Here is a 196,756-nt window from a genome sequence, read left to right on the forward strand (position 1 = left end):
CCAGCCGGTTGGCCGGAACACCCTTGGAGATCAGGAACTTCACCACGGAGGTTGCGCGTGCCGAGGAAAGTTCCCAATTGTCACGGAAGCGACCGGACCCGGAAAGCTGGACATTGTCCGTGTGGCCATCCACGCGCAGAACCCAGTTGATCTCGGTGGGGATTTCCTTGGCAAGATCGATCAGCGCGGCCGCCAGCTTCTCCATCTCCGCCTGCCCTTGCGGATTGAGGTCGTTACCACCGGATGGAAAGAGCACTTCGGACTGGAAGACAAAGCGGTCGCCGACGATGCGAATGTTTTCGCGATCCGAGAGGATTTCACGCAGACGCCCAAAAAAATCAGAACGATAGCGGTTGAGTTCCTGAACCCGCTGCGCCAGCGCAACATTGAGACGGCGGCCGAGATCGGCGATCTTGACTTGTGATGAGGTATCCTTGGCTTCCGACGCCTGCAGGGCGGCTTCCACCGATGCGATCTGCGCCCTGAGCGCCGCAATCTGCTGGTTGAGCAATTCGATCTGTGCGGAGGCGCGGGAATTGGCCTGTCTTTGGTCATCCAGCTCGCCGGTCAGGCTGCCAATCCGGGCATTGGCGCTTGCATTGTTGCCCGATCCCGCATCGAGAAGCGACTGCAGACGTGAGCGCTCGCTTTCAGATGCGGCAAGGGTTGATTGCAGGCTCGCCAGCGCGTCCTCGATATCCTGCTTGCTGCCCTTTTCCATGGCCAGAAGTTCGGTCAATTCGGCAATCTGGCTGTTGAGGCGGGTCAACACCTCGTCCTTGCCACTAATTTCCCGCGACAGAACAAATTGCGCCAGCACGAAGACCGTCAGCAGGAACATGATGGCCATGAGCAGCGTCGACAGCGCATCGACGAAACCCGGCCAATAATCCACACCCCTGTCGCGGCGGCGGTTGCGCGCAAGCGCCATGGCTACTCGCTCCCGTTATCGTGCCGGGTGCGTCCGGAGGATTTTGTCTCGCCGTCGATACGTGTCGACAACCGGTCGAGCGTGCGGCGAAGCGATTTCGATTCCTCCTGCTGCGCCTCGATCCAGTCACGCAACATCTGCTGCTCGCTGCGCATGTTCTTGACCAGACCTTGAATGCCTTCAGCAAGACTCGTCATGGCGGCGAGCGAGCGCTCAGTGCTGACCATTGCGCCGGGTTCAGCGTTGAATTCCCTTGGCCCATCCGCCGACGTATCCGTCACCGACGACAGCCAGTTTTCGAGCTGGGTGTAAAAACGGTTCTGGGCACGGCCGGCCTGAAGATCGAGGAAACCGAGGATCAGCGAGCCTGAAAGGCCGAGGAGCGACGAGGAAAACGCCGTTCCCATGCCGGAAAGCGGCGCGGTGAGACCGGACTTGAGCGAGCTTAGAATATCGTTGCTGGTGCCGGCGCTGGGATCGAGCGACTGAATGACATTGCTGATGGCGCCGATGGTGCCGATCAGACCCCAGAAGGTGCCGAGCAGGCCGAGAAACACCAGAAGGCCGACAAGATAACGTGAAGTATCGCGCGATTCATCAAGGCGTGTCGCGATGGAATCGAGAATTGTCCGCTGCGTAACTGCAGAAAGCCGGACTTCGCCACGCTTGCCGATCAACGTGCTCATGGGGGCCAGCAGTTTTGGAGCGCGGCCGACTTTCTCGGCGCTGCCGGCGGCCCGGAATGCGTTAAACCAGCGGACTTCCGAACGCAGGCTCATGGTCTGCGTGAATACCAGAATGATGCCGATGACGAGGACGCCGAGAATGAAGCCGTTCAAGCCCGGATTCGTCATGAAGGCCGTGTGCGCCTGCCGGTAAAGAATGGCCGCCAGAAAGCCGACGAGGATCAGAAACAGAACCATCGTCCACAGAAACGGTGTGGGGCTGGACAGCTTGTGGCTGTATTGCCGTGTGGTCACCGGCTTTTCCACGCCGAGATCGAGCAACTCCGAATCCGCCATAACGTTCGCATTCCCTTCGGTCACGTATCAACCGGACGCTATTTGAAAATTGCGACGATTTGAAGCGAAAAGCCTGTCTTTCGTCACAGGCATTTCACGAAAGCCGGCTTGACCGAAGACCGAAAAAACAAAAACGCCCGGCGATAGTTCGCCGGGCGCCTAAAACCTGGATTAAACGGCAGGTTTTCTGCCGAAATCGATCAACGACCCGGAATCGGACGGTTGGCAACTTCCACAAGTGCCTTGTGGATATATTCGTTTCCGGCAGCAACACTGCCGCTGCCGAAGATATCCGCGCCGCCCTTGGCGTCGGAGGTGAACCCGCCAGCTTCGCGAATCAGCACCAGACCGGCCGCCATATCCCACGGCGAAAGCTCTGCTTCCCAGAAACCGTCGAGGCGACCTGCTGCAACATAGGCAAGGTCGAGTGCTGCAGCACCCATGCGGCGGATGCCGGCCGCTTCACCCATGACATGGCGAAGTTCGACAAGGAATTTGCCGTGATTGCCGCGACCGAGATGGGGCACACCGCAGCCGATGACGCAATCCGTCAAGGCCTTGCGCGCGGCAACGCGGATACGACGATCATTAAGGAACGCGCCGCCGCCACGCTCGGCGGTGTAGAGTTCGTCGGTCGCGGGATTGAAAATCACGCCGGCTACGACTTCTCCGTTACGCTCGAGCGCGATGGAAACGGCGAAATGCGGAATGCCGTGCAGGAAGTTGGTCGTGCCATCCAGCGGGTCGACGATCCAGCGATGCGCACCATCACTGCCCTTTTCCTCGCCGCCTTCCTCACCCAGAAAATCGTAGGTGGGGCGGGCTTTCATCAGCTCGTCGCGCACGATCTTTTCAGCCTTGAGGTCCGCCTGCGATACGAAATCGCTCGGTCCCTTGACCGAAACCTGAAGGTTCTGCACTTCACCGAAGTCACGCGACAAAGACTTACCCGCCTTGAGGGCGGCCTGAACCATCACATTGAGAAGGGCTGAACGTGCCATCGAATTTGTTTCCTGGAAAGCTTGCGAACCACCCGCAAGCTAGCCGGGCAGGAACGTCATTATTTTCTTGAATTGAAAGTTTGCGGTTCAAGACCACAAAACGCGCGGAAATTCAAGGCAAAAAGCCTGCACATGCACGCTGGCGCCGAACAACCGGCCCTGCATCACATCGGACGGAAACGATTTGCCGCCTCGATAGCCTTTTTCTGCTGCTCGTCGGTGATCCCGAGATAAAAATCCTCGAGAGAGGGATCCTTCAGCCCGGCGCGGCGGGAAAGCACGTACCATTTGGCCGCCTCCACCGGATCGGGCCGTGTGCCGAGCGCCTGAATGTAAAGATGCGCCACCTTGTTCTGCGCCACGACGTTGCCGCGCTGTGCAGCACCGTAAAGCCAGCGGAAGCCTTCATCCAGATTTCGCTCGCCGCCAAAACCGTTGACCAGCCAGATGCCGAGATCGACCTGCGCGGTATCGTAGCCGGCCTTTGCGGCCCGCGTCAGCCAATCGCGCGCCTTGGCCTTCTTTTCGGCCGGCACATCCTTGACCGAGTGGTAGATCTGCGACACCGCATATTGCGCGTCGGCAATGCCCTGCTCGGCGGACTTTTCATAATACGGCATGGCCATCAGCAATCCCTTTACGCCGGGATTTTCCGAAACCAGTATCTGCCCCCAGTTGAACTGAGCCGAAGCATTGCCGGCTTCCGCCGCACGGTGCATGTAATCGTCGGCCTTCGCCTTGTCGCGGGTAACGAACTTGCCCTCCATCAAAATGAGGGCGAATTTGAACATCGCGACGGGATCGCCACCCTGTGCCGCCTGCTGGTACCAGAAGGCCGCGGTCTTTTCGTCGCGGGCGATGCCGAGACCACGCGACATCATTTCCGCCACCAGCGTCTGGGCGGCCGCATCGCCGTTCTGCGCACGGTTGAGCGCCTTGTCGAGCGCCTGGACATATTCGCCGCGCTGGAAATGCCCATAGGCCTCATCCACCCGGCCCTTGAACTCCTTTTCAGGCGGCAAGGCCGGCAGGTCCGCGCCCATGCGCTGATAGACGTTGACGCCCTGCGACGGTTGCAAGTCCTTCTGCTCTTCGGATTGCACCCTGCCCTGACGGGAAGGCTGCGCCTCATCCTCCAACTGGCGGGAAAGCGCGTTGCTTTCGCTTTGCGGTCCGGATTGGGCAAAAGCGACGCCCGCCGGCGCGCCGAAAGACAGCGCCAGCAGCGAAATAGAAAGGCAGACGTGAACCGAGCGCATCAACATCGCCTGTATCAACCGTCAAACCGTGGCGCTTTTTCGTCAAGCAACGCGTTGATTTCAGAAACGGCCTGGGCAGCACCTGAGGCATTGTCAAAAACGCCGCTGCGCATCGCCACGAATTCCACGCCGGCTTCGGCCACGGCAACCACCGAAGAGATATCGGTGCCGCCCATGACGATGGATGGAATCTCGATCATCGATGCCCACCATTCACCGAGTGCCAGATTTTTGGGATGCGCTTCCGGCTTGATGTCGCCTTCGAGCTTTCCAAAAAACACGTAGTCCGGATTGGACTCACCCATCTCCAGAGCCTTATGCCGATCATCGGCATTGCCGCCGCCAACGATCAGCTTCGGCGCGAAATTTTCCACGGCCTCCGCAAGCGCCTCGGCATTGCCCGCCACATGCAGGCCATCCGCCTTCACCCGGCTCGCAACGCGGCTGTCGCCCGCGATAAGGGCAGCGGCACCAGCCTCCTGCACCATCGGCACGATCAATTCGGCGCGTTTCTGGAAAGTGGCGTCATCCAGATCATATTGCGGAATGATGACCGAAGCCACATCGCCGCCTCGCAGTGCTTCTTGCAATTCTGTCGCCTGCTTTTGCGCGTCGTCCAATTGCGGGACGATCAGAACAAGGCGGCAACGGTTATCAACTTTGGTCATCGGTTCGTCCATTTCAGGCAGAAGACACTTTCGGCGTTATCTGCACTCGTTTTGATATGATAAATCCGATAGACCGGACCGGCGAAAGGATCAACCTTCATCCATGCTGACCGATTTTCATTTTTTCCTCGTCGCCATCCCCGCAGTCGTGCTTGTCGGCCTTTCCAAGGGCGGGTTGGGCGGTGCGCTGGCACTGATGGGCGTGCCGCTGATGGCGCTTGCCATCCCGCCCGTGCAGGCGGCGGCAATCTTCCTGCCGATCCTGATCGTGATGGATCTTGTGGCGCTATGGGCCTGGCGGCACCACAACCACCGGCAAACGCTCCTCATCATGCTTCCGGGCGCGATCGCCGGCATTACTCTCGGCTGGGCGACATCAAGCCTCATCTCGGCAGACGCCATGCGCCTCGTCGTCGCCTCGGTGACGATCCTGTTCGTACTGCGTTATTTCCAGGAGAGCTTCAAAAGCCGCAAAGGGCAGGAGATTCCGGCCAGACCGCAGCGTCCGGTGGCCGCAACACTCTGGTCCAGCCTGTCCGGCTATGCGAGTTTCGTGGCCCATGCGGGTGGCCCACCCTTCCAGATCTATGTTCTGCCGCTGAAGCTCGATCCCAAGACCTATACCGGCATGAGCGTGCGTTTCTTCGCGATCATGAATGCAATCAAGCTCATTCCCTATTTCGCGCTGGGAGCGCTTGATGCAACCAACCTCAAGACATCGGCGAGCCTGTTGCCGGTGGCAATGCTGGCGACGCTTGCCGGCGCAAGGGTGGTGAAATATCTGAAACCATCAGTGTTCTACCCGCTGATGTATACCATGGCGCTGATCGCGGCGCTGAAACTGCTGTGGGACGGGCTGCCTTTCTAGACCCAAGGCGGCCACTAAAAAGCCCTGGCAGCACGCACGTACCGCCAGGGCCGAAAAAGAATCCGTCAGTCCTTCATCGAAGGCTGGGGAATGGCATCAATCAATGCCTTGTGGAGGCGCGAAGCCTCTGTAGTTCATCCTTCAGGCGCAGTTTACGGCGTTTGAGATCGGCGATCTCTCTATCGTCAGAGGACGGGGAAGCAAGAATACTTTCGAGCTCCTCCTCCAGAGCACCGTGTTTCTTTTCGAGCGATGCAATATGAGCCTGAATGGTCATGCGGCACGTCCTTCCATTTTTAAGCCTACCTCCAGCTCTCCATCGCTGGAGTTTCAGGTTTGCGACGACAATGTGACATGGATCGTTGGTCTTGTCGAAGGCGAAATGAAGGCAATAAGTGGGCAATTTGGTCGCAAGGGATAACTTCCCGTTACCGCGATTTGATGATAGAGGCTCGAGAACCGATGACATACGCGCCGGAGGCTCTCCGGCTGGCATAAAATGGGGATGACAAGATGCCCGATCAGGACCAGGCGGACATCAGGCTTACGCTGGCGCGGCTGCGCCAGGAGCATGAGGATTATGACGCTGCGATCAACGCGATGATCCAGACCAACTGCGATGCGCTGAGAATACAACGCATGAAAAAGAAAAAGCTGGCCGTCAAGGACAAGATGACCCAGATCGAAGATCAGGTCATTCCCGATATCATTGCCTAGAGTGGCTTCCGTGCTTCCTGCCGGATGCACGAGAGACGCTCTAATCTATTGAATTTACGCATCGTGCCTTGCAGAAATCAAAATCGATTTTTGCGCCTATGCTGTAAGCCGGAGAAGCGAAGTGACAGCAGAGACACCCCCCGTCGCCATCATCATGGGCAGCCAGTCCGACTGGGAGACCATGAAGAATGCCGCCGATACGCTGGACGCGCTGGACGTGGAATACGAAGCCCGCATCATTTCCGCCCACCGCACGCCTGATCGCCTTTATGATTTTGCCAATGGCGCGAAAGACGAAGGCTTCAAGGTCATCATCGCGGGTGCCGGCGGCGCCGCCCATCTGCCGGGCATGACCGCCGCCATGACCCCGCTGCCGGTTTTCGGCGTCCCGGTACAATCCAAGACGATGTCCGGGCAGGACAGCCTCTATTCCATCGTCCAGATGCCCGCTGGCATTCCCGTCGGAACGCTTGCCATCGGCAAGGCCGGCGCTATCAATGCCGCACTTCTGGCAGCTGCGGTTCTGGCGCTGGGTGACGAGGACCTGGCAGACCGGCTCGATGCATGGCGCGCGCGCCAGTCAGCGGCCGTTGCCGAATATCCCATGGACAGCGCCCAGTGACAGCCTCTGACACGACGATGAATACGAACAATCTCACCATCGGCATCATCGGCGGCGGGCAGCTTGGCCGCATGCTGGCAATGGCAGCCGCACGCCTCAACCACCGCACCATCGTTCTCGAACCGCAAGCCGATTGTCCGGCGGCGCAGGTCTGCAACAGCCAGATCGTCGCGGAATACGGTGACGAGACGGCGCTTGCGGAACTCGCTCGCCTTTGCGATGTCGTGACCTACGAATTCGAGAACGTACCCGTCACCGCAGCCGAGACGCTCAGCGCTTCAGTTCCCGTTTATCCCCCCCCGCAGGCTCTCAGCGCCTCGCAGGATAGGCTGACGGAGAAACGCTTCCTCAACGGTTGCGGCATTCCGACCGCCGATTTCCGCGCCGTGGATAATCAGGAAGAACTGGAGGCGGCATTGGCCGCTTTTGGTGGCAAGGGTGTGCTGAAAACCCGCCGCATGGGCTATGACGGCAAGGGCCAGAGGCTTTTCAAGGGTGGTGAGGACATCGCAGGCGCCTTCGCAACACTCGGTGGCGTGCCGCTCATCCTCGAAAGCTTCGTCGCTTTCGAGCGGGAAATCTCGATCATTGCCGCCCGTTTCAGGGATGGCACCGTTACCTGCTACGATCCGGCCGAAAACATTCATCTGAACGGCATTCTGCATACATCCACCGTGCCGGCAGCACTCTCCGATGCGGCGAAGGCGGTTGCCGTGCAATCGGCGGAAAAGCTTCTGGCCGCGCTCGACTATGTCGGCGTGATCGGCATCGAGTTTTTCGTGCTGCCAGATGGTTCGCTCGTTGCCAATGAAATGGCGCCGCGCGTGCACAATACCGGCCACTGGACGGAAGCGGCCTGCGTGGTCTCGCAATTCGAACAGCATATACGAGCCGTCTCCGGTCTTGTCCCCGGCAGCACGGCCCGCCATTCGGATTGCGTCATGACGAACCTCATCGGCGATGACATCAACGATGTGCCAGCATGGCTTTCGAAAAAAGACTGTCTCGTGCATCTTTACGGCAAGACACAAGCACGGCCTGGCCGCAAGATGGGCCACGTGACCGAGCTTTTGCACACAGGAAAAGCCTCAGTCTTTTAAGGCAAAGACGTCTGGAAGTGTTGACAGGCAGGGGTCAAACGGGTATTTGCCTGCCAACCGAAAAGAGCGCGCCCCGTTGCGCGCTTTTGATTGTTTGAATAAGCACGGTAAAAGCCGTGCAAAACTGCGGACCAGTAAAATGAAAATCAAGAATTCGCTTAAAGCGCTTAAGGCCCGTCATCGCGATAACCGCCTGGTTCGCCGCAAGGGCCGCGTCTACATCATCAACAAGCAGAACCCGCGCTTCAAGGCTCGTCAGGGCTGATTGAGTGCCACTGCGGTTCGCGATCACATCGCGGATCACTTTGTTGACAGTGCAGAACTTTGCATTTGATATTGGGCGCAGTCGGGTTAAGCTTTAACCCATGCGCCCAAATCGTTTTTGCACGGCTATCATCGTCGCTCAGGGTTTCCTGCTTTCGGGCCTCCTGCTTTCAGGAATGGCGTCCCTTGGTCATGCGGCAGATAGTCAGCCTCCCGCAGCCATGGAGGCTGCGCCTTCACCTGCAAAGACAGTTGACAGTCTTTTCGCATCGCTGAAAAAAGAGCGGAATGCGGTCAAGGCGCGCAGCATTGCCAACCAGATCGCTTCCGAATGGAACGATTCCGGCAGCGCGACAATCAATCTCCTGATGCAGTGGGCAGGCGAAGCCGCAGACGAGAAGCGCAACGCCGCCGCTTACGATTTTCTCGACCAGGCTATTTTACTCGATCCGGACTACATGCAGGCGCCCTATCGCCGCGCCATGGTGCATTTTGCGGATGGCGACACCCGAAAGGCGATGGCGGATATCAATCTGACGCTGGAGAAGGAGCCGCGCTATTTTCCGGCATTGGCGAGCCTTGCAAACATCCTCGAAGCCTCAGGCCGTGACGATCTGGCGCTGAAAGCCTGGGAACGCTATCTCGCGCTCTATCCCGCGGACAAGGACGCCCGCAAAGAGGCCGCTGACCTTTCTGAAAAGCTGGCTGGCACTCGCAGCTGAATATCGCAGACGATCCAAACAAAAATCGCCGCAAAAGCGGCGATTTTTCATTGTGGGACCGTCAACCGATCATTCCATGCCAAGCGCAGCCATATAGGTCTGAAGAATGGTTTCTTCCTCGATACGCTCGTTGGCGTCCTTCTTGCGCAGGCGGATGATGGTGCGGATCGCCTTGGTATCGTAGCCACGACCCTTCGCCTCGCCCATGACATCCTTGATGTCTCCCTGAATGGCGGCCTTTTCCTCTTCGAGACGCTCGACGCGCTCGATGAATTGACGCAGTTCGGCGGCGGCGACGGTTTCGGTGGTGCTCGTTTCGTCCATCATATCATCCTTCATTGGTAGCAGCTCGGGTGAGCCTTGTTCATTAAATCCAGGCGAAGCCTTCGCCGGTCGCCGCCAGCCGGGCAGCAAAAATTCCGGCCTGTGACCTGCCCACTGACGGGCCTCACGTCAAGTCGTTTCCGTCGCTCGGGGGTTATTCCGTTGGCTTGTTCTGCTCAAAGGCGGCTTTCTGGGCGTTGCTCGCCTCCGCCTGATATTTTTCCTTCCACTCCTCATAGGGCATTCCGTAGACGATTTCCCGGGATTGCTCCTTGGTGAGTGCAACGCCGGCCTCGTTAGCGGCTTCCCCATACCAGTTGGAAAGGCAATTCCGGCAAAAGCCCGCGAGATTCATCAGGTCGATGTTCTGCACATCGTGACGCTCGCGAAGATGCTCGACGAGACGGCGAAATGCGGCGGCCTCGAATTCAATCTGCTGTTTGTCATTCGGTGTCGTCATGGGGCAGCTCCAGGCTCAGTAGGGGCCGGTGCGAGAGGTGAACAGCTCATATTCATGCAAAATGGGATCGTCGTTCATTGCGGCGAAAATGGGAGCGAGCCGGTCCGACCATTCGGCAATCCCTTCCTCATCCGCGATCAAATCCTGCCGAACTTCAAGAAGCGCATGCGGTATGCCCTTCATCATGCAATGGCGATACATGGTATCGCCCTTCAGCGCCCCGTCATAGGGTTCGTTGTCACCAACGAGAATGTCGCCGGTCGCGCGCAGATGCGCCAGAAGCGGATCGACCGCACGATTATCCGTGTCCCACAGAACCGCCGCATGCCAGGGCCGCGGTGTTTCTTTCCAGAACGGCGTGTACGAATGCAGCGACAGAACAAGCGGCGCTTCCCCCGACGACTGCGCTACACCGGTGAGCACGCGATCGACGGCATTGTGATAGGGACGATGAAAAAACTCGATCCGTCTTTGCCATTCATCATCCGAAATCGGGTGGTTGCCGGGGATGATCGCCCCGTCCGAAATCTTCATGATAAGGGTCGGATCGTCCTCGCCGCGATTGGGGTCGATCAGGAGACGCGAAAATCGTCCAAGCACGGCCGGCACGCCGAGGCGGGCCGCAAGAGAGCGCGTCAGCCCTTCAATGCCAATATCAAATGCGATGTGACGATGAAAAGCGGTTTGCGGAAGACCAAGTTTGCCGTAGTGTGCCGGCAGGAGGTTCATGGCATGGTCCGCCAGAAGAACCATGCCTTTGTCATAATCGCCTTCTATGATTTCATAGGGTATGAAGTCGTTCATCGATAATTTTCTGGGGCAGGATTGAGGAGAAAAGCTTGATGGCATGGCTTGAGGCCGGGCGCAAGTTTCGGCGACAGAACAGCCATCTACCTTATCGCACTCACGATCCCACGAACAATATAATCGATTAAACTCGCGTTGACTTTCTTTGGCGGCCACGCCAAGAAGTGTGTTCATTATAACCATGGAATCCGGATGGAAGCCGTGACTCAGTCATCTCTCGCTCTTCCTCGCCACTTTCGGCATCTTGCCCGTCTTTTCTCCGCAGCGGCATTGTTTCTGACCCCGTTTGTCTTCGTGGAGGCCGCGCATGCGGATTTCCGCGTCTGCAACAGCACGCAAAACCTCGTGGGGGTCGCAATCGGCTACCGGGCGCAGGACGGCTGGGTCAGTGAAGGTTGGTGGCAGGTCCCCTCCTCCACCTGCGCAACGCTGATAGAGGGTGAGTTGCAGTCGCGTTATTATTATCTTTATGCCGAGGACGCCGCTCACGGCGGCCGTTGGACCGGTGACGTCAACATGTGCGTGGCGGAAAACGAGTTCAAAATCGCCGGCGTAGACGATTGTTATGCCCGCAGCTTCCAGAGAATGGGTTTCAAGGAATATGACACGGGCAGACAGGGCAGCTGGATGGTCCAGCTTTCCGATACGCCAGGCACACAGGGAAATCAAAACTGATGAAGCGTAACCGCAAAGTCAAAATTCTTGCAACTCTCGGCCCCGCCTCTTCCGACGAGGCAATGATCGAAAAGCTGCATCTGGCCGGCGCCGATCTCTTCCGCATCAACATGAGCCATGCGAGCCACGACGTGATGCGGACGCTGATTGAGCGTATTCGCTCCGTCGAAAGCCGTAACGGCCGTCCCATCGGCATTCTGGCCGACTTGCAGGGTCCCAAGCTGCGCGTCGGTAAATTTGCCGAAACCAAGGTTGATCTCGTTCCCGGCCAGACGTTTACGCTGGACAATAACGATACGCCCGGCGACAACACCCGCGTTTTCCTGCCGCATCCTGAAATTCTCGAAGCGGTCAAGCCTGGCCACCGCCTGCTGATCGATGACGGCAAGCTGCATCTGCGCGCTGAGAAGAGCGACGGCAAGAGCATCGTCACCACTGTTGTTTCGGGCACCCGGATTTCCGACCGCAAGGGCATTAGCCTGCCCGACACCCTGCTCGGCGTCGGCGTTCTGACCGACAAGGACCGCGTCGACCTCGACGCCGTTCTTGCAACCAACGAAGTGGACTGGGTTGCTCTTTCCTTCGTTCAGCGCCCGGAAGACCTGGCCGAAGTGCGCAAGATTTCGCGCGGTCGCGTTGGCCTGATGTCCAAGATCGAGAAGCCGCAGGCTATTGAGCGCATCGAAGAAATCATCGAGCTTTCCGACGCATTGATGGTCGCACGCGGCGATCTCGGCGTGGAAATGCCGCTGGAAGCCGTTCCGGGCATCCAGAAACAGCTGACCCGCGCCTGCCGTCGTGCCGGCAAGCCGGTTGTCGTTGCCACGCAGATGCTGGAATCGATGATCACAGCTCCGGTTCCGACCCGTGCGGAAGTTTCGGACGTTGCGACTGCCGTATTCGAAGGCGCCGACGCCATCATGCTCTCGGCCGAGTCCGCTTCCGGCGATTATCCGATCGAAGCCGTATCGACCATGGCATCCATCGCCAGCACGGTGGAACAAGACCCCTATTATTCCAACATCATCTACGCGCAGCGCCCACAGCCGGAAGCGACGGGTGCAGACGCCATTTCGCTTGCTGCCCGCCAGATTGCCGAAACGCTGAAGCTCGCCGCGATCGTCACCTACACCTCGTCCGGCACAACGGGTCTGCGCGCCGCGCGCGAGCGGCCACAGGTTCCGATCATTGCGCTTTCGCCGATCATCCAGACCGCACGCCGTCTGTCGGTCGTCTGGGGCCTGCATTGCGTGGTTACCGGTGACGCCAGCGATCTGGACGATATGGTGAACCGCGCTTGTCGCATCGTCGTGTCCGAAGGTTTCGGCAAGCCGGGCGACCGCATCATCATCTCCGCCGGCGTGCCGCTCGGCACCCCGGGCGCGACCAACATGGTGCGCATCGCCTATATCGGTTCGGACGGCCAGAGCGGCGTCTGATATCGCGATATCAAGCATAATAAAAAACCCGCCGTCACCGGCGGGTTTTTTGTTGGCCTTTCGGCCGCATTGCAGAAAGCGAGGCTCAGTGCATCTTCACCGGCGTGCTGAAACGGCTGGACTCGATCGCCGCTGCACCGGGCTTGAAGCTAGCCGATGTGGCGGAAGCCGACATGTCGTGGCTGAGCATACGGTTGGCGACGACGCGCGGCGCCTTCACCGAACGGCCGGTCGAGCCCTTGTTCTGGTTGAGCGCCCAGTCAGAGATCAGATCCTGCGTCAGACGACCACCGCCGACCATGGCCTGATGGGAAACGGCGGCATCCTGCCTGCTCGGGCGTGAGCCCTTGGTCGGTAAGCCGGCCGTCAGCCCACCATTGATGGAAGGTTTCAGATCAAAGGCGTCACCGAAACCTGCCTCTGGCTCAGCCTTAGCCGTTTCGGCGGGCGCGACTGTAACCTTGTGGTTGACGGCAGCCGGGAACGGCGCGGCTGTCGGCACGGTAGCGGAATTGATCTGCGAACGGGCGGCCTGACCGCTCTGTTCCAGAGCAGCAACCACAGTCGGCGAAAGCGTATCTTTCCGCTCTTCGGCGAGATCTTCGTCGCCTTCCGGATCAGCATTGGCCTGTGCCAGCAGGGCTTCCGCCACAGCCGGACGATTGGCCGGCACCGGAATAGACGCAAGTTCGCCACTCGCTGCGGGTGTCGCACCATCTGCGGATGCGGTCAGGATCGATCCTTCAGCATCGCCACGCATGCCACGCGGCCCAAGAAGCGTCGGCACAGGCACGGATACCTCAGCCAGATCGGCAAACTGCTGACGCTCGGCCGGAGCAGAGGTCGGCGTCGGCGTTGTCGCAGCCTGGAGGGCATCCTGCGCCGCATTACGGGCCGGAGAATAAAGCGCGGTGGCAAGGCCCGTATTGGCCGGAGGCTGGTTGCCGAAAGCTGGACGTGCAATGGGCAGCGGCGCAGTGCTCACACCGGGAAGCGGTTGGGCGGAAGCAACGGCGATCGTCGGTTCTGGCTCAGGTGCAGCAGGCGGTGGCGTTGCAGGGCGAGCGACAGCCGGACGTTCTGCGGGCTGCGGCGTTGCGATGCTATCGGGATCTTCATCCTCGTCGCCTCCGCCAAAGAGCGCCTGCAACAGTGTCTTGCGCTTGCCGCCACCACCGGAGGACGCAGGGCCGGCACCGGCGCTGGAAGCAACCTGAATGGAAGAGGAATTGACGCGCTTCTTGTAGTCAGCCAAGGCCTGTTCATAACCGGGAAGCGGATTGCCGTCGGAAGGAACGTGCAGCGTATTGCCCTTGGGGAAGATACGCACGAGTTCCTGACGGCTCATGCGCGGCCAGGCACGAACGCCGCCGACATCCATGTGCACGAAGGGAGAACCCGAGGTCGGGTAGAAACCTACGCCGCCAATCTGCATCTGCATGCCGATTTCGCGCAGTGTGGAAAGCTTCACGCCCGGAATGTAAAAATCCATGGCCTTGCCGAGCATATGCTGGCTTTTTTCCGCCACGCCCTTGGTGCGCGTGCGCAGGAGGCCGTTAGTCTCAGGCGAACGGAAGGCCGAAACGACGTTGATGTAATCGGTCGCGCCACTGCGGCGGTAGACTTCCCAGACAAGATCGAAAAGACGCGGGTCCATCCGCGTCGGCTGGTTACGACGCCAGTCACGCAAAAAGCGGTTCAGCTCTTGCAGACCCTTCTGGTCGTATTTTCCGTTGCGCTTGAAGGTTATGACCGCCTTCTCGCGTGTATGGATATAATACAGTTTGAGACTGCGCGTTTCGGCGAAAGCTTCCGTCGCCGAGACACCTGCGAATGGCATTGCGGCGAGCATCAAGCAGGCAAAGGTGACAGCGCGTGCCGACAGCTTCGTGCATATATCCTTGATCAAGCCGCGCGCGATCTTGGTCGACAGCGCGATATTTCGATGCAGATATGGCAATTCGATCCCCGCCTGGAAGACAATTTCTGTCACATTGCCTCAAATGAACGTCAAATACGGTGACACGATGGCAAAATTGCCACACAGATGCAACCTTCCTCTATATAGTGAATCAGCCACTAACAAGAGGTTTATAGACGGTAAGCGGATATCCTTGCTCAGAAGTTAACGAATCTTGCTATCTGCCGTCGAACAGGCGGTTTGTGCAATCAGGCCGCATCGCGCAACGGATCGTCCGGATCAATGCCATAATCCTTCAGCTTGCGATAAAGCGTCGAGCGGCCGATACCAAGTTTCCTTGCGACCTGACTCATCTGCCCGCGATAAAAACGAAGGGCAAAACGGATAAGCTCCTCTTCGATCTCGGCCAGCTTCCTGATATTGCCTGAGTCGTCCATGCTGGAGATCAAGTTTCCTCCCCGGTATATCGTGGTGGAAATATCTGACGCCTCATCCAGAATGGCGTGACTTTCGGCGGCCGGTGGCGGCGGAGAATAGGCGGCGAGTTTCAGCGACGATCCAGACGGCGACCGGATCGACTCACCCGCATCGTCCCCACCTGCGAATTCCGGCAATTGCAGCGCGATTTGCGGAAAATCGGAATCCGCCAGTTCCTCGCCCTGCGACAGCACGACGGCGCGGAAGACCGCATTTTCAAGCTGGCGGATATTGCCCGGCCAGTCATAGGCCGTTAGCAATGCCAGCGCGCTGGCATCGAGGCCGACGGGATTTGGCAATTTCTGTTCCACCGAAAAACGCTCCGCGAACACCCGTGCCAGATGGGGAATATCCTCCTTGCGCCGGCGCAACGCCGGAATGGTGATAGGAAAGACGTTGAGGCGATAATACAGGTCCTCGCGGAAGCGGCCTTCCTTCACCTCTTCGATGAGATTCTTGTTGGTGGCGGAAATCAGGCGGACATTCACCTTCTGCACACGCGCGGAACCGACAGTTTCGATTTCGCCCTGCTGAACTGCCCGCAGTAGCTTTACCTGCACGTCGAGCGGCAGATCACCGATTTCATCGAGGAACAGCGTTCCGCCATCCGCTTCCATGAACTTGCCAACGTGTTTTTCCGTGGCACCGGTAAAAGCGCCCTTCTCGTGACCGAAAAGAATACTCTCCACCAGATTGTGCGGGATAGCGCCGCAATTGACGGTGATGAATGGTTTGTTCGCCCTGTCGCCAGCCGACTGGATTGCACGGGCGACCATTTCCTTGCCGACGCCGGATTCGCCTTCCAGCACCACGGGAATGCTGGACTGGGCGGCGCGCTGCGCCAGTTCTATCACCCTCAGCATGGCCGGGCTTGCGGAAACGATATCAGTAAAATTCACGGCATTGCTCCGTCCGCGCCTGCCCGTGCGGGCCTTTGCCTCTCTCCTGTCGAGCTTGAGGGCATTGGAGATGGCGGCGCCGATCCGTTCCGGCGAGACCGGCTTGACGACGAAATCGAAGGCGCCGGCGCGCATGGCCTGCACGACGGTATCGATGCCGCCCTGCCCCGTCTGGACGATGACCGGGACGTCGGTGCCGAGTTCGCCAACGGCTTTCAGGAAGGCGAGGCCATCCATTTCCGGCATCATCAGGTCGAGGACGACAACATTGATCTCGCCGCTATATTGCTTGAGCAGCTCCAGCCCCGCCCTGCCGTTTTCTGCAAGCAAGGCCAGATGCCCATAACGTTCCACCGCATTTTTGAGCAGGCGGCGCTGGACGGGATCATCGTCTATCACGAGAACATGCGCGGTCATTTTTGGCTCCGGTTTCCGGTTTATGGACCTGCGTCATGCGGTCCCTTGTGGCGCACTCTGGCACAGGAGATTTGAACATCCAGTTTTGAGATTTGCTTGCATTTTATCCATTGCTGCGGGAAACAAAGGCCCCATATGCTGCGCAGGCATAACGACAAGGACGCGTTCGATGACCCTCAATCGCCCAACACCGCACCCCGTATTTTCGCTTGCCGAAACCTCCGGCCCTGCCCTTGGCGACCTGCCCGGCTGGAAACTCTCGGATCTCTATCCCTCGGGCGATTCGCCGGAATACAAGGGCGACATTGAGAAGGCGGCGACGCTGGCGGCGGCTTTCGAGGATAAATGGAAGGGCAAGCTTGAAGACGCCGCAAAGGCGACGGGCGCCAACGGCATCGGCGCTGCTCTCAAGGAATATGAAGCGCTGGACGATCTTATCGGCCGCATCGGTTCCTTTGCGGGGCTGACGTATTTTTCAGATACCTCCAACCCGGCAAACGGCAAGCTTTACGGCGACGCCCAGGCGAAACTGACGGATATTTCCGCCCATCTGCTGTTCTTTACGCTTGAACTGAACCGCATCGACGACGCCGTAATGGATGCCTGCATGGCAAACGATGCCTTAGCTGGGCACTACAGGCCGTGGCTGGTGGATTTGCGCAAGGACAAGCCGCACCAGCTCGATGACCAGCTCGAACAGCTATTCCTCGAAAAATCGATGACGAGTGCCAGCGCCTTCAACCGCCTGTTCGATGAGACGATGGCCGACCTGCGCTTCGATATAGACGGCGCAAGCCTTTCGCTGGAAGTAACGCTCAATATGCTTCAGGAGCCGGAGCCGGAAACTCGCAAGAAGGCGGCACAGGCGCTCAGCACCACCTTCACCAATAATCTGCGGGTCTTCACCCTCATCACCAACACACTGGCCAAGGACAAGGATATTTCCGACCGCTGGCGCAAGTTCGAAGACATCGCCGACAGCCGCCATCTGGCAAACCGTGTGGAGCGCGAGGTAGTCGACGCTCTGGCTGCCGCCGTGAAAAATGCCTATCCGCGCCTTTCGCATCGTTATTACGCCATGAAGGCAAAATGGCTCGGCATGGAACAGATGAACTACTGGGACCGCAACGCGCCGCTTCCCGATACATCGAATACGATCATTCCATGGGATGAGGCGAAGGACACCGTGCTGTCCGCCTATGGCGATTTTGCGCCGGAGATGGCCGATATCGCCCGCCGTTTCTTCGATGAGCAATGGATCGACGCCCCCGCCCGGCCCGGCAAGGCGCCGGGAGCCTTCGCGCATCCGACCGTGCCTTCGGCCCATCCTTATGTCCTCGTCAACTATCTCGGCAAACCGCGCGACGTGATGACGCTTGCCCATGAGCTTGGCCACGGCGTGCACCAGGTGCTGGCCGGCGACCAAGGCGCGCTGATGTGCGCGACGCCGCTGACGCTTGCCGAAACTGCCTCCGTTTTCGGAGAAATGCTGACCTTCCGCAAATTGCTTGACGACACGAAGGACGTCAGGGAACGCAAGGCCATGCTCGCCCGCAAGGTCGAGGACATGATCAACACGGTCGTGCGACAGATCGCGTTTTATGAATTCGAACGCAAGCTGCACACCGCCCGCAAGCAGGGTGAGTTGACCTCCGAACAGATCGGTGAATTGTGGCTTTCCATTCAGGCCGAGAGCCTCGGCCCGGCGATCAAGATTTCCGAAGGGTATGAGACCTGGTGGACCTACATCCCCCATTTCATCCACTCTCCCTTCTATGTTTATGCCTATGCCTTCGGTGATTGCCTGGTGAACTCGCTGTATGCCGTTTACCAGAAGGCCGAGACCGGCTTTCAGGAGAAATATTTCGAGCTTTTGAAAGCAGGCGGCACCAAGCACCATTCGGAACTTCTGAAACCATTCGGCCTCGATGCGACGGACCCTTCCTTCTGGGACAAGGGTCTTGCCATGATCGAAGGGCTGATCGACGAACTGGAAGCGCTTGACAGCAAACAGGCCTGATCGGCTCCGAAAAATACCGATGACAGGCGACGAGCAAAGGCAATGAAACGCAAACCCGCCGATCTGACCTTGAGAGAAACGCTGCGCTGGGAGCCGCAATCGGGCTTTCAGCGCATTGACCAGCATATGCGCCGGCTATTGCGCTCAGCCGATGCGCTCGGTTTCCGAGCACCGGCCAACGCGGTTCAGGTACTGGAGAAGAAGGTGGGCGGCGAAAGTCCGCTCTGCGTGAAGCTGGTCATGAACTACAAGGGTGAGCTCGATATCGAAACGGCCGAGTTTCGGCCGTTGCAGGAGGAAACCGTCTGGCGGATCCGCATCGCGACGCAAACCAGGCTTGATTCCACCGACACTTTCTATCGCCACAAATCATCGCGCCGGGAACCCTATGATGCCGCCCGCGCCGAATTTTCAGCCGGGGATGCAGACGAGGTTCTGCTGCTCAACGAGCGCGGCGAGTTGTGCGAGGGATCATCGACCAGCATCTTCGTCGAAATGCCGGACGGGCAATTGCTGACGCCGCCGCTCGACAGCGGTATTCTGCCGGGCGTCCTGCGTGCCGATCTCATCCGCCAGCGCAAGGCACGCGGGCAGGCATTGAAGCCGGAGGACATTGCCGGTCGACGGCTGTTCGTGGGAAATTCGCTGCATGGGCTGATTGCGGCGGAGCTGGTCTAAACCGTCACCGCCAAAAGCCGGTCGCGGCCCTTTTCCTTGGCAGCGTAAAGCGCCTGATCGGCGCGCATGAAAACATCGTCGGCACTTTCTGCCATCCGATAGGTCGTCATTCCAGCGGAACAGCTATAGGAAAAATCCGGAAACTCGGCCAGAGGTCTGGAAAGACGCACCTTTTGCAGTAGCCGCTCGACGATCTCCCGGCTCTCAACAACCGAACTGCGCGGCAGGATGAGCATGAATTCTTCACCGCCGATCCTCCCAAAACAATCCACCCGCCGGACGACGGAATGGGCGATTCCGACAAAATCGCGCAGCACCGCATCGCCGCATTTGTGGCCGAAACGATCGTTGATGTGCTTGAAAAAGTCGATGTCGAGCGTGCAAAGGCAAAAGGGCGCTTCAAGCCCCTTGCCGACCCGCTCCACCTGCAGCGCGAGTTTGGCGAAAACAAAACGCCGGTTCGCCGTTCCCGTCAATTCGTCGGTCTGCGAGGCGCGCACCGCCAGATCCCGGTCCTGCCGCAGGGTTCTGTAGCCCTGGCGCAATTCGGTGACATCGCTTGCGACACACAGCATCCAGCCATCCTGCTGCACCGTCTCCGTCATCCAGAACCAGCGGCCGTCATACATGTCCATCTCGAAGGCACGATACGGCAGCTTGCCGCGCCGGGACTGCGCCGACAAAAGCCAGCCCTCGAAATCGCTGTTTCTGACGACCACGCCGGTTCGCAGGCGGTGGTTCAAGCGCATGATTTCCGCCCAGGTCGAAAAATCATCGTCGGCAAGCTGAAAGCTCTGCCGAAACGACGGGTTGGCATGCCGCAACCGGTCTTCGGAATCGTAAAGTGCAATAAGAACGGGGGTGGCGCTCTGAAGCGCTGCGACACGCTCGATAAGACTATTCAACAGGCAACACTCCTGTGATGACGAAAATCCCCCTTTTCGTCATCTTGCAAAAGCCCCCAAGCCCTAGGACATATACACGAAAAGAAGAACGTGATTATAAACGTAGTCTCTAAAATGCGAAGGGGAAGAATGCGGTCGGAAGGTCTCGACTTCAATCTCGCCGGATCGCAACCGCGCAGAACGGGATCACCACACACCAACCCGTCACAACTTTCGCATCGCGGGCTTGCGCCACCGTCATATGTCCGTCATGCACCTGCCCTTTATTGTGGCACGCTTTTATGATCTAGCTTACTTATTGGCTTAAAAAGGAAAAATGACGAATGACGGACGCAAACCATCCGATTTACGGCGATATTGACGGCCCCATCATCATGATCGGCTTCGGCTCCATCGGGCGCGGCACTCTTCCGTTGATCGAACGTCATTTCAACTTCGACAAGACCAGGCTCGTCGTCATCGACCCGCGCGAGGATATCGCAGCGTATCTGGCCGAGAGAAACATTCGCCATATCCGTACGCATCTGACCAAAGAAAACTACAAGGAGGTGCTCAAGCCACTCCTTAAAGGGGTTCAGGGTCAGGGCTTCTGCGTCAATCTTTCGGTCGATGCCGCATCCGTCGATCTGATGAGGCTCTGCCGCAAACATGGCATGCTCTACATCGACACCGTAGTGGAGCCGTGGCCCGGCTTTTACTTCGATGCCGACGCCGACAATGCCTCCCGTACCAATTATTCGCTGCGCGAGACCATGCTGAAAGAAAAGGCTCGGAAACCGGGCGGCACAACGGCCGTTTCCACCTGCGGTGCAAATCCCGGCATGGTGTCCTGGTTCGTAAAACAGGCGCTGGTCAATCTCGCCAAGGATAGCGGTCTCGACATCGAAGAGCCCCAACCGCATGACCAGCAGGCATGGGCAAAGCTCATGCAGCAGCTCGGCGTCAAGGGCGTGCATGTGGCAGAGCGCGATACGCAGCGGGCAAAAAATCCCAAGCCCTTCGGCGCATTCTGGAACACCTGGTCCGTCGAGGGTTTTATCGCCGAAGGTTTTCAGCCCGCCGAACTCGGCTGGGGAACGCATGAAAACTGGATGCCGAAAAACGCGAAAAAACAAAAAAAGGGCAGCAAGGCAGCGATCTATCTCGATCAGCCCGGCGCCAATACGCGGGTACGGACATGGTGTCCCGGACAAGGGCCGCAATATGGATTTCTGGTCACCCACAACGAGGCGATCTCGATTTCCGACTATTTCACCGTCCGCAATGACGATGGCGATCTGATCTACCGGCCCACCTGTCACTATGCCTACCACCCCTGCAACGACGCCGTCCTTTCCCTGCACGAACTTTTCGGTAATGGCGGCACGCCGCAGCCGATCCAGCATGTGCTTGGCGAAGACGAGCTTGTCGATGGTGCCGACGAGCTGGGTGTTCTTCTCTACGGCCATGACAAAAATGCCTATTGGTATGGCTCGCGGCTAACGTTGCAGGAGGCACGGGCGCTCGCCCCCAGCCAGAACGCGACCGGATTGCAGGTCAGCTCCGCGGTACTGGCCGGAATGGTCTGGGCGCTTGAAAATCCGCAGGCCGGCATCGTCGAGGCGGATGAAATGGATTATCGCCGTTGCCTTGAGGTGCAGCGTCCCTATCTTGGACCGGTCGAAGGACATTACACGGACTGGACGCCGCTCGACGGTCGCCCGGGACTGTTTCCAGACAATATCGACACCTCGGATCCTTGGCAGTTCCGCAACATCCTCGTGCGCTGAGGGCATGGCGTCTCATATTTGTCACGCAGGTGTTTTCATGACGGATGTCAGGAACCCGGGAGAGCAAACAACGTTGCCTTGAAATAAATAACGCTTCACGGCATGGTCGAAACATCAGGGTTTCATCGAATCGCAGGAGAACAGGCTCATGAACTTCAAGACAAGCGCTGCTTTGCTTTGTGCCGCAATCGCGGTGTCTTCATGCGTTGCGCCGGGTCCCTCCCAGCAGACGTCGATGGCACCCTCGCTTGCCCGCGGCCCGGCCGTGGATGGCCGCTGGATCGACCGCAACGGCATCGTATCGACATTCCAGAACGGTGCTTTCTCCACCCGTTCGACCGATACCAACACGCTTCTGGCATCAGGCACCTATGTTACGATTTCGCCGACGCTCTATGAAATCAACATGACGTCGTTGGTGCGCAACACGCAATCGCGCGTCAACTGCGCGCTCGTCTCCCCGTCACAACTGAATTGCACGACAGACAGCAACAGCCAGTTCTCGCTAACGCGTCAGGGCTGATAACACAGACTTTTCAATGGCATGAGCTTTTAAAACGCACGCCTCAAGCGTGCGTTTTGCTTTATTGCGCCACTGTCACAATTTCCGCTTGCGGCAGCTGCCGCTAAATGGAAACATCGCGCTTTGAAAGACTGACATACTTTCAGACTAGAGAACGAGCACGGCCTAATGATGATCGACCGGCCAGGGCTTCCGCTTTGAACAGGAGAGAGGGACCATGAAGAAAATTTTGAGACTGAGTATGCTGAGCGTTTCCGCGATAACGCTTTCAGCCGGAGCGGCTCTGGCCGATTACGAACTCAACATTCTTCACATTAACGATTTTCACTCCCGTATCGAATCGATCAATAAATTCGACTCGACCTGCTCAGCGGAAGAGGAAGGCAAAAACGAATGCTTTGGCGGCGCCGCGCGCCTCTTGACCGCAATCAACCAGACAAGGGACGCGCTCAAGGCTCAAGGCAAGAACGTTCTCCTGCTCAATGCCGGCGACAATTTTCAAGGCTCGCTGTTCTACACCACCTACAAGGGTACCGTTGAAGCCGAAGTGCTGAACGCCATGAAGTTCGACGCCATGACCGTCGGCAACCATGAATTCGACGATAGCGAAGACGGGCTTGCGGGCTTCCTCGACAAGGTTCAGTTTCCGGTCGTGACCGCCAATGTGGTTGCCAGCGCCGCCTCGAAAATCGGCGATCGCGTCAAGCCGTCCATCGTCCTTGAAGTCGGCGGCCAGAAAATCGGCATTGTCGGCGCTGTCGCCAACGACACGGCGGAACTTGCGACCCCCGGCCCCAACATCACCATTGCGGAAGATGTCGCGAAAATCAGCGAACAGGTGCAGAAGCTGAAAGGCGAGGGTGTCAACAAGATCATTGCCCTGACCCATGTCGGATATCCACGCGACCTCGAATTCATCGCGAAAATCCCGGATGTGGACGTCGTTGTCGGCGGCCACTCGCATACTTTGCTCTCCAACACCGACCAGAAGGCCGAAGGACCTTACCCGACACTCGTCGACAATCCCGGCGGCTACAAGGTTCCGGTCGTTCAGGCAGGGCAATACAGCAAATATCTGGGTGACCTGCGCGTCGTCTTCGATGACAGCGGCGTGGTCAAGGAAAGCAAGGGCGATCCGATCCTGATCGATTCATCCTTCAAACCCGACGAAGCAACGCTCAAGCGTATCGATGAACTGAAAGCACCGATCGAGGCGCTGAAATCGAAGGTCGTCGGCACTTCGGAAGGCCCGATCGAAGGTGACCGCAAGGTTTGCCGCGTCAAAGAATGCTCCATGGGTAATCTGGTAGCGGATGCGACCCTTGCCCGCGTCAAGGATCAGGGCGTCACCATCGCTTTCGCAAATAGCGGTGGCCTGCGCTCCTCCATCGATAGCGGCGATGTCTCGATGGGCGAAGTCCTGACGGTTCTGCCGTTCCAGAACACGGTCGCGACTTTCCAGCTGAAGGGCGAGGATATTCGCGCTGCCCTCGAAAACGGCGTCAGCCAGATCGACGATGGCGCAGGTCGTTTCATGCAGGTTTCAGGCATGAAATATTCCTTCGACCGCTCCAAGCCGGCCGGCAGCCGCGTTACTGCGGTCGAGGTCAAGGAGGGCGACGCTTTCGTGCCTCTCGACCCGGCAAAGACCTACACTGTTGCAGCGAATAATTACGTTCGCACCGGCGGCGATGGCTTCAAGGTATTCGCGACCAAGGCGATCAACGCCTATGACTTCGGCCCCAACCTCGAAGAGGCTGTAGCTGCATATATTACGGCCAACAGCCCCTATAAGCCCTTCACGGACGGCCGCATCACCGAAGTGACGCCTGCCGGTTATGTAGCTCCGGCAAAGCCCGCTGCTCCAGCGCCTGCCGCAACAGCACCGGCGGCAACTGCAACCGCTCCGGCCGCCACACCGGCCCCGGCTCCCGCAGCACCTGCTGCGACTGCACCTGCCACCACCACGCCGGCAGCGGCCGCGGCTGCCGCCAGCAAATATGTCGTCGCAAAGGGCGATTCGCTCTGGAAGATCGCGGCGGAGAAGTATGGCGACGGTGCCCTTTGGACCAGGATTGCCAAGGCAAACACGCTGAAGCATCCGAACCATATCGAGATCGGCGAGGAACTGGAGGTTCCGGCTCAATAAGCCGCGAACACATACAGACAGGGCAATTTGCCGCAGACGGGAAGCCGGCCTCGCACCATGAGGCCGGCTTCTTATTTTCCCTTTAAAAACAGATCATTACAGGCTGCGTTTTATCAAAAGACAATGCGTCCGTTACCGCACCTCGGAAATCACCTCCGCAGGTGGTTCAATCCTTACAAATTTCGTCTAGAACACGTGAACAAATTGACGGCACGAGCATATAGCTTGAGCATTTCCGGCAAAACCGCGTCACGGTTTGCGTCCGGCCATGTATAAAAACAAAAAATGGAGCGTTTCCGCCCTTTATCCCAAACGGAAACGTTCTCACGCAACCAGTACGAGTTCAGGGTGTCATTCATGACGACAGAATTATCCGCACTTCCCGTAGACCATCCCCGCGTAAGATTTGGCAAGGTTGGCGTTCTGCTTGTCAATCTTGGCACGCCGGATGGTACGGACTATTGGCCGATGCGCCGTTATCTGGCGGAATTTCTGAGCGACAAACGCGTGATCGAATGGTCGCGCCTCTACTGGTATCCGATCCTGTACGGCATCGTCCTCAACAAGCGCCCGCAGAAGGTCGGCAAGGCCTATGAGGCAATCTGGAACCGCGATCGCAACGAAAGCTATCTGCGCACCTATACTCGCAGCCAAGGCGAACTGATGGCACAGGCGCTGAAGGATTTGCCGAATGTAGTCGTTGACTGGGCCATGCGCTACGGCCAGCCTTCCATCGCCTCGAAAATCGACGCGCTGAAGGAGCAGGGATGCGAGAAAATCCTGCTATTCCCGCTCTATCCGCAATATGCCGCATCGACCACGGCGACGGTGAACGACAAGGCTTTCGAACATCTGATGAAGCTGCGCTGGCAGCCCGCCATCCGTACCGTTCCGCCCTATCATGACGATCCTGCCTATATCGAGGGGCTTGCCGCCTCCGTCAAAAACCATCTGGCAACGCTGGACTGGGAACCGGAGATGCTGATCACCTCCTTCCACGGCATTCCGCAATCCTACTTCAGGAAGGGCGATCCCTATTATTGCCACTGCCAGAAGACCGCCCGTCTGCTGAAGGAAGCGCTGGGACGGACCGAGAAGAACTTCATGATCACCTTCCAGTCGCGTTTTGGGCCAGAAGAATGGCTGCAGCCCTATACCGACAAGACCATGGAAAAGCTGGCATCCGAGGGCATCAAACGCATCGCCGTCATGAACCCCGGTTTCGTATCGGATTGTCTTGAAACGCTGGAGGAAATTGCCGGTGAGGCCGGAGAAATCTTCCTGCATCATGGCGGCGAGAAATTCACCCACATCCCGTGTCTCAACGACAGCGTCGAGGGTATGACAGTTCTCGAAAAGGTTGTACGACAAGAGTTGCAAGGTTGGGTGTAATCTTGCCATAACGATGCGGGTGTAAGATCCCAAAAGGTTGTGGTGCTGGAGGAGGAAGTGATGATTGCATTGGGCGGTTTCGATATCGTCGTCATAGCGGCGGTTGTTTTGGTCATTCTGGTGCTCTTTGCCGGCATCAAGACCGTACCGCAGGGGCATCGCTACACGGTTGAACGGTTCGGGCGCTACACCCGCACACTCGAGCCGGGCCTCAACCTCATCGTGCCGTTCTTCGAAAGCATCGGTTCGAAGATGAATGTGATGGAGCAGGTTCTGCATATACCGACACAGGAAGTTATCACCCGCGATAATGCCAGTGTCTCGGCTGATGCCGTCACTTTCTATCAGGTCCTCAATGCCGCACAGGCCGCTTACCAGATCACCAATCTGGAAATGGCTATTGAAAACCTCACCATGACCAACATCCGCTCGGTAATGGGCTCGATGGATCTCGATGAGTTATTGTCGAACCGTGATGCCATCAACGATCGCCTGCTGCGCGTGGTTGACGAGGCGGTGGGACCATGGGGTATCAAGGTCACGCGCATCGAGATCAAAGATATCGCGCCGCCGAAAGATCTCGTCGATTCCATGGCAAGGCAGATGAAGGCGGAGCGTGAAAAACGTGCGCAGGTGCTGGAGGCCGAGGGCGCCCGCAATGCTCAGATTCTGCGCGCAGAGGGCGCAAAACAATCTGCCATTCTCGAGGCGGAAGGCCAGCGCGAAGCGGCGTTCCGCGATGCCGAGGCCCGCGAGCGTCTGGCCGAGGCTGAAGCCAACGCCACCCGTATGGTGTCGGAAGCCATCGCTGCCGGCAATGTCCACGCGATCAATTACTTCGTTGCCCAGAAATATACCGAAGCGCTCTCCAATATCGGCACAGCCAAAAACTCGAAAATCGTGTTGATGCCGATGGAGGCTTCTGCGTTGATCGGCTCACTCGGCGGCATAGGGGCAATCGCCCGCGACGTCTTCGGCGACAAGGGCGATGCACCAACGGCGCCCGCCGTCCCCGCATCTTCCCGCTCGGTGCCGCCGTCGCGGCCTTCGGCCCAGGCCATCAACGTGACAATTCCCGGTAATCCCTTCGGCTCTTCATCGGAGAAGTGACGATGCTGCAACGGCTTGCCACGGAACTGGGACCATGGAGCTGGTGGATTGCCGGCTTCATTCTGCTGGCTGCCGAGCTGGTCGCTCCGGGCGTGTTTCTGATCTGGATTGGCATTGCCGCGCTGGTGATCGGCGCTCTCTCCCTGCTGTTTTGGGATGCTGCATTCTGGGCGTGGCAATTGCAACTGGTACTGTTTGCCGCCCTCTCCATCGCCTTCGCCCTGCTTGGCCGGAAATATTTCGGCAAAAATCGGGAGGCAAGCGACGAACCCTTCCTCAATCAGCGGGAAGCCAGCCTTGTTGGCCGCACAGCAACCCTGCAGGAGCCGGTTGTCGAAGGACGCGGCCGCATAAGGCTGGACGATACCTGGTGGTCCGTTAACGGTGAGGACATGCCAGCCGGAACACGTGTCAGGATCGCAGCTGCGCGTGGCCGCACCCTGACAATAGAGCCGCTCGACCGCTCATAGCGATCAGGCCACACCGATTCTCAACAGATCGTGGAAATGCACCAGCCCTATTGGTCGGTTATCGTCATCAACGACGATCAGCGCACCGATATGGAATTTTTCCAGCGTCGCGAGAGCGCTGGTCGCCAGCACCGATTTTTTGACCGTTTTCGGAGTACGGGTCATGATGTCGTCCACCGTCAATTCCGCGAGGTTGCGCGACAGGTTGCGCGCCATATCGCCCTCGGTCACGATGCCACACAGACGGCCATCCTCGTCCAGAATACCGACGCAGCCGAAATGCTTGCGGGAAAGAACACTGACTGCTTCCGGCATGGAAGTTCCCTTGCCGACTAGCGGCACCCGGTCGCCGGTATGCATGATGTCGCTGACAAGCGTAAGGCCCGCGCCCAGTTTGCCGCCGGGGTGAAACACCTTGAAATCACCGGCAGTGAAATTGCGTGCTTCCAGAAGCGCAACGGCAAGGGCATCGCCAAGTGCCAGCTGCATCAATGTGGAGGTGGTAGGCGCAAGACCGAGCGGGCAGGCTTCCTGTTCATTGGGAACCAGAAGCACGATATCGGCTGCCTTCGCCAGCGATGCACTCTCCGAACAGGTAAGTGCAATCAGCGGGATGGAGAAACGGCGCGAATAGTTGATGATGCTACGCAGCTCTGAACTTTCACCGCCTTTGGAGATCGCCAGCACTACGTCATCACCGCCGATCATGCCCAGATCGCCGTGGTTGGCCTCTGCCGCATGCACGAAAAACGCAGGCGTTCCCGTGGAGGCGAAGGTGGCCGCGAGCTTGGCGCCTATGTGGCCGCTTTTACCGACACCGGTGATGATGAGGCGGCCACTAGACTGGCCGATCGTCTCGATCGCCTTGCAGAAAGGTTCGGAAAGCCCGTTTTTGAGGGCCTCTTCAAGAGCGGCAAGGCCAGCCCTCTCCATCGAAATCGTCCGCACGGCGGATTCAATCGCATTGTCTTCAACCAGTTTGACGGCTCTCGTAATCATGGCCGACTGTTACTATTTCAACCGGAATAAGTCCACTCTACAGCCGAAAATCGCCGCTCTTTAGTGACGCAGGTTCGGCGGAGAAATCTCCTCCATCGTTCCCATCCGCTTGAAAGGGATGTTCTCTTCATCGACCAAATATCGCCCGACTGTCCTTATCCACGAGATAGAGCCGTCATCACGGCGCACAGCATATTCCTGATGGTAAAAGCTGGCGGCCTTGAGCGTCGTGAGCGCAGTTTCGATCACATGATTGCGATGGCCGATATCCACTTTTTCGAGCATCTGGAAAATGCTGATGCCCTGCATCGCCTGCCGCAAAGGAATGCCCAAGAGTTCAGCGCAGACTTCGTCTAGATAGAATCGGTCATTGGTAATATCCCAGCAATAAAAACCGACCTGCTTGACGTTCAAAACGGGATTCATGAAACGACGCTGTGACACAAAATAAAAATCAATTGGATTGCTAAAATAAAACGGATGAGTTCCACCCAATCATAGGGCGATTCCGTGCCAAAATGAAACGTTTAAATCTGATCATATTAGAAATATTGGGCATCTCGGCAAATTTTCTTCAGTCGCGGTGCCGAAGCGGCCAGATCGAACGAGGAAGCCCCCCAGCTTTGCCGCAGCCACAGATGTGGTGAAATCCGGGAGGTCTTTATCAACTGTTAACCATAAAAATCCTATTGTTAAAGCGATATTAAAACTTGCGTCGCGTGTCTGGTCTCTAGGTCGTCCACTTCATCTGTCTGCCGCTCATTCGGCTTCAGGAAATGCTGAGACGAACTTTCGATCCGACATCGGCCAAATGCGCCGGGTGAAGAGGAATGATTGTGAAGGGCACCGCCACACGTCTGCCGACGTCGCGGAAAGCAGCAACCCTGCTGCTGCTTGCCTGTACGCTTCTCTACACCCCGGGAACTGTTTTCGCGCAAACAGCGGCCACGCGGCTGCCGGTCGCAGTTCCATCCGGCGATTCAACGCTGGCAGAGAACCCGACAACGACAACTGAAAACGAGGCAAGCACGGTGCGAGCAGCACCGCCACAGCAACTATGGCGCCCCTCGAATAATCCGGGCGACCCCATTTCCGAACAGCAGGAAGAAGCGGGCCAGCCTTATGCCGACGCGGAAAACCCATATGAGCCAACGGTAGACGGCGGTGAAAACCCGCAAAGAGCCACCGAACCCGGACAAACCCCCGGCATCCGGCTCGGTACATTCCTGCTGCGGCCTTCGATCGGCCAAACGATCAATACGGAAAAGCAGACGAACACTGGCGGCCCTTCCAGACGTAACTACCTAACGACAGGTATTCGCGGCACGCTAACCAGCGACTGGTCCCGCCATGCGCTGACTGTAACAGGCGATGGCGCCTGGGAGAAAAATTTCGGCAGCAAGAATGGTGAAGAGCCGAGGGCGCGGATAGAAGCCGATCTGCGCCTCGATCTCGGCGAAGAAACGACGGCTAATCTCAAGGCGGGTTACGAATTCAGTCGTGAAGGCACCACGGACCCCAACGCTTTGACCGGCGCTGCCGTGCAGGGCGGAGAACACCGTTTCACGACCGGCGCATCGATCCAACGGGATTTCGGCAAACTGCGCGGGTTGGCGGCGCTCGATCTGTCGCGTACGGTCTACACGGACGCAAAGGGCATAAACGGCCAGCCGATTAGTCTTAGCGATCGCGACCAGAACGGCGCGAACCTGCGCGGCCGCATCGGCTACGAATTGTCACCGGCCCTGATCCCGTTCCTCGAATTGAACGCGGGAACGACCAAATATGACAGGCGCCTGGACAATACCGGTTACGCACGATCCTCGAATTCCTACGGCGCCAAAATTGGAGCCGAGGTCGATCTTGGCGAGAAGACCCGCGGCGAGGCCGCCATCGGCTATCTACGCAAACAATATGACGACGACCGCATCGCTTCCATCGGCGCGCTGACACTGGACGGCGAACTGAACTGGTCGCCGCAGCGCGGCACCAACGTCAATCTTGGCCTGCGCACGACGATAGAGGATTTCGCCGGCGGACCACAGGGCGGCTGGATTTCCTATCGGCTGGATGCCGGGCTGACCCATGAATTGCGCAGCAATCTGGTCGCGCGGCTGACCGGGCAGATCGTGCACCGGACATTTCCCTCCTCCGATATCGAGGATGCCGTGGAATACACCGCAGGCGCTGGCTTGACCTGGGGGCTGAACCGCTATCTCGATCTGACGGCGGACGTTAGTTATCAGTGGACGCCAATTTATGACAGCAACGAACTGCGCGTCGGCGCGGGGCTTGTCCTGAAACGATAGCGTCGCCCCAAACAGAAATCCCGGCGCGAAGGCCGGGATCCCGTTGTCCAGTTGGTAAATTACTTCAGTCCGTCGATAAGAGCCTTGATCGGCTCCTCGATTGCGGGGCGGATGTCAGCGCGTTCGAGCGCGAAAGCAACGTTGGCAAGAATGAAACCGTCCTTGGCGCCGCAATCGAACGTCTGCCCGCGGAAATGATAGCCAGCGAATTCCTGGGACTTGGCAAGCGTCAACATGCCGTCCGTCAGCTGGATTTCGTTGCCGGCGCCCCGTTCCTGATTTTCCAGAATGTCGAAAATCTCAGGCTGAAGGATGTAGCGACCGTTGATGTAGAAATTCGAAGGTGCCGTACCCTTGGCAGGCTTCTCGACCATTTCAGTGATCTTGAAACCCTCGCCCACGGCGTTACCCACGCCGACGATGCCGTATTTATGCGTCTGATCGGGAGCGCATTCCTGCACCGCGATGACGTTGCCGGCGGTCTGGTCATAAAGTTCGACCATGCCCTTGAGGCAGCTTTTCTGTGAATGCATGATCATATCAGGCAGCAGCACGGCGAAAGGTTCGTCGCCGACGATATCACGCGCACACCAGACCGCATGGCCAAGACCAAGCGGCACCTGCTGACGCGTGAAGCTTGCCGTGCCCGCCTTGGGCAGAAGGCCGGCCAGCAATGTAAGCTCGGCATTCTTGTTGCGCTCGCGCAGCATTTGTTCGAGTTCAAATTGAATATCAAAATAATCTTCAATCACCGCCTTGCCGCGGCCGGTGACAAATACAAAATGCTCGATGCCCGCTTCCGCCGCCTCGTCGACGACGTATTGAATGACCGGCTTGTCAACGACAGTGAGCATTTCTTTCGGAACCGCCTTGGTTGCGGGCAGGAAACGCGTACCCAGACCTGCGACCGGAAATACGGCCTTCCGAATTTTCTTATGTTCTACCACATATCCCTCCTGAGAGATAAAACTTGATCACAATCCCCGCACAGTGTTGTTATTTCAAAAATAACAACGTTTTGTAAAGGGTGACGCTACCATCTATTAATGGTAAAGAATTTGTTGACATTCTTTTGTTATGCATGACGACGCCCGATGCGTTTTCGCAATCGAAATGATATTCGAGAGAACGAAAGACTGACGATGACAAAGATGATCCTTTCAAATGTCCGCAAATTCGGCTGCATGATGGTTGCAGGTCTGGCGATCTCGCTGGCCCCCGTCTCGGCCCGGGCCGATGCTGGGTTCAAGCAGTGGATCAACCAGTTCTACGCAACAGCCGCGAAAGAAGGCATTAGCAAGGCGACCTACCAGAAAGCCTTTGCTGGTGTCAGCGAGCCGGATCCGGATGCGCTGCGCAAGGCGACCTTCCAGCCGGAATTCACCACCCAGATCTGGGATTATCTCGATTCCCGCGTCAACCCCTATACGGTGCGCATCGGCCGCGAGATGAAGATGAAGCACGCGACGACGCTCAACTGGATCGAGCGCAACTTCAACGTCGACAAACATATCATTCTCGCCATCTGGTCGATGGAATCGAATTACGGCGCGGTTCTCGAAAAGCCGGAGCGCCTGCACAATATTCCGCAGGCACTGGCCACGCTCGCCTATTCCGACCCCAAACGCGCCAAGTTCGCGCGCACGCAATTGATCGCCGCACTCAAAATCCTGCAGGCAGGCGATGTCACGCCCAAGCAGCTGACGGGTTCCTGGGCGGGGGCAATGGGCCATACCCAGTTCATTCCGACCAGCTACCTGCTCTATGCTGTCGATGCGGACGGCAACGGTAAGCGCGACATCTGGCACTCGGTTCCGGACGCGCTGGCGACGGCCGCCAATCTACTCGCCAAGAATGGCTGGGAACCCGGCCGGACCTGGGGTTACGAAACAGCCGTGCCGCGTGGCGGCGCCCGTTATGAGGGGCAGACGAAGTCCATTGCGGAATGGACCAAGCTTGGCTTTGCCCGCCCGAACGGCAAGAATTTCACCCGCGGCTCCGATCGCGCCATGCTGAAACTGCAGGGTGGGGCAAATGGTCCAGGTTTCCTGATGATGAAAAACTTCTTCACCATCAAGAAATACAACGCATCCGACAGCTATGCGCTGGCCGTTGGCCTGCTTGCTGACGAGATCGCCGGTTATGGCGGCATGCAGCAGAAATGGCCGCGTCCGGACGGCACGCTGGATATTCGTGAAAAATTCGAACTCCAGACCCGCATGAAGGAACTTGGCTATTACGATGGCGAAGTCGATGGCAATTTCGGCTCCGGCTCGAAGGCGGCGATCAGCGCCATCCAGTCGCGCATGGGCCTCGAAACCGACGGTCAGCCGTCGCAGCGATTGCTGAGAGCACTGCGGAATTGATAATATGCCGGTGAATTCGGCGGCGGTCTTCAACGCCGCCGAAGCATCCGGAAGGATCGATGTCATGAGTAGGAAACCTGCGGCGAAAAGCACAAGTACGGGCTGGCGCATCTGCGCCATCATTCTTTGTGCTGTCTTGTGCACGCCGCTTGTCCCTTCGCAAACCTTCGCCCAGGAACAGCGACGCACCCTTTTCGAAATGCTGTTTGGCCGGCCCGTGGGCCGGGAGGACACGCCCGGCCGCGAATACCAGCCCCGCAGTCGCCGGGATTTCCCGGCTGCCCCGCGTGAAAAATCAGTCACCCGTCCGCAACCCGCAAGAAAAGCGCCTTCGGTGGTTCAAATGCGAACCATAAAACCGGAGCCGACCGCCAAGCTTGAAAATGCCAGGCGTGTTCTGGTCGTCGGTGATTTTCTGGCCGGTGGCATGGGGGAAGAATTGGTCAATGCCTTCGCCAGCTCTCCGGGAATTTCGGTCGATGTGCGCGCGAATGGTTCTTCGGGCCTCGTACGCACGGATTATTACGACTGGTTCGCCAATCTGCCGCAGTTCATAACCGAAACAAATCCCGCCACCATCGTCATCATGATGGGATCGAACGATCGCCAGCAGATGCAGATCGGCGATACCAGGGAAAAATTTGGCACCGATGTCTGGTTCAAGGAATATGAGCGGCGGATCGATGAACTTCTGACCCTTGCCGGCCGCCCGAAGGTGCCGCTGCTGTGGGTTGGCCTGCCGGCCTTCCAGTCAACCTCACTCTCGGCCGATCTCGTCGGCTTCAACCGGCTTTATCGCAGCCATATCGAAAAATACGGCGGCGAATTCGTCGATGTCTGGGACGGCTTTGTCGACGAGGCCGGTAAATTTGTCATCACCGGCTACGACATGAACGGGCAGCAGGCCCGTCTGCGTGAGGCAGATGGCGTCGGCATGACGCAGGCCGGCAAACGCAAGCTTGCTTTTTACGTCGAGAAATTCGTGCGCAGGCACCTCGACAGCGCCGGACCGGACCTCGTGAAACTGGACGGCAGCAATTTGCCTGCACTCACCTCCCTGCCCGCGCTTGGCATCGACGCGGGACAGGTGCGCACCCAGCCGATCAGCCTGACCGATCCGAACCTCGATGGCGGTGACAAGCTGCTTGGCGATGTCCCCTCGACGGCCGTATCGGCACGTGTCTCGGTGGTGGAATCGCCACGCGAACGGCTGACCAAGCGGGGCGAGATGGCCGATGCACCGGCGGGTCGTATCGATGACTACCGGATTGTCCCGGATACTGCTCAGGCCAGACAGTAGCCACTTCTCCGCCGTCGCTACGGCTCGAACCGGCGTAATGTTGAGGCAACCCGGCAATGGCAGGATAAATTCAGCTTTGCAGCAAATGCGGGGTCGGCCAATTGCCCTCCCCTGCCCGCGTCTTACTGCACGGTGATATTTATCCGATGCCCCCGCGCCCCTTCCTCTCCGGGAAGGCGTACGCCAGACACTGCCGAGAACAATTCATGCGCCTGCTGCTTGTTGAAGACGAACGCGAAATGGCAGCAGCCCTTTCCGCCGCCCTGCACCGGTTCGATATCATCGTGGACAATGTCGGCACGCTCGATCTTGCCCGGCATGCGATCATGGACGGTGTTCACGATCTTGTCGTACTCGACCGGCAATTGCCCGATGGCGATGGCATCCAGCTTATAGAAGATCTGCGTCTGCTTCCCGTCACACCGCCCGTCATCGTGCTGACAGCGCAAGGCACGCTTGCGGATCGGGTGAACGGCCTGAACCTTGGTGCGGACGATTATCTGGCCAAGCCCTTCGCTGTCGAGGAACTCCTTGCTCGCATCCGCGCCCTGATGCGCCGGCCAGCCGGCAGCGTGACGATGACGGCGAAACTGGGCAAGCTGGAATTTTGCTTCGAAACCCGCGAAGTCCGCATCAAGGGAGAGTTTATTCCCCTGACCAGACGCGAATTGCTGATCCTTGAAGCCCTGTTGCGTCGGCAGGGCAGAACGGTGCTGCGATCGGTACTGGAAGAGGCGGTTTATAATTTCGACGATGAAATCCAGTCGAATGCGCTTGATTCCCATATCTCCCGTCTGCGCCGCAAATTGCAGGCAGCGGATGCGGGTCTGGAGGTTCACGGTATTCGCGGCGTCGGTTATCTGCTGAGGGCGGCCTCATGAAATCGGCCGGAAGGAAATCGCTCAAGCGACGCCTGACCATTCAATTGCTGCTTTTCCAGATCGGCAGCCTTTTCATCGTCACTGCCGCCTTCGTCGCTTACCTGTCCAGCGGCGCTTCGGGCAGCGCCCTTCTCAGCCCGGCAGCGGCCCAGATTACAGCCAATGCCATCATGCGTGACAAGGATGGCCGGCTGATGCTTGACGAAACAAATGAATTTGTCGAGCTGCGCGACAGCATGCCCGGTTTCTGGTTCGTTGCAGTCAGCGAGAAAGGTGAGATCGTGCAGGGTGGGCCGGTGCCTGAGGCCTTTAGCAACATGGATCAACAGCTTAGCGACGTCAAAGTGTCGGACGTACGCGATGCGGCATTGTCCTACTCCTATCTTGCTGTCTTGCGAATCGCCGTCGTGCGTCGTGCATCGGGACCGGCGGGCGAATTCGTTATGGTCGGCAAGGGCGGAGCCTTCAGTATGGCATTCCCGGTCCTGCTGTTCTCCAACATACTGATCATGCCGATCCTCCTTATCATGTCCATTGTGACAATCGTGACCATTCCATGGATCATCCGTCGGGAATTTTTCGCACTTTCCGCAATTGCGCGAACGGCGGAAAGCATCGACATCGACAAGCGCGGATATCGATTGCCGGATGGCGATATTCCATGGGAGGTGCAGCCGCTCGTGCATGCCGTCAACGGCGCGCTGAAACGGCTGGACGATGGTTACGAGCGGCACAAGCGCTTCATTCTCGACGCCGCCCATGAATTGCGGACCCCTGTCGCCATTCTCCAGACCCGTGTCGAAACGTTGCTGGACGGACCGGACCGGAGCCGGATATTAGCCGATGCCAGCCGTCTCGCCGTGCTTGCCGAACAGTTGCTCGATCTGCAACGACTTGGCGGGCAAAAGGCGCCGCTTATTCCACTAGATCTTGTTGGCCTCTGCCGGTCTGTCGTCGCTGATATGGCGCCGCTTGCAATCTCTCAAGGCTACGAACTTTCGTTCGAGCCGGACGAAGAGCCGATCCTCGCCCTTGCCGATGACGCCTCGCTGCAACGCGCCCTGATGAACGTCGTGCAAAACGCCATCGAACATGGCGGCAATCGCGGAACGATCACCATAAAAGTGGGGGCCAACCGCGTGATCGACATATCCGACCAAGGCAACGGAATTCCCGAAGAGGACCGGGAAGCCGTGTTTGACGCATTTCACCGGTTGATACCGAAGGATCGCGGTACCGGGCTCGGTCTCAATCTCGTGCAGGAAATCGTCCGCTACCATGGAGGGGAGATCACCATCAGTGATTCCCCATCCGGCGGCGCCTCCTTCCGTATCAGCCTTCCCTATTGCTGACACGAACCCCGTCTTCGGAAGCACGTAGTGTCATCGCAATTCTCAGGCGCGATATGTTGCCGTCCCCCTGCATGCGACACCTCCATCGCGTTTCGGTTCTCCAGTCAACCGAAAGGCCTGTTGTGAAACACAACAGGCCTTTTTGTTTTCGTTACGACGGCTTGCGCCGCGTCAACTCGCTCAGCGCGGAAGGACGGTTGCGCCCATCAGCTCTTCGTCGATCGCACGTGCGGCCTGACGGCCTTCGCGGATTGCCCAGACCACCAGCGACTGGCCACGGCGAACGTCGCCCGCCGCCCACAGCTTGTCGACCGAGGTCTTGTAGTCCGTTTCGTTGGCGATCACGTTGGTGGAGCCGCGACGATCGGTGTTGAGCGACAGCTTGCCATCCATTTCCTTCAGCACGCTATCGGTGAAAGGACCGGAAAAACCGATGGCGATGAAGGCGAGATCAGCCTTGATGATAAATTCCGTACCGGCAATGGGCTTGCGCCGGTCGTCCACCTGACAGCACTTCACACCCGTCAAAACGCCGTCTTCACCGACGAATTCAAGCGTGGCAACCTGGAACTCGCGAACGGCACCTTCTGCCTGCGAAGAAGAGGTGCGCATTTTCGTTGCCCAGAAGGGCCATACGGCAAGCTTGTCTTCCTTTTCCGGCGGCATCGGGCGGATATCGAGCTGGGTGACTTTAACCGCACCCTGACGGAAGGCCGTGCCGACGCAGTCAGACGCCGTATCGCCACCGCCGACGACGACGACATGCTTGCCGCCGGCGAGGATCGGATCGGCCGGCCAGCCGATGCTGTCGATGTTTTCGCGGCCAACGCGGCGGTTCTGCTGCACGAGATAGGGCATGGCGTCGTAAACGCCATTGAAATCGGCGCCACCGATGCCAGCCGGGCGCGGAGTTTCCGAACCGCCGCAATAAAGAACCGCATCGTGATCAGCCAGAAGCGCTTCGACCGTTACATCCACGCCGACGTTGACGCCGCAATGGAAGGTAACACCTTCACCCTTGATCTGCTCGACACGGCGGTCGATGAAGTTCTTCTCCATCTTGAAATCCGGAATACCGTAACGCAGCAAACCGCCGGGCTTTGATTCACGCTCGTAAACGTGGACCTCATGACCGGCGCGGCCAAGCTGCTGCGCTGCCGCCATGCCGGAAGGACCGGAACCGATGATGGCGACCTTCTTGCCGGTGTGGATCGTCGCCGGCTTCGGCACGATAAAGCCCAGCTCGTAGGCCTTGTCGGCAATCGCCTGCTCCACGGTCTTGATGGCGACCGGTGCATCCTCGAGGTTCAGCGTGCAGGCTTCCTCGCAGGGTGCCGGACAGACGCGGCCGGTGAATTCCGGGAAGTTGTTGGTGGAATGGAGGTTGCGGATCGCCTCTTCCCAATTGTTGTTATAAACCAGATCGTTCCAGTCGGGGATCTGGTTGTGCACGGGACAGCCCGTCGGGCCGTGACAGTAGGGAATGCCGCAATCCATGCAGCGCGCCGCCTGCTTCTGCACCTCGGCATCCGACATCGGAATGGTGAATTCGCGGAAATGGCGGATACGGTCCGATGCGGGCTGATACTTGCCCACCTGCCGGTCGATCTCAAGAAAACCTGTAACCTTGCCCACGTTTATGTCCTCACATCAAAGCGGAGCGCCTGTTAGGCCCCAGTACCAGTAAGCGAAACCGAAAGCCGCCCCCAATACGATGAATTCAAATCCGGTCTCGCCGCTTGTCCAATAGATCACCATGGGAACGGCGACCGCGATCATCAGCGAGACCAGTTGGTGTAGTATCCCCACGCGGCGGATTATTCCGCCGCGACGCCCATACGCATGCGCTCCATTTCCTCAAGCGCACGACGGTATTCGACCGGCATGACCTTGCGGAATTTCGGACGGAACTCGCTCCAGCGGTCGAGTATATCCTTGGCGCGTGCAGAGTTGGTGTAGTGGAAGTGATTGGAAATCAGCTGGTAGAGCCGCTCCTCGTCGTGACGCGTCATGTCCTCGGATACGTCAACGCGTCCCTTGTGCATGAGGTCGCCACCGTGATGGTGCAGCTTCTCGAGCATGTCGTCCTCTTCCGGAACCGGCTCCAGCTCGACCATGGCCATGTTGCAGCGGGTGGCGAAATCGCCCTTCTCGTCGAGAACGTAAGCCACGCCACCGGACATGCCGGCCGCGAAGTTGCGGCCCGTCTCGCCGAGCACCACGACAATACCGCCCGTCATATATTCGCAACCGTGGTCGCCGACACCTTCGACAACCGCGACCGCGCCGGAGTTGCGCACTGCAAAGCGCTCACCCGCAACACCACGGAAATAGCACTCGCCGGTGATGGCGCCGTAAAGAACGGTGTTGCCGACAATGATCGAGTTTTCAGCGACGATACGGGTGTTTTCCGGCGGGCGCACGATGATGCGGCCACCCGAAAGACCCTTGCCGACATAGTCGTTGCCGTCACCCACCAGATCGAAGGTGATGCCGCGAGCGAGAAACGCGCCGAAGGACTGACCAGCCGTGCCGCGCAGCGTCACGTGGATCGTATCGTCCTTCAGACCCTTATGGCCCCAGCGCTTGGCAAGCGCGCCTGACAGCATGGCACCGGCGGAACGGTCGACGTTCTTGATCGGCACTTCGAAAACGACAGGCTCGCGGTTTTCCAGCGACGGTAGCGACTTCTCGATCAGCTTGCGATCGAGAATATCGTCGATCGGGTGCTTCTGACGCTCGGTCCAGAAAGTTGCCTCCTTGGGAGCCTCTACCTTGTGGAAGATGCGGCTGAAATCCAGACCCTTGGCCTTCCAGTGCGCCAGCATCTCATCCTTTTCGAGAAGTTCGGAAGCGCCGATGATCTCGTCCAGCTTGGTAACGCCAAGCGAGGCGAGTATTTCGCGCACTTCTTCAGCCACGAAGAAGAAGTAGTTGATGACGTGTTCCGGCGTGCCCTTGAAGCGCTTGCGCAGAACCGGGTCCTGCGTTGCGACGCCGACGGGGCAGGTGTTCAGATGGCACTTGCGCATCATGATGCAGCCCGCAGCAATCAGCGGCGCGGTGGCAAAGCCGAATTCATCCGCACCAAGCAGCGCGCCGATGATGACGTCGCGGCCGGTCTTCAGACCACCATCCACCTGCAGCGCGATGCGCGAACGAAGGCCGTTCAGCACCAGCGTCTGCTGGGTTTCGGCAAGGCCGATTTCCCAAGGCGAACCGGCATGCTTCAGCGACGTCAGCGGCGAAGCACCGGTGCCGCCATCGAAACCGGCGATGGTGATATGGTCGGCGCGCGCCTTGGCGACACCCGCCGCAACCGTGCCAACGCCCACTTCCGACACGAGCTTCACAGAAACATCTGCTTCCGGGTTGACGTTCTTCAGGTCGTAGATCAGCTGCGCCAGATCTTCGATGGAGTAGATATCGTGGTGTGGCGGCGGCGAAATGAGGCCGACGCCCGGCGTGGAGTGACGGGTTTTTGCAACCGTGGCATCCACCTTGTGGCCGGGCAGCTGGCCGCCTTCGCCGGGCTTGGCACCCTGCGCGACCTTGATCTGCAACATGTCGGCATTGACGAGATATTCCGTCGTAACACCAAAGCGGCCGGATGCGATCTGCTTGATGGCGGAACGCTCGGGGTTCGGCTTGCCGTTCAGAAGCGGCATGTAACGGTCGGATTCTTCGCCGCCTTCGCCGGTGTTGGACTTGCCGCCGATGCGGTTCATCGCAATCGCAAGCGTGGTATGCGCCTCGCGGCTGATCGAGCCGAAGGACATGGCGCCAGTCGAGAAGCGCTTGACGATATCGACCGCCGGTTCGACGTCGTCGATGGAAACCGGCTTGCGGCCGAGCGCTTCCGCCGATTTGACCTTGAACAGGCCGCGAATGGTGTTCATGCGCAGCGCCGTCTCATTCACCATGTCGGCAAATTCACGGTAGCGCTCCTGGCTGTTGCCGCGCACGGCGTGTTGCAGCGAGGCGACGGCATCCGGCGTCCAGGCGTGGCTTTCGCCGCGCATGCGATAGGCATATTCGCCGCCGATATCGAGCGTGTTGGCAAGGATCGGATCCTTGCCGAAAGCCGCCGTGTGGCGCGTTACGGTTTCTTCGGCGATCTCGGTCAGACCCACGCCCTCGATGGAGGTGGCGGTGCCGAAGAAATACTTCTCGACGAATTCCGACGACAGGCCGATGGCGTCGAAAATCTGCGCGCCGCAATAGGACTGGTAGGTGGAAATGCCCATCTTGGACATGACCTTGAGGATGCCCTTACCCACCGCCTTGATGTAGCGATAGACGACTTCGTCGTCCGACACTTCCTTCGGGAAGGCGCCGTGCTTGTGCATGTCGAGCAGCGTGTCGAAGGCGAGGTAGGGGTTGATCGCCTCCGCGCCATAGCCAGCGAGCAGACAGAAATGATGGATTTCGCGCGGTTCGCCGGTTTCAACGACGAGGCCGACCGAGGTGCGCAGACCCTTGCGGATCAGGTGGTGATGCACAGCAGCCGTCGCCAGCAGCGCGGGGATCGCAATCCGGTCCGGGCCGAGCTGGCGGTCGGACAGAACGATGATGTTGTAACCACCGCGAACAGCGGATTCAGCCCGCTCGCACAGGCGGTCGAGCATGTCAGGCATGCCTTCGGCGCCGCGCTCCACATCATAGGTGAAGTCGAGCGTCTTGGTATCGAAACGGTCTTCGGTGTGGCCGATGGAGCGGATCTTTTCCAGATCGCCATTGGTGAGGATCGGCTGGCGCACTTCCAGACGCTTGGCACGGGCCGCACCCTCGTGATCGAGAAGGTTCGGGCGTGGGCCAATGAACGAAACGAGGCTCATCACCAGTTCTTCGCGGATCGGATCGATCGGCGGGTTGGTCACCTGCGCGAAGTTCTGCTTGAAATAGGTGTAAAGCAGCTTGGACTTGTCCGACATGGCCGAAATCGGCGTATCGGTACCCATCGAGCCGATGGCTTCCTGGCCCGTTGTTGCCATCGGCGACATCAGGAGCTTGGTATCTTCGCTGGTGTAACCGAAGGCCTGCTGGCGATCGAGCAACGACACGTCACGCCGCAGCGCCCGTGGCTCCACCGGCTTCAGATCCTCAAGAATGAGCTGGGTGCGGTCTAGCCAGGTGCGATAGGGGTGCTTGGCAGCAAGCTCGTGCTTCACGTCCTCGTCGGAAATGATCGAGCCCTTTTCCATGTCGATCAGCAGCATCTTGCCGGGCTGCAAACGCCACTTCTTGATGATGCGTTCTTCCGGAACCGGCAGCGTGCCGGCTTCCGACGCCATGATGACGCGGTCGTCGTCGGTGACGAGATAGCGCGCCGGGCGCAAACCGTTACGGTCGAGGGTTGCGCCGATCTGCTTGCCATCGGTGAAGGCAACGGCGGCCGGGCCGTCCCACGGCTCCATAAGCGCGGCATGATATTCGTAGAAAGCCTTGCGTTCAGCCGACATGGACAAGTTGCCCGACCAGGCTTCCGGGATCAGCATCATCACGGCATGGGCCATGGAGTAACCGCCGCGCACGAGGAATTCGAGCGCGTTGTCGAAGCAGGCGGTGTCCGACTGGCCTTCATAGGAAATCGGCCAGAGCTTGGAGATATCGTCACCGAACAGCGCCGACGAAACAGACGCCTGACGCGCCGCCATCCAGTTGACGTTGCCGCGCAGCGTGTTGATCTCGCCGTTATGGGCGACCATGCGATAGGGATGCGCGAGCTTCCAGGACGGGAAGGTGTTGGTGGAGAAACGCTGGTGCACCAGCGCAACCGCGGATTCGAAACGCGGGTCCGCCAGATCCTTGTAATAGGCCCCAACCTGATAGGCGAGGAACATGCCCTTGTAGACGATGGTGGAGGAGGACAGCGAGACGGGATAGAAATCCTGCGTTTCCTTGCCGCCGCCCTCGTCGTAGATGCGGTTGGAGAGAACCTTGCGGATCAGGAACAGCTTGCGCTCGAAGTCATGATTGGTCGCCGCATCGCGGCCGGCGCCGATGAAAACCTGAACATGGTGCGGTTCGGTGCCAGCGATATCGGGTGCCTTGGAAAGGGAAGAATTGTCGACTGGCACGTCGCGGAAGCCGAGGAACTGCTGTCCCTCCTCGCCGATCACGTCGACAATGACCTTCTTGTAGTGATCGATACGGGACGGATCGCGCGGCATGAAGATGTGGCCAACGGCATATTCGCCAGCTTTCGGCAGCGTCACACCCTGGCTCGCCATTTCCTCGCGGAAAAAGCGGTCGGGGATCTGCACGAGAATGCCCGCACCATCGCCCATCAGCGGATCAGCGCCGACAGCACCGCGATGTGTCAGGTTTTCAAGAATGAACAGGCCGTCCTTGACGATCTGGTGCGACTTCTGACCCTTCATATGGGCAACAAAGCCGACGCCGCAGGCATCGTGCTCATTGCGCGGATCGTAAAGACCCTGCTTTTCCGGCAGGCCGCCCGCGAAACGCCCCTTCGCAGAAACGGGTGCGGCCGCAGCCGCGGTGGGACAGTCTGTGGTCAGGGTTGCGGCGACGTTGTCTGCCTGCAGCTTGTTTGTCATTTTCGTCCCTCCTGCAAAATTACTTGCATGGTTTCATGCGAAGATCCGGCTCGACACGAATTTCGCTTTCCGAAAAATCCGCATTCAATCCGGCTCGACCAAATTTAGGACAGCAAAGCTGTCTCAATTCGAGAGAATTTTGGCAGAAACCCGCGGGTTTAGCAAGGGTGCGAATCCAATTAGTCGCAGTGCCGATTTGCAGCGAAGTTTCGATACTGACCCATTGCGCGAAACTTTCTTGTCACAAAACGCTTCGGGCCGTTGCTTTCATTGCCGGATTTGCCAACCGCGAGGTTAGGTCCTAGAACTTTGCGGATCATCGTCAACGCATTCCCAACACCAGCACAACAGCCATCGGAAAGCTTTCAGAGATGTTTTTTGCCTCAGACAACTGGGCCGGCGCCCACCCTGCCATCAACGAGCGCCTTTCGCGGGAATCCACCCGATTTGCGGCTGCCTATGGCACCAGCGCCCTCGACCTTTCCATAGAAAAGCGCTTCAATGAAATATTCGAACGCGAAGTGGCGGTGTTTTTCGTCGCCACAGGTACGGCGGCCAATTCTCTTTCGCTGGCAAGCATTGCCCGCCCCGGCGGCCTGACCTTCTGTCATTCCGAAGCCCATGTGATCGAGGATGAATGTGGAGCGCCGGATTTCTTCTCCGGCATGCGCATGGTTGCCGTCGAGGGACCGAACGGCAAAATGCTGCCGGAAAATCTGATCGAGCGCATTTCGCGCTATCCGCAGGACGCCGTTCATCACGGACGCGCCGCAGCGGTTACGATGACACAGGCAACCGAGGCCGGTACTGTCTATACGCTCGATGAAATCGACGCGATTGCCAAAATCGCCAAGGAGAACGGCCTGCCGCTGCATATGGACGGCGCGCGCTTTGCCAATGCGCTTGCCGCACTCGGCACCACGCCCGCCGAAATGACCTGGAAACGCGGCGTTGATGTGCTCTCTTTCGGTGGCACGAAAAACGGCTGCTGGTGCGCGGAAGCGATCGTGTTTTTCGACCCCGCGCTCGCCAAAGACTTCGCCTTCCTGCGCAAGCGCACCGCCCAGCTTTTTTCGAAGTCGCGCTTCATCGCCGCACAATTCGAAGCCTATCTGCAGGACGATCTCTGGTTGGGTCTCGCAAGCCACGCCAATGCCATGGCCAATCGGCTGCGGGCCGGCTTCGCCTCGCTTAACAGTGCCCGTCTGGCATGGCCAACCACTGCAAACGAGGTTTTCGCCATTCTGCCGAAAGCCGCCGCTGAAGCGGCAACGGAGAAAGGCGCGAAGTTCTACGACTGGCTGGTGCCCCGCGATATGCCGGAAAAGGTCGGAAAGGACGAGGTGCTGATCCGCATGGTCACCAGCTTCGCAACGACCGAGGCTGATGTCGACGAATTCCTGTCGATCTGCGCCGCCGTCTGACAAAACATTCGGGGGCGCCGTTTCTTAACGGCGCCCTCAAACCTCCTGCAGCCGGTAGCCGACACCAGTTTCCGTAAGGATATAGCGCGGCTGATCCGGAATTTTTTCGATCTTCTGGCGAAGCTGGCGTACGTAAACGCGCAAATATTGCACGTCGGTCAACTCGTCCCACACATGCTCCAGCAGGAAACGGTGCGTCAGCACCTTGCCCGCATGCTGGACCAGGACCCGCAGAATATCATATTCCTTGGGCGAGAGTTTCACCTCCCGGTCCTCCACCTTGACGATGCGTCTGACGAGATCGACCGAAAGATCGCCGGTATGAAACACCGGTCTCTCACCCTGGCTCTGAAGGCGATGGCGCAGGGCGACACGAATGCGGGCAACAAGCTCGTTCATGCCGAAAGGCTTGGTGATGTAATCGTCGGCACCCAGCTCCAGTGCCTTGACGATACCCGCCTCGTCAGTGCGGCTGGAAAGAATGATGACGGGTAGGGAAAGTCCCTCGCCCCGCCATTTCTCCAGAAGCTCGTGTCCCGACATATCCGGAAGACCGAGATCAAGGACCACGAGATCGGGCTTGTCCTCGTTCATCAACTCCATCGCGACGCGGGCATTCATCGCCTCGCTGACCGCATAGTCCTGCGTCGAGAGACCGACCCGCAAAAGTTTGCGGATCGGCGGTTCATCGTCGACGATCAGAATGCGAACGGCGGAATTGGTCATTGCCGATCTCCTTCAGCCCTAGTCATGATTCAGCACCGGCACTTCGGCGGGAACGGGCAGGCTTATGGTAAATTGCGCGCCCGTGCGACCTGATCTGTTTTCAGCGCGGATAGATCCACCCATGGCCTCGATAAACCCCTTGCAGATGGAGAGCCCGAGGCCGGTCCCGGCCTGCACATGGTCCGCCTTGCGCACACGGTAGAAACTGTCGAACACCCGCTCGGTATCATCAGGGGGAATACCCGGCCCCTCGTCGGCAACGGACAGGAAGACATGTCTGCCCTGCCGCCACCCGCGAATCTGGATTAGGGTTTGTTCGGGCGCGTATTTGGCGGCATTGTCGATCAGATTGAACAGAACCTGCTCAAAAAGCACCGGATCGACCTTCAGCATCGGCAGATCGGAGGGAATGTCCAGAACGATCTCGTGCCTGACAATTATTTTCGCCGCGCGTGAAAGCGCTGTTCCGACCATATCGCCAACAAAGTGCAATCCGTAATTCGGCTCCATCGCGCCCGAACCGATCCTCGTCATATCGAGCAGGTTGGAAATGAAGCGGTTCAGCCGTTCGGATTCCTCGACGATGGTTAGAAGCAGTTCGGTGCGCGCCTCGAGCGGAATGTCGTCGGCGAAATCCTTCAGCGTTCCGGCGGAACCCAGAATGGCGGCGAGCGGCGTTTTCAGGTCGTGGGAGATGGAGGTCAAAAGCGCGGTGCGCAGCCGGTCGGTTTCCGCCGCAAGCCTTGCCCGATCGACATCCGAAACCAGCTGGATGCGCTCGATGGCAAGTGCCGCCTGATCCGCCAGCGCATCGAAAAGCCGCTGCTGCTCAGGTGTGAAAAGCGGGCCAAGCCGGTCGTCGTCCAGCCCCACCACCCCGACGGCGCCGCTGCCGGTGCGCAGCGGCAGATAAAGGCGTTTGGCACCCGGGAGCGTATCGGCGCCCCGGCCTGCAGCCTTGTTATGTTCCCAGGCCCAGTGAGCGGCCGCAATGTCCGCATCCACGAGCGTGTCATCGGGCGGATAGCCCGCCTTGACGGTGATCGAATTGTTTTCGGGCAGAAGCAGGACGACCCTGACTTTCAGCATCGACGCCATCTGGAACGCGGTTGCCCACAATACGTCATCCAGCGTGCCGGTAACCGCGAGTTTTTTGGAAAAAAGGTACAAATCTTCCGTGGTTCGCGCACGCATCCGTGCAGCTGCGGCCTGCCGCTGCACCGCCGCAGTCAGATTTGAGGCGACAAGCGCCACACCGAGATAGAACAGCAGCGCCACAACGCTTTCGGGATCGCGGACAGTCAGGGTATAACGCGGTTCAAGAAAGAAAAAATTGAACGCAAAGGCACCAAGCAGGGAAGCATAAAGGCCAGGCCCCAGCCCTCCGCGCACGGCCGCCGCAAAAACCGCCATCAGGAACACCAGCGCCAGATTTTGAACATCAAGGGCTTGGTCAAGTACGATGCCGGCTACGATTGCCAGTCCGACAAACAGGGTGCTGTTGAGATAGGGCAGTATCGAAAACCGCGATTGAGCCGTTGCCGGCTTCACGGTCTGGACCGGCTTCTCCGCGTTTTTGTCGCCGGAAATGACATGCACGCTGATATCGCCGGCATGGTCTATCAAATCATGCGTCAGCGAACGCTGCAGAATTCTCTGCCACCACGACCTTCTGGGACGGCCGATGATGATGTGGGTGAAGTTATTGGCGTTGGCATAGGATATGATTTCGTGCGTCAGGTCGAGCGCCGGCAGTGTTACTGTCTCGCCGCCCAACTGCTGCGCGAGCCGCATGGTGCCGGCCAGCCGATCCTTCTCCGCCTCCGACAATTGCTGAGAGCGAGGCGTGTCCAGATGCAGTGCCGTCCACGGCGCGCGCAGGCGATCGGCCTGCCTACGGGCATAACGCACCAGACCGGGGCCGTTGCCGCCGTGGTCCAGACAGACCAGAACACGGTCTCCCGCAGCCCACGGCCCGGAGATGGCGTGCGACTGCATGTGGTTGAGCAATTGCTCGTCCACCCGTTGCGCTGTGCGCCGTAGCGCAAGCTCGCGCAGGGCCGTCAGATTGCCGCGCGAAAAATAGTTCTCGATGGCGCGCCGCGCGGTGCGGGGCATATAGACCTTGCCGTCCTGCAGGCGCTTGATCAGATCGTCGGGGGTGATATCGATGATCTCAACATCGTCAGCCCGGTCAATGATGCTGTCCGGCACCGTTTCGCGCACGCGGATACGGGTGATCTGCGCCACCACATCGTTCAGGCTTTCCACATGCTGAATGTTCAATGTCGTATAGACATCGATGCCCTGCGCGAGAATTTCCTGAACATCCATATAGCGCTTGGGATGCCGGCTGCCGGCCGCATTGGTGTGGGCCAGCTCATCGACCAGAACCAGCGCCGGTCGACGGGCGAGAATGGCGTCGAGATCCATCTCGTTCAGCGACTGGCCGCGATAATCAATGTTCCGGCGCGCAATGATCTCGAAACCCTGCACAAGTGTTTCGGTTTCCTTGCGGCCATGCGTTTCCACGACACCGATAATGGTATCGACACCATCTGCGAGTTTTGCCCGGCCAGACATCAGCATTTCATAGGTCTTGCCGACACCGGGAGCTGCGCCCAGAAAAATCTTCAGCCGCCCTCGCGCCTCGCGCCGGGCGTTTTCAAGCAGCGCATCCGGCGATGGTCTGCTCGGCATATCACGATTATCGTCAGGCATTTAACTCACCAGTGGACAAGCTATGGCTTCCAAAGAAGCCATAGCCATTTCAGTTCATGAGCCGGCTGCGTCAAGAGCCATGTTGAGAGCCAGCACATTTACAACGGGCTCGCCCATGAAGCCCAATTCAGGCGCCTCCACATGGGCGTCGACGACGGCGCGCAGTGACGCTTCGTTCATGCCCCTTGCCTTGGCGACACGCGAGACCTGAAAATAGGCGGCCTCAGGCGACACATGCGGGTCAAGACCGCTGCCCGATGCCGTCACCAGATCAATGGGAACCTCGGCTGCCGAATTTTCGGCTTTAGCAGCCTCGTAGTCCTGCTTCACCCGGTCGATAAGCTTTGCGCTCGTCGGTCCCAGGTTGGAGCCGGAAGACGACGCGGCATTGTAGCCGTCGCCGGCAGCTGACGGCCTGCCGTGGAAATATTTCTCGCCGGTGAAGGCCTGCCCTATCAATTGCGACCCGACAACAGTCCCATTCTTCTCGATCAGACTGCCATTTGCCTGGAAGGGAAAGATAGCCTGTGCAAGGCCCGTCATTCCAAGAGGATAGGCAAGGCCGGTGATTGCGGTGGTGGCAAGGATCAGCACCAGTGCGGGACGTAGCTGTTTCAACATTTCCATACTCCTCAGGCGAGACCAAGCGCCGTAATGGCGAGGTCAATGGCCTTGATGCCGATGAAGGGCACGATAATGCCGCCCAGACCATAGATGACCAGATTGCGCGACAGCAGCGCCCCGGCCCCGATCGGGCGGTATTTGACGCCCTTCAGCGAGAGCGGGATGAGCGCGATGATGATGAGCGCGTTGAAGATGATGGCAGACAGGATCGCACTTTGCGGTGTCGAAAGACCCATGACATTCAGCACGCCAAGCTGCGGATAGAAGGCCAGGAACATTGCCGGGATGATGGCGAAATATTTGGCGATGTCGTTGGCGATGGAGAATGTGGTTAGCGCGCCGCGCGTCATCAGCAATTGCTTGCCGATTTCGACGATTTCGATGAGCTTGGTCGGATCGCTGTCGAGATCGACCATGTTGCCAGCCTCGCGCGCTGCGACCGTGCCGGTGTTCATGGCGACACCCACATCGGCCTGCGCCAGTGCGGGCGCATCGTTCGTGCCGTCACCGCACATGGCGACGAGCTTGCCCTTGGCCTGTTCCTCGCGGATAAGCTCCAGCTTGTTTTCCGGGGTCGCCTGGGCGAGGAAATCGTCCACCCCTGCTTCCGCCGCGATGGCAGCGGCCGTCATGGGATTGTCGCCGGTGATCATCACCGTGCGGATGCCCATGCGGCGAAGTTCGGCGAAGCGCTCGCGAATGCCGCCCTTGACGATATCCTTCAGCTGCACGACGCCGAGCAGCTTTCCGTCGCGCACGACGGCAAGCGGTGTGCCGCCTGTCTTGGCTATCTCTTCCGCGATCGTGCGGATGTCGCGCGTTACATCCGTTTCGGTTTTAACGGCAAGCGCCGTATTGCCTTGCTGCGTAACACCGCCATCGACATAGGAAAGAACGGCATCGACAGCCCCCTTGCGAATGGAAGAGCCTTCGAAATCCACACCGCTCATGCGGGTCTGGGCGGTGAAGGGCACGAAAGTGGCGTGCAGTTTCTGCATGTCGCGGGCACGGATGCCGTATTTTTCCTTGGCGAGAACGACGATGGAACGGCCTTCCGGCGTTTCGTCGGCAAGCGATGCAAGCTGCGCCGCATCGGCCAGTTCCTGTTCGGAAACACCGGTGACGGGGCGGAATTCGGTTGCCTGGCGGTTGCCGAGCGTTATCGTGCCGGTCTTGTCGAGCAGCAGCGTGTCGACGTCGCCGGCGGCTTCCACCGCGCGGCCGGACATGGCAAGCACGTTGAAACGCACCAGCCTGTCCATGCCGGCAATGCCGATCGCCGACAAGAGAGCGCCGATGGTCGTCGGGATGAGCGTCACAAACAGCGCCACCAGCACGATGATCGGGATGGAGCCACCGGCATAGGCCGCAAAGCTCGGAATGGTCGCGGTGGCCAGAACGAAGATGAGCGTCATGCCCGCAAGCAGAATGTTGAGCGCGATTTCGTTCGGCGTCTTCTGGCGCTCGGCGCCTTCAACGAGCGAAATCATCCGGTCGAGGAAGGTGGAGCCGGCAGCAGCGGTGATGCGAACCCTTATCCAGTCCGACAGCACCTGCGTACCACCGGTGACAGCCGAGCGATCGCCGCCGGATTCGCGGATAACAGGGGCGGATTCGCCCGTTATTGCCGCTTCATTGACTGAGGCAACACCTTCGATGACTTCACCGTCGGACGGAATGATGTCGCCAGCCTCGACGAGAACGACATCGTTCACCTTGAGGCCAGCGCCGGCTACCATGGTGTATTGGCTACGATCATCACCGGTCAGAAGTTTCGCCTGGGTTTCCGTGCGGGTTTTCCGCAGCGAATCCGCCTGCGCCTTGCCGCGCCCTTCGGCTACGGCCTCGGCGAAATTGGCGAAGAGAACGGTGAACCAAAGCCATAGATTGATCTGGAAGGAAAAGCCGAGATTTGCATTGCCGATGATGAGATCGCGAACGAACAGCACGGTAGTCAGCACCGATACCGTTGCCACGACAAACATGACCGGATTGCGCGCAAGCGTGCGCGGATTGAGCTTTTTGAATGCGTCGGCAATTGCCGGAACGAGAATGCGAGAATCAAGGATGCTCGCTTGTTTGGACTGGCTCATGAAGAGACTCCAGCGTTTGAAACAGGGCGACCGATGAGGGTCGATCAGCCCGTGAGAACTTCGAGAGCGCAGACGGCGGCGAACAGAGCCGCCATCATTGCAAGAATGAGATTGGATGCGCACCAGCCGCCCGGGCCGGCGCTCCCGTGAACAGGAGCGCCAGTGCGGACAGGAAGGGTGCGGTTACGTCGGGGAGTATCCTTCGTCATGGCACCACCTCAAAATACCTGGCCGGTGGCCATGACCAGATGTTCCACGACCGGACCAAGCGCCAGGGCCGGCAGGAAGGTGAGGCCACCGACGACCACGATCGTGCCGACGAGCAGACCGACGAAGAGCGGGCCGTCCGTGGGGAAGGTGCCGGCTGATGCCGGAACGGTCTTTTTGGTAACCAGCGAGCCGGCAATCGCCAACGCCGGGATGATCACCAGAAAACGTCCCATCAACATGCCAAAACCAAGCGTGATGTTGTACCAGGTCGTGTTGCCCGTGAGGCCGCCGAAGGCAGAGCCGTTATTGGCAGCAGCCGAGGTATAGGCATAAAGAATCTCGGAGAACCCGTGCGGTCCGGCTGTGCCGACCGACGCGACCGCCGAGGGCAGGATGGTGGCGGTGGCTGTGAAAACCAGCATGGCGAGCGGCAGGCAGAGAATGGCCAGAACCGCCATCTTCATCTCCTTGGCCTCTATCTTCTTGCCGAGATACTCCGGCGTGCGCCCGACCATCAGCCCCGCCACGAAAATGGCGATGATGATGAAGAGAAGAATGCCATAGAAACCCGCGCCAACGCCGCCGACGATTACCTCACCCAGTTGCATGTTGATGAGCGGAATGAGACCACCGAGCGCCGTGAAGCTGCCATGCATGGCGTTGACCGCACCGCAGGAGGCAGCGGTGGTGATGACCGCAAAGAGCGACGAGAGTGCCACGCCGAAGCGAGCTTCCTTGCCTTCCATGTTGCTTCCGGCAAGGCCGAAGCTGTGCATAAGCGGATTTCCGGCCGCTTCCGCCCAATAGGTCACTGCAACACCGGCGATGAACAGAACACCCATGGCAGCAAGGATTGCCCAGCCCTGACGGGTGTTGCCGACCATACGGCCGAAGACGTTGGTGAAGGCAGCACCGATCGCGAAGATCGACACCATCTGGATCATGTTGGAGATGGCATCAGGGTTTTCGAACGGATGCGCGGAATTGGCATTGAAGAAACCGCCGCCATTGGTGCCGAGCATCTTGATCGCCAGCTGCGACGCTACCGGGCCGACTGCGATCGTCTGCCGCGCGCCTTCAAGCGTCTGGGCACCGACATAAGCGCCAAGCGTCTGCGGCACGCCGAGCCATACGTAAACCAGGGTAAGCACGATACAGGCAGGCAGCAGGATGTAGAGCGTCGAGCGCACCATATCCACCCAGAAATTGCCGATGGCCTTGCCGGAAGCGCGCGCGAAGGCGCGGATTAGCCCGATTGCAATCGCCATGCCCGTCGCGGCAGAAACAAAGTTCTGCACGGTGAAACCAGCCATCTGGGTCAGATAGGACATGGTGCTTTCGCCACCATAATTCTGCCAGTTGGTATTGGTGACGAAGCTGACTGCCGTGTTGAAAGACAGTTCCGGCCCGACTGCTGCCATTCCTTCCGGATTATATGGCAACATACCCTGAAAGCGCATCAGGGCGTAGAGCAGGGCAAAACCGAAGAGGTTGAAGAGGAGCATGGAAAACGCATAGGTCGTCCAGTGCTGTTCTTCGCGCTCGCTTGTCCCGGCAAGGGCATAAAGGCCGCGCTCGACGGGTGCGAGAACCGGCGAAAGCAGGGTGCGTTCGCCATTGAAGACTCGCGCCATATAGAAGCCGAGAGGCTTCACCAGCGCGACAACGATCCCGCAGAAAAGCAGGATCTGAAACCATCCATTGAGGGTCATGGTATTGAACTTTCAATAGCCGCCGCTTCCCGATCAGAAGCGTTCGGGGCGAATGAGAGCATAGGTGAGGTAGGCGGCGATAAAGACGGTGACGGCACCGCTCAAAACATAATCGAATAACATCTCGACCTCCGCCTAAAGCCGGTCGCAGGCGCGCGTATAGGCAAAGCAAAGCGCGAAAAACACCGTGGCTGCACCGATCAGAATAACGTCCATCATCGATGGGACTCCTTTTTTAACCGAGGAGCCGGACAGGAAGAAAAGCGCCGTCATGTGGGACGTCGCTTTTCATTCTTTCTGGCTGGGAAGAAACACCATCCCTTCCCGCACAGAAGAATGCACCCGAACCGCATAAAGGTTCGAGACGGCGGCAGATGGAATAAAATAGGAATCTCATAGGAATTTCGATGCCCGCCAATGCGGGCATTGCAGCCGATGCTTAAGAGAGCGAGCCGTCTTTGAACGCGGAAACGATCTTTTCCGCCGGGCTGTTGGCGGCAATCAGCGCCGCAAGCAGTATACGCGCCTGTCCGGGGCGCAGCGTTGACGAATGGATGGCACCGGCCGCGACCAGATCGTGACCACCGCCGCCACCGCCGTAACTCGCCACCAGCAGTCCTTCCGGGACCCTGCTGGAGACGACGACGGGAACGCCTCGCTCGGCACAGCGCTTCACCGCCACAGCGATGCCCGGATTGGCGTTGCCGGAGCCAAGTGCGGCAAGCACGATCCCATCCGCACCGGCCTGCAGGCTTGCCTCGATATGGGCGGCATCACAACCGGGATAAATGGCAACGATATCAACCCGCAGATCGGCGAGGGGCGCAGCAAGCTCCAGCGCTGCGGCATGGGCCGCCGGCCGCGCAGAGCGGAACGCATCCGCCGCATCCGCGCTCAGCTTGTACAGCCCCCATGCCGGCAGACATCTGCCGCCGAAGGATAAAAGCACGCCGCGTTCGGCATTCGTCTGATCAAGCGCCGTTTCTATGGCCGCGGCCAGATTGGACGGCCCGTCCGCATTCGGATGGTCGGCCGTAAACTGTGCGCCGGTGAAGACAACCGGCTTGGTGGTGGCATGCTGCAAATGCACGAGCAGCGAGGATTCTTCCATCGCATCGGTTCCATGCAGAACGACGACACCGGTGACAGCGGGATCATTGAGCTCCACGCCTACCGCATCGCTGATGCGCTGCATGTCGGCCAATGTCAGGCTGGAGGAATCCTTCGCCATCAGATCGACCGGCTTCAGCCTCGCGTTGATTTGCGGAACCAGTGCAAGCAGGTCTTCACCCGAAAGGCTTGGTGTGCTGGCGCCATCGGCGCCGCGCCTGCTGGCGATGGTACCACCGGTGGCGATGACCGCCACCAATGGAGCTTCACCATGCCCGCTCAATGCGACGCTCCCGCGCCTGCACGTTCGCCGGCCAGACGGTGGATACGGTCGCGCAGCATATACCAGCCGATGACCAGCGCCGGGATGATGACCAGCAGCGAAGCGATGGTCCACGAGCCGACAGGGTAATCAAAAGCCATCAGCACCAGCACGCCGAACAGGAAGACGAGTGTGAGAATGCCAGTGTAAGGCGCACCGAACATGCGGAAATCCGGGCGGGCGAGTTCGCCGCGCCTGGAAAGCTGCCACAGTTTGAGCTGGCAGAGCACGATGACGGCCCATGCGCAGATGATGCCGAGCGCCGACAGGTTGAGTGCAATTTCGAAGGCCGCAGCTGGCACGACGGCGTTCAGCGCCACACCGAGAACGGTGACGGCGGCGGTCACCGCAATACCGCCATAGGGCACGCCGGCCTTGTTCATCTTTGCCAGCGCTGCCGGCGCCGATCCAGAGACCGCCATCGAATGAAGAATACGGCCGGTAGAATAAAGCCCGGCATTGAGCGAAGACAGCACGGCGGTTAGCACCACAAGGTTCATGATCACATCCGCACCCTGAACACCGATGGAACCGAAGAAGGTAACGAAGGGGCTCTCGCCAGCCTTATAGGCGGTATAAGGCAGAAGCAGCGTGAACAGCAATACCGAGCCGACATAAAACACCACGAGGCGCAGCACCACGGCGCGGATGGCGCGGGGCATGACTTTGCGAGGGTCTTCGGTTTCCCCTGCCGCCGTGCCGATCAGTTCGATCGAGGCGTAAGCGAACACTACCCCCTGAATGATGACGAAGGCAGGAAGAATGCCGTTCGGGAAGAAGCCGCCATTGTCGGTGATAATGCTGAAGCCTGTCACATGCCCTTCAATGGGCGTGCCAAAGATGACGAAATAGACGCCAACGACGAGGAAGATCGCAAGCGCCAGCACCTTGATCAGGCTGAACCAGAACTCAAGCTCGCCAAAAACCTTCACCGACAGCATGTTCATCGCCAGCACAACCAGAAGTGCCGTCAACGCAAACACCCATTGGTCGATGCCCGCCAGCCAGGGGACGTAGTGCTTGAAGAAGTTCATATAGAGCGCAACGGCGGTCACATCGGCCACCGAGGTCATTGCCCAGTTCAACCAATACATCCAGCCGGCAAAGAAAGCCATCTTCTCGCCATAGAACTCGCGGGCATAGGACACGAACGAGCCGGAACTCGGGCGATGCATGATAAGTTCGCCAAGTGCACGCAGCACCAGAAACGCAAAGAAGCCGCAAAGCGCATAAACAAACACCAGCGCCGGACCGGCCTGCGCCAGCCGTCCACCGGCGCCCAGGAACAGCCCGGTGCCAATTGCGCCACCAATCGCGATCATCTGGATCTGACGCGGTTTAAGTGCCTTGTGGTATCCGAGGTCTTCTTCCGTGAAGACCTCGCGTTCGGCAGGTGCCGTTTTTACAGATTTCATTGATATTTCTCCTCCCAATGAATTTGCTTTGCAGTCGGCGATACGCCGGAAATCAAAATTGGAACTGGCATGCTCGGCGCTGGATACAGCGCCAGCAAGCTCATGCATCGCTGTAAAGCTGCATGACAGATTTTTGCCCTCATAATTGCAGAGAATGCCGTTCGTCAAGGGGATCGAAGCATTATTGACCTTCGTACGGCGAAGGATTAAGGTCGAAAAATCTGTAAGACAGCTTTACAGATTTTGGTAACGCTTTGAGCTATTGGAGGAAAAAGTGGGCGTGACGCGCATGGAGCATGATTTGCTCGGAACGAAGGAAATTCCGGCAGATGTTTATTGGGGCGTGCACACGGCACGCGCGGTGGAGAACTTTCAGATCACCGGCGTAACGATCGGCCACAACCCCTATCTCGTCAGGGGACTTGCCTATGTGAAGGAGGCCGCCGCCCTCGCCAATCACGAGCTTGGCTTGCTTGACCAGGAGCGGATGGAAGCAATCGTCAGAGCCTGCCGCGAAATTCGTGAGGGTGCGCTTCACGAGCAGTTCGTCGTGGACGAAATTCAGGGCGGTGCTGGCACTTCCACCAACATGAACGCCAACGAGGTCATCGCCAACCGGGCACTTGAACTGCTCGGCCACGCGAAAGGCGATTATGCCCACCTTCACCCCAACGACCACGTCAATCTCAGCCAGTCCACCAACGATGCTTATCCGACGGCGGTCAATGTAGGAATGATCGAAGCGATCGACGATCTCGCGGCTTCGATGGGTGTGCTGAAAGACGCGTTCGATCGCAAGGCACAGGAGTTTTCCGGCTTCATCAAGCTGGGACGGACGCAATTGCAGGATGCCGTGCCGATGACGCTCGGTCAGGAGTTCCGCACTTTCGTGGTGATGCTGGACGAGGATCAGGCCCGCCTCATCGAATCCGCAGCCCTGCTGCACGAGATCAATCTCGGCGCCACCGCCATCGGCACCGGGCTCAATGCACCGCGCGGTTATGCGGCGCTTGCCTGCCAGCATCTGGCGCGGTTGACCGGACGCCCGCTGGTGACGGCCGCCGACCTGATCGAAGCGACGCAGGACCCCGGCGCATTTGTGCATCTGTCCGGCGTGTTGAAACGTGTCGCCGTCAAACTGTCAAAAACCTGCAACGACCTTCGCCTGCTCTCTTCCGGCCCGCGCGCCGGCATCGGCGAAATCACCCTGCCCTCCGTTCAGGCGGGGTCCAGCATCATGCCGGGCAAGATCAATCCGGTCATTCCCGAAATGGTCAATCAGGTGGCTTATGCGGTAATCGGCAACGACATCACCATCACAATGGCCGCCGAAGCCGGGCAGCTACAGCTGAACGCCTTCGAGCCGATCATGGTGCGTGCCCTTTCCCAGAGCATCAGCCAGCTGAGCGCCGCTTGCCGGACTTTGGCGGCACGTTGTGTCGATGGCATCGTCGCCAATCCCGCCATCATGGCACAGCGTGTGGAGGAATCGATCGGTCTCGCAACCGCGCTTAACCCGCTGATCGGATACTATGCAGCAACTGACGTCGCAAGGGAGGCGCTGGCCAGCGGCCGCACCGTCCCGCAGGTGGTGCTGGAGCGCGGCTATCTGACGGAGGAGCAACTTCATCAGGCACTGAGCCCCCGCCACCTCGCCAACCTACCCGCGCTTACGGGTGTCGAGCCCGATCTTCTCCAATAATGGTCGTTACCACCTGCTTCACCTGACCCAGGTGAAGCTCCATCGCTTCGCGCGCATCGGGGGACGAACCCCGCCGGATCGCCTCGACGATCCGGCGGTGCTCCAAATTCGATGCAACGCGCCGGCCAGCCATCAGGTTGACCATCTCGGACTGTTGGGAAAGAGCCTCGCGCGCATCGGCCACAACCTTGGCAAACAGTGCATTGGACGAGGCTTCCGCAATGGCGCAATGAAATTGCCCGTCCAGCAGCACCCACGGATGCGGCCTTTCCTCAGCCTCCATCCTGTCGCAGAGTTCGAGCAGGGTCTCTAGTTGGGCATCCGTGCGCCGTAGCGCCGCCCAACCGGCCGCCGGCACCTCAATGAAGGGGCGTGCCTCGATCAGGTCACGGGCGGAATATGCTCCGTAACTCAATTCAGCAGGCGGTGTGGCGGTCATTACATAGGTGCCGCTACCCGTGCGCGTCTGCGTCAACCCCAGAGTCTGGAGAGATCGCAACGCCTCGCGCACGATCGGCCGGCTGACACCATATCTTTCCGCCAGATGGGCTTCGGAGGGCAGCCGGGTTCCGACCACGAGCTGACCAGAGGTGATGGCCGAACGGATATCTTCGAACACCACTTCTGCGGCATTCTTGCGATTGATCGGCTTTGCGTCCGCAAGCCAATCCGACAACCCGCCCATCCTTGAACCCTCCGGCACCCTTGGTCTGTCAACGACGCAGAAGCAAACGCTTATCTATTGAAGGACAGCGCCGCTCCCGCAGCTAAGCCGATCTTCCTAACACTATCTGCGCCGAAGGAACAACGATGGCGGGCACATTTGCAGAATTTAAGCGGGACAGTGGCTTTGCCGGCGCCACACCCTCGCGATCACGAGGGTGTGGCTGTCTCACAGGAAATTACGTCTTGATTTCCTGTGCTTCCTGCTTGTCATCTTCGCGCGGAATGCGGAACCACGCGACATAGAGTGCCGGAAGGAACAGCAGCGTGAGCGCCGTGCCAACCACGATGCCGCCCATCATGGCATAGGCCATCGGACCCCAGAATATCTCCCGAGATATGGGGATGAGGGCAAGTGTTGCCGCCGCAGCCGTCAGCATGATCGGTCGCATGCGATGCTCGGTCGCCTCGATGACGGCGCGCCAGGCCGAGACCCCCTCGCTTCTGAGATGTTCGATCTGAACGACGAGAATGACCGAGTTTCGGATCAGAATACCGATCAGTGCCAATATGCCGAGAATGGCGACGAAACCCATCGGCGCGTTGGAGAGCAGCAGCGCTGCCACCACGCCGATCAGCGCCGTCGGAGCAACGGCAAAGACAAGAAACAGCCGGCTGAAGCTCTGCAACTGAACCATAAGGATCGTTGCCATCGCAAACAGCATCAGAGGCACCACGGCTACGATTGGCGCCTGCGAATCCGCGCTGGATTCCACCGAGCCTCCTATTTCCACCTTGTACCCCACGGGGAGCGACTTTTCGAAAGCCTCGAGTTTCGGCTTCAACTGCTCCACGATCGTCGCCGGCTGCGTCGGGCCGATGATGGCAGCCTTGACCGTGACTGTCGGAATTCTGTCGCGACGCCAGATGGTCGGCTGTTCCAGCTCGTAGCGGAAATTGGCGATTGCCGACAGCGGCACGGCCTTGCCGTTCGTGGCCGGCAATTGCAGGTTCTGCAATGTTTCGATGGAGCCGCGCTCCGCCAGCTGCGCACGCGCCACCACATTGACGAGGTAGATATCATCCCTGACCTGCGTCACGGTGGAACCCTCGACAATGCTGTTCATTGCATTGGCGATGTCTTCCGAAGAGACACCGAGCTGGCGGGCCTTGTCCTGCAAAACGTCGACCTTGACCACCCGCGTCGGCTCATTCCAGTCCATGACCATGTTGGACAGCAGCCGATGCTCGCCGACGATGCCCGCCAGCTGCTGGCCTAGTTCGCGGACATGCTGGATATCCGGACCGCTCAAGCGATATTGCACCGGCTTTCCGACCGGAGGGCCGATGTCGAGCAATTTCACGAAGGCGTCGGTGCCGGTAAACGTCCGGTTCAGATAGTCCTGCAACTCAGCGCGCACCTTGTCGCGCACATCAAGCCCCTTGGTGACGATGATTGTCTGGCCGAAGGTGACATCAGGCGTCTGCACGTCAAAGGAGAGGATGAAACGTGGTGCGCCTTCACCGACATAGGTCGTCCAGTGGTCGATGTCGGGGTTTTTCGCCAGCGCTTCCTGCTCGAACTGTGCCATCTGCCGGTTGGTTTCGGCAATCGAGCTGTTCTGTGGCAGGTTCCAGTCTACGATCAATTCCACACGGTCAGAAGCCGGGAAGAACTGCTGCTGCACGAGGCTCATGCCGCCAACGGAAAGGGCAAACAACGCAACCGTGAGGATGATCGTAACCCAACGAAAGCGCAGCGCCCGGGCTAGAAGCCAGGAAAAGCCAGAGGCAAAACGGCCCTTCTTCTCATGGTGCGATTTCATCGTCTTGGGCAACATCGCCACGCCAAGCAGTGGCGTGAACACAACCGCGACAATCCACGACACGATCAGCGAAACGGCGATCACCACGAACAGGGTGAATGTGAACTCACCCGCCGCGCTGTTGTTGAGGCCGACGGGAATGAAACCGGCAACGGTGACCAGCGTACCGGTCAGCATCGGGAATGCCGTCGAAGTATAAACATAGGTCGCCGCTTTTCTGAGATCATCGCCGACCTCGAGGCGTGCGACCATCATCTCGACAGCAATCATAGCATCGTCGACGAGAAGCCCGAGCGCGATGATAAGCGCGCCGAGAGAGATGCGTTGCAGCGAAATGCCGGTATATTCCATATAGACGAAGGTGATCGCCAGCACGAGCGGTATGGAGACCGCAACCACCATGCCCGCCCGCAATCCGAGGCTGATGAAGCTGATGACGAGAACGATTGCGATCGCCTCGAACAGCGCCGAAGTGAAGCCGGAGACCGCCTCATCGACCACGGCCGGCTGATCGGACACGCGATGCACATCGACGCCAACAGGCAGGTCCGCCACGATACGCTTCATCTGTGCATCCAGCTCCTCGCCGAAATGCACGAGGTTCGCACCGGTTTTCATGCCTATGGCAAGACCGATGGCCGGTTGCCCGTTAAAGCGGAACAGCGAAGACGGCGGATCGACATAACCGCGCCGGATCGTCGCCACTTCCGTCAGCGGGAAGAACCGGTTGTTGACGCGCAGATTGATGGCGCGAAGGCTGTCTTCCGAGGTGAACTGGCCGCTGACACGCAGCGCAACACGTTCCGGCCCGGCATTGACGAAGCCGGACTGGGTGACAGCATTCTGGGCTTGCAGCGTCTTGATAATCGATTGCTGATCGATGCCCAGCGCTGCGATCTGCCGCGTGGAAAACTCCAGATAGATCGCCTCGTCTTGCGCGCCGATGACATCAACCTTGCCGATATTGTCGACAGTCAGAACCTTGGCACGCGCGTCCTCCACCAGATCGCGCAATTGCCGCTGGCTGAGACCGTCGCTGGTGAAGGCGTAGATATTGCCATAAACATCGCCGAAACGGTCGTTGAAGAACGGGCCGACAACGCCCGAGGGGAAGTCGCCCTTGATGTCGCCGATCATGTTGCGCACGCGCACCCAGGTGGGTTCGACATTCTTGGCTTTGGTTTCCGGCACGAGTTCCACGAAAATCGTCGTCTTGCCAGCGACTGTCTGGCTGCGCAGATAGTCGAGATTGTCGAGTTCCTCGAGCTTCTTCTCGATCCTGTCGGTCACCTGCCTGGCCACTTCCTCCGCCGAAGCGCCGGGCCATTGCGCGCTGATCACCATTGTCTTGATGGTGAAATTCGGATCTTCCTCACGTCCGAGGTTGAGATAGGAGAAAACACCGGCAAGAACGAAGACCAGCATGAAGTACCAGACGAGCGAACGGTGCTCGAGCGCCCAGTCGGAAAGATTGAATTTCTTCACTGATGGACCTCCTGATCGATCCTGATGGCTTGACCATCCTTAAGCTTGTGAACGCCGGCACTGGCGACACGTTCGCCGGGCTTGACGCCGCCGGTGATGCGCACACTGCCGCCTTCAGCGGGCTCGCCCTCTATTTTGACCGGGCGCGAGGTGACCGTGGCCGTATCGGTATTGACGATCCAGACACTCCAACCGTCTTCGGTTTTCAGCAGGGCCGACGAGGGGAGCATGATCTGCGATTCGGAGGCGGCAATTGCTGAGGCCGTGACGACCGAGCCGAGCCGGAATGTCGGCGGCGCATCCTGAAGGCTGATTTTCGTGCGGCGCGTGCGTGTTGCGGTTTCGGCTTCTGGGGCAATCTCACGCACCACGCCGGTGGTGCGTATCTTTGGGTCCAGTTGCAGGGCGATATCGAAGGTCGATCCGATATCAAGTCGCTGCGCCGCAAATTGCGGAACATCGACCACAACATCCCGCACTTCCGGGCGGGCAATGGTCACGACCGTCTGTCCGGCAGAGACGACCTGGCCAATTTCACCGGATGTCGCAGTCACCACGCCGTCAAATTCCGCGTGTAGCTGCGTATAGCCCAGTTGCTCCTCGGCCTTATCAAGATTTGCACGGGCTTTGGCGACGGCGGCATTGGCCGTTCGCGTGGCCTGCTCGGCCTCTTCAAGTGCTGCTTCCGTGCCGCTGCGGGCCTCGGCCAGCACGCGCTGACGCTGCTCGGTCGTCACCGCATTGGCCAGTTGCGCTTCGGCGTTGGACAGATCGGATTGGGCGCTCTTTACCGAAAGTTCCAGCGCGAGCGGATCGATCGAGGCCACCACATCGCCTTTCTTGACCAGATCGGCCACATCGACATTGCGGGCAATGATCCGGCCGAGAACACGAAAGCCGAGATCGGTCTGAATTCTCGATTCCACCGTGCCGGTCAGCCGCAGCGCATCGGCGCGCGTCTCCCCTACGACAACGGAGAGCACCGGGCGCGGCGCCTCAGCGGGCGCTTCCTGCTTTTCCTGGCAGGACGAGACCGCAATCGCCGGAAGCAGCAAAAACAAGCTTCTGTTTATCCTGAACATTATTGTGCCTGCCCCTTTTCATAGGCGACCTTTTCACCGGTGCGGAGAAATTTGGTCCCGCTGGTCACGACGAGATCGCCGGGAAGAAGTCCTTCCGCCACGACGAATTGACCCGTCTCATAGTCGGAGACCTCAACCCGGCGCATGGCGATTTCCGAGGACTGCGCATCGACCACCCAGACGGCGGGAAGGCCGTTCTGCGATGCCATTGCCGACCAGGGAAGCTCAATCGCCTCCACCTGCTTGAAGCGGAAATGACCCGATACCGGTGCTCCGAGCGGCATGGTCATATCGCCGTTCAGGCCAACCTTGACCCGGATCGTCCCATTGTCGGGATCGATCGTCGGGGAAATCTCCCGCACCGGTCCCTCGACAGCGCGGGCGGGATCCGACAGGAGGCTGACATTGACGAGATTGTCGATATCGCGCTCGAGGAACAGGGATTCGTAGACATCAAATACCGCATCGCGCGGCCCGTCATGCGCCAGCGTGAAAACGAGCTGAGCGGCCTGCGCCACCTGACCGACTTCGACATTGCGGGCGGTGATCACACCATCCGCATCGGCCCTGAGTTCGGTGTAGGAAAGCGCATCGCGCGCCGTATCCAGCTGGGCCTGCGCCGATCTGACGGCGCCTTGTGTGGTGAGCAGGGTTTCCTGCGCCTTGTCGACCGCGGAGCGCGAAGTCACCTGCGTCTTGAAAAGACTTTGCTGGCGATCGAATGCCAACTGCGCCTGCGTCATCTGCGCTTCGGCAGATTGCAGGTTGGCCACCGCAACGTCGATATCCGCCTTTTGCTCTTCCGGGTCGATGCGAGCAAGCAATTGCCCGGCCTTTACCGGGGTACCCACATCCACCAGCCGCTCGGTGATCTTGCCGCTCACCCGAAAGGAAAGGTCCGTCTGGACCCGTGCCCTTACTTCACCGGTGATGACGCTGCCACGGCCGACGGGCTTTTTCGCTGCCGCAACCACATCGACGACACGCAACGGCTTTTCAGCAGGCGGCTCTTCGTTGCTGCAGGACGACAGGGCGAAAATGCCGCCGACCGCCATTGCTAAAAGAATGCTTTTCATGGTGACCTCTTGATCTTCGCCTCACCCTATAATATTTGACTGACTGAATAGTCAATGAAATTCTTGTGTCGCCGATCGGGAACCGTCCGGACGTCAAACCGGGCTCCCCGAATGATCATTACGAATTGCCCGGCGCGTCCTCTCGGACGCATCGGGGGATGTGCCGACATATTGAACCACGCACCACGTCTTGTAAAAATCGATTCCGGTTTTTACGCCGGTGCTATAGGCAAACCACCTGTCATTTCCGCCGATTGCGACGGGTAAAAAGGCAAGTGCCGAAAGAATACGTAGGGATCCGGGGTTATGGCAAAAGCAAAACTGACACGCGCAGAACAGAAGATACAACGTCCGTTGGAAATTCTCGACGCCGCATTCGAGGAATTCACCAAGAGAGGATTTACGGCCACGCGGGTGGAGGACATTGCCGAGCGGGTGGGAGTGACGAAAGGCACGGTCTACGTCTATTTCGAAACCAAGGAGGCTCTTTTCGAGGCGATGATCAGGCATGCCTCGGCACCTTTTCAGGAGGCATTCAAGGCTTATGCACGCACGTCGGATGATCCCGTCGAGGAGCTTCGGATGCTTCTTGAATTCCTGTTCGACGCCCTCGTCGACAATAGAAAGATGCGGGAACTGTTTCGCTTCATCGTTGCGGAAGGAGCAAAATTCCCCGATCTCATCGACCAGCACCATGACGTGGTGATGGCGCCGGTATTCGAGCGGATCAATACGATCCTCGAAGAGGGCGTGGCGAAAAAAAGGTTTAGAGCCAACCCCACCGAACTGGCCAAGGTCGTCATGTCACCCATAGTCGGAACATTGGTTTTCCGGTTGATTTTCGACGATCGGCGCAGTCTGGACAAGCAGGTCGTTCTGAAGATTCATCTCGAACTGATCATGCGCGGGCTGCTGGCATAAGGGGCACTCTCCTGCCAGTCGATGACCCCTGATGCTGCGATCTGATACATCGCAAGAAACCTTACATGTCGGGCGCGATACAGCCACAATGCTGCGGTAAGGGTCTGTTGCCTCGAGCATATTGCTCGTATTTGAACGAGTAATTGCCATCCTGTTGCCGAGACCCGCTCACCACTCCAACTTTTCAGCGATTTTAGTTGCCGAGTCGAGCTGTGCTCCTGCGAGAGAATGCCAGTGCCGATTAAATTCTAGTACCCTTCAATCAATTTGAGGTCACCCTGCCCCTCTGTGCAAACAGCGCCGGTACAGTTAGACAGAACAGGTTCCAGCCGCGCAGAGTTGTGCGAGATCCTCGCCGAGCAGATCGACTTAATTAACCGTTTCAGATTTCAGGAGCGAGCTTACAGCTCGAACATTTATGAACAAAACAGTGAATGCCCGCGCCGAGCAGAGCACGGAACCGCCGCGGCAACGCGTGTTGGCTCGAGATCGGGCTATTCCAGAAAACGACCGCCAGCGCGGTGAACACTTTTTTCGAAATGCAGGCGACCAGAAGGATTGCTATCAACCATGACCGCGACGTTAACAGCCCAATTACCTGGCGGCGCGAGTGAAAAGGCCCTGCTTAAAATACTTTCGAATTATCGCAAACCCCGCACCGGCCGCAGCCTGTACGAACTTGCCGTGACGCTTGTTCCCTTTGTATTCCTTTGGGCAGCAGCGTCGGTATCGATTCATTTTGGTTACTGGCTTGGCCTGCTTCTGGTGATCCCCGCAGCCGGATTCCTGTTGAGGCTCTTCATACTGCAACACGATTGCGGACACGGCTCTTTTTTCGGGCGCCGTCGCTGGGATGACTGGACGGGTCGCGCAATCGGTATCCTGACGCTGACGCCCTACGACTATTGGCGCCGCGCGCATGCGGAACACCATGCGTCAGCCGGCAATCTCGATGAGCGAGGGGTTGGCGACATTACAACTCTGACCGTGACCGAATATCGTGCACTCTCCTCACGCGGAAAACTCGGTTATCGCTTGTACAGGCATCCGCTGGTGATGTTCGGCATCGGTCCTGCTTTCCTGTTTCTGTTCAAACAAAGGCTACCGTTTGGCATGATGCGGTCTGGAGCGTTGCCCTGGATTTCGACAATGGCAACAAATGCCGGTGTGGCCGTATTGGCCATTCTTCTTATCTGGGCGATAGGGCTCGTGCCTTTTCTGTTGGTTCATCTGCCAATAGTGCTGCTTGCCGGGTCAGCAGGTGTCTGGCTGTTTTATGTCCAGCACCAGTTTGAAGAAACCCACTGGTCCAAGCCTCCGGAATGGGCTTTTCCCCATGCGGCGATGCATGGCGCCTCGTATTACGATCTTCCGGGTCCGCTGCGTTGGATCACCGGCAATATCGGCATGCACCATGTCCACCATTTGTCGAGCAAGGTACCTTTTTACAGGTTGCCAGAGATTCTGCACGACTACCCGGAGCTTGCGAAACTTGGTCGCATCAGCCTTCGCGACAGCCTGGGCTGCGTAAAGCTCATTCTGTGGGACGAATCCACCAAACGGCTGATTTCGCTACGTGAGGCAGAAAAGCAACCGCGATAGACGAGAGCTGGAACGACGCAATACCCTTTGAGCCGGTGCGTGAGATATCATTCCGCTAAATGCAGAACCGACCCCAATGAGACGTGGCCAACAGTGTAGGTTTGCATTGTTTCAGTAACGGCCGGCACTGTCGGCCAGAGATTGAATTGTAGCAGCAGCCATTTTGTTGGATCGAATGCGGCTATGGCCGCGAGCGCGCCGGCCCTGATTGCTGAACGCGCGTCCGCGGTCGCCGTATCGCGTAGCTTGGCCAGATCAGAATGGGGCGCTATGGACCGAGCCTCCCGTGTGGCATATCGCGAAGCTGTAAGATCAGGTACGTGGTCGGCGTGCCAGACCAGCCATGTCTGCACCGATGGCCAGCCGAAGTCCCGTGTCAGAACCGCAAAACCTGGACCGGACAGGAAGCTGTCTATCCCTTCTGGCTCGTCCCAGAGATAGAACGGCGCGTAGAGATTTTCAGCACTGGTGAAGCCGGCATCCTGCTTTCTCGCCGAAAGATAGGCCTTGAAACGCAGGCGTGGAAAGCCATCGAGCAGCGGCCCCTTCTCCCTTATGCGCCGGTCTATGATCGCCATGTCGTAGCCGGCAGGCAGCGTGAAGCTGTATTGCATGGCGATCATGACGTGCTCTCCTCTTTTTTGACAGGTTCCATCCAGTGGACGGCAGTTCCACTCCTGACCGGCTGGACGCTGAGATAGCTGAAGGGACAGGACGGCGCGGCGCCATGCCAATGGGCTTCGCCGGGCGCAAACCACACCGCATCTCCGGCACGGACTTCACGCGGATCGTCACCCTTGCGTTGGATGAGACCGATGCCATCCAGCACGAAGAGAAGCTGGCCGCGCGGATGACTGTGCCAATGGGTCACGACCCCCGGCGGCACAAAAGCGCGCATTGCCGTCATCTCGCCATCGATCCGGCTCGATAACAGCATCTGGACGAGGAAGGATCCGCTGGAGATACCCTCAGGTGCAGCAACTATTCCGTCACCGGCTCGACGCACGCTCATGGTGGATGGACAGGCCGGTTGCATCTCGAAAAAATCGGTCATCGGCCACTCCCATCCGCTGGTGTGCCTGCTGAAACGCCTGATGCAAAGGACCAGTCATCAAACGTCGAGTTGACGATGGCGACCATCACATCCTCCGGCCTCACACCGGGCGACACCGCCAGGTTTTCGACGAGCCTCGCATAGAAGCGCGCCTTGGTTTCCGGCGATCGCGTCTTGCCGGTGGTGATATGAAAGAAAATGAAATCATCCGACCGAGGGCCGCCGCGATATGTTCGGTCGAAGATCAGTTCGCCCGGTTGGTGCTGGTGGATTGCAGCGAAGCGGTCGTTTTCCGGAACGTCAAAGCAGTCGACAAGCGCGCGGTCGAGACTGTCGGAAACCGCCTTGAGATAGTCGGTGGATTTGCCCGCAAGCAAAGATATTCGGGTGAAAGGCATGGATGCGCTCCGTTCAAGAGGATTGACAGCCACACTATGAAACGACATCATCATCCTGAAACTCAAATTATTCAGGACATTACGTCCTGATTTTAGGGACATTTAATTTGCGCCTTACCCATTTGGATCTGGACGCGCTCCGCAGTTTCGTGATTGGCATCGAGAGCGGGTCGTTCGCGCAGGCCGCAGACAGACTGGGGCGTTCGACCTCTGCGGTCAGCGCACAACTCAAGAAGCTGGAGGACCAGACCGAAACCGCTCTGGTGCGCAAATCCGGCCGGGGGCTGGCGCTGACCGAGAGCGGCGAAGTGCTGCTGTCCTATGCCCGCCGCATATTGAGCCTGAATGACGAGGCGATCAGCGCCGTTCGCGGGCCGGAACTCGCAGGCTGGATCCGCCTCGGGATTCAGGAGGATTTCGGAGAAACCGTGTTGCCGCAGGTGCTGGGCCGTTTCGCACGGGCCCATCCGCGGGTTCGGATCGAAGGGCGCATCGCTCGCAATAGCGAATTGCGGGAGAAGGTCGAGTCCGGCCATCTTGACCTCGCCTTGGCTTGGAATGACGACACGGCTTCGCCGGCTGAAACGGTTGCATCCATGCCACTGTGCTGGCTGGGCGCGGCGGAAACAGAAACTGTCTGGCAGACCGGCGGGAAAGAGCCGCTGCCACTTGCAGTCTTGGAAGCGCCGTGCCTTTTACGTAGCATTGCCTGCAACCACCTTGATCAACAGCGTATCGCCTGGCGCATTGCATTCGTCAGCCCTAGCCTCGGCGGGTTGTGGGCTGCGACAGCCGCAGGCCTTGGCATCGCACTTCGCACACCGTTCGGCCGGCCGCCTTCCGTACGGGTTCTCGATCCACTCACCAATGGTTTGCCACAACTCCCGTCGCTGGGGCTCAGCCTTCTTCGCTCCGGAAAAGACGAAAATCCAATCAGCGCCCATCTCGCCACGATCATCCGCCAAGCCTTGCAGGAAACGCTGCCGGAAGCATGGATAGTGCGACCGTAATCGCTGAAATAGCATGAGCTTCCGCCAAGATTACAGGCACGGCGAAGCTGCAGGGGATTCTTGGCTCGGTTTAAAGGCTTGCGCTCGATTCACAAAAATTCCGCATAATATCTTTCATTATCACAATAAACATGATTATCTGCGGAAATGGATTCAACAGACCGCAAAATCATCAGTCTTCTTGCAGAAGACGCCCGCCGCTCTCTGGCCGATATCGGAAATGTCGTGGAGCTTTCCGCTTCGGCCGTGAACGAGCGCATCCGACGCCTGACGGCCAGCGGGGCGATCCGTCGCATCACCGTTGATGCCGATCCATCCGCATTCGATTTGCCCGTGATCGCCTTCGTGTGGATCGCGTTGGCGCCGGATGCGGACGAGGCCGCGTTTCGTGTCTATGCGGCGTCGCAGTCCGCTATTGCGGAATGTCACCATGTGACCGGGCAGTGGTCCTACCTCGTCAAAGTTCACGTCGGGTCGCTGGCGGAGATCGAAACCTTTCTGGCGACAATGAAACAGAACGGGTTCCTTGCCCGTACCGAAACGATCATCGCCCTGTCTTCTGTCGTGCCGGGACCATTTATGCCGAAGGAAAGCGTGGACTGATGGAACTGATGCTCGTTTTGAAAAGCATTGTGCTGGGCCTTGCGGTCGCAGCCCCGCTCGGCCCCATCGGCGCCCTCTGCATCAACCGGACCCTTGAGCGCGGATTCTGGGCGGGAGTGGCAGGTGGCCTTGGGACTGCTCTGGCGGATGCCGTGTATGCCAGCCTCGCAGCGCTGGGCTTTTCCGCTTTCGCGGCGACCCTTGCGACAATCGATACGCCGCTCAAAATCGTCGGCGGCCTTTTCATGCTGTGGCTCGGCTGGAAAAGCCTGAGGCCCAAACCTCTGGCAGAAGCGGCCAAGGTTGGAGCGCGCGATCTGCTCGGCACCATCACCGCGACCTTTTTCCTGACGATCACCAACCCCATGACGATTCTGTCCTTTGCAGCAATTTTCGCGGGTCTCGGCCTTGCTGACGCATCGGGAGCGACGAGCGCGTTTTTTGTGGTCGCGGGCGTTTTTCTAGGGTCTTTATTGTGGTGGTTCATGTTGAGCGGCGGCGTTGCATTTGCCCGGCAGCGCCTTCCCACCACCTTTGCCCGCTGGGTTTCCCGCCTGTCCGGAGTGATCCTTGTCTTATTCGGGATTTTTTCCCTAGGTTCACTTGCCTGGGGCATGATGGCTCATTGAAATGCAACGGTTTTTTCTGCGGCTCCAACTTCTGGGAAAATCGGCGCTCCCTCCACGGCCGCATCGAGATCGGCGTCGTCGACGATGAAGGGCGCATTGCCGCAAAGTTCCAGTCCCAGTTTCTTGATGGTCGGCGCGCATTGCCGGTAGAGATGTCCTCCCGTGCTCGCCGAAGAGCATGGGATCATTAAGATGCATATTTCCGACCCTCAACAGAAAACCTGCGCCGACGCGGGATCGAAGGCCAGATGCACGAGATCACCACGGTTGAGGCCCGAAATCGCCTCATGGCCAAATGGCAGGCGCACGGCAAAGGGCTCTCCCGAACCTGTATGGGCGACGACATGGACGTTGTTGCCAAGGAAGGTGATATCGCTGACGGTGGCCTGAAAACCGGCGTAAGAGCCGGGCCTGTTGCGGCTGAGCTGTAAACGCTCCGGACGCAGCATCAGCGCCGCCTTTTTTCCCGGTGCAGCTTCGCCATGAACCGGAATATGGTCAAAGACGATATTCTGCCCGAGCGAAACCGTCGCCTTGCCGCCCGAGGCGGCGAGGAGATCGCAGGCGATGAAGTCGCTGTCACCGATGAATTCGGCCACGAAGCGGGTGGTGGGGTGAGCGTAAAGCTCCGGCCCCGTACCGATCTGGTCAATCACGCCTTTTGAAAACACCGCGATCCGGTCGGAAAGACGCAAGGCCTCTTCCTGATCATGGGTGACGTAAAGGATCGTTACTTCCGTCTGCTGGTGGATGCGACGGATTTCGAACTGGATTTCTTCCCTGAGCTTCTTGTCGAGCGCCGAGAGCGGCTCGTCCATCAGAAGAACCGGCGGATCATAAGCGAGCGCCCTTGCCAAGGCCACGCGCTGCTGCTGGCCGCCCGACATCTGCGCAGGCTTTCTGTCCTCGAAACCTTCGAGACGAACGAGCCTCAGCATCTCCTTCACCTTCGCATTGATTTCCGCCTTGCTCTTTCGGCGCACTTTCAGCGGAAAGGCGATATTCTCGCCAACAGACAGATGCGGAAACAGCGTGTAACGCTGGAAGACCATGCCGATATTGCGCTTGTGCGACGGCGTGGAGAGCAGACTTTCGCCGTTCAGCAGGATGTCGCCCGCCGTCGGCTGTTCGAAACCGGCCAGAATGTAGAGCGTCGTGCTCTTGCCCGAACCGGATGGTCCGAGAAACGTCATGAACTCGCCCGGCTGCACCTCGAGATTGACATCCTGAACGGCGACGACCGGTCCGTATTGCTTGGCGATGCCGCGAATTTGCAGGAGCGGTTTGGTCATGTTTTCAATCCTTTTCGGACAGCCGCGACAAGCAGCATGAGAATGATGGTCACCGCGATGAGAAGCGTCGATGCAGCGGCGATCACCGGCGTCAGATCCTGCCGCAGCGTCGCCCAGATTTTCACCGGCAGCGTCTGCAACGTTGGACTTGCCATGAAGATCGCCAGCACCACCTCATCCCAGGAAGTGAGGAAAGAAAAGATCGCGGCTGAGAACAGGCCATGGCTGATGGCCGGCAAGGTGATGCGGATTTTGGCCTGCAGCGGGCTCGCGCCGCATAGCACTGCAGCGTCTTCGATCGATTTATCGAAATCCTCGAGCGCGCTGGTCAACGCCAGAATGGAGAAAGGCAGCGCCACGACAAGATGGGCAATGACAAAGCCCGTAGTGGTGCCCGCAAGGCCGAGCTTCAGGAAAAAAGCATAAAGCGCCACCGCCAGCACCACGACAGGCAGGATCATCGGCGTCATGAACAAAGCCCGCAGACCCTCGCGCCCAATGAAACGCCCCCGCACCAGGCCGAAGGAGGCCACGAGGCCGATCAACACCGACAGGACTGTGACCATCACGGCGATACGCAGGCTTGTCCAGGCAGCATCCAGCCACCTCGGATCGGCAAAGAAATCCGCATACCATTTCAGCGTCCAGCCGGGCGGCGGAAAGATCAGCCATTGCGACGAGCCGAAGGACAAAGCAGCGATGAAGACAATCGGCAGGATAAGGAATGCCGCTGTCAGCACGGTGATTAAAAGGAGCAGCCACTTCCATGCGCCAAGGCTGTTGTAGTTCAAAAGCATGTCAGCGCCCCCCTGCCCCGGCCGCGCCGAAGAATTTCAGCTGGATTGCGTAAAGCGTCAGCGTCACCACCAGAAGCACCAGCGCCGCTGCCCCGCCCATGCCCCAGTTGACGAGAGACTGCACGAATTGCGCGATAAGCTCGGCCAGCATCATGTTCGCCGTGCCGCCCAGCAGCGCCGGGGTGACGAAATAGCCAAGCGACATGACGAACACCATCAGCGCGCCGGAGATCATACCGGGAGCGGCAAGTGGAATGAGAACGCGGGTCAGCGCCTGAAAGCGGGTTGCCCCGCACAGCGCCGCCGCCTGGAGAATGGCCGGATCGATCTTGCGGATGACGCCATAGAGCGGAATGATGATGAATGGCAGCATGATATAGGTCATGCCGATCGTGACGCCGGTCAGGTTGTTGACCAGTGCAAGCGGCTTGTCGATGATGCCAAGGCCCATCAGCGTCTTGTTGACGACACCCGTCCGCTGCAACAGCACCATCCAGGCATAGGTGCGTGCCAGAAGGTTGGTCCACATGGACAGAAGCAAAATTGCGAAAACGACGGAGGCAAGCCGCGACGGCATGATGGCAAGCGCCCACGCGACAGGAAAACCGATGACCAGCGTTACGAGCGTGACCAGCGCCGAGACCGCGAATGTATTGAAGAAAATCTTCAGGTAGGTGGAGCTGCCCAGCAATGCGGCGTAATTGCCAAAGCCCAGAACAGGCTCGGTAACGCTGCGCGACAGCAGGATGATAACCGGCACGACGAAGAACAGGGCAAGCAGAACGAATGCCGGCAGGGTGGCGGCAAAATTGCCGGGCCGGAAGGGCATCCGCACCTTCGTCTTCGGGCTTTCTGTTTCATCGGTAAGCGAGACCATGCCCAAACCTCCCCGGAGGTGAAAATTTGCGCGGGCGCTTTTGGCTGCCCGCGCCGTTGCCTTACTTGGCCTGCCAGGCGTACCAGCGCTCACCGATCTCGTCACGATGTTGCGCCCAGTAGTTCATGTCGGCATTGACCTGGCTCGCTGTCTGCTGGTCAGGCAGGGTCTTTGCCGTTTCCGGATCCATCAGCTTTGCGGATTCGACATTGACCGGGGCATAACCCGTGGCAGACGCCATATCCGCCTGCGCCTGCGCGGAGGTCGCAAGAGCGATGAACTTCATCGCCGCGTCCTTGTTCTTCGTTCCCTTGGGAACGACGAGAGAATCCGCTGCCGTGATGTTCTGCTCCCAGGAGGTCTCCACCTTCACACCGCTCTTCTCAAGCGCTGTCATGCGGCCGTTCCAGACGCTGCCGAAGGGTGCCTCCGCAGAAGCGATCAACTGCTGCGATTGCGCACCGCCAGACCACCAGATGATATCGGATTTGATCGTGTCCAGCTTCTTGAAGGCGCGATCGAGATCGAGCGGGTATAGCTTGTCGGCGGCAACACCATCGGCCAGCAGGGCTGCTTCGATCACACCCGGCGCGGACCACTTGTAAAAGGTGCGCTTGCCGGGGAACTTTGCCGTATCGAAAAGGTCGGCCCAGCTCTTGGGGCAGGCGGCTACAGCATCAACATTGCAGCCGATGACGAAGGAATAATAGAAGCTTCCGACGGAGTAATCAGTGACGAAACGAGGGTCTAGCTTCGTTTTGTCGATGACGGCGAAATCAAGCTTCTCCAGCAGGCCCTTCGGCCCGGCCTGCGCGGCGTAGTCGCCCTCCACGTCGACCACATCCCATGTCACGCCGTTCGCCTCGACCATGGCTTTCAGCTTGCCATAGTCCGTCGGGCCATCCTGAAGCACGTTGATGCCGGTCGCCACCATGAATTTTTCGGCCCAGGCCGCCTTCTGCGCGTCCTGCGTGGTTCCTCCCCAGCTGGAAAAAACCAGATCATTCGCCTGTGCGGATGCGCCCAGGGCGAAAATTGCTGCGCATGTCATCAATACCAGTTTCGATCTCATGTTCCCTTACTCCGTTTTAGAGCTTGTTGTTGGCATGCACTTCGCGGCCGGCAGATTCACTTCAGCGGTGAAAAAGGCGCCGGCTTCATGATCTTGTTTTCGGCGACTTCAATGAGGTCGCGGATCTTAGGCAGGAAAGACAACCAGCGTGGATCGGCCAGGAGCCGCGCGCGCCGTTCTTCGCGGTCATCCAGGCTGGAAAAAGCCCAGATGTGGACAATTTCATTGATCGGCCCGATCTCGGAAAAGAAGTAACCCACCAGCTCGCCCAGATGGCTTTTCTGGATTTCGATGCCTTCCTCCTCGACAACCCGAAGGTAGGCCGGAATGGCGCCGTTCTTCAGCCGGTAGGTGCGGATCTCGTAAAACATCGCGTCACCGCATCACGAATGGATCGGGGATCGGGTCATCGGAGGTTCTAAGCCATATGGTCTTCGTGCGCGTGTAATCGAGCGCTGCCGCAAGCCCGCCTTCGCGACCATCACCGGAAAGACCGAAACCCCCGAAAGGCGCAATCGGTGAGACGGCGCGATAGGTGTTCACCCAAACCACACCGGCACGGATCGCCTTCATCAGCCGATGGGCGCGCGTCAGGTTCTGCGTGAAGACGCCCGAGGCGAGGCCATAGACCGTGTCATTGGCCAAAGCGATCGCTTCCGCCTCGGTTTCGAAGGAAACAACCGAAAGAACCGGGCCGAAGAACTCCCTTTCCATGGACGGCGAACGAATGCCGTCACAATCGAGAATGGTCGGAGGGTAGAAATAACCAGCGCAATCCACCGCCAGACCGCCCGTCACCACCTTCGCACCGGCTTTTTCGGAAGCAGAGACCAGAGAGACAATATGCTTGCGCTGCCGCTCGGTCGCGAGCGGCCCCACTTCCGTTGCCATGTCCAGCGGCGAGCCGATGCGGATCGCCTCAGCCTTCGCCTTCAAAATCCCGAGGAAGCGATCCTTCACGCTTCTCTCGACGATCAGCCGTGATCCGGCAACACAGCTCTGACCGGTTGCCGCGAAAATTCCCGCGACCTGCGCATTGGCGGCGCTTTCGAGATCGGCGTCGGCAAAGACGAGGATTGGCGATTTGCCGCCGAGTTCGAGCGACGTGGAGGCAAGATTTTCGGCCGAGTTGCGAACGATGTGACGCGCCGTTTCCGGCCCGCCGGTAAAGGCGATATGGGCCACCTTGGGGTGTGTGGTGAGTGCCGTGCCGCAGGACGCACCGAAACCAGTGACTATATTGACGACGCCGGCAGGAAAACCAGCCTCCTGCACCAGCCGGGCGAACTCCAGAAGCGGCGCCGGTCCGTCTTCCGAGGCCTTGATGACGATTGTGCAGCCGGCAGCGAGCGCCGGGCCGATTTTAACGGCTGCCAGAAAAAGCTGGCTGTTCCACGGGACGATCGCGGCCACCACACCCACGGGTTCGCGCCGCAGCCAGACATCCATGTCCGGCTTGTCGATCGGCAGGTAGGCGCCCTCGATCTTGTCAGCCAAGCCCGCATAATAGCGATAATAGTCCGCGACATAGGCAATCTGCGCCGAGGTCTCGCGGATGATCTTACCGGTGTCACGGGTTTCGAGCTCGGCAAGCGTCTTTGCATTTTCGGCAACCAGATCGGCAAGCCGATAGAGCAGCTTGCCGCGTTGCGTCGCCGTCAGTTTCGACCAGGCGGCATCGTCATAAAGCGCCCGATGCGCAGCCTCTACGGCGCGGCTAATATCCGCTTCGCGGCTTTCCGGCATTTCTGCCCAAGGTTCACCGGTTGCCGGGTCGAGGCTCGAAAAGCTCGCCTCACCATCCTCGAAGCGCCCGTCGATGTAACATTGGAAACGGCGCATCATCTTACTCCTTGAAAGCCGGCATGACATCGGAAAGGAAGCGTTCCAGCGAGGCCTTCTTGCGCTCGAAGCTCATGCCGGTATCGATCCAGAAGGAATATTCGTCGTAGCCCATGGCCTCGTAGGCCTTAAGCCGGGTAATAACTTCATCGGCATCGCCGACAACGTTGTTCTTGCGCATGACATCACCGGAAAGCATGGCGTTTGCGGCAATCTCCTCCGGCGCAATACGCTCGATCAGCCCCTGATGAACGGGCTTTTCGTTTTTGAACCATGCAAAGAAGTAGTTGTAATAGACGCTCATCTCATGGGCCGCCTGGGCAATATCGGCTTCATCGGAACCGACATAGGTGTGGCGCAGCAGCATGATTTTCGGCCGCTGTTTATCCGGATTTTTCGCACAGGCATCGTTGAAGCGGCCCATCAGGGTTTCCACCTCGTCATCGCCTTGCCAGAGCGGCGTCACCTGAACATTGCAATCATTGGCGACAGCGAATTCATGCGAATTCGGATCACGCGCCGCCACCCAGATGGGCGGAAAAGGCTGCTGCAGCGGTTTGGGAGCCGATGTGGTGGCCGGGAACTTGAAGAATTCGCCGTCGTGGGTGTAGTCACCCGCCCAAACCCCTTTGACAGCCGGAATAAGCTCGCGCATCCGCTGGCCGGCGCCCCAGGCATCGAGGCCTGGAAGCAGCCGCTCATATTCGAACGAATAGGCGCCACGCGCGATGCCGATATCAAGACGGCCGTCACAGATCAGATCCGCCATCGCCGCTTCTCCGGCAAGCTTGATCGGGTGCCAGAAAGGCGCGATCACCGTTCCCGTACCCAGGCGTGCCGTCTTCGTACGCCGCGCCAGATCGGCGATCGTTACAAAGGGGTTGGGCGCTATGGTGAAATCCATGCCGTGATGTTCGCCGGTCCAGATGGCATGCATGCCACCACGATCGGCGATTTCGCAAAGCGTTACGAACTCCTCGTAGAGTGTCTTGTGGTCCTGGGAGGCGTCCAGCCGCTCCATGTGAACGAAGAGGGAGAATTTCATGGGTTTGGCCCCTTCATGGAGATGGGATGAACCTTGCCGGCAGTCTCGTTACCGACATAGACGCCGAAGTTGCCGATCGAGCTTTCCAGCACGAAACGATTGACGATATCCGCCGTAGCGCCGGAGTCGAATTTTGCTGAAGCCAGCGCGCCGGGCAACAGAAATCGGCCCTCGCGCGGCGCTTGATCGCCATCGGCAAGCGCGTGATAGACGACGTGTTGGCGCCCATCCGTCTTGTTCTCATAAACCGAGTAGAGAAATCCCGTTTTGACGGAGAGACCCGTCAGGTCTTCGAGACGTGATGTCAGCGCCGCGACCGGATCGCCGCTTGCCACGACACAACCGGGAAGCGACAGCACGTCGTCGCCAACGAGGTAAATCTCGCCGCGCCGTTCCAGAACGGCGCCCACGACGATATCGCCCTCTGCCGCTGCCGATACCGCCTTTGCAGCCAGCATCGGCGTGAAATAGCCGCCGCGCGCATAACCGAGACCGTTCAGGCCGCTATTGTCGAAAGCCTCGATACGGCCGAGCAGAATGACATGATCGCCGGCCTCGATAACCTCCTGCATCGAACATTCGAACCAGGCCGCGACGTCTGCAAAGACCGGGGAGCCCTTCGGCGCATCCAACCAGCTGGCGGTGGCGAAACGGTCTTCGACCGGCCGGGCGAAGGTGTTGGAGAGGTCCTTCTGGCTTTCCGACAGAATATTGACCGCGAAGTTTTTGGTGCCCGTCATCGTCGCGAAATTGCGCGAGCTACGGGCAAGGCAGATCAGCAGCAACGGCGGATCGAGCGAAACCGAGGTGAAGGAGTTGGCGGTAAAACCGATGGGCTTTCCTGCATCGTCCCGGGTGGTCACGATTGTTACTCCCGTAACGAAAGCGCCGAATGCATCGCGCAAAGCGCGCGGATCAAGGGTTGCAACAGTCATTGCGGCTCCTCCTCTAAAGCCAGCCATTCGGCCATCATTGCATTGACAGTTTCAGGCGCGGTCAGGTTGACCATATGCCGGTGCGCCTCAACGACGCGGGCGTAACCGCGCGGTGTGATCGCCGCCATCTGCTCGGCCATCAACGGCGTCGAATTGGGGTCGTCCGAACCCGTCAGGAAAAGAGCCGGGCAGATGACCGAGGGCCACCGATCCGCATAGGTCTCGTCGCCGCCCGCAAATGCGGTATAGGCAACCGCGTAACCTTCGGGATCGACCATTTCCAGCCAGCCCCGCGTCAACTCCCGCGCCTGCTGGCTCTTTGGATCGTCGCCGAACCAGCGTAACAAAGGGCCTTCCTTGTCCACGCCAGTGGTCCGGATGGCAGCCGCGCGTGCAAGAACCGCAGCCTTCGCGGCCGGATCACGGCGGTAGACGCCGTTCAGATAACCAACGCGCGCAATTCGATCTCCAAAGGTTGCAGCGGCACCGCCGGAAATCAGCGCACCCATGGAGTGCCCGGCCACATTGGCACGCGCGATCCGCATATCGTCAAGAAACCGGCCGAACCAGCCGACAAAATCCTTGAGCGAGCTGCCCGCTGGCAGGCGTTCACTGCCGCCATGCCCCGGCATATCTACCGCGATGACACGGTGCGTCTTTGAAAAGATTTCGATCTGCGGCTTCCAGGCTTCCAGCCGCATTCCCACGCCGTGGATGAGGATCAGGTCTTCACCGGCGCCTGCCTCGAAATAGGCCGCCCCGCCCTCGGTCACCTTGCGAGGGAGCACAGCAGCACCTGCCTTTGCAGCATTGACCCGTGACGTGGTGGCGGCCTCCTGCATTTGCATCACCCTCAAACGCCCGCCGGGTTGGCAACATCCTGACCGAGATCCTTCAGATCCTGATACCGGTCGCCGATGCGGTGATGAGGCCTGCCGCCGACTGAAGCACCGAGCGCCACGACGATCTCGTCGGCAGCCGGAGCATCGGGAACGGAGGTCTGGATAGTCAGGTAGTGCGAACGGCGGCCTTCATCGTTCTTGTCCATTAAGGGGATCATGATCGGCGCATTGCCGGGACCACGCGTATTGCAGAAGGCGAGATAGGACTTGGCACCCACAGCCTGACGATAGTGATTGCCGAAACGCAACGTGTGAATGAGCGCGGAGGCATGTTCGATCTCACCATCCAGCCCGACGACGGCCGCCTTGCCATAGGCCTCCACCGCTTCGCCGGAACCCACGGCATCAAGGATCATCTTCGTCAGGAGTTCGCCCAGCACCGGCGCACCGGCGTGGATTTCCGGTTTGAGATCATCCACGAAGCCTTTTCCAGCCCAGGGATTTTTCACGACCGCGATGGCGGTGAACAGCTTCAAAGGTGTCGCTGCGGCCTTGCCTCCTTCAATCAACGTTGTTTCGACCTGCAACAGGGTCTTACGGATCTGGATGGGCATAGGCGTTCTCTCCGATAAATATGATGTCTTATGGTATGCCATAATATGCAGGTGTCAAGTGGCGGAAGTCTGCGGCTTGAAGTTGTGAAAAATAACAATTCTTACAGGAGGTTATGGCTCAAGGCCCTTCCATGCGGCCGTCAAAGGCAAGTTCGTAAAGGCGCGTCATTTCCGCTGCCGTCGGAACCCGTGGGTTATTTGCCGGTGTGCCGGAGGCGAGGCCTTGCCGCACCATTTCCGGCAAAAGATCGAGATAGCGGGTTTTGTCGATACCGAATTCCTGCGGGGTCGGCACCTTCAACCGCCTGTTCAGGTCGATGAAAGCCTCCACCATCTTTGCGCCTGCAATCTGGTCACTGTCCGTCGAACTGGCGCAACCAAGTGCGCGGGCGGCGGCGGCATATTGCGGTAGAGCGGAATTCAACGAAAATTGTGTGACCAACGGCAGCACCATCGCATTCGACATGCCGTGCGGAACATGGAAAAAGGCACCGACCGGCCGGCTGAGGCCGTGGATCAACGCTGTGGATGTGTTGGAAACGGCAAGACCCGCATGCGTCGCCCCGAGCATCATCGCTTCGCGTGCTTCCCGGTTTTGCGGGTCGTTCGCGACTTTTTCGAGATTTGCCCCGATCAGTTTCAGCGCGGACAGCGCCAACGCCTCGGAATGGGCATTACCGTTGCGGTTGACCAGCGCTTCCAGCGCATGGGTCAGCGCATCTATGCCGGTATCGACCGTGACGCGGTAAGGGCAGGTCAGCGTCAGCTCGTAATCGATGATGGCCGCAACGGGCAAAGCGGCAGTGCCGAGGATGAGCATTTTTTCGCTGGCAGCCGTATCCGTCACGACGGCGGCGCGTGTTACTTCCGATCCGGTTCCTGCGGTTGTGGGTATGGCAATTACCGGCATGACGGCAAAATCCACGATCCTTGGAACTTTCAGCGCCCGCAGCTCTTCGCCACTGGTTGCAACGATGGCGCCTGCTTTCGCCGTATCCATGGCGCTACCGCCGCCGAGTGCGACGAGACCATCATGACCGCCCCCGGAAACGCGTTTCACCAGTGTGGCGATGGATATATCCGTTGGATCTTCTACGACATCCGCAAAAATGGCGGCATCGATACCCTCACCGCCAAGCGCCTGCAAAAGCGCATCCGCATGGCCGAGTTTCTGCATGACTGGATCGCAGACGAGTAGAGGGCGCTTCACCCCCAGAGATTTCAACAGTGACGGCAATCGGAAACGGCTGCCACCGCCGATGAGCATTTCGCGAGGCATCAGGACACGGTTTATCATTGCGGTTCTCCGCCACTATCATTCTGCGTTGTTCGGAACGGCCTAAGGCACACGATCTGAAGCGGGATTTCGCCATCCCGCTCCGGTCACCGTGGCGTCAATGCGCCAGGATTTTCGACAGGAACGAGCGTGCGCGATCCGTCTTCGGATTGGTGAAGAAGCTGTCACCCTCGCCGATCTCGACGATCTCGCCGCCATCCATGAAGACGATGCGGTCAGCCACCTTGCGGGCAAACCCCATTTCATGCGTCACCACCATCATCGTCATGCCTTCCTGCGCAAGCGAGACCATGACGTCGAGCACCTCGTTGATCATTTCCGGATCAAGCGCCGATGTAGGCTCGTCAAAAAGCATGGCGACCGGATCCATCGCCAGCGCGCGGGCGATTGCGACGCGCTGCTGCTGACCGCCGGAAAGTTGACCGGGATATTTCTTCGCATGCGCGGTAAGCCCCACCCGCTCCAGAAGGGCGTTGGCTTTGACCAGCGCCTCCGCAGGGGAGCGGCCGAGAACCTTCTCCTGCCCGATGCACAGATTTTCGAGGATCGTCATATGCGGGAAGAGTTCGAAATGCTGGAACACCATGCCCACTTTGGAGCGCAGCTTAGGCATATCGGTCTTGGGGTTGGTCACCTCAACCCCGTTGACGGTGATGATGCCGTTGCCGATCGTCTCCAGCGCATTGACGCATTTGATCAGCGTCGACTTGCCCGAACCGGACGGCCCGCAGATCACGACGACTTCGCCCTTGGCGACATTCAGGCTGCAATTGGTCAGAACCTGAAAGGTCGGACCGTACCATTTGTTGACGGATTGAAGTTCGATCATGCTGGTTGCTTGAGACATCGGACTTCTCCCTAGTGTACGTCAGCCGACATTGGGCCGTAGGCCTTGCCGAATCGTTTCTCGATACGGCGCTGGATGAGTTCCCAGGCGGTCGTCATGGCGAGGTAATAAAGGGCCGCAACCATGAAGAGCTCCAGAACGAGGAACTTTTCCTGGATAAGAACCTGCGTGCGGCGCAGCAGCTCCTCCATGGAAATGATGGAGGCGATCGACGTTGTCTTCAGCACGCCATTGACGGAATTGCCAAGCGGCGGAATGATGATGCGGAAGGCCTGCGGCGCAACTATGTAGCGCATCACCTGCGCCTCGGTCATGCCGATGGCGCGCGCCGCATTGATTTGGCCTTTGGGAACCGCGGCGATACCTGCCCGGACGATCTCCGACAGATAAGCGGCCTCGCAAAGCGACAGGCCGATCAGGGTGGACTGCAGAACCGTCAGCTTGATGCCGAGCTGCGGCAGGCCGGTATAGATGATGATGAGCTGCACCAGCAGCGGCGTGCCGCGAAATATCCAGGTGTAGAAATAGGCCGGTCCGGAGAGGAACCGGTATTTCGACATGCGCATCACCGCAATGACGAAGCCCAGCGCAAGACCCGCCGTCATGGCAAAAACCGTGAGGCCGAGCGTCACCATCGCCCCCTCGAAAAGATAATAATTCGTCAGGTATTCGAAGAAACCTTCCCAGTTCCAACCCTTCACGTCTTTCTCCAATTCATGCGGGAATGGTCGCGGCGAGAACTCTCCCGCCGCGCTGACAGTTCAGATGGAGGAGATTTCAGCCTTCCGGACCAAGAACGGCGAGGTCGCCGGGCGCGATGCTCACGCCATAACCACCCATCAGCTTTTCAAGCGAACCATCGGCCTTCATTTCCTTGAGAGCAGCAGAGACGGCACTGGCGACGTCCTTGCTTCCAAAGGAAAGCGAACCGGGCGTAGGGTACATGCCGGAAAGTGCATGCGTGAACTCGCCGCGATCCTGGTATTGCTTGGCGACAGGATCGATGGAGACCGCGGCCTGAACCTGACCTGCCCGCAGCGCCTGATAGACGGTCGCGTAATTGTCGAACAGGTTTATGGTCATCGGCGCAAGACCGCGTTTCTTGAAGTCCTCGTTCAATTCCTTGATCTTGCGCTCGGCATAGCCACCGATATCGGTGCTGACGGCCTTACCGGCCAGATCGTCCACCTTGGTGATGGGCTCGGATGCACCGACGGCCGTTGAAATGCTGATGGCGAGACTCTCATAGGGGATCATGAACAGGATCTTGCGCCGCTCCGCCGTCACGAACAGGCCGGCATTGATCATATCCCAGCGGCCGCCCTGCAGGCCCGGCACCATGGTGGCATATTCCGTGCTGATATATTCGGGCTTCAGGCAGAGGCGCTTGGCGATTTCATAACCCAACTCGATACGAAGGCCTTTGAGCACACCCTGTTGGTCGGCATAGGCCATGGGCGGCAATGTCGGGCTGGTCGCCATCACGAGATGGCCGGGCTTGATGAGGTGATCGTTGGATATTTTCGGCGTGCAGTCCTGTGCAACGGCCGCACCGGCAAGAAGACTGATGACAAAGCCCGCCAGAGAGGTTTTGGCGCGCACGGCTATGCATTTCCGGGAAATCGGATTCCAGTTCATATTAAGCTCCGCTCTTTATATTATTTATTATGGCATACCATCACACCAAACGGATTGCCCTGTCAATAAGCGGTCATTTGTTTTTCTAAATTATTGTAAAACAACCATAAAATCAAAAAACCGCAGAGCCTGCGGCCGCCAACTGGGCAACCGCAAGACAAGCAGAACGGAGCGCCAAAAACCGTCAGTCAGCCGTTTTTTGCGCGGTGAGAACGGCTTCGGCGATAGCGCATGCGCTGGTGACATGATCGAGAGCGGCTTTGTAAGCGGCGTCCCCGTCACCTTTCCGGATCGCATCGACGATCTTTTTCATCTGCGCCGGACCTTCGGTATCGCGGCTTTTCGTCTTAATCGTCATGGAGCGAAGATGGTTGATCCGCACCGTCAGCAAATTGACGACGCCCCAGGCGACATGCCGGTCGATCTTGCTGAACAGCGTATGATAAAAAGACGAGGTATGCGCGAGAACACCGGGCATATCCTTGGCAACGTAACTTTCGCGAATATGCTCGAGTGAAGCCTCAAGCGCCTCGACAATGGCGGGATCGCGACGCTCCGCACAAAGGCGCGCCGCCATTCCCTCCAGCGCACCGCGGATTTCGTAAATCTGCTTGGCCTCGGCGAGATCGAGCAGCGCAACCATCGGCCCCTTGTTCGGCAAATTCGCCACCAGCCCCTCGGACTCCAGATGCCGCAGGACTTCGCGCACGATGGTGCGGGAAACGCCCAGCTGGGCGCAGAGATCGCGCTCTACGAGGCGATCTCCCGGACGGAAGTAACCGTTCACGATGGCGTCGCGCACCTTGTCGAGCGCAAGCTCCCTCAGCGTCTTGGTCGGACGCTCAACGCGAATGGCAGTTCCCTGCAAAGCACCGGTCATGGTATCACCTCGTTTGGCACATCCCGCTTCCGCCCGCCGGGCGTGAAAACAGGTTCTGGCTCTTTATATTATGGCGTACCAACTTATTTAGCCGCGCACCATGTTTATGGCAACAGCGCGCGACCCGCTTGTCGCAATGCCGCGTCACCCCATCCGTTCCGATGCATAGCTGCCCGGGCTTGGCGGGAAGACCACGGTGCGGTTACCGTTGATGAAAGTACGGTGGTGGATATGGGCGTGGATGGCGCGTGCCAGAACCTGCGCCTCGACATCCCGGCCGAGCGAAACATAATCCTCCGCGCTCTGGGCATGGGTAATACGCACAATATCCTGCTCGATAATCGGACCTTCATCGAGATCGGCGGTGACATAGTGGGCCGTCGCACCGATCAGCTTCACGCCGCGCTGATAGGCCTGCTTGTAAGGGTTGGCGCCCTTGAAGGACGGCAGGAAAGAATGGTGGATGTTGATGATCTTCCCCGACATCGTCTCGCACATCCGGTCGGAAAGCACCTGCATATAACGCGCAAGCACGATCAGCTCGGTTCCGGTGCTTTCGGCAATATCCATGATCCGGGCTTCAGCCTGTGGCTTGTTTTCCTTCGTCACTGGAATGTGGTGGAAGGGAATATCATGATTGACCACCACTTTCTGGTAATCGAAATGGTTGGAGACGACGCCAACAATATCGATCGGCAAGGCCCCGATGCGCCAACGGTAAAGCAGATCGTTCAGGCAATGGCCGAAGCGCGACACCATCAGCAGGACCTTCATCCGCTCGGACTGGTCATGAAGCGCCACTTCCATGCCGAATTTCTGCGAGATCGGCATCAGTCCAGCCATCAAGTCGTCACGCTTTGCTCCCTCTTCGGAAATGAAGCCCACGCGCATGAAGAAACGGCCCGTACCGAGATCATCAAACTGCGAACTATCGACGATGTTGCAGCCTTTTTCAGCGAGAAAGCCTGAAAGGGCAGCGACGATACCTCGGGTGGACTTGCAGGTTACGGTCAGGACGAAGTTCGTCATCCGGCACTCTCTCTGTCATCGATACTGGAAAAACCCCGCGCTGTCTGACGAGCGCGGGGAAAAGCCGCGAGGGCGGCGGGGAAACCCGAACTCAAACGTCGAGCGTTGTCTGGTGCTCCCAGGCAGTGAATTGCGCGCAATAAGCGTTCCACTCGCCCTGCTTGAGCTTGAGATAGGCCTTTGAGAACTCCATGCCCAATGCCTGCTGCAGTTCCTCGTCCTTCTCGTATTCGCGCAGCGCATCGAGAAGATTGAGCGGCAGTTTCGGCGCATTCGTCACGGTATGACCTTCGCGATACATGTCTATATCGTGATGCGGACCGGGATCGGCCTGTGAGCGGACACCCGACAGACCGGCCGCAATGATGATGGCCTGGAGCAGATAGGGGTTCACGGCGCCATCCGGCAGACGCAGTTCGAAACGCCCCGGCCCTGGCACGCGAACCATGTGGGTGCGGTTGTTCCCGGTCCAGGTCACCGTGTTCGGCGCCCAGGTCGCGCCCGAGATGGTCCGCGGCGCGTTGATGCGCTTGTAGGAATTAACCGTCGGATTGGTGACGGCCGCAAGAGCGGAGGCATGTTTCATGATGCCGCCCAGAAACGTCTTGCCCTTTGCGGAGAGCCCGAAAGGCATTGCCTTGTCGGCAAAAGCGTTGACCTTGCCGTCCAGATCCCAGACCGAAATATGAGCGTGGCAGCCGTTGCCGGTCAGACCCTTGAAAGGCTTCGGCATGAATGTCGCGCGCAGCCCGTGCTTTTCGGCAACCGACTTGACCATGAACTTGAAGAAGGAATGTTTATCCGCCGTCTGGAGCGCATCGTCATATTCCCAGTTCATCTCGAACTGGCCGTTCGCGTCCTCATGGTCGTTCTGGTAGGGTTTCCAGCCCAACTCCAACATGTAGTCGCATATTTCCGCGATCACATCGTAACGACGCATCACTGCCTGCTGGTCGTAGCAGGGCTTTTCCGCCGTGTCGTACTCATCGGAGATTTTCGCGCCGTCCGGCGAAATGAGGAAAAATTCCGGTTCCACGCCGGTTTTGACCCGCAGCCCTTGCCCGGCCGCTTCCGCGATGAGCTTTTTCAAAACGACGCGCGGCGCCTGTTCCACAGGCTGGTCTTCCATGACGCAATCGGCAGCAACCCAGGCCACATCCTTTTTCCAGGGAAGCTGGATGACCGAGGAGGCGTCCGGCACTGCGAAGAGATCGGGATGGGCGGGCGTCAGATCGAACCATGTGGCGAAACCGGCAAATCCGGCGCCGCCCTTCTGCATATCGGCAATCGCTTCTGCAGGAACCAGCTTGGCGCGCTGGCCACCAAAGAGATCGGTATAACTGATCATGAAATATTTGATGCCTTTTTCGGCAGCAAACTTGGAGAGGTCCAGTGTCACGTCATTCCCCTTTTTTTGAATATCAGACACTTCATCGAAAAAGACGGCCACATCCTCCCAAATGCGCCCGTCCATTGTGTTTTTTAAAAGCTGCCTTTACCCGGGAACCAGTTTGTTCCCGCCAGCGGAACCTGCGCCATTGCCGCAGCCTCCATGGTCAGAGCCACCAGATCTTCCGGCTCCAGATTGTGGAGATGGTTTTTGCCGCAGGCGCGCGCGATGGTCTGGGCTTCGAGCGTCATGACCTTCAGATAGTTGGCGAGGCGGCGACCGGCGGCGATTGGATCAAGACGTGCGGCAAGTTCCGGGTCCTGCGTGGTGATGCCTGCGGGGTCTTTGCCCTCGTGCCAGTCATCATAAGCGCCGGCCGTGGTGCCTAGCTTCTGGTATTCATCTTCCCATTTCGGGTCGTTATCGCCCAGCGCCACCAGCGCCGCCGTTCCGATGGCAACCGCATCGGCACCAAGCGCCAGAGCCTTGGCGACATCCGCACCCGAGCGAATGCCACCGGACACGACCAATTGCACCTTGCGATGCATGCCGAGATCCTGAAGCGCCTGTACTGCGGGGCGAATACAGGCAAGCGTGGGCATGCCGACATTTTCGATGAAGACGTCCTGCGTGGCCGCCGTGCCGCCCTGCATGCCATCAAGCACCACCACATCGGCACCGGCCTTCACGGCAAGTGCGGTGTCGTAATAGGGGCGCGCACCACCAACCTTGATGTAGATCGGTTTTTCCCAATCGGTGATTTCGCGCAGTTCAAGGATCTTGATTTCCAGATCGTCCGGGCCGGTCCAATCAGGATGACGGCAGGCGGAACGTTGGTCGATGCCCTTCGGCAAATTGCGCATATTGGCGACGCGATCGGAAATCTTCTGGCCAAGCAGCATGCCGCCGCCGCCCGGTTTCGCGCCTTGGCCGACGACCACCTCGATGGCGTCCGCACGGCGCAAATCCTTGGGGTTCATGCCATAACGCGACGGCAGATACTGATAGACCAGCGTCTGGCTGTGGCCGCGTTCCTCATCCGTCATGCCGCCATCGCCCGTCGTGGTGGACGTGCCGGCAATGGTCGCGCCACGGCCGAGCGCTTCCTTGGCGTTGCCGGAAAGCGCGCCGAAGCTCATGCCGGCAATGGTGATCGGCGTTTTCAGCGTGATCGGCTTCTTGGCAAAGCGCGTGCCAAGGGTGACGGTCGTATCGCACTTCTCGCGATAACCTTCGAGCGGATAACGCGAGATGGACGCGCCGAGAAACAGCAGGTCGTCGAAATGCGGCACCTTGCGCTTCGTGCCTGCGCCGCGAATATCATAGATGCCGGTCGCAGCCGCACGGCGGATTTCCGCCAGCGTATGATCATCGAAAGTCGCGGACTTGCGCGGTGGGGTGAAGGGGTTGTGATAGCTCATCGGAAAATCCCTCGCCTCAATACGCGTCGGCGTTGTCGATGTTGAAATTGTAGAGCGTGCGGGCCGAACCGTAGCGTTTGAACTCGCTTGGGCTGACATCGGAGACGCCGGCTTTTTCAAGAAGCTCGGCAAGCTTTTCCAGATGTTCGGGCCGCATTTCCTTTTCGATGCAGTCGGCGCCGAGGCTTTTGACCGAGCCGCGCACGAAAAGCTTCGCTTCATAAAGGGAGTCACCCAACGCATCGCCCGCATCGCCGCAGACAACGAGGTGGCCCGACTGGCCCATGAAAGCGGACATGTGGCCGATATTGCCCTTCACGACGATATCGATGCCCTTCATGGAAATGCCGCAGCGGGAAGCGGCATTGCCCTTGATGACCAGCAGCCCGCCGCGACCGGTGGCACCTGCGTATTGCGAAGCGTCGCCCTCGATGACGACGGTGCCCGACATCATGTTTTCGGCAACGCCCGGCCCGGCCGAGCCGTAAACGGTGACGGTGCCGCCATCATTCATGCCGGCGCAATAATAACCGACCGAGCCGCGAACATCGACGATGACGGGGCTGTCTATGCCAACAGCGACGGCATGGTGGCCGCGCGGATTGACAACTTCGAATTCGGTGTCGTTTGTGCCCGAGGAAAGCCCATGGAGCGCGCTGTTGAGTTCACGCAAAGGCGTGTGGGAGAGATCGAAAACTGGCATGGATATGACTTTCGCAATATGCGCCGATGACGGTTTCACGCGGCCTTTTCATGGTCCCAGAAATAGACGGTCGCCGGCTCCGGCTCCCAGACGCGGGCATTTTCGATGCCGGGCAGATTGACCAGCGCGCGGTATTCAGAGCCGAAAGCGACATATTGATCGGTCTCGGCCATCACCGCCGGCTTGCAGGCGATGGGATCGCGCACCACGCCGAAACCGGATTTGGTGCCGACGACGAAGGTAAAGAACCCGTCGAGATCATCGAGCGCGCCGGTCAGCGCTTCGCCCAGATCCTTGCCCTTGGCCATTTCAGCCGTGAGATACGCGGCGGCCACTTCCGAGTCGTTCTGGGTTTCGAAGGTCATGCCCTCGCGTACCAGTTCCCGACGCAGATTATTGTGGTTGGAGAGCGAACCGTTATGCACCAGGCACTGGTCGGCACCGGTGGAGAAGGGGTGTGCGCCAAGCGTCGTCACAGCCGATTCCGTTGCCATGCGGGTGTGGCCGATGCCATGGCTGCCCGCCATGGAGCGCACGCCAAAACGGGCGACGACATCTTTGGGCAGGCCGGTTTCCTTGTAGATTTCCACGCTGTCGCCGGAGCCCATCACCCGCACATTCGGGCGGATGGCAGCCAGGACCGAGCGAATTTCCGTGAGCTTTGCCGATGGAATATCCAGGACCGCGTGGGTGCTTTTCACCGCAACCGAAGCTTCAACACCATTTTCCTTCAGCGCTTCGGCAAGGCCCGAAAAATCGGCGACGGGATCGGCTGACTGGATGGTCACTTTTGCCCGGCCATCGGCAGCGCTTCCATAGATCGCGATGCCGGCGGAATCCGGTCCCCGATCCGTCATGGTCACGAGCATGTCCGAAAGCAGCTCACCCAGCTGCGGTTCAAGGCTTTTGTCCTTCAGGAATAGTCCAACAATGCCGCACATCGACAGGCACCTCCATTCGTTTCTGAATGAAGAGCTAGCATATGGAATTCCATCTCGTCAACTATCAGGAATATTTTTTTCTTCTAAGGCAACTTTTCAATCATTTGTCAGCCGCCTTTGCGGATAGGAAATGATCGACAGATAGCGAGCGGGAAGCTTCACCAGTTCCTCCGGGCCGTGCGGCGCATCAGCATCAAAAAACAGGCTGTCACCCGCCTGCATGGTGAAAAGCTGCTCGCCGTGGCGATAAACCACCTCTCCCTCCAGCATGTATAGGAACTCCATGCCCTCATGCTGGAAGGTCGGAAATACATCCGAGTCCGTCGTCAGCGTGATGAGATAGGGCTCGACGGTGACGCCGCTGGTATTGTTGTCGATATGGCCAAGCAGGCTGTACTGATGGCCGGCGCGGGTGCCTCTACGCTCGATGTTCACCCCTTGGCCCGCCTTGACGAAGGTGGCGCTGCGCGGCTCCTCGAAGCCACGGAAGAACGCCGTGATCGGCACGCCAAGCGCCTTTGAAAGCGTCTGCAGCGTGGTGAGGGACGGCGAAATATTACCGTTTTCGATCTTTGAGAGCATTCCCACCGATACACCGGTGGCCGATGCGAGATCGGTGACCGTGATGCCCAGCTTCTTGCGATAGGCACGCACCTCATGGCCGATCGCCATTTCGAGATTATTGACCCTCGGCTCGCGAACCGCATGCGGGTCCTGCGACAAAAGCGCAGGCTCGGTCTTTGTGCTGTCCTTTGCCATGTGATCCTCCAGCATAACGTGTTTTCCCTTCTTTAAAGGAAAACTATTTTAATTCAGAGGAAATTTTTACATCGCAGCATCGGTAAAGCCTGCGGAAGGTCAGTACGTCACCCTGCCATCGGAGAGGTCAAAGACGGCACCAGTATAGAGGCATTTCAGTGGACTACGGACACGCGCTGTCCATCGTAGTCTTACGCAGATATTGAAGCTCACCTCTAACACGCCGCCAAGCGGTGCCAAGAATTACCCGGCACCGCTGGATTTCGAAAGGCCCTTCGACCAGTCAATGGCAAGAACCGTTCCTGCGGAGTTCAGGCTTCGACCAGCTCGCGAACATCATCAACGAGAAAATGCACGATCACATAGCGCGTCGTGTATTTCTGACCGCTATCGGACACGCTCTCGACGCTGCCGCCGTCGGAGGGATGCCATTTCTGATAGTGAGGATTGTTGGCGATCAGCGTAATCGCCTTGCCCGAAAACCTGCCGGTCAGCCGATAGCGAGCCTCTGCAAGATGCCAAATCTTTTCAAAATCCTGCTGGCTGATGCGGGCTTTCAAAGCCTTCTTGGATATCGTTTCTTCGGGCGAACTGTCGTCGTGTGCCCCCGATGGAATATGCAGGTCAACCTCTTCCGCGCCGTCCAGCAGAAAGGCAAATTCGTCTGGCCACATCCGTCTCACGTATCGCTCCTCCCAAAGCTTATCGTCCTACAACACAATTATGATAGCGCCTCTGCCGTAAGAGGCAATGGCGGATATCAACGAGCACTTGCCGGCATCCCAATTTTTCGGGAGCGTGGCCATGTGGGCCTCCAACAGGTGCTGAAGATCGCGGGTGGGACGCAACGAAATGGAAGCCAACGGCTATCTCAACCAGTCTGCCTCCGCTGGCGCAAAGCGGCACCGGCTTCGCTAGCGGACTGCAGCATCAAAGCGACCAACGAATGAATCAGGCTATCTCGGAAAAATCTTACGGCTCAGCGTAAATTATGGCGGAGAGGGTGGGATTCGAACCCACGATACCCTTGCAGGTATGCCGCATTTCGAGTGCGGTGCATTCGACCACTCTGCCACCTCTCCGCATGCGCGAACGCTTGCGTTGCGCGCTCCTCATAAACATCAATGGCGGGACTGACAAGGGAAATTTCGTGTTTGTGTCACAAATTATTCGTCCCGGACAAGGCTGTATAAATGCTTCGGCTTCTGGCCGTTTTGTGGATATTTTTCACGTGGCGCCACACGGCTTCACTCCTCCACGTCACATTCGGGCGGTGGCGTCACAGCTGGTGATAGCGACGTAAGATTTCCACGATCCGGTCATCCTGCTCCTGATCCGGCAGAAGGGCGGGTTGCCGGCTGGCGCCGACGGATGGGTCCTGAAGGTAAAGCGAGCGCTTGACCATGGCGGGCGCAAAACCGAGCGCATAGAGATCGGTGCGAAAATCCGTATAGATCGCCTGCTGGCGTTCGGCCTCAGCGATATCGCTGGCGTTGAAGGCATTGAGAATGCCGGCAAGTACATCCGGGAGCGCGTTGCCGAGGCCGGAGATGCAGCCGGCGGCACCGTTCTGCAACGACCAGAGAACGAGATGATCCGGGCCGGAATAGACTTCGAAACCGGGCATCTCCTTTGCTACCTGTAGATAGGCTTCCAGCGTCTGCTGCGCACCGCCCGAATCCTTGATGCCGGCAATGTTGCCATGGGCGGCAAGTTTGCGGGCGGTTTCCGGCTCTATGTGGTTCTGGGTTCGGGCGGGAATATCGTAAAGATAGACCGGTGTTTCGACGGCGTCGGCCACAGTCGAGAAATGGCGGATCAGCCCATCCTGGGTGCAGGCGATGAAGAAGGGTGTGATGACGGCAATACCGTCTACGCCGATGCGGTCGAAGGCTTTGGCGAGTTGCAGCGTTTCGAAAGTGGCGGGCATGCCGGCGTTGACGATGACCTTCGCACGGCCCGCAACTTCGTCCACCACCTCTTCCGTCAGCCGGATTTTTTCTTCATGCGTCAGTGCGGTGAAATCGCCGTTAGTTCCGGCGCACATGATGTTGTTGCCGGCCGCCACCTGACGGCGCACCTGCGCACGGGTCGCTTCGTAATTGATGGTTTCGTCCTCGTTGAAACAGGTCACGAGCGCGACGAAGGCTTGTTTGGTCATGAAAGAACTCCGCTTGGATTTCCAATAGTGTGATCGGCATCGGCCGGACGCACAGACTGCATATCGGGGTCGGGATCGAGGCTGGCGGAAAGAAGTGCGCGCGTATAGGCCTCGCGCGGCGCTTCGAAAACCTGCCGGACAGTCCCGAATTCCACAACCTCTCCCCGCTGCATGACCATGACGTGATCGGCAAAATCGCGGACCACCGGCAGGTCATGCGCGATGAAGATGAAGGAGAGGCCCATTTCACGGCGCAGCTTGTCAAGAAGTGCAACAACCTGCGCCTGGACAGACACGTCGAGCGCCGAGACCGCTTCATCGCAGATGATGAGCTTCGGCTCCAGCGCCAGCGCGCGGGCAATCGCGATCCTCTGCCGCTGCCCACCGGAAAACTGATGCGGATAACGGCGCATATGTTCCGGCGAGAGGCCGACCTGATGCAGCAATTCCGCGACCCGTTCGCGCCATTTCGCTTTGGGTAGTATGTCCGGATGGATCACCCAGGCTTCGGAAACCAGCTGGAACACGGTCATGCGGGGGTTCAGCGACTGGGTTGGATCCTGAAACACCATCTGTAAATCACGCCTGAGGGCAAAGAGTTCGGCAGGCGAAAGCTTGAAGAGATCACGCCCCTTCCACTCGGCGCTGCCGGCATCCGGCTCGTCGAGCCGGAGCAGAATGCGCGCGAGTGTCGATTTGCCGGAACCGCTTTCGCCAACGACAGCTATGGTTTCCCCCGCCATAAGGTCAAAGGAAACGCCCTTCAGTGCCTCGAAAGCCCCATAACGTTTGCGCACATCGCGCACACGGAGGAGCGGTTCGCCGGTCGCATTCGGCTCGTGCATTTCGCCCCTGCCGGGGGCGGCGCTGATGAGCTTGCGGGTATAGGGATGCTTTGGGTTGCGATAGACCTCGCGAACCGTGCCTGCCTCCACCAGCACGCCTTTTTCCATCACGACCACCCGGTCGGCGATTTCGGCGACGACGCCAAGATCATGGGTGATGATGAGAACGGCCATACCGGTTTCCCGCTGCAATTCCTTGAGCAGGGCAAGAACTTCAGCCTGAACCGTCACATCGAGTGCCGTGGTCGGCTCGTCGGCGATCAGGAGATCGGGCCGGAGCGCAAGCGCCATGGCGATCATCACACGCTGGCGCTGGCCGCCGGAAAATTCATGCGGATATTTCTTCAAGGCTCCGTCCGGATCAGGAATTCCAACGCGCGCGACAAGCCGCCTCGCCTCCGCTTCGGCTTTCACCCTGTCCATTCCATGGGTGGTCATCGCCTCGCGGATCTGCCAGCCGACGGTATAGACCGGATTGAGATGGCTGAGCGGGTCCTGAAAGATCATGGCGATGCGCCGCCCATTGATCTCGCGGCGTGGCTCAGCCGGCATTGTCAGAAGGTCTTTGCCATCAAGAAATATCTGGCCGCCGCTGATACGTCCGGGCGGCATGTCGATGAGGTTCATGATGGCCGAGGACGATACCGATTTGCCCGAGCCGCTTTCACCGAGGATCGCAAGCGTTTCACCACGGTCGATATGATAGGAAACATCCTTCACCGCATGCACGACACCGCCTGCGGTGTGAAACTCCACGGAAAGGTTGCGCACATCGAGAAGATGGTCAGCCATGTTTGCGGCCTTTCATTTCCAGCCGCCAGCGCTGCACGGGGTCGAGCGCAATGCGCAGCCAGTTGGACAGCAGGTTGAGCGACAGGGTGGTGAGTATGATGGCAAGGCCCGGCCAGAAGGACAGCCACCAGGCATTGGTGAGGTACTGCCGCCCCTGCGAGATCATCAGGCCCCAGGTGATTTCCGGCGGCTGAATGCCGATACCAAGGAAAGACAGCGCGCTTTCCGCCAGCATCACATAGGCGAAATCGAGCGTCGCAAGCGTTGTCAGCGTCGGCAGGACCACGGGTAGAATATGGCGGAACAGGATACGTTTGCCCGATGCGCCCATCACGCGCGCCGCCTGTACGAACATGCGTTCACGCACCTCCAGCACTTCGGCCCTTGTGGTGCGGATGTAAACGGGGATGCGGGTTATCGCCAGAACCAGCATCAGGTTGAGGATGGATGAGCCGAGCAGATAAAGCACGATGACCGCGATCAACAGTGACGGAAACGACATGATCACGTCCGCCAGCCTCATGATGATCTGGCCAACACGGTTGGAGGAAAAACCGGCGATCAGGCCAAGCACGGTGCCGGTGACGGCGGAAAGGAAAACGGCACCGGCGGCGATCATCAGTGTATTTTGCGTGGCGGCGACGATGCGCGCCAGCAGCGGGCGACCGAGCGCATCCGCCCCCAGCCAGAAATACCATTCGCGTTGCCATTGGAACGGGGCAAGGTTGCGTCCACGCAGGTTCTGCTTCGTCGCCAGCTCGCCAAGCCACGCCGGGCCGACAAAGGCGAGAATGATGACGACGATGAGGAAGATCGCGGCGCAGAGGGCGAATTTATCGGCCCACAACATGCGCAGCATGCGCGTTGCAAAGGATGGCTCATCGATAATCTCTGTATCGGCGTTTGAAAGGCTCATGGCTGAACGTCTCCTCAGTGCCGGATACGCGGATCGAGCAGCGCATAGGCGATATCGATCAGAAGATTCATCAGGAAGATCGCAAGCGCGGTCACAAGAATTGCTGCCAGCACGACGTTGAAATCGCGCTGAAGAATGGAATCGATCATCAGCTTGCCAACCCCGGGGAAACCAAAGATGGTTTCGACGATGACTGCGCCGTTGAGAAGGCTTGCCGCCTGATCGCCGATGACGGTGATGACCGGTAGCATGGCGTTTCGCAAGGCGTGGATGAAGATGATCGGACCCGATTTCACACCCTTGGCGCGCGCCGTTTTGACATAGGCAGAGGACAACGCACCGATCATCGAGCCGCGCACCACCTGAACGATGATGCCGAAGGGGCGCACGAACAGAACCGAGATCGGCAATATCCAGTGCAGCACCGAGCCGGTGCCGGAGGTGGGCAGCCAGGCGAGATTGACGGAAAACACCACGATCGCCACGATCGCGAGCCAGAAATCCGGCACGGAAGCGCCGATGAGCGAAATGGTGGAGGCCATGCGATCGAAGAAGCCACCGGAGCGGAAAGCGGCAAGCGAACCGACGACGATTGCTGCGGTGGTGACGAGGGACATGGTGATGACCGCAAGCCACAGCGTCCAGACGAAAGCCTCCAGCACCACATCCAGCGCAGGGCGGGCTTTCCTGAGCGATTCACCCAGATCCCCCGTCATCACGTCGCCCGCGTAGCGCAGGAACTGCACCATCAGCGGATCGTTCAGCCCATGCAGCGCACGAAACTGCTGCTTCAATTCCTCCGAAGCCTCCACCGGCAAAAACAGCGCGGCCGGGTCGCCCGTCAGGCGGGAGAGGAAGAAAACCATTACGATGAGGCCGATCAGGGAGATCAGGCTTGCAACGGAACGTTTTCGGATGAAGCTCAGCATGGTTACCTCCGGTGTTCAGCACGACGGCGAAGCTAAAGCTCCGCCGCCGCTCTTTGGCAGATGAAATACCGGCTTACTTGATGCCGATTTCCGAAAGCTGCAGCATCGAATTGGTGGCGATGGTGGGCTTGAAGTCCAGCCGTTCGGAGACGCGTGAGAAGCCAACCATGTGGAACAGCAGCACATCCGCCACGACATCGTCATGCAGGTAGGCGATGAGCTCGGACCAGAGCTTGGCGCGTTCATCGCCGACGGCTGCGGATGCTCGTTCGATCAAGTCATCCACCTTGGGGTCCGAGAAACCGGATTGCGTGCCCTTGGTGGCATATTTGAAGAACATGGTGAAGGACGGATCACCCTTGGAATTGTCGTGCATGGCAGCGACGATCTGCGGTCCCCGGCCTTCCTTGAAAGGCTTGGAATAATAGCTTTCGTGCTCGGCCACTTCCACGAATTTGAGGTCGATCTTGAAGCCGACTTCCTGCAATTGCTGCTGGATCGCCTCCATGATCTCGGTGACATTAGGGAAGTTCGCAGTGCGCGCGATGATGGTGATCGGCGTATCCACCTTCACACCAGCAGCTTTTGCCTCCTCCAGCAACTTCTTCGCGCCATCAGGGTCGTAGGGGAAAACCTTGACATCAGGGTTCCAGCCGAGCGTGGTCGGCGGAACGAGTGCGGTGGCCAGCACAGCACCTTCGGGAACCAGCGTGCCGAGGAAAGCCTGCCGGTCGATGGCGAGGTTGAGTGCACGGCGCACCCGCACGTCATTCAGCGGCGCGATGTTGTGGTCGAGGCGCATGTAGACCGTCTCGCTGTCGAGATAGGAAAAGTCGGTCTTCGGGTTTGTCGCGTCGAGCTGCGAAATGGAGGGTGAAAGATCGGCTTCGCCGGTCTGCACCATGGCGGCGCGAACCGAGGGATCAGCTCGGAAAAGATAGGTCGCTTCCGTCACCTGCGGCTTGGCGCCCCAATAGTCGTCACGTGCAGTCAAAACAATCTGCTGGCCCGGTGTCCAGTTGGTCAGCTTGTAAGGTCCGGTGCCAACAGGCTCGCGGATAAATTCCATCTTGGTTTCTTCGGGCACGATGGTGACGAGCGACATCAGGAGCGGCAGAATGGGCTGGGCTGGCTCTGTCTTGAAGTCGATCGTATGGTCGTCGACAATCGTGGGGGTGACGGTCATACCGCCGAAGTAACGACGGGATTCGCATGCATTCTTGTCGCTCATGATGCGCTCGAAGCTATGCTTGACATCCTTGGCATCGAAACCCGTGCCGTCGGAAAACTTCACGCCTTCACGCAGGTGGAAACGCCAGCTGCCATCCACGTTCTGCTCCCATTTTTCAGCGAGGCGCGGTTGCACGCCGTTCTTGCCGCGCACATCAAGCTCGGTCAGCGTCTCGCTGACATTTTCCATGATGATACGGCCAATATTGGAGCGGGTCGCCATGCAAGGCTCCAGCAGGTCAGCCTCTTCCGCCAGCACGATCTTGATCGGCCCCGACGCCGCAAGCGCCGGCGAAACCGCGGCGCTAAGGCAACCCATAACAAGGGCGCCCGCAATCAATGACTTCTTCATTCCGTTCTCCTCCCAGATCAGAAATTCAGCAACATGGCGGCGTGCCGCAAGAGGCATTCAAAAGCCCCGTCTCCTGCATTGAGGAGCATGGCGTGCGGATGATCGTCTCCTCCACCCGTTATCAAAGCATCGACGCTATCACATTTTTTGTCAAATTATTTTTCAGAAGGATTTTTTATTGAGACTTAGTACAGAAGTTTTATGTTTATAAAACATACACTTATTTTAATTCATCAAAAATTTTCGGACGTCCTTTTGTCTTAAATAAACTTGACAACTTTTTGAATATGCCATTTTCATCAGACCAAGAGGAGACCACGATGACCCCTGATGACATTGCTCACGCCATGACCGGAGCCATCCATGCCGTTTCGGAAAACCGGCACGAAGCGTTCCTGCCATCGCCGATGATCCAGAACCATGCGAGCTTTCTGCACCTTCTGCAGGACGGCACCCTGCTGTGCGCCTGGTTTGGCGGAACGCTGGAGGGAAAATCGGATATTTCGATCTTCGCGTCCGCGCTCACACCCGGCGCGAGCCGGTGGGGAGCGCCGCAGCGCCTGAGCAACGATCCCGCCCATTCCGAACAGAATCCGGTTATTTTCACCGCACCTGATGGCACTCTCTGGCTGTTTCACACCGCCCAGCCATCCGGCAATCAGGACGAATGCCGCATCCGCATGGCGCGGGTCGTCCACGACCCGGCAACGCCGGAAAAGCTGTCCGCCGAAGATGGCCGTTTTCTCGATCTTCCGAAAGGCTGCTTCATCCGTGCGCCGCTTCGCATCCGCGATGACGGCGCATGGCTTCTGCCGATCTTCCGCTGCGTCCAACGCCCCGGCCAGAAATGGAACGGCAGCCACGATACCGCAGCACTCGGCATATCGAAAGACAACGGCCTCACATGGCAATTGCAGGAGCTGGCGGGCTCGACCGGCTGCGTTCATATGAGCCCGGTTGCGGGCGCGAATGGGCGCTACTCCGCTTTTTTTCGCCGCCGTCAGGCCGATCTCGTTTACCGCACGGAAAGCACAGATGGCGGTCGCTCATGGACAGAACCGCTGCCGACCGACGTACCGAACAATAATTCCTCCATCGCCGCGATCAGGCTCGCACACGGCAGGCTGGCGATGATCTGCAACCCCATCAACGCCGCGCAATCCAGCGACCGTCGCGCCTCGCTTTATGACGAACTGGGCGAGGAAGACGACAGACCGGATGCCGATCCGAGCGGTGGATGTGTGCCCATATGGGGCGTGCCGCGCGCGCCGGTTTCCATCTGCCTGTCCGATGACGACGGCCGCAGCTTTCCTACCCGGATTTTGATCGAGGACGGGCCGGGCACCTGCCTGTCCAACGATTCGACCGACGGCCGCAATCTGGAAATGTCCTATCCATGGCTTCTGGAGGCAGCGGACGGTACCCTGCACGCAAGCTACACCTATCATCGCCGCGCAATCAAATATGTCCGGCTGGCGCCCGGCTGGGCAGACGCCAAGGACGGGAGAATCGGATGAGCAACATCATTGGTATCACCATGGGTGACCCCTGCGGCGTCGGCCCGGAAATAACCGTCCGCGCGCTTGCGGAAATGTCCGCCCCGGATAGGGAAGCAACGCGGATTTATGGCAACCTTGCCACGCTGGAAGCGGCGCGGGGTGCGCTTGGCATCGACATCGATCTTACTCGGAATGTGGTCGATCTGCCGGTGGAGGGTGCGCCGCTGCCATGGGGCACGCTGTCGCCGGTTGCCGGAGACGCCGCTTTCCGTTTCATTGAAAAAGCGGTGCGGGATGCCGAAGCGGGCGCAATCGGCTGCATCGTCACTGCTCCGATTAACAAGGAGGCCCTCAATCTTGCGGGCCACCATTATGACGGCCACACCGGCATGCTGCGCAGCCTGACCGGTTCTTCAGCCGCCTACATGTTGCTTGCCTCCGAGCGGCTGAAGGTCATTCACGTCTCGACCCACGTGTCCCTGCAGGAAGCCATTCAACGGGCAACGACGGAGCGGGTGCTGGCGACCATCCGCGCTGGCAATGCTCATCTGAAGCGCATCGGTTACGAGCGGCCGCGCATCGCGGTTGCCGGTATCAATCCGCATTGCGGCGAAAACGGTCTGTTTGGCACCGAGGATGATGACCAGATTGCGCCAGCGGTTGCCGCCGCGCGCGCTGAAGGCATCGAGGTACACGGGCCGATCTCCGCCGATACCGTGTTCCACCGCGCCTATTCGGGCACTTTCGATCTGGTTGTCGCGCAATATCACGATCAGGGCCATATCCCGATCAAGCTCGTCGCCTTCGATACCGCCGTCAATGTCTCGGTCGATCTGCCGATTGATCGCACTTCGGTCGATCATGGAACGGCCTTCGACATCGCCGGCAAAGGCATCGCCAATCACGGCAACATGAATGAGGCCATAGCCTATGCGCGCAAGCTCGTGGCGGGCAAGGGCGCAAGAGGATGAACACCATGTCCACAGCCTCCATTCTCATCCATCAGCCGCGCAGGCTTGCCGTTGGCGCCGGCACCATTTCCCAGGTCGGCGCCTGGGCCGGCAAAACCGCTTCGACCCTGGTGATCGCCACGCCGCTGACAGCGAAATTTGCCGACCGGCTGCAATTGCAGGGTCCTTTCACTGTCTTTGACGCCATTCCCGGCGAACCGGACACAGGGACGCTCGATGCAGCACTGGCCGCAGCGCGCGCCGCCAAACCCGATCTCGTCATCGGCCTCGGCGGTGGCTCGGTGATGGATGTGGCGAAGCTCGTCGCCGCACTCTGGAATTCCAGCCAGACGCTTGAGGATGTGGCAGGACCGAACAGGGTCGCAGGGCGCGACACCAGGCTCGTCCAGATTGCCACCACCGCCGGAACCGGCTCGGAAGCCGGGATTCGCTCGCTCATCACCGATCCCGTCAAGGGCAGCAAGGTCGCGGTCGAAAGCCCTCATCTGATTGCCGATTTCGCGGTGCTCGATCCGGAACTCACGTATTCCGTGCCATCAGCTGTGACAGCGGCGACGGGGGTGGATGCCATGGCGCATTGCGTGGAGGCTTTCACCAATCGCAAGGCCCATCCGATGATCGACGGTTTTGCCCGCATGGGCTTTTCGCTGGTGGGCAAATATCTGGCGCGCGCCGTTCGCGACGGCGCTGATACCGAAGCCCGCGAAGGAATGATGCTCGCCTCCTACTATGGCGGCATCTGCCTTGGCCCGGTCAATACGGCGGCGGGTCACGCCATCGCCTATCCGCTCGGCACGCTTCTCAACCTGCCGCACGGGCTGGCAAACGCTATCGTCTTCCCGCATGTTCTGGCTTTCAACCAGCACGCGGTTTCGGCAAAGACGGCGGAGGTGGCCGGAGCGCTTGGGCTTCGCGAGCATCTTTCATCCGATGATCTTCGCAAGGCAGCGACAGATTTCTGCGCCGGCCTCGGCATTGAAATGTCCCTTGCGCGGCACGGGGCAAGCGAAACCGATCTTCCCCGTTATGCGCAAGACGCTCACGCAATCCGCCGGCTGATGGACAACAATCCCGTCGATATGAGCCTTGATGACGTGCTCGGCATTTACCGCCGCGCTTTCTAATCGAAAGTCCGGTGCGCTATCGCGCACCGGCTCGCCGTCACTTCCCTCAATCCGTATGCGAAGACTCGAAGAGGCGGTCACGTGATCCCGTCAGATGGTCGTGCATCAGCCGCCGCGCGGCCTCGGCATCTCCTTCGGCAATCGCCACCGCAATCGCCTCGTGCTCGGCAAACACGCGGGTAAGGCCGGATGCCTCACGCTTCACCGACATGCCGTGAAACTTCATTCCCACCGCAATGTGGTCCTTGAGAGCCTCCATCGCAGTCGAGAAATAGCTATTCCGTGCCGCCCGCGCGATGGCAAGGTGGAACTGATAATCGGCATCCTCACGGTGGGACTGGCGATTGGTCGCGTCCCGCATCAGCTCGAGCGCCTTTTTGATTGCGACGAGCCTCTCGCCATCATGCCGCAAGGCCGCCGCCGCCGCCGCTGCCGGCTCCAGAGTCAGCCTGAATTCATAACAGTTCAGCAGGTCAGCGACATTTTCGAGCTGGCCGAAGCCCAGCGGCTCGCGCAGGCCGAATGCCCGCACATAGCTGCCGGAACCCCTTCGCGAATAGATGAACCCCTGTTCGCGCAGCCGCCGAAGCGCCTCGCGGACCACCGGTCGCGACACTTCGAATTCCATGGCGAGTTCATGTTCGGTCGGAAGCCGTTCATCCGGCTTGTAGGCGCCGGATTTGATCGCCCGGTGCATTCTCTCGAAAATAATGTCCGGAAGTGCCTTGCGCGCCGTTTCTTTCATCAGCCCCATCTGATCAGCTTTCTCCAGCGTCATTTTCGCCAAGCATCATTTTCGCAATCCGTTTCAACGTGTCAGCTTGCCCAAAACCACCTGACTTCGCAATGATACATTGGTCGCCGGACCAGCCGACACCAAGACCGGGCAGGCACTCGCCGGCAAGGCGCAGACGCGATACCCCCATGGCAAGCAGCACCGCTTCGGCCGTGGCGCCGCCGGACAAAAGCAACGTGTCGGTCCCGGTGGTGAAAAGCGGCACGACGCCATACGCCAGCTGGTCTGAAACCTCGAGCGGGGAAAGATCTTCCGCCCCTTGCGTCGCGTAAACGAGCGTCAGCCTGGAACGAGCATGCGCGTGAAACGGCACGACGCCATTGGGTGCATCGGTGACCGATACCAAACCCGTTCCTTTAAGGATTTCAATTTGTTCAACGGTGATCGGGTCACGCGAACCTATGACGAAAAGCCCCTTACCCGCGGGAATAGATGCCGCTTCGGGCACCGCCTGCGTTGTCATCATTTCGGCCAGCGCCTCGGCCAGCCCTCGCGCGCCCACCAAAAGATCAACCCCGTTTGCGCGCCCGGCAAGCAAAGCCTCCCTGATGTCCGCATGCGATAGGGTGTCTGGTATTGCGCAGCGGCTGGCGTGACCGCCCAGTCTTTCATGAACCGAAATCGTGCCCTCAACGCCAAAGCCGGACACGGAACCGTCTACGACGATGCGTCCAAAATCCGGAATGGCTGGCACTACAAGCGCGTGCCGATAGGAAACAGCATCCATTTCCGCGGCGATATGTCCTTTCAGGCGGGAATCGATCTTCTTGAACAGAATTGTATCGGCCGGAACCAGTGCCATCAGTTCCTGCGTGCGGCGGCGGGCTTCATCCGCCTTGCCATCCCGACAACCCAGATTGACGCTGAGGACGGCCGGCGCATCGGCCACCGCTGCAGGGACGCCGTCAAGACCGATCGCAACTTCAGTCGAAAGCCCACGCCCGGCGAAGGGGGCGGCCGCATCAAGCGCACCGGTCAGGTCATCGGAAAATATCAACAGCACGGGCGAAACCTTAAGAAAAGTTGTAATGTTTTCCTTCGATAAATTTATTTATAATCAATAGATAAATGGATGTGAATAACAAAAACAACACGACAGCTCGATTAGCCGCACCGACACATGTCGTCGTCATCGGCGAAAGATGGCAGGGAGAGGTTGATCCCTAGACGAACCGGAAAGGCAGGCCTGAGATGAGCGCTTTGACAAAGCGCTTTTTCTGAAAGCGGCCGTTCAGCGAAACGCGCGGCAACAGCATCGGCTTTTCAAGGCTATGGGCCCCAAGAATACCGGCCTGCGTGGTAACAGCTACGGGAAATCCCGCATCAAACACCGCTTTCGCCTCGCGTTCTCCCACAGCCTTTATCCAGCCATAGGGATAGGAAAAAGACCTCGGCCGACGGCCGACATAGGTCTCCACCCGTCTTGTCGATTCCTCGATTTCGTATGCCAGACGCGCCGCATCGATCTTGCGCATGTTCACATGCATCATGGTATGCGCGCCGAGATGGACCAGGGGATCGCTCGACAGCGCCTTGAGTTCGGCCGCATCCATGACGAGTTTGTCCACGATCGCGATCGGATCGATACCATGTTGCCCCGCGACACGGTCGATCCTCTCCACCGCCTCGTCCTCCGCGAATATCTGGACGAAGTTTTCCAGACGCGCAAAGGCTTCCGCTTTTTGTGGAAGGCTGCCGGATTTAATCTCCTCCGGCCCTGCCCCGAAATCGAATTCAAAGGACGTGGCTTTCTGCGTCAGCGCGGCAGTGGTTTCCCACCACACGCTACGCGTCCGCTCCACAAAACCCGGCGTGATGAAAATCGTATAGGGAACAGCATATTTTCGGAAAATCGGTGCAGCATATTCGGCATTGTTGCGATAGCCATCATCAAGCGTGAAAGCACAGAACGACCGTTTCTCGGAATTATCGGCGAGCAGGCCCGGCAGATCGTGTAGATGAACGGGAACGAGACCACATTCGAGCGCCGCCTCTATCGCCTCTTCCAGAAATTGTGGCGTGATCGACAAGTGTGCATTCGGCGCAAAAGCTGACGCTTCCTCGTCCGGACGAACATGGTGCAGCGTGAAAATCACGCCACGCCCGGCAAGAGCCGGAAAAGCCGCACGAACCGCCGGCAGGGAAGCTATCTCCAGCCCCGCCCTTATGACCCCATATTTCAGAGAGCGTTTTACCGACCGCAAGAACACCATTACCGATTACCGCAACTTCAAACCGGGCAGAACCCGTTTTTTGATGACTCTCCAGACCGTGAGCGGCAGGTCGATAAGGCCCGGCAAAGGATCGTTCGCCGCAAAAGCCGCCCAGCTGCGGATTGTGCGCAGAGAGGCGACATAGTCCCCAATTCCCGCCTGTCCCCGTCGATTTAACGTCAATGCGGCAATGGCATCACGGACAAGATAGGACCATGACACACTTTGCCGCGCATCGAGCATCTGGCCGCGCGGCATGTCGTTGGCAACCTGCCACAGCAGCGCGCCGAGATCGATGCCGGCCGCTGAACACAGGCCGAACCACGACCATGGGCGCGGATTAACATCGAGAAGTTTCAGCGATCCATCCCTGCCATCCCGCTTAAACTCCACCTCGACCAACCCGCTGTGACCGGCCGATTTCAATATTTTCCTTGCCGCATCGATCGCTTGAGGGTTGTCGACAACCTCGACACAGGTGCTGGTGTAACCAAAATCGACGGGATACTGACGCAGGCGTCGGGCGGTGAATTCTGCAACAGGCTCGCCATTGCGCCAGAGCGCCGCATAGGAAAACTGGCTTTCTCCCCCGCCGGGAATGAGCTCCTGCACGACGACATTGCCCGCGCCGATCTCGCCGCTCGCAGCGGCAAAAGCGGCTTTCAGAGCCTGCCTGTCATCGGCGCGGATAACCTTCGCCCGGGAAATCGCGGTATCGCCCCCGCCCATATTCGGCTTCAGGATAACGGGAAACGTCACGTCCAGCGCATCGGCGTCATCGGACGTGACCATGGCATAGGTCCTGGGGAAGCTGACACCGAGTTCCGCCGCGCGTTTGTAGAGCAGCGGTTTCTCGCACAACCATTGAAGGGAGGACCAATCAGGCAGGACGATTTTGTAAAGGGCGGAAAGCTCATCGCGATGTTGTGAAACGAGCTGAACCTCGCCATCCCCTGATGGCACCAGAAGACACCCTTTCAGATGATGCTTGTCTGCCATATCGCGTAAAAACGCCATCGCCCCTGCATCAAGAGGACCGGACCAGCGGATCGTGTTCTTCACGAAACGCGACCAGCCCGGCAGCGGTGAATCATGGGTGATATAGTGCACAGGCACATCAAGGGCGCCAAGGCTGCGGGCAAGGGCAAGCGTGCCGTGAGCGCCACCAACAATAACAACACCTGGAATGGTCACAGCCTGATCCCCGCCCTATTCCACACCTTGATCGCAAAAATTGATAAATAAATTGGATATTTCTAAAGTATTGCGCGTTCGGAGATCGAATTGGCGGAGCCGAAGAGCCTCATGCTCTTTCGGCTGCCTGCGAACGGTCGGAAGTTTGCTTCGAAGGCAAGCGCCTTACGCCTCTTTGCGCACAGGGCGCGGCTCGCCTTTGTCATCCACCGCTACCATGATGAAGACGGCCTCCGTAACCTTTTCCCGGGAATCCTGATAGTGCCTGCGGGTCCAGGCCTCGATCTTGAGCGTGACGGAGGTGCGCCCAACCTTTTCGATCCTGGTATAGACACACAATGTATCGCCGATCTTGACCGGTTTCTTGAAGACGATTTCATGAACCGCCACTGTGACGGTACGCCCGCCTGCCACATCATTGGCGCGGACGAAGGCGGCAAGGTCCATCTGCGACATCACCCAACCGCCGAAAATGTCGCCGGCCGGATTGGCGTCAGCCGGCATGGCAAGCGTTCTGAGCGTGAGTTCCATATCGGCGGGCGGTTGCTGTTCCATATCAAATTCCTTTCAAGAACCTCCCGCCGCCGGATTTAAACAACCGCGCCCCCTCAGCCAATAGCCGATTTTTCGCGGCAGCCCTTCCAAAACAGCAAGGAATCACGAAGCCATCGTAAGCTTCGGTTAACCATGATGCGGCACGATTCCAAAAAACCGCGAGGGCGTGCGAATGGCCTATGACTGGAGTGGAAACAATAAGATACAGCAGCGCTACGACCGTATCATTCTCGCGGTTGCCAGCGTCATTGCCATCAGCCTGGCGACCGGCACCTTTGTTCTGCGCTCGCAGATGGAGCCGGACGGCACCATAAGCCTTGCCAAACAGCAACGGCTGGACCTCGAAAAATGGCATTTGCGGCTTTGATCCGCACTGTGAGGTCAACAGCAGCATAACCCGGCGGCTTATTTTGGAGCGATATCCGGCTTTACGGTATTTTCCTTCATGGGGGCATGGTCCAGATGGGCCAAAGCCGGGGTAAGAACCGACAAAAATGTCTCTGATCTGCCGATATAGATAATCGCTACGCCGTCGATCCCATTCAAAACCTCCGCCAGCGTATCCTGTGTCTGTTTTTCCAGCCCTTCCAGCAAATCGTCGATGACGATGAATTTCGGCTTCAACAACAGGGCATTGGCGATCCTAATGCTGGCCTGTTCATCCGAATCCAGCTTCTTGTCCCAGCGAATGTGTTCATCAAGCCGGGGCGCCATTTCACCGAGACCGCACGCGGTCAGCGCCGCGACATAGTCTGCCTCCACAAACCGCTGGGGCGCGCGCGGATAGGCCAGAATTTCGCGCAGCGTTCCTGTTGGCAAATAGCCGTGCTGGGCAATGAAAAGCGTGTCGGACTGTTCGGGCATTTCTATCCTGCCCTGCCCCCATGGCCACAGGCCGGCCATGGCGGCAAACAGCAGCCGCCGGTTCACGCCCTGTTCGCCATTGATCATCAGACGATCACCCCGCCCGATTTCAACCTCGGCCTCACGCAGCCGGAAACCCCGCTCCAGATCCTGTCCGCCCGCATCGCGGCAGATAGTCACCGACCGAAGGCGGATTTTTTCGTTGTCGGCACTCCGTTGAAGATCGATTGCGAGGCCGTGCTGTTCAACGCTATCCATCTGGATCAGAGCGTTGCGAAACACCGAAACACGCTGCAACGTCGCCTTCCAGCTGGCAATCGGCCCGAAATTGTCGATATACCAGCGAAGTGCGGTATTGACCTGGTTGAAGGCGCCGACGGCCATCATCAGCCCGCCGAAGGTGAGGTTGCCGGAAAAATAGACCGGCGCTGCAATAAGAATGGGCGCCACAACCGCCAACCAGCCGTAGCCCGACGACACCCAGGTCAGATGCGTCATTGCTAAAGCGAGCCCGCGGATTACGCCGAGCACGGCATCGATATCAACGCCGATCCGCCGCCGCTCGTTTTTTTCACCACGCGCAAGCGCAATCGCCGCCAGATTTTCGCTGGCCCGCATCAGGGAAAAGCGTAGTTCGGCCTCTTTTGAATAACGTTCAGCATTCAGGCCGACCAGACGATAGCCGACAAGGTTGCTGAGCAGGGACGCCGAGCCCGCATAAAGGATCGCCGCCCAGACCATGTATCCGGGAATCGCAACCGGATCGCCGTTGATCGTGATGGAAAAGCCTGCCGACAATGTCCACAGAACGCCGATGAAGCTGATGAGCAGGATCGTCGCATTCACAAGGCCGATGGAAAGCGCCGTGCTGCTTTCCGCAAGGTTGCGGACATCGTCGTGCAAACGCTGGTCCGGATTGATCGCAATCGTGCCGAAACCGGCAAGGCGGGCGGCGCGCCCCGGTTTCAGCCACTGGTCCACCATATCCTTGGCAAGACCCTCGCGCATGTTCAGCGCCGTCATCTGGTTAAGCCAGGTCTGAATGACATTGAGAAGCAACAACAGCCCAGCAATGATCGCGAAGACTTCGAGCTGATGGAGGAAGGCGTCAAGATCGCGCCGCTCCAGCGCATTGTAAAACGGCGCGTTCCACTCATTGAGCCTGATCTGCCCGTAAGCGGTGAGCAATATCACCGTGAGCAGGGCAATCGACAGCAATATCAGCCGGTTGCGAACCGGCGACGTCCAGAAGGCATTGCCCATCATGCGTAGTTGCGAACGAAAATCGAGATCGAAGCCCGAAAGGTTCGCCGCACTCTTGCGCTGATCGTCGGTCACCGTTGTTGCCATTCATTCCATTCCGAAACGTCAGTCGGCAAGGAAAGCGGTTTGCGATGCTGCACCTTGCGATGCCCAGCAATAACACGCCGTTCAACCTTGTCCACAACCGCGGAGAAATCCCCAGGGAGACAATTAAAAAGCCGCGGCAATTCTTCGCGCCGGCAAACATCGGCGCCTCGGCCAACAATGCGGGTGCCTCCGGAAATGATCCTTGCTTTCTTTTCCTGCATTGCACAAAATCCAAATAATTTCAGAGGGGCGGACAAACCGCATAAACCGGAAAACCGGGCAAGGCAGATTAATGGCGATCAAAGCGAGCATCTATCATCTGACGCATTATAAATACGACAATCCGGTTCGCCTTGGACCGCAAATCATAAGATTGAAGCCCGCCTCGCACTCCAGAACCCATGTCATCAGCCATTCTCTCAAGGTTTCGCCGTCAAATCATTTCGTGAACCTTCAACAGGACCCATACGGCAATTATCTCGCCCGGTTCGTTTTTCCCGAGCCGGCGACGGAATTCAAGATCGAGGTCGATCTTGTCGCCGATATGACGGTTTACAATCCGTTCGATTTCTTCGTTGAGGAAGAGGCGACCAAGTGGCCGTTCGATTATCCGCAGGAGCTGCGGGAAGATCTGTCCATCTACATGAAACCGGAACCGACCGGCCCCCTGCTTTCCGCCTTCATGGCCACCGTGGACCACACACCCGGACAGCCGACGGTGGATATGGTCGTCGGCCTCAACGCCCGTCTGCAGCAGGAAATCGGTTACGTCATCCGCATGGAACCGGGTGTTCAGACGCCGGAAGAAACGCTGGCTTCCGGCAAGGGTTCATGCCGCGACACCAGCTGGCTGTTCGTCCAGATCTTGAGACATCTCGGCCTTGCCGCACGTTTCGTGTCGGGATACCTCATCCAGCTGACACCGGATCTCAAGGCATTGGATGGCCCGTCAGGGACAGAGGTCGATTTCACCGATCTGCATGCCTGGGCCGAGGTCTATATGCCGGGCGCCGGCTGGGTCGGTCTCGACCCCACTTCGGGGCTTTTGACCGGCGAGAGCCATATTCCGCTGGCGGCAACGCCGCATTTCCGCAATGCCGCGCCGATTTCCGGCGGTTATTTCGGCGAGGCCAATACGGAATTCGCTTTCGACATGCAGGTTCGGCGCGTTGCCGAGACCCCGCGCATCACCAAACCCTTCTCCGATGAGAGCTGGGAGAGCCTCAATGCACTCGGCGAAAAGGTCGATCAGGTTCTGAACGCCCATGACGTCAGGCTGACCATGGGCGGCGAGCCGACCTTCGTTTCCATCGACGATTTCGAATCCGAGGAATGGAACACCGGCGCGGTTGGACCGACGAAACGCGAAAAAGCGGACGTGTTGATCCGCCGCCTGCGCGAACGTTTCGCGCCCGGCGGCTTCCTGCACTACGGGCAGGGAAAATGGTATCCGGGCGAAAGCCTGCCGCGTTGGACATTTTCACTCTACTGGCGAAAGGACGGTCTGCCGATCTGGCAGAACCCTGCGCTGATTGCCGAAGAAGGCGCAAATACCGGTGTTGCGGCCGACGACGCGCAAAAGCTACTGAGCGGTATCGCCACTCATCTCGGTGTGGAGCCCGATCTGGTGCTTCCGGCCTATGAGGATCCGGCCGAATGGATCATCAAGGAAGGTAGTCTTCCCGAAAATGTCGATCCGTCCAACTCGAAACTGAAAGACCCGGAAGAACGCAATCGCCTTGCCCGCGTGTTCGAACGCGGGCTGACGACACCGACGGGTTATATTCTTCCGGTGCAGGCGTGGAACGCCAAGCCCACCACAGACAAACGCTGGGTCAGCGAGAAATGGAAAACACGGCGCGGCAAGATTTTCCTCGTTCCGGGTGATAGCCCGGTAGGTTACCGCCTGCCGCTTGGCACCCTGCCCCATGTGCCGCCATCCGCCTATCCTTATATCCATGAAGCTGACCCTTCGATCCCGCGAGGGCCGCTTCCCGAGAAATTCCAGCCCTCCGGACGCACCATGCCGGAAGCGTCTTTCCATGCGGATGAGGCATCCGGCCAGGAACGCATCGAGCAGACGCTTGGTGAAATCGGCGGCGCGGTGCGCACAGCCATGTCGGTGGAACCGCGCGATGGACGGCTCTGCGTCTTCATGCCGCCTGTCGAACGCATCGAGGATTATCTGGAACTGGTCGCAGCGGCAGAAGCGGCAGCGGCCGAGCTCGGGCTGCCCGTCCATATCGAAGGTTATGCTCCACCACATGACGAGCGTATCAATGTCATCCGTGTAGCGCCCGATCCCGGCGTCATCGAGGTCAACATCCACCCGGCCGCAAGCTGGAAGGATTGTGTCGACATCACCACGGCGGTCTATGAAGAGGCGCGACAGACGCGTCTGGGCGCTGACAAATTCATGATCGATGGTCGTCACACCGGCACCGGTGGTGGCAACCATGTGGTCGTGGGCGGGGCCAACCCGAATGACAGCCCTTTCCTGCGCCGTCCCGACCTTCTGAAAAGCCTTGTCTTGCACTGGCAGCGGCACCCGTCGCTTTCCTACCTGTTCTCCGGCCTGTTCATCGGACCGACGAGTCAGGCGCCCCGCATCGACGAAGCCCGCCACGACAGTCTTTACGAACTGGAGATCGCGCTGGCGCAGGTGCCTGCCCCTGGCCAGGGTGCGCCGCCGCTGCCATGGCTGGTCGACCGCCTGTTCCGCAACCTCCTGACGGATGTGACGGGCAACACCCACCGCGCCGAAATCTGCATCGACAAGCTGTTTTCTCCCGATGGGCCGACCGGCCGCCTTGGCCTTGTGGAGTTCCGCGGCTTCGAAATGCCGCCGAATGCCCGCATGTCGCTCGCCCAGCAATTGCTGGTGCGCGCCCTCATCGCCCGTTTCTGGAAAAACCCCGCCGCCGGCAAATTCGTGCGCTGGGGCACGGCACTTGCAGACCGATTCATGCTGCCGCACTACATCTGGGCGGACTTTATGGACGTGCTCGGAGACCTGAGGGAAAATGGCTTCGACCTGAAGCCGGAATGGTTCACAGCCCAGCAGGAGTTCCGTTTCCCCTTCTTCGGTGAGGTGGAATACGAAGGCGCGAAGCTGGAATTGCGCCAGGCTCTGGAGCCCTGGCATGTTATGGGCGAACAGGGTGCCATCGGCGGAACCGTGCGTTTTGTCGACAGCTCCGTCGAGCGTATGCAGGTCCGCCTCGAAACCTCCAACCCTGCGCGCTATACCGTGGCGTGCAACGGTCGCGCCGTTCCGCTAACTCCGACGGAAAACCGAAGCGTTGCGGTCGCCGGTGTTCGTTTCAAGGCGTGGCAGCCCTCTTCCGGCCTGCATCCCGTTCTGCCGGTCAATTCGCCCTTGACCTTTGACATTTATGATACATGGTCGGGACGATCGATCGGCGGATGCATCTACCATGTTGCTCATCCGGGTGGTCGCAATTACGAGACCTTTCCCGTCAACGGCAACGAGGCCGAGGCACGCCGCCTTGCCCGTTTCGAACCATGGGGACATACGGCCGGGCAATATCCGTTGATGGCGGAAACCGTGTCGCCAGAATTTCCGCTGACGCTCGATCTGCGCCGGCCATACGGAGTATAAATTGTCCAAAGCCCCGGCCACGGAACGCAAGACGGAAACGAGCGCGCAATCGCGCGGGCTTGACTACTCCACCTTGCCCGGCGTGGCCGATGAGATGCTCGATACCAACGGCAAGGTCAGACCGGTCTGGAAAACCCTGCTCGGTGCCCTGTCGCGAATGTCGGAACGCGAACTGCATGAGCGCTTTGCCCGCACCGACCGCTATCTGCGCGATGCGGGCGTGTTTTACCGCGATTACACCAAGGGCAGCAGCGAAAGAAACTGGCCGATCTCCCATATCCCGGTGCTGATCGACGACAAGGAATGGACGGTTCTTTCCGAAGGGCTTAAACAGCGCGCCAATCTTCTGGAAGCCATGGTCGCCGATTTTTACGGCGAAAACCGGCTGGTGAAGGAAGGTTACGTACCGCCGGCACTAATCGCCTCCAATCCGGAATATCTGCGGCCGATGGTCGGCGTAAAACCTGCAAGCGGCCATTATCTGCATTTCTGCTCGTTCGAGATTGGACGCGGACCTGATGGCAACTGGTGGGTACTGGCCGATAGGACACAGGCGCCTTCCGGCGCAGGGTTTGCGCTGGAAAACCGGGTGGCGACCACACGCGCGCTTTCCGACATCTATGCCGAAACCCATGTTCACCGTCTCGCTTCATTTTTCGGCGCTTTCCGCGACACCTTGCAGTCGCACAGAAAACATCCGGATGACCGCATCGCGGTGCTGACCCCCGGCCCCGCCAACGAAACCTATTTCGAACACGCCTATATCGCCCGCTATCTCGGCTTCATGCTGCTAGAGGGTGAGGATCTGACCGTGGTCAACGGCCGCGTGATGGTAAGGACCGTGGCCGGACTGAAACCGATCGGCGTGCTTTGGCGGCGCCTCGATGCCTCCTATTCCGATCCGCTGGAACTGAACCAGCAATCCCACATCGGTACGCCCGGCATGGTGCAGGCGCTGCGCAATGAAGCACTGACAATCGTCAACGCGCTCGGCACCGGCATTCTCGAAACACGGGCCCTGCTGTCCTTCATGCCGCGCGTCTGTCGCCATCTGCTTGGCGAAGACCTGAAACTGCCGTCCATCGCGACCTGGTGGTGCGGACAGGAATCCGAGCGCCGCCACGTTGCCGGCAATATCGAGGGCATGGTCATCGGCCCGGCCTATTCCCGGCTGCCCTTCTTCGAAGACAACGGTCAGTCCGTGCTCGGCTCGTCCTTACGCGAAACAGCGAAGGAATCGATCAGTGACTGGCTCGCTTCCGATGGCCACAGGCTTGTCGGCCAAGAGGTGGTGACGCTTTCCACCACGCCGGCCTATATCGACAACAAGCTCGTGCCGCGCCCGATGAGCCTTCGCGTTTTTGCCGCCCGCACCCAGGATGGATGGCAGATCATGCCGGGCGGCTTTGCGCGGATCGGCAGCAGCAACGATGTATCGGCCATCGCCATGCAATCAGGCGGCAGTGCTGCGGATGTCTGGATCGTCAGCGACAAGCCGGTGGAACGCACCACGCTTTTACCGGCGGAAGAAAGCTTCACCCGAAATATGCCGGGCAGCCTGCCAAGCCGTGCGGCGGACAATCTCTTCTGGCTCGGCCGCTATATCGAACGTTCGGAAGGCGCATTGCGCATCTTGCGCGCCTGGCACGGACGTTATGCCGAATCCGCCGACCCACGTCAGCCCTTGCTTGCGCATGTCACGCGTTATCTCGAAGCGCTGGATGTGGAAATGAACGATGCCGTGCCGGAAAGCCTGCTGAACAACATCAACAGCGCGCTCTATTCCGCCAGCAACATCCGAGACCGTTTTTCGCCGGACGGATGGCTTGCGCTGAATGACCTTGCCAAGACTGCCCGTCGGTTCCACGCAAAGGTTTCGCCGGGCGACGACGCGACCCATGCCATGACGATCCTCCTTCGCAAGCTTGCAGGCTTCGCCGGTCTCGTGCACGAAAACATGTATCGTTTCACCGGCTGGCGTTTCCTGTCGATCGGCCGCTATCTCGAACGTGGCCTGCATATGACAAGGCTTCTCGGCCACATGACCGGACCGGATGCGCCAGATGGATCCTATGACATGCTGCTCGAAATCGGTGATAGCGTCATGACCCATCGCCGCCGCTACAATGTCAGCACGGCGGGTCTGACCGTCACCGATCTTCTGGCGCTCGATCCGCTCAACCCACGGTCCATCCTGTTTCAGCTGAACGAGATTCGTACCGAGGTGGAGCAGCTGCCGAACGCCTTTACGAACGGCCAGATGTCGCCCTTTTACCGCGAGGCGATGCGGCTGCATTCCGGCCTTGCCGTCATGACGCCGGAAAACATGAACGGCGCGATCTACCGACAGCTCGAAACGGACATGGAACATCTTTCCGATGTTCTGGCCCAGACATATCTCGGATAACCCGATGCTTTATGACCTTTCCCTGCATATGGGTTACTCCTACGACACGCCGGCCCATGGCGCGCGCCACATCATCCGCGTGCTGCCCCTGTCGATCCCGGGCCGTCAGCGCTTCATCGCCGGCACCATCGATGTTTCGCCGGTGCCGGAAGAACGGGCGGTCTTTGAGGATTTCTTTCATCAATCGGCCACCTCAGTGCATCTGCGCGCACCGCACGAAAAGCTGGATATCCGCATGCAGGCGCGTGTGATGGTGGAGGCACCTGCGCTGACGGCAGATTTTTCACCCGAGCTTTCACGCCTGCCGCAAGACCTTGCAGACGTCTGGTCGGTCGACTTCCAGTCACCGCATCACTTCATCGGCGCCAGCCCGAGGCTAGGGACGGATACGGCGATATCGGCCTATGCGCGGGAATTGCTGAAGCCCGGAATGACCATTCGCGAAATCGCACTCTCGATGTGCAAACGCATACACAAGGACTTCACCTATGACGGTGAAGCGACGACTGTCGATACGACACCGTCGGAAGCCTTCAAGCTGAAACGCGGCGTATGCCAGGACTTTTCGCATATCATGATCATGGCGCTGCGCAGCCTCGGCATTCCCGCCGGTTACGTCAGCGGCTTCCTGCGCACCATCCCCCCGCCGGGCAAGGAACGTCTGGAAGGTGCCGATGCGATGCATGCCTGGGTTCGCGTATGGTGCGGTGAGGCTGCCGGTTATCTGGAGCTCGACCCCACCAACGATATCGTTGCCGGCAGCGACCATATCGTCGTTGGCTATGGCCGGGACTATTCCGATGTCGCGCCGGTGATCGGCGTATTGAAGAGCTACGGCAACCAGCAGATCAAACAGGCCGTCGACGTCATTCCCGTCCAGTAATGATACATTACGTGTTATTATGAGCATACTCGAATTAATACTTGAAAAACTGCACCAATTTGAACGACGTATAAAATTTAACCGTCTACATTAGTGGATTCTACATCGTTTGCGGGTTTCCTGCGCTCAGTCTAATGTTCTAATTAGTGAGCCCGTTATGATCTCCTCCGCATATCAAAAAATGACGCGCCGTTTCCTTGCCGATACGGGCGGCAATTTTGGCATGATGACGGCAATATTGCTGCCGGTGCTACTTGGTTTTGCGGGGGCCGGCATGGAGCTGGCGAATGTGATGCAGGTGAAAGCGGACCTGCAGAACACGGCGGATTCGGCGGCTCTCGCGGCGGCGACCGAGGCCCGCTTGAAAGAAGGCGCTCTGACGGACGAACAAATCAAGGAAATCGCCAAGGCCTTCATCGCCAGCCAGATGGAAAAGACCCTGACCGAGGAGGAGAAGAAGGCGCTCGAGAAAAACTCTCCAGTCAATATCGGCACAACGGACGATGCGCGCGGTAAGACCTACACCATCCAGACCACGATAAACTACCAGATGCAGCTTAATCCGCTCTTTGGGTTCTTCGGGGCGAAAACACTCGACCTTGCCGCGACAGGCACCGCGGTAAGCACTGTCAACAAGGGCGCGCCGATCTCCATGTATCTGGTGCTCGACCGCTCGGGTTCGATGTCCTTCAAGACCGATACGCTCAACACCAAGAAAACGTCGTGCCAGAACTACACGGTCGATAACTGGGGGAGTTATCCCAATCTCAAAAATACATCGCCCTGCTACGTCAACAAGGCTACTTCGCTAAAAACCGCGGTCGGCTATCTCGTCGCGACGTTGAACAAGGCCGATCCCACTTATACCGCCAACGGCGGTTCCGAACTGGTTCGAACAGGAGCCTCGGTCTATACGCATGAGACCTACGCGGCCCAGCCTATCACTTGGGGTACTAGCAGCGTTGCCACCTATGTCGACAAACAGATCCCGGAGTTTCCGTCTGGCGGTACGGATGCCCGCAGCAGTCTGAATGCCGCATACAACGCCCTTAAAAAAGCGAATACCGTTGAAGCGAAAGAACACAAGGACAAGAAAAGCGAATCCTTCGAGCGATACATCGTTCTCATGACGGATGGCGAAATGACGGGGAACAGCTCCTCCTGGAGTTCCAGCATCGACCAGACCGTGCGCAATACCTGCGATACGGCCAAGAAAGACGGTATCAAGATTTTCAGCGTCGCGTTCATGGCGCCGGACAAGGGCAAGTCGCTGCTGCAACATTGTGCGTCCAGTCTCGACAATTATTACGCGCCTGAAAACATGGAGCAGATCGTTACCGCCTTCGGCGAAATTGCCCGCAAGGCTGCCGGCAGTTTGGCAACGCTGACCAATTAAGGGAAAATCAAGCCAGCATCCCCCGGAAACGACTCCGCTTCCGGGGAGCGATGTTCCCTGGGCGACCTTGCCGGGTTGCATGGCTGGCACGGCGTGCGCGGCAGGTGACAGCGCCGGCGACACATGGCATAGGAGAGCCGCTCCCATTCACAGGCCCCTGTCATGATCCGCATCGAAAATATCAGCAAGTCGAACAGTCACCGCATTCTCTACATCGAGGCCTCCGCTGCGCTCAATCGCGGCGAGAAGATCGGCCTTGTTGGCCCCAACGGCTCTGGCAAGACCACGCTGTTCCGAATGATGACCGGCGAGGAACAGCCCGACGAGGGACAGGTCGTCGTCGAAAAGGGCATGACGGTCGGTTATTTCAACCAGGACGTCGGCGAAATGTCCGGCCGTTCCGCCGTGGCCGAAGTCATGGAAGGCGCCGGCCCGGTCAGCGAAGTCGCAGCCGAACTTCGGCAGCTGGAAGCCGCCATGTCCGATCCCGACCGGATGGACGAAATGGATGCCATCATCGAGCGTTACGGCGAAGTGCAGGCGCGGTATGAAGAACTGGACGGCTACGCGCTGGAGGGCCGCGCGCGCGAGGTTCTGGACGGGCTGAGCTTCAGTCAGGAAATGATGGATGGCGACGTCGCCAAACTTTCCGGCGGCTGGAAGATGCGCGTGGCGCTCGCCCGCATCCTTCTGATGCGCCCGGACGTGATGCTGCTCGACGAACCCTCGAACCATCTCGATCTCGAAAGCCTGATCTGGCTCGAAGATTTTCTGAAGAACTACGACGGCGCGCTTTTGATGACCTCGCACGACCGCGAATTCATGAACCGCATCGTTACCAAGATCATCGAAATTGACGCTGGCAACCTCACCACCTATTCCGGCGACTACGGCTTTTACGAACAGCAGCGTGCGCAGAACGAAAAGCAGCAGCAGGCGCAGTTCGAACGCCAGCAGGCGATGCTCGCCAAGGAAATCAAGTTCATCGAGCGCTTCAAGGCGCGTGCCTCGCACGCCTCACAGGTGCAGAGCCGCGTCAAGAAACTCGAAAAGATTGACCGCGTCGAGCCGCCCAAGCGGCGCCAGACGGTCGCTTTCGAATTTGCGCCGGCGCCGAGATCTGGCGAAGATGTCGTCGCGCTGAAGAAAGTGAACAAGGCCTATGGCAGCCGCACGATCTATGGCGAGTTGGACTTCATGGTGCGGCGCAAGGAACGCTGGTGCATCATGGGTGTCAATGGTGCCGGAAAATCCACCTTGCTGAAACTCGTGACTGGCACGACCACGCCGGATTCCGGCAATGTCACTCTCGGCGCCAGCGTCAAGCTCGGTTATTTCGCCCAGCACGCCATGGATGTTCTTGATGGTGACAGCACCATTCTGGAATGGCTGGAGGAACGTTTCCCGAAAGCCGGGCAGGCACCGCTGCGCGCCCTTGCCGGCTGCTTCGGTTTTTCCGGTGACGATGTGGAGAAGCGCTGCCGCGTTTTGTCCGGCGGTGAGAAGGCCCGTCTGGTCATGGCTGCCATGCTGTTCGACCCGCCGAATTTCCTCGTGCTGGACGAGCCGACGAACCATCTCGACCTCGACACCAAGGAAATGCTGATCAAGGCCCTGTCGGAATATGAAGGCACGATGCTTTTCGTTTCGCATGACCGCCATTTCCTGGCCGCCCTTTCCAACCGGGTGCTGGAACTGACGCCTGACGGTATCCACCAATTTGGCGGCGGATATACGGAATATGTCGAAAGCACCGGACAGGAAGCGCCGGGCCTGCGCAGCTGAGGCAGCTTGACGGACGTATGAGACGCAGAATTCCCGGGACAGGTTTCATCTTTTAACGTTTGCATAGCGGATCGGCGGACTAACAAATGCAACTTAAAGACTGCTACAATTTCCACGATTTTCGCCGAATGGCTAAACAGCGTCTTCCCGGACCGATCTTCAACTACATCGACGGTGCTGCCGACGATGAGGTGACGTACCGGAGAAACACGACCGCCTTCGACAATTGCGATCTCGTTCCCGACGTGTTGCGGGGCGTGGCCGATGTGGACATGTCTGTCACCGTCATGGGGCAGAAGCTGGCGATGCCGGTCTATTGTTCCCCGACGGCGCTTCAGCGTCTCTTCCACCATCAGGGGGAGCGGGCGGTTGCGGCCGCAGCCGGAAAATTCGGCACGATGTTCGGCGTTTCTTCACTCGGCACCACCAGCCTCGAGGAAGCGCGCCGGATCAGCGGCGGCCCACAGGTCTATCAGTTTTATTTCCACAAGGACCGTGGTCTCAACCGCGATATGATGGCGCGCGCCAAGACTGCGGGTGTGCAGACGATGATGCTGACGGTGGACAGCATCACGGGTGGGAACCGTGAGCGCGACAAGCGCACCGGTTTTGCCATTCCGTTCAAGCTCAATCTTTCCGGCATTGCGCAATTCGCCATCAAGCCGGCCTGGGGGATCAATTATCTGACGCATGAGCGCTTCAGCCTGCCCCAGCTCGACGGCCACATCAAAATGGACGGCGGCGCGCTCTCCATCAGTCGCTATTTCACCGAAATGCTCGACCCATCCATGACATGGGACGACGTCGCACAGATGGTGCGTGAATGGGGCGGCCCTTTTTGTCTGAAGGGTGTCATGTCCGTGGAGGACGCCAGACGCGCCGTCGATATCGGTTGCAGCGGCATCGTGCTTTCCAATCACGGCGGTCGCCAGCTCGATGGTTCGCGTAGCGCCTTCGACCAACTGGCCGAGATTGTCGACGCAGTCGGTGACCGTATCGATGTCATGATGGATGGCGGGGTTCAGCGCGGAACGCACGTCCTCAAAGCCCTGTCTCTGGGGGCGAAGGCCGTCGGGCTTGGCCGCTATTACCTTTTCCCGCTTGCCGCCGCCGGACAGCCGGGTGTCGAGCGGGCGCTTGAGCTGATGCGCATCGAAATCGAGCGCGGCATGAAGCTGATGGGCTGCACCACCGTCGACCAACTGACACGCCGGAACCTGCGGTTTCGTGACTAGAGCGGTGTCAGCGCGAGGAAATCGAGGCCTGTCGAGCTTATCGACAATATAGTCGGATAATCACCCGTACCGAATGATCCCTTTGATACCACCACAGCGGTTTCGAGAGGTTTTCATGTTATCGGCGCTGCGCAGTGGTGACCTTGGCAAGACCGATCAAATATGATTATGGTTGCATGATGCAACCATAATGGATTTTGGCATGTCCGAAAGACCCTTTCCCATAAACGATATCCGCTCCACCTCGCGTCGGCTCGTGCGCGAACTCGGCTTCATGGGTGGAGACTTTGCCGGCACCGATCTGCCGCCCTCCGCCGTGCACGCCCTGATCGAGATCGAGGCATGCCCACGCATTTCCGCACGCGATCTGGGAAAGATGCTTCGGCTTGAAAAGTCGAGCATCAGCCGCATGCTTCGCAAACTGGTTCTTTCGGGCGATGTTCTGGAAGAAACGGACGAAGAGGATAGTCGTATCAAGCGGTTGCGCCTCGCCGGGCGAGGACAGAAGCGGGTCGAAGCCATCCACACCTTTGCCAACCGACAGGTATCAAACGCACTGTCGCGGCTCGCGCCTGCGGATGGCCAAAAAATCCTTGACGGGCTTCGCCTTTATGCCGACGCGCTGGGATACCGGGCCGACGCCGCGGCTCCCCCGATCGAAATCGTCAGGGGCTACAGGCCCGGCCTTATTGCCCGTATCACGCAAATGCATGCGCTTTATTATGCCCGGACATCAGGCTTCGGCCAGCGCTTCGAATCCGTTGTTGCCGAAGGTCTCGCCTCCTTTTGCAACCGGCTCGAAAGCCCGCAAAATTCGATCTGGGTCGCAATGCGTGGAGACGATATCATCGGCTCCGTTGCAATCGACGGTGAAGATCTGGGACCGGGAACCGCGCATCTGCGCTGGTTCATCGTCGATGATGGCGTGCGTGGTGGCGGCGTCGGGCGAAGGCTGTTGGCAACCGCCCTTGCGTTCACAGACGAAAAAGCATTCGCCGAAACCCATCTGTGGACTTTCAACGGACTTTTGGCGGCACGGCATCTTTACGAGGCCCAGGGTTTTACCTGTGTAGAGGAACGTCCCGGCAGCCAGTGGGGAAGCGAGGTTCTGGAACAGCGCTTCGTCAGGCCGCTTCCTGTGGTTCGCGGCGCTGAACGTGAAGCGAACTAAACCCCGTGGCGGCCGATCAAGCCGCCTTGAGTGCCCCCCGATGAGCAAGTGCGCCTGAACCCAGCTCGAACTGGCCGAGCAACCGGTTCAGCGCATCGACCTCGCCTGCAAGATTGTGGCTTGCGGCGGTCATTTCTTCCACCATCGCGGCATTTTTCTGCGTGTCCTGATCCATCTGGTTCACGGCGGTATTGATCTGCTGAAGGCCGGACGACTGCTCTTGCGCGGATTCGACGATCGCGGCGACGTGCTGGTTGATCTCCTGCACTTCGGCGACAATCGCGTCGAGTGCCTTGCCGGTGTCGCCGACAAGATGCACGCCCTCTTCGACCTGCTGGTTCGATTTTGTGATCAGCGACTTGATTTCCTTCGCCGCCCCAGCAGAACGCTGCGCAAGTTCGCGCACCTCCTGCGCCACCACGGCAAAACCCTTGCCCGCCTCGCCGGCTCGCGCCGCTTCCACGCCGGCATTGAGTGCCAGCAAGTTCGTCTGGAAGGCAATCTCGTCGATCACACCGATGATACTGGAAATCTCGTTCGAGGATTTTTCGATCCGCTCCATCGCGATCACGGCCTGACGCACGACTTCGCCCGATCGTTCCGCACCGATGCGCGTGCGGGAAACCAGCCGGCCCGCCTCATGCGCACGGTTCGCGGCATCTTTCACGGTTATTGTGATCTCTTCAAGAGCTGCGGCGGTTTCCTCCACGGCAGCAGCCTGCTGTTCCGTCCGCCTTGCAAGATCATCGGAGGCTGCCTTGATTTCATTAGCGCCGGCATCAATACCGGCGGCATTATCCGATACCCGCAGAAGCGCGTTCTGCAACTTCCCGGCAGAACCGTTAAAATCGTTGCGCACGGCATCGAACCGCTCGACAAAGGGATCGTTGATACGACAGGACACGTCGCCATCTGCGAGCCTGGCCAACGCCTGAGCCAGACTGTCAACCGCGAAACGGATACCGCTCGCCTCATCGGCCGCCTTGTGTTCGCGGGCCACCCGCTCCTGTTCGCCAAGAGTTCGGTTGGCTTCCGCTTCCTGCTCCAGCAAGGCTTTTTCACGATTGTTTTCGCGCAAAACGTCAAGCGAGCGGGCAAGATCGCCGATCTCGTCCCTGGTCTCGATATCCTTCAATGTCAGCTGGAGATTTCCCCGGGCGATCTGGGCGGTCTCATCGATGACATTCGTGATGCGGTTGATGAACCGCCGTGCAATAAACCAGCCGGCCATCGCCAGCAGCACCGCCGCCGTTACGATCGTCAGGACGGCGTCACGCATCATTGCATGCAGCTGCGCAAAGACCGTGTCCTCCGGAACCGAGACGATTGCGTACCATTTCATGTCGCCGGTGAGCATGACCGGCAAGGCGACGGCAAGGGAAACCGTGCCGTCCTGTGCCGTCATTTCAAGCTCTTTTCCGGGATTGGCGATCAGTTTATCCCAGCCTTCAGTTTGTGCGCCGCCATCTGCGAGGTTCTTACCCATTATCGTCGCATCGGGATGGCTGATGATCTTGCCGCCGCCACTCACAAGGCTCATGAAGCCCGTTCCCATCGGCCGGACGGCTGACAACGCCTTGTTCGTTTCCTCCAGCGACAGATCGAGGCCAGCGACGCCCAGAGTTTTACCGTCGACGATGACAGGTTTGGCGACCGAGGTAATCAGAACCTCCTTGCCATCGATTGCGTAAGAATAGGGTTCGATGACGACTGTTTTCTTCAATGTGAAGGGCAACTGATAATAATCGCCTGGACCCGCGGTGGTATAATCCGTCAATGCGGTGTTGCTTATTTTGCCTCCGCTCCGCACCCAATAGGGTACATAACGACCAGTCGCATCATATCCCTCCTTGTTGACGAAGTCCGCATCCTTGCCATCGAAGGCATTGGGCTCCCATCCGGTCCAGAGACCAAGCAAATCGGGATTGTTCGCCAGCATGTGCCGGATAAGCTGATCGGCCTTGCCCCGATCGGCATCGCCCGACTGCTTCATCGATTCCAGAACCGAGCCGAGGCTATTGACGATGTGAATCATGCCGCCGATATTTTTCTCGGTCGTCAAAGCTTCGGCTTGCGCGATCTGCTGCATACGCTCCATACTGTTGGCCCTCGTATCCTCAAAGGACCGATAAAACAGCACGGCCGAAGCCGCGATTGTTGCAACGACGCCGCACGCGGCGACTGCGAAGATATTACGGCCCGTTGTCGATTTAAACAGCATGTCTCATCCTCACAAAAAATCCCGGCCGCGACGGCTGAGGTCACTGCGCGCAAGCCCAAAATGTCAACAACCAGACCGGAGGATAATATTAGAAAACTATGCTTAAAAATTACTTTAATTCATATTTTTAGCGCAATTAAGAAAACAGAAATAAATTATAAAACCGTAATATTACAGTACATACAAAATATTACGCGATATCCGAACCTTCCGAAACGCCAGCATATATTGCAAGCTACGAGCAAGCTCAGCGGCACGCATCATTGCGTGCCGCTGATCAGGAAAACCGGGAGCCTTTAGTCCTGCAAACGCAGATCACTCCAGAAGCCGCGCAACTGGTCGGTCAATTGTGTGTAGAGGCCGTAGCGCCGCCGATAATGCGGGAGTTGCCCCGCATCCGGCCGGTAGGCACTGGGCACGCGGGTCATCGCTGCGACCGCCGCTTCATAGCCGGGATAGAGACCGACCGCCACGGCCGCGCCGATGGCCGCACCAAGCGCGCCGGTCTCGCGGGCCTCCGCGACACGCAGCGGGATTTCAAGAACGTCCGCCATGATCTGCGGCCAATGCTGGCTGCGGGAACCGCCGCCGGACATGACGGCACTGTCGATCGGCAGCCCCGCTTCCCTGAGAACGCCGATATGGCGGCGGTGTTCGAAACACACACCCTCGAACAGGGCTCTCAGCATGTGGCCTTCGCCATGCCATCCCGCCAGACCATAAAACCCGCCCCGAAATTCCGCGCCCAGTCGCGAGCCGAAGATGAACGGGTGGAAGAACGGATCGTCGGCGCGTTGCGAAACGGAACCGACCAGATCGTTGCAGCGCTCGAAGGCATGGTCACCATGGTCACCGCGAACACGGTGCACGTACCATTCAAGATTGGCCGCAGAGGTGGCGCTGGACTCGATATTGACATAGCGGCCACGTCCAAAGGTCGTGACCATGAAGACATCGGGGCTGATGACCGGTTTATCCGCGAAAACCTGATTAATGCTCCAGGTGCCGGCGATGATAGAAGCCTCCCCGGCGTTGATGACGCCCGACCCCATGGCGCTGGAGACGACATCGAAAAAACCGCCGATAACAGGTGTGCCCTCGGAAAGCCCCGTCAGAGCCGAAGCCTCAGCTGTCACATGGCCGACGATATCCGCCGATTCTACGAGGCGCGGAAAAAAGGCGACGGCATCCTCAAGCCCGTAGAGCGACAGGAGTTCCCGGTCGAGCTTCGCTTCGGAGAAGGCAAGCAACCCCGCACCACTGAGATCGGAAATATCATTGGCAAGACAACCGGTCAGGCGGAAGTTCAGGAAATCCTTGCAGAACAGCACCGTTCCGATCTGGGCATATGTATCGGGCGCATGCCTTTTCACCCAGGCCAGCAGGCTGGGCGTTTGCGCGGGCCAAGGCCGTTGCAGACAACGGTTCTGTAGTTGCACGCCGCTTTTCCGGTCAAGCTCTACCGCCACATCGGCGGCTCGGCTGTCAAGCGACTGGATACCGATCAGGGGCTGCTGATCCTTGTCCAGCAGGTAGAGACCGTTGCCGTGGCCGGCGCAACCGACGGCAAGGATGCTCAGGGGATCGACGGACGATTTTGCCAGGAGCTGGCGGATCGCCTCGCATCCGTTGCGCCACAACTCCTCCAGATCGCGCTCGACGTAACCGGGCTGCGGAAATGTCGAATGGCCGTCGATGGCGTGTTGCGCGACCTGCCGGCCGGCCGTGTCGAACAGCACCGCCTTGATCACCGTGTTGCCGACATCCAGACCCAATATATGATTTTTATCAGCCACGATTATAGATGTCCCATGCTTCTTCGCTGCCCGCACCCTGATGGATGATAGCCATCAAGGCGGCAACGACGGCCTTGGGGTTGTCATGCTGGTAGATATTCCGTCCATAGACCATCCCGTTCGCACCTTCGGCCACCAGTGCCGCTGATTTCGCCAGCACGTTGCGCAAGTCCTCACGCCCCCCGCCCCGCACCAGAACCGGGCACCGCGCTGCCTCGATGACCTTGTGAAAATCCAGCGGATTGCTGGTGGGATCGGCCTTGATGATATCGGCTCCCATTTCCGAGGCAAGACGCACCAGGGTGACGATCTTTTCAGCATCGCCATCCACCTGGTAACCGCCGCGCACATCATTGGGCAACATCACCAGCGGTTCGATCATCAGCGGCATGCCGTAACGATGGCAATCGGCGCGCACGCGGCTGATATTCTCGACGCATTGGCGAAACAGTTCCGGCTCGTCCGGCAACATGAACAGGTTCACGACGACGCAGGCGGCGTCCATCTCCAGCGCGCCGATGATCGGATCGTGATAGTTCTGGAGCTGCGACCACATGGTTCTGTGGCGCGTTGAATTATAGGGGTTGCCCATGTCGATGCGCATGACGAGCGCCGGCTTGTCGCGCTGCGGCCTTTGCTGCAATAGGTCCGCCTGTCCGTAGGTCATCTGGATGGCATCGGGACCTGCTTCCACCAGCCTGTCGACAGTTTGAGCCATATCCTCCAGCCCGACGAGGAAGCTCGGCTCGTTGCAAACCCCGTGATCAATGGCAACGTCCAAGCATCCACCATTGCGGAACAGCCGGTTCATGCGCGCCTTTTTCGAAATCCGCATCATCATGCATTCTCCTTGCATCTGTGTTTAAGCATTGCCGTCGTGACCCCGTAAAAGGTCTCCAGTTCATCAACGAGCCGCTGCCGTTCGTCCGCCGCCTGCTGTGGCGCCCATCCCAGCTCGCGCGCTGCGACGCCAAGGATCGCATCGATCAGATCGGCATCGATGACGCCGGTAATGGCAAGCGTCGTGCGGCGCAGGATGAGATCCGTCAGATGGCGGACATGTTCGCAGCGGATCAGCCAGACCACCTCTGCCGCCGTGATCGGCGGTTTTTCGCAAAGCGGACTGTCATCCGTACGGCCCCGACAAAAACCCATCAACTCGAAGGCACGTGAACCGTAGGCCGATGCCAGATACTCGGCCCGGTCCCGGTCGATCGAAAATTCCTCCGACAGCAGGGCCGGCAGGCGCCCGGCACCGCTGGGGAAGTTCCTGCCGCCGCCGATCGGGCGGTTCATTGTGCCAGTCAGCCGCTTGCGTCCGAGAAAGGCCAGAGCCTCGTCGGTCACCTGTTCGCCAAAGGCTCTGAACGTCGTCCACTTGCCGCCGATCATGCAGAGCTGCGGCGGATCGCCCTCCACGCGGTGGATGAAATGGCTGCGGGATATTCTTCCGGTAAAAGCGGCGTCGCTGCGCGGCAGCGGGCGTATGCCGCTGAAACTGTAGACGATGTCGGAATGGTCGATGGAAATATGCGGAAAGACCTGACGGACCGCATCGAGAATATAATCACGCTCTTCCGGTTCGCATCGCACCCGTTCGGGACGATCCACCTTGATATCCGTCGAACCAGCGAGAACCCGGCCAAGATAGGGAAAGAGGATACAGACACGGTTGTCGGCATTCTCGAAAAAAATCATATGGCCGTTCAAGGCCTTAAAGAGCGCCTCGTTGGCGAGGATCAGATGCGATCCCTTGGTGCCGGAAACGGTCGGTTTCGCCCTCCCCGCAGCCTGTGTGGTCGTTAGCGCTCCAATCGTCTCATCGATCCAGGCGCCCGTCGCATTGACGATAATGCGTGGCCGGACGGGCAAGGTTTCGTCCGTGCCCTCCACCTTAAGACGATAGTCGCCGCCAGCACGGACAAACTCGGCATAGTTCAGCACAATGCTTTGCGGCGCATCGGCCCGGGTGTCGATCAGAAGCTCCAGCGCAAGCCGTTCGGGCTGGCTGATCCACGCATCGTAATAGGTGGCCGAATATCTGATGCCTGGAGTCAGGCCCGGCCAGCGTTGCAACGTCTTGCGTGCGTTGCGGAAGGTGTGTCGGGGAAGGATGCGATTTTTGCGGGTGACGAAGTCATAGAGCATGAGGCCAGCCTTGATCGCCAGTGCCCCTCGGCTGGCAGGTTTTCCGCCGGAACCCACAAAGGTCGCAGCCGCGTTGAACAAGCCGCTGAAGGTTGAAAAGATCGGGATCGTCGTCGGCAGCGGATGAACCATATGCGGTGCCAGCGTCAGAAGCGCATCACGCTCCCGCAGCGATTCCGCCACAAGGCCGAATTCACCGTTTTCGAGATACCGCAGGCCACCGTGGATCATGCGCGAGGGTGCGGCACTGCAACCGGACGAGAAGTCGTTGCGCTCTACCAGAAGCACCCGCAGTCCCTGTAAAGCGAGATCGCGATAGGCGGCGATACCATTGATACCGCCACCGATGACGACGGCGTCGAAATCACCGTCTTGCCGGATGCGGCGTAGAGCGTCCTCGCGAAAACTGGGCATAGGAATACCGTTCGCTGGCTAACAACCAGCGTCCCAATGTTGTTAAACGTTTAAAGCGACGAGAGAGAAGGGTGGCGAAAATTATGCGATATTCGCCTGAAGCACCGTCTCAGCTACATGATTTACGCATCGAGCCCCACGAGATGCTCGGCAACGCCGGCGCTGATGAGAGCCAGTTCATTTTCCGCAAGGCGCAGGCGGGCCGCAGCAGCGTTTTCAACCGCCTGAGCCGGATCGCGCGCGCCGCACAGCGAGAATGTTATGCCGGGCTGGGCAATCGTCCAGGCAATCACGACCTGCGCAATCGACGCCCCATGCGCTTTGGCGACCGGCTCCAGACGCCGCGTCAGCCGCGCGATCTTCTCGCGGTTTGCCTGGCTGAAACGCGGATTGCCCTTGCGCTGATCATCCCCTGCAAAAACCCGTTCGGGTCCGACCTTGCCGGACAGAAGACCGAGCGCCAGCGACGAGTAGCTCAGGACCGAAACAGCACTCGTGCGGCAAAGCGGCAGAAGTGTCGTCTCGATGTCCCGCCGCACCATTGAATATTCTTCCTGGATGGCATCCAGCGCGCCGGTGGCGATATAGGCTACCAAATCCTCCGGCGAGACGTTGCTCGCGCCGATCGAACGGATCTTGCCTTCGTCCTTCAGGCGCACAAGCGTTTCCACCGTCTCGGCAATCGGCGTCGTCGCATCCTGCCAGTGGGTGACATAGTGGTCGATATAGTCGGTTCCGAGCCGCTTCAGGCTCTCTTCGACCTCATGCCGGATCGAAGCGGCGCCGAGATAACGGTGAACGGGCTTGCCATCCTGGTGGAAGAAATAGGCGCCCTCGTTCACATGCCAGACCAGCCCGCATTTGGTGACCAACACCACCTTGTCGCGCCGGCCGGCAATCGCCTTGCCGACGATGGTTTCCGCAAGCCCCATGCCATAGGCCGGCGCGGTATCTATCAGGGAAATGCCCGCATCGATGGAGGCCTGGATAGCGGCGATGGATTGCCGCTCATCGGTGCCGCCCCACATCCAGCCGCCGATGGCCCAGGTGCCCAGCCCCACGGCTGATGCGCTGATACCGCTGCGGCCAATCGTCCGGGTCAATATTGAATTGTCCGTCACGAAGTTTCCCCCTCTTCCTGATCCAGTAAATAGCCGGCGATCGCCTCGTCCACGACGAGCGAGGTCAGATAGCGGCCGGCAAGCGTGGCTGCCACCGGTCCGGCCTTGATGGCCCCGGCCGCCACGCCGATGATGTTCGGGCACCGGGCAAGCTGCCCGGGGTCCAGCGCCACCACGCGCGAGTTGAGATCGATCCGCGCCAGTTGCCCATCCGCCATGGTGAGATGGGCAAGGAATTCCCCGGCAATGCCCGCATCCACCAGCGCCTGCCCGCCACGGGCCACATCCGGCAGCAGATCGTAATAACCGGAACCGGGCGCCTCCACGGAACCGATGCCAACCAGCGCCACCTGCGCCTGTCGCGCTAAGTCGAACACTTCGCGGATCGAAGCGACATTCATCAGGAGATCACGCTGTTCCTCATCCTCGGCAAATAGCGGCGCATGAATGAGCGACGCGCTGCCGCCGAGCTTTTCCGCCAGTTGCGTGGCCAGATGATTGACATCCGTATAGTGCTTGCCCTGGACACCGCCGGTCAGCGGCACTACCCGCACATCGAAACGGCGCTCGGCCTCCAGATTATCGACGACGGCACTCACCGCCTTGCCGCCGGTAATCGCAATCACGTCGCCGTCGCGGATAGTCTCCAGCAAGTGGTTGGCGGCCACGCGTCCGACCATCTGCAGCGCGGTTTCCGGATTGTCGGACACCGTTGGTGTCACCACCGACTGTCTGAGGCCGAAGCGGCGTGTGATCTCGTTTTCGAGGTCCACCAGCCTCTGATAGGGACTGGCGATAGTGATCTTTACCATGCCTGCCTTGCGGCCCGCCGCTATCATACGGTTCACCTTGGTGTGGGAAAGATTGAGCCGCTCGGCAATTTCCGACTGCTTCACGCCCTCGATGAAATGCAGCACCAGGACGGAGTACATCTGCCTCTGTTGATCGAAATCGTCCTTGGTATCCAGCATGATCGTATATCTCCAATTACCACAGGCGCTCAGCGGCGACGCTTGACAAGATAGTGGTCGAACAGGACCGCCGTCAGCAATATGCTTCCCCTGATGATGTCCTGCCAGTAGACAGACACATTGAGCAAGGCAAGTGAACTGGAAACGACCGACAGAAGGATCGCCCCGAGGATTGCGCCGAGAATGGTGCCAGAGCCGCCCGAAAGGCTGGCGCCGCCGATGACCGCGGCTGCAATCACGTTAAGTTCCATGCCGACTCCGAAGCTCGGCTGTGCTGACCCGAAGCGGGCCATGTAGATCACGCCTGCGAAACCGCACAGCATCGAACAAAGCGTGGTGGTGGCAAACACCACCCGGCCGACGCGGATGCCGGAATAAGCCGCCGCTTTCGGATTGCTGCCGGTATAGAACACCTTACGGAATGCCGTCGTGCGCCGCAGCAAGAGATCGAAGCAGACGACCACCACCGCGAATATGATCAGCACCAGCGGAATGCCGCCAAGCGCGCCCTGGCCGATGAATTTGAATTCCGGAGGCAGCGAGTAGAGACCGAGCGGCCGGCCCCCCGTTGCGAGCAGGCAGACGCCGCGCGCAATCACCATGACGCCGAGCGATACGATGAAGTGATGCAGGCCGATGACCGTTGTCAGAAATCCCATGGCCATGCCGACCAACGTGGTGAGGCAGATTGCCAGCCCGGCCGCGATCCAGGGATCGACACCGTTGAGGAATAGCCAGCCAGCCGCAACCATCGCAAGCGCCGTGACGGAACCGACGGATAGATCAATGCCGCCCGAGATTAACAGGATCGTCATGCCGACCACGACGATGCTTTCGATGGCGAAAACCATCGCCATGGCCCGCAGATTGTCGACCGTCAGGAAATACGGGGATATGAAAGACATCACCGCGAAAAGGGCGAGGATGATGACGATAAGTCCGGTCTCCCGTGCCTTGAGCGCCGGTTCCCACCAGCCTGTGCGGCGAACCGCCACTTCTGCAATGCCCGAAGGTGTTTCCGATGTTGCCATTTTCCCGCTCCCTCAGGCCCCTGTCGGGCTCTCTGCAATATTGATCGATGCAAGCTGCATGATCTTTTCTTCCGTCATGTCCTCACCCTCAACCTCGCCGGCAATGCGCCCCTCGCGCACGACCAGTACGCGGTCGCTGACACCGATGAGTTCCGGCAATTCAGAGGATATGACGATCACGCCCACACCCTCGCGTGCCAATTCCCGGATCTGGCGGTGGATTTCGGCCTTTGCGCCCACATCCACCCCGCGTGTCGGCTCGTCGAGAAAGACGACCTGTGGCTCCACCGACAGCATCTTTGCCAGTGCCACCTTCTGCTGGTTGCCGCCGCTCAAGGTGGAGACAGCGTCACCGACGCTGTTTGCCCGCAATTTCAGCCGGCGTCCCAACTCGTCGGCGCGCTTAATTTCCTTGCGCCGTTCGATAAAGCCCATGCCGTTTGATATCCTGCCGACATCGAGCGCCGAGACATTCGCGGCAATGGACATGTTGAGAAACAGCCCGTCGCCCTTGCGGTCTTCTGACAGATAGACCAGCCCCTCCCGAATGCTGTCGCGATAGTCCTTGAGCCTCAACGGCCGGCCGCGCAACGTAACCTCGCCTTTTGGTTTTCCCTCCAGCCGGCAGACCGCACGGACAATTTCGCTTCGACCTGCGCCGATCAGGCCGGCGAGCCCGAGGATTTCGCCCCGGCGCAGATCGAAATCGACATCGAAAACGCGCTTTCCCTCGTTCAGTCCCCGAACAGAGAGAATGACGTCACTCGATTTCTCTTCTTCTGCAAGTTTCGGTGGGTAGAGCTTGTCGAGCACCCGTCCCACCATGCTGTTGACGACTTCCTCCGGAGAAATCTCGGAGATATTCTCCGTCCTGATGTGGCAACCGTCGCGCATCACCGTGATGCGGTCGCAATGCTCAAAAATCTCCGCCATCCGGTGCGAGATATAGATGATCGCAATTCCGCGTTCCGCCAGCCGGTGCATGATCCGGAAAAGGGTCTGGGCCTCGGTTTCGGTCAAAGCCGCCGTCGGCTCATCAAGGATCAGGATACGGCAGTCCAGCGTCAGCGCCTTGGCAATCTCGACGATCTGCTGTTGCGAAATCGACAGATCACCGGCGCGGCTGGCGGGATCGATATCGCCGATTTCCTTGAGGATGGTTGCCGCCCGCTTGCCAAGATCGCGATAATTCATGAACCAGGATTTGCTTTGGCCGGTCTCCGACATGAACATGTTTTCGGCAACCGAAATTTCCGGGCAAAGCGCAATCTCCTGATGCACGAAACCGATACCGAGCCGGTTCGCCGCATTGGGCGAGGATATTTTGACCGGTTTGCCGTCCAGCAGGATTTCGCCGCCATCGGGCTGCAAAATGCCATCGATAATATGCATCAGCGTCGATTTACCGGCGCCGTTTTCACCCGCGAGCGCATGGATTTCTCCCCGCCGCAGCTCAAAGGCAGCACTGCGTAACGCCCGCACGGGCCCGAACGCCTTGTGAATATTCGTCATGTTGAGGATGACCTCGCCCATAACGCCCCTCCCGAACGTGGCTCCCCTTTGCCGGCGAGGCGTAAACCTCGCCGGTTTCAGGGCGGCGCGTCAGCGCCCCTTCATATAGTCATTGAGATCAAAGGAAGCGGCGTTCGCCTTGGTAATCACGGCGAAACCATTGTCCATCGAAGGAACCTGCATCGGGTTGAAGCCCGATACCTTGTAGTCGTTGAAGGGGTCGATCAGATCCGAATGGGCACCCAGAAAGGTGTTCATGAAACCCATGAAGCCCTGAACGCCCTGATTGGGATTGATGGACATGTAGATGTTGCCCTGCTTGATGTGCTCCAGCGTCGCCGGGGTAATATCCGCATGCAGGATCAGGACCTTCTTCTTGGCCTCGAGAACAGCGGTCGTTGCGCCTTCAGCCGAGCCGGCTTCAGGAATCCACAATGCGCCGAGATTGGGGTTGGCCTGCAACAGGGCACCCACCGCCTGATAGGCGACGTTTGCATCCTGGTTGGTCGCCTGGCGGCCGACGAGCTTCATTTCTGGATAGGTGCGCCCCATGTAATCGATCAGTGCGGTGACGCGCAGATCATGGTTGCTTTGGCCCGGATTTTCGAGAACGGCATATTCGCCCTTCTTGCCCAGCTTCTTGACGATCTCGTCAGCCGCAAATTTCGCCTCGGCAACATTGTCCGAGGTGATATAGGCGGTGCGTTTCGACTTCGGCGAATCCGCCGCAAAAGTCGTCACCGAGACACCGGAGTCGATCGCTTTGTTGATCGGTTCGATAAAGGGATCGGCCTGCATCGGATGCAGCAATATACCCTTCGGCTTCTTCACCAGTTCCTGCTCGAAGGACGCGATCTGCTTGGTGATGTCGTATTCGGGCGTGCCGGTGAAAACGGCCTCGCAGCCCAAGGCCTTCGCGGCCTGCTTGAAACCTTCAAAGACCGGCACCCAGTAGGGGTGGCTCGAAACCATGACGTTCATCACATAGGTCTCGCCCGGTTCACAGGCGAATTTGCCCGCAGCAGCGGCCTGAGAGCCGGCGCCTGCGGAAATCGCCACGGCTAAGACACCCGCGGCAACGGTCGATTTCAGAAAAGCCAACATATTCCCCTCCCAAGGACAATGACCAACCCGCAATAAATTTTAAGTCGTGTAATTTATTGCATGACGTTTGAGATATCGGGAAACCGGGCAAGCGTCAATCCGGTTTGAATTTTATTTTTTTGAGTGAAATTTATTGCGGAGCGCATGGATAGTTTGGACGCTGCCTACAGGATAGCCCGTCGCTCGAGCGAACTCCGCGGATCGAATAGGCAGTCAATCTGCTTGCCTATACCAATCAGCTGGCGGCAGTCGGATGTCTTAAGACCAAGGGATGGCAAGGCGCGATGCACTCAGGACGCCAAATGGCGGGCAGCACGCAAACGCTTCGGTTCATCACGCCCCCCTCCATGTCCATGCCGCATGGAAGGCCGCTAAGTCCTCCTGCCGATCCTCTTTGCCCTAGTTGGAGTGGTATTTATGACGGTGTCGCAGCGTGTTCCTGTGATGGGACCGTTGACGCATACTCCATAGGGGACAGGTTCGATTGACACTGAGGCCACTATGCAAAAAGGCCCTGCGATTTCTCGCAAGGCCTTGATATTTAAGAATTCGGATGGTGGGCGTGACAGGGATTGAACCTGTGACCCCTACGATGTCAACGTAGTGCTCTCCCGCTGAGCTACACGCCCTCCGTGGCGGCGGATAGACCACAAAACCGGTTCATGCGTCAACTGCTTTTTTTCGGTTTTGTGAAGGTTTTTTGAGACCCCTTACGCCACAAGGAGTTTGTTGACCTCATCCACCAGATCGCGAAGATGGAACGGCTTGGAAAGCACCTTGGCATCCTTTGGAGCCTTCGAATCGGCGTTCAGCGCGACGGCCGCAAAGCCGGTGATGAACATGACTTTCAGGTCGGGGTCGAGTTCAGTCGCGCGCCGGGCCAACTCGATGCCATCCATTTCGGGCATGACGATATCTGTCAGCAACAGCGAGAAAGGCTCTTCGCGAAGCCGGTCGTAAGCGCTTGCGCCATTGTCGAAGGAAGAAACCTTGTAACCGGCTTTTTCCAGCGCCTTGACGAGAAAGCGGCGCATGTCGTTATCATCTTCAGCGAGAAGAATTTTCTGATTCATCATAAGTGACCGTAACTGCTCAATGTTTGAGATACCCTAGCCCGATTATAGGATTTTCACGGTAAATATCATGTGAACACAAGAATCGGTATAGCGCTGCATGGTCGATAGTATGGACTTGCCGCACCGTAACTGGCAACATGAACATCCTGATAGTTTACGACATGGTAAATGGCACTGAATGGACTGGATAACGGGTGAATACGAGCTGTTCGAAGTAACGGAACCTGCCGTTCAAACCCTGCCATTCGTCTATAATTCACCCCATAGCGGTCGCTGTTACCCCATCTCCTTTCTGGAATCGGCACGGCTTGATTCGCACGAGATCCGGCGCTCGGAAGATCATTTCGTTGACGAGCTGTTCGCCGCTGCGCCCGACATCGGTGCGCCGCTGCTGAAAGCCAATTTTCCCCGCGCGTATCTCGACGTCAATCGCGAGCCCTACGAGCTTGATCCGCGCATGTTCGAAGGCACTCTACCTCCCTATGCCAATATCGGCTCCATGCGGGTTGCCGGCGGCCTGGGAACGGTACCCCGTATCGTCGCCGAGAATATGGACATCTATGCCCACCGCCTGCCGGTGGACGAGGCGCTGTCACGCATCGAGACGATTTACAAACCCTACCACGCCTGCCTGCGCCGGCTGCTGTCACGCACCCACGCCAATTTCGGCATGGCGGTACTGATCGATTGCCATTCGATGCCGGGCAATATCCGCGTTGCCGGCTCGAACCTGCGGCCGGATGTCATTATAGGCGATCGCTACGGCACCAGTGCTTCCCAGGAGGTCTCCCGCGCCGCTCTGCATTTTCTTGAAGAACTGGGTTTCGTTGCGGTCTGCAACAAGCCCTATGCCGGCGGCTTCATCACGGAACATTACGGGCGACCGATCCGCTCTCTTCACGCGCTCCAGATCGAGGTCAATCGGGCGCTGTACGTCGATGAAAAAACGCTTTCGAAGAAAGCAGATTTTCCAGCCATTCAGGCATCGCTTGAAATCTTCATGCGCCAGCTCGGCGCTTTCGTTTCGGAATACGCGATCGAAACCTCGCTCGCCGCCGAATAACACATCAAATTCCAGGATATTTCAGATCCCCCTTCCAGACCGCCTGGCCACGCGCCGGGCAAAAAAAACCGCGCCTTGGCGCGGTCAAGTCTAGGGAGGAAACACCCAAGGAGGGTATTTACAGTCAAAGACTGCAGGGTCACGCTACGCACTATATGCACAATTGTCAATCATTTTATTTTATGCACTTTTTTTAGGCTTATGCTGAAAATTTGGAATCGGCCTTGCTTGCATCCGTACGTGTGGACGGCGGGTGCAATTCCGGTCTATGCATTTCGCCATACAGTTCAGGCCCAATAATTCAGGCAATGAGGTTTCGCATGCTGCCCGACCGGGATTTCTTCTTCAAACTTGCCGAAGCCGCCAGCGCTGAAACGCTTCCCCGCTTCCGCACAGGCATTGCCGTCACCAACAAGGAGGACGGCGGCTATGACCCGGTGACGGAAGGCGATCAGGCAGCAGAAAGCGCCATTCGCGCCCTCATCGAGGCACGTTTCCCGCAACACGGCATTCTTGGTGAAGAACACGGCAATGTCGGCCTCGATCGCGAACATATCTGGGTTATCGATCCGATTGACGGCACACGCGCCTTCATTTCCGGCGTGCCGGTCTGGGGCACGCTGATCGGCTTCCAGTCGGCCGGCCGCGCTTCGATGGGCATCATGGACCAGCCCTTCACGAAAGAGCGTTATTTCGCCGACGGCGAGGCCGCATGGTATTTCGGGCCGGATGGTGAACGCAAGATCCGCACGCGCGAATGCGCTTCGCTGTCGGATGCTGTGCTGTTCACCACGACACCCCATATCTTCACGACGGAAGAAAAGCCCCTTTACGACAAGGTGCAGGATCAGGTTCGCCTTTTCCGTTACGGCGTGGATTGTTACGCCTATTGCCTGCTTGCCGCCGGCCATGTCGATCTGGTGATCGAATCGGGCCTAAAGCCCTATGATGTCGGCGCGCTCATTCCGGTGATCGAACAGGCAGGTGGCATCATCACCACCTGGGATGGGGGGCGTCCGGAAAATGGCGGCCGCATTCTGGCAGCCGGTTCCAAAGCCGTGCACGAACAGGCGCTCGCCATTCTTTCAAAACTGTAGATGATACGACTGACGGGGATGGCGCAAACCGCGCCATCCCCGTCATCGCCGCGTCATTCCGGCGCGAAAAAGGCGTCGATGGCCGCCAGCGCCTGTTTGCGGAAAACGTCGCGCTCATGCAGCAATTCATGGCGCGCGCCGGTTATGGGAAGAAGCTGCGCCGCGCGGAAGTTGCGCGAGAGTTCCTCCTGCGCCTTATAGGGCGTGATCGTATCCAGCATCGGCGCAAGAATGAGGGTGGGAATGGTTATGTCCGTCAGATGGTCCTGACGGGTCACCCGACCCATTGTTTTCAGCGCTTCATAAACCCATCGCGCTGTCGGTGCGCCGATGAAGAGTTCCGGAAATTGCCGATGCAGCGCAAGATTTCTGGCAAAACGTCTGGCGTCAGAGGTCAGCGGGTTGCCATCGAAATCCCGTTCGCGCTGATCCCTGCCGAGCTGAAGCTTTCCAAGACCCAACAGGCTTAAAGCGGTCGCGACCAGCCGGATGACGGACGAAGGAACGGATTGCTGGCTGTCCAGCTCGATAAAGGGCGAACAAAGCGCCAGACGGTCGATCCTGTTCGACAGGCCGGGTGCTGCGGCCAGTGCTGCAAGTGCGCCGGTTGAATGCGCGATCATGAAGAATGGCAGCCGGGTATCCGGCAGCACCACCTGTTCGAGAAACAAACTTATATCGCGCTTGTAGTCGGAAAAACGTCGTACATGCCCGGCGCCTGGCTTCTTCAGCAGCCGTTCGGAACCGCCCTGCCCACGCGTATCGAAGGTCGCGACCCAGAATCCCATGGCCGTCAGATCGCTGACGGTCTCGAAATATTTCTCGATACATTCGTTGCGACCATGCAGCAGAACCACAGTTCCGCGCGCAATGTGTCGGCTGGCGCGGAAGATCGCGTATCGAAGCTGTTTGCCGCCGTGGCCGGTGAAATAACCGGCGGTATGGTTGCCGGGAACCGGGTTGTCTTCGCTCTCGCGCAATGTGGCTTCGATCATCGGTCTTTTCCGGCTTCTCTGCCTTTTCGGGATAGGTCGGCGGCGGCGGAAGGTCAAAGAAAAAATTGCCGGAACCGTCGGTTAAAGCAGTCGCGGTTCCGGCGAATAGGGCAGAAGAAGAAGGGACGTTATTGCTTCTGCCACGGAGCATGTCTCCGATGACGGATATTTATGGCTCTCAAACTGAACGATGCTGGAACCGGATGTTCAGCGATGGTTCATCTTATTGTCGCCCTTTCCGCTTTAAAGCGCCCCCTTGACGGAGCGCCAAGCCATTCCCATCTCATTCATGCGGCAGCCAGAACGGGGCCGCGCCATATGTCCGGCCGTCGCCAGAACGGGACGCCGGATCAACCGCAAACAGTCGCTTCATAAGGAGGACACCATGCGTCACGTCGATTTTTCCCCCCTCTATCGCTCCACCGTCGGTTTCGATCGTCTTTTTTCGATGCTCGACGGCCTCGGTCAACCCGAACAGGCCCAGTCCTATCCGCCCTATAACATCGAGCGGACGGGTGAAAACGCCTATCGTATAACCATGGCGGTTGCCGGTTTCGATGAAACGGAACTAAGCATAGAATCCCGTGCCAATACGCTGACGGTGAAAGCCGAGAAGGCTGCAGATGAGAAGTCGTCTGAAGGCGAGTTCCTGTATCGCGGCATTGCCACGCGCGCTTTCGAACGCCGCTTCCAGATGGCCGATCATGTCGAAGTCCAGACCGCTTCCCTGAAGAATGGCCTGCTTCACATCGATCTCGTCCGCAATATTCCGGAAGCCATGAAACCGCGCCGTATCGCGATCTCCTCCGACAGCGCAGATGCGCCGAAGACGATCGAAGCACAGATCACGCCGGCCCAGGTCAACTAAGCCGATCCGGATGTCAAACGAACGGCCCCGTTAAGGGGCCGTTTTTGTTTGCCGAAAATTCATCCCTCAGCGGGTGGATACTGCCGCGCCTTCCGCAGCGACAGTTTCCGTTATCGCTGCTTTTTCATGGGCCTTGCGGGCATAACGCTGGGCCAGCACTGCGCACACCATCAGCTGAATCTGATGGAAGAGCATGATTGGCAATACGATTGCGCCGATGCTCTGGCCGGCGAAGATCGCTCCTGCCATGGGCACGCCGCTGGCAAGGCTCTTCTTCGACCCGCAGAAGGTGATGGTGATTTCATCCGCCTTGTCGAAACCGAGCGCCCGGCTGCCGAACATCGTCACGCAGAGAACAAGCGCCAGAAGAACGATATTGATGCCGATGACAACGCCGATATCGCGCACGGAAAACGTCTGCCATATGCCTTCGATAACTGCTTCGGAGAAGGCAAGATAGACCACCATCAGGATGGAACCGCGATCGACCGGCGACAGCAATTTCTTGCGTGCCCTGATCCAGTCACCGATCCACGGCTGCAGCACCTGGCCGGCGATGAAGGGCAAGAGCAGTTGCAGGAAGATTTGCAGGAACGCATCCAGCGAAAATCCACCACCATGGCCACCGACCGTGAACAGCAGCCCGACCAGCAGCGGCGTCAGCACCATACCGAAAATATTCGAGGCGGAGGCTGAACAGATCGCGGCAGGCACGTTTCCGCCTGCCATGGATGTGAAGGCGATGGACGATTGCACCGTCGACGGCAGGACGCAGAGAAACAGCACACCCATATATAGCGGTGCCGGCAGAATGCTCTCGGGAATGAAACCGATCGCCACGCCCAGCAATGGGAAAAGGCCGAAGGTGACGAGAAGGATCGCCATGTGCAGGCGCCAGTGCAAGATACCCGCAATCACCACATCCCGCGACAGCCGCGCGCCGTGGAGAAAAAACAGCAATGCGATTGCCAGTTTCGTGGCAAGCCCGAAATACACCGCTGGCTGTCCACTGATCGGCAAAAGGGAAGCCAGGATCACGGTGACCACCAGCATCATGGTGAAACGGTCAGGCAGGAAGCGGGTCATGGGAGGTCTTTCCGACATCGGTTTTGCTTGAAATATCCCATACTATCGCTCATCATGAATTCGGATGCAAAGACTAACAGTTATCACGATATGAGATAAATGCTGAACCTTCAACATCTTGCCAGCTTCGTGATGCTTCAGCAAACCGGCAGCTTCACGCTGGCTGCCGAGCGGCTGGGCATCGGCCAATCCACCGTCAGCCAGCATATTCAGCGGCTTGAGGCGGCACTTGGCCGTCGGTTGATTGCGCGCAGCACCCATCAGGTGAAGCTGACGGGCGAAGGCGAGGCGCTGCTCGGTTATGCCCGCAATATGCTGGAGATCGACAGCAGGGTTTCATCGCTATTCAGCGAAAACCGCCTGCGCGGGCGCTTAAGGCTCGGCGTTTCCGAGGATTTCGTCGCCAGCCGGCTCACCGCCATTCTGGAAGAATTCATCCGCCTGTATCCCTTGGTCGATCTGGAGCTGACGGTGTCGCTGAGCGGCGTGCTTTACCAGATGCAGGATAATGGCGAGTTGGACGTCGTGCTCGCGAAACGTCGACTCGGTGATAAGCTCGGCCACTTCCTGTACCGCGAACCTCTGGTATGGCTCGCGCGTGACCCGGAGCGAATGCTGAGCCAACCGGACGCCCTGCCGTTGATCGCCTTTCCGCCGCCAAGCATTACTCGAAAGGCGGCACAGGAAGCGCTGGATCGGGCAGGTCTCGCGTGGCGGATCGTCTGCACCTGTGGCAGCCTTAGCGGACTGACCGCTGCCGCAAGGGCGGGCATGGGGATCCTCGTGCAACCGCGCAGCATGGCGCCAGCCGGCCTCAGGGAGATTGCGGCTGATGTGCTGCCGGCGCTCGAAGACGTGGAATTCGTGCTTCAGCCAAGTAAGGGCGCGGACACAAAACTGGTGCGCGCCCTTTCCGATCTGGTATCCAGCAAGAGCATCGCACCGGGCAGTTTTGCGTAAAAAAGACGCTTGCTTGCGTCAATCTTCCCGTTTCGAGAGGCAGCGGCCAACACTATCACGCCACCCCGCGATGGCGCTCTTACGCTCAGTCTCATCCATATCTGGCAGAAAACGGCGATCCCGTTTCCAATGGGCGGCAAAGGCCTCCCGGTCCGGCCAGATGCCGGCGCGCGATGCTGCGAGCCATGCCGCACCGAGAATGGTGGTTTCCAGGAATACCGGCCGGTCGACCGGTGCAGCGAGAATGTCCGCCAGCCGCTGCATGGTCCAATCCGAGGCAACCATGCCGCCATCGACCCGGAGCACCGTCTTGCCATTGTCGCCCGCCCAGTCGTTGCGCATGGCATCCAGAAGATCGAAAGTCTGATAGGCGACACTTTCGAGAGCCGCACGGGCAAACTCCGCAGGGCCGGTGCCACGCGTCAGGCCGAAAATCGCGCCCCGCGCTTCGGCATCCCAATAGGGCGCGCCAAGGCCGGTGAAGGCCGGCACGAGGTAAACCCGCTGCTTGGGATCAGCCTTTTCGGCAAGCGCGCTGACTTCAGACGCGACCGATATGAAACCGAGCTCGTCACGCAGCCATTGCACGGCGGCGCCGGCAATGAAGATCGAGCCTTCGAGCGCATAGGTCGTCACGCCATCGAGACGGTAGGCAATGGTCGTCAGCAACCGGTTTGTCGAGGCGACCCGGTCGGTGCCGGTATTGAGAAGCGCAAAGCAGCCGGTGCCATAGGTCGATTTCATCATGCCGGGTTCGAAGCAGGCGTTACCGATAACGGCAGCCTGCTGATCACCGGCGACGCCGAGGATCGGAATTTCCGCACCCAGAAGCGCCTTGTCCGTTACGCCGAAATCGGCAGCGCAATCAAGCACCTCCGGCAGCATGGCGCGGGGAATGTCGAGGATGGACAGCAATTCGTCATCCCAGGCATTGTCCTCGATATTGTAGATCAGCGTGCGCGAGGCATTGGTGGCGTCGGTCACATGGCGGCGACCGCCGGTGAGGCGATAGATCAGGAAACTGTCGACCGTGCCGAAGCAGATTTCGCCCTTCACGGCTTTTTCGCGAAGGCCGCTGACGCTGTCGAGAAGCCATTTCAGCTTCGTGCCGGAAAAGTAGGGGTCGAGCAGCAGACCGGTCTTTTTCGAAAAGAGCGGCTCCAGCCCCCTTCGTTTCAAATCCTCGCAAATTGGTGCAGCACGGCGATCCTGCCAGACAACGGCCCGATGCACGGCCTCACCCGTATTACGGTCCCACAGCACGGTCGTTTCGCGCTGATTGGTGATACCGATCGCCTCGATATCGGAAGCGGAGATACCGGCATCGGCAAGCGCCAGCCGGATTGTTTCAAGCACGCTTTTCCAGATATCCTCGGCATCGTGTTCGACCCAGCCGGAGGCCGGGAAATGCTGCGGAAATTCTCGCTGGCCGACACCGATGACCCGCATGTCGCGATCAAAGACCATCGACCTTGTCGATGTCGTCCCCTGATCGATCGCCAGAATATAACCGCCCATTATGTCACTCCCTTTCAAACGCAATGACGGGGCGGCAAAGCCGCCCCGGTTTAAGATTTCACGCAGACATTACTTCTGCCAGCTTTTGACCAGCTCGTCGTAATTGACGGTGACCGGCTTTTCCTTTTCGTTGGCAATCTTCAGCTGCGGTGCCAGATTGCCCTTCGAAACGGCGTCCTTGTTCCAGTAGTCGATATCGTGTTCTTCCGCCAGTTTTGGGCCGATATCGCCCTGCACACCGGCGCGCTCGATACGGGCCATGACTTTTTCCTGCTCGGCGCAGAGCGAGTCCATTGCGGCTTGAGCGGTTTTGGCACCCGAAGATGCATCGCCAATTGCCTGCCACCAGAGCTGTGCCAGCTTCGGATAGTCAGGCACGTTGGTGCCGGTTGGCGACCATTGCACGCGAGCGGGCGAGCGATAGAACTCGATCAGACCACCAAGCTTGGCGGCCCGGTCCGTGAAGCTCTTGTGATGGATGGTGGTATCGCGAATGAAGGTTAGACCAACATGGCTCTTCTTCACATCCACGGTCTTGGAAGTTACGAACTGCGCGTAAAGCCATGCGGCCTTGGCGCGATCGTCAGGGGTGGATTTCATCAGCGTCCACGAACCCACGTCCTGATAACCGAGCTTCATGCCGTCCTTCCAGTAGACGCCATGCGGGGAAGGTGCGACGCGCCATTTCGGCGAACCGTCCTCGTTCACGACAGGCAGGCCGGGCTTGGCCATATCGGCAGTGAAGGCTGTGTACCAGAAGATCTGCTGGGCAATGTTACCCTGCGCCGGCACCGGACCGGATTCGGAGAAGGTCATGCCCTGCGCTTCTGGCGGCGCAAATTTCTTCAGCCATTCGAGATATTTTTCGATGGAATAGACCGACGCCGGACCGTTGGTATCGCCGCCGCGTGCCACGCACGAGCCGACCGGCTGCGACTTGTCGTTGACCTTGATGCCCCATTCATCGACAGGCAGGCCGTTTGGCAGGCCCTTGTCGCCGTTGCCGGCCATGGAAAGCCAGGCATCGGTGAAGCGCCAGCCAAGCGACGGGTCCTTCTTGCCATAGTCCATATGGCCGAAGACCTTCTTGCCGCCGACATCACGGCCGGTGAAGAATTCGGCAATATCCTCATAGGCCGACCAGTTTACGGGCACACCAAGGTCGTAGCCGTATTTGGCCTTGAAATCGGCCTTGTTCTTGTCGTCGTTGAACCAGTCGTAGCGGAACCAGTACAGGTTCGCGAATTGCTGGTCGGGAAGCTGGTAGAGCTTCTTGTCCGGTGCCGTCGTAAAGGCGCTGCCGATGAAATCCTTGAGATCCAGGCCGGGATTGGTGACGTCCTTGCCCTCATTTGCCATGAAATCCGTGAGGTTGCGCACCTGCTGGTAACGCCAATGCGTGCCGATGAGGTCGCTGTCATTCACCCAGCCGTCATAGAGGTTCTGGCCGGTCTGCATCTGGGTCTGAATCTTTTCGACGACGTCACCTTCCTGGATGATGTCGTGCGTGACCTTGATGCCGGTAATAGCGGTAAACGCCGGTGCCAGGACCTTCGATTCATATTCATGTGTTGTCAGGGATTCGGAAACGACCTTGATGTCCATGCCAGCAAAAGGTTTCGCGGCATCGATAAACCATTGCAGTTCCTTTTCCTGATCTGCACGCGAAAGCGACGACATATCGCCGATTTCCTTGTCCAGAAATTGCTTTGCCTCCTCCATTCCGGCGAAAGCGGAACCTGTCATTGCCAGCAGCATGGCTGCCGTCGTCGTCATCAGATGCCGTCGCATATCAGTCCTCCCAAGGGTTGCGATTGCACGAAGTCTGCCGGGTGCGGTTTTCCTCCGCCGCACCGTTCTTCCTGCTCTAGACGAAACGGAAAACGCCAATTGCGTAAACCGCCGATAGAGCGAGAGCCCACCACAGGTTCGGGCCGACCAGCCCGAGCCATGCAAGATGAATGAAAGCGCTGCCGAGCAGCGAAATGAACAACCTGTCGCCACGCGTTGTCTCGAAGCGCAGCAGGCCGAAGCGGGGGTTGCCGCCGGGCGAGAACTGTTCCCAGAACCACATCCCAACCAGCAACACGGCGATTGCACCGAAAAACGCGGCCGTCTGCCAGGTCCATGCCATCCAGGTAAAATCGGGCATCTTCGTCATGTCAAACCCTCCCCAGCGCAAAGCCCTTGGCGATGTAATTGCGAACAAACCAGATCACCAGCGCACCGGGAATGAGCGTCAGCACGCCGGCGGCGGCGAGCAGGCCCCAGTCCATGCCGGCGGCAGAAACGGTTCTCGTCATGGTCGCGGCGATCGGCTTGGCGTCGGTCGTCGTCAGCGTGCGGGCGATCAGAAGCTCGACCCACGAGAACATGAAGCTGAAGAAACAGGCGACACCGATGCCGGAGGCAATGAGCGGCATGAAAATCTTCACGAAGAATTTCGGGAAGGAATAGCCGTCAATATAGGCGGTCTCGTCGATTTCCTTCGGTACACCCGACATGAAACCTTCGAGAATCCACACCGCCAGCGGCACGTTGAACAGGCAATGCGCCAGCGCCACGGCAATATGCGTGTCGATCAGCCCGAAAGCGGAATAGAGCTGGAAGAAGGGCAGCGCGAAGACGGCGGGTGGCGCCATGCGGTTGGTCAAAAGCCAGAAGAACAGGTGCTTGTCGCCCAGGAAGCGGTAACGGGAGAAGGCATAGGCCGCCGGGAGGGCCGCCGAGACCGAGATCACCATATTCATGACGACGTAGATGATCGAGTTGATGTAACCCGAATACCAGGATGAATCCGTGAAGATCGTCCGATAATTCTGCAACGTCGGCTGGTGCGGATAAAGCGTCATCGACGAGACGATTTCTGTGTTCGTCTTGAAGCTCATATTGATAAGCCAGTAGATCGGCACGAGCAGCAGGATGATGTAGATCGTCGGCACCAGCCAGGAAAAGCGCGATGGCCCATGGCGGCGGCGCGATCGTGAATTCGCAGCAAGGCCTGATATTCTTGCCGAACTGGCTCTTACCGGTGGATTGCCGATACCGTTGAGTTCCACGCTTGTGGTGACATCAGAGGCGCTCATGTCTCAAGTCTCCGCGTCGTGGCTGGTCATCACGGTGTAGAACACCCAGGACAACAGCAGGATGATGAGGAAGTAGATCAGCGACATGGCGGCCGCGGGACCCAGATCGAACTGGCCGAGCGCTACCTTGACGAGATCGATGGACAGGAAGGTGGTGGAATTTCCGGGGCCGCCGCCGGTGACGACGAAAGGCTCGGTGTAGATCATGAAGCTGTCCATGAAGCGCAGCAGGAATGCGATCAGCAGCACCCGCTTCATCTTCGGCAACTGAATGAACCGGAAAACCGCAAAGCGCGATGCGCCATCGATCCTTGCTGCCTGATAATAGGCATCCGGAATGGAGACGAGGCTGGCGTAGCACAGGAGGACGACGAGGCTTGTCCAGTGCCACACATCCATGATGACGACGGTGATCCATGCGTCGACGGGATCGTTGACGTAGTTGTAATCAAGCCCAAGCTGATTGGCGTAATAACCCAGCAACCCGATATCGCTGCGGCCGAACACCTGCCAGATCGTGCCTACCACATTCCATGGCACCAAAAGCGGCAGCGCCATGGTGACGAGGCAGACCGGCACGCCGATGCCGGATTTGGGCATCTTGAGCGCGATGAATATGCCGAGCGGAATTTCAATCGCCAAAATGATGCCGGAAAATACCAGATTGCGTCCGAGCGCGTTCCAGAAACGGTCGGAGCCAAGAATTTCCTGAAACCATTGGGTTCCCGCCCAGAAGAATTGATTGTTGCCGAAAGTATCCTGCACCGAATAGTTCACGACCGTCATCAGCGGGATGACGGCGGAAAATGCGACCAGCACCAGAACCGGCAGCACCATGAACCACGCTTTGTTGTTCCAGGTCTTTTCCATGGTCAGGCCCCCATCTTCACACGCCAGGAATCGGCAAAGACACCGATAGCGGCCGGATCGAAGCGAACACCCGCTTCTGCCGGAATGTCCTCCTCCTCCGGAACGACAATCGCAAGCTTTTGGCCGGCGAACCGGGCGCGAACGATCTTTTGCCGGCCGATATCCTCGACCTTGTCGACGGTGATGGGCATGCCACCCCGCTCCAGCCGAACGAATTCCGGGCGGATGCCGATTTCGATCCGCTTCGATCCATCCACCACCGGCACGCCGGCAAGCGGAACGCCAAGGCCGCCGACAACCGCCGTTGCGCCATCGATGCTGGCAGGCATCACATTCATGCCGGGCGAACCGATGAAGTAACCGACGAACGTATGTCCCGGGCGTTCGAAAAGCTCGGCGGGTGTGCCGATCTGGACGATCTGACCGTCATACATGACCACCACCTTGTCGGCGAAAGTCAGCGCTTCGGTCTGGTCGTGCGTAACGTAGACCATGGTGAAACCGGACTGGCGGTGGAGGCGCTTCAACTGCGAGCGCAGCACCCATTTCATATGCGGATCGATCACCGTCAGCGGCTCGTCGAAGAGGATGGCATTGACGTCGGATCGCACCAACCCGCGCGCCAGCGAAATTTTCTGCTTCTGGTCCGCCGTAAGTCCGCGCGCGTGGCGTTTTGCCATGCCGGAAAGATCGGTCATCTCGAGGATTTCCCGCACGCGGCGGTCGATTTCGGCCTCCGGCACTTGCCGGTTGCGCAGCGGAAAAGCCAGATTGTCATAGACTGTCATCGTGTCGTAAACGACCGGAAACTGGAATACCTGGGCGATGTTGCGATCTTCGGTGGAAAGATCGGTGACATCCGTTCCGTCAAAGGCGATGCGACCTTCCGAGGGGCGCAGCAAGCCGGAAATGATGTTAAGCAACGTGGTCTTGCCGCAGCCGGAAGGGCCAAGCAGCGCATAGGCACCGCCATCCTCCCATTCGTGATGAACTTCCTTCAGGGCATAATCACCTGCCGCCTGCGCCTTGGCGTTGTAAGCGTGGCGAATATGATCGAGCGTGATGCGTGCCATGATCGATCTCCCCTTAAGCCGCTTCGCCGATGGCGTGGCCGTGTGTATCGAAAGCCATCAGGTGCCGCGTATCGAGAAACAGTTCGATCTCCGTGTCCGGCTCGATGTCGTGAATGCCCTGCGCCAGCATCACCCAACGCTGGCCTGAAAATTCCACATGTACGAAGCTTTCCGATCCGGCGATCTCCGAGATCAGTGTCCGCGCCCGGATGGATTGCGCCGCCTGCCCCTTTTGCTGTGGGAAAAGATGATGTGGCTGGAAGGCAATGGTCACTGGACCGTCAGGCATGGCAGCAAGATGCGCCGGCACCGGCACAACCGCATGGTCGGCGCGCGTGAAGGCGCCGCCCGTCTTGATGACCTCGATGGTGTTGAGTGGCGGATCGGCGAAGATTTTCGCGGTTACGATATCCACCGGACGCCTGTAAACTTCGATCGTGCGGCTGAATTGCGTTACCTTGCCCTCGTTCAGCGTCGCGGTATTGCCACCGAGCAGCAGAGCTTCGGAGGGTTCCGTCGTGGCGTAAACAAAGATTGCACCGGATTCCGCAAAGATACGCGGCAATTCCTCACGCAACTCCTCACGCAGCTTGTAGTCGAGATTTGCGAGCGGCTCGTCGAGGAGCACCAGATTGGCGTTTTTGACGATGGCGCGGGCAAGTGCCGTGCGTTGTTGCTGGCCACCGGAAAGGTTGAGAGGCGTACGATCTAGATAGGGCGTCAGCCTCAGAAGCTCGGCGGCCTTCCTCACCTCCCTGTCGATCGTTGCCTTGTCCTTGCCGGCAACGCGCATCGGCGAGGCGATGTTCTCATAAACGCTGAGCGCCGGATAATTGATGAACTGCTGATAGACCATGGCGACGTTGCGCTTCTGAACCGGCCAGCCCGTCACGTCCTCCCCATTGAAGAGAATCGTACCGCCACTTGGCTTGTCCAGCCCGGCCATCAGCCGCATGAGTGTCGTCTTGCCCGAAAGTGTCGGTCCAAGCAGGACGTTCAGGCTTCCGCGCTGCAACGTCAGATCGGTCGGGTGAACATGATATTCACCGCCGGCCATCTTCGAGACGTTTCGCAATTCAAGCATGGTGATCCAAAGCCTCCTCCGCTTTTTGATCGGATCGTCAGATTGCCTTCAAGCGTCCACCTGCAATGTCATCGATATAATCCTCCAGCCCGCGCACCTCTTCTTGGGTAAAGAAAAGCCCCTGCTTGGTGCGGCGCCACAGAATATCCTCCGCCGTCAGCGCCCATTCCCGGGCCATCAGCCAGCGCACCTCGGCCTCATAAAGCGTGCCGCCGAAATGCCGTCCCAGCCCTGCCATGTCCCCGGCATTGCCAATAATCGACGCGGCGTCCGTTCCGTAGCAGCGGATGAGCCGCTTCGCATGCCGCTCATCGAGGAAAGGATAACGCGACCGCAGGGCCGTGACCTCTCCCGCATAAGCCTCGGCACCGAAATTTCCGCCCGGCAAATGTGAACCGGCCGTCCACGGCGAGCCCTTTTCACCCAGCGCATCACCGATTTTTTCAAGAGCATGTTCGGCAAGCCGTCGATAGGTGGTGAGCTTGCCACCGAAGATATTGAGAAGCGGGGCTTCGCCTTCAGCTCCTTCGGTTTTCAGCACATAATCGCGGGTTGCCTCCTGCGCTTTCGATGCGCCGTCGTCAAACAGCGGCCGCACGCCGGAATAGGTCCAGACGATATCGGCCGACGTCACCGGTTCAGCGAAATATTCGCTCGCCGCGTTGCAAAGATAGCTGATCTCCTCGTCGCTGATCTTAACAGCCCGGGGGTCGGCGGTATAGTCGCGATCCGTCGTGCCGATCAGGGTAAAATCCTGCTCATAAGGGATGGCGAAGATGATGCGCCCGTCCGGGTTCTGGAAAAAATAGGCGCGCGGATCGGAAAACTTCTTGCGCACGATGATGTGGCTGCCCTGCACGAGGCGGACATTGTGGACATTGTTTTTACCGAATGTCGCAGCCAGAACCTTGTCTACCCAGGGGCCGGCCGCATTTACAAGCATGCGCGCCCGGTAGGTCGCGGTTTCTCCGGCACCATTTTTCGTTTCGACCCGCCAGAAGGCGCCTTCGCGGCGTGCCGAAACCACCTGCGTGCGGTTGAGGATCAAGGCGCCGCGATCGGCGGCATCGCGGGCGTTCAGCACCACAAGACGGGCATCGTCCACCCAGCCGTCAGAATATTCGAAAGCCCGGGCAAAAATCGGCTTCAGCGGTTTCCCTGCGGGATCACGGCGCAGATCGAGCGAGCGGGTGGCGGGCAAAAGCTTGCGGCCGCCGAGATGGTCATAAAGAAAAAGCCCGAGACGCACGAGCCAGGCCGGGCGCACGCCGCCCTTCTGGAATGGCAGAACAAAGCGCATAGGCCAGATGATGTGCGGCGCCATGGCCCACAACACCTCGCGCTCCATAAGCGCTTCTCGCACCAGACGAAATTCGTAATGTTCGAGATAACGCAAACCGCCATGAATGAGCTTTGTGGCGGCCGACGAGGTGCCGGAAGCAAAATCGTTCATTTCCGCAAGCGCAACGGAATAACCCCTGCCGACAGCGTCACGCGCGATGCCGCAGCCGTTGATGCCGCCGCCGATCACGAAAACATCGTGGATTGCCTCGTCAGACATGGACCCTCCCGCGCTTTCATCGACGCTCTCCTCATCGATATATTGAAAGCACGGACATCTAATTTGAAGACAAAACGAATGTCAAACGAAATTCCGGGGCGGTTCGGATCAAGGCTCCCCAACCTCGGTTTCAATCAACCTGACGTCATGATCGGCACAGATGGATCGAATCGAATCGACCGGACAATGATCGGTAATGAAGGTGTGCACCTGTGAAAGATGGCCGATGCGCACCGGCGCCGTCCGCTCGAATTTCAGTGAATCCGATACAAGAATGACGTGGCGAGCGTTGGACATGATCGCCTGGGCAACCTTGACCTCGCGAAAGTCGAAATCCAGCAAAGCGCCGTCTTCATCGATCGCAGAAACGCCGATGACGGCGAAATCGACCTTGAACTGGCGGATAAAATCCACTGCGGCCTCACCAACGATGCCGCCATCGGAACCGCGCACGACGCCGCCAGCGATCACCACCTCGATGCCCGGAAAAACCCGTAACCTATTGGCAACATTAATATTGTTGGTGATGACCATCAGCTCGTGATGATCCGCCAGCGCTTCGCCCACCGCCTCGGTCGTCGTACCTATATTGATGAAAAGCGAGGAGTTGTTGGGGATGAGGGCAGCGGCAGCGGCGCCGATCGCCTGCTTTTCGGAGGAGGCGATCGCACGGCGTGCCTCGTATTTGACGTTTTCGTTGCCGCTCGGAAAAAGTGCGCCGCCATGGATGCGCGTCAGCACCCGCGTATCGCAGAGATCGTTGAGGTCCTTGCGGATCGTCTGTGGCGTTACCGAAAACCGCGTGGCCAGCTCGTCCACCAGCACACGCCCGCTTGCTTTCGCCAGCGCAACGATTTCATCCTGACGCGGTGTGAGCATCATTTCACCCTCCCTCCTCTTTCAATTTTTTCGTTTTATTGAAGAGCGAACGAAAAACCAATGTCAAGGGACGGTTTTGTGGCGCCGATCAGGTCCACTTGCGGAGGTACGCGAAAAACGTATCCGCGCGAACCAGCAAGATTATTAGCCGGCTTTCTGAATTGACATCGGGACCGGCTTCGGCAGGCCGATCTCGGAAAACGCAGAGATTGCAGCACCAAACGCATCACCGATGCCGATCAATATAGGCTCGTTCACGCCCAGTCGCTCAACCGCCGCAGCCAGTTGCACGAGCGAACCGCACCAGCGCTGCTCATTTTCGCGGCTGACGGAAATCATGATGGCGACGGGCGTCGAGGCCGGCATGCCATGCGCCAGAAGGGCTTCCTCGATGCTGGCAGCGGTTCGCCCGCCCATGTAAAAAACCGTGGTCACGGAAGGGTTCGACAGGGACTGCCAGTCTATATTCTCCGGCAGCTTGCCCTGTCTGGAGTGCCCGGTGACGAAGCGGACCGACTGGGCATGATCGCGGTGGGTGAGGGAAACGCCGAGCCGCGAAGCCATGGCGCTTGCCGCGGTGATGCCGGGTACGATTTCGACCGGGATGTTTTCAGCCTCCAGCTCTGCGATCTCCTCGCCGGCGCGTCCGAAAATCATCGGATCGCCGGATTTCAGCCGCACTACCCTTTTGCCGGCCTTGGCAAGGCGGATCATCATGTCGTTAATATCTTCCTGCTTGCAGCTTTCCCGGCCGCCGCGTTTGCCAACAAGCATACGCTTCGCCTCCCGCCGCGCCAGTTCCAGCACCTCGGATGAAACGAGATCGTCGAACAGAATGACATCCGCCGCCTGCAAGGCGCGTACCGCTTTCAGCGTCAGCAGCTCGGCATCGCCCGGTCCGGCACCGACCAGCGTCACAAGGCCGCGTGCCGATCCTTTCCGACCTGCCTGCGTGCCGATGTCTGTCAGCAGCCTTTCTTCGCTGCCCTCATCCAGCCTTTCGGTAAACGCCCGGTCGACAAATTTCTCCCAGAATGAACGCCGCGCCGGGCCGGGCGCGAGGCGTATATTGACCCGCTCTCGGATGGTCTGGGCAAGCGCGCCCCAATCCTTGAGAGCGAGCGGCAGCAAAGTCTCGATGCGCCGGCGAATGGCCTGCGCCAGAATGGGTGCGGCGCCATCGGTGGAGATCGACACCACCACCGGCGAACGATTGACGATGGAGCCAAACTGGAACTGGCAGAATTCTGGCTTGTCGATGACATTGACAGGCACGCCGGCTGAGCGCGCGGCATTGTAAAATCTTCCCGCCTCTTCGTCGGTTTCACAATCCGCCAGCGCCAGTTCCGCGCCTTTGAAACTATCCGGACCCCAGGAACGGTCATGCCATGTCAGCATCTGGCTTGTCGAGACGAGCGCCGCAAAGCATTCCGAAAGCTCGCTTTCCTCGCAATAGAGGTGAAGTTCCGCCCCGCAGGCAAGCAGCAGTTCCGCTTTCCATGCGGCCCCATCCGATCCGCCCGCCAGCACCACGCGCTTGCCCTCAAGCCCCCAGAAGACCGGCAACTTGGCGAGCTTCTCCATGCGGTTCGGTTCATTCCGCTGCGGTTTTAAGGCATCCATCGATGATCCCCCTGATCTCGGCGCGGCAGGAGCCGCAATTGGTTCCGGCATTCAACGCAGCACCTATGGCTTCGACGCTGTGGCAGCCATTGCGGATGGCGGCCGTGATCTGGTTGACCCCGACATTGAAGCAGGAGCAGACCGTCCCCCCCGGATCGGCGCGGCCGGCGCCGGGACGCCCGGCGACCAGGGCAAAACGCATGCGCAAATCCTCATGGCGTTCGTTCAGCTGTGAAATCGCCCAGTTGCGGGCAACGGCCACCGGCTCTCTGGCGACGAACAGCGCTGCCAGCAAGGTACCACCGTCGAAGAAAGCAAGCCGCAGATCGCCCGTCTGCCGGTCACTGTAACCCAGAGGCTCAACCCTGATATCGACTCCGAAAACCCGTCGCGCCCAGAGCGTCCAGTCCTGCGGCTGTTCCTCGAAGGCAAGCTCCATGCGGTAGCCGCCATCCGCCTTTGCAACTGCCCAATAGGCGCAGCCCGGCGCATCAGGCCGGGTGCGGGAGATCGCAAATCCATAGGCTTTCGCTACAAAACGTCGTGCACTCACGCCGACATTCTTCGAAGCGGGCTGGCCGGAATGTGGGTCCGTGACCGCTGGCACGAGCATATCGATGCGGGCCTGCGAGGCGAACTGGTCGTTCCAGTGCATCGGCGCAAACACAGCTCCCCGCGCCTGCCTCTCGCTGACCAGAGCCCGCAGCAGGACCTTGCCGTGCGGGCTTTCAAGCTCCACGAGATCGGCGCTTTCGATGCCCAGCGCCTGTGCATCGCGCGGGTGAAGTTCGGCAAAGGGTTCGGCGATATGGGCGGTGAGACGCGCGCTTTTGCCGGTGCGGGTCATGGTGTGCCATTGGTCGCGGATACGGCCAGTATTAAGCGTCAGCGGGTAGTCCGCCGATGTCCTGCGGGTCTCCGGCAGTGCCGTGGCGATGAAATGGGCCTTGCCATCCGCATGGAAAAAGCGGCCATCCGCGAAAAAGCGGGTCGTGGCGGCTTCACCGGGTCCGGCTTTTGGCCATTGAAACGGTTTCATCGTACCGTAGGAATCACGGTCGATCCCGCCAATATCGAAATCGCGGCTTCCGGCGTTCTCGAATCCGGAGAGAGCGGCATGCTCGGCGAAAACCTCAGAAGGTTGCCGGTAGCCGAAGGCCGCGTCAAAACCCATGCGCCGTCCAACTTCGGCGAATTGCCACCAGTCGGCCTTTGCTTCACCGGGCGCGTCAAGAAAACCGCGCTGGCGGGAAATACGCCGTTCGGAATTGGTGACCGTGCCGTCCTTTTCACCCCAGCCGAGCGATGGCAACAGCACATGGGCGTGGCGGGCGGTATCGGTCTTGGCGATGACATCGGACACCACGACAAAGGGACAGGCCTTGATCGCCGCCTCGACGGCACCGGCATCCGGCATGGAAACGACGGGGTTGGTGGCCATGATCCACAGCGCCTTGATGCGGCCATCGGCAACCGCCCGGAACATATCCACGGCCTTGAGGCCAGGCTTCTGCGCAATCGCCGGCGAGGCCCAGAAGCGCTGCACGCGGTCGCGGTCTTCAGCGTTCTCGATGGCCATATGGGCCGCCAGCATATTGGCAAGCCCGCCCACCTCGCGTCCGCCCATGGCGTTGGGTTGGCCGGTCAGCGAAAACGGTCCCATGCCCGGCCGGCCGATGCGGCCTGTGGCGAGGTGGCAATTGATGATGGCGTTGACCTTGTCGGTGCCGCTTTGCGACTGGTTGACGCCCTGACTGTAGCAGGTGACGGTTTTTTGCGTGCGTTCGAACAATTCGTAAAAGGAAATCAATTCCACGATTGTCAGACCGGTCTTGTCGGCAATCTCCGGCAGGCTGTGCCCGGTCGCTGCCTGCATCGCGGCATCGAAGCCGACAGTGTGGTTTCCAACATAAGCGTTATCGAACGCGGAACTGCCGGAAAGATGGGCCAGAAGACCGGTAAACAGCGCCACATCTCCATCCGGGCGGATGGCGAGGTGCATATCGGCAATATCGGCGCTCATCGTCCGGCGCGGATCGATGACCACCACCTTCATGTCCGGCCGCGCCGCCTTTGCGGCAGCAAGCCGTTGATAGAGGACGGGATGACACCAGGCGAGATTGGATCCGGTGAGGATTACCAGATCGGCAAGCTCCATATCCTCATAGGTGCCGGGCATCGTATCGGCCCCGAAGGCGCGGCGATGGCCGGCGACCGAAGACGACATGCAAAGCCGTGAATTCGTATCGATATTGGCCGATCCGATGAAACCCTTCATCAGCTTGTTGGCGAGGTAATAATCCTCCGTCAGCAATTGGCCGGAAACGTAAAAGGCAACCGAATCCCGGCCGTGCTCGGAAATGGCCTCGGAAAATCTTGAAGCAACGAGTTGAAGCGCTTCGTCCCATGCCACTCGCTTTCCGTGGATTTCGGGATGGAGCAGCCGTCCGTCGAGGCCGATGGTTTCGGCCAGAGCCGAACCCTTGGAACACAGCCGGCCGAAATTGGCGGGGTGGTCCGGATCGCCTTTGACGGAAACGATGCCGTCATCGGCAACGGTGGCGATGACGCCGCAGCCGACACCGCAATAGGGGCAGGTGGTTTTCGTTTCAACGGGCATGGGTTTGCCCTCTTGGTGCGTGGCATTTACCCCCCTCTGCCCTGCCGGACATCTGCCCCTCAAAGGGGTAGATCAATTGTGGCACCGGCTCTATTTTACAGCTTGCGTCTCCGACAACAGAGATGAAGCGAGAAGCGTGCCACTTGTCGATCTTGCCCCTCGAGGGGGAGATGTCCGGCAGGGCAGAGGGGAGTATCGTCGGCAACATCTGATATCACTCCGCCGCAATCATCAAAGTTTCGAGCGCAATCGAAAGCCGCCCGCCGAGATTGCGGAGAGGAATGGTCCTCACCTCACCCTCATCCGCCCCCAACGCCTTGCCGGTCTCCAGCGAAATGACCCAATTGTGCAAAGGACACGTCACCGAAGCCCCGTGCACGATGCCCTGAGACAGCGGGCCGCCTTTGTGCGGGCAATGATCCTCGATGGCGAAGACCTGATTTTCAGCCGTGCGAAACACGGCGATCTTGCCCATAGGCGTTTTCACGCAGCGCGCGCCGCGCAGCGGGATGTCGGAAATGTCGCCAATATCGATCCAGTTGCTGTCCATCGTTCTCACTCCGCTGCCTCGTTGAAACCGATTGCCGCCATCGGCCTGAATTCGTGCTTGTCGTGGCCGGACACACGTTCCGACCAAGGATCGACCTGCGCGAATTTCTGGCTGAAGACGAAGCGGTCAAAATAGGCCCGGCGCTTGTCGGCATCGTCCATGATCTGGCGGCGGACTTCGTCGTAACCGATGCGCTTGGCCCATTTATAGATGCGCTCGAGGTAGCGCGCCTGCTCGCGGTACATCTGGGTCAACGCCACGATATGCTCCAGCGCCTCATCCTCGGTATGGACGAGGCCCAGCACTTCCGTACCCTTGATGTCGAGACCAGCGGCACCGGCGAAGTGGATTTCGAAACCGGAATCGACGCAGATGACGCCGATATCCTTGCATGTCGCCTCAGCGCAGTTTCGCGGACAGCCGGAAACGGCAAGCTTCAGCTTGGCGGGCGTCCATGAGCCCCACATGAATTTTTCGATACGGATGCCGAGGCCGGTGGAATCCTGCGTGCCGAAGCGGCACCATTGTTCTCCAACGCAGGTCTTCACGGTGCGAAGCCCCTTGGCATAGGCCTGGCCGGAAATGAAACCGGCCTTGCCGAGATCGGCCCAGACCGCCGGCAAATCCTCCTTCTCGATGCCGAGAAGATCGATGCGTTGCCCGCCTGTCACCTTCACCATCGGGATTTCGAACTTGTCGACCACATCCGCAATCGCCCGCAGTTCGGAGGAAGATGTGACGCCGCCCCACATGCGTGGAACGACGGAATAGGTGCCGTCCTTCTGGATATTGGCATGGACGCGCTCATTGATATAACGCGACTGGTAGTCGTCGGCATATTCGTCGGGAAAATCGCAGACGAGATAGTAGTTGAGCGCCGGTCTGCACTTGGCGCAGCCGCAGGAGGTCTTCCATTCCAGTTCCTGCATCACGGCGGGAATGGTCTTCAGGCTCTTGGCCTTGATGAGACGGCGTACATCATCGTGGCCGAGATCTGTGCATTTGCACATGGGCTGCACGGCAGCGGGATTGTAGCTGTCGCCAAGCGTCAGCGTCATCAGCTGTTCGACAAGGCCGGTGCAATTGCCGCAGGAGGCGGATGCCTTGGTATGGGCGCGCACATCATCCAGCGAGGTCAGCCCCTTCGAGGTGATGACCGAGGTGATCTTGCCCTTGCAGACGCCGTTGCAGCCGCAGATTTCCGCATCATCCGGCAAGGCTGCAACGGCCGCCATAGGGTCCAGCGGGGACCCTCCCTGATAGGCCTGGCCGAAGATCAGGGTTTCGCGCATGGCGGAAATGTCGGTCGATTTCTTCATCAGGTCGAAGAACCACGAACCATCCGCCGTCTCGCCGTAAAGAACCGCGCCGATGATGCGATTTTCCTTGAGGATCAGGCGCTTGTAGACACCGGCGGTGGCATCGCGCAGCACGATTTCCTCGCGGTCGTCGCCCTCGGCAAAATCGCCGGCGGAAAACAGGTTGATGCCGGTGACCTTCAGTTTGGTATTGGTGACAGACCCATGATACTCGGCTGAACCGCCGCAAAGCCGGTCCGCCAGCACCCGCGCAGATTCATAAAGCGGCGCGACCAGCCCGTAGCACATGCCGCGATGCTCGGCGCATTCGCCAAGCGCATATATCGAGGCATCCGACGTCATCATGCCATCATCCACGACGATGCCGCGATTGACGGCAATGCCGGCTTCCTTGGCAAGACCCGAGGCGGGACGGATGCCGACCGCCATCACCACCATGTCGCCTTTAATGACGCGGCCGTCTTCCAACTCGATGCCTTCGACCTTCTCCGCGCCGAGAATGCATTTGGTATTGGCCTTGGTGATGATGTCGATGCCGCGCTCGTTCAGCGCCTTTTCCAGAAGATAGGCCGCTGCCGGATCGAGCTGCCGCTCCATGATCGTCGGCATCAGATGGATGACGGTGACGTCCATTCCCTGGCGCTTCAGCCCATAAGCTGCTTCCAGACCCAGAAGGCCGGCGCCGATGACGATGGCGCGACCCTTGCCTTCGGCGATTTCAAGCATCTTCGTGACATCGTCGAGATCGCGATAGGCGAGAACGCCCGGCAATTGATGGCCAGGGACGGGAATGATGAAGGGCAGGGAACCGGTGGCGATCACCAGCCTGTCGTAGGAAACGGTGATGCCGTTTTCGCTGGTTACGGTCTTGTTGTCACGGTCGATGCCGGTGACCTTCGCGCCCTTGTGCAGCGTCACATTGTTGGCCGCGTACCATTCGTCATTGTGGATGACGATATCTTCATAGCTCTTTTCGCCTGAGAGTACTGGTGAGAGCATGATGCGGTCGTAATTGACGCGCGGCTCGGCGTTGAAAATGGTGACGTCGTAGAGGCCGGGGGCGGTTTCGAAAAGGTTTTCCAGCATGCGCCCCGGCGCCATGCCATTGCCGATGATGACGAGTTTTTGCGCCATGGTGGTTACTCCGCAGCTTCGACGAAGCGGTGACGTTCGTAAAGGAACTTCAGCACGGCCTCGCGGCATTTGAGGTAGGTCTTGTCGGATGCAAGCTCGATGCGGTTGCGCGGGCGCGGCAGCGGCACGTCAAGCACTTCGCCGATATGGGCGGCGGGACCGTTGGTCATCATTACGATACGGTCGGACAGCAGCACCGCCTCATCCACATCGTGGGTGATCATGACCATGGTGTTGCCAAGCCGGGCGTGGATTTCCATCACGGCGTCCTGAAGGTGGGCGCGAGTCAGCGCATCCAGTGCGCCGAAAGGCTCGTCCAGCAGCAGGATTTTCGGCTCCATGGCGAGCGCCCGGGCAATGCCGACGCGCTGTTTCATGCCACCGGAAATTTCAGACGGTTTCTTGTCCTTGGCATGGGCCATCTGCACGAGATCCAGATTGCGCATGACCCAGTCGTGGCGTTCCGCTTTGGTCTTGGTATTGCTGAAGACCTTCGCGACGGCGAGGTTGACGTTTTCATAAACCGAAAGCCAGGGGAGCAGGCTGTGGTTCTGGAAGACGACGGCGCGTTCCGGGCCAGGTTCGTTGACCTCGCGGTTTTCCAGAAGCACCACGCCTGCTGAGACTTTGGTCAGCCCGGCGATGAGGTTGAGCATGGTGGACTTGCCGCAGCCGGAATGCCCGATGACTGAGACGAATTCGCCCTTGCCGATGGTCAGGTTGATGCCTTTCAGCACCTCGGCGCGCGAACCGCCCTTGTCGAAATATTTGTCGATATGATCGAGTTTCAGATAAGCGTTCATGATGGTCGCCCTTTTAGTTGGCCGCAGCGCCGCGGGTGATGACCTTGCCGAGCGCCGCTACCAGCTTGTCGAGCATGAAGCCGACAACGCCGATGTAAGCGAGTGCCACGATGATGTCGGGCAGGCGCGAGGAGTTCCACGCATCCCAGATGAAGAAGCCGATACCGACGCCGCCGGTCAGCATTTCCGCCGCCACGATGGCGAGCCAGGAGAGGCCGATGCCTATGCGCAGGCCGGTGAAGATGTAGGGGGCGGCCGACGGCAGCATGATCTTGAAGAAGAATTCGATCTGGTTGAGCCGCAGCACCTTCGCAACGTTGCGATAATCCTGCGGAATGTTGCGCACGCCGACCGCCGTATTGATGATGACGGGCCAGATGGAGGTGATGAAGATCACGAAAATGGCCGATGGATTGCTGTCCTGAAAGGCGGCAAGTGAAAGCGGCAGCCAGGCGAGCGGCGGCACGGTGCGCAGGACCTGAAAAATCGGGTCGAGGCCGCGCATGGCCCAGACCGACTGGCCGATGACCGCACCGAGAATGATGCCGGCGATAGCCGCAAGGCCGAAACCGTATGCCACGCGCTCCAGCGAGACCAGCACGCGCAAGCCGAGGCCGATATCCTGCGAACCATTATGGAAGAACGGCGATACGATGAGATCGTAGCTTTCCTCGAATACCTGGCTTGGCGGCGGCAGGGACGAGCCGGGGGCGGAACAGAGCACCTGCCAGACGCCCAGCAGAACGGCGAGGACGACAAATGGCGGTATGATATTGCGGGCCGCCGCAGCACCCAGTTTACGCAGATTGAACCGCGAGGGATGTTTGGGCGGAAGGGTCACGACGTTTGCCTTTTGTACCACCGGTTGCTGCGGCTGTTCTTTGAAATTTCGAGCCAATGCGGACATGGCGTTTCCTTTGGATTTCGGTTGCGGTCAGGGTCTCGCCCCTCATCCGGCCTTTGGTGTCCATCTTTAAATGGCAACCCGGCGGAGGAGGGGCGACACCCGTGTCTCCTCCTCAGGAGGCTGCCTTGATGGAAAGAGTTTCGAGATAGGCCGACGGGTTTTCGGGGTCGAAGACCTTGCCGTCGAAGAAGGTTTCCTTGCCGCGCGACGTGGAGGCGGGAATATCGGCAACACCGAGATCCTTTGCAGCGTCGCGCCAGATGTCCTCACGGTTGACCTTGGCAACCAGCGCCTTCACGTCCGTATCGGGTGCAAATTTACCCCAGCGGATGTTTTCCGTGATGAACCAGCTGTCGTGGCTGCGGAAGGGATAGGACGCGTGATCCTGCCAGAACTTCATCTGCAGACCGGTATTTTCCAGCACGCGGCCGTTGCCGTAATTGATATTGCCCTTGAGGCGGCCAAGAACGTCTTTCGGTGGCACGTTGAACCATTGGCGCTTGCCGAGGATCGTGGACATCTCCTCCTTGTTCGCCATCTCATCGCACCATTGCTGGGCCTCCATCACGGCCATCAGCAATGCCTTGGTGGCGTTGGGGTTCTTTTCCACCCAGTCGGCGCGCATGCCGAGCGCCTTCTCGGGATGCCCTTTCCAGAGTTCCCCGGTGGTACAGGCAGTAAAGCCGATGCCCTGATTGACGAGTTGCTCGTTCCAGGGTTCGCCCACACAGAAGACGTCCATATTGCCGACCTTCATGTTGGCGACCATCTGCGGCGGCGGAACGACGATGGTGGAGACGTCCTTGTCCGGGTCGATGCCGCCGGCGGCCAGCCAATAGCGGATCCACAGATCATGCGTGCCGCCGGGAAATGTCATGGCAGCCTTGATTTCCTTGCCTTCTGCCTTCTTCTTCTCGAAAGCTGCCTTCAGCTTGGACGCGTCGAGCTGAACGCCGGTTTCAGCATATTCCTTGGCGACGGAAATACCCTGGCTGTCGAGATTGAGGCGGGCGATAAGCGCCATCGGCACAGGCACGTTGTTCTGCGTCACCTTGCCGGTATGCATGAGATAGGGCATCGGGGTCAGGATATGCGCGCCATCAATGCCGTTCGATGCGCCGCCGAGCACGAGATTGTCACGTGTCGCACCCCAGGATGCCTGTTTGAAAACCTCGACATCCGGCATGCCATGCTTGGCGAACAGTCCCTTTTCCGCCGCGATGATAAGCGGGGCGGCGTCGGTCAGCGCGATGAAGCCGATTTTCGCGCCCTTCACTTCCGGCTCAGCCGTGGCTGCGAAAGCGCCTGACGGAAAAGCGGTGCGCACGGCGGTAACAAGGGCTGCGGCGGCTGTCGTCTTCAGTATGGTGCGGCGGCTGACATCGCCCGAGAATATCTTTTTCATTCGCATCTTCCCCTTATTGGACCACCGCACGGGTGGCGCGTTCGCTTGCGAAAAAACCTGAAAATAAAAAAAACGCCGCTCGGTGTTTGCGCCTTCGGAACGGGAGGTGTTCCGGGCAGCAAAACCTTGCGACGTCTATGTCTGTGAAAGCGCTTATGCCGCGCCCTGCTCGCCCCGATCGCCGTTGACCAGTGCAAAGACGAAGACGCAAGGGGCGTGCCAGTTTTACTTGTGGAAGCTATCGCCTTGGAAAAAAACGGAATTTCCGAGATTGGATCGGACGATTAAATTTTAATCAGTAGAAATTTTGTCTATGGTTTGCGCAGATGGATAAATTCCGAGCTTGAAATTTGCGCAGCTTGCCCGGCCGACGGCTGTCAGGCCTCGCCTTGGGAGATGGAAAACGGGGCAGAACTGCGCACGGAAAAGCCATTCACATAGCCAGCAATGTCTGCGGGATCGAAAACAAAACCGTCCACGAACCGGTCACCCGCCTCCTGCCCTTCGACTCGAATATCGGCATCATCTGGCGCATTGGCATCGCCCAGTGCCGCCCGATAAATATCTGGACGGTAAGCGGACAGGGTGGCCTCCACACCACCTTGCGAAAACTCCGTCTGCCCCCAGCGGATCATCTGGCTGTAAATCCACAGTGCCTGGCTCTGGCGCGGATAATTGGCATGGCCGCCGTGGAAGAGGAAATATTTGTCGATGACCCGGCGGTTGCCCTGGCTGTCGATGTTGAATTCACCGGCAAGCACATGGCGGATGATGCTTTGCGGCGCACCGATATAACGCGGATCGGCAAGTGTCCTGCTCAGATCATCGTGATTTTCCGCAAGGTCGCACCAACGTGCGGCGGCATCGAGCGCCGTGAGCAGCCGGCTGACCGTTTCCTGCTGGCTTTCGGCCCATTCAGGCCGCATCCCGATCACTTTTTCCGGCGCAGACGGCCACAAATCCTGCTTGGCAGCGACGATCCTGCCCACACCGCGCTCGGCGGCAACGATGTTCCACGGCGCACCGACACAGAAACCATCTATGGCGCCCGCCGCCAATGCATCCGACGTCAATGGCGGTGGTACGACCACCAGTTTGACGTCGTGATCGGGATGAATGCCACCAGCGGCGAGCCAATAGCGAAATTCGTAATTGTGCGAGGAAAACGGGTAGGTCATGCCGAGCGTCGGTGTAGCTTCGCCCCGCGCTCGCATGTCATCCAGCACCTGCTTTAAGGCCATCGCATTTTCCAGCGCCCCCGCCGTTTCGGAAAGCCCCGTCAACGCCTTCATCCGGGCAAAAAGCCGCGTCGAAAGCGTTATCGCATTGCCGCCGCGCCCAAGTGAAAACGGCGTGATCGTCGGCGAAGGGTTCGAGCCGAGTCCGAGCATGGAGGCAACGGGCATCGGCGACAGCATATGGGCAATGTCGAATTGCCGGAATGCCAGCCGGTCGCGCACATTCGCCCAGGACACATCCTTGACGAGATCGAGCGTCAGGCCTTCGCGCTCGGCAAAGCCGAATTCCGCCGCAGCAATGAGGACGGACGCATCGACAAGAGGAATAAAACCTGCCCGCAGGATTTTTTGCCGGTCGCTGCCAACAATTGCCGGCGCGCCCGCTTTTGAACCGGCCGATTTTTCCTGTGCCGCCATATCATACACTCCTCGACTGTCCCGCCGGCGGGTTCGTTACATCAACAGACCGGCCGCGGTGACCACGCTTTGCGCGATCTCGGATATTTTCTTTTTCTCGTTCATCGCCGTTTGCCGCAGAAGCGCAAAAGCCTCCTCTTCGGACAGGCCACGCATTTTCATCAAAATGCCTTTGGCGCGCTCGATGACCTTGCGCTCCTCAAGCGCCGATTTTGCTTCGGCAAGTTCCTGTCGCAGACGGCTGAAAGCGTTGAAGCGGCTGACCGCCATATCGAGGATGGGTTTGACGCGTTCTTTCTTCAGCCCGTCAACGACATAGGCGGAAACACCAGCCTCAACGGCCGCCTCGATGGACGCGGTATCGGAGCGGTCGACAAACATGGCGATCGGCCGGCCGACCGTGCGTGTCAACTGAAACAGATGCTCCATCATGTCGCGGTTGGGATTTTCAAGGTCGATGAAGATGACATCGGGCTGCAGCGTCTCGATGGTCCGCGCCACGCCGTGCACTTCATGGATGAGCGTCACGCGATTATACCCGGCCTCGCGCAGCCCCTCCTCGATGATCGAGGCGCGGATCGCGTTTTCGTCTATAACGAGAATGGTGAGGTCGCGAAGCGTCATGTCGGCATTGATGACGCACCGCAACAAACTTGGCAATCAGGCGCCGATATAAAAATGGAGCGGACGTGAAAGGGACGTTTTCGTCCCGCTACGCCTGATTTCTCATGACGCCCGTTCGAGCGCCTTCAAAACCGTCCGCTCGGAAAGATTGAGATAGATTTCCATCTCGTCACCGGCCTCAGCCGCCTTGCCCTCTTCCATCAGCGACAGGATCTTGCTGTTCATGTCCACAAAGGGGGAATGGAGCTGTTCCGGGTCTTTCAGCAGGCCGAAACAAAGCCTGAGCTCAGCGGCAATGCGCTCGTAAAAATCGCTGAGACGAGCGCTGTCTAGAAGGTCGACCACGGCGGCGTGGAACTTCATGTTGGCGCTGCCCACGCCTAACCAGTCTGCCTGGTCGCGCTTTATCCTGGCATCATCGACCGCCGTGCGCATTGTCCGGATGGCCGGGTGCTTGTGCCAGGCCTGACGCAGCGCCCCGCATTCCACCATGCGCCGCACCCTGTAAATATCAATCACCGAAGCCAGGGTGGGAACGGCGACAAAAACGCCGCGATTGGCCTCGTGACGCAGCAGACCATCCTTGGTCAGGAGACGAAAGGCTTCACGCAGCGAATTGCGGGAGACCTCGAAACGTTCACTGAAGGCTGCTTCCGAAAGACGCTGGCCCGGCATCAGTTCACCGGAGATCAGCAGGGTGCGAATACCCTTTGCCAATCGATCCGCAAGCGGCAGACCCTCTATCGTTTCCGTCATGGCGCTTTCCTTAAGAGCAATGCAACGTTGGGAATTCCGTGACAGGCATGTTCGGACACGGCATGATTGCCCATAGCACAAAGCTTCAGCAAAGCGCCAAAAAAACGTGATGAATTCATACTCATAACGTCCAACAAATAGACAAAATAAAAGAACGATTATCATTTATTGTTGAACAATATTGACAATCTCACGGAACAAGACAAGATCGGTGGCATAAAGCATCCGCGAGGGGCGGATTGCGACAGGAGCGGAGAAAATCCATGGAGCAGAAAAAGCTCACCCCGACTGCCGATCTCAAAATGTCAAAACGTGCATCTCTTCTGGGAGCAATCTTCCTGATGGCAACATCTGCCATCGGTCCCGGCTTCATCACGCAGACGGCGACATTCACCATGCAGCTTGGTGCCGCATTCGCCTTCGGCATTCTTGCTTCCATCCTCATAGACTTCGTCGTTCAGCTCAACATCTGGCGCATCGTAACGCTGACGCGCATGCGTGCGTCCGACATCGCCAATGCTGCCATTCCGGGTTCCGGCTATCTTCTCGCCATTCTCGTCATCATCGGCGGCCTTTTCTTTAATATCGGCAATATTGGCGGCACCGGCCTCGGCCTGAACGCCATCTTCGGGCTCGATCCGAAAATCGGCGGCGCCATCAGCGCAATCTTTTCCATCGCCATCTTCGTTTCCAAACGGGCTGGCCTCGCCGTCGACCGGTTCATCATTTTCGCCGGTATCCTGATGATCGTGCTGACGCTCTACGTTGCATTCGTATCCGCGCCGCCGGTCGGTGATGCCTTCCGCCAGACTTTCCTGCCGGACACAATCAATTTCGCGACCATCACCACCATCGTCGGCGGCACCGTTGGCGGCTACATCACCTATTCCGGCGCGCACCGCCTGCTGGACCGGGGAATGGTCGGCATTGAAAACCTGCCCGCCGTCAACCGCGCCGCTCTGACCGGCATCGCTGTCACCGGCATCATGCGTTACGTGCTGTTCCTCGCCATTCTCGGCGTTGTCGCCAGCGGCGTCGTCATCGATACATCGGGCCAGGCCGCCAATCCCGCCGCACAGGCTTTCCGGTCGGCCGCGGGCGATCTCGGCTTCCGTCTATTCGGCATCATCTTCTGGGCTGCGGCCATCACAAGCGTCATCGGCGCGGCGTATACCTCCGTCTCGTTCCTGCCCGTGTTCAAGCAGGATATGACGGAACGCGCCCGCAACATGGCGACGGTCATCTTCATCGCTGTCTCGCTCGTCTGCTACCTGCTCATCACGACGCCGCCCGCCGCCATGCTGGTCTTCGTTGGCGGCCTGAACGGTCTTATCCTGCCCATCGGCCTCAGCATCTTCCTGTTTGCCGCATGGAAGCGCGAAGACCTGATGGGCGGCCACCGCTACTCGCGCATTCTGCTCGGGCTTGGCGTTCTGACATGCGCATTGACGTGGTACATGGGCTACAAGTCCGCCGGCACCATTTTCGGCCTGCTCGGCCTGTAAAAACTAGAGCGTTTCCGCATTTCGGAGAAAAACGGAAACGCTCTATATATTTGTTATTACGCATTTTCCCGACGCAAAACCGCTACGCACTTTTGCTGGAAATGCTCTAAAGGGAGGCAACATGGCCGCTATCGATCTCAACAGCGATCTTGGCGAAAGTTACGGCGCGTGGCGCATGGGAGATGACGAGGCGATGCTTGCCATCGTTTCCAGCGCTAACATCGCCTGCGGATTTCACGCAGGTGACCCGGCCGGCATCTACCGGACCGTTAAGGCCGCTGCCGAAAAAGGCGTGGTCGTCGGCGCCCATGTTTCCTACCCGGACCGCGTCGGCTTTGGCCGCCGCGATCTGGATGTGACCTCCGAAGAGCTGATCGCCGATGTCATCTACCAGATCGGTGCACTAAAGGGTGTCGCCGCCGCAGCCGGAACCACGGTGCGTTACGTGAAGCCGCATGGCGCGCTTTACAACCGCATCGCCAATGACGCGAAACAGGGACAAGCGGTCATCGACGGTATAAAGGCCGTCGATGCCTCGCTGGTGCTGATGGGCCTTGCCAATGCGCCCATCCTCGATCTCGCCCGCAAGGCAGGCCTTGCCGTCGTCGCGGAAGCCTTCGCTGACCGTGCCTATACGCCCGAAGGCCAACTCGTCTCGCGCCGCGAGGCGGGCGCCGTACTGCACGACGCTGCCAAAATCGCCAACCGGATGGTGCAGCTTGCCCGCGAAGGAACACTCGAAGCCATCGACGGCAGCAGCATCAAGATCGAAGCACAATCCATCTGCGTGCATGGCGACAGCCCCGGCGCGGTGGCGATCGCCCAGGAAATCCGCCGCCGTTTCGAAGCCGAGGGCATCGAAATCCGCTCTTTTGCATCCATTCTCTAAAAGGGCGACCAATGACGATACCCTTATCCTTTCTGAGCCACACCAATGCGGATGCCGCCCGGACGGCCCGCGCCGATTATCGTGGCGGCCTCGTTGCACCGACCTCCGGCATCGCTCCCGGTTTCACGCAGGCCAACATGATCGTGCTGCCGCGCGACTGGGCCTTCGATTTCCTCCTCTATGCGCAGCGTAATCCCAAGCCCTGCCCGGTGCTCGATGTTTCAGATCCCGGCTCACCAACCACGCTTCTTGCCCCCGGTGCCGATCTCAGGACCGACCTACCGCTTTACCGTATCTGGCGGGACGGCAAACTTGCCGAGGAAACGGCGGATGCGACCGCCGCATGGGCAGAGCGTGACGATCTCGTCGCTTTCCTGATCGGTTGCAGCTTTACCTTTGAAACGCCGATGGTCGAAGCGGGTATCGAAATCCGTCACATGACCGACAAAAGCAACGTTCCGATGTATCTGACCAACCGCCCCTGCCGGCCGGCCGGCCGGTTTAAGGGCAACATGGTCGTTTCCATGCGACCGATCCCGGCTTCGCGCGTGGCCGATGCCGCGACAATTTCAGGACGTTTTCCGGCGGTTCACGGTGCGCCCGTGCATGTCGGCGCGCCGGAAGAAATCGGCATATCGGATCTCGCGAAGCCGGATTTCGGTGATGCGGTGCGGATCGAACCCGGCGAGGTTCCAGTTTTCTGGGCCTGCGGCGTGACGCCTCAGGCTGCAGTCATGGCGTCCGGCGTGCCGTTCGCGATTACCCATGCGCCCGGGCACATGTTCATCACCGACATTCCCGATTCTGCCTATCACGCGTGAGGATATGATGCGTTTTCTCCCCGTCAGCCTCACCACCATTCTCGTCGAACTTGCCGATCTCGATGAAACGCTGGCGCTGTTCGCCTCGCTTCAGAACGATCCGATCGAGGGCATCGACGAAACAGTTCCGGCTGCCCGCACCCTGATGATCCGTTTCCGCCCCGAAAAGATTGGCGCAGAGGCGCTGGTTGCACGGCTTTCCAGCCGCGATCTCTCCGCAAAAATCGCGCCCTCGGACAATCTGGTGGAAATCCCCGTCCATTATAACGGCGAAGATCTGGCCGACGTTGCCGAACTGACCGGCATGAGCGTCGACGAAGTCATCCGCCGCCATACCGAAAGCGAATTCACCGTGGCCTTCTGCGGTTTCGCGCCCGGCTTCGGTTATCTGGTTGGCGGCGATACGGCTCTTCACGTGCCGCGCCGGCAAAGCCCGCGTACCCGCATTCCGGCGGGTTCGGTGGCGGTGGCTGGCGCCTTCAGCGGCGTCTATCCGCAAAACAGCCCCGGCGGCTGGCAGATCATCGGCACCACACCGGTGAAGATGTGGGATATAGACCGTGATCCCGGCGCGCTTTTCCAGCCGGGTTATCGCGTGCGTTTCTTCGATATGGACAAGGCCGGAAGAACGGTTGATGTTCCCACCTCAGCGCCGCGCACCGCCCGCCCTGAGATGACAAGAGAAGGCCCGCATTTCGAGGTGCTCGCGGCCCCCATGCCCGCCATTTTTCAGGATCTCGGCCGCTTCGGCCAAACCGGACAGGGCGTCTCCGCCTCCGGCGCACTGGATCGTGGCGCGTTTAACGCCGCCAACCGTATCGTCGGCAATCCCGTCAACTCGCCGTGTCTCGAGCTGACGCTCGGCGGCTTTTCCTTCAAAAGCACGAGCCGCGCCGTTATCGGCATTGCGGGCGCGCCCTGCCCCATCACCGTCAAGACCGCAGATCGCAGTTTCGCCGCACAACCCCATGTTCCCGTGTCTCTCGAACCCGGCGATATCGTAACCTTGGGTCAGCCGCCGAAGGGCATGCGCTGTTATCTTGCTGTGCGTGGCGGGTTCGATGTCGAGCCCGTGCTGGGCAGCTATGCGACGGATACGCTCGCCGTAGTGGGTCCAGAAAGCGTGACTGCGGGCACTACTCTGCCGCTGAAGGGCGAAAAGACAGGACTTTCCAGCGTGTCTGTCGACGAGGCTCCGGCCTTCGATCCGCCGGCAACCGGCGATATTGTGACGCTCGACGTGGTTCTCGGACCGCGTACCGACTGGTTCACGCAAAAGGGCCTCGATACGCTGACCGGCCAGCTCTGGCAGGTCACGCCGCAATCGAACCGCGTCGGCATCCGCCTTGCCGGCGAAGTGCCGATGGAGCGCAGGGACAGTGCCGAATTGCCGAGCGAAGGCACGGCCACCGGAGCAATCCAGATTCCCCATAGCGGCCAGCCCGTTCTTTTCCTTGCCGACCACCCGTTGACCGGCGGCTATCCCGTCATCGGCGCGGTCGCGGAATACCATCTCGATCTTGCGGGGCAAATCCCCGTCAATGCCAAAATCAAGTTCCGCCCGATCGGCCCTTTTGCCGAAATCGCGGCGGCTAAAAGTCTGTAGGGAGAATAGCGATGAAAAAAGTGCTGATTGCCAATCGCGGCGAGATCGCGGTGCGGATCATCCGCGCATGCCGTGATTACGGCCTGCAATCGGTTGCCGTTTATGCCGATCCCGATCAGAATGCGCTATTCGTTCGGTTGGCGGATGAGGCCTATGCGCTGGAAGGCGTCCGCCCCGCCGAAACCTATCTCGATATCGCCAAGCTGATCGCGATTGCCAAACGCGCCGGCGCGGATGCCGTGCATCCCGGTTACGGCTTTTTGTCCGAACGCGCCGAATTTGCGCAGGCGGTTATCGATGCCGGCCTTAGCTGGATCGGCCCCGACCCACATGTCATTGAAGCGCTGGGCGACAAGGTGGAAGCGCGGCGCATCGCCACCGGCGTCGGCGCACCGCTGGTGGCCGGCAGTGACGGCCCCGTCTCTACCGCCGCCGAAGTCACCGCTTTTGCCGAAGAATACGGCCTGCCCGTCGCCATCAAGGCAGCGCATGGCGGTGGTGGGCGCGGCCTGAAGGTCGCATGGAAGATGGAAGAGATCGCCGATCTCTACGAATCCGCCGTTCGCGAAGCGACCGCCGCTTTCGGTCGCGGCGAGTGCTTTCTCGAACGCTTCCTAGACCGGCCCCGCCATATCGAGGCGCAGGTTTTGGCCGACAAGCACGGCAATGTGCTGGTGCTGGGCACCCGCGATTGCTCGCTGCAACGTCGGAACCAGAAGCTGATAGAGGAGGCTCCGGCCCCGTTCCTGTCTGCCGAACAGCGACAAAAAATCCACGACGCGGCAAAGGCGATCTGTGCCGCCGCGGGCTATTCCGGTGCCGGCACCGTCGAATTCCTGCTCGGCGTTGATGGCACGATTTCTTTCCTGGAGGTCAATACGCGCCTGCAGGTGGAACATCCCGTTACCGAGGAAACCACCGGTATCGATCTCGTCATCGAGCAGTTCCGCATCGCCGAGGGCCACACCCTGCGGGTGGTTGAAACGCCGGAACCGCGCGGCCACTCTATGGAATTCCGCATCAATGCCGAAGATCCCGGCCGAGGATTCCTGCCAACACCCGGCACGATCTCGATTTTCGATGCTCCTTCCGGCCCCGGCATCCGTATGGATAGCGGCGTCGTCAGCGGCTCCAGCGTGCCTGGCGTATTCGACTCGCTGATGGCGAAGCTCATCGTTACGGGTACCGACCGCGATCAGGTTCTGCGCCGCGCGCGCCGCGCGCTGAAAGAATTCCGTATCGAAGGCATTGCCACGGTTCTGCCGTTCCATCGCGCCGCAATCGAGACGGACGACTTCATCGGCACCGACGGTTTCAAGGTTCATACCCGCTGGATCGAGACCGATTTCGCCGCCATGCCTGACGCCATGGAACGTCCTGCACCGGCTGAAGACCCTTCCATCACGCGCACCTTTCTGGAAATCGACGGCAAGCGTGTTTCTGTCGGCCTGCCGAACCTGCTGCTCTCCGGCCTCGGCGCTGTCAGCGGCGGCAATGCCGCTGCCCCCGGCGCGTCGGTCAAGGAGAAGGAAGGTGAAATTATCGCTCCCGTTTCCGGCACCTTGCAATCGTTCAAGGTGACCGATGGCGAAACTGTTTCCAAAGGCGATCTTCTGGCCGTCATGGAAGCCATGAAAATGGAAACGCAAATCGTGGCGACGAAGGCCGGCAAGGTCCGCCTGATCGTCAAGGAAGGCGACTATCTTCAGGCGGGCGCGGCACTTCTCGAAATTGCGGAATAACGCATAGACCAGGCCACCGGACCCATCAGGGAAGGTGGTCCCCTCACAATCGAAGTTTGGTCAATACGGTGGCGGAACCCTTTCGCCGCCGGGCCGTTTATGGCGCGACCTGCTAACCATCATGAGGGAAATATGGCCGGACGCACCTTGCTTCAATTCTTCCATTGGTACTATCCGGACGGAGGGAAATTATGGAGCGAGGTGGCCGAAAAGGCGGAAAGCCTTGCCCGAATGGGTATTACCGACGTCTGGCTACCGCCGGCCTACAAGGGTTCTGCGGGCGGTTTTTCGGTAGGTTACGATACCTATGATCTCTTCGACCTTGGCGAATTCGACCAGAAGGGAACAGTCGCGACCAAATACGGTGATCGCGCTGCCCTCGAACAGGCTGGTCGGACGCTGAAGGAAAACGGCATCCGCGTCATTCACGACGTGGTTCTCAATCACAAGATGGGCGCGGATGAAAGGGAGAAGGTGCGGGTTCGCCGCGTCAATCCCGATGACCGCACCGATATAGAGGACGAGGATTTCGAGGCGCACGCCTATACGCGCTTCACCTTTCCCGGCCGAAACGGCACGCATTCCAAATTCATCTGGGACCTGAAGTGCTTCAGCGGCGTCGACCACATCGAAGAGCCTGATGAGGACGGCATTTTCCGTCTCGTCAACGAATATGGCGACGGCGAATGGAATGAGGAGGTCGACGAGGAAAACGGCAACTTCGATTATCTCATGGGCGCGGATGTCGAATTCCGAAACAGGGCTGTCTACGAGGAACTGAAATATTGGGGCCGGTGGCTTGCCGAACAGGTACAGGTGGATGGTTTCCGTCTGGATGCGGCCAAACACATTCCGGCATGGTTCTTCCGCGACTGGGTAGGCCATATGCGCGACACGATTAATCCCGACCTCTTCGTTGTCGCGGAATACTGGCACCCCGATATAGACGCGCTGAAAAGCTATCTCGATCTGGTCGACAAGCAGCTGATGCTCTTCGATGTCGCCCTTCACCACCGCTTCCATGACGCTTCCAAGCAGGGCGGCGATTTCGACATGCGCACTATCTTCGATGGTTCGCTGCTTTCCGCTGTTCCAGATCACGCCGTCACGCTTGTCGACAACCACGACACGCAGCCGCTGCAATCTCTGGAAGCGCCCGTAGAACCCTGGTTCAAGCCTCTGGCCTATGCGATCATTCTGCTACGCGAAGAAGGTGTGCCTTGCGTCTTTTATCCCGATCTTTTCGGTACGACGTATACAGACACCGGCAATGACGGCAACGACCATGAGATCGTCATGCCGGCTATCGAATGCCTTCCGAAGCTTATCGAGGCACGCAGCCGCTTTTCCAACGGTGCCCAGACGGATATTTTCGACGACCCGAGCTGCATTGCGTTTATTCGCCACGGTACCGCCGATGAGCCGGGCTGCGTTGTGGTGATGTCGAACGGCGAGGCGGCGGAAAAACAGATAGATCTCGGCCCTGAGCAGGCGGGAGCTGTATGGCGCGATTTCCTTGGTCACCGTCACGAACAGATCACCCTTGACGAGCATGGCAAGGGTCTGTTTTCCACCAATGGCGGCAGCGTCAGTGTCTGGGTTCCGGCCGACGTCGAGTAGGAACAATTGCTTTTAAAGCGGCCAGCCGGAAACCTTGCTCATTTGACGGATACGAGACGGCGCGGGCCCGCGCCAGCATCGGCCAGAACATCGTTCGGATTGCGTAAGGGACAATCATCAAGTGAGAGGCAACCGCAACCGATACAGCCGGTAAGCTGGTCGCGCAGCATAATCAGGCTGTTGATACGAAGCTGCAGCATTTCCCGCCAGGACTGCGAGAACACGCGCCAGTCAGCCGTCGTCGCCACCCTGTCCTGCGGCAAATCCGCCAAGGCGTCCCTGATGATGCTGAGCTGGATGCCTGCCCGCTGCGCAATGCGGATAATGGCAATGCGCCGCAGGACGGCGCGATGATAACGACGCTGGTTCCCGCTGGTGCGCCAGCCTTCGATCAATCCCTTCGCCTCGTAAAAATGGATGGTGGAAACGGCGACGCCACTACGACGCGCAACCTCCCCAACCGTCAGGCTGTGTTTAAAGATGGTATTTTCCATGCCGGCTCCGTTTTCTGAACGGCCTCCGCTCTGAAAACCGCGGAAACACACTAGAGAGCAGCCGGTATAATTCCTCAACCATAGTTGAGGTCAATAGGATGGATGGCAAAAAGAGGCGCCAATCGGGCGCCTCTGAATTCTTAAATATCGCGGATCAGAATTTGGCGGTCATGCTGATCCAGAAGCGGCGGCCTTCCATGACCGTGTTGAAATCGTCAGCGCCGACTTCCTTGTCGAATACATTGTAAACCGCCGCGTTGAGATCGACATTTTCGGCCACCGCATATTTCGCCCCGATGTCGAGGGTGGTGTAAGCGTCATATTTACGCCCGGCCTTGCCGTTGATCGTAACCGGTTTGCCGTTCGTACCGATGCGCGGACCCGCATTGATTTCCGATCCGTGATAATTCACCGAGGCCCAGGCTTCCAGCCCGTCCACCGGGGTGACCCATTCGCCTCTCAGATTGGCCATGTGCTCCGGCGTCCGCGCCAGCGGAAAACCCTCGTAATCGCCCGTCTTCTGTTCGGAATGCGTATAGGTATAGTTGCCGCGCAATGTCAGTTCCGGCGTCGCATACCATGCTGCCGTCAGTTCTATGCCCTGAATGACCGCGTCGTCGATATTGTAATTGTACCAGAGGCGATAATTGCTATCTTCGCTCCAGCGGGCAGGCGTACCATCCGGATTGAGCACGAGCGCGTTAGAAATCTTGTCCTTGAAATCTGTGTAGAAATAAGTGGCACCGAGGGCAACATCACCATTGTCCCAGAGTGCTGCCAATTCATAACTCGTGCTTTTTTCCGCCTCCAGACCCGGATCGCCGATGATCACGCCGCAGGTACCGTTCGAGGCATAGGTGCACCCACCGCCGCCAGTCGTATAGGCGTAACCCGGTGCGATCTGGCGGATTTCCGGTGCGCGGAAACCTGTTGAAATGCCGCCCTTGATCGTAAGATCGTCGGTTGCGCTCCAGACGCCGTAAAGGCGCGGGCTGAAATGATTGCCATATTTTTCATGGTTATCCAGACGAAGGCCGCCCGTCAGCGCAAAGCTATCGACGATGCGCCATTCATCCTCGACGAAGAGCGCCCATTGCGTCGCCGAGAAAGTTTCGTCGCGACCGGTACGGCGTCCCGGATTCTGGTCCTTCAGCTGTGCCTCGAAATATTGACCGCCGGTGACGAGCGTATGGTTGCCGAACAGTTCGAACGGCGTGGTGAACTTGCCGTCGAGAACGCTATTGCGAACCTCCGGCGAGCGCGGATTTTCAGTGACGCGTCCCGTGCGAAAGTTTCTGGTGAAGTTGGTGCGCTCGGCCCATTCCTGCTGGAAGGAGAATTCAGACGTGGTCGGTCCCCACCGGCCGGTATGCGACAATGACCAATGGTCGCGCGTATTGGTGTTGTAGGTGCCGTCTGCATTGGCTGCCAGCGTCTCGCCGGACTTGGCATCGCGGCGCAACCGTGCTTTGCCAGCCTCGAGATAGATGTCGTGATCCTCATTCGGCGTGAAGGTCAAACGTCCATTGAAATCATATTCCTTCGCGCCCGTCGTACCATTCAATATGCGGTCTTCGCCGCGCGTGAAGCCCCTGCCCCAGATCTGCAGCCCCAGCCGGTCCTTCAGGATCGGCCCATTGGCATACCAGGACACCTGACCGCTATTACCGAATTTTGAATGTTGCTGAACCGTACCCTCGCTGGTGACGGAGCCAGACCAGACATCGCCAACCTTGCGGGTGATGATGTTGATGACGCCGCCCATGGCATCGGAACCGTAAAGAGAGGACATCGGGCCGCGCACGACCTCGATGCGTTCGATCGCCGAAACCGGCGGCACGAAACTCTGTTCGAAGCCGGAATTACCATTGGTACGGGCATCGCGCGTGCTCTGCCTCTTACCGTCAACTAGGATCAACGTGTAAGCGCCGGGCAATCCGCGAATGAAAATATCCTTCTCATTGGCAATGCCGGTGACAGACACGCCCTGAACTTCGCGCAAGGCGTCTGTCAGATCGCGGTAAGACCCCTTTTCCAGATCTTCTCGCGTCACGACCGTGATGCTGGCCGGAGCATCCTTTACATTCTGCTCGAAGCCGGACGCGGTCACCACGATCTGCTGAAGAACGGTGGTTCCGTCGGTCGCCTGCTGCGCGACAGCAGGCAAGGCAACGCTGAGCGCCGTTCCCGCCATGGCGACGGAAATGCCAGCCTTTATTATCGTCGCGGCTATATCCTGCCCGCGGTACTTCAATTCCATGTTACGCCCCCGCATTTAACTTGAGAATTTACCCCCACTTATTTAGGAGGGAGGTCTGGCGCAACGCGTTTGTTTTCGAACAGTTCTAAATTCCAGAAATTGCAAAAAGGCCCCCTCTAATCGGGGGCGGGGTAAAAAAACAGCAAGATGACAACCGGCAAGAGAAAAGAAGAACCAGCTTCCCCGACAAAGCCCGACAGGCTTGGTCAGCTGAAACTACTTGTCGCGTTCGATGCGTTGTTGCGGGAAGGAAGCGTCAGCCGCGCAGCGGCAGGCATGGGACTGCCGACATCATCGATGAGCCGGATACTACAGCAGCTGCGCGAGAAATACGGCGACCAGCTGTTCTTACGCACCGGCCAGGGTTTGCGACCCACCCCCTTTGCCGAGACCATGCGGCTGCGCATTCGTTCGCTGGCGGCGGAGGCGGAAAACCTGATCGATTATTCACAGGAAAAAGCGGCAGCTCCCACCGCCGCCAATGTTAGCGGCTGGGAACGGCCGGTGCTGATGAAGGCGCCGCCTCTTTCGCTGCGCCCCAGCGTTCTTCTGGAAGGTCAGCCGACACCGGAAAATATAGCGGACCGCCTTGCTCGCATCGGCCACAATGCCGATCCGCAGCACAGGCTCGCCAAATATATAGCGACCTCGGCGATGGGCATCGGCAACAGCCGCCCGCTCAGCCAGCAAGAGGCGATGGACGCGCTTTCGATCATTCTCGAAGGCGATGCAGATCCCATACAGATAGGAGCGCTGCTTGCGACCATGCAATATCGCGGTGTGACCGCGGCAGAGCTTGCCGGTTTTATCGAAGCCATGTGGGGCCATATAAAAAGAGACCAGCAAGCGCCCGCATCGGTCGATCTCGACTGGCCGGCCTATATGTCGCCCAAACATCGCGATGCACCCTGGTTCCTGCATTCCGCGCGTCTCGTTTCCATGGCGGGATATAGCGTCTTGTTACACGGCCATGTGGGCCAGGGAGAAAATGGCGGTAAGCTCGAACTCGCCGCTGAAGCCTGCGGCATACCGCTCTGCCATTCACTTTCGCAGGCGGCCAAGGCCACGGCTTCGCAAGGGATCGCCTATCTGCCGATCGGTGGACTATCGTTACAGTTTCAGAGCCTACTTGGCCTGCACGGCATTCTGGAAATGCGCCTGCCGCTCAATACGGTCGTGCATCTTCTCAATCCGCTTCGCGCCAGAAGCACCATTATCGGCGTCGCCCGCCCCTCCTATCAGGAGCTTCATCGCGATACGGCGCGGCTGCTTTCCGTCGAGAGCCTTGCCATTCTCGGCAATACGCGGGATTTCGCGCAATTTACTCCATTCCGCAGCACCCGGATCTTCGGTCTTTCCAAGGGCGAAGATGTCGAGTTCGTCATTCCCGCCCGCGAAACGCCACCGGCCGAAATGCCGACCATGTTCACCACCTTCGAATATTGGCGCGCCGTCTGGACGGGGGCGGCCAGAGACGAGAGAGCGGAAACCATCATCGTCTCCACCGCTGCCATTGCCCTGATGCTGGTCAATGATATGGTTCTGCCTTTCGAAGAGGCCTATGCCCGCAGCCTGCGGCTGTGGAACGACAGGGCACGCGATTTCGCCACTGCTTAGGCGTTGGTGACTGATTTTTTCAGCGCCAGATATTCCCACAGCGCCACCAGCAGCAAAATCCCCGTGCTTGCCAGTTGCAGCGCAAAAAGCGGCACGCCCGGCACCGGCAGAAGCAGGCAGAGCGCCGCTACTCCGGCAAAATGCGAGATCGGCCGCTGATAGGTGGCAGCAATCTTGACGCCGATATTACCGGCTAGAAACAGGATCGGGCCGCCAAGAATGGCGAGTGACTCCCTCATCGTCGTCCCTTCATGGGCATGGGACAGGCTGAAATCCTCTCCAACTGCCGTAAGGATGATGCCGGCCACGATAGGCAAATGTCCGTAGTTGAAAAGATTCTGGGCAATCTTCGCTTTCTCGTCGGCATGTTCGGCCTTTCTGGAGGCCTCTTCCTGCCCGTGATGGAAATAGATCCACCACATTGTGACGGTGCTGACGAAGGCCGAACAAAAGACGATGAATGTGAGGCCAGAATTCATATATTCCGTGGCCGTGCGGCCGGTGGTTAGGATCGTTTCCCCGAGACAGATGATGACGAAAAGCGCACAGCGCTCCGCAAGATGCTCGCCGGAGAGATGCAGCTTGTCCGCATCGCTTGCTTTCAATCCCGGGACGACATAACGACAAGCGGGTCCGGCATATTCTATCGCGAGCGCTATACCCCACAGGAGGATTCGATCCGTCAGATCGACAAGCCCACCAGCCATCCAGAACAGGCTCGATACGACTAGCCAGATCGTCACGCGCACAAAAACCAGAAAAGACTGCCTGTCCTCTCCCTTAAAGGCATAAAGTGCAAACAGGCTCCGTCCCACCTGCATGGCACTGTAGATAAGGGCAAACACGAAACCCTGTTCCGCAAAAGCCTCCGGCAGCGCGATGGCCAAAAGAACCCCGCCGAACATCAGGACGAAAAGCAGAATCCGGACAGGCTCCTTTTCGGTATTCAGCAGGTTGGTGATCCAGGTGGTGTGTATCCACAACCACCAAAGTGACAATATCAGTATGCCCGCCTCAAGCGCCGCTGTCGGTCCGAAGTCCTTTGCTAGCGCATGGGAAAGCTGAATGAGCGCGAAAACGAAAACCAGATCGAAGAACAGTTCAGGAAAGGTCGCCTTTTCTGCTTCGTGCCCGTCCTGTTTGATCCAGGTTTGCGCATCCGGTTTCTGCCCGGACGTTTCGCTTTCGGTTCCCATTCTGCCCCTGTTCGTCAATATGAATTATTGCGATCGCGTTAGCGTTGCGCTTCATCCGAAGAATTAACATTCGAGTCCCGGCCGGGAAACTGCAGCGCCCGCGCATTGTCGGGGTAAAAACGCGGTCCTACCAGACGCACTGTCTTGCCGGAGACATCGGTAATATAATTCGATGCGGTCGCCCCAGGCGAGAATTCGGCGCTACGGGTCTTGGTCGGTTCCAATATGCTGACCTCTAATGGCTGAGCAAATATCGGGTGGCTCGTCGCGGAGATGACAATTGTCGCGATAAAGAGGGACTTGGAGAACATCGGCACATCCTGTCACAATTGACTGCGCCATAAACAGCCTTCGCCCGGTTTGGTTCCAGCCGTCTTTCAGCTGTCCTCGTCCAGATATGTGCGATATTGCACATAGTCCGAACTTGGTTGCCCGTCGATAATTTCCGGCGGCCGCCCCTCACCTCCGGTCAAATAACCGGCTTCTTCAAGTCCCGCCTTCAAGAGCTTTTCGATGGCGGTATCTCGAGGCAATGCAATGTCCGCCATGTAAACAGCGACAGCCAGCTCCATATCGTCTGGAAAAACCATAGGCTCAAGGCCCCCTTCCAACATCGACACGGAAACGCACAATCTTAGGGAAGGTTCAGTTCCAACATCGTGCCATATCGAGATATCTGCATTACCCCAGTCTAGTCAGGCAAGAAACGCGTAAAAATCGCGCTTTTCCTGCCCGTATCATTGCACTAACGCTAAAAGATACCCGGACTCAAGCGATTGAAACCAATCATGGAATAACTCAAACGAAAGTCAATCAAGGCTTAACTTTCATTACTTTGCATTAACCATAGGAACCCCTGCCAGCAGAGTCTGTTCGTAAACACTGGCAGCCTCACAGCGAATCTTCGGAGTCTTGCAGAAACAGCGTCAATGTAGCTGCAGACTGGGAATTCGGCAAGCCGGCGCCATTTTCTGTCCGTCCTCAAGAACTCATACAGCCATGCTTCTCTCTATCCCGTCAGTTCGACCCCGCAGTTGCGCCAGAAGCATGGCCTGAAGATCAAACCCGCCCTCGTGGGCCTTACGGGTGAGATTGCGCAGATATCCGCCCAGCGAGCTGATCTGGTCCGCCTTTTGCAGCAGGCAGGCAAGAATCGCCGCTGTTCCCTGTCGACCGAAAGTGGTGAGGGCGTCCTGGTAGGCCGACTGGCTAACGTTGAACATGGTTTTGATGACTGATGTCGCCACTTCCAGATCACGCCATCCAGTCACTGCTCCTCCGGGTGCATAGAGAGAAATATCCGGGCAAGCCTTCACAACCAAAACAATATCAGGAACAAAAAATTGCTTATGAAGAACAGGCTTTGGCTGTTGCGATGACGGCTTTGCACTGACGGGTACGGCGTATTCTGGCTGTACGACTGTCGTGTCGGCAGGTGCGACGATTACCGGTTCACGCAAATTTTGCGGTTTAGATATAGATTCGGATTCTGAATTCTTTATGAGGCGCTCATTTTGGCAGTCATTGCCGCCCGATTTCTCCGAATTTTCAATATTTTCCAGATAGTTGGTCACTTCTGCACGCAGGGAGACCAAAAATCCGGCGATTTCCTTGAGTTCGACAGGCTTTGAATTACGGCCGAGAGACCGGGCAATGGCATTGTAGCGCGCCTGGAATCCTTCTGACGTTACGACTTCACCGCTGGCGGCTATCATTTCGCAAAGCTTATGGATATCGCGGCGGCACAGGCTGATGTTTTCACGAAGCCGCTGAAGGTCGAGCCGCTCGCGAACGATGCGTTCGGCGAGTTCCTCGATTTCCGATTTGCGGGCGAGAAGCGGTGCCAGCGAAAAACCATAGGCTTCGCTGATTTCCCCGCCCCTGTGCTTACGGGCGTAGCGTTTTCCGTTTGGACTATCCTTGCGGATGATGAGACCGGCCTCGACGAGAGCCGAGAGATGGCGGCGCAATGTCTGTTCTGCCATTCCATGTGCTCGCAATGACAATTGCGTATTCGACGGAAAGACGACCAATCCGGCTTCGCTGGAGAGTTCATTTTTAGGATAAAAACTCAGAAGGGCGTTCAAGACCGCGAGAGAACGATCGGTCACGCCGAGCAATGGTCTGGCTTCACAGACCGAACGGTAGAGTTTCCATTTATCGACCGCCTCGGTCTTTTTGTTTTTCTGCGCGGCAAACTGAGTTGCGAGGACGCCAAACGACATCGCTCGCCGCCCAAAGGGCGTCGTTACACATGTGCTGTCCATGTCTTTCACCTTTCACAAGGCAAAAGAAAATCGCTCACCGAAAAATTCGATGCCAAGACTCTTGACTATGATTCGCGGAAATGAGATTCTTTGGTTGCTTAGATCAAAGAAAGGCTTCCGTGCGGCAACGTTCGGGGGCTTTTTTCTTTTGTAATGCGTCTCCTGTTAGTCGTTGGTATTAACAATCACTGCTTGGACCGGTATTCGGCAAACAGCGCCTGAAGATGTTCCAGAACGAAATCGGCAAATTCCGGCGCCTCGTTCTTGTCGATGGATATATCCAGCTTGCGGTCGCTTTCGACCACCTTTGCCAGCCTGCTGCCAGTTTCCGAAGACCAAACACCGGCTTTCTTTGCCTGGGCCTTGGGTTTCAGAAAATCCAGAAGCGACTTGAAGCGTTCTTCGGACGGAAGAGCGGCAACGGATGGCTCCCTTACATAAGCGCGCGCAGCTTCCTTGACCTGTGACGAGGAGAGCTGATCTGCGAGATCCATCCAGTTACGGCGACCGACGGTGGGTGCCGGACCAATAAGATCGACCAGATCCTCGGGAATGCGACCGACAACCGATAGCATGTTGGAAAGATCGCCCTTGTGCAGGGACATCGCCGCCATGATCGTATCACGCGGAAACCGCATCTGCAGTTTCTGGGCGAAGCGCGCCTTTTCGATATAGGTTAGGTCACGGCGCTCGTTGTTTTCCTGTCCCTGGGCGACAACCAGCTGTTCGTCGCTGAGATCGCGAACCACGGCCTTGACCGGAATACCCAGGTTGGAAACTGCGCGCAGACGGCGATGGCCAAATGCGACCTGATAACGTCCCGGAAATTCAGGATGCGGGCGAACCAGAATGGGAACCTGCTGGCCCTGCTCGCGAATAGCCTCCACCAGGCCTGCATCCGCCTCTTCCGAGGCTGGCATGCGGTCGGGTATGAAGGATGGGTCGATATCAGCAGGATTGAGCGAAACGATCGTAAGGCCCTCTGCGAGCCGTTTTTCGATCTCTTCAGCACGCTTGGAGCGTTCCGACACTTCGTTCAGAGACTGGCCGATCATGCCGACTGGCGAGTTCGACACATCCGTCACCAGTTCGGGAGAACCGAGGATGGGTCTGACACGCGGACGGGACCGCTCGGGAGTGGTATCGTTGTCTGTGCCTGGCGTGCCAAGATTGGCGAAAATCTGTTTTCTGCTCATGCTGCCCTACCCCACGCTTTTTTAATCAATCCCTCGATTTCAGCGTTCACGTTGTTCATGGCTTCCAGTGCGCGGTCATAGGTGGAGCGCGTGAACTGGGTTCTTTCCACCTCGAAAAGCGTCTGGTTGGTCAATCCGGCATCCGAAACGGCCGTGCTCTTCAGCATCGGGTGAATGAGGACGTTTTCACCGAAGATCGAGCGCAGGAAAGCCACCATCTGGTTCTGCGGCCCATCGCTCGGTTCGAAACGCGTGATGAGGTAACGCATCCAGTTATAATCGGAGCGTGCGCCGGCCCTGCCGATTTCAGCGAGAAGATCGCCAGTCATGGCAAGGAACTGGTTCATGGACATGACATCAAGCATTTGCGGATGAACGGTCACGAGAACCGATGTTGCTGCCGTCAGCGCCGAAAGCGTCAGGTAACCGAGTTGCGGTGGGCAATCGATGACCACGACGTCGTAGAAATTCTGGGCCTGGGCGATTGCCTGGCCAATGCGAGCGAAGAACAGCGTGTCGCCCGGTGCGCGACGCATCAGTGCGCGCGGGGTATCATGTTCGAACTCCATAAGCTCCAGATTGCCCGGAACGATATGAAGGTTGGGAATATAGGTGCCGCGAACGATCTCGGCGATCGGCCGGCGTTCGTCATCGTAGCGGATCGCGCCGTAGAGCGTTTCATTCGGGCCGACATCCATTTCGGGCTGGTGACCGAAGAGAGCGGAGAGACTGGCCTGCGGATCGAGATCGATAGCCAGAACCCGGTAACCACGCAGTGCCAGATATTGTGCCAGATGCGCGGATGTCGTGGTCTTACCCGAACCGCCTTTGAAATTCATCACGGCGATGACCTGCAATTCCTCGCCGTCGCGACGGTGGGGCAGATAGCGACGCGTGCCGCGCGCGCCCTGATCGAGAAACTTTCTGATTTCGTCCATATCCTCTACCGAATAGGAACGACGACCGGATGCCTGCGCTGCATCGAGCTCCGGACGCTCAGCGGCGATCTGACGAAGATAGGCTTCACCGATGCCAATCAGCCGGGCGGTTTCTGCCGGCGAAAAATGGCGCATACTCTTTTCGGTATGCGGCGAAAACGTATTCGCATTATGCGCCTGCAATTGGGCTGACAATGCAGCCGAATGCTGTTGTATAAGGCTCGTGAGGTCGGGTGCCCCTGCAGCAAATCTTGAGTCGGCACTCTGTGTCATGGATCTACTTTCGCTCGATATTGCAGTTGCGGTTTTTTTCGAAAAAGACGGTTTTTTCCGCAACTGAGATATAAGCGCCGATTCTCTTTTTGGCGCAATAGGCTTTTTTCCCGGATGCAGAAGTACCGCTAAGGCATTGTGGAAGAATCAGTTTTGCTTTTTGTGAGAGTTTTTCGGTTAGCCGCGGCTAACTTCATCTTCGTTCTGGCTGAGACGCGTTTTTTTGACTTCCTTTAAAACTGACAAGGAGTGACCAAAGCGAAAGTTTGCCGCGGCTAACTTTGGGAATTCCTCACACCAAATGTTCAAGGCGCGATCCCGCCGGCGGAAAGTGAAGGGTAGACATTGGCAGATGTTTAATCTCTACTCATCGACTAGAGTATCAACGGGTTCGGCGCCCACCGCCTAACCTTTCGTGCTGTCGCAGGTTGGAGGAATAAATGTCCTATGATGTCGCTATCGTCGGTTCGGGTTTCTCGGCCATCTGTACCGCCGCTCATCTCTTATCATCCCTGCCCGGGGACGCGTCGATCGCCATTGTCGGCGACGAGTCGGATTTCGGGCGCGGTACGGCCTATCGTACCGAGTTGCCCTATCACCGGCTCAATGTGCCGGCAGGGCGGATGAGCGTATTCCCCGACAGGCCTGATGACTTTCTCGATTGGCTGACGGAGAATGGGCTCGGCAATGATCCATTGGCTTTTGCCTCACGTGGCGACTACGGCCTCTATCTCAGGGACAGGCTCGCCAGCCTGCTGAGAAGCCGGGATCAGCGGGCGAGGGTGGACTTCATCCGTGCCAAGGCTTCAGCCTGTCGCCCGGAGGGCAATGGCGGCTTCTCTTTTGCACTGGAGAATGGTGAGAAGCTACGCGCGAAAAATGTTGTCTTATGTCTTGGTGTCGGCGCGGCAAGTTTGCCGGTGCAAACTCTGACGAAAGACGACGACGCGCCGCATCGCATCATCGGGCATTGCTGGCAGTCTGGATGGCTGTCGAAAGTAAAGGCGGGGGACCGCATCTGTATTCTGGGTTCTGGCCTGACGATGATAGATCAGGTCCTGACGCTTCGAGGAAAGGGACACCGTGGCCCAATCCACGTATTGTCCCGCCGCGGACTTGTGCCGCATCCACATATCAGCCCACCCCTGTCGCCAGCTGATCCGCGCTTACCAGAAGGTTCGACCGAGATCAGCCGGTTAGTGCAGGCTCTGCGTAAGCAGGTGAAAGATGGTGCGCCGTGGCGTACTGTCATGGATGGTCTACGGCCGAAGACCCAGCTGCTTTGGCAGAGCCTGACATCTGAGCAGCGAAGCCGGTTTCTTCGCCATGCTTTGCCGTGGTGGAACATTCACCGGCACCGAATCGCGCCCGAAGTGCATAAGGCTTTTGAAAAGCTATTATCTGACGGCGTTCTAGAGATTCATGCCGGTTATCTCCGCTCTCTCGACGAGCAGGACGAGGGGATCGCCGTACTTTATCGCCGTCGGCATACGGATACGCTTAGAGAGTTTCAGGTCGATTGGGTCGTTAATTGTACCGGAATGGAGAGGGCGGGGATCGGTCATTCACGGCTTTTGGAAACCATGCGGGACGATGGCGTGCTTTTGCTCGACGCCTTTGGTCTTGGGGTCGAGGTGGATGGCCAGTCGCGCTTGTCAAGCGCGGACGGGCAGGTCTGGCCTGGCCTGTTTGCCGCCGGGGCGCTGACGGCGGGCCGCTTTTGGGAGATAACCGCCGTGCCGGATATCCGCGTGCAGGCGCAAAAGATTGCGCAAGCTGTCACGGACAGAGTGGTATCGGACCGGCGGGTTTCGGCACACGGTTGATGTGACGGAAAGAACACTCGCACATTGCCAGGTCTTGAGGAGTTTGCGCTTGAGACTGTTCCTCTAACTTTTCAGATACTGAGGTTTGCCGCGGCTAACCTCTCTATTTCTCTCATCATGCAGCCATCCGAATGTACCGGGCTTCCTCATTAGGCGATAGAGCTAAGGGTTAGTAAGAGCCGTGGCTCAGCCAATAGCCGCTTGCATAGATCGCGACAGACAATAGGTTTTGAGCCTCATTATTCGGTTCGACAACGTGCGGCGATACGAATAGCTCACCGTGACGTCATCGGTCCGCGAGTTGATGATTTACGCAATTGCTAAATTATTTACATCACTTATGGAATATTGATGAAAAACGAGCTATTAAACCCTTAAAAATACGATTTCTATGAAAATTATTTGCGAGGCATCTATGGAAAAGCAGAAACTGGTACGATTCGAGACGGCTGACGCTCAGGCTGGCGGACAGCGCAGGCCTTTTGCCAAGGCCGTGCGGGCCGGTGATTTCGTCTATGTGTCTGGACAGGTGCCAACCGTCGATGGTGAAGTAGTAACTGGCGGCATTGTGGCTCAGACCGAGCAGGTTGTGGCCAATATCATGGATGTTCTGGCGCTTGCGGATTGTACACTTGCCGATGTCGTCAAGGTCAATGTCTGGCTGGATGATGCTCGGGATTTTTCGAGCTTCAACGCGGTCTTCCAGAAATATTTCATCGATCATCCACCGGCACGTTCAACCGTGCAGTCGCCCCTGATGGTCGATGCGAAGGTTGAAATGGATGTTATCGCCTATAAGCCACTGGTTTGATTGCCAATTTCCGATTCTGAGAGCGTTTGACGATGACCTACCCCTGGCCTGACGAAGGCACCCCACTCGATGCGATCTCGACGCCGATGCCCGTGATCGACGAGGACCGACTTGCCGCCAATATTGCGCGGGCGCAGTCCTATCTTGATGGACATGACAAGGCTTTTCGCCCCCATATCAAGACGCATAAGATACCAGCCGTTGCGAAGCAGCAGCTTCAGGCGGGCGCCATTGGCATCAATTGCCAGAAGGTCAGCGAGGCGGAAGTTTTCGCGGATGCCGGTTTCGACGACATTCTCATTACCTACAATATCCTCGGCGTGGCGAAACTCTCGCGGCTGAGGGCATTGAATGCGCGTATAGGGCAACTGAGCGTCGTCGCCGACAGCGCCGTGACGATTGCCGGCCTTGCCGGCACATTCGATGCGGAAAGACCGCTTTCCGTTCTTGTCGAATGCGATACCGGCGGAAAACGCTGCGGTGTGCAGACCCCGGAAGCCGTGTTGCAGCTTGCAGAAAAGATCGTCGCGGCACCGGGCCTCAAATTCAAGGGCATTTTGACCTATCCGGCACCCGGTGGCGCTGAAAAGGTGGAGAACTTCATTCGGGAAACCATGGCGTTGCTTGCGGAAAAGGGCATTGACTGCCCGGTTCGCTCCAGTGGCGGCTCACCGGATTTTTTCTCTGCTCACCTCGTTCCCTCCGCAACCGAATATCGGGCGGGCACCTATGTATATAATGACCGTTCGATGCTGCGTGCCGGACATTGCACCGCTGGCGACCTGGCAATGCATGTTCTTGCCACCGTGGTGTCGCGACCGACAGTTGATCGCGCTGTGCTCGATTGTGGCTCCAAGGCTTTGACCTCCGATCTCCTTGGGTTCAGCGATTACGGGCTGATTGAAGGGTATGAAGGCGCGAAAATCATGTCGCTTTCGGAAGAACATGCGGTGGTCGATTTGTCGGGCTGCACATCGGGCCGGCCGGAAATCGGTGAGCTGGTCAAGGTCGTGCCGAACCACACCTGCGTCATCACTAATCTTTTCGACAGAATGGTTTTCCATCGAAACGGTATCGTGACGCGGGTGGAAGACGTGGCAGCACGCGGCACCGTCTGGTAACATTACCCGGCTAATTAAATTGCAAAAAAGATGCTGCCGAAATGCGGGCATCGGCAACGAGAATGACAGTCATGCGCATATTCACGGCATCGCTTGCCACCGAAACCAACACGTTTTCACCCGTCCCGACGGACATGGACGCCTTTCGCGCGGCTTTTTACGCTGGGCCCGGCGAACATCCGGAAACGCCGACACTATGCTCCTCACCGGTACCAATTCTGCGCCGGCGCGGCAAAGCGGAAGGGTTTACGGTAATCGAGGGTACCTCCTGCTGGGCGGAACCGGCGGGGCTGATACAGCGCCAGACCTATGAAACGCTGCGCGATACGATTCTTGCCGAGCTTGCCGCCGCCCTGCCGGTCGATGCGGTAATTCTTGGTCTCCATGGCGCCATGGTCGCGCAGGGTTATGATGATCCGGAAGGCGATTTCCTGTCGCATGTCCGCACGCTTGTTGGTCCCGAAGTACTGATCGCGGCGGAATTCGATCCCCACAGCCATTTGACCCCTTTAAGGGTCCAAAATCTCGATATCATGGCGACGTTTCTGGAATTCCCGCATACGGATTTTGAGGAACGTGGTGAGCACGTCGTTGAACTGGCACTTCGCACCCTGCGCGGAGAAATCAAGCCGGTTATTTCCACTTTCGATTGCCGCATGATCACCATTTACCCCACCAGCCGCGAACCGATGCGTTCTTATGTTGACCGTTTGAAGGCTTTAGAGGGCAAGGACGGCGTGCTGTCTATTTCCGTCATTCACGGTTTCATGGCAGGCGATGTCCCAGACATGGGCACGCGTATCGTCGTCGTGACAGATAATGACAGGGCAAAAGGTGACGCACTGGCCGAAGAACTCGGTCATGAGCTTTACGCCATGCGCAAGTTGACTGCCATGCCGATGCTCGACACGGAATCGGGTCTCGACAGGGTTCTCGCCATTCGAAGTGAGCATCCGGATATGCCGGTCGTGGTGTCGGATATATGGGATAATCCCGGTGGCGGCGTTGCGGGTGATGCCACCCATATTCTGCGGCGCATGGTGGAGCGCGGCATGGACAATATCGGTGTGGCAACGATCTGGGATCCGATTGCTGTGTCTTTCTGTCACGCGGCAGGCGAGGGAGCGGAGATTGATCTGCGTATTGGCGGCAAATCCAGTCCCGAAGGTGGCGAGCCGCTCGATTTCCGGATCAGGGTCATGCGCACCGCAGAAGCAGGGTGGCAGAGTTTCCGAAACAGCCGCGTCACGCTCGGCCGCGCCGCCGTCGTTCGACCGGTCGGAACGGAAATCGATATCATTCTCATTACCAGCCGCACGCAAACTTATGAGCCGGATATCTTTTCCAATCTCGGCATTGATTTTGCCAGGAAAGACGTGCTGCTGGTGAAGTCCACCAACCACTTCCATGCGGGTTTTGCGCCGGTCGCTTCCGAGATCGTTTATATCGCCGCGCCCACTTCCTATCCGACCGATCCGGCCACAACCGCCTATCGCAAGGCAAGCCTCCAGCTATGGCCACGGGTGGCCGATCCGCTGGGGTTGGACTGAGGCTGCGACGCTTCAAATATCTTGTAGCGTGATCATAAAGAATATGCCTTCACCATGATCTGAATCGATGGTGAACGGCACGCTTTCCGTGATGAAAACGCTATCCAGCTTCTCCAGCCGGGCTGTGTCGTTGTTGACGGCGACCGTCAGAGGATCGAGCGCGAGGATCAGCCTTGTTCCCGTTGCCGCCTGCATCGAGCGGCTGCCGGATAGTCTTTGCACGCTGTGGGCGAAGGACGAGCGGCGGGTCATGACATTCAGGTCGACGATCGCGCCGTCCATCAGGGTCGCATCCACGGGAACATCGGCGGCAAAGGGCAGGGGGGTACTCTCCGTCGTCAGCGCCACCGGCTCATGACCCGAAATAGCAAGTTCAAGGCCGTTTCCCTCGATAATCGCAAGCGTGCGGTCTATGCCGGCGAAGCTGGAAAATGGTCCGTCCTGAGCAACGGTCGCCATGCTGACGCGCCAGTCGAATGCATCCACGGAAGCACCCGGCGGATGGATGGCGATTTCCACCGTAACGCCGCCGCCATTTTTCCACGGCATGGTTTTGTGTTCGGAAGCGCGTAATATTCTCATGTGATGTCCAGAATCGGGTCGTTAAGGGGGCGGGGGCGGAAGTTTATGATCCGCGATCATTCTCGATGCGTCGCTCAATCGTTTTTTGGACCGCCTTTAAATCGGATGGCCGGCCGGCAACCTTTTCGATCGCGGCAATGGCAAGGTCACTGGCGACATAGTCAGATTTATGCCCGAGATTGTGCACGACGATCAAAGTGGAGCCGCGAATATCTCTGGCGAGATGACGGGAATGCACCTCTGGCGAGACGATCGTGTCCGTATCACCGGTTATGATGACGGTTGGTGCCGTGATGCGCCGATACTCCGAGGAAGCTCCACGCGCCCATTCATTGAGAGCCGCGACCTCCTGCGCATTGTGCCGAAAGGCCCTGGGCCGCAGGGCCGCCACGGAATGCGTTGCTTCCACATAACCGGCGGGTCTGGAATTGGGTGCAAAAACACCGCGCGTTGCCTGATCCAATGCCAGGAGGCCGGCGGGCGGAGCAATGAAGGTGCTGAACAGCGGACCGGTAAAGGGCGCATTTGCCGCTGTGTAATACCAGGCGATGCCGCCCTCCCATGGATAGACAGCGGGAGAAAGGAATACGAGGCCCGCGACCATCTCCGGATGACGGACCGCAAGCGATGCCGCGATGGCGCCGCCAAAGGAATGTCCGACGATAATCGCTCTCGGGACGCCTCGCTTTTTCATAAGCTGGGCAATGGCGTCCGCCTGTCCATCCGGGAGAATATTTGCCTTGCCGCCGATATCCGAATTGCCGTGCCCTGGCCTGTCGACAAATAGCAGTTTTGCACGGCCTCTCAGCTTTTCGAGAAACGAAAACATCGGATCATAGAGACTGGCGCTTGCGCCGTGAATGAAGAGGATCGGCGGAAGCTCGGCGCTTTTTCCCGGCTCGACCAAGATGCTGTTCAGCTTGTAGCCGCCCACATCGATCCGCACGGGAACATTTTGTTGCTTTTCGGACGCCACGGCATTCGTAGCGGAAACCGGAAGAAGTGCCCCGAGCAGGAGGGTAAATGCAAGCGGAAGGAACCTGTACGCCATTCTTTGATCTACCATGTCCTTCATGCCTGCCTAACGGTTAGCGCGGCTTTCAAACGAGCATACAGTCGGTCGGTTAAAAACAGCAACGGAAGAAAGCCGCATACAGAACAGAAGTTCCACCGGCCGCCGACAGCGGCGTCGAAACTGATGCGGCACCGCTGTCGGCACTGTACAATGGGTGGATCGCGGCTCTCTTCCCGGATCAGATAAACGGCGCAGCCTGAAGACTGCGCCGAGTTTTTTCTTTAGTTACCGAGAATGCCGGGCAGTCGCAGACCCTGCTCTTTTGCGCATTCCACGGCGATTTCGTAACCGGCATCGGCATGGCGCATGACGCCGGTTGCCGGGTCGTTCCACAGCACGCGCTCTATGCGGCGGGCCGCGTCATCGGTGCCGTCGCAGCAGATGACCATGCCGGAATGCTGGGAAAAGCCCATGCCGACACCGCCGCCGTGGTGCAGGGAAACCCATGTCGCGCCGGATGCGGTATTAAGCAGCGCGTTCAGCAGCGGCCAGTCGGATACGGCATCCGAACCGTCCTGCATGGCTTCGGTCTCGCGGTTCGGCGAGGCGACGGAGCCGCTGTCGAGGTGGTCGCGGCCGATGACGATCGGAGCGCTGAGCTCGCCGTTCTTGACCATTTCGTTGAAAGCAAGACCGAGACGATGGCGATCACCAAGGCCAACCCAGCAGATACGCGCCGGCAGGCCCTGGAAGGCGATGCGCTCGGCGGCCATATCAAGCCAATTGTGCAGGTGCTTGTTGTCGGGCAGCAGTTCCTTCACCTTGGCGTCGGTCTTGCGGATGTCTTCCGGATCACCCGATAGTGCCGCCCAGCGGAACGGGCCGACGCCGCGGCAAAACAGCGGGCGGATATAGGCCGGAACGAAGCCCGGGAAGGCGAAAGCGTTTTCCAGCCCTTCTTCTTTTGCCACCTGGCGGATGTTGTTGCCGTAGTCGAAAGTCGGAATGCCCATGTCCTGGAAGGCAATCATCGCTTCGACATGTTCGCGCATCGAGGCACGGGCAGCTTTTTCGACGGCTTTCGGGTCGCTCTCGCGCTTTTCCTTCCACTTGGCCATCGTCCAGCCCTTCGGCAGATAGCCGTTGATCGGGTCGTGCGCCGAGGTCTGGTCGGTTACCATGTCTGGACGGATGCCGCGGCGGACCATTTCCGGAAGGATTTCAGCGGTGTTGCCGAGCAGGCCGACGGACTTTGCCTCGCCGGCGGCTGTCCAGCGCTCAATCATCTCCATCGCCTCATCAAGAGTTTCGGCGCGGGCATCGACGTAGCGGGTGCGCAGACGGAAATCGATCGAATCGGGATTGCATTCAATGGCAAGGCAGCAGGCACCGGCCATCACGGCGGCAAGTGGCTGGGCGCCGCCCATGCCGCCAAGGCCGCCGGTCAGAACCCATTTGCCTGTGAGATCGCCATTATAGTGCTGGCGACCGGCCTCGACGAAGGTTTCGTAGGTGCCCTGCACGATGCCCTGGCTGCCGATATAGATCCACGAACCGGCGGTCATCTGGCCGTACATGGCAAGACCCTTTTTATCCAGCTCGTTGAAATGATCCCATGTCGCCCAGTGCGGCACGAGGTTGGAGTTGGCAATCAGCACGCGCGGCGCATCCTTGTGGGTGCGGAACACGCCAACCGGTTTGCCGGACTGGACCATCAGGGTTTCGTCTTCGTTGAGATCGCGCAGGGTCGCGACGATCTTGTCGAAATCCGCCCAGGTGCGGGCGGCACGGCCGATGCCACCATAAACCACCAGTTCGTGCGGGTTCTCGGCCACTTCAGGATCGAGATTGTTCATCAGCATGCGCAGCGGCGCTTCTGTCATCCACGATTTCGCGGTCAGCTCGGTTCCACGCGCAGCGCGGACGTCGCGGATATTGTGACGAGGATTGGTCATTTGGTTCCCCTTTTGGTGTGTGCGAGTGTCAGCGCAGTCGTTTCGATGCGCGTGAGAATGTCTTTCAGGTGGATACGAAGCTTGGTGGCCTTGGCGTCGTCATAGGCAAACGGCAGTGCCTCTGTCGTTAGATGGGTGGATTGCGCCAGTTCCATCTGGATGGCGTGCACGCCGGTTTCGGGCTTTCCGTAGTGGCGTGTCGTCCAGCCACCCTTGAAGCGACCGTTGAGAATGCTGGTGTAACCTTCTGCCGCAGCGGTCGCTTCGACCGCCATTGTCTCGATGGCTGGGTCGCAGGTCCTGCCCATATCCGTACCGATGTTGAAATCCGGCAGCTTGCCTTCGAACAGGAACGGGATATGCGAGCGGATCGAATGGCAATCATAGAGAATGGCGATGCCGTGAATGGCCTTAACCCGCTCGATTTCCGCGGCAAGGGCCGCGTGATAGGGTGCATGAAACGTTTCCAGCCGAGAGACGATGTCGTCCTGATTCGGTTCCTGCCCCTCATTCCAGATCGATTTGCCGTCGAAATCGGTTTCCGGAACAAGGCCTGTGGTGTTTTGTCCTGGATAGAGGCTAACGCCTTCAGGATCGCGGTTGGCATCGATCACATAACGATGAAAGGTGGCGCGAACCGTCGTCGCGTCGGGGAGCAGATCCGCGTAGAGATCATGAATATGCCAGTCGGTATCGGCAAGCATCTTGCCGTTGTCGTTCAAGCGTTGCCAAATCGCTGCGGGAACATCGGTGCCGGTATGGGGCAGGCCGAGAATGACGGGCGATGTGCCTTCTTTAATATCGAAGACGCGCATCTTACGCCTCCAGCTTCGGAAGAATGCCGTCGGAGATCACGGACACAAGAGCGCCGGTCGCAATAAGGTCGGATGCCGCCTTCAGATCCGGCGCCATATAACGGTCCTCTTCCAGTGAAGGGATCGCCTGACGCAGCACGGCGATTGCCTTTTGCAGCTCCGGGCTGGTTTTCAATGGCCCACGCAGCTCAACGCCCTGAACCGCCGAAAGCGCCTCGATGCCGAGGATGGCGAAAAGATTCTCCGTCATCGGTAGCAGGCGGCGCGCGCCGTGGCAGGCCATGGAGACATGGTCTTCCTGATTGGCTGAGGTTGGCGTCGAATCGACCGAAGCCGGATGAGCCATCTGCTTGTTCTCGCTCATCAGCGCAGCGGAGGTGACTTCGGCAATCATCAGGCCGGAATTCAGCCCCGGTTTTTTCGATAAAAATGCCGGAAGGCCATAGGATAGAGCCGGATCGACAAGCAGCGCCACGCGGCGTTGCGCGATCGCGCCGATTTCGCAGATGGCAAGCGCCGTCTGGTCGGCGGCAAATGCCACCGGTTCAGCGTGAAAGTTGCCCCCGGATACGACGGAATTGTCGGAAAGCACCAGCGGATTGTCCGTCACGGCATTGGCTTCGATTTCAAGCGTGCGGGCTACCTGTCGCAGAAGATCGAGGCAGGCGCCGTCCACTTGCGGCTGGCAACGGATGCAATAGGGATCCTGAACGCGCTCGTCGCCTTCGATATGGCTGACACGGATTTCGGATCCTTCCAGCAGGTTGCGCAGTGCAGCCCCCGCATCGATCTGGCCCTTGTGGCCGCGCAATGTGTGAATATCGGGATGGAAGGGAGCCGAAGAACCCATAGCGGCATCGGTGGAAAGCGCACCTGTTATCAGCGCTGCCTGTGCCGCGCGGTGAGCGCGGAAAAGACCGGCAAGCGCCAGCGCCGTCGAGGTTTGCGTGCCGTTGATCAGCGCCAACCCTTCCTTGGCGGCGAGCACGACCGGGGTCAGCCCGGCTCTAGTGAGAGCTTCGCCGGCGGGCAGAAGCGTACCTTCATAGAAAGCCTCGCCTTCGCCCATCATCACGGCGGCCATATGGGCAAGCGGTGCGAGATCGCCCGACGCTCCGACCGAACCCTTTTCCGGAATGGAAGGGATGACACCCTTTTCCAGCATGTCCTCAATCAGCCGCACCAGTTCCAGCCGCACGCCGGAGGCGCCGCGACCGAGCGAAATCAGCTTCAGCGCCATGATCAGGCGCACGACATTTTCCGGAAGCGCCGCACCGACGCCGCAGCAATGTGACAGGATGAGGTTACGCTGTAGCGTCGCCACATCGGCTGCGTCGATCTTGATCGAGGCGAGTTTGCCGAAACCGGTATTGATGCCATAGACCGGCGCATTGCCGGCGGCGATCTCGGCGATGCGGCCCGCTGCTTTTTTTATGCCGGCATCGAACGAACGGTCGAGTTTCGCTGTGCCGTTATCCCAGTAGATTGCGGCAAGTTCAGCAAGGGTCACATTGCCGGGGTGAAGCGTGATAGTCATGGAGAAACCTTCTGTCCCTTGAAAATGCGGGCGTGGAGCGGGTTGAAGCCGATGCGGTAGACAAGTTCAGCCGGGCGTTCGATATCCCAGATGGTGAAATCAGCGGATTTTCCTGCTTCAAGCGTGCCGGTTTCCGCAAGCAGGCCGAGCGCCTTTGCGGCATTGCGCGTGGTCGCCGTCAGGCATTCCTCCACCGTCATACGAAAAAGCGTGGCACCCATGTTCATGGTCAGCAACAGGGAAGTCAGTGGTGAGGTGCCAGGATTGCAATCGGTAGCCAGCGCGATGTCAGCGCCTGCATCGCGCAAGGCCTGAACCGGGGGCAGCTGTTTTTCCCGGAGCGCGTAAAAGGCCCCGGGCAGAAGCACGGCCACCGTTCCCGCTTTAGCCAGTGCTTCTGCACCGGCCTCATCAAGATATTCCAGATGATCGGCGGAAAGCGCACCGTAGGATGCGGCAAGCTCCGTACCGCCGAGGTTGGAAAGCTGTTCGGCATGCAGCTTGACGGGAAGACCGTACTGTTTTGCCGCCTCGAAAACCCGGGTCATTTCCTCAACGGAAAAGGCGATGCCTTCGCAAAAACCGTCAACCGCATCCGCCAGTCCCTCCGCATTGGCTTTTTCCAGCCCCGGCAGAACCACGTCCATAATGTAGTCGGCGTTACGGCCCTTATATTCGGCCGGTGTCGCATGCGCGGCCAGGTAGCTGGTGACGATTCTAACGGGCCGTAGTGTCTCAAGTTTGCGGGCGACGCGCAGCATTTTCAGTTCGGTTTCGATATCAAGACCGTAACCGGATTTTATTTCGAGGGTCGAGACACCCTCCGCCAGAAGCGTATCCAGACGGGGCAATGCCTGTGCCACCAAAGCCTCTTCCGAGAGGGCGCGCGTGTCGCGTACCGAAGAAACGATACCACCGCCCGCTTTGGCGATCTCCTCATAGGTCGCGCCATTGAGGCGCATTTCGAATTCCATGGCGCGGTTGCCGCCGAAGACCAGATGTGTGTGGCAGTCTATCAGGGCCGGGGTGATCCAGCGTCCCTCACAATCGGTTATCTCGTCGGCCGTTGCCAGGTCGGCGGGCAGATCGCTTTCAGCGCCGGCAAAGACGATGCGGTCGTTGCGTATGGCAATGGCAGCATTTTCGATAGCGCCGATGCCTTCCATGGTAGGATCAAACGTCGCCAGCCGGGCATTGCGCCACAATGCGGTAGTGTTACCCGTCGCCATTCCCTTTGTATATTTGTTCCCTGGCATTTGCTTTTCGCCTTTCTTTTATGTGTCAAATGTATATACATAATAATCACGTTGGCAAGCCGCAATTTCGTATGCGACGTCGCCTTGTCAGAAGAGATCAAGAGGAGAGGGTGGCATGACGGTAATTCACGCGGGCGCAGCACTTCTGGCCGATGGGTGGGTGCAAGATGTTCGCATCCACTGCAGGGACGGTGCTGTTTCATCTGTCGAAACCGGTGTTTCTCCGCAGCCGCAGGATGAACGGCATGCCGTTATCGTGCCAGCCATGCCCAATCTCCACAGCCATGCCTTTCAGCGGGCCATGGCAGGGCTTGCTGAAATTCGCGGGCCTGCCGACGACAGCTTCTGGAGCTGGCGCACGGTCATGTACAAATTCGCGCTGTCGATGACACCGGATCATGTCGAGGCCGTTGCTGCCCAGCTTTATATGGAAATGCTGGAAGCCGGTTTTGGACGGGTCGGTGAATTTCATTACCTGCATAACGATATGGATGGTTCGCATTACGGCAATATCGCCGAAATGGCCGAACGTATCGGTGCCGCCGCCTCGCAAACGGGGATCGGCCTGACTTTGCTGCCGGTATTTTATGCGCATTCCGGTTTCGGCGGTCAGGCGCCGATAGACGGTCAGAAACGTTTCATCCATTCGCTCGACAGTTACGAAAGGCTCATGCAGGGCGCCCAAGCCGTGGTGAATGGGCTTCCCGGTGCAACGCTCGGCATCGCGCCACACAGTCTCCGTGCCGTAACTGGTGAAGAACTGGCGGCGATCGAACCGCTGGCGAAAGGCGGCCCGATCCACATTCATGTGGCGGAGCAGGTCAAGGAAATCGAGGACTCGCTCGCCTTTTCAGGTGCGCGGCCGGTGGAGTGGCTTTTGCAGAATGCGCCGGTCGATGATCGCTGGTGCCTTATCCATGCGACGCATATGACAGAAGCCGAAACCCGCCGCATGGCAAAAAGCGGTGCCGTTGCCGGCCTTTGCCCCATCACCGAGGCCAATCTTGGCGACGGCATCTTCCCCGCTCCCGGTTTCATCGCGGAAGGCGGCCATTACGGTGTCGGTTCGGATTCCAACATTTTGGTCTCCGTGCCGGAAGAATTGCGGATGCTCGAATATTCGCAGCGCCTGTCGCTTCGGGCGCGCAATGTCATCGCCGATGCCGGCCGTTCCACTGGCGAGAAACTGTTCCAGCAGGCGCTTCAAGGCGGTGGCAGGGCGCTGGATTCAAAAAATCAGATAGAAGCGGGAAAAAGCGCTGATTTTGTCGCGCTTGATTGCTCGGCCGTTCCCCATCTTCCGGCATCCCAGATTCTCGACCAGTGGATGTTCGCGAGTAGCGTCCACGTCGATACCGTCTGGGTGCGCGGTAAAAAACTGGTGCAAGCGGGCCGGCACGCCCATCGCCGCGAAATATCGGATCGCTTCAACAAGGTCATGGCCGAACTTGTCGATAGCTGATATGCGCTCGATAGGAATGACATCGAGCCGTTGGAAGGCATTGCGGACGTGACGAAAGCATCGGCCGGGCAAACCCTGCACCAGCGTATCCTCGGTGATATCGAGGGCCGGATCGTATCGGGAGAATGGCCGCCGGGTCACCGGTTGCCTTTCGAGGTTGATCTCGCCGCCCACTACGATTGCTCCCGCATGACCGTCAACAAGGTCATGGGCCAGCTTGTGAAGGCCGGCTTGATCGAGCGTCGCAAGAAATCCGGCAGTTTCGTTCGCCAGCCGCAGATTCAGTCCGCGGTTCTCGAAATCCACGATATCAGGGCGGAAGTCGAATCCCTTGGGCTGGAATATGGCTTCAAGGTTCTGAAGCGTACGCAGCGTGTCGCAAAGCGTGAGGATCGGACAAGTCTCGATATTGCCATTGGTACATCGCTGCTCGATATCGTCTGCATTCATTTTGCGGGCACGCGGGAATTCTGCATCGAGCAGCGTCTCGTCAATCTGGCAACCGTTCCCGATGCCGCTGAAATCGACTTCACGGAGATTGCACCCGGACCCTGGCTGCTTGGCCATGTTCCCTGGAGCAATGCCGAACACCGCATCAGTGCCGAAACGCCCTCGAAAGATGTGGCACGCCTGTTGGGTATCTCCGACAGGCAGGCCTGCCTTGTCGTGGAGCGGCGCACATGGAGCAATTCGGGTGCCGTCACCTATGTACGCTTCACCTATCCCGGCAATGCGCACGCTCTGGTCGCCCGTTTCAGCCCGTCTTCCGAATAAGACTGGGAAGGGCGCAATGCCTGCAATGCCCAAGAGAGCGCCCTCGTCGTGGTAGGAAAAGCCCTAGCTCCCGTCATGCAGTTCCGAAACGTTAAAATCTGTTAGTTTGTATGACTAATTTCAAACTCCCCTTTAAAATCAATGCTTTGAATGTTTTTTTTAGAATTTGTATTTTGGTGTGTTGACTTGTTTGAGGGTGATCTCTTATAAGTCCGCTCACTGAACGAGGGCGGCGGCGCTGCTGGCGACGAAGTCTTTCGTTCTAAAGAAATCATGTTGATGAGCTGACTGCTTGTTGTTTTCCAGGGGCTTTTGCTTTTGGGGTTTGATTTTGTGACTGCATTGAGCGGTCTGTTTTTTGACAATTGAATATGAGAAGAAAGAGAAACGTGGGCGGCGA

171 protein-coding genes, 2 tRNA genes and 1 pseudogene (1 of these 174 cut by a window edge) are annotated in these 196,756 nt (G+C 58.6%); 56 read left to right on the forward strand and 118 right to left on the reverse strand.

What is annotated here, in order from left to right:
• The 5 genes from AB4Z23_RS06870 to AB4Z23_RS06890 all read right to left on the reverse strand — a co-directional run.
• On the reverse strand, positions 1-931 hold the 5' portion of the coding sequence (locus tag AB4Z23_RS06870) for a peptidoglycan -binding protein (protein ID WP_003511422.1). Its footprint begins 101 nt before the window's first position; only the first 931 of its 1,032 coding nucleotides appear in the window; it begins with the start codon at positions 929-931; the stop codon falls past the left edge of the window.
• A 2-nt stretch (positions 932-933) separates the two neighbouring features.
• Positions 934-1,953 carry a hypothetical protein gene (locus tag AB4Z23_RS06875; RefSeq protein ID WP_025595386.1) on the reverse strand — a complete coding sequence of 340 codons (1,020 nt, stop codon included), beginning with the start codon at positions 1,951-1,953 and terminating at the stop codon, positions 934-936.
• Positions 1,954-2,153: 200 nt separating this feature from the next.
• Entirely contained in the window at positions 2,154-2,954 is an 801-nt protein-coding gene (locus tag AB4Z23_RS06880; protein ID WP_003511424.1) for an inositol monophosphatase family protein, read from the reverse strand.
• Positions 2,955-3,118: 164 nt separating this feature from the next.
• Entirely contained in the window at positions 3,119-4,219 is a 1,101-nt protein-coding gene (locus AB4Z23_RS06885; RefSeq protein ID WP_013761840.1) for a tetratricopeptide repeat protein, read from the reverse strand.
• A gap of 8 nt (positions 4,220-4,227) precedes the next feature.
• Positions 4,228-4,881: a thiamine phosphate synthase gene (locus AB4Z23_RS06890; protein ID WP_003511427.1), complete on the reverse strand. Its 654-nt coding sequence runs from the start codon at positions 4,879-4,881 to the stop codon at positions 4,228-4,230.
• Positions 4,882-4,984: 103 nt separating this feature from the next.
• On the opposite strand from AB4Z23_RS06890, the gene AB4Z23_RS06895 reads away from it, so the two are divergent.
• On the forward strand, positions 4,985-5,749 hold the full coding sequence (locus AB4Z23_RS06895) for a sulfite exporter TauE/SafE family protein (protein WP_003511429.1): 765 nt from the start codon (positions 4,985-4,987) through the stop codon (positions 5,747-5,749).
• A 100-nt stretch (positions 5,750-5,849) separates the two neighbouring features.
• Here AB4Z23_RS06895 and AB4Z23_RS06900 read toward each other — a convergent pair whose 3' ends face one another.
• Positions 5,850-6,026, reverse strand: coding sequence for a YdcH family protein (locus AB4Z23_RS06900; protein ID WP_003511430.1), 177 nt, complete (start codon positions 6,024-6,026; stop codon positions 5,850-5,852).
• A gap of 236 nt (positions 6,027-6,262) precedes the next feature.
• Here AB4Z23_RS06900 and AB4Z23_RS06905 point away from each other — a divergent pair, with 236 nt between their 5' ends.
• The 5 genes from AB4Z23_RS06905 (at position 6,263) to AB4Z23_RS06925 (ending at position 9,174) form a co-directional block, all read left to right on the forward strand.
• Entirely contained in the window at positions 6,263-6,466 is a 204-nt protein-coding gene (locus AB4Z23_RS06905) for a YdcH family protein (RefSeq protein WP_003511431.1), read from the forward strand.
• A gap of 154 nt (positions 6,467-6,620) precedes the next feature.
• Complete coding sequence (gene purE, locus AB4Z23_RS06910) at positions 6,621-7,088, forward strand: 5-(carboxyamino)imidazole ribonucleotide mutase (RefSeq protein WP_034501985.1); 468 nt, start codon at positions 6,621-6,623, stop codon at positions 7,086-7,088.
• A 17-nt stretch (positions 7,089-7,105) separates the two neighbouring features.
• Positions 7,106-8,188 carry a 5-(carboxyamino)imidazole ribonucleotide synthase gene (locus tag AB4Z23_RS06915; protein WP_025595384.1) on the forward strand — a complete coding sequence of 361 codons (1,083 nt, stop codon included), beginning with the start codon at positions 7,106-7,108 and terminating at the stop codon, positions 8,186-8,188.
• Positions 8,189-8,327: 139 nt separating this feature from the next.
• A complete protein-coding gene (ykgO, locus tag AB4Z23_RS06920) occupies positions 8,328-8,453 on the forward strand; it encodes a type B 50S ribosomal protein L36 (RefSeq protein WP_003497670.1) in 126 nt (41 codons plus the stop codon).
• Positions 8,454-8,553: 100 nt separating this feature from the next.
• Positions 8,554-9,174: a tetratricopeptide repeat protein gene (locus AB4Z23_RS06925; RefSeq protein WP_025595383.1), complete on the forward strand. Its 621-nt coding sequence runs from the start codon at positions 8,554-8,556 to the stop codon at positions 9,172-9,174.
• A gap of 69 nt (positions 9,175-9,243) precedes the next feature.
• Here the strand turns inward: AB4Z23_RS06925 and AB4Z23_RS06930 are convergent, their stop codons facing one another.
• From AB4Z23_RS06930 to AB4Z23_RS06940, 3 genes are all read right to left on the reverse strand, one after another.
• Positions 9,244-9,501 (reverse strand): DUF2312 domain-containing protein, encoded by a 258-nt coding sequence (locus tag AB4Z23_RS06930; protein ID WP_006314683.1) that lies wholly within the window; start codon positions 9,499-9,501, stop codon positions 9,244-9,246.
• Positions 9,502-9,652: 151 nt separating this feature from the next.
• Entirely contained in the window at positions 9,653-9,958 is a 306-nt protein-coding gene (locus tag AB4Z23_RS06935) for a DUF1244 domain-containing protein (RefSeq protein WP_025595382.1), read from the reverse strand.
• A 15-nt stretch (positions 9,959-9,973) separates the two neighbouring features.
• Positions 9,974-10,762: an N-formylglutamate amidohydrolase gene (locus AB4Z23_RS06940; RefSeq protein ID WP_035199675.1), complete on the reverse strand. Its 789-nt coding sequence runs from the start codon at positions 10,760-10,762 to the stop codon at positions 9,974-9,976.
• Between the two features lie 273 nt (positions 10,763-11,035).
• Here AB4Z23_RS06940 and AB4Z23_RS06945 point away from each other — a divergent pair, with 273 nt between their 5' ends.
• Together AB4Z23_RS06945 and pyk are read left to right on the forward strand one after the other, a co-directional pair.
• Positions 11,036-11,440 (forward strand): DUF1036 domain-containing protein, encoded by a 405-nt coding sequence (locus AB4Z23_RS06945; protein WP_370647635.1) that lies wholly within the window; start codon positions 11,036-11,038, stop codon positions 11,438-11,440.
• Positions 11,440-12,879, forward strand: coding sequence for a pyruvate kinase (gene pyk / locus AB4Z23_RS06950; protein ID WP_003511440.1), 1,440 nt, complete (start codon positions 11,440-11,442; stop codon positions 12,877-12,879). The genes AB4Z23_RS06945 and pyk overlap by 1 nt, the downstream gene beginning before the upstream one ends.
• An 85-nt stretch (positions 12,880-12,964) precedes the next feature.
• Here the strand turns inward: pyk and AB4Z23_RS06955 are convergent, their stop codons facing one another.
• Together AB4Z23_RS06955 and AB4Z23_RS06960 are read right to left on the reverse strand one after the other, a co-directional pair.
• On the reverse strand, positions 12,965-14,872 hold the full coding sequence (locus AB4Z23_RS06955; RefSeq protein WP_019564917.1) for a DUF882 domain-containing protein: 1,908 nt from the start codon (positions 14,870-14,872) through the stop codon (positions 12,965-12,967).
• A gap of 176 nt (positions 14,873-15,048) precedes the next feature.
• Positions 15,049-16,593, reverse strand: coding sequence for a sigma-54-dependent transcriptional regulator (locus AB4Z23_RS06960; RefSeq protein WP_003511442.1), 1,545 nt, complete (start codon positions 16,591-16,593; stop codon positions 15,049-15,051).
• Positions 16,594-16,762: 169 nt separating this feature from the next.
• Between AB4Z23_RS06960 and AB4Z23_RS06965 the strand changes: the two genes are divergently transcribed.
• Positions 16,763-18,613: a M3 family oligoendopeptidase gene (locus tag AB4Z23_RS06965; RefSeq protein ID WP_003511443.1), complete on the forward strand. Its 1,851-nt coding sequence runs from the start codon at positions 16,763-16,765 to the stop codon at positions 18,611-18,613.
• 42 nt (positions 18,614-18,655) lie between these two features.
• Positions 18,656-19,291: an aminotransferase class IV family protein gene (locus AB4Z23_RS06970; protein WP_112178502.1), complete on the forward strand. Its 636-nt coding sequence runs from the start codon at positions 18,656-18,658 to the stop codon at positions 19,289-19,291.
• On the opposite strand, the gene AB4Z23_RS06975 is transcribed toward AB4Z23_RS06970, so the two are convergent.
• The gene (locus tag AB4Z23_RS06975) at positions 19,288-20,196 is read right to left on the reverse strand and encodes a sensor domain-containing diguanylate cyclase (protein WP_003511446.1); all 909 of its coding nucleotides are present in this window, start codon (positions 20,194-20,196) and stop codon (positions 19,288-19,290) included. The genes AB4Z23_RS06970 and AB4Z23_RS06975 overlap by 4 nt on opposite strands.
• 323 nt (positions 20,197-20,519) lie before the next feature.
• On the opposite strand from AB4Z23_RS06975, the gene AB4Z23_RS06980 reads away from it, so the two are divergent.
• The 6 genes from AB4Z23_RS06980 (at position 20,520) to AB4Z23_RS07005 (ending at position 27,609) form a co-directional block, all read left to right on the forward strand.
• Positions 20,520-21,965 carry a homospermidine synthase gene (locus tag AB4Z23_RS06980; protein ID WP_065662451.1) on the forward strand — a complete coding sequence of 482 codons (1,446 nt, stop codon included), beginning with the start codon at positions 20,520-20,522 and terminating at the stop codon, positions 21,963-21,965.
• A gap of 148 nt (positions 21,966-22,113) precedes the next feature.
• A complete protein-coding gene (gene omp10, locus AB4Z23_RS06985; protein ID WP_003511448.1) occupies positions 22,114-22,488 on the forward strand; it encodes an outer membrane lipoprotein Omp10 in 375 nt (124 codons plus the stop codon).
• A gap of 217 nt (positions 22,489-22,705) precedes the next feature.
• The gene (locus tag AB4Z23_RS06990) at positions 22,706-24,637 is read left to right on the forward strand and encodes a 5'-nucleotidase C-terminal domain-containing protein (RefSeq protein ID WP_065662450.1); all 1,932 of its coding nucleotides are present in this window, start codon (positions 22,706-22,708) and stop codon (positions 24,635-24,637) included.
• A 357-nt stretch (positions 24,638-24,994) separates the two neighbouring features.
• Positions 24,995-26,029: a ferrochelatase gene (gene hemH, locus AB4Z23_RS06995; protein ID WP_025595374.1), complete on the forward strand. Its 1,035-nt coding sequence runs from the start codon at positions 24,995-24,997 to the stop codon at positions 26,027-26,029.
• 60 nt (positions 26,030-26,089) lie between these two features.
• Positions 26,090-27,139 (forward strand): SPFH domain-containing protein, encoded by a 1,050-nt coding sequence (locus AB4Z23_RS07000; RefSeq protein ID WP_019564923.1) that lies wholly within the window; start codon positions 26,090-26,092, stop codon positions 27,137-27,139.
• 2 nt (positions 27,140-27,141) lie between these two features.
• Positions 27,142-27,609 carry an NfeD family protein gene (locus AB4Z23_RS07005; RefSeq protein WP_035199685.1) on the forward strand — a complete coding sequence of 156 codons (468 nt, stop codon included), beginning with the start codon at positions 27,142-27,144 and terminating at the stop codon, positions 27,607-27,609.
• A 3-nt stretch (positions 27,610-27,612) separates the two neighbouring features.
• Here AB4Z23_RS07005 and AB4Z23_RS07010 read toward each other — a convergent pair whose 3' ends face one another.
• Together AB4Z23_RS07010 and AB4Z23_RS07015 are read right to left on the reverse strand one after the other, a co-directional pair.
• Positions 27,613-28,608, reverse strand: a complete 996-nt coding sequence (locus AB4Z23_RS07010) for a KpsF/GutQ family sugar-phosphate isomerase (protein ID WP_112178504.1) — start codon at positions 28,606-28,608, stop codon at positions 27,613-27,615.
• Positions 28,609-28,668: 60 nt separating this feature from the next.
• A complete protein-coding gene (locus AB4Z23_RS07015) occupies positions 28,669-29,034 on the reverse strand; it encodes a PAS domain-containing protein (RefSeq protein WP_013761857.1) in 366 nt (121 codons plus the stop codon).
• A gap of 404 nt (positions 29,035-29,438) precedes the next feature.
• Between AB4Z23_RS07015 and uppP the strand changes: the two genes are divergently transcribed.
• Positions 29,439-30,917 carry a polysaccharide biosynthesis protein UppP gene (gene uppP / locus AB4Z23_RS07020; protein ID WP_112178505.1) on the forward strand — a complete coding sequence of 493 codons (1,479 nt, stop codon included), beginning with the start codon at positions 29,439-29,441 and terminating at the stop codon, positions 30,915-30,917.
• Between the two features lie 59 nt (positions 30,918-30,976).
• Here the strand turns inward: uppP and galU are convergent, their stop codons facing one another.
• Entirely contained in the window at positions 30,977-31,864 is an 888-nt protein-coding gene (galU, locus tag AB4Z23_RS07025) for a UTP--glucose-1-phosphate uridylyltransferase GalU (protein WP_003511458.1), read from the reverse strand.
• A 195-nt stretch (positions 31,865-32,059) separates the two neighbouring features.
• Between galU and AB4Z23_RS07030 the strand changes: the two genes are divergently transcribed.
• The 4 genes from AB4Z23_RS07030 (at position 32,060) to AB4Z23_RS07045 (ending at position 36,816) form a co-directional block, all read left to right on the forward strand.
• Positions 32,060-33,283, forward strand: coding sequence for a lytic murein transglycosylase (locus AB4Z23_RS07030; RefSeq protein ID WP_003511460.1), 1,224 nt, complete (start codon positions 32,060-32,062; stop codon positions 33,281-33,283).
• 64 nt (positions 33,284-33,347) lie between these two features.
• Positions 33,348-34,583: an SGNH/GDSL hydrolase family protein gene (locus AB4Z23_RS07035; RefSeq protein WP_035200604.1), complete on the forward strand. Its 1,236-nt coding sequence runs from the start codon at positions 33,348-33,350 to the stop codon at positions 34,581-34,583.
• A 206-nt stretch (positions 34,584-34,789) separates the two neighbouring features.
• On the forward strand, positions 34,790-35,464 hold the full coding sequence (locus AB4Z23_RS07040) for a response regulator transcription factor (protein ID WP_003511462.1): 675 nt from the start codon (positions 34,790-34,792) through the stop codon (positions 35,462-35,464).
• On the forward strand, positions 35,461-36,816 hold the full coding sequence (locus AB4Z23_RS07045; protein WP_065704448.1) for a sensor histidine kinase: 1,356 nt from the start codon (positions 35,461-35,463) through the stop codon (positions 36,814-36,816). The genes AB4Z23_RS07040 and AB4Z23_RS07045 overlap by 4 nt, the downstream gene beginning before the upstream one ends.
• 180 nt (positions 36,817-36,996) lie before the next feature.
• Here AB4Z23_RS07045 and AB4Z23_RS07050 read toward each other — a convergent pair whose 3' ends face one another.
• Genes AB4Z23_RS07050 through gltB form a run of 3 tightly spaced genes read right to left on the reverse strand, consistent with a single transcriptional unit; the run spans position 36,997 to position 43,379 of the window.
• Positions 36,997-38,451 carry a glutamate synthase subunit beta gene (locus AB4Z23_RS07050; protein ID WP_003511464.1) on the reverse strand — a complete coding sequence of 485 codons (1,455 nt, stop codon included), beginning with the start codon at positions 38,449-38,451 and terminating at the stop codon, positions 36,997-36,999.
• Positions 38,452-38,466: 15 nt separating this feature from the next.
• Positions 38,467-38,625 (reverse strand): hypothetical protein, encoded by a 159-nt coding sequence (locus tag AB4Z23_RS07055; RefSeq protein ID WP_158006613.1) that lies wholly within the window; start codon positions 38,623-38,625, stop codon positions 38,467-38,469.
• Between the two features lie 8 nt (positions 38,626-38,633).
• Complete coding sequence (gene gltB, locus AB4Z23_RS07060) at positions 38,634-43,379, reverse strand: glutamate synthase large subunit (protein WP_003511466.1); 4,746 nt, start codon at positions 43,377-43,379, stop codon at positions 38,634-38,636.
• Positions 43,380-43,750: 371 nt separating this feature from the next.
• Here gltB and AB4Z23_RS07065 point away from each other — a divergent pair, with 371 nt between their 5' ends.
• Entirely contained in the window at positions 43,751-44,803 is a 1,053-nt protein-coding gene (locus AB4Z23_RS07065) for a threonine aldolase family protein (RefSeq protein ID WP_019564929.1), read from the forward strand.
• A 36-nt stretch (positions 44,804-44,839) separates the two neighbouring features.
• Here AB4Z23_RS07065 and AB4Z23_RS07070 read toward each other — a convergent pair whose 3' ends face one another.
• From AB4Z23_RS07070 to AB4Z23_RS07115, 10 genes are all read right to left on the reverse strand, one after another.
• Positions 44,840-45,529 (reverse strand): response regulator transcription factor, encoded by a 690-nt coding sequence (locus AB4Z23_RS07070; protein ID WP_003511468.1) that lies wholly within the window; start codon positions 45,527-45,529, stop codon positions 44,840-44,842.
• 18 nt (positions 45,530-45,547) lie between these two features.
• Positions 45,548-48,250: a sensor histidine kinase gene (locus tag AB4Z23_RS07075; protein ID WP_019564930.1), complete on the reverse strand. Its 2,703-nt coding sequence runs from the start codon at positions 48,248-48,250 to the stop codon at positions 45,548-45,550.
• Positions 48,251-48,304: 54 nt separating this feature from the next.
• On the reverse strand, positions 48,305-48,871 hold the full coding sequence (kdpC, locus tag AB4Z23_RS07080) for a potassium-transporting ATPase subunit KdpC (protein ID WP_025595364.1): 567 nt from the start codon (positions 48,869-48,871) through the stop codon (positions 48,305-48,307).
• Positions 48,872-48,882: 11 nt separating this feature from the next.
• A complete protein-coding gene (kdpB, locus tag AB4Z23_RS07085; RefSeq protein WP_035199695.1) occupies positions 48,883-50,967 on the reverse strand; it encodes a potassium-transporting ATPase subunit KdpB in 2,085 nt (694 codons plus the stop codon).
• Between the two features lie 44 nt (positions 50,968-51,011).
• A complete protein-coding gene (locus AB4Z23_RS07090) occupies positions 51,012-51,176 on the reverse strand; it encodes a hypothetical protein (protein WP_162995269.1) in 165 nt (54 codons plus the stop codon).
• Between the two features lie 9 nt (positions 51,177-51,185).
• Positions 51,186-52,889, reverse strand: a complete 1,704-nt coding sequence (gene kdpA, locus AB4Z23_RS07095) for a potassium-transporting ATPase subunit KdpA (protein WP_035199696.1) — start codon at positions 52,887-52,889, stop codon at positions 51,186-51,188.
• A gap of 33 nt (positions 52,890-52,922) precedes the next feature.
• Positions 52,923-53,012, reverse strand: coding sequence for a K(+)-transporting ATPase subunit F (gene kdpF / locus AB4Z23_RS07100; RefSeq protein WP_003511473.1), 90 nt, complete (start codon positions 53,010-53,012; stop codon positions 52,923-52,925).
• A gap of 12 nt (positions 53,013-53,024) precedes the next feature.
• A complete protein-coding gene (locus tag AB4Z23_RS07105; protein WP_003497749.1) occupies positions 53,025-53,162 on the reverse strand; it encodes a hypothetical protein in 138 nt (45 codons plus the stop codon).
• Between the two features lie 166 nt (positions 53,163-53,328).
• Positions 53,329-54,282 (reverse strand): asparaginase, encoded by a 954-nt coding sequence (locus AB4Z23_RS07110; RefSeq protein WP_035199697.1) that lies wholly within the window; start codon positions 54,280-54,282, stop codon positions 53,329-53,331.
• On the reverse strand, positions 54,279-55,736 hold the full coding sequence (locus AB4Z23_RS07115; protein WP_019564934.1) for an amino acid permease: 1,458 nt from the start codon (positions 55,734-55,736) through the stop codon (positions 54,279-54,281). The genes AB4Z23_RS07110 and AB4Z23_RS07115 overlap by 4 nt, the downstream gene beginning before the upstream one ends.
• Before the next feature lie 289 nt (positions 55,737-56,025).
• Between AB4Z23_RS07115 and AB4Z23_RS07120 the strand changes: the two genes are divergently transcribed.
• The gene (locus tag AB4Z23_RS07120) at positions 56,026-57,438 is read left to right on the forward strand and encodes an aspartate ammonia-lyase (RefSeq protein WP_035199700.1); all 1,413 of its coding nucleotides are present in this window, start codon (positions 56,026-56,028) and stop codon (positions 57,436-57,438) included.
• On the opposite strand, the gene AB4Z23_RS07125 is transcribed toward AB4Z23_RS07120, so the two are convergent.
• The 4 genes from AB4Z23_RS07125 to AB4Z23_RS07140 form a co-directional block, all read right to left on the reverse strand.
• A complete protein-coding gene (locus AB4Z23_RS07125; RefSeq protein WP_019564936.1) occupies positions 57,407-58,123 on the reverse strand; it encodes a FadR/GntR family transcriptional regulator in 717 nt (238 codons plus the stop codon). The two genes, AB4Z23_RS07120 and AB4Z23_RS07125, sit on opposite strands and share 32 nt — an antisense overlap.
• A 217-nt stretch (positions 58,124-58,340) precedes the next feature.
• Entirely contained in the window at positions 58,341-61,412 is a 3,072-nt protein-coding gene (locus tag AB4Z23_RS07130) for an efflux RND transporter permease subunit (RefSeq protein ID WP_019564937.1), read from the reverse strand.
• Positions 61,409-62,494 carry an efflux RND transporter periplasmic adaptor subunit gene (locus AB4Z23_RS07135; RefSeq protein ID WP_019564938.1) on the reverse strand — a complete coding sequence of 362 codons (1,086 nt, stop codon included), beginning with the start codon at positions 62,492-62,494 and terminating at the stop codon, positions 61,409-61,411. The genes AB4Z23_RS07130 and AB4Z23_RS07135 overlap by 4 nt, the downstream gene beginning before the upstream one ends.
• A complete protein-coding gene (locus AB4Z23_RS07140) occupies positions 62,494-63,570 on the reverse strand; it encodes an efflux RND transporter periplasmic adaptor subunit (RefSeq protein WP_025595357.1) in 1,077 nt (358 codons plus the stop codon). Before AB4Z23_RS07140 ends, AB4Z23_RS07135 begins: the two co-directional genes overlap by 1 nt.
• A gap of 306 nt (positions 63,571-63,876) precedes the next feature.
• On the opposite strand from AB4Z23_RS07140, the gene AB4Z23_RS07145 reads away from it, so the two are divergent.
• Both AB4Z23_RS07145 and AB4Z23_RS07150 read left to right on the forward strand, forming a co-directional pair.
• Positions 63,877-64,491 (forward strand): TetR/AcrR family transcriptional regulator, encoded by a 615-nt coding sequence (locus AB4Z23_RS07145; RefSeq protein WP_019564940.1) that lies wholly within the window; start codon positions 63,877-63,879, stop codon positions 64,489-64,491.
• A 570-nt stretch (positions 64,492-65,061) separates the two neighbouring features.
• Positions 65,062-66,093 carry a fatty acid desaturase gene (locus AB4Z23_RS07150; RefSeq protein WP_035199703.1) on the forward strand — a complete coding sequence of 344 codons (1,032 nt, stop codon included), beginning with the start codon at positions 65,062-65,064 and terminating at the stop codon, positions 66,091-66,093.
• 47 nt (positions 66,094-66,140) lie between these two features.
• Here AB4Z23_RS07150 and AB4Z23_RS07155 read toward each other — a convergent pair whose 3' ends face one another.
• From AB4Z23_RS07155 to AB4Z23_RS07165, 3 genes are read right to left on the reverse strand one after another with little or no spacing between them, the layout of a single operon-like run.
• Positions 66,141-66,716 carry a DUF4865 family protein gene (locus tag AB4Z23_RS07155; RefSeq protein ID WP_035199704.1) on the reverse strand — a complete coding sequence of 192 codons (576 nt, stop codon included), beginning with the start codon at positions 66,714-66,716 and terminating at the stop codon, positions 66,141-66,143.
• Complete coding sequence (locus tag AB4Z23_RS07160; RefSeq protein WP_080671296.1) at positions 66,713-67,147, reverse strand: cupin domain-containing protein; 435 nt, start codon at positions 67,145-67,147, stop codon at positions 66,713-66,715. Before AB4Z23_RS07160 ends, AB4Z23_RS07155 begins: the two co-directional genes overlap by 4 nt.
• On the reverse strand, positions 67,144-67,545 hold the full coding sequence (locus AB4Z23_RS07165) for a tautomerase family protein (protein ID WP_019564945.1): 402 nt from the start codon (positions 67,543-67,545) through the stop codon (positions 67,144-67,146). Before AB4Z23_RS07165 ends, AB4Z23_RS07160 begins: the two co-directional genes overlap by 4 nt.
• 107 nt (positions 67,546-67,652) lie before the next feature.
• Here AB4Z23_RS07165 and AB4Z23_RS07170 point away from each other — a divergent pair, with 107 nt between their 5' ends.
• From AB4Z23_RS07170 to AB4Z23_RS07180, 3 genes are all read left to right on the forward strand, one after another.
• Positions 67,653-68,555 (forward strand): LysR substrate-binding domain-containing protein, encoded by a 903-nt coding sequence (locus AB4Z23_RS07170; RefSeq protein WP_013761885.1) that lies wholly within the window; start codon positions 67,653-67,655, stop codon positions 68,553-68,555.
• A 147-nt stretch (positions 68,556-68,702) separates the two neighbouring features.
• Positions 68,703-69,158 carry an Lrp/AsnC family transcriptional regulator gene (locus AB4Z23_RS07175; protein WP_013761886.1) on the forward strand — a complete coding sequence of 152 codons (456 nt, stop codon included), beginning with the start codon at positions 68,703-68,705 and terminating at the stop codon, positions 69,156-69,158.
• Positions 69,158-69,787, forward strand: coding sequence for a LysE family translocator (locus AB4Z23_RS07180; RefSeq protein ID WP_035199708.1), 630 nt, complete (start codon positions 69,158-69,160; stop codon positions 69,785-69,787). Before AB4Z23_RS07175 ends, AB4Z23_RS07180 begins: the two co-directional genes overlap by 1 nt.
• A gap of 38 nt (positions 69,788-69,825) precedes the next feature.
• On the opposite strand, the pseudogene AB4Z23_RS07185 reads toward AB4Z23_RS07180, so the two are convergent.
• The 29 genes and pseudogenes from AB4Z23_RS07185 to AB4Z23_RS07325 all read right to left on the reverse strand — a co-directional run.
• Positions 69,826-69,960 (reverse strand): annotated as a pseudogene (locus AB4Z23_RS07185) (aldehyde dehydrogenase family protein); the annotation flags it as partial.
• Positions 69,961-69,996: 36 nt separating this feature from the next.
• Positions 69,997-71,079, reverse strand: coding sequence for an ABC transporter ATP-binding protein (locus tag AB4Z23_RS07190; protein ID WP_035199710.1), 1,083 nt, complete (start codon positions 71,077-71,079; stop codon positions 69,997-69,999).
• Positions 71,076-71,876: an ABC transporter permease gene (locus AB4Z23_RS07195; protein ID WP_035199713.1), complete on the reverse strand. Its 801-nt coding sequence runs from the start codon at positions 71,874-71,876 to the stop codon at positions 71,076-71,078. Before AB4Z23_RS07195 ends, AB4Z23_RS07190 begins: the two co-directional genes overlap by 4 nt.
• A 1-nt stretch (position 71,877) precedes the next feature.
• Entirely contained in the window at positions 71,878-72,705 is an 828-nt protein-coding gene (locus AB4Z23_RS07200; protein WP_370647636.1) for an ABC transporter permease, read from the reverse strand.
• Between the two features lie 109 nt (positions 72,706-72,814).
• Positions 72,815-73,825 carry an ABC transporter substrate-binding protein gene (locus AB4Z23_RS07205; protein WP_026330721.1) on the reverse strand — a complete coding sequence of 337 codons (1,011 nt, stop codon included), beginning with the start codon at positions 73,823-73,825 and terminating at the stop codon, positions 72,815-72,817.
• 56 nt (positions 73,826-73,881) lie between these two features.
• The gene (locus AB4Z23_RS07210; RefSeq protein WP_019564951.1) at positions 73,882-74,196 is read right to left on the reverse strand and encodes an NIPSNAP family protein; all 315 of its coding nucleotides are present in this window, start codon (positions 74,194-74,196) and stop codon (positions 73,882-73,884) included.
• Between the two features lie 4 nt (positions 74,197-74,200).
• Entirely contained in the window at positions 74,201-75,667 is a 1,467-nt protein-coding gene (locus AB4Z23_RS07215; RefSeq protein WP_065704548.1) for an aldehyde dehydrogenase, read from the reverse strand.
• 4 nt (positions 75,668-75,671) lie between these two features.
• Positions 75,672-76,712 (reverse strand): LLM class flavin-dependent oxidoreductase, encoded by a 1,041-nt coding sequence (locus AB4Z23_RS07220; RefSeq protein ID WP_035199716.1) that lies wholly within the window; start codon positions 76,710-76,712, stop codon positions 75,672-75,674.
• Positions 76,709-77,647: a flavin reductase family protein gene (locus tag AB4Z23_RS07225; RefSeq protein WP_035199719.1), complete on the reverse strand. Its 939-nt coding sequence runs from the start codon at positions 77,645-77,647 to the stop codon at positions 76,709-76,711. The genes AB4Z23_RS07220 and AB4Z23_RS07225 overlap by 4 nt, the downstream gene beginning before the upstream one ends.
• Complete coding sequence (locus AB4Z23_RS07230; RefSeq protein WP_035199722.1) at positions 77,644-78,489, reverse strand: alpha/beta fold hydrolase; 846 nt, start codon at positions 78,487-78,489, stop codon at positions 77,644-77,646. The genes AB4Z23_RS07225 and AB4Z23_RS07230 overlap by 4 nt, the downstream gene beginning before the upstream one ends.
• Before the next feature lie 11 nt (positions 78,490-78,500).
• On the reverse strand, positions 78,501-79,103 hold the full coding sequence (locus tag AB4Z23_RS07235; protein ID WP_003511499.1) for an amino acid synthesis family protein: 603 nt from the start codon (positions 79,101-79,103) through the stop codon (positions 78,501-78,503).
• Between the two features lie 118 nt (positions 79,104-79,221).
• Positions 79,222-80,400, reverse strand: coding sequence for an iron-containing alcohol dehydrogenase (locus tag AB4Z23_RS07240; RefSeq protein ID WP_038494319.1), 1,179 nt, complete (start codon positions 80,398-80,400; stop codon positions 79,222-79,224).
• Between the two features lie 97 nt (positions 80,401-80,497).
• Positions 80,498-81,229 (reverse strand): amino acid ABC transporter ATP-binding protein, encoded by a 732-nt coding sequence (locus AB4Z23_RS07245; protein ID WP_025595347.1) that lies wholly within the window; start codon positions 81,227-81,229, stop codon positions 80,498-80,500.
• Between the two features lie 29 nt (positions 81,230-81,258).
• Positions 81,259-81,948: an amino acid ABC transporter permease gene (locus tag AB4Z23_RS07250; protein WP_003511502.1), complete on the reverse strand. Its 690-nt coding sequence runs from the start codon at positions 81,946-81,948 to the stop codon at positions 81,259-81,261.
• 76 nt (positions 81,949-82,024) lie between these two features.
• Entirely contained in the window at positions 82,025-82,885 is an 861-nt protein-coding gene (locus AB4Z23_RS07255; protein ID WP_013761897.1) for a transporter substrate-binding domain-containing protein, read from the reverse strand.
• Between the two features lie 184 nt (positions 82,886-83,069).
• A complete protein-coding gene (locus AB4Z23_RS07260) occupies positions 83,070-83,765 on the reverse strand; it encodes a GntR family transcriptional regulator (RefSeq protein WP_003511504.1) in 696 nt (231 codons plus the stop codon).
• 144 nt (positions 83,766-83,909) lie between these two features.
• Positions 83,910-84,794: a formyltetrahydrofolate deformylase gene (gene purU / locus AB4Z23_RS07265; RefSeq protein ID WP_003511505.1), complete on the reverse strand. Its 885-nt coding sequence runs from the start codon at positions 84,792-84,794 to the stop codon at positions 83,910-83,912.
• A 91-nt stretch (positions 84,795-84,885) separates the two neighbouring features.
• Positions 84,886-86,193, reverse strand: coding sequence for a type III glutamate--ammonia ligase (gene glnT / locus AB4Z23_RS07270; protein ID WP_003511506.1), 1,308 nt, complete (start codon positions 86,191-86,193; stop codon positions 84,886-84,888).
• Positions 86,194-86,276: 83 nt separating this feature from the next.
• Complete coding sequence (locus AB4Z23_RS07275) at positions 86,277-87,605, reverse strand: FMN-binding glutamate synthase family protein (protein WP_003511507.1); 1,329 nt, start codon at positions 87,603-87,605, stop codon at positions 86,277-86,279.
• Between the two features lie 16 nt (positions 87,606-87,621).
• The gene (locus AB4Z23_RS07280; RefSeq protein ID WP_035200614.1) at positions 87,622-88,308 is read right to left on the reverse strand and encodes a GXGXG domain-containing protein; all 687 of its coding nucleotides are present in this window, start codon (positions 88,306-88,308) and stop codon (positions 87,622-87,624) included.
• Between the two features lie 35 nt (positions 88,309-88,343).
• Entirely contained in the window at positions 88,344-89,249 is a 906-nt protein-coding gene (locus AB4Z23_RS07285) for a class II glutamine amidotransferase (protein WP_019564960.1), read from the reverse strand.
• 96 nt (positions 89,250-89,345) lie between these two features.
• Positions 89,346-90,023 (reverse strand): helix-turn-helix domain-containing protein, encoded by a 678-nt coding sequence (locus tag AB4Z23_RS07290; protein ID WP_035199727.1) that lies wholly within the window; start codon positions 90,021-90,023, stop codon positions 89,346-89,348.
• A gap of 296 nt (positions 90,024-90,319) precedes the next feature.
• On the reverse strand, positions 90,320-90,682 hold the full coding sequence (locus AB4Z23_RS07295) for a hypothetical protein (RefSeq protein ID WP_003511512.1): 363 nt from the start codon (positions 90,680-90,682) through the stop codon (positions 90,320-90,322).
• 318 nt (positions 90,683-91,000) lie between these two features.
• A tRNA-Ser gene (locus AB4Z23_RS07300) sits at positions 91,001-91,090 on the reverse strand.
• 197 nt (positions 91,091-91,287) lie between these two features.
• Complete coding sequence (locus AB4Z23_RS07305; RefSeq protein ID WP_038494355.1) at positions 91,288-92,169, reverse strand: dihydrodipicolinate synthase family protein; 882 nt, start codon at positions 92,167-92,169, stop codon at positions 91,288-91,290.
• Positions 92,166-93,806, reverse strand: a complete 1,641-nt coding sequence (locus tag AB4Z23_RS07310; protein ID WP_038494358.1) for an ABC transporter ATP-binding protein — start codon at positions 93,804-93,806, stop codon at positions 92,166-92,168. The genes AB4Z23_RS07305 and AB4Z23_RS07310 overlap by 4 nt, the downstream gene beginning before the upstream one ends.
• Entirely contained in the window at positions 93,799-94,722 is a 924-nt protein-coding gene (locus AB4Z23_RS07315; protein WP_038494361.1) for an ABC transporter permease, read from the reverse strand. The genes AB4Z23_RS07310 and AB4Z23_RS07315 overlap by 8 nt, the downstream gene beginning before the upstream one ends.
• Before the next feature lie 14 nt (positions 94,723-94,736).
• Entirely contained in the window at positions 94,737-95,651 is a 915-nt protein-coding gene (locus AB4Z23_RS07320; RefSeq protein ID WP_003511517.1) for an ABC transporter permease, read from the reverse strand.
• 73 nt (positions 95,652-95,724) lie between these two features.
• Positions 95,725-97,233, reverse strand: a complete 1,509-nt coding sequence (locus tag AB4Z23_RS07325) for an ABC transporter substrate-binding protein (RefSeq protein ID WP_038495835.1) — start codon at positions 97,231-97,233, stop codon at positions 95,725-95,727.
• A 320-nt stretch (positions 97,234-97,553) separates the two neighbouring features.
• Between AB4Z23_RS07325 and AB4Z23_RS07330 the strand changes: the two genes are divergently transcribed.
• Genes AB4Z23_RS07330 through AB4Z23_RS07340 form a run of 3 tightly spaced genes read left to right on the forward strand, consistent with a single transcriptional unit; the run spans position 97,554 to position 100,827 of the window.
• Entirely contained in the window at positions 97,554-98,750 is a 1,197-nt protein-coding gene (locus AB4Z23_RS07330; RefSeq protein ID WP_111782982.1) for a sialidase family protein, read from the forward strand.
• The gene (gene pdxA, locus AB4Z23_RS07335; RefSeq protein WP_038494367.1) at positions 98,747-99,703 is read left to right on the forward strand and encodes a 4-hydroxythreonine-4-phosphate dehydrogenase PdxA; all 957 of its coding nucleotides are present in this window, start codon (positions 98,747-98,749) and stop codon (positions 99,701-99,703) included. The genes AB4Z23_RS07330 and pdxA overlap by 4 nt, the downstream gene beginning before the upstream one ends.
• Positions 99,700-100,827, forward strand: a complete 1,128-nt coding sequence (locus AB4Z23_RS07340; protein WP_013761909.1) for an iron-containing alcohol dehydrogenase — start codon at positions 99,700-99,702, stop codon at positions 100,825-100,827. Before pdxA ends, AB4Z23_RS07340 begins: the two co-directional genes overlap by 4 nt.
• A 46-nt stretch (positions 100,828-100,873) precedes the next feature.
• Here the strand turns inward: AB4Z23_RS07340 and AB4Z23_RS07345 are convergent, their stop codons facing one another.
• The 5 genes from AB4Z23_RS07345 to AB4Z23_RS07365 form a co-directional block, all read right to left on the reverse strand.
• Complete coding sequence (locus AB4Z23_RS07345; protein ID WP_003511522.1) at positions 100,874-101,581, reverse strand: FadR/GntR family transcriptional regulator; 708 nt, start codon at positions 101,579-101,581, stop codon at positions 100,874-100,876.
• A gap of 4 nt (positions 101,582-101,585) precedes the next feature.
• Positions 101,586-102,626, reverse strand: a complete 1,041-nt coding sequence (locus AB4Z23_RS07350) for a four-carbon acid sugar kinase family protein (RefSeq protein ID WP_038494370.1) — start codon at positions 102,624-102,626, stop codon at positions 101,586-101,588.
• Positions 102,627-102,786: 160 nt separating this feature from the next.
• The gene (locus AB4Z23_RS07355) at positions 102,787-103,836 is read right to left on the reverse strand and encodes a polysaccharide deacetylase family protein (RefSeq protein ID WP_038494373.1); all 1,050 of its coding nucleotides are present in this window, start codon (positions 103,834-103,836) and stop codon (positions 102,787-102,789) included.
• Positions 103,837-103,842: 6 nt separating this feature from the next.
• Positions 103,843-105,030 (reverse strand): carboxylate--amine ligase, encoded by a 1,188-nt coding sequence (locus tag AB4Z23_RS07360; RefSeq protein ID WP_112200807.1) that lies wholly within the window; start codon positions 105,028-105,030, stop codon positions 103,843-103,845.
• Positions 105,031-105,195: 165 nt separating this feature from the next.
• A complete protein-coding gene (locus AB4Z23_RS07365; RefSeq protein WP_003511527.1) occupies positions 105,196-105,585 on the reverse strand; it encodes an acyl-CoA thioesterase in 390 nt (129 codons plus the stop codon).
• A 172-nt stretch (positions 105,586-105,757) separates the two neighbouring features.
• On the opposite strand from AB4Z23_RS07365, the gene AB4Z23_RS07370 reads away from it, so the two are divergent.
• Positions 105,758-105,952, forward strand: coding sequence for a hypothetical protein (locus tag AB4Z23_RS07370; RefSeq protein WP_013761913.1), 195 nt, complete (start codon positions 105,758-105,760; stop codon positions 105,950-105,952).
• Positions 105,953-105,990: 38 nt separating this feature from the next.
• Here AB4Z23_RS07370 and AB4Z23_RS07375 read toward each other — a convergent pair whose 3' ends face one another.
• On the reverse strand, positions 105,991-107,799 hold the full coding sequence (locus AB4Z23_RS07375) for an ABC transporter ATP-binding protein/permease (RefSeq protein ID WP_035199741.1): 1,809 nt from the start codon (positions 107,797-107,799) through the stop codon (positions 105,991-105,993).
• Positions 107,784-108,020: a hypothetical protein gene (locus AB4Z23_RS07380; protein WP_158008476.1), complete on the reverse strand. Its 237-nt coding sequence runs from the start codon at positions 108,018-108,020 to the stop codon at positions 107,784-107,786. The genes AB4Z23_RS07375 and AB4Z23_RS07380 overlap by 16 nt, the downstream gene beginning before the upstream one ends.
• Positions 108,021-108,091: 71 nt before the next feature.
• Here AB4Z23_RS07380 and AB4Z23_RS07385 point away from each other — a divergent pair, with 71 nt between their 5' ends.
• The 7 genes from AB4Z23_RS07385 (at position 108,092) to AB4Z23_RS07415 (ending at position 120,298) form a co-directional block, all read left to right on the forward strand.
• The gene (locus AB4Z23_RS07385) at positions 108,092-111,421 is read left to right on the forward strand and encodes a transglutaminase family protein (RefSeq protein WP_003511533.1); all 3,330 of its coding nucleotides are present in this window, start codon (positions 108,092-108,094) and stop codon (positions 111,419-111,421) included.
• A gap of 1 nt (position 111,422) precedes the next feature.
• Positions 111,423-113,828 (forward strand): circularly permuted type 2 ATP-grasp protein, encoded by a 2,406-nt coding sequence (locus AB4Z23_RS07390; RefSeq protein ID WP_441360037.1) that lies wholly within the window; start codon positions 111,423-111,425, stop codon positions 113,826-113,828.
• Positions 113,829-113,832: 4 nt separating this feature from the next.
• Complete coding sequence (locus AB4Z23_RS07395; RefSeq protein ID WP_065660424.1) at positions 113,833-114,711, forward strand: transglutaminase family protein; 879 nt, start codon at positions 113,833-113,835, stop codon at positions 114,709-114,711.
• Between the two features lie 157 nt (positions 114,712-114,868).
• Positions 114,869-116,107: a vWA domain-containing protein gene (locus AB4Z23_RS07400; protein WP_038494383.1), complete on the forward strand. Its 1,239-nt coding sequence runs from the start codon at positions 114,869-114,871 to the stop codon at positions 116,105-116,107.
• Positions 116,108-116,269: 162 nt separating this feature from the next.
• The gene (locus tag AB4Z23_RS07405) at positions 116,270-117,892 is read left to right on the forward strand and encodes an ABC-F family ATP-binding cassette domain-containing protein (protein WP_003511539.1); all 1,623 of its coding nucleotides are present in this window, start codon (positions 116,270-116,272) and stop codon (positions 117,890-117,892) included.
• A gap of 86 nt (positions 117,893-117,978) precedes the next feature.
• Positions 117,979-119,127, forward strand: coding sequence for an alpha-hydroxy acid oxidase (locus AB4Z23_RS07410; protein WP_111801866.1), 1,149 nt, complete (start codon positions 117,979-117,981; stop codon positions 119,125-119,127).
• 202 nt (positions 119,128-119,329) lie between these two features.
• Complete coding sequence (locus tag AB4Z23_RS07415; RefSeq protein ID WP_421406726.1) at positions 119,330-120,298, forward strand: GNAT family N-acetyltransferase; 969 nt, start codon at positions 119,330-119,332, stop codon at positions 120,296-120,298.
• Between the two features lie 16 nt (positions 120,299-120,314).
• Here AB4Z23_RS07415 and AB4Z23_RS07420 read toward each other — a convergent pair whose 3' ends face one another.
• The 11 genes from AB4Z23_RS07420 to cpdR form a co-directional block, all read right to left on the reverse strand.
• Positions 120,315-122,519 carry a methyl-accepting chemotaxis protein gene (locus AB4Z23_RS07420; RefSeq protein WP_065687970.1) on the reverse strand — a complete coding sequence of 735 codons (2,205 nt, stop codon included), beginning with the start codon at positions 122,517-122,519 and terminating at the stop codon, positions 120,315-120,317.
• A gap of 296 nt (positions 122,520-122,815) precedes the next feature.
• Complete coding sequence (locus tag AB4Z23_RS07425) at positions 122,816-124,315, reverse strand: FGGY-family carbohydrate kinase (protein ID WP_441360038.1); 1,500 nt, start codon at positions 124,313-124,315, stop codon at positions 122,816-122,818.
• On the reverse strand, positions 124,308-125,150 hold the full coding sequence (locus AB4Z23_RS07430; RefSeq protein ID WP_111795568.1) for a class I fructose-bisphosphate aldolase: 843 nt from the start codon (positions 125,148-125,150) through the stop codon (positions 124,308-124,310). The genes AB4Z23_RS07425 and AB4Z23_RS07430 overlap by 8 nt, the downstream gene beginning before the upstream one ends.
• Before the next feature lie 2 nt (positions 125,151-125,152).
• On the reverse strand, positions 125,153-126,877 hold the full coding sequence (locus tag AB4Z23_RS07435) for an FAD-dependent oxidoreductase (RefSeq protein ID WP_441360039.1): 1,725 nt from the start codon (positions 126,875-126,877) through the stop codon (positions 125,153-125,155).
• Positions 126,878-126,999: 122 nt separating this feature from the next.
• A complete protein-coding gene (locus AB4Z23_RS07440) occupies positions 127,000-127,998 on the reverse strand; it encodes an aldo/keto reductase (protein ID WP_111803343.1) in 999 nt (332 codons plus the stop codon).
• Positions 127,995-128,969 (reverse strand): sugar-binding transcriptional regulator, encoded by a 975-nt coding sequence (locus AB4Z23_RS07445; RefSeq protein WP_019564982.1) that lies wholly within the window; start codon positions 128,967-128,969, stop codon positions 127,995-127,997. Before AB4Z23_RS07445 ends, AB4Z23_RS07440 begins: the two co-directional genes overlap by 4 nt.
• Before the next feature lie 29 nt (positions 128,970-128,998).
• On the reverse strand, positions 128,999-130,000 hold the full coding sequence (locus AB4Z23_RS07450; protein WP_112154889.1) for an ABC transporter permease: 1,002 nt from the start codon (positions 129,998-130,000) through the stop codon (positions 128,999-129,001).
• Positions 130,001-130,012: 12 nt separating this feature from the next.
• A complete protein-coding gene (locus AB4Z23_RS07455) occupies positions 130,013-131,533 on the reverse strand; it encodes a sugar ABC transporter ATP-binding protein (RefSeq protein WP_112154888.1) in 1,521 nt (506 codons plus the stop codon).
• 69 nt (positions 131,534-131,602) lie between these two features.
• Positions 131,603-132,616, reverse strand: a complete 1,014-nt coding sequence (locus AB4Z23_RS07460) for a substrate-binding domain-containing protein (RefSeq protein ID WP_003511565.1) — start codon at positions 132,614-132,616, stop codon at positions 131,603-131,605.
• Between the two features lie 554 nt (positions 132,617-133,170).
• Positions 133,171-133,245, reverse strand: a tRNA-Val gene (locus AB4Z23_RS07465).
• Positions 133,246-133,326: 81 nt separating this feature from the next.
• The gene (cpdR, locus tag AB4Z23_RS07470) at positions 133,327-133,689 is read right to left on the reverse strand and encodes a cell cycle two-component system response regulator CpdR (RefSeq protein ID WP_003497910.1); all 363 of its coding nucleotides are present in this window, start codon (positions 133,687-133,689) and stop codon (positions 133,327-133,329) included.
• Positions 133,690-133,870: 181 nt separating this feature from the next.
• On the opposite strand from cpdR, the gene AB4Z23_RS07475 reads away from it, so the two are divergent.
• Positions 133,871-134,755 (forward strand): N-formylglutamate amidohydrolase, encoded by an 885-nt coding sequence (locus AB4Z23_RS07475; protein ID WP_003511568.1) that lies wholly within the window; start codon positions 133,871-133,873, stop codon positions 134,753-134,755.
• A gap of 320 nt (positions 134,756-135,075) precedes the next feature.
• Positions 135,076-135,852: a histidinol-phosphatase gene (hisN, locus tag AB4Z23_RS07480; protein WP_013761929.1), complete on the forward strand. Its 777-nt coding sequence runs from the start codon at positions 135,076-135,078 to the stop codon at positions 135,850-135,852.
• 53 nt (positions 135,853-135,905) lie between these two features.
• Here hisN and AB4Z23_RS07485 read toward each other — a convergent pair whose 3' ends face one another.
• The gene (locus tag AB4Z23_RS07485; protein ID WP_112154887.1) at positions 135,906-136,847 is read right to left on the reverse strand and encodes an alpha/beta fold hydrolase; all 942 of its coding nucleotides are present in this window, start codon (positions 136,845-136,847) and stop codon (positions 135,906-135,908) included.
• A 385-nt stretch (positions 136,848-137,232) separates the two neighbouring features.
• Between AB4Z23_RS07485 and hspL the strand changes: the two genes are divergently transcribed.
• Entirely contained in the window at positions 137,233-137,715 is a 483-nt protein-coding gene (gene hspL, locus AB4Z23_RS07490; protein ID WP_019564988.1) for a heat shock protein HspL, read from the forward strand.
• A 66-nt stretch (positions 137,716-137,781) separates the two neighbouring features.
• Here hspL and AB4Z23_RS07495 read toward each other — a convergent pair whose 3' ends face one another.
• Complete coding sequence (locus tag AB4Z23_RS07495) at positions 137,782-138,801, reverse strand: bile acid:sodium symporter family protein (RefSeq protein WP_111788915.1); 1,020 nt, start codon at positions 138,799-138,801, stop codon at positions 137,782-137,784.
• 99 nt (positions 138,802-138,900) lie between these two features.
• Here AB4Z23_RS07495 and AB4Z23_RS07500 point away from each other — a divergent pair, with 99 nt between their 5' ends.
• Entirely contained in the window at positions 138,901-139,761 is an 861-nt protein-coding gene (locus AB4Z23_RS07500; protein WP_003511576.1) for a LysR substrate-binding domain-containing protein, read from the forward strand.
• Positions 139,762-139,779: 18 nt separating this feature from the next.
• On the opposite strand, the gene glpK is transcribed toward AB4Z23_RS07500, so the two are convergent.
• From glpK to AB4Z23_RS07595, 19 genes are all read right to left on the reverse strand, one after another.
• Positions 139,780-141,279 carry a glycerol kinase GlpK gene (glpK, locus tag AB4Z23_RS07505; RefSeq protein WP_003511578.1) on the reverse strand — a complete coding sequence of 500 codons (1,500 nt, stop codon included), beginning with the start codon at positions 141,277-141,279 and terminating at the stop codon, positions 139,780-139,782.
• 69 nt (positions 141,280-141,348) lie between these two features.
• Complete coding sequence (locus tag AB4Z23_RS07510) at positions 141,349-143,070, reverse strand: ABC transporter substrate-binding protein (RefSeq protein ID WP_003511579.1); 1,722 nt, start codon at positions 143,068-143,070, stop codon at positions 141,349-141,351.
• 76 nt (positions 143,071-143,146) lie between these two features.
• Positions 143,147-143,440, reverse strand: coding sequence for a DUF2160 domain-containing protein (locus tag AB4Z23_RS07515; RefSeq protein WP_111788916.1), 294 nt, complete (start codon positions 143,438-143,440; stop codon positions 143,147-143,149).
• 1 nt (position 143,441) lies between these two features.
• Positions 143,442-144,365 carry a carbohydrate ABC transporter permease gene (locus AB4Z23_RS07520; RefSeq protein ID WP_003511581.1) on the reverse strand — a complete coding sequence of 308 codons (924 nt, stop codon included), beginning with the start codon at positions 144,363-144,365 and terminating at the stop codon, positions 143,442-143,444.
• 3 nt (positions 144,366-144,368) lie between these two features.
• Positions 144,369-145,235: a carbohydrate ABC transporter permease gene (locus AB4Z23_RS07525; protein WP_003511582.1), complete on the reverse strand. Its 867-nt coding sequence runs from the start codon at positions 145,233-145,235 to the stop codon at positions 144,369-144,371.
• Positions 145,236-145,237: 2 nt separating this feature from the next.
• Positions 145,238-146,308 carry an ABC transporter ATP-binding protein gene (locus tag AB4Z23_RS07530; RefSeq protein ID WP_111788917.1) on the reverse strand — a complete coding sequence of 357 codons (1,071 nt, stop codon included), beginning with the start codon at positions 146,306-146,308 and terminating at the stop codon, positions 145,238-145,240.
• Positions 146,309-146,321: 13 nt separating this feature from the next.
• Positions 146,322-147,392 (reverse strand): ABC transporter ATP-binding protein, encoded by a 1,071-nt coding sequence (locus tag AB4Z23_RS07535; RefSeq protein ID WP_112154886.1) that lies wholly within the window; start codon positions 147,390-147,392, stop codon positions 146,322-146,324.
• A gap of 37 nt (positions 147,393-147,429) precedes the next feature.
• Positions 147,430-148,953 (reverse strand): glycerol-3-phosphate dehydrogenase, encoded by a 1,524-nt coding sequence (locus AB4Z23_RS07540; protein WP_019564992.1) that lies wholly within the window; start codon positions 148,951-148,953, stop codon positions 147,430-147,432.
• 108 nt (positions 148,954-149,061) lie between these two features.
• Positions 149,062-149,835: a DeoR/GlpR family DNA-binding transcription regulator gene (locus AB4Z23_RS07545; protein WP_003511588.1), complete on the reverse strand. Its 774-nt coding sequence runs from the start codon at positions 149,833-149,835 to the stop codon at positions 149,062-149,064.
• A gap of 141 nt (positions 149,836-149,976) precedes the next feature.
• On the reverse strand, positions 149,977-151,455 hold the full coding sequence (cysG, locus tag AB4Z23_RS07550) for a siroheme synthase CysG (RefSeq protein ID WP_421406715.1): 1,479 nt from the start codon (positions 151,453-151,455) through the stop codon (positions 149,977-149,979).
• The gene (locus AB4Z23_RS07555; RefSeq protein WP_111788920.1) at positions 151,427-154,075 is read right to left on the reverse strand and encodes a nitrate reductase; all 2,649 of its coding nucleotides are present in this window, start codon (positions 154,073-154,075) and stop codon (positions 151,427-151,429) included. The genes cysG and AB4Z23_RS07555 overlap by 29 nt, the downstream gene beginning before the upstream one ends.
• 214 nt (positions 154,076-154,289) lie before the next feature.
• A complete protein-coding gene (gene nirD, locus AB4Z23_RS07560; protein ID WP_111788922.1) occupies positions 154,290-154,625 on the reverse strand; it encodes a nitrite reductase small subunit NirD in 336 nt (111 codons plus the stop codon).
• A gap of 5 nt (positions 154,626-154,630) precedes the next feature.
• A complete protein-coding gene (nirB, locus tag AB4Z23_RS07565) occupies positions 154,631-157,078 on the reverse strand; it encodes a nitrite reductase large subunit NirB (protein ID WP_111788923.1) in 2,448 nt (815 codons plus the stop codon).
• A 5-nt stretch (positions 157,079-157,083) separates the two neighbouring features.
• On the reverse strand, positions 157,084-157,881 hold the full coding sequence (locus tag AB4Z23_RS07570) for an ABC transporter ATP-binding protein (protein WP_013761942.1): 798 nt from the start codon (positions 157,879-157,881) through the stop codon (positions 157,084-157,086).
• A 13-nt stretch (positions 157,882-157,894) separates the two neighbouring features.
• Positions 157,895-158,788, reverse strand: coding sequence for a nitrate ABC transporter permease (gene ntrB, locus AB4Z23_RS07575; RefSeq protein ID WP_035199774.1), 894 nt, complete (start codon positions 158,786-158,788; stop codon positions 157,895-157,897).
• Between the two features lie 112 nt (positions 158,789-158,900).
• Positions 158,901-160,193: a CmpA/NrtA family ABC transporter substrate-binding protein gene (locus AB4Z23_RS07580; protein ID WP_111788925.1), complete on the reverse strand. Its 1,293-nt coding sequence runs from the start codon at positions 160,191-160,193 to the stop codon at positions 158,901-158,903.
• A 377-nt stretch (positions 160,194-160,570) separates the two neighbouring features.
• Positions 160,571-161,848 carry a CmpA/NrtA family ABC transporter substrate-binding protein gene (locus AB4Z23_RS07585; RefSeq protein ID WP_035199776.1) on the reverse strand — a complete coding sequence of 426 codons (1,278 nt, stop codon included), beginning with the start codon at positions 161,846-161,848 and terminating at the stop codon, positions 160,571-160,573.
• Positions 161,849-161,884: 36 nt separating this feature from the next.
• Positions 161,885-162,472 (reverse strand): ANTAR domain-containing response regulator, encoded by a 588-nt coding sequence (locus tag AB4Z23_RS07590; RefSeq protein WP_003511609.1) that lies wholly within the window; start codon positions 162,470-162,472, stop codon positions 161,885-161,887.
• A gap of 102 nt (positions 162,473-162,574) precedes the next feature.
• Positions 162,575-163,228, reverse strand: a complete 654-nt coding sequence (locus AB4Z23_RS07595) for a GntR family transcriptional regulator (RefSeq protein ID WP_003511611.1) — start codon at positions 163,226-163,228, stop codon at positions 162,575-162,577.
• A gap of 263 nt (positions 163,229-163,491) precedes the next feature.
• On the opposite strand from AB4Z23_RS07595, the gene AB4Z23_RS07600 reads away from it, so the two are divergent.
• The 6 genes from AB4Z23_RS07600 to amyA all read left to right on the forward strand — a co-directional run bounded on the left by AB4Z23_RS07600 (position 163,492) and on the right by amyA (position 171,411).
• Positions 163,492-164,733 carry an NRAMP family divalent metal transporter gene (locus AB4Z23_RS07600; protein WP_003511614.1) on the forward strand — a complete coding sequence of 414 codons (1,242 nt, stop codon included), beginning with the start codon at positions 163,492-163,494 and terminating at the stop codon, positions 164,731-164,733.
• Between the two features lie 121 nt (positions 164,734-164,854).
• The gene (locus AB4Z23_RS07605; RefSeq protein WP_035199785.1) at positions 164,855-165,622 is read left to right on the forward strand and encodes a LamB/YcsF family protein; all 768 of its coding nucleotides are present in this window, start codon (positions 164,855-164,857) and stop codon (positions 165,620-165,622) included.
• A gap of 11 nt (positions 165,623-165,633) precedes the next feature.
• Positions 165,634-166,443 (forward strand): putative hydro-lyase, encoded by an 810-nt coding sequence (locus AB4Z23_RS07610; protein ID WP_003511619.1) that lies wholly within the window; start codon positions 165,634-165,636, stop codon positions 166,441-166,443.
• Positions 166,444-166,450: 7 nt separating this feature from the next.
• Entirely contained in the window at positions 166,451-168,049 is a 1,599-nt protein-coding gene (locus tag AB4Z23_RS07615) for a 5-oxoprolinase/urea amidolyase family protein (protein ID WP_441360040.1), read from the forward strand.
• A gap of 11 nt (positions 168,050-168,060) precedes the next feature.
• Positions 168,061-169,791 (forward strand): acetyl/propionyl/methylcrotonyl-CoA carboxylase subunit alpha, encoded by a 1,731-nt coding sequence (locus AB4Z23_RS07620; RefSeq protein WP_035199789.1) that lies wholly within the window; start codon positions 168,061-168,063, stop codon positions 169,789-169,791.
• Positions 169,792-169,923: 132 nt separating this feature from the next.
• Positions 169,924-171,411, forward strand: coding sequence for an alpha-amylase (gene amyA / locus AB4Z23_RS07625; RefSeq protein ID WP_035199792.1), 1,488 nt, complete (start codon positions 169,924-169,926; stop codon positions 171,409-171,411).
• A gap of 38 nt (positions 171,412-171,449) precedes the next feature.
• Here amyA and soxR read toward each other — a convergent pair whose 3' ends face one another.
• On the reverse strand, positions 171,450-171,905 hold the full coding sequence (soxR, locus tag AB4Z23_RS07630; RefSeq protein WP_003511623.1) for a redox-sensitive transcriptional activator SoxR: 456 nt from the start codon (positions 171,903-171,905) through the stop codon (positions 171,450-171,452).
• Positions 171,906-172,059: 154 nt separating this feature from the next.
• Positions 172,060-174,165 carry a TonB-dependent receptor plug domain-containing protein gene (locus tag AB4Z23_RS07635; protein WP_035199795.1) on the reverse strand — a complete coding sequence of 702 codons (2,106 nt, stop codon included), beginning with the start codon at positions 174,163-174,165 and terminating at the stop codon, positions 172,060-172,062.
• Between the two features lie 147 nt (positions 174,166-174,312).
• On the opposite strand from AB4Z23_RS07635, the gene AB4Z23_RS07640 reads away from it, so the two are divergent.
• On the forward strand, positions 174,313-175,782 hold the full coding sequence (locus AB4Z23_RS07640; RefSeq protein WP_035199798.1) for a glycosyl transferase family protein: 1,470 nt from the start codon (positions 174,313-174,315) through the stop codon (positions 175,780-175,782).
• Here the strand turns inward: AB4Z23_RS07640 and AB4Z23_RS07645 are convergent.
• The 6 genes from AB4Z23_RS07645 to repA all read right to left on the reverse strand — a co-directional run bounded on the left by AB4Z23_RS07645 (position 175,779) and on the right by repA (position 181,652).
• A complete protein-coding gene (locus AB4Z23_RS07645; RefSeq protein WP_035199801.1) occupies positions 175,779-176,978 on the reverse strand; it encodes a low temperature requirement protein A in 1,200 nt (399 codons plus the stop codon). The genes AB4Z23_RS07640 and AB4Z23_RS07645 overlap by 4 nt on opposite strands.
• Before the next feature lie 38 nt (positions 176,979-177,016).
• Positions 177,017-177,289, reverse strand: a complete 273-nt coding sequence (locus tag AB4Z23_RS07650) for a hypothetical protein (RefSeq protein ID WP_025595298.1) — start codon at positions 177,287-177,289, stop codon at positions 177,017-177,019.
• Between the two features lie 66 nt (positions 177,290-177,355).
• The gene (locus AB4Z23_RS07655; protein ID WP_019565010.1) at positions 177,356-177,568 is read right to left on the reverse strand and encodes a hypothetical protein; all 213 of its coding nucleotides are present in this window, start codon (positions 177,566-177,568) and stop codon (positions 177,356-177,358) included.
• A 399-nt stretch (positions 177,569-177,967) separates the two neighbouring features.
• Positions 177,968-179,245, reverse strand: a complete 1,278-nt coding sequence (gene repC, locus AB4Z23_RS07660) for a plasmid replication protein RepC (protein ID WP_112200820.1) — start codon at positions 179,243-179,245, stop codon at positions 177,968-177,970.
• Positions 179,246-179,430: 185 nt separating this feature from the next.
• Positions 179,431-180,441 (reverse strand): plasmid partitioning protein RepB, encoded by a 1,011-nt coding sequence (gene repB, locus AB4Z23_RS07665; protein WP_065662385.1) that lies wholly within the window; start codon positions 180,439-180,441, stop codon positions 179,431-179,433.
• On the reverse strand, positions 180,438-181,652 hold the full coding sequence (gene repA / locus AB4Z23_RS07670) for a plasmid partitioning protein RepA (protein ID WP_029658853.1): 1,215 nt from the start codon (positions 181,650-181,652) through the stop codon (positions 180,438-180,440). The genes repB and repA overlap by 4 nt, the downstream gene beginning before the upstream one ends.
• 440 nt (positions 181,653-182,092) lie before the next feature.
• Between repA and AB4Z23_RS07675 the strand changes: the two genes are divergently transcribed.
• The 4 genes from AB4Z23_RS07675 (at position 182,093) to AB4Z23_RS07690 (ending at position 186,960) form a co-directional block, all read left to right on the forward strand.
• Positions 182,093-183,478, forward strand: a complete 1,386-nt coding sequence (locus AB4Z23_RS07675) for an FAD/NAD(P)-binding protein (RefSeq protein WP_065687991.1) — start codon at positions 182,093-182,095, stop codon at positions 183,476-183,478.
• A 415-nt stretch (positions 183,479-183,893) separates the two neighbouring features.
• A complete protein-coding gene (locus tag AB4Z23_RS07680) occupies positions 183,894-184,289 on the forward strand; it encodes a RidA family protein (RefSeq protein WP_003511636.1) in 396 nt (131 codons plus the stop codon).
• A gap of 32 nt (positions 184,290-184,321) precedes the next feature.
• Entirely contained in the window at positions 184,322-185,410 is a 1,089-nt protein-coding gene (locus tag AB4Z23_RS07685) for a D-TA family PLP-dependent enzyme (protein ID WP_065687992.1), read from the forward strand.
• Between the two features lie 71 nt (positions 185,411-185,481).
• The gene (locus tag AB4Z23_RS07690; protein ID WP_076845406.1) at positions 185,482-186,960 is read left to right on the forward strand and encodes a M81 family metallopeptidase; all 1,479 of its coding nucleotides are present in this window, start codon (positions 185,482-185,484) and stop codon (positions 186,958-186,960) included.
• A 12-nt stretch (positions 186,961-186,972) separates the two neighbouring features.
• Here AB4Z23_RS07690 and AB4Z23_RS07695 read toward each other — a convergent pair whose 3' ends face one another.
• The 6 genes from AB4Z23_RS07695 to hutI form a co-directional block, all read right to left on the reverse strand.
• Positions 186,973-187,542 (reverse strand): HutD/Ves family protein, encoded by a 570-nt coding sequence (locus AB4Z23_RS07695; protein ID WP_179089206.1) that lies wholly within the window; start codon positions 187,540-187,542, stop codon positions 186,973-186,975.
• 43 nt (positions 187,543-187,585) lie between these two features.
• Positions 187,586-188,593, reverse strand: coding sequence for an alpha/beta fold hydrolase (locus AB4Z23_RS07700; protein WP_233284962.1), 1,008 nt, complete (start codon positions 188,591-188,593; stop codon positions 187,586-187,588).
• Between the two features lie 245 nt (positions 188,594-188,838).
• Positions 188,839-190,512 carry a urocanate hydratase gene (gene hutU, locus AB4Z23_RS07705; RefSeq protein ID WP_025595291.1) on the reverse strand — a complete coding sequence of 558 codons (1,674 nt, stop codon included), beginning with the start codon at positions 190,510-190,512 and terminating at the stop codon, positions 188,839-188,841.
• Positions 190,509-191,327 (reverse strand): N-formylglutamate deformylase, encoded by an 819-nt coding sequence (hutG, locus tag AB4Z23_RS07710; RefSeq protein WP_065660392.1) that lies wholly within the window; start codon positions 191,325-191,327, stop codon positions 190,509-190,511. The genes hutU and hutG overlap by 4 nt, the downstream gene beginning before the upstream one ends.
• A 1-nt stretch (position 191,328) precedes the next feature.
• The gene (gene hutH, locus AB4Z23_RS07715; protein WP_065660391.1) at positions 191,329-192,864 is read right to left on the reverse strand and encodes a histidine ammonia-lyase; all 1,536 of its coding nucleotides are present in this window, start codon (positions 192,862-192,864) and stop codon (positions 191,329-191,331) included.
• The gene (gene hutI / locus AB4Z23_RS07720) at positions 192,861-194,120 is read right to left on the reverse strand and encodes an imidazolonepropionase (protein ID WP_421444636.1); all 1,260 of its coding nucleotides are present in this window, start codon (positions 194,118-194,120) and stop codon (positions 192,861-192,863) included. Before hutI ends, hutH begins: the two co-directional genes overlap by 4 nt.
• A gap of 115 nt (positions 194,121-194,235) precedes the next feature.
• On the opposite strand from hutI, the gene AB4Z23_RS07725 reads away from it, so the two are divergent.
• Both AB4Z23_RS07725 and hutC read left to right on the forward strand, forming a co-directional pair.
• Positions 194,236-195,582: a formimidoylglutamate deiminase gene (locus tag AB4Z23_RS07725; RefSeq protein ID WP_421444635.1), complete on the forward strand. Its 1,347-nt coding sequence runs from the start codon at positions 194,236-194,238 to the stop codon at positions 195,580-195,582.
• A gap of 48 nt (positions 195,583-195,630) precedes the next feature.
• Positions 195,631-196,356: a histidine utilization repressor gene (gene hutC / locus AB4Z23_RS07730; RefSeq protein ID WP_025595286.1), complete on the forward strand. Its 726-nt coding sequence runs from the start codon at positions 195,631-195,633 to the stop codon at positions 196,354-196,356.
• 216 nt (positions 196,357-196,572) lie between these two features.
• Here hutC and AB4Z23_RS07735 read toward each other — a convergent pair.
• A partial coding sequence (locus AB4Z23_RS07735) for a hypothetical protein (protein WP_441360041.1) occupies positions 196,573-196,756 on the reverse strand: 184 nt, incomplete at its 5' end.

The organism is Agrobacterium sp. MCAB5 (assembly GCF_052114365.1).
In the GTDB taxonomy this organism is placed as follows: Bacteria; Pseudomonadota; Alphaproteobacteria; order Rhizobiales; family Rhizobiaceae; genus Agrobacterium; species Agrobacterium tumefaciens.

What these genes read in the sequence shown, in the direction of transcription:
- AB4Z23_RS06965 (WP_003511443.1), top strand. Translation starts at nt 16,763, where the DNA reads ATGACCCTCAATCGCCCAACACCGCACCCCGTATTTTCGCTTGCCGAA.
- AB4Z23_RS07535 (WP_112154886.1), bottom strand. Translation starts at nt 147,392, where the DNA reads ATGCTTGAATTGCGAAACGTCTCGAAGATGGCCGGCGGTGAATATCAT.
- AB4Z23_RS07545 (WP_003511588.1), bottom strand. Translation starts at nt 149,835, where the DNA reads ATGATGCTCACACCGCGTCAGGATGAAATCGTTGCGCTGGCGAAAGCA.
- repC (WP_112200820.1), bottom strand. Translation starts at nt 179,245, where the DNA reads ATGGACAGCACATGTGTAACGACGCCCTTTGGGCGGCGAGCGATGTCG.
- cysG (WP_421406715.1), bottom strand. Translation starts at nt 151,455, where the DNA reads ATGGATGCCTTAAAACCGCAGCGGAATGAACCGAACCGCATGGAGAAG.
- AB4Z23_RS07290 (WP_035199727.1), bottom strand. Translation starts at nt 90,023, where the DNA reads ATGCTGGAGGATCACATGGCAAAGGACAGCACAAAGACCGAGCCTGCG.
- AB4Z23_RS07165 (WP_019564945.1), bottom strand. Translation starts at nt 67,545, where the DNA reads ATGCCTTTCACCCGAATATCTTTGCTTGCGGGCAAATCCACCGACTAT.
- AB4Z23_RS07115 (WP_019564934.1), bottom strand. Translation starts at nt 55,736, where the DNA reads ATGAAATCTGTAAAAACGGCACCTGCCGAACGCGAGGTCTTCACGGAA.
- AB4Z23_RS07400 (WP_038494383.1), top strand. Translation starts at nt 114,869, where the DNA reads ATGATCTCCTCCGCATATCAAAAAATGACGCGCCGTTTCCTTGCCGAT.
- AB4Z23_RS07615 (WP_441360040.1), top strand. Translation starts at nt 166,451, where the DNA reads ATGCGTTTTCTCCCCGTCAGCCTCACCACCATTCTCGTCGAACTTGCC.
- AB4Z23_RS07555 (WP_111788920.1), bottom strand. Translation starts at nt 154,075, where the DNA reads ATGCCCGTTGAAACGAAAACCACCTGCCCCTATTGCGGTGTCGGCTGC.
- AB4Z23_RS07395 (WP_065660424.1), top strand. Translation starts at nt 113,833, where the DNA reads ATGCTTTATGACCTTTCCCTGCATATGGGTTACTCCTACGACACGCCG.
- AB4Z23_RS06960 (WP_003511442.1), bottom strand. Translation starts at nt 16,593, where the DNA reads ATGACCGCGCATGTTCTCGTGATAGACGATGATCCCGTCCAGCGCCGC.
- AB4Z23_RS07385 (WP_003511533.1), top strand. Translation starts at nt 108,092, where the DNA reads ATGGCGATCAAAGCGAGCATCTATCATCTGACGCATTATAAATACGAC.
- pyk (WP_003511440.1), top strand. Translation starts at nt 11,440, where the DNA reads ATGAAGCGTAACCGCAAAGTCAAAATTCTTGCAACTCTCGGCCCCGCC.
- AB4Z23_RS07540 (WP_019564992.1), bottom strand. Translation starts at nt 148,953, where the DNA reads ATGTCTGACGAGGCAATCCACGATGTTTTCGTGATCGGCGGCGGCATC.
- AB4Z23_RS07460 (WP_003511565.1), bottom strand. Translation starts at nt 132,616, where the DNA reads ATGTTGGCTTTTCTGAAATCGACCGTTGCCGCGGGTGTCTTAGCCGTG.
- AB4Z23_RS07370 (WP_013761913.1), top strand. Translation starts at nt 105,758, where the DNA reads ATGGCCTATGACTGGAGTGGAAACAATAAGATACAGCAGCGCTACGAC.
- AB4Z23_RS07340 (WP_013761909.1), top strand. Translation starts at nt 99,700, where the DNA reads ATGAACACCATGTCCACAGCCTCCATTCTCATCCATCAGCCGCGCAGG.
- AB4Z23_RS07700 (WP_233284962.1), bottom strand. Translation starts at nt 188,593, where the DNA reads ATGGCGTACAGGTTCCTTCCGCTTGCATTTACCCTCCTGCTCGGGGCA.
- cpdR (WP_003497910.1), bottom strand. Translation starts at nt 133,689, where the DNA reads ATGAATCAGAAAATTCTTCTCGCTGAAGATGATAACGACATGCGCCGC.
- AB4Z23_RS07500 (WP_003511576.1), top strand. Translation starts at nt 138,901, where the DNA reads ATGCTGAACCTTCAACATCTTGCCAGCTTCGTGATGCTTCAGCAAACC.
- AB4Z23_RS06900 (WP_003511430.1), bottom strand. Translation starts at nt 6,026, where the DNA reads ATGACCATTCAGGCTCATATTGCATCGCTCGAAAAGAAACACGGTGCT.
- AB4Z23_RS07005 (WP_035199685.1), top strand. Translation starts at nt 27,142, where the DNA reads ATGCTGCAACGGCTTGCCACGGAACTGGGACCATGGAGCTGGTGGATT.
- AB4Z23_RS07035 (WP_035200604.1), top strand. Translation starts at nt 33,348, where the DNA reads ATGAGTAGGAAACCTGCGGCGAAAAGCACAAGTACGGGCTGGCGCATC.
- purU (WP_003511505.1), bottom strand. Translation starts at nt 84,794, where the DNA reads ATGACGAACTTCGTCCTGACCGTAACCTGCAAGTCCACCCGAGGTATC.
- AB4Z23_RS07240 (WP_038494319.1), bottom strand. Translation starts at nt 80,400, where the DNA reads ATGATAAACCGTGTCCTGATGCCTCGCGAAATGCTCATCGGCGGTGGC.
- amyA (WP_035199792.1), top strand. Translation starts at nt 169,924, where the DNA reads ATGGCCGGACGCACCTTGCTTCAATTCTTCCATTGGTACTATCCGGAC.
- AB4Z23_RS07160 (WP_080671296.1), bottom strand. Translation starts at nt 67,147, where the DNA reads ATGACCGATTTTTTCGAGATGCAACCGGCCTGTCCATCCACCATGAGC.
- AB4Z23_RS07445 (WP_019564982.1), bottom strand. Translation starts at nt 128,969, where the DNA reads ATGCTGGATACCAAGGACGATTTCGATCAACAGAGGCAGATGTACTCC.
- AB4Z23_RS07420 (WP_065687970.1), bottom strand. Translation starts at nt 122,519, where the DNA reads ATGCTGTTTAAATCGACAACGGGCCGTAATATCTTCGCAGTCGCCGCG.
- AB4Z23_RS07190 (WP_035199710.1), bottom strand. Translation starts at nt 71,079, where the DNA reads ATGACCAAACCGCTCCTGCAAATTCGCGGCATCGCCAAGCAATACGGA.
- AB4Z23_RS07725 (WP_421444635.1), top strand. Translation starts at nt 194,236, where the DNA reads ATGACGGTAATTCACGCGGGCGCAGCACTTCTGGCCGATGGGTGGGTG.
- AB4Z23_RS06895 (WP_003511429.1), top strand. Translation starts at nt 4,985, where the DNA reads ATGCTGACCGATTTTCATTTTTTCCTCGTCGCCATCCCCGCAGTCGTG.
- AB4Z23_RS07680 (WP_003511636.1), top strand. Translation starts at nt 183,894, where the DNA reads ATGGAAAAGCAGAAACTGGTACGATTCGAGACGGCTGACGCTCAGGCT.
- AB4Z23_RS07450 (WP_112154889.1), bottom strand. Translation starts at nt 130,000, where the DNA reads ATGGCAACATCGGAAACACCTTCGGGCATTGCAGAAGTGGCGGTTCGC.
- AB4Z23_RS07195 (WP_035199713.1), bottom strand. Translation starts at nt 71,876, where the DNA reads ATGCTTTTGAACTACAACAGCCTTGGCGCATGGAAGTGGCTGCTCCTT.
- kdpC (WP_025595364.1), bottom strand. Translation starts at nt 48,871, where the DNA reads ATGTTGAAACAGCTACGTCCCGCACTGGTGCTGATCCTTGCCACCACC.
- AB4Z23_RS07155 (WP_035199704.1), bottom strand. Translation starts at nt 66,716, where the DNA reads ATGATCGCCATGCAATACAGCTTCACGCTGCCTGCCGGCTACGACATG.
- pdxA (WP_038494367.1), top strand. Translation starts at nt 98,747, where the DNA reads ATGAGCAACATCATTGGTATCACCATGGGTGACCCCTGCGGCGTCGGC.
- AB4Z23_RS07245 (WP_025595347.1), bottom strand. Translation starts at nt 81,229, where the DNA reads ATGATCGAACTTCAATCCGTCAACAAATGGTACGGTCCGACCTTTCAG.
- AB4Z23_RS07380 (WP_158008476.1), bottom strand. Translation starts at nt 108,020, where the DNA reads ATGCAGGAAAAGAAAGCAAGGATCATTTCCGGAGGCACCCGCATTGTT.
- AB4Z23_RS07375 (WP_035199741.1), bottom strand. Translation starts at nt 107,799, where the DNA reads ATGGCAACAACGGTGACCGACGATCAGCGCAAGAGTGCGGCGAACCTT.
- hutU (WP_025595291.1), bottom strand. Translation starts at nt 190,512, where the DNA reads ATGACCAATCCTCGTCACAATATCCGCGACGTCCGCGCTGCGCGTGGA.
- AB4Z23_RS07345 (WP_003511522.1), bottom strand. Translation starts at nt 101,581, where the DNA reads ATGGGGCTGATGAAAGAAACGGCGCGCAAGGCACTTCCGGACATTATT.
- AB4Z23_RS07075 (WP_019564930.1), bottom strand. Translation starts at nt 48,250, where the DNA reads ATGCCTGACGATAATCGTGATATGCCGAGCAGACCATCGCCGGATGCG.
- AB4Z23_RS06980 (WP_065662451.1), top strand. Translation starts at nt 20,520, where the DNA reads ATGACGGACGCAAACCATCCGATTTACGGCGATATTGACGGCCCCATC.
- AB4Z23_RS07650 (WP_025595298.1), bottom strand. Translation starts at nt 177,289, where the DNA reads ATGTTCTCCAAGTCCCTCTTTATCGCGACAATTGTCATCTCCGCGACG.
- AB4Z23_RS07030 (WP_003511460.1), top strand. Translation starts at nt 32,060, where the DNA reads ATGACAAAGATGATCCTTTCAAATGTCCGCAAATTCGGCTGCATGATG.
- AB4Z23_RS07525 (WP_003511582.1), bottom strand. Translation starts at nt 145,235, where the DNA reads ATGGAAAAGACCTGGAACAACAAAGCGTGGTTCATGGTGCTGCCGGTT.
- AB4Z23_RS07305 (WP_038494355.1), bottom strand. Translation starts at nt 92,169, where the DNA reads ATGACCAAACAAGCCTTCGTCGCGCTCGTGACCTGTTTCAACGAGGAC.
- AB4Z23_RS07330 (WP_111782982.1), top strand. Translation starts at nt 97,554, where the DNA reads ATGACCCCTGATGACATTGCTCACGCCATGACCGGAGCCATCCATGCC.
- AB4Z23_RS07620 (WP_035199789.1), top strand. Translation starts at nt 168,061, where the DNA reads ATGAAAAAAGTGCTGATTGCCAATCGCGGCGAGATCGCGGTGCGGATC.
- AB4Z23_RS07015 (WP_013761857.1), bottom strand. Translation starts at nt 29,034, where the DNA reads ATGAATCCCGTTTTGAACGTCAAGCAGGTCGGTTTTTATTGCTGGGAT.
- AB4Z23_RS07495 (WP_111788915.1), bottom strand. Translation starts at nt 138,801, where the DNA reads ATGACCCGCTTCCTGCCTGACCGTTTCACCATGATGCTGGTGGTCACC.
- AB4Z23_RS07485 (WP_112154887.1), bottom strand. Translation starts at nt 136,847, where the DNA reads ATGATCGAAGCCACATTGCGCGAGAGCGAAGACAACCCGGTTCCCGGC.
- AB4Z23_RS07010 (WP_112178504.1), bottom strand. Translation starts at nt 28,608, where the DNA reads ATGATTACGAGAGCCGTCAAACTGGTTGAAGACAATGCGATTGAATCC.
- AB4Z23_RS07090 (WP_162995269.1), bottom strand. Translation starts at nt 51,176, where the DNA reads ATGACGAAGGATACTCCCCGACGTAACCGCACCCTTCCTGTCCGCACT.
- AB4Z23_RS06925 (WP_025595383.1), top strand. Translation starts at nt 8,554, where the DNA reads ATGCGCCCAAATCGTTTTTGCACGGCTATCATCGTCGCTCAGGGTTTC.
- nirD (WP_111788922.1), bottom strand. Translation starts at nt 154,625, where the DNA reads ATGGACAGCAACTGGATCGATATTGGCGACATTTCCGACATCCCGCTG.
- AB4Z23_RS07675 (WP_065687991.1), top strand. Translation starts at nt 182,093, where the DNA reads ATGTCCTATGATGTCGCTATCGTCGGTTCGGGTTTCTCGGCCATCTGT.
- AB4Z23_RS07045 (WP_065704448.1), top strand. Translation starts at nt 35,461, where the DNA reads ATGAAATCGGCCGGAAGGAAATCGCTCAAGCGACGCCTGACCATTCAA.
- AB4Z23_RS07255 (WP_013761897.1), bottom strand. Translation starts at nt 82,885, where the DNA reads ATGAACTGGAATCCGATTTCCCGGAAATGCATAGCCGTGCGCGCCAAA.
- AB4Z23_RS07595 (WP_003511611.1), bottom strand. Translation starts at nt 163,228, where the DNA reads ATGACGGAAACGATAGAGGGTCTGCCGCTTGCGGATCGATTGGCAAAG.
- AB4Z23_RS07605 (WP_035199785.1), top strand. Translation starts at nt 164,855, where the DNA reads ATGGCCGCTATCGATCTCAACAGCGATCTTGGCGAAAGTTACGGCGCG.
- hutI (WP_421444636.1), bottom strand. Translation starts at nt 194,120, where the DNA reads ATGCCAGGGAACAAATATACAAAGGGAATGGCGACGGGTAACACTACC.
- AB4Z23_RS07635 (WP_035199795.1), bottom strand. Translation starts at nt 174,165, where the DNA reads ATGGAATTGAAGTACCGCGGGCAGGATATAGCCGCGACGATAATAAAG.
- glpK (WP_003511578.1), bottom strand. Translation starts at nt 141,279, where the DNA reads ATGGGCGGTTATATTCTGGCGATCGATCAGGGGACGACATCGACAAGG.
- AB4Z23_RS07210 (WP_019564951.1), bottom strand. Translation starts at nt 74,196, where the DNA reads ATGTTTTACGAGATCCGCACCTACCGGCTGAAGAACGGCGCCATTCCG.
- hspL (WP_019564988.1), top strand. Translation starts at nt 137,233, where the DNA reads ATGCGTCACGTCGATTTTTCCCCCCTCTATCGCTCCACCGTCGGTTTC.
- AB4Z23_RS06940 (WP_035199675.1), bottom strand. Translation starts at nt 10,762, where the DNA reads ATGAACGACTTCATACCCTATGAAATCATAGAAGGCGATTATGACAAA.
- AB4Z23_RS07150 (WP_035199703.1), top strand. Translation starts at nt 65,062, where the DNA reads ATGACCGCGACGTTAACAGCCCAATTACCTGGCGGCGCGAGTGAAAAG.
- AB4Z23_RS07475 (WP_003511568.1), top strand. Translation starts at nt 133,871, where the DNA reads ATGGACTGGATAACGGGTGAATACGAGCTGTTCGAAGTAACGGAACCT.
- AB4Z23_RS07435 (WP_441360039.1), bottom strand. Translation starts at nt 126,877, where the DNA reads ATGCCCAGTTTTCGCGAGGACGCTCTACGCCGCATCCGGCAAGACGGT.
- AB4Z23_RS07510 (WP_003511579.1), bottom strand. Translation starts at nt 143,070, where the DNA reads ATGCGACGGCATCTGATGACGACGACGGCAGCCATGCTGCTGGCAATG.
- AB4Z23_RS07220 (WP_035199716.1), bottom strand. Translation starts at nt 76,712, where the DNA reads ATGAAATTCTCCCTCTTCGTTCACATGGAGCGGCTGGACGCCTCCCAG.
- AB4Z23_RS07040 (WP_003511462.1), top strand. Translation starts at nt 34,790, where the DNA reads ATGCGCCTGCTGCTTGTTGAAGACGAACGCGAAATGGCAGCAGCCCTT.
- AB4Z23_RS07215 (WP_065704548.1), bottom strand. Translation starts at nt 75,667, where the DNA reads ATGCGCCGTTTCCAATGTTACATCGACGGGCGCTTCGAGGATGGTGAG.
- hisN (WP_013761929.1), top strand. Translation starts at nt 135,076, where the DNA reads ATGCTGCCCGACCGGGATTTCTTCTTCAAACTTGCCGAAGCCGCCAGC.
- AB4Z23_RS07225 (WP_035199719.1), bottom strand. Translation starts at nt 77,647, where the DNA reads ATGACTGTTGCAACCCTTGATCCGCGCGCTTTGCGCGATGCATTCGGC.
- AB4Z23_RS07430 (WP_111795568.1), bottom strand. Translation starts at nt 125,150, where the DNA reads ATGCGGATTTCGAAAAAGGCGCGCATGAACCGGCTGTTCCGCAATGGT.
- AB4Z23_RS06875 (WP_025595386.1), bottom strand. Translation starts at nt 1,953, where the DNA reads ATGGCGGATTCGGAGTTGCTCGATCTCGGCGTGGAAAAGCCGGTGACC.
- hutH (WP_065660391.1), bottom strand. Translation starts at nt 192,864, where the DNA reads ATGACTATCACGCTTCACCCCGGCAATGTGACCCTTGCTGAACTTGCC.
- AB4Z23_RS07415 (WP_421406726.1), top strand. Translation starts at nt 119,330, where the DNA reads ATGTCCGAAAGACCCTTTCCCATAAACGATATCCGCTCCACCTCGCGT.
- AB4Z23_RS07280 (WP_035200614.1), bottom strand. Translation starts at nt 88,308, where the DNA reads ATGCCAGTTTTCGATCTCTCCCACACGCCTTTGCGTGAACTCAACAGC.
- AB4Z23_RS07125 (WP_019564936.1), bottom strand. Translation starts at nt 58,123, where the DNA reads ATGGGCGGGTTGTCGGATTGGCTTGCGGACGCAAAGCCGATCAATCGC.
- AB4Z23_RS07640 (WP_035199798.1), top strand. Translation starts at nt 174,313, where the DNA reads ATGACAACCGGCAAGAGAAAAGAAGAACCAGCTTCCCCGACAAAGCCC.
- AB4Z23_RS07685 (WP_065687992.1), top strand. Translation starts at nt 184,322, where the DNA reads ATGACCTACCCCTGGCCTGACGAAGGCACCCCACTCGATGCGATCTCG.
- AB4Z23_RS06890 (WP_003511427.1), bottom strand. Translation starts at nt 4,881, where the DNA reads ATGACCAAAGTTGATAACCGTTGCCGCCTTGTTCTGATCGTCCCGCAA.
- AB4Z23_RS07695 (WP_179089206.1), bottom strand. Translation starts at nt 187,542, where the DNA reads ATGAGAATATTACGCGCTTCCGAACACAAAACCATGCCGTGGAAAAAT.
- AB4Z23_RS07145 (WP_019564940.1), top strand. Translation starts at nt 63,877, where the DNA reads ATGGCAAAAGCAAAACTGACACGCGCAGAACAGAAGATACAACGTCCG.
- AB4Z23_RS07355 (WP_038494373.1), bottom strand. Translation starts at nt 103,836, where the DNA reads ATGGTGTTCTTGCGGTCGGTAAAACGCTCTCTGAAATATGGGGTCATA.
- AB4Z23_RS07135 (WP_019564938.1), bottom strand. Translation starts at nt 62,494, where the DNA reads ATGTTCAGGATAAACAGAAGCTTGTTTTTGCTGCTTCCGGCGATTGCG.
- AB4Z23_RS06930 (WP_006314683.1), bottom strand. Translation starts at nt 9,501, where the DNA reads ATGATGGACGAAACGAGCACCACCGAAACCGTCGCCGCCGCCGAACTG.
- uppP (WP_112178505.1), top strand. Translation starts at nt 29,439, where the DNA reads ATGATTGTGAAGGGCACCGCCACACGTCTGCCGACGTCGCGGAAAGCA.
- hutG (WP_065660392.1), bottom strand. Translation starts at nt 191,327, where the DNA reads ATGCGCGTCTTCGATATTAAAGAAGGCACATCGCCCGTCATTCTCGGC.
- ntrB (WP_035199774.1), bottom strand. Translation starts at nt 158,788, where the DNA reads ATGTCCGCATTGGCTCGAAATTTCAAAGAACAGCCGCAGCAACCGGTG.
- AB4Z23_RS07105 (WP_003497749.1), bottom strand. Translation starts at nt 53,162, where the DNA reads ATGACGGCGCTTTTCTTCCTGTCCGGCTCCTCGGTTAAAAAAGGAGTC.
- AB4Z23_RS06935 (WP_025595382.1), bottom strand. Translation starts at nt 9,958, where the DNA reads ATGACGACACCGAATGACAAACAGCAGATTGAATTCGAGGCCGCCGCA.
- kdpA (WP_035199696.1), bottom strand. Translation starts at nt 52,889, where the DNA reads ATGACCCTCAATGGATGGTTTCAGATCCTGCTTTTCTGCGGGATCGTT.
- repB (WP_065662385.1), bottom strand. Translation starts at nt 180,441, where the DNA reads ATGAGCAGAAAACAGATTTTCGCCAATCTTGGCACGCCAGGCACAGAC.
- AB4Z23_RS07070 (WP_003511468.1), bottom strand. Translation starts at nt 45,529, where the DNA reads ATGACCAATTCCGCCGTTCGCATTCTGATCGTCGACGATGAACCGCCG.
- purE (WP_034501985.1), top strand. Translation starts at nt 6,621, where the DNA reads ATGGGCAGCCAGTCCGACTGGGAGACCATGAAGAATGCCGCCGATACG.
- AB4Z23_RS06915 (WP_025595384.1), top strand. Translation starts at nt 7,106, where the DNA reads ATGAATACGAACAATCTCACCATCGGCATCATCGGCGGCGGGCAGCTT.
- AB4Z23_RS06880 (WP_003511424.1), bottom strand. Translation starts at nt 2,954, where the DNA reads ATGGCACGTTCAGCCCTTCTCAATGTGATGGTTCAGGCCGCCCTCAAG.
- AB4Z23_RS07120 (WP_035199700.1), top strand. Translation starts at nt 56,026, where the DNA reads ATGGAGCATGATTTGCTCGGAACGAAGGAAATTCCGGCAGATGTTTAT.
- AB4Z23_RS07580 (WP_111788925.1), bottom strand. Translation starts at nt 160,193, where the DNA reads ATGAAAAAGATATTCTCGGGCGATGTCAGCCGCCGCACCATACTGAAG.
- AB4Z23_RS07410 (WP_111801866.1), top strand. Translation starts at nt 117,979, where the DNA reads ATGCAACTTAAAGACTGCTACAATTTCCACGATTTTCGCCGAATGGCT.
- AB4Z23_RS07570 (WP_013761942.1), bottom strand. Translation starts at nt 157,881, where the DNA reads ATGAACGCTTATCTGAAACTCGATCATATCGACAAATATTTCGACAAG.
- AB4Z23_RS07365 (WP_003511527.1), bottom strand. Translation starts at nt 105,585, where the DNA reads ATGGAACAGCAACCGCCCGCCGATATGGAACTCACGCTCAGAACGCTT.
- AB4Z23_RS07200 (WP_370647636.1), bottom strand. Translation starts at nt 72,705, where the DNA reads ATGCCCTTCCGGCCCGGCAATTTTGCCGCCACCCTGCCGGCATTCGTT.
- gltB (WP_003511466.1), bottom strand. Translation starts at nt 43,379, where the DNA reads ATGACAAACAAGCTGCAGGCAGACAACGTCGCCGCAACCCTGACCACA.
- AB4Z23_RS07645 (WP_035199801.1), bottom strand. Translation starts at nt 176,978, where the DNA reads ATGGGAACCGAAAGCGAAACGTCCGGGCAGAAACCGGATGCGCAAACC.
- AB4Z23_RS07180 (WP_035199708.1), top strand. Translation starts at nt 69,158, where the DNA reads ATGGAACTGATGCTCGTTTTGAAAAGCATTGTGCTGGGCCTTGCGGTC.
- AB4Z23_RS07690 (WP_076845406.1), top strand. Translation starts at nt 185,482, where the DNA reads ATGCGCATATTCACGGCATCGCTTGCCACCGAAACCAACACGTTTTCA.
- AB4Z23_RS07205 (WP_026330721.1), bottom strand. Translation starts at nt 73,825, where the DNA reads ATGAGATCGAAACTGGTATTGATGACATGCGCAGCAATTTTCGCCCTG.
- ykgO (WP_003497670.1), top strand. Translation starts at nt 8,328, where the DNA reads ATGAAAATCAAGAATTCGCTTAAAGCGCTTAAGGCCCGTCATCGCGAT.
- AB4Z23_RS07310 (WP_038494358.1), bottom strand. Translation starts at nt 93,806, where the DNA reads ATGGCTGACCATCTTCTCGATGTGCGCAACCTTTCCGTGGAGTTTCAC.
- AB4Z23_RS07515 (WP_111788916.1), bottom strand. Translation starts at nt 143,440, where the DNA reads ATGACGAAGATGCCCGATTTTACCTGGATGGCATGGACCTGGCAGACG.
- soxR (WP_003511623.1), bottom strand. Translation starts at nt 171,905, where the DNA reads ATGGAAAATACCATCTTTAAACACAGCCTGACGGTTGGGGAGGTTGCG.
- AB4Z23_RS07325 (WP_038495835.1), bottom strand. Translation starts at nt 97,233, where the DNA reads ATGAAGAAGTCATTGATTGCGGGCGCCCTTGTTATGGGTTGCCTTAGC.
- AB4Z23_RS07295 (WP_003511512.1), bottom strand. Translation starts at nt 90,682, where the DNA reads ATGTGGCCAGACGAATTTGCCTTTCTGCTGGACGGCGCGGAAGAGGTT.
- AB4Z23_RS07590 (WP_003511609.1), bottom strand. Translation starts at nt 162,472, where the DNA reads ATGACGCTTCGCGACCTCACCATTCTCGTTATAGACGAAAACGCGATC.
- AB4Z23_RS07000 (WP_019564923.1), top strand. Translation starts at nt 26,090, where the DNA reads ATGATTGCATTGGGCGGTTTCGATATCGTCGTCATAGCGGCGGTTGTT.
- AB4Z23_RS07230 (WP_035199722.1), bottom strand. Translation starts at nt 78,489, where the DNA reads ATGCAGGAGGCCGCCACCACGTCACGGGTCAATGCTGCAAAGGCAGGT.
- AB4Z23_RS07285 (WP_019564960.1), bottom strand. Translation starts at nt 89,249, where the DNA reads ATGTGCGGCATTGTTGGACTATTCCTGAAGGACAAAAGCCTTGAACCG.
- AB4Z23_RS07315 (WP_038494361.1), bottom strand. Translation starts at nt 94,722, where the DNA reads ATGAGCCTTTCAAACGCCGATACAGAGATTATCGATGAGCCATCCTTT.
- AB4Z23_RS06905 (WP_003511431.1), top strand. Translation starts at nt 6,263, where the DNA reads ATGCCCGATCAGGACCAGGCGGACATCAGGCTTACGCTGGCGCGGCTG.
- AB4Z23_RS07175 (WP_013761886.1), top strand. Translation starts at nt 68,703, where the DNA reads ATGGATTCAACAGACCGCAAAATCATCAGTCTTCTTGCAGAAGACGCC.
- AB4Z23_RS07405 (WP_003511539.1), top strand. Translation starts at nt 116,270, where the DNA reads ATGATCCGCATCGAAAATATCAGCAAGTCGAACAGTCACCGCATTCTC.
- AB4Z23_RS06885 (WP_013761840.1), bottom strand. Translation starts at nt 4,219, where the DNA reads ATGTTGATGCGCTCGGTTCACGTCTGCCTTTCTATTTCGCTGCTGGCG.
- AB4Z23_RS07530 (WP_111788917.1), bottom strand. Translation starts at nt 146,308, where the DNA reads ATGGCACGCATCACGCTCGATCATATTCGCCACGCTTACAACGCCAAG.
- AB4Z23_RS07065 (WP_019564929.1), top strand. Translation starts at nt 43,751, where the DNA reads ATGTTTTTTGCCTCAGACAACTGGGCCGGCGCCCACCCTGCCATCAAC.
- AB4Z23_RS07140 (WP_025595357.1), bottom strand. Translation starts at nt 63,570, where the DNA reads ATGAAAAGCATTCTTTTAGCAATGGCGGTCGGCGGCATTTTCGCCCTG.
- AB4Z23_RS07610 (WP_003511619.1), top strand. Translation starts at nt 165,634, where the DNA reads ATGACGATACCCTTATCCTTTCTGAGCCACACCAATGCGGATGCCGCC.
- AB4Z23_RS06990 (WP_065662450.1), top strand. Translation starts at nt 22,706, where the DNA reads ATGAAGAAAATTTTGAGACTGAGTATGCTGAGCGTTTCCGCGATAACG.
- AB4Z23_RS07455 (WP_112154888.1), bottom strand. Translation starts at nt 131,533, where the DNA reads ATGGGCGAGGTCATCCTCAACATGACGAATATTCACAAGGCGTTCGGG.
- AB4Z23_RS07235 (WP_003511499.1), bottom strand. Translation starts at nt 79,103, where the DNA reads ATGCCCATCCAGATCCGTAAGACCCTGTTGCAGGTCGAAACAACGTTG.
- AB4Z23_RS06970 (WP_112178502.1), top strand. Translation starts at nt 18,656, where the DNA reads ATGAAACGCAAACCCGCCGATCTGACCTTGAGAGAAACGCTGCGCTGG.
- kdpF (WP_003511473.1), bottom strand. Translation starts at nt 53,012, where the DNA reads ATGTTATTCGATTATGTTTTGAGCGGTGCCGTCACCGTCTTTATCGCC.
- nirB (WP_111788923.1), bottom strand. Translation starts at nt 157,078, where the DNA reads ATGGCGCAAAAACTCGTCATCATCGGCAATGGCATGGCGCCGGGGCGC.
- AB4Z23_RS07260 (WP_003511504.1), bottom strand. Translation starts at nt 83,765, where the DNA reads ATGACCGGTGCTTTGCAGGGAACTGCCATTCGCGTTGAGCGTCCGACC.
- AB4Z23_RS07600 (WP_003511614.1), top strand. Translation starts at nt 163,492, where the DNA reads ATGGAGCAGAAAAAGCTCACCCCGACTGCCGATCTCAAAATGTCAAAA.
- AB4Z23_RS07320 (WP_003511517.1), bottom strand. Translation starts at nt 95,651, where the DNA reads ATGCTGAGCTTCATCCGAAAACGTTCCGTTGCAAGCCTGATCTCCCTG.
- repA (WP_029658853.1), bottom strand. Translation starts at nt 181,652, where the DNA reads ATGACACAGAGTGCCGACTCAAGATTTGCTGCAGGGGCACCCGACCTC.
- AB4Z23_RS07655 (WP_019565010.1), bottom strand. Translation starts at nt 177,568, where the DNA reads ATGGTTTTTCCAGACGATATGGAGCTGGCTGTCGCTGTTTACATGGCG.
- hemH (WP_025595374.1), top strand. Translation starts at nt 24,995, where the DNA reads ATGACGACAGAATTATCCGCACTTCCCGTAGACCATCCCCGCGTAAGA.
- omp10 (WP_003511448.1), top strand. Translation starts at nt 22,114, where the DNA reads ATGAACTTCAAGACAAGCGCTGCTTTGCTTTGTGCCGCAATCGCGGTG.
- AB4Z23_RS07275 (WP_003511507.1), bottom strand. Translation starts at nt 87,605, where the DNA reads ATGAGCTATCACAACCCCTTCACCCCACCGCGCAAGTCCGCGACTTTC.
- AB4Z23_RS07585 (WP_035199776.1), bottom strand. Translation starts at nt 161,848, where the DNA reads ATGGCGGCACAGGAAAAATCGGCCGGTTCAAAAGCGGGCGCGCCGGCA.
- kdpB (WP_035199695.1), bottom strand. Translation starts at nt 50,967, where the DNA reads ATGAGCCAGTCCAAACAAGCGAGCATCCTTGATTCTCGCATTCTCGTT.
- AB4Z23_RS07520 (WP_003511581.1), bottom strand. Translation starts at nt 144,365, where the DNA reads ATGAGCGCCTCTGATGTCACCACAAGCGTGGAACTCAACGGTATCGGC.